At 46.1% G+C, this 230686-nt stretch carries 207 protein-coding genes and 1 riboswitch (1 of these 208 cut by a window edge); of the genes, 76 read left to right on the forward strand and 131 right to left on the reverse strand.

What is annotated here, in order from left to right:
* Positions 1 to 198, forward strand: a 198-nt coding sequence (locus A3GI_RS11700) for a hypothetical protein (RefSeq protein ID WP_018359414.1), incomplete at its 5' end; no start/stop codon positions are given.
* A gap of 89 nt (positions 199 to 287) precedes the next feature.
* On the opposite strand, the gene mazG is transcribed toward A3GI_RS11700, so the two are convergent.
* The 13 genes from mazG to A3GI_RS11935 all read right to left on the reverse strand — a co-directional run bounded on the left by mazG (position 288) and on the right by A3GI_RS11935 (position 13817).
* Positions 288 to 1079, reverse strand: coding sequence for a nucleoside triphosphate pyrophosphohydrolase (gene mazG / locus A3GI_RS0100010; protein WP_018359415.1), 792 nt, complete (start codon positions 1077 to 1079; stop codon positions 288 to 290).
* Between the two features lie 12 nt (positions 1080 to 1091).
* Entirely contained in the window at positions 1092 to 3155 is a 2064-nt protein-coding gene (locus A3GI_RS0100015) for a protein-disulfide reductase DsbD family protein (protein ID WP_018359416.1), read from the reverse strand.
* Between the two features lie 45 nt (positions 3156 to 3200).
* The gene (locus A3GI_RS0100020; RefSeq protein ID WP_018359417.1) at positions 3201 to 4166 is read right to left on the reverse strand and encodes a pseudouridine synthase; all 966 of its coding nucleotides are present in this window, start codon (positions 4164 to 4166) and stop codon (positions 3201 to 3203) included.
* Between the two features lie 59 nt (positions 4167 to 4225).
* Positions 4226 to 4570 carry a hypothetical protein gene (locus A3GI_RS0100025; RefSeq protein WP_018359418.1) on the reverse strand — a complete coding sequence of 115 codons (345 nt, stop codon included), beginning with the start codon at positions 4568 to 4570 and terminating at the stop codon, positions 4226 to 4228.
* A 2-nt stretch (positions 4571 to 4572) separates the two neighbouring features.
* Complete coding sequence (locus A3GI_RS10115; RefSeq protein ID WP_018359419.1) at positions 4573 to 4956, reverse strand: FtsB family cell division protein; 384 nt, start codon at positions 4954 to 4956, stop codon at positions 4573 to 4575.
* A 141-nt stretch (positions 4957 to 5097) separates the two neighbouring features.
* Positions 5098 to 6240, reverse strand: coding sequence for a universal stress protein (locus A3GI_RS0100035; protein WP_018359420.1), 1143 nt, complete (start codon positions 6238 to 6240; stop codon positions 5098 to 5100).
* Between the two features lie 143 nt (positions 6241 to 6383).
* Positions 6384 to 7562, reverse strand: a complete 1179-nt coding sequence (locus tag A3GI_RS0100040; protein ID WP_018359421.1) for a MalY/PatB family protein — start codon at positions 7560 to 7562, stop codon at positions 6384 to 6386.
* Positions 7563 to 7959: 397 nt separating this feature from the next.
* Positions 7960 to 8967, reverse strand: coding sequence for a sirohydrochlorin cobaltochelatase (locus tag A3GI_RS0100045; protein WP_025079413.1), 1008 nt, complete (start codon positions 8965 to 8967; stop codon positions 7960 to 7962).
* A 35-nt stretch (positions 8968 to 9002) separates the two neighbouring features.
* Positions 9003 to 11093 (reverse strand): TonB-dependent receptor plug domain-containing protein, encoded by a 2091-nt coding sequence (locus A3GI_RS0100050; RefSeq protein WP_018359423.1) that lies wholly within the window; start codon positions 11091 to 11093, stop codon positions 9003 to 9005.
* A gap of 213 nt (positions 11094 to 11306) precedes the next feature.
* Positions 11307 to 11511: riboswitch (cobalamin riboswitch) on the reverse strand.
* A gap of 79 nt (positions 11512 to 11590) precedes the next feature.
* Entirely contained in the window at positions 11591 to 11872 is a 282-nt protein-coding gene (locus A3GI_RS0100055; protein ID WP_018359424.1) for a hypothetical protein, read from the reverse strand.
* Between the two features lie 10 nt (positions 11873 to 11882).
* Positions 11883 to 12821: a DUF4296 domain-containing protein gene (locus A3GI_RS0100060; RefSeq protein WP_026215805.1), complete on the reverse strand. Its 939-nt coding sequence runs from the start codon at positions 12819 to 12821 to the stop codon at positions 11883 to 11885.
* A 78-nt stretch (positions 12822 to 12899) separates the two neighbouring features.
* On the reverse strand, positions 12900 to 13571 hold the full coding sequence (locus A3GI_RS0100065) for a lipoprotein signal peptidase (protein ID WP_018359426.1): 672 nt from the start codon (positions 13569 to 13571) through the stop codon (positions 12900 to 12902).
* On the reverse strand, positions 13572 to 13817 hold the full coding sequence (locus A3GI_RS11935; RefSeq protein ID WP_394330181.1) for a TraR/DksA family transcriptional regulator: 246 nt from the start codon (positions 13815 to 13817) through the stop codon (positions 13572 to 13574).
* Between A3GI_RS11935 and A3GI_RS11940 the strand changes: the two genes are divergently transcribed.
* Positions 13716 to 14066, forward strand: a complete 351-nt coding sequence (locus A3GI_RS11940; RefSeq protein WP_394330182.1) for an SWIM zinc finger family protein — start codon at positions 13716 to 13718, stop codon at positions 14064 to 14066. The genes A3GI_RS11935 and A3GI_RS11940 overlap by 102 nt on opposite strands.
* Here A3GI_RS11940 and ileS read toward each other — a convergent pair.
* From ileS to A3GI_RS0100110, 6 genes are all read right to left on the reverse strand, one after another.
* Positions 14001 to 17420 (reverse strand): isoleucine--tRNA ligase, encoded by a 3420-nt coding sequence (gene ileS / locus A3GI_RS0100075; RefSeq protein WP_018359428.1) that lies wholly within the window; start codon positions 17418 to 17420, stop codon positions 14001 to 14003. The genes A3GI_RS11940 and ileS overlap by 66 nt on opposite strands.
* A 669-nt stretch (positions 17421 to 18089) precedes the next feature.
* Positions 18090 to 18443: a hypothetical protein gene (locus A3GI_RS0100090; protein WP_018359430.1), complete on the reverse strand. Its 354-nt coding sequence runs from the start codon at positions 18441 to 18443 to the stop codon at positions 18090 to 18092.
* Positions 18444 to 18677: 234 nt separating this feature from the next.
* The gene (locus A3GI_RS0100095; RefSeq protein WP_025079411.1) at positions 18678 to 19004 is read right to left on the reverse strand and encodes a DUF2149 domain-containing protein; all 327 of its coding nucleotides are present in this window, start codon (positions 19002 to 19004) and stop codon (positions 18678 to 18680) included.
* On the reverse strand, positions 18982 to 19584 hold the full coding sequence (locus A3GI_RS0100100; RefSeq protein WP_018359432.1) for a MotA/TolQ/ExbB proton channel family protein: 603 nt from the start codon (positions 19582 to 19584) through the stop codon (positions 18982 to 18984). Before A3GI_RS0100100 ends, A3GI_RS0100095 begins: the two co-directional genes overlap by 23 nt.
* A 3-nt stretch (positions 19585 to 19587) precedes the next feature.
* Positions 19588 to 20310 carry a hypothetical protein gene (locus tag A3GI_RS0100105; protein WP_018359433.1) on the reverse strand — a complete coding sequence of 241 codons (723 nt, stop codon included), beginning with the start codon at positions 20308 to 20310 and terminating at the stop codon, positions 19588 to 19590.
* Positions 20311 to 20314: 4 nt separating this feature from the next.
* Positions 20315 to 24643, reverse strand: coding sequence for a cobaltochelatase subunit CobN (locus tag A3GI_RS0100110; RefSeq protein ID WP_018359434.1), 4329 nt, complete (start codon positions 24641 to 24643; stop codon positions 20315 to 20317).
* A gap of 910 nt (positions 24644 to 25553) precedes the next feature.
* On the opposite strand from A3GI_RS0100110, the gene ychF reads away from it, so the two are divergent.
* From ychF to deoC, 6 genes are read left to right on the forward strand one after another with little or no spacing between them, the layout of a single operon-like run.
* Positions 25554 to 26657 carry a redox-regulated ATPase YchF gene (ychF, locus tag A3GI_RS0100120; RefSeq protein WP_018359436.1) on the forward strand — a complete coding sequence of 368 codons (1104 nt, stop codon included), beginning with the start codon at positions 25554 to 25556 and terminating at the stop codon, positions 26655 to 26657.
* Between the two features lie 29 nt (positions 26658 to 26686).
* Positions 26687 to 28588 carry a tRNA uridine-5-carboxymethylaminomethyl(34) synthesis enzyme MnmG gene (mnmG, locus tag A3GI_RS0100125; protein ID WP_018359437.1) on the forward strand — a complete coding sequence of 634 codons (1902 nt, stop codon included), beginning with the start codon at positions 26687 to 26689 and terminating at the stop codon, positions 28586 to 28588.
* A 37-nt stretch (positions 28589 to 28625) separates the two neighbouring features.
* Positions 28626 to 30422, forward strand: coding sequence for an excinuclease ABC subunit UvrC (gene uvrC, locus A3GI_RS0100130; protein WP_018359438.1), 1797 nt, complete (start codon positions 28626 to 28628; stop codon positions 30420 to 30422).
* Between the two features lie 15 nt (positions 30423 to 30437).
* Complete coding sequence (dtd, locus tag A3GI_RS0100135) at positions 30438 to 30887, forward strand: D-aminoacyl-tRNA deacylase (RefSeq protein ID WP_018359439.1); 450 nt, start codon at positions 30438 to 30440, stop codon at positions 30885 to 30887.
* Between the two features lie 56 nt (positions 30888 to 30943).
* Entirely contained in the window at positions 30944 to 31264 is a 321-nt protein-coding gene (locus A3GI_RS0100140) for a nucleotide pyrophosphohydrolase (RefSeq protein ID WP_036869798.1), read from the forward strand.
* Complete coding sequence (deoC, locus tag A3GI_RS0100145) at positions 31248 to 32117, forward strand: deoxyribose-phosphate aldolase (protein ID WP_018359441.1); 870 nt, start codon at positions 31248 to 31250, stop codon at positions 32115 to 32117. Before A3GI_RS0100140 ends, deoC begins: the two co-directional genes overlap by 17 nt.
* Before the next feature lie 349 nt (positions 32118 to 32466).
* On the opposite strand, the gene A3GI_RS0100150 is transcribed toward deoC, so the two are convergent.
* Positions 32467 to 33438 (reverse strand): polyprenyl synthetase family protein, encoded by a 972-nt coding sequence (locus A3GI_RS0100150; protein ID WP_018359442.1) that lies wholly within the window; start codon positions 33436 to 33438, stop codon positions 32467 to 32469.
* A gap of 185 nt (positions 33439 to 33623) precedes the next feature.
* On the opposite strand from A3GI_RS0100150, the gene A3GI_RS0100155 reads away from it, so the two are divergent.
* The 3 genes from A3GI_RS0100155 to A3GI_RS0100165 all read left to right on the forward strand — a co-directional run bounded on the left by A3GI_RS0100155 (position 33624) and on the right by A3GI_RS0100165 (position 39183).
* Positions 33624 to 34949 carry a mechanosensitive ion channel family protein gene (locus A3GI_RS0100155; protein WP_018359444.1) on the forward strand — a complete coding sequence of 442 codons (1326 nt, stop codon included), beginning with the start codon at positions 33624 to 33626 and terminating at the stop codon, positions 34947 to 34949.
* 723 nt (positions 34950 to 35672) lie between these two features.
* Entirely contained in the window at positions 35673 to 36497 is an 825-nt protein-coding gene (locus tag A3GI_RS11065; RefSeq protein ID WP_018359445.1) for a GLPGLI family protein, read from the forward strand.
* 10 nt (positions 36498 to 36507) lie between these two features.
* The gene (locus tag A3GI_RS0100165) at positions 36508 to 39183 is read left to right on the forward strand and encodes a carboxypeptidase-like regulatory domain-containing protein (RefSeq protein WP_147277708.1); all 2676 of its coding nucleotides are present in this window, start codon (positions 36508 to 36510) and stop codon (positions 39181 to 39183) included.
* Between the two features lie 41 nt (positions 39184 to 39224).
* Here the strand turns inward: A3GI_RS0100165 and purN are convergent, their stop codons facing one another.
* Entirely contained in the window at positions 39225 to 39812 is a 588-nt protein-coding gene (gene purN / locus A3GI_RS0100170; protein WP_018359447.1) for a phosphoribosylglycinamide formyltransferase, read from the reverse strand.
* A 160-nt stretch (positions 39813 to 39972) separates the two neighbouring features.
* Here purN and A3GI_RS0100175 point away from each other — a divergent pair, with 160 nt between their 5' ends.
* The 11 genes from A3GI_RS0100175 (at position 39973) to ybeY (ending at position 48762) form a co-directional block, all read left to right on the forward strand.
* Complete coding sequence (locus A3GI_RS0100175) at positions 39973 to 40212, forward strand: acyl carrier protein (RefSeq protein ID WP_018359448.1); 240 nt, start codon at positions 39973 to 39975, stop codon at positions 40210 to 40212.
* Between the two features lie 11 nt (positions 40213 to 40223).
* Positions 40224 to 41480 (forward strand): beta-ketoacyl-ACP synthase II, encoded by a 1257-nt coding sequence (gene fabF / locus A3GI_RS0100180; protein WP_018359449.1) that lies wholly within the window; start codon positions 40224 to 40226, stop codon positions 41478 to 41480.
* Between the two features lie 34 nt (positions 41481 to 41514).
* Positions 41515 to 42282: a ribonuclease III gene (rnc, locus tag A3GI_RS0100185; protein ID WP_018359450.1), complete on the forward strand. Its 768-nt coding sequence runs from the start codon at positions 41515 to 41517 to the stop codon at positions 42280 to 42282.
* A gap of 104 nt (positions 42283 to 42386) precedes the next feature.
* Complete coding sequence (locus A3GI_RS0100190; protein ID WP_018359451.1) at positions 42387 to 42917, forward strand: pyridoxamine 5'-phosphate oxidase family protein; 531 nt, start codon at positions 42387 to 42389, stop codon at positions 42915 to 42917.
* Between the two features lie 96 nt (positions 42918 to 43013).
* On the forward strand, positions 43014 to 44090 hold the full coding sequence (gene mltG, locus A3GI_RS0100195) for an endolytic transglycosylase MltG (RefSeq protein WP_018359452.1): 1077 nt from the start codon (positions 43014 to 43016) through the stop codon (positions 44088 to 44090).
* Positions 44087 to 44839 carry a tRNA threonylcarbamoyladenosine dehydratase gene (locus A3GI_RS0100200; RefSeq protein ID WP_018359453.1) on the forward strand — a complete coding sequence of 251 codons (753 nt, stop codon included), beginning with the start codon at positions 44087 to 44089 and terminating at the stop codon, positions 44837 to 44839. Before mltG ends, A3GI_RS0100200 begins: the two co-directional genes overlap by 4 nt.
* Positions 44840 to 44845: 6 nt before the next feature.
* Entirely contained in the window at positions 44846 to 45547 is a 702-nt protein-coding gene (locus A3GI_RS0100205; RefSeq protein ID WP_018359454.1) for an ABC transporter ATP-binding protein, read from the forward strand.
* A gap of 23 nt (positions 45548 to 45570) precedes the next feature.
* The gene (locus tag A3GI_RS0100210; RefSeq protein WP_018359455.1) at positions 45571 to 46299 is read left to right on the forward strand and encodes a ComEA family DNA-binding protein; all 729 of its coding nucleotides are present in this window, start codon (positions 45571 to 45573) and stop codon (positions 46297 to 46299) included.
* A complete protein-coding gene (locus A3GI_RS0100215) occupies positions 46296 to 46934 on the forward strand; it encodes an L-threonylcarbamoyladenylate synthase (RefSeq protein WP_018359456.1) in 639 nt (212 codons plus the stop codon). The genes A3GI_RS0100210 and A3GI_RS0100215 overlap by 4 nt, the downstream gene beginning before the upstream one ends.
* 45 nt (positions 46935 to 46979) lie before the next feature.
* Positions 46980 to 48215, forward strand: coding sequence for a nucleoside recognition domain-containing protein (locus A3GI_RS0100220; RefSeq protein WP_018359457.1), 1236 nt, complete (start codon positions 46980 to 46982; stop codon positions 48213 to 48215).
* A gap of 97 nt (positions 48216 to 48312) precedes the next feature.
* On the forward strand, positions 48313 to 48762 hold the full coding sequence (ybeY, locus tag A3GI_RS0100225; protein WP_018359458.1) for an rRNA maturation RNase YbeY: 450 nt from the start codon (positions 48313 to 48315) through the stop codon (positions 48760 to 48762).
* Positions 48763 to 48809: 47 nt separating this feature from the next.
* Here the strand turns inward: ybeY and A3GI_RS0100230 are convergent, their stop codons facing one another.
* Positions 48810 to 49172, reverse strand: a complete 363-nt coding sequence (locus A3GI_RS0100230; RefSeq protein WP_018359459.1) for a hypothetical protein — start codon at positions 49170 to 49172, stop codon at positions 48810 to 48812.
* Positions 49173 to 49398: 226 nt separating this feature from the next.
* Between A3GI_RS0100230 and A3GI_RS0100235 the strand changes: the two genes are divergently transcribed.
* The 3 genes from A3GI_RS0100235 (at position 49399) to A3GI_RS0100245 (ending at position 52207) form a co-directional block, all read left to right on the forward strand.
* Positions 49399 to 49668 (forward strand): co-chaperone GroES, encoded by a 270-nt coding sequence (locus A3GI_RS0100235; RefSeq protein ID WP_018359460.1) that lies wholly within the window; start codon positions 49399 to 49401, stop codon positions 49666 to 49668.
* Between the two features lie 45 nt (positions 49669 to 49713).
* Complete coding sequence (gene groL, locus A3GI_RS0100240) at positions 49714 to 51363, forward strand: chaperonin GroEL (protein WP_018359461.1); 1650 nt, start codon at positions 49714 to 49716, stop codon at positions 51361 to 51363.
* Between the two features lie 265 nt (positions 51364 to 51628).
* Positions 51629 to 52207, forward strand: a complete 579-nt coding sequence (locus A3GI_RS0100245) for a sugar O-acetyltransferase (protein WP_018359463.1) — start codon at positions 51629 to 51631, stop codon at positions 52205 to 52207.
* A 316-nt stretch (positions 52208 to 52523) separates the two neighbouring features.
* On the opposite strand, the gene A3GI_RS0100255 is transcribed toward A3GI_RS0100245, so the two are convergent.
* The 13 genes from A3GI_RS0100255 to ung all read right to left on the reverse strand — a co-directional run bounded on the left by A3GI_RS0100255 (position 52524) and on the right by ung (position 63758).
* Positions 52524 to 53339: a UDP-2,3-diacylglucosamine diphosphatase gene (locus A3GI_RS0100255; RefSeq protein ID WP_018359465.1), complete on the reverse strand. Its 816-nt coding sequence runs from the start codon at positions 53337 to 53339 to the stop codon at positions 52524 to 52526.
* Positions 53340 to 53353: 14 nt separating this feature from the next.
* A complete protein-coding gene (locus tag A3GI_RS0100260) occupies positions 53354 to 53671 on the reverse strand; it encodes a metal-sulfur cluster assembly factor (protein WP_018359466.1) in 318 nt (105 codons plus the stop codon).
* A gap of 148 nt (positions 53672 to 53819) precedes the next feature.
* A complete protein-coding gene (locus A3GI_RS0100265; RefSeq protein WP_026215812.1) occupies positions 53820 to 55025 on the reverse strand; it encodes a C1 family peptidase in 1206 nt (401 codons plus the stop codon).
* A gap of 68 nt (positions 55026 to 55093) precedes the next feature.
* The gene (locus A3GI_RS0100270) at positions 55094 to 56983 is read right to left on the reverse strand and encodes a DNA polymerase III subunit gamma/tau (RefSeq protein ID WP_018359468.1); all 1890 of its coding nucleotides are present in this window, start codon (positions 56981 to 56983) and stop codon (positions 55094 to 55096) included.
* Between the two features lie 247 nt (positions 56984 to 57230).
* Positions 57231 to 57377 (reverse strand): 50S ribosomal protein L34, encoded by a 147-nt coding sequence (gene rpmH / locus A3GI_RS10130; protein WP_018359470.1) that lies wholly within the window; start codon positions 57375 to 57377, stop codon positions 57231 to 57233.
* A 73-nt stretch (positions 57378 to 57450) separates the two neighbouring features.
* Entirely contained in the window at positions 57451 to 58035 is a 585-nt protein-coding gene (locus A3GI_RS0100280) for a Maf family nucleotide pyrophosphatase (protein ID WP_018359471.1), read from the reverse strand.
* A gap of 30 nt (positions 58036 to 58065) precedes the next feature.
* A complete protein-coding gene (locus A3GI_RS0100285) occupies positions 58066 to 58587 on the reverse strand; it encodes a KdsC family phosphatase (RefSeq protein ID WP_018359472.1) in 522 nt (173 codons plus the stop codon).
* Positions 58580 to 59389, reverse strand: coding sequence for a Rossmann-like and DUF2520 domain-containing protein (locus A3GI_RS10135; protein WP_018359473.1), 810 nt, complete (start codon positions 59387 to 59389; stop codon positions 58580 to 58582). Before A3GI_RS10135 ends, A3GI_RS0100285 begins: the two co-directional genes overlap by 8 nt.
* Position 59390: 1 nt before the next feature.
* On the reverse strand, positions 59391 to 59951 hold the full coding sequence (locus A3GI_RS0100295; RefSeq protein WP_018359474.1) for a nitroreductase family protein: 561 nt from the start codon (positions 59949 to 59951) through the stop codon (positions 59391 to 59393).
* Complete coding sequence (locus tag A3GI_RS0100300; protein WP_018359475.1) at positions 59948 to 60859, reverse strand: 4-hydroxy-3-methylbut-2-enyl diphosphate reductase; 912 nt, start codon at positions 60857 to 60859, stop codon at positions 59948 to 59950. The genes A3GI_RS0100295 and A3GI_RS0100300 overlap by 4 nt, the downstream gene beginning before the upstream one ends.
* 50 nt (positions 60860 to 60909) lie before the next feature.
* The gene (gene cmk, locus A3GI_RS0100305) at positions 60910 to 61614 is read right to left on the reverse strand and encodes a (d)CMP kinase (RefSeq protein ID WP_018359476.1); all 705 of its coding nucleotides are present in this window, start codon (positions 61612 to 61614) and stop codon (positions 60910 to 60912) included.
* Between the two features lie 21 nt (positions 61615 to 61635).
* Positions 61636 to 62982 carry a dGTP triphosphohydrolase gene (dgt, locus tag A3GI_RS0100310; RefSeq protein ID WP_018359477.1) on the reverse strand — a complete coding sequence of 449 codons (1347 nt, stop codon included), beginning with the start codon at positions 62980 to 62982 and terminating at the stop codon, positions 61636 to 61638.
* 104 nt (positions 62983 to 63086) lie between these two features.
* On the reverse strand, positions 63087 to 63758 hold the full coding sequence (gene ung, locus A3GI_RS0100315) for a uracil-DNA glycosylase (protein ID WP_172458771.1): 672 nt from the start codon (positions 63756 to 63758) through the stop codon (positions 63087 to 63089).
* A 72-nt stretch (positions 63759 to 63830) separates the two neighbouring features.
* Between ung and dacB the strand changes: the two genes are divergently transcribed.
* From dacB to A3GI_RS0100335, 4 genes are all read left to right on the forward strand, one after another.
* Positions 63831 to 65300: a D-alanyl-D-alanine carboxypeptidase/D-alanyl-D-alanine endopeptidase gene (gene dacB, locus A3GI_RS0100320; RefSeq protein ID WP_018359479.1), complete on the forward strand. Its 1470-nt coding sequence runs from the start codon at positions 63831 to 63833 to the stop codon at positions 65298 to 65300.
* Positions 65301 to 65428: 128 nt separating this feature from the next.
* Positions 65429 to 66052, forward strand: a complete 624-nt coding sequence (locus A3GI_RS0100325) for a porin family protein (RefSeq protein WP_018359480.1) — start codon at positions 65429 to 65431, stop codon at positions 66050 to 66052.
* 141 nt (positions 66053 to 66193) lie between these two features.
* On the forward strand, positions 66194 to 66910 hold the full coding sequence (locus A3GI_RS11070; protein ID WP_162151350.1) for a porin family protein: 717 nt from the start codon (positions 66194 to 66196) through the stop codon (positions 66908 to 66910).
* Positions 66911 to 67020: 110 nt separating this feature from the next.
* Positions 67021 to 67668 carry a porin family protein gene (locus A3GI_RS0100335; RefSeq protein WP_244861526.1) on the forward strand — a complete coding sequence of 216 codons (648 nt, stop codon included), beginning with the start codon at positions 67021 to 67023 and terminating at the stop codon, positions 67666 to 67668.
* A 220-nt stretch (positions 67669 to 67888) separates the two neighbouring features.
* On the opposite strand, the gene A3GI_RS0100340 is transcribed toward A3GI_RS0100335, so the two are convergent.
* The 3 genes from A3GI_RS0100340 to A3GI_RS0100350 are packed head-to-tail and all read right to left on the reverse strand — an operon-like array spanning position 67889 to position 70352.
* Positions 67889 to 68404: a GNAT family N-acetyltransferase gene (locus A3GI_RS0100340; protein ID WP_018359483.1), complete on the reverse strand. Its 516-nt coding sequence runs from the start codon at positions 68402 to 68404 to the stop codon at positions 67889 to 67891.
* Between the two features lie 60 nt (positions 68405 to 68464).
* Positions 68465 to 69850, reverse strand: coding sequence for an exodeoxyribonuclease VII large subunit (gene xseA / locus A3GI_RS0100345; RefSeq protein ID WP_018359484.1), 1386 nt, complete (start codon positions 69848 to 69850; stop codon positions 68465 to 68467).
* Between the two features lie 31 nt (positions 69851 to 69881).
* Complete coding sequence (locus A3GI_RS0100350) at positions 69882 to 70352, reverse strand: Lrp/AsnC family transcriptional regulator (RefSeq protein ID WP_026215815.1); 471 nt, start codon at positions 70350 to 70352, stop codon at positions 69882 to 69884.
* Positions 70353 to 70900: 548 nt separating this feature from the next.
* Between A3GI_RS0100350 and A3GI_RS0100355 the strand changes: the two genes are divergently transcribed.
* On the forward strand, positions 70901 to 72535 hold the full coding sequence (locus A3GI_RS0100355) for an ABC-F family ATP-binding cassette domain-containing protein (protein ID WP_018359486.1): 1635 nt from the start codon (positions 70901 to 70903) through the stop codon (positions 72533 to 72535).
* Positions 72536 to 72645: 110 nt separating this feature from the next.
* Here A3GI_RS0100355 and A3GI_RS0100360 read toward each other — a convergent pair whose 3' ends face one another.
* Positions 72646 to 73371: an outer membrane beta-barrel protein gene (locus A3GI_RS0100360; RefSeq protein ID WP_018359487.1), complete on the reverse strand. Its 726-nt coding sequence runs from the start codon at positions 73369 to 73371 to the stop codon at positions 72646 to 72648.
* A 263-nt stretch (positions 73372 to 73634) separates the two neighbouring features.
* On the opposite strand from A3GI_RS0100360, the gene A3GI_RS0100365 reads away from it, so the two are divergent.
* Genes A3GI_RS0100365 through A3GI_RS0100375 form a run of 3 tightly spaced genes read left to right on the forward strand, consistent with a single transcriptional unit; the run spans position 73635 to position 75667 of the window.
* Positions 73635 to 74192, forward strand: a complete 558-nt coding sequence (locus tag A3GI_RS0100365; protein ID WP_018359488.1) for an RNA methyltransferase — start codon at positions 73635 to 73637, stop codon at positions 74190 to 74192.
* Between the two features lie 13 nt (positions 74193 to 74205).
* A complete protein-coding gene (gene mnmD / locus A3GI_RS0100370) occupies positions 74206 to 74907 on the forward strand; it encodes a tRNA (5-methylaminomethyl-2-thiouridine)(34)-methyltransferase MnmD (protein ID WP_018359489.1) in 702 nt (233 codons plus the stop codon).
* Positions 74908 to 74929: 22 nt separating this feature from the next.
* A complete protein-coding gene (locus A3GI_RS0100375) occupies positions 74930 to 75667 on the forward strand; it encodes a glycosyltransferase family 2 protein (RefSeq protein ID WP_018359490.1) in 738 nt (245 codons plus the stop codon).
* An 85-nt stretch (positions 75668 to 75752) separates the two neighbouring features.
* Here the strand turns inward: A3GI_RS0100375 and kbl are convergent, their stop codons facing one another.
* From kbl to nusB, 6 genes are all read right to left on the reverse strand, one after another.
* A complete protein-coding gene (kbl, locus tag A3GI_RS0100380) occupies positions 75753 to 76943 on the reverse strand; it encodes a glycine C-acetyltransferase (protein ID WP_018359491.1) in 1191 nt (396 codons plus the stop codon).
* Positions 76944 to 77026: 83 nt separating this feature from the next.
* Positions 77027 to 77473: a DUF5606 family protein gene (locus tag A3GI_RS0100385; protein ID WP_018359492.1), complete on the reverse strand. Its 447-nt coding sequence runs from the start codon at positions 77471 to 77473 to the stop codon at positions 77027 to 77029.
* A gap of 34 nt (positions 77474 to 77507) precedes the next feature.
* On the reverse strand, positions 77508 to 78098 hold the full coding sequence (gene coaE, locus A3GI_RS0100390) for a dephospho-CoA kinase (protein ID WP_018359493.1): 591 nt from the start codon (positions 78096 to 78098) through the stop codon (positions 77508 to 77510).
* 38 nt (positions 78099 to 78136) lie between these two features.
* Complete coding sequence (locus A3GI_RS0100395; protein WP_018359494.1) at positions 78137 to 79231, reverse strand: CdaR family protein; 1095 nt, start codon at positions 79229 to 79231, stop codon at positions 78137 to 78139.
* A 92-nt stretch (positions 79232 to 79323) separates the two neighbouring features.
* Complete coding sequence (gene yajC / locus A3GI_RS0100400; protein WP_025004685.1) at positions 79324 to 79650, reverse strand: preprotein translocase subunit YajC; 327 nt, start codon at positions 79648 to 79650, stop codon at positions 79324 to 79326.
* An 81-nt stretch (positions 79651 to 79731) separates the two neighbouring features.
* A complete protein-coding gene (nusB, locus tag A3GI_RS0100405; RefSeq protein ID WP_026215817.1) occupies positions 79732 to 80778 on the reverse strand; it encodes a transcription antitermination factor NusB in 1047 nt (348 codons plus the stop codon).
* Positions 80779 to 81309: 531 nt separating this feature from the next.
* Here nusB and purL point away from each other — a divergent pair.
* The 22 genes from purL to A3GI_RS10160 all read left to right on the forward strand — a co-directional run bounded on the left by purL (position 81310) and on the right by A3GI_RS10160 (position 108292).
* A complete protein-coding gene (purL, locus tag A3GI_RS0100415; protein ID WP_018359498.1) occupies positions 81310 to 85017 on the forward strand; it encodes a phosphoribosylformylglycinamidine synthase in 3708 nt (1235 codons plus the stop codon).
* Between the two features lie 87 nt (positions 85018 to 85104).
* Positions 85105 to 86217, forward strand: a complete 1113-nt coding sequence (dprA, locus tag A3GI_RS0100420) for a DNA-processing protein DprA (protein ID WP_018359499.1) — start codon at positions 85105 to 85107, stop codon at positions 86215 to 86217.
* A gap of 11 nt (positions 86218 to 86228) precedes the next feature.
* Positions 86229 to 87602, forward strand: a complete 1374-nt coding sequence (locus A3GI_RS0100425) for an alpha/beta hydrolase family protein (RefSeq protein ID WP_018359500.1) — start codon at positions 86229 to 86231, stop codon at positions 87600 to 87602.
* Positions 87603 to 87658: 56 nt separating this feature from the next.
* Positions 87659 to 88492 (forward strand): GLPGLI family protein, encoded by an 834-nt coding sequence (locus A3GI_RS10150; RefSeq protein ID WP_018359501.1) that lies wholly within the window; start codon positions 87659 to 87661, stop codon positions 88490 to 88492.
* Between the two features lie 83 nt (positions 88493 to 88575).
* Positions 88576 to 91122 (forward strand): peptidase associated/transthyretin-like domain-containing protein, encoded by a 2547-nt coding sequence (locus A3GI_RS0100435; RefSeq protein WP_169333223.1) that lies wholly within the window; start codon positions 88576 to 88578, stop codon positions 91120 to 91122.
* 183 nt (positions 91123 to 91305) lie between these two features.
* Positions 91306 to 92640 (forward strand): alpha/beta hydrolase, encoded by a 1335-nt coding sequence (locus tag A3GI_RS0100440; RefSeq protein ID WP_018359503.1) that lies wholly within the window; start codon positions 91306 to 91308, stop codon positions 92638 to 92640.
* Positions 92637 to 93056, forward strand: a complete 420-nt coding sequence (locus tag A3GI_RS0100445; RefSeq protein ID WP_018359504.1) for a putative signal transducing protein — start codon at positions 92637 to 92639, stop codon at positions 93054 to 93056. The genes A3GI_RS0100440 and A3GI_RS0100445 overlap by 4 nt, the downstream gene beginning before the upstream one ends.
* Before the next feature lie 8 nt (positions 93057 to 93064).
* Positions 93065 to 93247: a hypothetical protein gene (locus A3GI_RS0100450; RefSeq protein WP_018359505.1), complete on the forward strand. Its 183-nt coding sequence runs from the start codon at positions 93065 to 93067 to the stop codon at positions 93245 to 93247.
* Positions 93248 to 93564: 317 nt separating this feature from the next.
* Positions 93565 to 94449 carry a glucose-1-phosphate thymidylyltransferase RfbA gene (rfbA, locus tag A3GI_RS0100455; protein WP_018359506.1) on the forward strand — a complete coding sequence of 295 codons (885 nt, stop codon included), beginning with the start codon at positions 93565 to 93567 and terminating at the stop codon, positions 94447 to 94449.
* An 18-nt stretch (positions 94450 to 94467) separates the two neighbouring features.
* Positions 94468 to 95532, forward strand: a complete 1065-nt coding sequence (rfbB, locus tag A3GI_RS0100460) for a dTDP-glucose 4,6-dehydratase (protein WP_018359507.1) — start codon at positions 94468 to 94470, stop codon at positions 95530 to 95532.
* Between the two features lie 168 nt (positions 95533 to 95700).
* Positions 95701 to 97008: a phosphoenolpyruvate mutase gene (gene aepX, locus A3GI_RS0100465; RefSeq protein ID WP_018359508.1), complete on the forward strand. Its 1308-nt coding sequence runs from the start codon at positions 95701 to 95703 to the stop codon at positions 97006 to 97008.
* Between the two features lie 5 nt (positions 97009 to 97013).
* Complete coding sequence (gene aepY / locus A3GI_RS0100470) at positions 97014 to 98141, forward strand: phosphonopyruvate decarboxylase (RefSeq protein ID WP_018359509.1); 1128 nt, start codon at positions 97014 to 97016, stop codon at positions 98139 to 98141.
* A complete protein-coding gene (locus A3GI_RS0100475) occupies positions 98141 to 99256 on the forward strand; it encodes a phosphonoacetaldehyde reductase (protein WP_018359510.1) in 1116 nt (371 codons plus the stop codon). The genes aepY and A3GI_RS0100475 overlap by 1 nt, the downstream gene beginning before the upstream one ends.
* Positions 99257 to 99276: 20 nt before the next feature.
* Positions 99277 to 100068: a LicD family protein gene (locus A3GI_RS0100480; protein WP_018359511.1), complete on the forward strand. Its 792-nt coding sequence runs from the start codon at positions 99277 to 99279 to the stop codon at positions 100066 to 100068.
* Positions 100065 to 101339, forward strand: a complete 1275-nt coding sequence (locus A3GI_RS0100485) for an oligosaccharide flippase family protein (RefSeq protein WP_018359512.1) — start codon at positions 100065 to 100067, stop codon at positions 101337 to 101339. The genes A3GI_RS0100480 and A3GI_RS0100485 overlap by 4 nt, the downstream gene beginning before the upstream one ends.
* Positions 101340 to 101375: 36 nt before the next feature.
* Positions 101376 to 102377, forward strand: a complete 1002-nt coding sequence (locus A3GI_RS0100490; protein ID WP_018359513.1) for a glycosyltransferase — start codon at positions 101376 to 101378, stop codon at positions 102375 to 102377.
* 206 nt (positions 102378 to 102583) lie between these two features.
* Positions 102584 to 103624: an O-antigen ligase family protein gene (locus tag A3GI_RS0100495; protein ID WP_147277706.1), complete on the forward strand. Its 1041-nt coding sequence runs from the start codon at positions 102584 to 102586 to the stop codon at positions 103622 to 103624.
* Positions 103603 to 104706 carry a glycosyltransferase gene (locus A3GI_RS0100500; protein ID WP_018359515.1) on the forward strand — a complete coding sequence of 368 codons (1104 nt, stop codon included), beginning with the start codon at positions 103603 to 103605 and terminating at the stop codon, positions 104704 to 104706. Before A3GI_RS0100495 ends, A3GI_RS0100500 begins: the two co-directional genes overlap by 22 nt.
* Before the next feature lie 13 nt (positions 104707 to 104719).
* Positions 104720 to 105529, forward strand: coding sequence for a glycosyltransferase (locus tag A3GI_RS10155; RefSeq protein WP_025079394.1), 810 nt, complete (start codon positions 104720 to 104722; stop codon positions 105527 to 105529).
* Positions 105526 to 106110, forward strand: coding sequence for a sugar transferase (locus A3GI_RS0100510; protein WP_018359517.1), 585 nt, complete (start codon positions 105526 to 105528; stop codon positions 106108 to 106110). The genes A3GI_RS10155 and A3GI_RS0100510 overlap by 4 nt, the downstream gene beginning before the upstream one ends.
* A gap of 8 nt (positions 106111 to 106118) precedes the next feature.
* Positions 106119 to 107258, forward strand: a complete 1140-nt coding sequence (locus A3GI_RS0100515; RefSeq protein WP_018359518.1) for a DegT/DnrJ/EryC1/StrS family aminotransferase — start codon at positions 106119 to 106121, stop codon at positions 107256 to 107258.
* Between the two features lie 308 nt (positions 107259 to 107566).
* The gene (locus A3GI_RS10160) at positions 107567 to 108292 is read left to right on the forward strand and encodes a slipin family protein (protein ID WP_018359520.1); all 726 of its coding nucleotides are present in this window, start codon (positions 107567 to 107569) and stop codon (positions 108290 to 108292) included.
* Positions 108293 to 108871: 579 nt separating this feature from the next.
* On the opposite strand, the gene A3GI_RS0100530 is transcribed toward A3GI_RS10160, so the two are convergent.
* From A3GI_RS0100530 to A3GI_RS0100560, 7 genes are all read right to left on the reverse strand, one after another.
* Entirely contained in the window at positions 108872 to 110110 is a 1239-nt protein-coding gene (locus tag A3GI_RS0100530) for a spondin domain-containing protein (RefSeq protein WP_018359521.1), read from the reverse strand.
* A 20-nt stretch (positions 110111 to 110130) separates the two neighbouring features.
* Positions 110131 to 111201 carry a peptide-methionine (R)-S-oxide reductase MsrB gene (msrB, locus tag A3GI_RS11760; protein ID WP_018359522.1) on the reverse strand — a complete coding sequence of 357 codons (1071 nt, stop codon included), beginning with the start codon at positions 111199 to 111201 and terminating at the stop codon, positions 110131 to 110133.
* A gap of 9 nt (positions 111202 to 111210) precedes the next feature.
* Positions 111211 to 111666 (reverse strand): DUF417 family protein, encoded by a 456-nt coding sequence (locus tag A3GI_RS11765; RefSeq protein WP_025079392.1) that lies wholly within the window; start codon positions 111664 to 111666, stop codon positions 111211 to 111213.
* Between the two features lie 101 nt (positions 111667 to 111767).
* Positions 111768 to 112052, reverse strand: coding sequence for a hypothetical protein (locus tag A3GI_RS0100545; RefSeq protein ID WP_018359524.1), 285 nt, complete (start codon positions 112050 to 112052; stop codon positions 111768 to 111770).
* Complete coding sequence (locus tag A3GI_RS0100550; RefSeq protein ID WP_018359525.1) at positions 112049 to 112600, reverse strand: RNA polymerase sigma factor; 552 nt, start codon at positions 112598 to 112600, stop codon at positions 112049 to 112051. Before A3GI_RS0100550 ends, A3GI_RS0100545 begins: the two co-directional genes overlap by 4 nt.
* Before the next feature lie 104 nt (positions 112601 to 112704).
* Positions 112705 to 113277 (reverse strand): hypothetical protein, encoded by a 573-nt coding sequence (locus tag A3GI_RS0100555; RefSeq protein ID WP_018359526.1) that lies wholly within the window; start codon positions 113275 to 113277, stop codon positions 112705 to 112707.
* A 36-nt stretch (positions 113278 to 113313) separates the two neighbouring features.
* Entirely contained in the window at positions 113314 to 113547 is a 234-nt protein-coding gene (locus tag A3GI_RS0100560) for a hypothetical protein (RefSeq protein ID WP_018359527.1), read from the reverse strand.
* 212 nt (positions 113548 to 113759) lie between these two features.
* Between A3GI_RS0100560 and A3GI_RS0100565 the strand changes: the two genes are divergently transcribed.
* Both A3GI_RS0100565 and A3GI_RS0100570 read left to right on the forward strand, forming a co-directional pair.
* A complete protein-coding gene (locus tag A3GI_RS0100565; RefSeq protein ID WP_018359528.1) occupies positions 113760 to 114233 on the forward strand; it encodes a low molecular weight protein-tyrosine-phosphatase in 474 nt (157 codons plus the stop codon).
* A 228-nt stretch (positions 114234 to 114461) separates the two neighbouring features.
* Positions 114462 to 115118, forward strand: coding sequence for a DUF4294 domain-containing protein (locus A3GI_RS0100570; RefSeq protein ID WP_018359529.1), 657 nt, complete (start codon positions 114462 to 114464; stop codon positions 115116 to 115118).
* Here A3GI_RS0100570 and A3GI_RS0100575 read toward each other — a convergent pair.
* The 10 genes from A3GI_RS0100575 to A3GI_RS0100620 all read right to left on the reverse strand — a co-directional run bounded on the left by A3GI_RS0100575 (position 115113) and on the right by A3GI_RS0100620 (position 126370).
* A complete protein-coding gene (locus A3GI_RS0100575; protein ID WP_018359530.1) occupies positions 115113 to 115868 on the reverse strand; it encodes a M48 family metallopeptidase in 756 nt (251 codons plus the stop codon). The genes A3GI_RS0100570 and A3GI_RS0100575 overlap by 6 nt on opposite strands.
* Positions 115869 to 115959: 91 nt before the next feature.
* Positions 115960 to 116550, reverse strand: a complete 591-nt coding sequence (locus A3GI_RS0100580) for a nitroreductase family protein (protein ID WP_018359531.1) — start codon at positions 116548 to 116550, stop codon at positions 115960 to 115962.
* Positions 116551 to 116645: 95 nt separating this feature from the next.
* On the reverse strand, positions 116646 to 117635 hold the full coding sequence (locus tag A3GI_RS0100585) for a hypothetical protein (RefSeq protein WP_018359532.1): 990 nt from the start codon (positions 117633 to 117635) through the stop codon (positions 116646 to 116648).
* A 5-nt stretch (positions 117636 to 117640) separates the two neighbouring features.
* On the reverse strand, positions 117641 to 118924 hold the full coding sequence (gene purD, locus A3GI_RS0100590; protein ID WP_018359533.1) for a phosphoribosylamine--glycine ligase: 1284 nt from the start codon (positions 118922 to 118924) through the stop codon (positions 117641 to 117643).
* Complete coding sequence (locus A3GI_RS0100595; protein ID WP_026215824.1) at positions 118921 to 121101, reverse strand: S9 family peptidase; 2181 nt, start codon at positions 121099 to 121101, stop codon at positions 118921 to 118923. The genes purD and A3GI_RS0100595 overlap by 4 nt, the downstream gene beginning before the upstream one ends.
* A 16-nt stretch (positions 121102 to 121117) precedes the next feature.
* A complete protein-coding gene (locus tag A3GI_RS0100600; protein WP_018359535.1) occupies positions 121118 to 122701 on the reverse strand; it encodes a THUMP domain-containing class I SAM-dependent RNA methyltransferase in 1584 nt (527 codons plus the stop codon).
* A 60-nt stretch (positions 122702 to 122761) separates the two neighbouring features.
* Positions 122762 to 124513, reverse strand: coding sequence for a phospho-sugar mutase (locus A3GI_RS0100605; RefSeq protein ID WP_018359536.1), 1752 nt, complete (start codon positions 124511 to 124513; stop codon positions 122762 to 122764).
* A gap of 134 nt (positions 124514 to 124647) precedes the next feature.
* The gene (gene bamE, locus A3GI_RS0100610; protein WP_025079385.1) at positions 124648 to 124992 is read right to left on the reverse strand and encodes an outer membrane protein assembly factor BamE domain-containing protein; all 345 of its coding nucleotides are present in this window, start codon (positions 124990 to 124992) and stop codon (positions 124648 to 124650) included.
* Between the two features lie 467 nt (positions 124993 to 125459).
* A complete protein-coding gene (locus A3GI_RS0100615) occupies positions 125460 to 125768 on the reverse strand; it encodes a hypothetical protein (RefSeq protein WP_147277705.1) in 309 nt (102 codons plus the stop codon).
* 161 nt (positions 125769 to 125929) lie between these two features.
* Entirely contained in the window at positions 125930 to 126370 is a 441-nt protein-coding gene (locus A3GI_RS0100620; RefSeq protein WP_018359539.1) for a PepSY-like domain-containing protein, read from the reverse strand.
* A 224-nt stretch (positions 126371 to 126594) separates the two neighbouring features.
* On the opposite strand from A3GI_RS0100620, the gene A3GI_RS0100625 reads away from it, so the two are divergent.
* Positions 126595 to 127806 (forward strand): retropepsin-like aspartic protease, encoded by a 1212-nt coding sequence (locus A3GI_RS0100625; protein WP_018359541.1) that lies wholly within the window; start codon positions 126595 to 126597, stop codon positions 127804 to 127806.
* Positions 127807 to 128122: 316 nt separating this feature from the next.
* Here the strand turns inward: A3GI_RS0100625 and A3GI_RS0100630 are convergent, their stop codons facing one another.
* The 6 genes from A3GI_RS0100630 to A3GI_RS0100655 form a co-directional block, all read right to left on the reverse strand.
* On the reverse strand, positions 128123 to 130495 hold the full coding sequence (locus tag A3GI_RS0100630) for an outer membrane beta-barrel family protein (RefSeq protein ID WP_162151348.1): 2373 nt from the start codon (positions 130493 to 130495) through the stop codon (positions 128123 to 128125).
* A 550-nt stretch (positions 130496 to 131045) separates the two neighbouring features.
* On the reverse strand, positions 131046 to 132131 hold the full coding sequence (locus tag A3GI_RS0100635) for a GDP-L-fucose synthase family protein (protein ID WP_018359543.1): 1086 nt from the start codon (positions 132129 to 132131) through the stop codon (positions 131046 to 131048).
* Positions 132132 to 132135: 4 nt separating this feature from the next.
* On the reverse strand, positions 132136 to 133203 hold the full coding sequence (gene gmd, locus A3GI_RS0100640; protein ID WP_018359544.1) for a GDP-mannose 4,6-dehydratase: 1068 nt from the start codon (positions 133201 to 133203) through the stop codon (positions 132136 to 132138).
* 75 nt (positions 133204 to 133278) lie between these two features.
* Entirely contained in the window at positions 133279 to 134580 is a 1302-nt protein-coding gene (gene bioA, locus A3GI_RS0100645) for an adenosylmethionine--8-amino-7-oxononanoate transaminase (RefSeq protein WP_040575233.1), read from the reverse strand.
* Between the two features lie 22 nt (positions 134581 to 134602).
* Complete coding sequence (gene bioB / locus A3GI_RS0100650) at positions 134603 to 135601, reverse strand: biotin synthase BioB (protein ID WP_018359546.1); 999 nt, start codon at positions 135599 to 135601, stop codon at positions 134603 to 134605.
* 85 nt (positions 135602 to 135686) lie between these two features.
* Entirely contained in the window at positions 135687 to 136697 is a 1011-nt protein-coding gene (locus A3GI_RS0100655; RefSeq protein ID WP_018359547.1) for a hypothetical protein, read from the reverse strand.
* A 199-nt stretch (positions 136698 to 136896) separates the two neighbouring features.
* On the opposite strand from A3GI_RS0100655, the gene A3GI_RS0100660 reads away from it, so the two are divergent.
* Positions 136897 to 137436: a glutathione peroxidase gene (locus A3GI_RS0100660; protein ID WP_018359548.1), complete on the forward strand. Its 540-nt coding sequence runs from the start codon at positions 136897 to 136899 to the stop codon at positions 137434 to 137436.
* 93 nt (positions 137437 to 137529) lie between these two features.
* On the opposite strand, the gene A3GI_RS0100665 is transcribed toward A3GI_RS0100660, so the two are convergent.
* The 5 genes from A3GI_RS0100665 to A3GI_RS0100685 all read right to left on the reverse strand — a co-directional run bounded on the left by A3GI_RS0100665 (position 137530) and on the right by A3GI_RS0100685 (position 143773).
* Entirely contained in the window at positions 137530 to 139512 is a 1983-nt protein-coding gene (locus A3GI_RS0100665) for a peptide MFS transporter (protein WP_018359549.1), read from the reverse strand.
* Between the two features lie 43 nt (positions 139513 to 139555).
* A complete protein-coding gene (locus A3GI_RS0100670; protein WP_018359550.1) occupies positions 139556 to 140644 on the reverse strand; it encodes a DUF4831 family protein in 1089 nt (362 codons plus the stop codon).
* Positions 140645 to 140807: 163 nt separating this feature from the next.
* Positions 140808 to 140933 carry a hypothetical protein gene (locus A3GI_RS11890; protein WP_256592959.1) on the reverse strand — a complete coding sequence of 42 codons (126 nt, stop codon included), beginning with the start codon at positions 140931 to 140933 and terminating at the stop codon, positions 140808 to 140810.
* A 14-nt stretch (positions 140934 to 140947) separates the two neighbouring features.
* Positions 140948 to 141319 carry a MarR family winged helix-turn-helix transcriptional regulator gene (locus A3GI_RS0100680; RefSeq protein ID WP_018359552.1) on the reverse strand — a complete coding sequence of 124 codons (372 nt, stop codon included), beginning with the start codon at positions 141317 to 141319 and terminating at the stop codon, positions 140948 to 140950.
* A 15-nt stretch (positions 141320 to 141334) separates the two neighbouring features.
* Positions 141335 to 143773 carry an FAD-dependent oxidoreductase gene (locus A3GI_RS0100685; protein WP_018359553.1) on the reverse strand — a complete coding sequence of 813 codons (2439 nt, stop codon included), beginning with the start codon at positions 143771 to 143773 and terminating at the stop codon, positions 141335 to 141337.
* Positions 143774 to 144348: 575 nt separating this feature from the next.
* On the opposite strand from A3GI_RS0100685, the gene A3GI_RS10165 reads away from it, so the two are divergent.
* Entirely contained in the window at positions 144349 to 145896 is a 1548-nt protein-coding gene (locus tag A3GI_RS10165; RefSeq protein WP_018359554.1) for a sialidase family protein, read from the forward strand.
* Between the two features lie 126 nt (positions 145897 to 146022).
* Here the strand turns inward: A3GI_RS10165 and A3GI_RS0100700 are convergent, their stop codons facing one another.
* The 4 genes from A3GI_RS0100700 to A3GI_RS10170 form a co-directional block, all read right to left on the reverse strand.
* Positions 146023 to 147189 carry a cytochrome d ubiquinol oxidase subunit II gene (locus A3GI_RS0100700; RefSeq protein ID WP_018359555.1) on the reverse strand — a complete coding sequence of 389 codons (1167 nt, stop codon included), beginning with the start codon at positions 147187 to 147189 and terminating at the stop codon, positions 146023 to 146025.
* Between the two features lie 43 nt (positions 147190 to 147232).
* The gene (locus tag A3GI_RS0100705) at positions 147233 to 148828 is read right to left on the reverse strand and encodes a cytochrome ubiquinol oxidase subunit I (RefSeq protein WP_018359556.1); all 1596 of its coding nucleotides are present in this window, start codon (positions 148826 to 148828) and stop codon (positions 147233 to 147235) included.
* 109 nt (positions 148829 to 148937) lie between these two features.
* Positions 148938 to 149195, reverse strand: coding sequence for a DUF4492 domain-containing protein (locus tag A3GI_RS0100710; protein WP_018359557.1), 258 nt, complete (start codon positions 149193 to 149195; stop codon positions 148938 to 148940).
* 225 nt (positions 149196 to 149420) lie between these two features.
* A complete protein-coding gene (locus A3GI_RS10170; protein WP_018359558.1) occupies positions 149421 to 149864 on the reverse strand; it encodes a YkvA family protein in 444 nt (147 codons plus the stop codon).
* Between the two features lie 149 nt (positions 149865 to 150013).
* Here A3GI_RS10170 and A3GI_RS0100720 point away from each other — a divergent pair, with 149 nt between their 5' ends.
* Complete coding sequence (locus tag A3GI_RS0100720; protein ID WP_018359559.1) at positions 150014 to 150517, forward strand: RNA polymerase sigma factor; 504 nt, start codon at positions 150014 to 150016, stop codon at positions 150515 to 150517.
* Positions 150518 to 150718: 201 nt separating this feature from the next.
* On the opposite strand, the gene A3GI_RS10175 is transcribed toward A3GI_RS0100720, so the two are convergent.
* From A3GI_RS10175 to A3GI_RS0100750, 6 genes are all read right to left on the reverse strand, one after another.
* A complete protein-coding gene (locus A3GI_RS10175; RefSeq protein ID WP_018359560.1) occupies positions 150719 to 151723 on the reverse strand; it encodes an alpha/beta hydrolase in 1005 nt (334 codons plus the stop codon).
* Between the two features lie 240 nt (positions 151724 to 151963).
* Positions 151964 to 153163: an acetate kinase gene (locus A3GI_RS0100730; RefSeq protein WP_018359561.1), complete on the reverse strand. Its 1200-nt coding sequence runs from the start codon at positions 153161 to 153163 to the stop codon at positions 151964 to 151966.
* A gap of 34 nt (positions 153164 to 153197) precedes the next feature.
* Positions 153198 to 154202 carry a phosphate acetyltransferase gene (gene pta / locus A3GI_RS0100735; RefSeq protein WP_018359562.1) on the reverse strand — a complete coding sequence of 335 codons (1005 nt, stop codon included), beginning with the start codon at positions 154200 to 154202 and terminating at the stop codon, positions 153198 to 153200.
* Between the two features lie 68 nt (positions 154203 to 154270).
* Positions 154271 to 155827: a YifB family Mg chelatase-like AAA ATPase gene (locus A3GI_RS0100740; protein ID WP_018359563.1), complete on the reverse strand. Its 1557-nt coding sequence runs from the start codon at positions 155825 to 155827 to the stop codon at positions 154271 to 154273.
* A 66-nt stretch (positions 155828 to 155893) separates the two neighbouring features.
* Complete coding sequence (locus A3GI_RS0100745) at positions 155894 to 156559, reverse strand: hypothetical protein (protein ID WP_147277704.1); 666 nt, start codon at positions 156557 to 156559, stop codon at positions 155894 to 155896.
* A 180-nt stretch (positions 156560 to 156739) separates the two neighbouring features.
* A complete protein-coding gene (locus A3GI_RS0100750; protein ID WP_018359565.1) occupies positions 156740 to 156964 on the reverse strand; it encodes a hypothetical protein in 225 nt (74 codons plus the stop codon).
* A gap of 139 nt (positions 156965 to 157103) precedes the next feature.
* On the opposite strand from A3GI_RS0100750, the gene A3GI_RS0100755 reads away from it, so the two are divergent.
* Both A3GI_RS0100755 and A3GI_RS0100760 read left to right on the forward strand, forming a co-directional pair.
* On the forward strand, positions 157104 to 158297 hold the full coding sequence (locus tag A3GI_RS0100755) for an L-serine ammonia-lyase, iron-sulfur-dependent, subunit alpha (protein WP_025079382.1): 1194 nt from the start codon (positions 157104 to 157106) through the stop codon (positions 158295 to 158297).
* A 159-nt stretch (positions 158298 to 158456) separates the two neighbouring features.
* Positions 158457 to 158999 carry an HDIG domain-containing metalloprotein gene (locus tag A3GI_RS0100760; protein ID WP_018359567.1) on the forward strand — a complete coding sequence of 181 codons (543 nt, stop codon included), beginning with the start codon at positions 158457 to 158459 and terminating at the stop codon, positions 158997 to 158999.
* Between the two features lie 260 nt (positions 159000 to 159259).
* Here A3GI_RS0100760 and A3GI_RS0100765 read toward each other — a convergent pair whose 3' ends face one another.
* The 6 genes from A3GI_RS0100765 to A3GI_RS0100790 form a co-directional block, all read right to left on the reverse strand.
* Positions 159260 to 159877: a WbqC family protein gene (locus tag A3GI_RS0100765; RefSeq protein WP_018359568.1), complete on the reverse strand. Its 618-nt coding sequence runs from the start codon at positions 159875 to 159877 to the stop codon at positions 159260 to 159262.
* Positions 159878 to 159886: 9 nt separating this feature from the next.
* Positions 159887 to 160516: a signal peptidase I gene (gene lepB, locus A3GI_RS0100770; RefSeq protein ID WP_018359569.1), complete on the reverse strand. Its 630-nt coding sequence runs from the start codon at positions 160514 to 160516 to the stop codon at positions 159887 to 159889.
* A gap of 17 nt (positions 160517 to 160533) precedes the next feature.
* Positions 160534 to 161970: a S26 family signal peptidase gene (locus A3GI_RS0100775; protein ID WP_018359570.1), complete on the reverse strand. Its 1437-nt coding sequence runs from the start codon at positions 161968 to 161970 to the stop codon at positions 160534 to 160536.
* The gene (gene dapB, locus A3GI_RS0100780; protein ID WP_018359571.1) at positions 161963 to 162703 is read right to left on the reverse strand and encodes a 4-hydroxy-tetrahydrodipicolinate reductase; all 741 of its coding nucleotides are present in this window, start codon (positions 162701 to 162703) and stop codon (positions 161963 to 161965) included. The genes A3GI_RS0100775 and dapB overlap by 8 nt, the downstream gene beginning before the upstream one ends.
* A 241-nt stretch (positions 162704 to 162944) precedes the next feature.
* On the reverse strand, positions 162945 to 163823 hold the full coding sequence (locus A3GI_RS0100785; protein ID WP_018359572.1) for a head GIN domain-containing protein: 879 nt from the start codon (positions 163821 to 163823) through the stop codon (positions 162945 to 162947).
* Positions 163824 to 163839: 16 nt separating this feature from the next.
* Positions 163840 to 164700 (reverse strand): GIN domain-containing protein, encoded by an 861-nt coding sequence (locus A3GI_RS0100790; protein ID WP_018359573.1) that lies wholly within the window; start codon positions 164698 to 164700, stop codon positions 163840 to 163842.
* 222 nt (positions 164701 to 164922) lie between these two features.
* Here A3GI_RS0100790 and A3GI_RS0100795 point away from each other — a divergent pair, with 222 nt between their 5' ends.
* From A3GI_RS0100795 to A3GI_RS0100825, 7 genes are all read left to right on the forward strand, one after another.
* Positions 164923 to 165339: a DUF2721 domain-containing protein gene (locus A3GI_RS0100795; RefSeq protein ID WP_018359574.1), complete on the forward strand. Its 417-nt coding sequence runs from the start codon at positions 164923 to 164925 to the stop codon at positions 165337 to 165339.
* Between the two features lie 7 nt (positions 165340 to 165346).
* Positions 165347 to 166009, forward strand: coding sequence for a DUF4230 domain-containing protein (locus A3GI_RS0100800; RefSeq protein ID WP_018359575.1), 663 nt, complete (start codon positions 165347 to 165349; stop codon positions 166007 to 166009).
* The gene (locus A3GI_RS0100805; protein WP_018359576.1) at positions 166006 to 166668 is read left to right on the forward strand and encodes a DUF4230 domain-containing protein; all 663 of its coding nucleotides are present in this window, start codon (positions 166006 to 166008) and stop codon (positions 166666 to 166668) included. Before A3GI_RS0100800 ends, A3GI_RS0100805 begins: the two co-directional genes overlap by 4 nt.
* Before the next feature lie 72 nt (positions 166669 to 166740).
* Positions 166741 to 167646 (forward strand): diaminopimelate dehydrogenase, encoded by a 906-nt coding sequence (locus tag A3GI_RS0100810; RefSeq protein WP_018359577.1) that lies wholly within the window; start codon positions 166741 to 166743, stop codon positions 167644 to 167646.
* Between the two features lie 244 nt (positions 167647 to 167890).
* On the forward strand, positions 167891 to 168862 hold the full coding sequence (locus A3GI_RS0100815) for an ABC transporter substrate-binding protein (protein ID WP_018359578.1): 972 nt from the start codon (positions 167891 to 167893) through the stop codon (positions 168860 to 168862).
* A 25-nt stretch (positions 168863 to 168887) separates the two neighbouring features.
* Entirely contained in the window at positions 168888 to 169598 is a 711-nt protein-coding gene (locus A3GI_RS0100820; RefSeq protein WP_018359579.1) for an ABC transporter ATP-binding protein, read from the forward strand.
* Entirely contained in the window at positions 169595 to 170347 is a 753-nt protein-coding gene (locus A3GI_RS0100825; protein WP_018359580.1) for an ABC transporter permease, read from the forward strand. The genes A3GI_RS0100820 and A3GI_RS0100825 overlap by 4 nt, the downstream gene beginning before the upstream one ends.
* Positions 170348 to 170519: 172 nt before the next feature.
* On the opposite strand, the gene A3GI_RS10185 is transcribed toward A3GI_RS0100825, so the two are convergent.
* From A3GI_RS10185 to rmuC, 12 genes are all read right to left on the reverse strand, one after another.
* On the reverse strand, positions 170520 to 172007 hold the full coding sequence (locus A3GI_RS10185; RefSeq protein ID WP_169333222.1) for a DUF438 domain-containing protein: 1488 nt from the start codon (positions 172005 to 172007) through the stop codon (positions 170520 to 170522).
* A gap of 181 nt (positions 172008 to 172188) precedes the next feature.
* Positions 172189 to 173136, reverse strand: a complete 948-nt coding sequence (locus A3GI_RS0100835; RefSeq protein ID WP_025079374.1) for a ribose-phosphate pyrophosphokinase — start codon at positions 173134 to 173136, stop codon at positions 172189 to 172191.
* Between the two features lie 84 nt (positions 173137 to 173220).
* Positions 173221 to 174912, reverse strand: coding sequence for an alpha-amylase family protein (locus A3GI_RS0100840; RefSeq protein WP_018359583.1), 1692 nt, complete (start codon positions 174910 to 174912; stop codon positions 173221 to 173223).
* Between the two features lie 84 nt (positions 174913 to 174996).
* Positions 174997 to 175782, reverse strand: a complete 786-nt coding sequence (locus tag A3GI_RS0100845) for a patatin-like phospholipase family protein (RefSeq protein WP_018359584.1) — start codon at positions 175780 to 175782, stop codon at positions 174997 to 174999.
* A gap of 4 nt (positions 175783 to 175786) precedes the next feature.
* Complete coding sequence (locus A3GI_RS0100850) at positions 175787 to 177238, reverse strand: CCA tRNA nucleotidyltransferase (RefSeq protein ID WP_018359585.1); 1452 nt, start codon at positions 177236 to 177238, stop codon at positions 175787 to 175789.
* Positions 177239 to 177390: 152 nt separating this feature from the next.
* A complete protein-coding gene (locus A3GI_RS11075) occupies positions 177391 to 178428 on the reverse strand; it encodes a PspC domain-containing protein (RefSeq protein WP_018359586.1) in 1038 nt (345 codons plus the stop codon).
* Complete coding sequence (locus A3GI_RS0100860; protein ID WP_025079373.1) at positions 178425 to 178787, reverse strand: PadR family transcriptional regulator; 363 nt, start codon at positions 178785 to 178787, stop codon at positions 178425 to 178427. Before A3GI_RS0100860 ends, A3GI_RS11075 begins: the two co-directional genes overlap by 4 nt.
* Before the next feature lie 407 nt (positions 178788 to 179194).
* Positions 179195 to 179677, reverse strand: coding sequence for a ferritin (locus tag A3GI_RS0100865; RefSeq protein WP_018359588.1), 483 nt, complete (start codon positions 179675 to 179677; stop codon positions 179195 to 179197).
* A gap of 76 nt (positions 179678 to 179753) precedes the next feature.
* Positions 179754 to 180371 carry a histidine phosphatase family protein gene (locus A3GI_RS0100870; RefSeq protein ID WP_018359589.1) on the reverse strand — a complete coding sequence of 206 codons (618 nt, stop codon included), beginning with the start codon at positions 180369 to 180371 and terminating at the stop codon, positions 179754 to 179756.
* The gene (locus A3GI_RS10195; protein ID WP_018359590.1) at positions 180361 to 180834 is read right to left on the reverse strand and encodes a S4 domain-containing protein; all 474 of its coding nucleotides are present in this window, start codon (positions 180832 to 180834) and stop codon (positions 180361 to 180363) included. Before A3GI_RS10195 ends, A3GI_RS0100870 begins: the two co-directional genes overlap by 11 nt.
* Before the next feature lie 23 nt (positions 180835 to 180857).
* Positions 180858 to 181922 (reverse strand): glycosyltransferase family 9 protein, encoded by a 1065-nt coding sequence (locus tag A3GI_RS0100880; RefSeq protein ID WP_018359591.1) that lies wholly within the window; start codon positions 181920 to 181922, stop codon positions 180858 to 180860.
* A gap of 268 nt (positions 181923 to 182190) precedes the next feature.
* A complete protein-coding gene (rmuC, locus tag A3GI_RS10200; protein WP_018359592.1) occupies positions 182191 to 183636 on the reverse strand; it encodes a DNA recombination protein RmuC in 1446 nt (481 codons plus the stop codon).
* A gap of 209 nt (positions 183637 to 183845) precedes the next feature.
* On the opposite strand from rmuC, the gene A3GI_RS0100890 reads away from it, so the two are divergent.
* Complete coding sequence (locus A3GI_RS0100890) at positions 183846 to 185318, forward strand: alpha-amylase (RefSeq protein ID WP_018359593.1); 1473 nt, start codon at positions 183846 to 183848, stop codon at positions 185316 to 185318.
* Between the two features lie 261 nt (positions 185319 to 185579).
* Here the strand turns inward: A3GI_RS0100890 and A3GI_RS0100895 are convergent, their stop codons facing one another.
* From A3GI_RS0100895 to A3GI_RS0101080, 30 genes are all read right to left on the reverse strand, one after another.
* Positions 185580 to 187154, reverse strand: coding sequence for a DUF6029 family protein (locus A3GI_RS0100895; RefSeq protein ID WP_018359594.1), 1575 nt, complete (start codon positions 187152 to 187154; stop codon positions 185580 to 185582).
* 24 nt (positions 187155 to 187178) lie between these two features.
* A complete protein-coding gene (locus A3GI_RS0100900; protein WP_018359595.1) occupies positions 187179 to 187652 on the reverse strand; it encodes a TlpA family protein disulfide reductase in 474 nt (157 codons plus the stop codon).
* Between the two features lie 78 nt (positions 187653 to 187730).
* A complete protein-coding gene (locus A3GI_RS0100905) occupies positions 187731 to 189458 on the reverse strand; it encodes an Omp28-related outer membrane protein (protein ID WP_018359596.1) in 1728 nt (575 codons plus the stop codon).
* Positions 189459 to 189725: 267 nt separating this feature from the next.
* Complete coding sequence (rodA, locus tag A3GI_RS0100915) at positions 189726 to 191186, reverse strand: rod shape-determining protein RodA (RefSeq protein ID WP_018359597.1); 1461 nt, start codon at positions 191184 to 191186, stop codon at positions 189726 to 189728.
* Complete coding sequence (gene mrdA / locus A3GI_RS0100920) at positions 191159 to 193033, reverse strand: penicillin-binding protein 2 (RefSeq protein WP_018359598.1); 1875 nt, start codon at positions 193031 to 193033, stop codon at positions 191159 to 191161. Before mrdA ends, rodA begins: the two co-directional genes overlap by 28 nt.
* A gap of 11 nt (positions 193034 to 193044) precedes the next feature.
* The gene (locus A3GI_RS0100925; protein ID WP_018359599.1) at positions 193045 to 193557 is read right to left on the reverse strand and encodes a rod shape-determining protein MreD; all 513 of its coding nucleotides are present in this window, start codon (positions 193555 to 193557) and stop codon (positions 193045 to 193047) included.
* Positions 193538 to 194422 (reverse strand): rod shape-determining protein MreC, encoded by an 885-nt coding sequence (mreC, locus tag A3GI_RS0100930; protein WP_025079367.1) that lies wholly within the window; start codon positions 194420 to 194422, stop codon positions 193538 to 193540. Before mreC ends, A3GI_RS0100925 begins: the two co-directional genes overlap by 20 nt.
* Positions 194423 to 194527: 105 nt before the next feature.
* Entirely contained in the window at positions 194528 to 195550 is a 1023-nt protein-coding gene (gene mreB / locus A3GI_RS0100935; RefSeq protein ID WP_018359601.1) for a rod shape-determining protein, read from the reverse strand.
* Positions 195551 to 195595: 45 nt separating this feature from the next.
* Positions 195596 to 197113, reverse strand: coding sequence for a bifunctional phosphoribosylaminoimidazolecarboxamide formyltransferase/IMP cyclohydrolase (gene purH, locus A3GI_RS0100940; RefSeq protein ID WP_018359602.1), 1518 nt, complete (start codon positions 197111 to 197113; stop codon positions 195596 to 195598).
* A gap of 204 nt (positions 197114 to 197317) precedes the next feature.
* On the reverse strand, positions 197318 to 198268 hold the full coding sequence (gene fmt / locus A3GI_RS0100945) for a methionyl-tRNA formyltransferase (protein ID WP_026215835.1): 951 nt from the start codon (positions 198266 to 198268) through the stop codon (positions 197318 to 197320).
* Between the two features lie 59 nt (positions 198269 to 198327).
* Positions 198328 to 200130, reverse strand: coding sequence for a chloride channel protein (locus A3GI_RS0100950; protein ID WP_018359604.1), 1803 nt, complete (start codon positions 200128 to 200130; stop codon positions 198328 to 198330).
* A gap of 62 nt (positions 200131 to 200192) precedes the next feature.
* On the reverse strand, positions 200193 to 200786 hold the full coding sequence (locus A3GI_RS0100955; RefSeq protein WP_051074571.1) for an L-threonylcarbamoyladenylate synthase: 594 nt from the start codon (positions 200784 to 200786) through the stop codon (positions 200193 to 200195).
* A gap of 96 nt (positions 200787 to 200882) precedes the next feature.
* Positions 200883 to 201554, reverse strand: a complete 672-nt coding sequence (locus tag A3GI_RS0100960) for a carbohydrate-binding family 9-like protein (RefSeq protein WP_018359606.1) — start codon at positions 201552 to 201554, stop codon at positions 200883 to 200885.
* Between the two features lie 28 nt (positions 201555 to 201582).
* Complete coding sequence (locus tag A3GI_RS0100965; protein WP_018359607.1) at positions 201583 to 202224, reverse strand: LysE family translocator; 642 nt, start codon at positions 202222 to 202224, stop codon at positions 201583 to 201585.
* A gap of 46 nt (positions 202225 to 202270) precedes the next feature.
* A complete protein-coding gene (locus tag A3GI_RS0100970; RefSeq protein ID WP_115087283.1) occupies positions 202271 to 204655 on the reverse strand; it encodes a trypsin-like serine peptidase in 2385 nt (794 codons plus the stop codon).
* Between the two features lie 325 nt (positions 204656 to 204980).
* Positions 204981 to 205733 carry an SDR family NAD(P)-dependent oxidoreductase gene (locus tag A3GI_RS0100980; protein WP_018359610.1) on the reverse strand — a complete coding sequence of 251 codons (753 nt, stop codon included), beginning with the start codon at positions 205731 to 205733 and terminating at the stop codon, positions 204981 to 204983.
* Entirely contained in the window at positions 205723 to 206886 is a 1164-nt protein-coding gene (locus A3GI_RS0100985; protein WP_018359611.1) for a 4-phosphoerythronate dehydrogenase, read from the reverse strand. The genes A3GI_RS0100980 and A3GI_RS0100985 overlap by 11 nt, the downstream gene beginning before the upstream one ends.
* Positions 206887 to 206986: 100 nt before the next feature.
* Entirely contained in the window at positions 206987 to 207319 is a 333-nt protein-coding gene (locus A3GI_RS10205) for a DUF3467 domain-containing protein (protein ID WP_018359612.1), read from the reverse strand.
* An 87-nt stretch (positions 207320 to 207406) separates the two neighbouring features.
* Positions 207407 to 208312, reverse strand: coding sequence for a Ppx/GppA phosphatase family protein (locus A3GI_RS0100995; RefSeq protein WP_026215839.1), 906 nt, complete (start codon positions 208310 to 208312; stop codon positions 207407 to 207409).
* Positions 208305 to 210377 carry an RNA degradosome polyphosphate kinase gene (locus A3GI_RS0101000; protein WP_018359614.1) on the reverse strand — a complete coding sequence of 691 codons (2073 nt, stop codon included), beginning with the start codon at positions 210375 to 210377 and terminating at the stop codon, positions 208305 to 208307. The genes A3GI_RS0100995 and A3GI_RS0101000 overlap by 8 nt, the downstream gene beginning before the upstream one ends.
* A 292-nt stretch (positions 210378 to 210669) precedes the next feature.
* Positions 210670 to 211539: a KPN_02809 family neutral zinc metallopeptidase gene (gene ypfJ, locus A3GI_RS0101010; protein WP_018359615.1), complete on the reverse strand. Its 870-nt coding sequence runs from the start codon at positions 211537 to 211539 to the stop codon at positions 210670 to 210672.
* 64 nt (positions 211540 to 211603) lie between these two features.
* On the reverse strand, positions 211604 to 212626 hold the full coding sequence (locus A3GI_RS0101015) for an NAD-dependent epimerase/dehydratase family protein (RefSeq protein WP_018359616.1): 1023 nt from the start codon (positions 212624 to 212626) through the stop codon (positions 211604 to 211606).
* A gap of 14 nt (positions 212627 to 212640) precedes the next feature.
* Positions 212641 to 213516, reverse strand: coding sequence for an MlaD family protein (locus A3GI_RS0101020; RefSeq protein WP_018359617.1), 876 nt, complete (start codon positions 213514 to 213516; stop codon positions 212641 to 212643).
* A 21-nt stretch (positions 213517 to 213537) separates the two neighbouring features.
* Positions 213538 to 214755: an N-acetylmuramoyl-L-alanine amidase family protein gene (locus A3GI_RS0101025; protein WP_018359618.1), complete on the reverse strand. Its 1218-nt coding sequence runs from the start codon at positions 214753 to 214755 to the stop codon at positions 213538 to 213540.
* A gap of 568 nt (positions 214756 to 215323) precedes the next feature.
* Positions 215324 to 215965, reverse strand: coding sequence for a fumarylacetoacetate hydrolase family protein (locus A3GI_RS0101035; RefSeq protein ID WP_025079362.1), 642 nt, complete (start codon positions 215963 to 215965; stop codon positions 215324 to 215326).
* Positions 215966 to 215992: 27 nt separating this feature from the next.
* Positions 215993 to 216676: a redox-sensing transcriptional repressor Rex gene (locus A3GI_RS0101040; protein ID WP_018359622.1), complete on the reverse strand. Its 684-nt coding sequence runs from the start codon at positions 216674 to 216676 to the stop codon at positions 215993 to 215995.
* Positions 216677 to 216793: 117 nt separating this feature from the next.
* A complete protein-coding gene (locus tag A3GI_RS0101050; RefSeq protein ID WP_018359624.1) occupies positions 216794 to 217549 on the reverse strand; it encodes a succinate dehydrogenase/fumarate reductase iron-sulfur subunit in 756 nt (251 codons plus the stop codon).
* Positions 217550 to 217570: 21 nt separating this feature from the next.
* The gene (locus tag A3GI_RS0101055; protein ID WP_018359625.1) at positions 217571 to 219514 is read right to left on the reverse strand and encodes a fumarate reductase/succinate dehydrogenase flavoprotein subunit; all 1944 of its coding nucleotides are present in this window, start codon (positions 219512 to 219514) and stop codon (positions 217571 to 217573) included.
* Between the two features lie 63 nt (positions 219515 to 219577).
* Complete coding sequence (locus A3GI_RS0101060) at positions 219578 to 220270, reverse strand: succinate dehydrogenase cytochrome b subunit (protein ID WP_018359626.1); 693 nt, start codon at positions 220268 to 220270, stop codon at positions 219578 to 219580.
* Between the two features lie 664 nt (positions 220271 to 220934).
* The gene (locus A3GI_RS0101080; protein ID WP_018359629.1) at positions 220935 to 223061 is read right to left on the reverse strand and encodes a M3 family metallopeptidase; all 2127 of its coding nucleotides are present in this window, start codon (positions 223059 to 223061) and stop codon (positions 220935 to 220937) included.
* Positions 223062 to 223466: 405 nt separating this feature from the next.
* Between A3GI_RS0101080 and A3GI_RS0101090 the strand changes: the two genes are divergently transcribed.
* From A3GI_RS0101090 to A3GI_RS0101110, 5 genes are all read left to right on the forward strand, one after another.
* Positions 223467 to 226655, forward strand: a complete 3189-nt coding sequence (locus A3GI_RS0101090; RefSeq protein ID WP_018359631.1) for a TonB-dependent receptor — start codon at positions 223467 to 223469, stop codon at positions 226653 to 226655.
* A 781-nt stretch (positions 226656 to 227436) separates the two neighbouring features.
* Positions 227437 to 228981 carry a T9SS response regulator signal transducer PorX gene (gene porX / locus A3GI_RS0101095; protein WP_018359632.1) on the forward strand — a complete coding sequence of 515 codons (1545 nt, stop codon included), beginning with the start codon at positions 227437 to 227439 and terminating at the stop codon, positions 228979 to 228981.
* Positions 228982 to 229015: 34 nt separating this feature from the next.
* Positions 229016 to 229450 carry a tRNA (adenosine(37)-N6)-threonylcarbamoyltransferase complex ATPase subunit type 1 TsaE gene (tsaE, locus tag A3GI_RS0101100; protein WP_018359633.1) on the forward strand — a complete coding sequence of 145 codons (435 nt, stop codon included), beginning with the start codon at positions 229016 to 229018 and terminating at the stop codon, positions 229448 to 229450.
* 10 nt (positions 229451 to 229460) lie between these two features.
* Positions 229461 to 230102 (forward strand): thymidine kinase, encoded by a 642-nt coding sequence (locus A3GI_RS0101105; RefSeq protein WP_018359634.1) that lies wholly within the window; start codon positions 229461 to 229463, stop codon positions 230100 to 230102.
* An 18-nt stretch (positions 230103 to 230120) separates the two neighbouring features.
* Positions 230121 to 230686, forward strand: the 5' portion of a protein-coding gene (locus A3GI_RS0101110; protein WP_018359635.1) for a 5'-nucleotidase, lipoprotein e(P4) family. The gene runs 268 nt beyond the window's last position; only the first 566 of its 834 coding nucleotides appear in the window; the start codon lies at positions 230121 to 230123; its stop codon lies off the right edge, out of view.

The following is a 230686-nucleotide window of genomic DNA, read 5'->3' on the forward strand; positions in this document are numbered from 1 at the left end:
ATGGGCTTAGAGCAGGTCAAGATGGACTTCGCCTTTCTAGCTATGGCCTTTAATCTGAAGAAACTATGTGCTAAGGTTGCTCGAAAGGCGAAAAACACTCCCAAAAGACCTATATCAACCCTCAATCTCGGCCTCATGCGCTTCCACCTCCTCGAAAAACACAAAAATATCCCTCAAAGGCTAAAACCGGTGGCTTAACCAACCACAAACCAAAACTAAAAGGAGCTGCGCCAAAATTCATTTTGACACAGCCCCTTTGTTATAAAACCAAAGTTATCGTTGTATAGCTATTCGGCACGCTTCTTTCGTTTGGCCTCCTGCCAAAGAGTTTCCATTTCCCCGAGGGTCATCTCTTTAAGGGTGCGCCCCTGCTCTTTTGCCTTGGCTTCGATATAGCCGAACCGGTTAATAAACTTGCGGTTAGTATGCTCGAGAGCATTGTCCGGGTTAACCTTGTAAAGGCGAGCGGCGTTGATGAGACTGAAAATGGCATCGCCGAACTCTTCTTCCATCTGTTCGGGGTCATGGCCCGCAACAGCCTGCTTCAGCTCTCTGAGTTCCTCCTGTACTTTCGGCCAGACATCCTCGGGTTTATCCCAGTCGAAACCTACGCCACGGGCTTTGTCCTGTATGCGTATGGCTTTGATCAGGGAGGGCAGGGAGCCGGGCACACCGCTCAAAACAGTTTTGTTGCCGTCTTTCTCCTTCAGCTTGATTTGCTCCCAATTGCGCTCCACTGCTTCGGGAGTATCGGCTTTCACATCGCCATAGATATGCGGATGTCTGAAAATCAGTTTTTCTGCAATACCGTCAGCCACATCGGCCAAGTCGAAACGACCCTGTTCGGAAGCGATCTTCGAATAGAAGCATACATGAAGCAGCACATCGCCCAGTTCTTTCTTGATTTCCGCAGGATCATCCGCCAGCAATGCTTCCGACAGTTCGTAAACCTCCTCGATCGTATTGATACGCAGGCTCTCGTTCGTTTGCTTGCGATCCCAGGGACATTCCACCCGCAAGCGGTCCAGCACGTCTAAAAGACGGCTGAACGCCCGGAGCTGTTCTTCGCGAGTGTGCATGATTTTATTCGCTTAGCGGTTGGTACGAGTCTTAAACTCGGTAAGACCGTTGTTCAGGAATTTTACATACCCGTTAACATCCTCATCGTATTGGCGCGACGGACCGAGAGGTTTACCCTCGTGATCCAGAGGCACGTAGAAAGGCTGGGCATTGGAGTTGAATTTACTGCGTTGCAGATAGCTCCACTTGTCGCCCACGGTACGAAGCTTGCGCGTGCGGCCGTTTTCCTTGATCTCTATCGGTTGGGGCAGATTGGTCTTATCGTCGACAATAAGGGTAATGAGGATATAATCATTGTTCAGAATACCGTTAACCTGCGGGTCGATCCATACTGCACTCTCCATCTTACGGCAGTTTACACAGCCGTAGCCGGAAAAGTCGATCAATACCGGTTTACCCACTTTCTTAGCATATTCCATGCCGGTATCGTAGTCTTGGAACTGTGCGTGTACTTCTCCTTTGTAGAGGTTGAAGTCCTGTGTGTTCAACGGAGGAGCGAAAGCACTGATGGACTTTAGCGGTGCCCCCCATAAACCGGGCACCATATACATGGCAAATGCAAGCGATACGATGGCCATGAAGAGGCGAGGCACGGATACACGCTCCACGGGGGTATCGTGAGGAAACGTCAGCTTGCCAAGCAGATACAAACCAAGCAGGGCAAAAATGATGATCCAAAGAGAAACGAATACCTCACGATCCAGGATGTGCCATCCGTATGCGAGGTCGGCTACAGAAAGGAACTTGAATGCCAAAGCCAGTTCGAGGAAAGCCAGTACCACTTTCACCGAGTTCAGCCAGCCTCCACTCTGGGGCATGGACTGCAACATATTGGGGAATACGGCAAAGAAAGAGAAAGGCAGAGCCAAAGCCAGAGCAAAGCCGAACATACCGATGGCCGGGCCTAACCAGGAACCCATGGTGGCGGCTTCTACCAACAGCGTACCGATAATCGGGCCGGTACAAGAGAAAGAAACCAGCACGAGCGTAAAGGCCATGAAGAAGATAGAGAGCAAGCCGGTTGTACTGTCGGCTTTCTGATCCATTTTGTTCGTCCATCTTGCCGGTAGTACGATTTCGAAAGCGCCGAAGAAAGAAACGGCAAAGAAGACCAGCAAGAGGAAGAATATAATATTGAATACCGCACTGGTGGAAAGGCTGTTAAGCGCGCTTGCGCCGAAAATTCCGGTAATCAACAATCCCAGCGTAAGGTAAATAATGATGATGCCCAAACCGTAGGTGATGGCATCGCGGATGGCTTTCTTTCTGTCCTTGCTGCGTTTGAGGAAGAAACTCACCGTCATCGGTATCATAGGCCATACACAAGGAGTAAGAAGAGCAATCAAACCACCCAGAAAACCGTAAAGAAAAACTTTCCAGAGAGAGCTGCTTGCACGTCCCAGCGTCTCGTCTCCATAGCTTCTCAGCTCGCTGACCACAGGGGTCCAGAGTTCGGCTTTTCCTCCCAGTTTGGCAGCGTTATCTGCTTTTTCTGGATCCAAAGCATCCGGCGTTGCCTTATTCAAAGTTTCGCTATTGGTTTCCGTTACCCCTGTTCCGGGTGTCATAGCAACTTCAGTAGCAGAGCCGGACTCGGCAGCTCCGAAGGTAAATTCGTATTCGGTCGGAGGCGTACAGGTCTCATCATTGCAAGCCATATAGCGCACAGCTCCTGTTATGCCGAACTTTTCCGGATCTGTAATCTTGATCTTCTGGCTGAATACGACGGCTGAATGATACCAGCGCAAGGTCATGCCGAAGTTCTTATCATAAACCTCATCGGGTTTGATATTCGTAAAAGGTTTGCCAACCAGCTCGGCTCCTTCTATTTTATCGAAAATAAACTCTGTGGACTGCGGACCACCTTCGGGTAAGTTAAGGTCATATACATGCCAACCATCTTGCGGCGTAGCGGTAAACTCCAGGATACGCTCTTCGTCGGAAGCACCTTTTTTGATCGATTTACTCCACTCTACTACGTTTTCATATATCTGAGCACGGGCAATGGAAGGAGGAATTAATGTTAAGGCGAAAACACACAGCAAAGCTATGTGAGTGAATTTAATTTTGTTCATTTCGTGGTTGCTTACAAGATTAAAGTTATTATTTAGTTGATCGTCTTATTCATTATCATCTTCTTTGGTTGTTTTGGGTGCCGAAGTACGCATCAATTTGTTGAAGATTGCCGGCACAGGCATATCGAACACCATCCGTTCATGAGAAACAGGGTGTATAAACTCTATGCGTGTGCCCGCAAGGGCTATGGCATTGAGTTTTTTGTTTATGCTGCCATTGTGATGATCTCCTGCAAGAGGCATCCCCAAAGAGGCCAGTTGTTTGCGGATTTGCGGATTGCGTCCTTTCAGCAAATCGATTCGCATCATGCAGCAAAAAGCTCCGCGTTTCATTACCCGGTAACGGGCTGCCCCGATACCTGCTGGAACGCCGGTCTGCTTTCTTTTATCGGTTCCCCGGCCTCCTCTTTTAGCTTCGCGAGCCTCTCCGCCCTGCAATAACCCTTCATCTGTTTCGGGCTGCCCTTCGGCTACAGCCATAAAACGTTGCAGCGGCACGACACGCCGCCAGTTGTTGATGATCTCTCTTTGGATTTCGGGATTCCGGGCAAAAAGGATTACCCCGGTCGTATCTTTGTCCAAACGGTTGAGCATAAAAAGCATGCTACCCGGCTCCACATGTTTAAGATAATCCGAAACGATCCGTAGAGCCGTATTCTTATGATCTTTACCGCTTGCCACGGTGGAGATACCTGCCTGCTTTTGCACCGCAACGATATGATCGTCGAGATAGACAATCTTAAGCAGACGATGTTTGAAATCCTCCGGTTTGGGATTAGGGAACAGTGTCACCACATCGCCCACCCCCAAGGTGCGGTCGAACTGAGACGTTCGCTCTCCATTGACTCCCAAATAGCCGTCGCGAAGCAACTGCTTGACCGTAGTACGGCTCCTCTCGGGCATGGCTACCCTAAGCAGAAAGTCCAATAGCTCGGCAGACTCCTTTACTGTGTAGTTCTGAGCCGGTTTTTCTTTCAAAGGACGCATTGTGGCAGTTTTCTTTTTATTCATCTTCGTTTGAGGAGCTATAATTCTTCGAAAGCGTTCCGATTCGACTCCTCATCTTTTTATTATTGTTTATTCTTTCTTTTGATTGTCAGAAGGTTGGCATAAATCATAAAAACCAATCCTAAAGCAAAAAACAACAGCCATTCCTGTTGTCCCCGGCCGATAAACCGGTAAGCGGCACTTATACCGAAAAGAAGACCGGATAAAAATCCCATACGGTGCAACCTCCGGGAGCGCAAATCTTTATTTTTCGGAGGGGTAAGCATAAAAGACAACAGATATCCTGCTGCACCGAGAGCAAAAACGATGTTTACCCACAGTTCCCGGACAAACCCGAAAAAAGCTCCGATAATCAGCAAAAGACCGGAGCAAATATAAAGGATGTCGGTAAATCGATATCGTTTCATTGTTATCGTTTATTCTCGCCGGTTTGCTCCGTGCTGTCCACAATCAGGAAAATCGTTTCGTCCTCCGCTTTCATGTAATAAAGCTCGCGCGCTGTATGCTCCACACCACCTTTATTTGCACGGATTTCTTCCAGCTTGATACTGTCTGCACGAAAGAGCTTCTTTTGTAGTTCAACCTCATGCCGCAGTTCGCCGATGCGTCTCGAATTCTTCAATTGCCTGAAAATATTCGAATCTCCGAAAAGTAAAGGGATAATAAAGAAGAGGACCAGTACGATGACATACTTCAACCAAGGGTACTTGTAAAACCAGCCGCGAACAGACCTCCAACACTGTGCAGCGTTAGAGCGAAAAGACCGCCATGATGATTTCAACTTATTTACCATTGGTTACAACTTTTAATACAATAAATGGCTGCATTTTGAGATTTCATCGCAAAAATTGTCTCCGTTACCGGATCGAAATGCGATATTTCATCTCAAATTGCAGCCACAAAGGTATTGAAAAAGAGTGAATTCTCGACTAAATCAGTGAGGCATCACCAACAGCGGAGTATCTGCATAGAAGAGCATGCGGCGGGCTTTGCTCGGGAAAATAAGCTTACGCAGAAAGTTTCGCTTGTAGGTATTCACCACAATCAGGTCGATTTTCTCCCGGGTGGTAAATATATCCAAAGCCGTACCGAAATCTCCGGCATCCAGCATATTCACTTCGATTTGACGAGTGGGATACTGTTTTTTGAAATACTCTCTGATGGCATTCAGCTGTATCTCATCCCATTGACGGTCATTGGTGGAGATATTAAAGAGGTGGAAACGCGGATTGAGATGACCGAAGAGCTGTATGTAACGCTCGAAGAGTACCAGATCGCTCTGCTCGAAGCTGGTGGCCACGGCTACCTCTTTGGCGTCGCTGAAATCGCTGATATGCGATTCTTCCGGTACGACCAAAACCGGAGCGCGGTTGCTGTCCATAATTTCGGCGGCAACACTTCCGATCAAGTCTGCATCTTTTTTCTCTTTGCTGCGACTGCCCATCACGATCAGATTAGGGCGGTGTCTGTGGCTGTATCCCTTGATCACCTCTTCAGGGGCACCATCTCGAATCATCATTTTCATTTCCACCTTAGGCAGTGCACCGGATTTCATCTTTTCCGAGATTTGCCGTTTGAGAGTATCCATCTTGCCTTGCACTTCTTCCAGCGTTTTACGCAGTATCACCTCATCTGCCACGGGAATGGTATTGACATCGCCCACGAACATCGGCGCCGGATAAAAAGGATTGTAGTGTGCATGCAATATGACAATGCTCATTTTATGGCGTGCTGCATAGCGTATGCCCATATCGCAGATTTTTTCGGTCATGGTTTCGAAGTCGACGGGAATAAGCACATAACTTTCCTCTTTCATCGCACCGGCCCTTTTCTCATCGGCTATGGCACTTTCCGAAAAGTGACTTTGTTCGATGATACTTAAAGCATGAGGCAAATCTTTCTTGTTGATGCGCACCCGCACTCCTGCTGAAACAACGGGCTGAATAAGATTTACATTGGCCAGTTGCACCGGTATGCCTTCGCTCTCCAGCATGGTTTTGAGGATTTGAGCTTCTCCGAATGAGTGTATCGCCAGTGTTACGATCTCATCTTTTTCATTCTTTTGATCCTTGTTCATAATAAACGCTCCTTTCTTATTTGTTTATGTGTCTATGTAAATATAACCATTTCTTTTTCGGTTTGCCTCTATTTACAAGCATAAATACACAAAAAGAGTGATTTAATTTTCTGAAAATAAAGAAAAAGAGTGCTCAAAAACTGTTATTTATTAAAATCAGAGACTGCTTTGGCCAGACTTTTCAATGCTTTTTCCAAAGTAACACGCGGGCAAGCTACGTTCATGCGCATAAAACCCTCGCCACCGGGGCCGAAAGAGCGACCATCGTTCAGAGCCAACCGGACATCTTCTACAAACAGTCGGTCGATACCGTCGGCATCGAGTCCCAAACCTCTACAATCAAGGAAAATAAGAAAAGATGCTTCGGGGCGCATAGGCACAATGCCGGGAATATTTCGATGGATATAGTCCACGGCATAGTCGATATTGGCCTGAATATACCGCAGAAACTCATTCAGCCACTCTTCCCCTTCGGGAGTATAAGCTGCCTCCACGGCAAGATAAGCGAACAGATGTCCGATGTTAAACTCGCCACCGGTCATGAACCGCTCAAAAGGTTTGTATATCTCTTTGTTGGGAATAACCGCATAAGAGCTCGCCAGACCCGGTATATTGAAGGCCTTACTGGGCGAGAGAAAAGAAATGCTATTGTCACGCGCTGCATCCGAAACGGTGGCGAAAGGAGTATGTACAGAACCGGGTAAGGTCAGATCGGCATGTATTTCATCGGATATCACAACACAATTGTTTTTGGCGCAGATCTCGGCCATGCAACGAAGCTCTTCGGGCGTCCATACCCGACCGCCCGGATTATGCGGATTGCTGAGAATAAAAAATTTGGCATCCCTGGTATCCCTGTCCAAAAGCTCAAATTCGACTTCGTAGCGTCCGTCGACAAGTTTCAGCGGACTCTGCACAACTTCGATGTCGTATGCCTTGGGCACATCGAAGAATGGCATATATACGGGAGAGAGCATGGCCACCCTGTCTCCGGGTTTGCAGAAATGAACAAGAACAAAAGCGATACCGCGAACGATACCGGGAATAAACATCAGCTCTTCCTTTTCGATTTTCCAGCGGTATCTCCTGCTCAGCCAAGATTGAATGGCCGTTCGCCAGCCTTCGGGCTCGAGCGAATAACCCAAAACAGGATGCTCGAGACGCTCTTTTAGCTTGTCGATCACAATCGGGCAAGAAGCCATATCGGCATCAGCCACCCACATGGGTAAAAGATCCGTGCGCCCCCAGCGCGCCTGCAAGTCGTCATATTTAACACTGTTTGTATTATGGCGCTCAATAACGGTATCGAAATTATACTTCATACTCTTAATTATTAGATCAAAGATTATATTCAATAAATAGAGAAAGCATGCTTTTGGTTCATTGAAGAAAATACAATTTTATATCTCTGCATACTTTTGAGATAGCTCAAAAAAACCGTAAACCTCAAAATGGACTTTAGGAAAAACAGTGTAAATTTAATCGCGAACTTAACCGCTCCGAGTGTCAACTTTTTTCAGTACACGTCAGGTTGAAAATTCTTCAGGCAAAGAAAAAAAATCCAAGTTAACTTCGTTGAAAATCCTTCGGGCAAAGAATACAAATCCGTTGCGCTAAGAATTTTCAATCGTCAGGCAATCGTTTTGAAAGCAAACAAAAAAGCAGAGACTGCGGCATATTGCCGGCAATCTCTGCTCTTTATAAAAAGTTAAAAGGTTGTTATTCGAATTCGAGGATGTTCTCGGCTTCTTTGATAGCCCTGTCGAGGTGCTTCATCCAAACGGAAAGGATGGCGTCATAGTCTGCCAAGCCTTTCAGCACGCAGTTCTCTATGGGCACCTTATAACCCAACTCGCTGAGTTGGATGCGCCAGCTCTGTTCTTCAGGCTTTGCCTTGTCGTCCTTGTCGCCGGCCATGTCGTTATTGGCATGATCGCCGGCAATACTCATCATAGGAGCCAGTTTAATGGAAGATCCGACAGGTAACTGCTTCTTGATATTGGGTATCAGGTAGTTGCCTGCCAGCATATCCAACGCGTCCACTGTGGCTACGAAGAAGTTTTTGTTTTTGTTTTTCAAGTAGTTTTCAACTTCGTGATACTTGCTGTTGGCATACGAATAGCTGTCTTCGGGGTTTCCATGTCCCATGAAAGCCACACCGGTACCGGCTTCGACATCTTTTTTGTAGATATTGTACAATGCTTCTCCCACGGCTTCGATGTCTTCTTTTTCATACAACAGAGGCATACCGAAGTAGAGTTTCTCGGTATGAGGCTTGCCGGCTTCTGCCAAAGCAGCCATATCTTTCTTGAAGTTTTTGATGTAATAGTCCCTGAGCATGATAAATTCTTCGCCTGGGATTACGTGCAGAGACTGTACATAAACATTTTTGTAGCCGGCTTTATTGATGGCTTTGAACCATTTATCGGGCGTAGCAAAATATTCTTTCGTCTTGGCACCCCAACGAGTGATGGTGGTGGTGGAAGTGAAAGAGAGGTAAACATCGGTATTGGGATACTTGGCCTTAAACTTGCTGACCATGGCTTTGAAGGTTGCATGAGGGGCTTCGTATGTACTGCCGAAAGTTACGAGCAGAAGAGCCGTATCGTTTTTCTTATCGATTTTCGTAAGTTCATTCTGGCTGTCTTTGGGTTCATCGTCGCTTTTACAAGCGGTAAAAAAGGCTGTCACCGTGAGGGCGAGCAGCAAATAAATCAGTTTCTTCATGTGGATCATTATTAAAAAATTATACGCTCAAAGAATTATTTCCATTGATTGAAGTTTACGGCCACACTGACGTAGAAAGTGCGCCCGGGGGTATTGGAAGCATAGGGCAGGCCGTAAGGCTTCGTTTCTTTATAGTCGAACAGGTTGTCTACTCCGGCATGTGCCGTAATGCCCCACTGCCGTCCGAACTTCAATCTGTGCGAAGAGTCGATGCGCCAGGTCATATAACCGTCGGCATGCCCGTAGTTATAACTGTATTTTTGACTTTGGGCACGGCCGAAGAGCGATATGCCGGGCGTGTATGTGCCGCCGTTTTTCAATTTAAGCGCCTTACCTGTCCAGGCTGCACGCCACGTGCCGCGGTGTTTAACGCTGCCTTCCAGCATGTGGTATACGCGCTCGTTGTCGTCGTTGATGAAATGTCCGTCGGCATACAGGAAGCTGTAAGCAGCTCCAAGTGTCCAGCGGGGAGAGATACGGTAACTGAAATCTACATCCGCTCCGCGACTCAAAGCCTCTTCCATATTCTTGTACTGCATACGTTTGTCTATGCCTCGCACATAATCCAGTTTTTCACGAGGCACCTCCACCAGTGCAATCATATTTTTGATGCTGTTGTAAAAGAGTGTGACCGAGCTTTTGAACGGCCCCTGTTTGTAGTCGGCGCTCAGGGAGAAGAAATTGCTATGCTCGGGTCTCAGATCGGTGTTTCCTGTGTAAAGGCGCATATTGGCAGCCATAAAACGCTCGTAGTGATAATAGAGCTCTTTGATACCGGGCACCTTGAAGCCCCGGGCGTAAGTGCCGCTGAGCGTCCACGCTCCTTTCCGGTAGAGCAATGTAGCCTTGGGAGCAAAATCCAAACCGAACTCTTTGTGGGTTACAAAGCGTACCCCCGGTGTCAAGAAAAGGGATTGTGAAACCTGCCACTCGTCCTGAGCATATGCTGCCAGCGTATAAGCATCGGCATGTTTGGAGCGCAGGCGATAGGGCGCATCCAGCCAGTCATTGATAAACTCTACACCGGCGCTGATACGATGACTTTTCAAATCATGTACTCCTTTCAGATGTGCGGTGAACCGTTGCTGACGGCTTTGTCGTGATACGTCGCCTTTCTCATAAATGGGATGCAACAGATTTCCGTCTTCGTCTACGTACTCTTCCTGAGTCAGCGTTGTGTAAACGTGATAGTAGTCGTTGAGGTCATAGGCAAAGTCGAGGGTGTACTGTATCCTGTCATTCGGGGCGAATTGCAGACCGGTACGTGCTCCCCAGGTGCGGTAACGCATATTGAAATTGCTCCACTGCGGGTTGCCGGTAGGGCGATACATATTCTTCCCGTACCATTCACCGCCGGCATAGACGGACCAGCGGGCATTGAAATCATAGCGGAATAGCTGTTCGACTGTCCAGTTCGAATAGCGATTGGCAGTCTTGGTAACGGAGTTTTCGACAACTTTTTTCTTAAACCACTCCTGCGTTGTGTTTTGCCAGCCGTCGGAGTGTCTGAAAGAAAAAGAGGTCTCACTGCTCAGGTTAGAGCCCATGAAAGCAATTTGATTATACTGCTGCACATCGCCGTAAGAACCGGTACGGGTGGAGTTTTCGATTTTGAAAGGAGCCTGATTGCGGTTGGTGATGATATTGATAACGCCGGCCATGGCATCCGATCCGTAGAGCGAGGAGGCTGCCCCTTTCACTATCTCGATACGGCGGATTGACTCGGTGGGGATCTTGCCGAGGTCGTTCTGCCCGCCCTGATCGCCATGAAGACGTTTGCCGTCCACCAGAATGAGAATATATTTATTGCTAAAACCTCCGAGAGTAATGCCCGAGCCCATGTCGGAAGGTGAAAAATCGAAAGCGGGACTGAGCATGGAAAGAATTTCCTCCGCCGTACGCCCTTGCAAAGCCTCTATCTGAGTGCGCGTGATAACCTCGGTACGTACCGGAGCCTTATCGGAGTGATGCAACGTGCCTGTGCCGGTAACGACCACTTCCTGAAGCTCCAAATGCTGTTGAACTTGTGTCGTATCGGAGCGAGAAGTTTGCGCAAAAGAAGATGTGCAAACGGAAAATACGATCCCGGTCAAAAGACAGGGAATATAACGGAGCGAGCAACTCATGTTATCAATATCTTAAACAGAAGGGAAATTGTTCGTGCCATAGCGAGAGAAAAAGATCTTCAATCGTCGAGCGGTGAAAACCCATTGAAACCGGGATTCCTTATGCCGCAAATATCCCCATTCATATACGCCGGGACATTTCAAATCTTTTTTACTGAAGTCTGACCACGAGGCTTCCTGCAACTTCTTCTCCTGGAAGTTTAAGTTTTTACGTTTAAGTGTTTGTCTGCGGCAGGTCTTCCGACTCTTTCCCTTCATTCGCCCGCCTTCCCATGATATAGCGACCACAGTGGCACCAAGAATCGGCAAATAAATTGGCAGGAAATTACGGCTGCAGGAACAGCTCCGGATTTACACCGGATTCCCTTACATATACTGCCTGAAAGAACAGTATATTACCTTGACACTACAAAGATATGGATATATTTCCATATTACCCCACCCCACGACTGATACTCTTAACTTTGCGAAAGAGGCTGTATGAAAAGAGGCGCAGCTTAATAACAGGCGCTTAAATCGAGAGTCCAATGCGGATGATGGGTGAGCAAGCGGTTAAGGTGTTCGATGGTTGCCGGCTGAGCAGTATCCGGAGGTAAACCGGTTTTTCCACAGGCTGTAGGATAAAGACAGGCTGTACCTGATAAGAAGATGGTTTTCTCTGTTTCCGAAATAAACGGAGTCAATTCGAAACGTCCGGGCGAGGTGGGTGTGACAAGCACATTCTTAGCCCGGCAGCCTTGTACGCACAAGTAGTGCATGGTATAGCGCGTCGGTTTCATTTCTTTTTTATTACTCTAAAGACGTCTCGTCGGCGATCTTCTCTTTTTCTTCTGTCTCCCTGTCGTCAATCGCTTCTTTTTCAAATTTTTCTTTCCCTTCTTTCGTGGTCTTTTTCTCTTTCACATTTTCTTTCACGGCAGGGGTATAGCGCACAACGGCGAAGCTGTCCACCAAGATGCGGTGTGCCGAATCCGGTATCTTCCGGTTTACGGAATCCAACCCCGAGATGTAGGTATTGCTTCGGAGAAAAGCTTTTATACGTAAGGCTTTACGGTCTTGGGGAACGGTTTGGGAAAGCTCGAACAGGCCATTCCTCAGGATGCGGATTTCTTTGCTCAGGCTCGTGCTGTCGTCCAGATCCATGATGAGATTCAGTTTCAGGTCTGTTTTATTTTTAAGAGAAAGACCGTGTATTCTTGTCGTGAGGCGGAACTCGGTATCGGGTTCCGGTGATGTCGTTAAATCCAGTTGTGCAAAGTGATTGATCTGCTCATGTTCAGGGGCAAACCAGAGCAAAACGTTTTTTAAGAAGTTAACGGAGTCTTTGTCGTATTGTTCTATTGCATTATCCGACTTTGTTTTTTCCGCTTCTCTTTCCGCCAGCAATTGTTCTATCTGTTTCAGGGAATCTCTCACCATTTGCGTATATACCACCTGCGACTTGATTTTGTATCGAGTGTACCAGACGAGAGTGCTGTCATAATCGCGCTGGGTTACGCCGTGACGGGCGAAGAGGTCATCGTATATTGCCTGGCGGGTTGAATCCGGTAGCTCATACCCTCTGCTCTGTATCAGACTGCGTGTGATGGCCAGGTCCATCATCACTTCTCTTGTTTGTTTGGGGCTCAGCTTATTCCAGCTGCGTTTTTTGCATCCGCTAATAAATAAAGCGTTTAGCAGGCATAAAACGGAGATGATGAATAACGAGCGAACAGAAACTGTACGCATAACCTTGTCTGATATTTAGTAATGAAATAAAGAAGCCTTGACGTGCACCCTTATTGTCTTTGAACGTTTCCCTGTCTTTTACAGTATATCTGTGGGCCCGGTTGTTTGCCTGTTCCGGTGCAAAACCGAATCCAAAGCCCGGCTCAAAGTATGCGGATAGAAAAGAATCAACGCAATCAGTCCCACGGAGATGCAGGCATCGGCAAAATTGAATACCGGACTGAAGAAAACGAACTGTTCGCCGGCTTTCCACGGGAACCATGAAGGATAGGTGGTTTGTATGATCGGGAAGTAGAACATGTCCACTACTTTCCCGTGAAACCACGATGCATACCCCGTACCCGGTGCAACCCATTGAGCTACCTGCCCTACACTGCTGCTGAAACAGGCTCCATAGAAAATGGAATCTAAAATATTTCCGATACCTCCTGCCACAATCAAAGCCAGAGTGGCAATAAAGCTCGTTTTGAATTTATTCTGCTTGACAAGCACAAAAACGAACCATGCTGCCACCGACATGGCAATGATACGAAAAACCGTAAGAAAAAGTTTGCTGCCCAGTTTGATGCCGTATGCCATACCCTCATTTTCCAGAAAGTAGATCTTGAACCATGGCAGAATATTATACATCTGATGCTCGACCATGTGAGTTTTGATCCAGATCTTAATCAATTGGTCTGTCAAAAGTAAGAGCACGACAAGCCCGGCAGCGATGAAACCCTGCTTACGCCTATGTTTTTTCAGTGTCATTTATTTCTTTTCATTTAGCTTTGCCTCGATGCTCAATGTGGCATGGGGCACTGCACGCAGACGCTCTTTCGGTATCAGTTTGCCTGTTTCCCGGCAAACGCCATACGTTTTATTCTCAATGCGTATCAGAGCGGCTTGCAAGTTTTGAATGAACTTGGAGAGACGCTGCGCCATTTTGCCGGCCTCTTCTTTGCTCAATGTAGCTGCCCCCTCTTCCAGCAGTTTGAAGGTGGGCGATGTATCCATCACATCGTTTCCACTGTTGTTGCTGGCTCCCGCACGCAATTGATCATAGTCTCTTTTCGCCTGATCCAATTTTTTCAGGATTATCTCACGAAACTCTGCCAGTTCTTCGTCAGAGTAGCGTATTACTTTTTCTTCGCTCATAGTATCCTCTTTTTACTAAGGTTGTCGATATGGATGAATACCTTATCTCTTGCAGATGTTTACCCTCAGTACAAAGTCATCCATATCCAGCTCTGCACCTTCGGTTAATGAAACTTCTGCGGTTAATTGGTCTGCCTGCACTTCGCGGCAGATATAGTCACGGTATCCTTCGATAACCGGGTTCATAATTTCACTGTTTGCTATGGTCAGCATGATACGATCGCTAACTTCATAGCCGTTCTGCTTACGCAGATTTTGTATACGGTTTACCAACTCGCGTGCCAACCCTTCATGACGAAGACTCTCTGTAACCGTAATGTCCAGAGCCACAGTCAAGGCTCCTTCGTTTGCTACCAGCCAACCCGGTATGTCTTCGCTCACGATTTCCACATCGTCTCTGTTTACTTCGGCTTCCGTTCCGCCGACCGTCAGTTTGATGCTTCCGTTGCGTTCCAGCATATTTATCTGTTCCTGGCTCATTTGGTTAATGGCTTCGGCCAGCAATTTCATAATTTTCCCGTAGCGCGGCCCCAGCTTCTTGAAATCCGGTTTGATGCGTTTTACCAGCATTCCTTCCGAGTCGTCCACGAAGCGCAACTCTTTTACGTTCACTTCGTTCATGATCAGCCCACGGACGGGTTCGATGGCATTGCGCTGCTCTTCGTCGAGGATCGGTATCATGATGGCTTGCAGCGGCTGCCTTACCTTGATATTTACCTTACGGCGCAGAGCCAGAATCATGGATGAAACGGTCTGTGCCATAGCCATGCTGCGCTCCAGCTTCAGGTCGATCAATGATTGTTCGGCTTTCGGGAAAAGGGAAAGATGCACACTGGCATCGCATCCTTTGCAACTGCCCAACAAGTCGCGGTAGAGCCGGTCTGCATAGAACGGCGCTATCGGTGCCATCAGTTTAGCCACGGTGAGCAGACAGGTGTAGAGGGTCTGGTAGGCCGAAAGTTTGTCTTCGGTCATTTCTCCGCCCCAGAAACGGCGGCGTGAGAGACGTACGTACCAGTTGCTCAACTGCTCTGTAACGAAGTCGCTGATAGCCCGTCCGGCTCTTGTGGGTTCGTAGTTGTCGAACTGTGTGTCGACTTCCCGGATGAGAGAGTTTAAGGTAGAGAGTATCCAGCGGTCTATTTCCGGTCTCCGGGCATGCTCAACCTGCTTCTCGATGGCATTGAAGCCGTCCAGATTGGCATACAGGGCGAAGAACTGATAGGTGTTGTACAACGTACCGAACAGTTTGCGTACCACCTCTTCCACTCCGTCGAGGTCGAACTTCAGATTGTCCCACGGGGAAGAATTGGTGATCATATACCAGCGCAGGGGGTCCGAGCCGTATTTGTCGATTGTGGCAAACGGATCGATGGCATTGCCCAATCGTTTGCTCATCTTGTTACCGTTCTTGTCGAGCACCAGACCGTTGCTGATAACATTCTTGAATGCCGTGCTGTCCGATACCATGGTGGCGATGGCGTGCAGCGTGAAGAACCAGCCGCGTGTCTGGTCTACCCCCTCGGCAATGAAATCTGCGGGGAAGTAAGTGCCCGAGTCTATCAATTCTTTGTTTTCGAACGGATAGTGCAGCTGTGCATAAGGCATGGCACCCGAGTCGAACCAGACGTCTATCAGGTCGGTTTCGCGCTTCATCGGTTTGCCTCCCGGCGAAAGCAGCGTGATGTTATCCACGTAGGGTCTGTGCAAATCTATGCGGTCGTAATTCTCTTTGGTGAAGACATTCGGCTCGAAGCCTTCATACGGATTCTTTTCCATGAGACCGGCCTTTACTGCACGCTCTATTTCGTTGTAAAGTTCTTCCACGGAGCCGATACAGATTTCTTCCTGTCCGTCTTCCGTTCGCCAGATAGGTAACGGCGTACCCCAGTATCTGCTTCGGCTGAGGTTCCAGTCCTGAAGATTTTCCAGCCATTTTCCGAAGCGCCCGGAGCCGGTACTTTCGGGCTTCCAGTTGATCGTTTTGTTCAGTTCGATCATACGCTCCCGGCAGGCCGTGCTGCGGATAAACCAGCTGTCCATCGGATAATAGAGTACGGGTTTGTCCGTACGCCAGCAGTGCGGATAGTTGTGTGTATGTTTCTCTATGCGGAATACGCGGTTTTGCATCTTTAGCATAACGCTCAGCTCCACGTCGAGCGTTTCGTCGCTTTCCTCTTTTTTCGGATCGTAAGCATTCTTTACGTATTTGCCTGCATACACATCGTATAGCGGAACGTCCACCCGCTCTCTGAGGAATTTCGAATCCAGATCCTTGATGCGGAAGAAGCGTCCTTTGAGGTCTACCATCGGACGTTCGTTGCCGTCTTTGTCTATCATTAACAGTCCCGGTACGCCGAATTGCTTGGCCACGCGGTTGTCGTCCGCACCGAATGTAGGTGCGATGTGTACGATGCCCGTACCGTCGTCCGTGGTCACGAAATCGCCGCTTATGACGCGAAAAGCCCCTTCACCCGGGTTTACCCAGGGGATGAGTTGCTCATACGCCATACCCACAAGCTCCGATCCTTTCCAGCGTCCGGTAATCACATACGGTATCTGTTTGTCACCCTTCTTATAATTATTCAGAGCCTCTTCGCCTTCATATTTCGCATCGAAGAGTGTATGTAACAGCGGTTCGCCCATAACGGCTGTCATGGCTAAACCGGTGTAAGGATTGTAAGTGCGAACGGCAACGTAGTCTATGCCCGGCCCCACGCAGAGAGCGGTATTGGAGGGCAGAGTCCACGGGGTGGTCGTCCATGCCAGAAAAAAGGCGTCGCCCCAGCCTGTCATTTCGGGTTTCGGCTCACGTATTAAAAACTGTGCCGTACAGGTGGTATCTTTTACATCGCGGTAACAACCCGGCTGGTTCAACTCGTGAGAGCTGAGGCCTGTTCCCGCTGCAGGGCTGTATGGCTGTATGGTATAGCCCTTATAGAGCAATCCTTTGTTGTAGATTTGTTTGAGCAGATACCACAGCGTTTCGATGTAACGGTTGTCGTAGGTGATGTAAGGGTCGTCCATATCCACCCAGTAGCCCATCTTCTGTGTCAGTTGCACCCACTCCTTGGTGTATTTCATCACATCCTGACGGCAGGCCTCATTGTACTGATCCACCGAAATGTTTTTGCCGATATCTTCCTTGGTGATGCCTAATGTCTTTTCCACACCCAACTCTACGGGCAGGCCGTGCGTATCCCATCCGGCTTTGCGTTTGACCAAAAAGCCTTTCATCGTCTTGTAGCGGCAGACCGTGTCTTTCAGCGTACGCGCCATTACGTGGTGAATACCCGGCATACCGTTGGCTGAGGGCGGTCCCTCGTAAAAAACAAATGACGGGGCATCTTCGCGCAGCTTCAAGCTCTCTCTAAACAGATCTTCTGCAGTCCACAGACGTAGTATCTCTTCGTTCACTTCCGACATGTTCAGTCGGTTATATTCCGGAAATTTTCGGCTCATCGTTGTTCTTTTTTCGCAAATCTACTGTTGCTGTTCTGTTTTTCTTTGTGCCATGCTCAAGGCCGTTTACCTACTATATGGCTACAATACAGCATCTTAATTTGGCGCAAATATACTCTTTTTCCGCCTAAAATCCCATTGGGAAAGCAAATTCCTGTGTATGCGGATCCGGCTCTCTTCCCAAAGATTCGCAAGACGCGGACAAAATTCCCCTCGGCGAGGAATGGCTTTCCGAAAAAAAGGATGGTAACAATCAGAATGGATGATATACAGAGGTGGGTATTGTGAATATCCCGGTCGCACGCAGTCCAATGTATCTGGGGTGTACACTGCCGAGCTTGATAGAACTGTATACGATGAAGTTTCCTGCAAGAGAAAAACTGACGTGTACTGAAAATACCGCTGCCCGATGGTTGGAAATTTTTAGCGCAATGGATTTTTTTTCTTTGCCTGAAGAATTTTCAACGAAGTTAACTTGGATTTTTATTTTCCTTAACAAGATTTTCGAGCCGTCAGGCGATATAAATACTTTATCTATATAAGCTGTTGATTCAGAGCGCATTACAAAGAAACAAAAACGGAGGCCGGATTATTCCGGTTCCTCCGTCAGAAAATGTAAAATAGATAGCGCCGGGCTGTTGTTTCTGCCTGTGCATCTTTTTTAGCACGCTATTTTCCTTTTAGCTTTTCGACCAAACGGGCAGTCAACAGTTCTTCCGCCAAATTTACCGAATCGGCACAGGGGAATTGTAACTCCTGTTTGAGACATTTGCAGGTACAGCCTCCTGCTTTGGCAATAAACTCCTGTTTGATGGAAGGAAGCCCTTTTTCTTTGGCTATTTGTTCTGCTGCATACAGTGCACCGCACAAGCCCTCTTCTGCCCGTCCGCCACCTTTGGGACGATATTGAAGCTCTATTTCCTCATCTGTAAGACCCGTAATCTGCTGAAACCCTTTTTGAACGGCTTGTGCACAATTCCAATTTTCCGGTTTCGCATGAAAAAAATCAATCGACTTAGCCATGATTGTTTTAAGATTATATTGAATATCCGATTCCCTGTTTTAAGGGTTTATACATTTGCAAAACTAAGGTTTTATTTTGAAATGTTCCACGGATATTCACCGCCGGTATTATGCAACGCACCCGCAACAAAACTCATTGGAGCGATTGCGGGTGCATCTTTATTGTTTCGTTTGCTCGGGGAATCTGCGGCAATAATGAGCAGGATAACTGAAAAAGACAGCTCTCCCGCTACGCTATTCCGGCACGTAGATAATCTCTCCGTTTTCGAGCTGGTAAGCAATTCCTACCCGTTTGCCTTTGGCCTGCTTACTGCTCTCCTGATCTTCTTTGGGCGTATATTTTTCAATCTTTTCGCCTTTCTTCATGATAATCTCCATGTTGTCTTTGCCGGGGTTCTTTACGATGGTATAGTCCTCTTGCGAGAAAACCTCGGTCATATTGAACTTCGCAACCAAAGCTACCATCAGGGCAAGGGCAAACACCATGGCCACATCGAAAAGATTGGAAAGCAAGCTCGATGGGTCTGCCTCCTCTTCGTTAAATCTCCTTCGCTTGCTCATCTTTCAGTGTGTCGTTAAGGAAATCCAGCCAAAGTAAATCTTTATGGTTATAACCTCTGACGATTTGCAGGGAGAGGTAACCCACGCCCGAAGCAAACATGCCCATAACAGTGGTGGCGAAAGCCACCTGCATGTTGTATGCCATGGATGAAATATCGCCCGTGCTAAGTCCGACGAGAGCCGGTCCCATTGGGATAAGCGTACCCATAAGTCCTAAAATAGGGCCGAACTTCGTGAGTATTTTGGCGTTGGACAGTCTGCGTTCGATTTCCAACTCGTAATTGCCTATCAGATAGTTGCGCTCGGCTTCGCTTGCTGTGAATAAGTGCAGGCCTACGCGCTCGAACGGGGTTGCTCCTGCAGCTTCTTCCAGTTTTTTGCGCAGCTCTGCCGTACCGTCTTCTTTGACTTTGGCAAACAGACGGCCGTATTTGGCTACCCTGCGGCGGTAGTGTTGGCGCGAACCGAACAGGCCGCCAAGCATCAGTACGGCCATCACGAAGAGAATAATCAATCCCACAATAACCGGGATAAGCAGGCCATTGGAGATCCAGAACATTACATCGGAAATCAGTTTCATTGTTTATACGTTGTTTTTATTGCTATGTCTGTGTTTCAAATTGAAAATCAAATAGCCGCCCCCTGCTCCTGCAGCGATGGCAGCCAAAAGAATACCCGTGTCGGGGTCTATGGCCGGCGAACCGTAAACATGGTTTTCCAGTGTCAGCACACCTGCACCGACCACCGCAGCCAAAGTGAACAGCGAGCAGAGGATGCTCATTTCCTTGCGCATTTCCGCTTTGAAATGCAGGGAGTTGCAAATTTGCGGCGCAAAGACGACTATTGCCGCCACGCATACCGCCATGGTAGCGGTTACACCGATAAAGGAAACTCCTGTCAGGTCGAAAAGCAATTCGATACGAAGGTAAAAAAGAGCCGGCCAGGCCAATAGCGGGGGCAGCAGAGGTGCGGCTCTGTGCAATACTGCTGCCACGGCACGTCCCGGACCGTAATATTTGATATATCTCCTGTCGGGCTTACTTACCTCATTTGCAGTAGCCAGCAAGAGGCAGAGCATAAGGTCTGCAATAACAGCCAGCGTTATATTTTGTAAACTTTCGGCCGAGGCCAGCCAGGCATCGACCGAAAGTTTGCTTATATTCAGACAAATGGGATGAATCCAAACGATATAGAGGACAAAGAGAACGGCATGCACAATACGCACCCCTATGGAGGCTCTCTGTGCCTCCTCTATCAGCAGTTTGATTACTGCCACAATGCTGATGATCAGCAGTAGTTCGCTCATTGCGTCAGTTTGATTTCTTACGATCCCTTTGGCGTTTCAATAATATCGCTACCAAAATTACGAAGATTATTCCCAGCGCAATGAAAATACCGTTGCGTTTGCTGCTTTTTGCTACCGGTGCGGCAGACTGTGCCTGTTTTTTATTCTGTTCTTCCTTCTTCAGCACCTGTTGCTTTTGATCGGAGTCTTTGGGTTTGTCTTCGGCTTGGATATTACGTGCCTGATCGATCTTTTTCAAATAATCTTTCGATACATCTTCAGGCAATTGCCGGCCGATGAAGTTTTGTAGCTTCATATTATCGCAAACCATCTGGCTGCAACCGGCGCCGTGCTCTTTCAGGCTTTCGGCATGCAGTTCGGCTATGGCCTTGATCTGCTCGGGTGTCGCTTTCCACAAGCCTTTCCGGATAGTTTCCATCATCGCTGCCGTATAATCTTGCATGGCTGCCGGGTTATTTTTGTCGAAAAACTCTTTGATACCCAGATTTTGGGTGTCGGCCACATACATATCGAAGAGGCCGTCCCACAATTCGTTGTCGATGGCACTGGGTTTCATCACGTTCCACGCATAGGTATTTCGTATCGTTTCGTCGATAGCTCCTGCAGCGCCGGCCCCCTCTTTCAGTTGCTCCCGAACGTAAGCCGGATTGAGCAGTGTGGTACGGGCTTCTACGCCAATGGCCTGTTTGATTTCCTGAGTGCGTACTCTGTTGCGATTACGCAAATCGTTAAAATAGCCTTCCGGATCCTTGCCGGTCAATTCTCTGACGGTCAGTGTCAGACCGCCCATAAATTCGTAAACGTGGTCGAGGCTGAGTGCTCCCCAGGTATTGCTTTGGCGGGGCTGAACCACTGCATCCGTATTTTGCAGAGCAGCTTCGAATGCACCTTTCGTATAGCCTCCCCAATCCTGATCGGTTCCGTAAATGGCACCCATGTTATGAGCATATACATCGGCTATCTCGCTTGTTTTCTCCCAACGGTCACCGGCCTCCACCATGCTTTGTATACCGGTGCCATAGGCTCCGTTAAGGCCACCGAATACACGTGCCGAACTGAGTGCACGGGCTTCGGCAGGGGGGATGCCTTTATCGAGCAGAACGCGTTCGGCATCTTTAACTCCTTTTGCCACACGGTTTACGTTCGGGTCGGCATCGTCGGCCTGAGCTGCCAGGTCGACCGCTTTCTGGATGAGGAACAATCTGGAAGCAGCCAAATCGCGTAGCTGTCCCGAGGTCTGAACGACCACATCGATACGCGGCCTGCCTAAATCCTGAATAGGAATGAGTCTTACATCCAGAACCCTTCCCATACGGTCACGAACGGGTTCTACGCCGAGCATGTACAAAATTTCGGCAATGGTAGCTCCTTCGCTTTCGATAAAGCTGCTGCTCCAAAGCGTGAAGCTGACTTTTTGAGGATACTCGCCGTCGTGCCGTGCCATATAGTCTTCAAGGAGTCCCTTCCCAAGCTCCGTCCCATGTTTCCAAGCCCGTTCGGTGGGTGTTGTTTCGGCGTCTATGGCAAATAGATTGCGGCCGGTGGGCAGAACGGACGGGCTGGCGATATAGTCTCCTCCGGGAGATGGAGCCGTATACCCCCCGGCAAAGGCATTGGTCATCGCTTTCATCTCCAATTGCGGACTTTCATGGAGCGCTCGTTTGTAGTAGTTTACTTTGGCGATGGCTTCACGTAAAGTACCGATGGCTTCGGAAAGTTCCTTCTGTTTCAGTTCTTCCGGAGTCAAAGCCTTGGGCTTCATCATTTCACTCATCGGGTTGCCTTTTTTGGCTGCAGTCTTCATTTTGGCGATCTCTTCTTTACTCGGCATCTTTTTTCCTTGAGCAGCCATTTTCATCATTTCCGCCATCGAAGGTTTTTTCTTTTTAACCTCGCTATGAGCTTTCATTTGTGCCGAAGCCTGAGGTTGCGAACTGCCTCCGCCCATCATCATAAGCATCATCTGACGACGTTTTTCCTCCTTTTCTTTTTCGACTGCATCCCATGCCTTGGCCTGCTCCAGCTCTTCGGGCTTCACACCGCAGGCCAGGAGCTCTTTGTCGAGATCTGCAGGACTATGCTGTTCATAGCGGATAACCATCTTTTTGGCAGGCAGATAATACCGGGTGGCATACAGCGACTCCTTTTTCAGTTCCTCATCCGTGATCAACCCTCTGTGCTTGTCGAGCATCGCCAGAGCGTATGCAATGGGATCTACCGATAATAATTGCACACTCTTCCGGATCTTTTGTTCGGGGAAAGGCACCGAAGTGGTGTACATCCCTCCGGGAATTTTAGCTGAAGCCAGCTCTTGGACAAAATCTGCAAGGCTTTCGATATCTCTCCGGCTAAACGGCACATTCAGGTTGGAGTCGAGTTTCAGATCGCGATAGTAGCCCTCCTTAACCGCTAATTTTTTTATCTGCAGAGAGAGTTTCTCGTCATCTTCTTCCTTGCTCAGGTAATCGTCGGTGAGTTGCAGGAAATTTTTTACCTGTCCCTCCAGCTCCGTGTCCATAAACGGCACGGCAAGGTAAGAAACCAGTTCGGCATAACTGCGGCGTTTGGCCATCATGGACTCGCCCACATTGGCCGTAGTGTAATAATAAACGTGAGGCATATCCATACGCAGACGGTCACCCCAGTCCAAAGAGCTTAGTGCAACCTGTTTTCCCTGAATAAACTCGAAACTGCCGTGTGTGCCGAAGTGCATCATCACATCGGCCTTGAAAGCATTGCGGGTCCACAGATACGAAGCCAAAAACGGATAAGCAGGCACGGGAGTAGAGCCATGAACCATTTTGAAATTATTCTCGCCGGCTCCTTGTGCAGGTTGTGGTAAGAGAGCTATATTCCCCAGCTGTATACGTGTTACGGCAATTCCTTTTTGTCCGTCTTTTTCCAGAGTCATATACTCTCCCGGTACCGGCCCGTAGTGGGCGGTCAGGGTGTCTATCATCTGCGGCATGATACTTGCCTGAAGCCATGCCTGCAATGTATCGGCACTGACGAAAGCGGGATAACCGCTATTCAGATAGCGGCTGGTACTGCCTTCGGCGTAACTGTTGAATATGGCCCCCTGCTCCATAATCATCTTTCCGAAAGCAGCGGCATTATCGGGCAGACCGCTTACGTTGTAACCCTCTTTTTGGAGATGTTTGAGCGTATTGTAGAGTGATGGAACGACCTCCAGCCCCTGTGCTACCATGCCGTTCTGTCCGGGTCCTTTGAAGTAATATATGGCTACACGTTTTTCGCTGTTCGGCTTGCTTTGCAGCTTAATGTGATTTTTACAGAGCGTGGTAAACGTTTTCAAGCGCTCAGGCACAGTCTTGAACAACTTAACGCCATCGGATTGTGTCTGCAGAGTGACCAAAACAAAAGGCTCGATAGCTCCGTCGAGCTCGGGTGTCACGATACTTTGACTCAGGTAGCCGCCCATCATCCCTTTCGGGTCTTTCATCCACTTTTCCTGCTCGGTACCTACGATGAGCGGAGTTAGTAGCGGCACATTGTGTTCTTTGAGCCAGTTGATCGCCTGTTCGCTTTTACCGGCAGCCAAACGTCCGTGTGCAAGGTATATGACCAGATTCGGTTTGATTTCCTCCATAAAAGTTATCCGTTTGCTTCCGGCTGCGATGGGGTAGACGTTCATGCCCTCGGCCTCAAGGCCGGCAATCATTTCGTCCAAATAGTGTCTGTTGCCGTTAAACGGACCGGCAATACCGGTCAGCAAAGCTACCCGCGGAGCATCGGCTCGATAACCATGCTCGTTATAATACTTTTGGTATTCTTCCACCGAATTGAAAGAGCGGTCTTCATCGTCACGTGTAAAAAGCAGATCCGAGCCATAGGTTTTCGGCTCTGCCACCGTACCCTCACGCAACGATTTTTTCAAAATATCCCGGCGAAGGTAATTGAAGCCCGAACGGTAATTGGATGTACCTCCGTTTGAGAGATACTTGATGAGCGTTTCCTGCTGCAGGGAATCCATGTTGCAGAGGCTGTTTTGCGGATTCGGGCTCATCATAACCATATAGGGAATTTTCTTATCATCGAGAGACATAACCAGATCACGATCCTCATCCGTCCACTTCAGTCCCATGCCGAATGCGATGACGGCATCGTATTTCTTTAGTTTCTTAAGGTCGTTTTCCGGAATAAGGGAAATATTCTTTTTGTCCACGGAAACCGCCATCCGTGCCATCATAAAGTCCGGCATATTAACGGCCGCCACGCGAACGGGTTTAGGACGGAAAAGAACTATTCCGCCTATTAGGCAAATCAAAAGCAATACAATGCCCGAAATGCGAAGGAGTTTAGTTTTACTCATGGAATATCTTTGGTGTAAGTATATAATAATCAACGTTGCAAAGTTGTGTTAATCCTGAAACGTCTTCAATCCCTATTTGTTGGTATATATCTGTCGTAACATACGCTGATTTAGGTATCTGTTGGTACGATAACGTTCAAATGCGTTTTGGCTATATCGTTTTTATGGTTTTGAAAGCGGCCGGGGTTATCGTATCGGAAAGATGAAAGCGGGTTCTTTAACCGAAGGAGGTGAAGGGGTTCATGGTTCTATAATATCCCGCAGTCGGTCAAGCAAGGCATAACAGAAATTATATTCAGGAAACGGCAACATCTGTCAGTTTTTTCATACATAGTTCATACATAAAAAAGACTAAAAAAGACATTGCATACTCTAAAAAAGAAAGAATAAGTATGAAAAAGAAATTATTATTGATGGCACTGGGGGCATCTTTTGCGCTTTTAGTTACAATCCTAAAGCACAGAAACTTTCGGAACTTCGTAAGCCGGAGCGTCAAGCGAAGCTCCTGGAGATTACCAAAGGTATTTTTTCAAGTCCTTTTATCGGCGGTATGGTGACTCTTTTATCACAGAGTTCGTTTACACATTCGATCATGACAGCCCGAACAGCGCTTATTATTGTTATCGTACCATTATGTACAAGGTATATTTCCCGTAGGATCAAAAAAGAAGTGATAGAAGTAAAGTATGCTGCAGTGGTGACAATCTATAACAAAGCAGAAGTGGTTATAGATATTTTCGGGAAACAATATTGAAAAGAATCAAAGAAAAAGAAACAGTGTTTCCGAAGGTTTTCTCCGAAAAGAGTTATTTCCTGGCATAAATAAACAAAGACGTTTGTAACAGCCTGATACTCTTGCAGGGAATAGCTATCTTTGTAGATTAAAACAACGTTTTTCAGTATATAAATTATGGGACTACAATGTGGTATTGTGGGTCTGCCCAATGTGGGCAAATCGACTCTCTTTAACTGTCTATCCAACGCTAAAGCGCAAAGCGCAAATTTCCCTTTCTGCACCATAGAGCCGAACGTGGGGGTTATCACGGTGCCCGATGAACGGCTTAACGTGCTGGCAGACCTCTGCAAACCGCAGAGGCTGATACCTACCACAGTGGAAATCGTGGATATTGCAGGTTTGGTAAAAGGAGCCAGCAAGGGCGAAGGGCTGGGTAACAAATTTCTGGGCAACATACGCGAAACGGACGCCATCCTGCACGTATTGCGTTGCTTCGATAACGACAATATCACACACGTAGACGGCAGCATAGACCCTGTAAGAGACAAAGAAATTATAGATACGGAGCTGCAACTCAAAGACCTCGAGACTATCGAATCACGTATCACCCGTGTCCAGAAGCAGGCACAAACAGGTGGAGACAAACTGGCAAAAGTACAATACGATGTACTGGCAAAATACAAGGAGGCTTTGGAAAAAGGCCTGAATGCACGTACGGTTTCTTTCGACACGAAAGACGAACAGAAAACAGCGCGCGAACTCTTTCTGCTGACAGCCAAACCGGTACTCTACGTGTGCAACGTGGACGAAGCATCGGCTACCGCCGGCAATGCTTACGTGGAAAAGGTGCGTGAAGCCATCGCCGGTGAAAATGCCGAACTGCTGATTGTGGCGGCACAGACAGAGAGCGAAATAGCCGAACTGGAAACTTATGAGGAGCGGCAAATGTTTCTGGAAGAGATCGGCTTGGCGGAAAGCGGCGTATCGCGCCTGATCAAAGCGGCCTACAAACTGCTTAACCTCGAAACATATTTTACTGCCGGTTCGGACGAAGTGCGCGCATGGACTTACGCGAAAGGAAGTAAAGCGCCCCAGTGTGCCGGCATTATCCATACCGACTTTGAAAAAGGTTTTATTCGTGCCGAAGTTATCAAATACGACGACTTTGTGGCACTCGGTAGCGAGCAGGCTGTTAAAGAAGCAGGCAAAATGAATGTGGAAGGGAAAGAATATGTGGTGCAGGACGGAGATATCATGCACTTCCGCTTCAACGTATAAAGAACTATCAGACAACAAATTAGACACTAATGAGCACGACAGCGAACAATGTGCTGACAGAAATATACGACGTGGTGGTGATCGGTGCGGGACACGCCGGATGCGAAGCGGCTGCAGCTGCAGCAAGACTCGGCTCGCACACGCTGCTGATCACGCTGGACATGAACAAAATAGCCCAAATGAGCTGCAATCCGGCTGTGGGAGGCATTGCCAAAGGACAAATAGTCCGGGAGATAGACGCATTGGGCGGACGAATGGGATGGATAACAGACCGTACAGCCATCCAGTTTCGAATACTCAACCGCAGCAAAGGGCCGGCCATGTGGAGCCCACGGGCGCAGAGCGACCGCATGCGCTTTATGGAAGCATGGCGAAAAGAACTGGAGCAGGAGCCATTGCTGGATATGTGGCAGGATACGGTAACAAAACTAATTATAGAAGACGGCGTTTGCCGGGGCGTACAAACAGGGATGGGAATGACATTCAGAGCCTCGGCGGTTATCCTGACGGCGGGAACATTCCTCGGAGGACTGATGCACGTCGGCGATTTGCAGTTTGCAGGCGGACGCATCAGTGAACCGGCATCTTACGGCATTACGGAACACTTAAAAGAGTTGGGTTTGCGAACAGACCGTATGAAAACGGGTACGCCGGCACGCATCGACGGGCGCACACTGCATCCGGAAGAGATGGGCATCCAGCATGGAGACGAACAGGACCATCACGCTTTCTCTTTCCTGCCCGACAGTCGCAGCTCCCTGCCCCAGCGACCATGCTATGTTATCTACACCAATAAGGCTTGTCACAACGTTTTGCGCGAAGCCTTAGACCGTTCGCCGCTGTATAACGGACAGATACAAAGTATCGGACCTCGCTACTGCCCAAGCATCGAAACAAAGATCGTGACATTTGCCGAAAAGGAACAGCATCAACTTTTTTTAGAGCCTGAGGGAGCAGACGGTATCGAATATTATATCAACGGTTTTTCCTCTTCTCTTCCTTTGGATGTACAACTTAAAGCCCTTCGCGAAATACCGGAATTGCGCGATGTAAAGATATTCCGCCCGGGGTACGCCATCGAATACGATTTCTTCGATCCGACCCAACTTTACCACACACTGGAAAGCAAGGTCATACCTAATCTCTTTCTGGCCGGACAGGTAAATGGCACCACAGGTTACGAAGAAGCGGCAGGACAAGGTTTAATGGCTGGCATCAATGCCCACATGAAGATACACGGGCGAGAACCGCTCATTCTAAAACGCGATGAAGCGTATATCGGCGTGCTCATCGACGATCTCGTGACGAAAGGCGTGGATGAGCCTTACCGTATGTTCACCTCGCGTGCAGAATACCGGATTCTCCTCCGTCAGGACGATGCGGATATGCGCCTGACACCGATAGCGGAACGCATAGGCCTCGCTACCCCCGAACGTATCGATCTCTGGAAAAGCAAAAAGGAAGCTATTGACAATTTAATCCTTTTTGCCCGCTCCTTCTCGGTGAAACCGGCACTCATCAACGAACAGCTGGAAGCAATCGGCGAAACACCGCTCCGTCAGGGTTGCAAACTCTACGACCTGATTTTAAGGCCGGGGTTGAATATCGACACCCTCTCTAAAATGATTTGGGCACTGGATAAAAAGTTAAGCATGAGCGGAGCGCGGAGAGACGAAATAACAGAAGCTGCCGAGATACGCATCAAATACGCCGGATACATCGAACGCGAAGAGCAAATAGCAGCAAAAATACGCCGTCTGGAATACGTTTACATACCGGACAGCATCGACTATACAGTTATTAAATCCCTTTCTACGGAAGCCCGGCAAAAACTTGACCGCATACGACCCGGTACCATAGGACAGGCATCTCGCATTCCGGGTATCTCTCCGCATGACGTAAGCGTACTGCTGGTTCTTTGCGGCCGTTGAGGCATCGGAATGTTTCACGTGAAACATTGAATAAATCATGACGCAGGAAGAAATAAAAGCAATCATATCCACCATTCCCGAAGAACCGGGATGCTACCAGTACCTGAACAAGACTGGTGCGATTATCTATGTGGGTAAGGCCAAGAACCTGCGAAAAAGAATCGGGAGCTACTTTCAGAAAGAACATACGGACAAGAAGACAAGGCATTTGGTCAGAAACATCGACAACCTGAGATACTTTGTTGTAGAATCCGAGTTCGATGCCTTGATTCTGGAAAATTCGCTGATCAAACAGCACCAACCCTACTTCAACATTTTGCTGAAAGACGGGAAAACATATCCGTGGATCGTGGTTCGCCAAGAGCCTTTTCCACGCGTCTACATGACCCGGGAAATACTGAAAGACGGATCGAGATACTTCGGCCCTTACCCAAGTGTCCAAATGGCGTATGCCACGATGACGATGATCAAAGACCTCTACAAAATACGTACCTGCAATCTCAATTTGGCTCCGCATAAAATCAGAGAAGGACGCTACAAAGTCTGCCTGGACTATCATATCAAAAAATGCAAGGGACCCTGCGAAGGATTGCAATCGGAGAAGGAATACGACCGAAATATCAACGAAATCGTAGAGCTGCTGAAAGGCAAATTGCATCATATCATAGACCTTTACACAAAGGAGATGCAGCACATGAGCGAAGAGATGCGATACGAAGAGGCACAGAAATACAAAGAACGGCTGGATTATCTGAAAAAATACGAATCCAAGCATACGGTCGCTCCCTTCCATATCAGCAATGTGGATGTTTTCAGTTTCGACCGGGACGACAAAGCGGCGTATATCAACTATCTGCATATCGCCGAAGGGATGATCAACAAGGCTTATACAATAGAGTATAAACTGAAGATGGACGAAGAGCCTTCCGAAATTCTGGCTACGGCCATAACGGAAATCCGGCAGCGGTTCGGCAGCACAGCACGGGAAATCATCATACCTTTTGAAGTAGACTGGGAAGCCGAACCGGGTATCACTTTCAATGTACCGAAAAGAGGAGACAAACTGAAGCTGCTGGAGTTAAGCCTGCGCAACGTCAAACAGTACAAAGTGGATAAATATAAACGCGCGGAAAAACTTAACCCCGAGCAACGGGGATTGCGTATCGTTCACAACATGCAGGCGGATTTAGGGCTGAAAAAACAGCCGCGACATATCGAATGTTTCGACAATTCGAACATACAGGGCACCAGTGCAGTGGCCAGTTGCGTGGTCTTCAAAATGGGAAAACCGAGCAAAAAAGATTACCGGAAATTTCACATTAAATCGGTAGAAGGAGCGGACGACTTTGCTACCATGCAGGAAGTACTGCACAGAAGATACAGCAGACTGCTCGAAGAAAAAGCTCCCCTACCCGATCTGATCATCGTAGACGGAGGAAAGGGACAGCTCAATGCTGCCCGGGAAAGTTTGAAAAACTTAGAACTTACGGATAAGATAGAACTCGTCGGGCTGGCCAAACGTCTGGATGAAATTTATTTCTACAATGATCCCGATCCGCTCATTCTCGATAAAAATTCAGAAACCCTGCATATTCTGCAACAGCTACGAGACGAAGCTCATCGCTTCGGCATCAAGTTCCACCGCGAAGTGCGAAGCAAATCGCAAATCAAATCCGAATTGGATGAAATTCCCGGCATCGGAGCAAAAACCAAAGATAAACTTCTGGCACATTTTAAGAGTGCAGCCCGCATCAAAAAAGCAACTCAAACAGAGCTAAGCACCGTAGTCGGCGATGCCAAAGCCAAGATCATTACAGATCGATTCAGCAAATAAAACAAACATCAATATATGAGAGTAGTCATTCAACGCGTTAGCGAGGCTTCGGTAACAATAGAAGGAAAAATACATGGCAGCATAGGCAAAGGATTGCTCGTGCTGTTAGGCATAGAGGACCGGGATGGAGAGAAGGATATCGACTATCTAACCAGAAAGATCGTAAATTTACGGGTGTTTCCGGACGAGAATGACGTGATGAACAAATCATTGCTCGATATTTCCGGAGAACTGTTGCTCGTGAGCCAATTCACCCTGATGGGAGAAACGAAGAAAGGCAATCGCCCGAGCTACATCAAAGCCTCAAGGCCGGAGTTTGCTATTCCGCTTTACGAAAAATTCATCGCACAGGCAGAAACAGCTTTACAGAAGAAAGTGGAAACGGGCGTTTTCGGTGCAGATATGAAGGTTGCTCTGGTCAATGACGGACCTGTAACAATAATCATCGACACTCATAACGAATAAAAACGTTACACGTGAAACAAAAAGAAAAGAATATCACCCTGCGCGATGCGCAGCAAATGGTGGACGAATGGATAAAAACCTATGGGGTATGCTACTTCTCGGAGCTTACAAACATGGCCATCCTAACCGAAGAAGTCGGAGAAGTGGCACGAATCATGGCACGTCGTTACGGTGATCAAAGTTTCAAAGAGAATGACAAAAACAAGTCCCTGGGCGATGAACTTTGCGACGTTCTTTGGGTTCTTCTCTGCTTAGCCAACCAGACAGGCGTGGATCTGGAAGAGGCTTTCAAAGAAAACATCGAAAAGAAAACCAACAGAGACAAAGAGAGACATATCAATAACAGTAAACTTCATAAAAATGAATCAGAGAAGTAAATATCAAGAGGCTTTGGACAAATTCCAACCGGCTTTAAGTGAAGAACAGGTTAAAGAAACTGTAAAGAAAATCATTAAGGATCATTACGAACAATGCGACACCGATGAGGTAAAAAAATTCTGCTACGGACTTATCGACCTGACAAGCCTTGCCGGCACGGATACGGAAGAGAAAATAGCCCGTTTTACCCAAACGGTCAACGATTTTGAAGGCACTGATCCCACAATCCCGAATGTAGCAGCTATCTGTGTTTATCCGAATATGGTGAAGACCGTACGCGAAACACTCACCGTACCGAATGTGCGTGTGGCTTCCGTAAGCGGTTGTTTTCCCGCTTCCCAGAGCTTTACGGAAATTAAAATTGCCGAAACAGCTTTAGCTGTAAACGACGGTGCGGATGAAATCGACATTGTTCTGAATTTAGGTAAATTTCTAAGCGAAGAGTATCAGGACGTGTGCGATGAAATCGAAGAACAAAAAACAGCCTGCCGCGATGCTCACCTGAAAGTGATTATCGAGTCAGGTGCCATGAGTGATCAGGAACAGATCCGCCGGGCAAGTATCCTCAGTCTTTTCAGCGGTGCAGACTTCATTAAAACTTCAACCGGAAAAGAATATCCGGGTGCTTCTTTGGAAGCCGCCTATACCATGTGCAGCGTTATCAAACAGTATTTCGAACTGTATGGCGAACGTAAGGGTATCAAATTTTCAGGCGGTATCCGCACCTCCGAACAGGCTGTTATGTACTACTGCATCGTCAAAGAGGTGTTGGGCGAAGAATGGCTTACTCCCGAACTGTTCCGCATTGGCGCCAGCAGCCTCGCACAAAACCTGCTGAACGATATTAAGTAAAATAATAGCCGAGTTCTGAAAAAGGCGGAAAATACTCCCCCACCCCGTTAGTCTGTAAAGGGTAAGAAGTAAGAAGCAAACGCCATAGCCGCATGATAAACAATCTGTGGTTATGGCGTTTTTCATCTCTTGAATAAGAAATGAAATTCTTAATAGAATAAGAACAATAAATAACTCTAAAAGAATAACTTATAGACTTGAATTCACAGAAAAAAGTCTGCAATAAGTCTCTGACAATTAAGATTTTCTTCTTTCATTAGTCTTTACCCGTGAAAATGCAACTCACACAAACTCTGCAAGCAAGCATCCATCCGGACACAAATAAAAGAAATCCGTAAGAAAAATATTTTCAGATTTTTCTGTAAGAAATGTAATCGGCCATCTGCAATAAACTCGACCGGTATTTCGAATCCGGAAATTCTTTGAGGATATTCTTAGCTTCGTTCAAAAAAGTTTCCATTTTCTCACGGGCATATTCTATGCCTCCGTTTTCCTTGGCAAAGGAGATTAATTTATGAATATCTCCGGCCGAAAATTTTTTCTGATGAAGCAGCTGCCGGATTTCACGACTTACATCGCCATCGGCAACCTCCAGCGCATGCAAAAGCGGCAACGTTATTTTACCTTCCCTGATATCATTGCCCGTAGGTTTGCCCACATTATGATCGTAATAGTCGAAAATATCGTCCCTTATCTGAAAAGCATAACCGAATAGTTCGGCTACACGTTTGCATTTTTCCGTTTCTTCTCTCGAAGCGTTAACCGTATGCACGGCAATCTCTGCGCAGGTAATAAAGAGAGCAGCTGTTTTTTCGTGAATGACTTCAAAGTATACCTTTTCATCCAAAATAACCTTCTCGGCCGTTTCATACTGAATAATCTCGCCCTCGGTCAACTGTTTGCCCAACTCCGAAATCTTGCTCAGAATCATCAAATCACCTATTTCAATGGCTTTTTTAATGGCCGAGGTCAGGATATAATCACCCATCAATACGGCAACGTTATTGTAATAAAGCGTATTTAAGGTGGCGTTTCCGCGCCGTTCGTCAGAATCGTCTATCACATCATCGTGAATAAGCGTAGCCGTATGAATCAATTCCAGTACCACAGCCACCTCCACTGTCTCTTTGGGCAATTCGTCCGTAAAAAGCGAAGCCATAAGTCCCATGAAAAGAGGTCTGAGCTGTTTGCCGTTACTGCTATATAGATGGTTTATGGCAATAGTCAGCCATTCAGACTTACTCTGTAATACTGCGTTATATTGCTCGCGAAAGCTTTCTAAAAAAGGAGCAACGGGAGCCTGAATAGTTTCTATTTGCATAAACGATTACACATTGGCACTTTTGGATAAAAGCAAATTTAACATAAAGGCAACGAAAAGCCAACATCAAGAACAGAAAGAAAAGTCTTTTCGGTCATCCGGCAATGTGTTTTGGGTCGAACATAAATAAACATTATATTTCAGTAAAGAATTTCACATACCGTATTTTACCATTCTTCAACAATATGATTTCACTCATGCATTTCATCTCTGCAACCATCGCCGGTTCTGTTTCCAATGCCGAAGAGGTTATTGTCAAACCGGCAAACGTCATCATTAAAAACTCTATGGCTTTTCTGCAGTCTTTGGGTGTACCCGAAAGCTCTATTTACTTTATCAATTCCACCTTTCTTGTGGCCGTAGTCCTAATCATTGCCTTTTTAATTCAGTGGTTGAGTTCCAAAACGCTCAAAAAAATTTTTAACCGTTTCGGACAGCATCGAAGTCTTATACTCTTTCAGGATATGATCAATAACAAGCTTTATTATTTACTTGCTCTGATCATACCCATCGGATTTGTAAGAGCAATGATACCGCTCGTTTTTGATAACCAGCCCAAACTCATTTCGTTCAATCTGCTCCTGTTCAATATTTACGTAACGATATATATCATCCGGTTGCTTATTGCATTCGCCAATACCATGCGCGATTTCCTGAGGCATAAGGAAGCCTATGCCGATAAACCGCTCGACAGTTTTGCCCAGGTAGCCAAAATCATCATTCTTTTCTTGGGTATCATATCCATTATCGGCACATTGCTCGGGCAGGATCCGAAAGTACTGTTAGGCGGTCTGGGTGCTTTAAGTGCCGTGTTCATGCTGATTTTTAAGGATAGTATCTTAGGTTTCGTAGCCAGCATACAGGTATCGGTAAACGATATGGTACGCATAGGAGACTGGATAACCATCCCCAGTCTGGATGCCGATGGCGATGTAATCAAAATCTCTCTTACAACGGTTAAAATCAAAGCTTTCGACAATACCATCATCACCCTGCCCACCTACTCTCTCATCAATAATACCATGCAAAACTGGCGGGGTATGAAAGACACCGGTTGTCGCCGGGTCAAACGCGCCATACGTATTAAACAAAGCAGCATCAAATTTCTGACTGTCGAAGAACTTGAACGAATGAAAGAGATTGCTTTCTTAAGCGAATATATCAGCCGAAAACAAAAAGAAATCACTGCTTATCAGACTAAAAAAGGTATCGATAACCACCACCCTACCCATATTCCGGCCATAACGAACATAGCGCTCTTCGAACACTATTGCGCTCAATATTTATACCAACGCAACGATGTCAGCTCCGAAATGACCCTTATGGTACGTCAATTAAGCCCTGAACCTACAGGACTCCCCGTAGAAATTTACGCTTTCGTCACCACTACCGTTTGGGTCAAATATGAAGCCATAGTTACCGATATATTCGATCATCTCATTGCTTTCGTCGCTTTTTTCGATCTGGAAATATTCGAAAATATTACCAACAAAACACCCGAATTATCATAATGACGTATACTGAAAAATTCTCTGCCTGATGGTTGAAAATTCTTCAGGCAAAGAATAAAAATCCAAGTTAACTTCGTTTTTTATTCTTCAGGCAGGGATTTTTCAATCGTTACGCAAAAATTCTTACTTCTTCTCAAAAAAGCTGTATCACAATAACTTACAGTAGAAAAAAGAATATCCATTTTTAATGTAAAGTTGTTGATAAGGCGTTGATAATTGAAACAATAAGTTTTGATAATTATGAGAAGTTAATAGAAAAAGAATCATAGGATAAAAGTATCTACGAAATAAACAAAAGAAATAGCCGAAACTTATTGATTTATTTTTGCTTCGGTTTTCAACAGTCATACAGATCTTCGGAAATATTCTCTATTCAACTTCGACACGTATTCGTTGTTAATAAATTATTTTATTCTCTTATAATCAAATATTTAGCTTGTGTATAACCTGTTTGCTTGCTTGTGTAACAATTATTTATAACCTACCCTACTCAAGACAGGTAGCAAGACCCTTATAATCGGTTATGAACAGTATCAACAGCTATTACTCTCCTATTATACTTTTTTAATTTTAAGAAAAAGAAAAGATATAAAAGGAACCATGTGAACAACATCGGTTAATCGAAATAACCAGAGTATGGTTATGCCTGTTCTGAATATGAAAAATAAGTTTTCTATTCTATTATTTTATTAATTTCACAGACCATAAATTTTAGATAAAGCCATGAAACGAATTCAATCCAATTGTTTGTTGTGTTTATTTTTATCCGTACAGGTATTATCTGCACAGAATGCCAGACTGGTTAATACGGTGGATCCTGAAAACTTGGAAAAAGCTACTTTAGAATGTATTTATGAATTTATCCGTCCTTCCGATCAGGATAATAAGATACAGGAGAGTGGTGAATATATTTTGCAGATAGGGTCCAATCAGACATCTTTTTTCAGTTATTCTACTTATCGTGTCGATTCTGTTTTTATTTCTCTCAATCAGTATAAAATTCCTGTAAATCAAGCATTCGCAGTAAATCAGGAATATAAACGTCCGTCTTTGGAGCGAATAAATATTTATCGTAATCATAAAGAGAAAAAACAGTTGGTTTATCAGGGCTTTGTGAATGAGCGATACGGCTATACAGAACCCGTAAAAAATATAAAATGGAAAGTAGGTAAGGAAACCAAAAAGATATTGGGATATACCTGTATGCGTGCAGACGGTCTTTTCAGAGGACGGCAATGGACTGTTTGGTTTGCATCGGATATAGCTGTGGCAGAAGGTCCCTGGAAGTTGTACGGTTTACCCGGTTTGATACTCGAAGCCTCGGACAGTACGGGTAAATTGATTTTTAGAGCACTCGAAGTAAGAAAGGCTAACAGTCATATTTATAAGAATAAGTATATGACTTATACCGATGTATCTTATGCTGATTTTCGGAAAATTCATCTGGATTATCGCACTTATCCTGATAAGTATTTATTGAAAGAGAGTATGAATAATCCCATGAGACATAAGAAAAGATATTATCCTGTTCTTTTGGAATGTGAATAAACATCTTTCTTTGAGAAAAACAGTAGTAAAATATTGTTCTGTTTTACTTCTGTTTTCGGGTATTTTATTAGAGTCTCTGTTCTTCAGTTTGCATGCTCAGCAGGCAGTTAAGGGCAGTGTTTATGATGCCGTTTCGGGAAATCCTTTACAAAACAGTATCATACGCCTTTTTCGATTGTCGGATAGTACAAAGCAGTTGGTAAACTACACTTTGGCAGATGAAAGAGGTTTTTTTGAATTGCCTTACAGGAAAAACGGTCGTTATTTGCTGAGCTGTACTTTGTTGGGGTATAAGCATGCTGTTTCCGATACTTTGAGTTTGAATGGCGTATCGCTTAAATATACTTTCAGATTACATTCGGCAGATATCGTTTTGAATGAGGTGGTGATCCGGAACCACCCCATACGACAGCGTGGAGATACGATAGATTATCGTGTGGGCTCTTTTACCAAAGGCAATGACCGCAGTTTGGAAGATGTGCTTAAACGTATGCCCGGCATTACGGTAAGCGACCTTGGTGAAATCAAATATCAGGGCAAGTCTGTCAGCCATGTTTATATAGAAGATTCCGATATGCTGGGTGGTCGCTACAATATGGCTACCCGCAGTTTGAAACCGGATGATGTAGCTTCCGTGCAAGTCTATGAAAATCATCAACCTGTGCGCGTACTCAGAGAAATACAGATTTCCGACCGTGCAGCTTTGAATATCAGACTTAAACAGAAAGCTTTGGGGCATTGGCTTTTCGATGCTTTACTGGCTGCCGGTGCAGATAAACGTCAGTTATTGGCTCAGGGCGAACTTACTGCCATGGCTTTTCACAGACGCTGGCAAACGATGCTGATGACCAAAACCAACAACCGCGGAGATGATTATATGCGAGGCAGGGGAGTACATCGCAAATCGGATACAGAGTCGGCTATCATTCCTGCCCGTCCCCCTTATCCTTCGGTTCCTGCAAAACAAGCTCCCGAAGGAATGGCTTCTTTTGCTTCTTTGAATGGCATTGTTAAATTTTCCAAAGAAAAACAACTGAAAAGCTCTATACATTTGCTGCTCGACCGGAATATCAATGAGACTCGGCAAAATCGTTATTATTTGCCTGATCGTAAAGAAGAGGCGGATAAACATATTTCGGAAAGTATATGGCAAAAAAGTAAAAAGAGTGAATTACAGGGTGATTTGGATTATGGATATAACGGAGATAAATTATATATACGCAGCATCAGTCAATGGATGTGGGGGCATCATTCCGATCCTGTGAGCTTAGAAAAAAGTGTCGATAATCTCAATGAACATTTCATTGAAAAGTCGAAGTACAACACTTATGCGTTGAATAATAAAACCAGTTTTTACAGGAAATCGGATACCCGGATTTATCAATTGGAAAGTGAAATAGACTATACTGCATCGCCCGATTATTATTTGCAGGTATTTAATCCTTTCGATTTACAGGCTTATCAGCATATTCGCGACAGACATTTCAAGGCGCTTTTGTACGGTGAATTGAATTATCGCATCGGTCGATCCGGTATGTTGGGAGTCAATCTGAAAACGATGCTTGAACAGCAAAATATCAATACTGCCGGACAAGATATACGCCGAACATCGCCTCTTTATATAAATGATCCCAGCGGTATGATTTATGGTTTTACAGCATCGCCTTTATATTCATACCGGGGTAGAAATTATGTATGGTATTTGGGTTGCCCGGTAACATTCAGAGGTATGCGGGTACATGTGAAAAATGATGACAGGAAATTTTCACCTTTTCACATATATTGGGGTTGCTATCTCAGGGCTAACTTTAAGCTGTCCGGACGCAATAAATTGAATTTTTCTTTTTATTGGAACAGCGAAGCCGATGAACGATTGACCGATTATGCCACCGGTTCCGTTATCCGCTCTTATAATCGCAGTTTCATTCCCGGAGGAGGGTTCAGGATGCCTTACAAACAGATGACCGTCAATGGAGAATGGGAATTCAAAAATCCTGTTGCATCTTTTTTTATGAACAGTCACATTTCTTATAATAATAACCGGCAGGAAGGAATGCCATCGTTGATGTTGGACGATCAGGGCAATGAAAAGAAATCTTTTATAGAAAGTCTTTCTGCCCGTCGAAGCAATTTTACTTTGTCGAATCAGATAAGCAAAATGATTATGGAGCGGAATCTGACTTTGAAATTGTGGCTTGGTTATTCGTTTGGCAAAAGCCTCATTTATTATAATAAAGAACGAACCGAACAGTTACTCTCGAGCTACACCGTTCAACCGGTTATAGAGTATAACCCTTTGTCATGGTTGAACATCCATCTGCATGGTTCATGGACCGCTTCATCCATGTATACCGTGCAGACAAAAAATCGATATAATGCCGTCCAGCAACAGCTCAAAGGAGGATGGACTACGGAAGTTTTTCCCATTAAATGCCTCTCTGCCTATGTTATGTGCGAAGGCGAATATATTCGGTCGGATAAACGCTACGGAAACAACCATTATAACCTTTTTATCACTTCCGGTATACGTTATGCTTTTTCTACTGTGGATATATGGTTGGAAGCACGGAATTTGGGCAATCGAAGCCGGATACACCGGGAATATTTTTCTGATTTGACAGAAACGGTTATACAATACAAAATCAGACCTTTGGATGTGACCTTAGGCTGTAAAGTGCGTTTTTGATAAAATCGGGGAGGATCGTTTTTATCGTAAGTTCTGTTTATTTATTGGGTTTCCAGTCCCAGTTCCCGAATATATTGAAGGATGGTTACGGGGTAATAGCGATATTCGAGTGAGTGGATGCGTTCTGCAAGTGTGTCGGCAGTATCTTCGGGAAAAACGGGACAGGTAGCCTGACAGAGAGTCGTGCCGTGGTCATAGTGTTCGTCTACGATATGTATGGTGATACCGCTGCGTGTTTCTTTATGGGCTATTACTGCTTCGTGTACATGGTGTCCGTACATCCCTTTGCCACCGTAGGCAGGCAAGAGGGCAGGGTGTATGTTCAGGATACGTTTCGGATAAGCGTCCAGCAGGGGCTGCGCTATCAAATTCATATAACCGGCCAGCACGATCAGATCGATATGGTGTTTTTTGAGCAATTCGATGGGCAGCGATCCGTTTTTCATTTCTTGATTGGTAAATGTGGCGGATTCGATGCCCAAACGGCCGGCACGCTGTAAAACACCGGCATCGGGTGTATTGCAAATAATCAGTTTTATTTGCGTATTCAGACTGTGTTTACTAAAAAAATCATGAATATTTTCGGCATTTGTACCACTTCCGGATGCAAAAATTGCTATATTAACCATAATTTATATTACATTTGTGCACAAAGTATCAGTACTTGTGCAATTTTTGAGTTATTCGTTCGTGCTCTTATTATAGATGATATGTGCGAAAAATATAAAAGACTGACGAAAGTAACGATACAAAATTAGTAAAGTATTTACCATTAATAATTAAAGAATTATGGCAGACATCGAATCTAAAGTACGTGACATTATCGTAGAGAAATTGAATCTTGAAGCATCTGAAGTAACTCGCGAAGCTAATTTTTCTAACGATTTGGGTGCCGACAGCTTGGACACTGTAGAGTTGATCATGGATTTTGAAAAAGAATTCGACATGACAATTCCCGATGAAGAAGCTCAAAAGATCGCTACTGTAGGCGATGCTATCGATTATATCGAGCAACACCTTAACAAGTAAATTTTACAAAGATGGAACTTAAAAGAGCTGTAGTAACAGGTCTTGGAGCCATTACTCCACTGGGACTTACCGCCAACGAAACCTGGGAAGCGGTAAAATCCGGAAAAAGTGGTGCCGGCCCTATCACACTCTTTGACGCCTCTAAGTTTAAGACTCAATTTGCGTGCGAAGTAAAAGGCTATGATCCCAATAATTATTTCGATCGCAAAGAGTTGCGCAAGTACGACCGATTTGCCCAATTCGCCATGATTGCCGCAGACGAGGCAATCGAGAATTCCGGCGTAGATCTTGAGAAAATCAATAAGAACAGGGTAGGAGTAATCATTGCGGCCGGTATCGGCGGTTTGAATACTTTTGAAGAGGAAGTCATGGGCTATAGCGATGAGCGCGGTCCGCGCTTCAATCCTTTCTTTATTCCCAAGATGATTTCGGATATAGCTGCCGGTCAGGTATCTATAAAGTACAATTTCCATGGTCCCAACTATTCCACTGCGTCGGCTTGTGCCAGCAGTACCAATGCGCTGATCGATGCGCTGATGCTCATTCGTTTGGGCAAGGCGGATATGATATTGGCCGGAGGTTCTGAGGCTGCCGTTTGCCGTGCCGGTGTGGGCGGTTTCAGCATGATGAAAGCGCTCTCTACCCGTAACGAAGAGCCCGAAAAGGCTTCCCGCCCGTTCAGCGGCAGCCGTGACGGTTTCGTTATCGGCGAAGGTTCGTGCGTGATGGTGGTGGAAGAGATGGAGCATGCTATAGCGCGCGGTGCACATATTTACGGCGAATTGATAGGTATGGGCTTATCGGCCGATGCTTATCACCTGACGGCCAGTCACCCCGAAGGTTTGGGTGCCAAGCTCGTTATGTGCAATGCCATAGAGGATGCCGGATTGAAACCGGAAGATATTGATTACATCAATGTGCATGGTACGTCTACGCCTGTAGGCGACGTGTCTGAAGTTTGTGCTATCAGAGACGTATTCGGTGATCATGCCTACAAGCTCAATATCAGCTCCACAAAGTCTATGACGGGTCACCTTTTGGGTGCTGCCGGAGCTTTGGAAGCCATGATTTCACTCCGTGCGGTAGAAGAGGATATCGTACCTCCTACCATAAACCATGAAGAGGATGACAAAGATCCTGAAATAGATTACAATCTTAATTTCACCTTTAATCAGGCGCAAAAACGGACGGTCGATGTGGCTCTGTCCAATACGTTCGGTTTTGGCGGTCACAATGCAAGCGTTATTTTCAGCAAATTCAAGAAATAACGTTCAGGTATCCACTTATAGAGATTGCATATCTATGTTTATAGATCCTACTAAAATAAGGAGGCTCCTCGGTAGGAAAACCGACGAGCCTCTTTTTTATCTGACCCAGGTTTTGGGTTTCAAACCCCGTAATTTGAAGTATTACAATATCGCTTTCAGGCATGTTTCATGCAGTCTGACGGACGATAAGGGGGTTAAGATCAACAATGAGCGGATGGAGTTTTTGGGAGACTCCGTGCTGTCTGCCGTGGTCAGTTATTATCTTTATTCGCGCCATCCTTCATGGGATGAAGGCCGGATGAGCCAGCGACGCAGTTCGTTGGTCAAACGTGCCGTGAATAATGCTATCTCGCGCGAACTTTGTTTGGATCGCTTTATGATCATCAAGGCCGAAGCGCTCAGTACCAGCAATGACGTTTACGGCAATACTCTGGAAGCACTTATCGGAGCCATTTTTTTGGATAGAGGCTATCATTATGCCGAGCGTTTCATCATCAACCGTATTTTACCGGTTTACAAGGAACTGGAAAAAGAGCTGACCGATGAAACATCGAATTATAAGAGCATACTTCTGGAATGGGTTCAGAAACACCATTATACCATAGAGTTTCGTATGGTGCAGGAGCCGAAACGTAACGGAGCCGAATTTGTTTGTGTCGTTTTTGTCAATGAAGAACGTTTGGGTATGGGGCGCGGCCTGAACAAAAAAGAGGCACATCAGCAAGCCGCCCACGACGCTTTGGAAAACTTGTCCAAAACGGATCCGGAATTCAAAGAAAAACCGGTCGAAGAGGTCGGTTGATTTTTTCCATATCGAATGATACGGGCAGTTCTTTACAAAGATGGAAAGGGCTGCTTTTTTGTTTTTGTCCCTTATCTTTGGAGTAATCGTCAAACGGATTTTATATGGAAATGAGGAGAAAAGACCGTGAAATGCCGGCGACGTTCGGTTTGGAAGTGATCGACCGCAGTTCGTACGGCACACTGGCTGTCTCCGAACCGGACGGTATGCCTTATTGTGTACCTTTAAGCATCGTACGCAAGCAGCAAACACTTTATTTTCACGGAGCACAGAGCGGACATAAAGCCGGATTGTTTGCCTCCGATCCGTCTGTGTGTATTGTTTTTGTCGGCCATGCGCAGGTTCCGGATATATACAGCGAAGAAGAATTGGCCGGTTTTCATGAATATCCCGAAAAAGCCGGCGCACTCATCAGCAAAGTTTTCACCACCGAGTTTGAGAGCACCATGGTGCGCGGTAAGGTACGCAGGGTAACCGACCGGGAAGAACAGATCGAAGCCCTTCGATCGATCTGTTTGAAATATACCCCGGATAAGATGCAGCATTTCGACCTGGCAATCCATACAGGATTATCCCGTACGGCTGTCTATGCTGTGGAAATAGAAGAAATCTCCGCCAAACGAAAGAAACTGTAAGAAGCGGCATTCGGAACAGAATGAAACGAATACCGGTCTTATTGATTTCAAGCACATCAGAATGATTAACTTTACAAAGACAAATCGAGATTGCAGATGAAAGAAAAAGATATAAGAAACACGGTAAACAGTACTCACAGGCGAAAAAGAGGTTTGCGTTTGTTGCTGTACATTTTTGTTTTACTGTTTCTGTTTGTGGTAGCCGGCGGTATTTGGTTCTGGATCACTCTGAACAAACCTGTGGGTAAAATATCCGAAACGGAATACGTTTACATTCGTCCCGAAACATCTTTTGACGAACTGAAAAAATCCATCAACGACAAGATCATTCTTCGTCATCCGCGCATATTCAGTCTTCTGGCCAAGCGATTGGAGCTGCCTCTTTACATGAAAACGGGCAGGTATGCCATAGATCCCGATATGACCGTTATGCAGCTGATCAACACGCTGCGCAGCGGCAGACAGGCACCGCTTAAAATCACCATCAACAACATCCGTACACAGGAGCAGCTGGTATCCCGTCTTTCCGAAAAGCTGATGTTCGATTCCGTTCAGCTCGCTACGCTGCTGGCCGATCCCCGTTATTGCGATTCGCTGGGATTCACTACGGAAACGGTTCGGACGCTTTTTATTCCAGATACTTACGAATTCTTTTGGGATGTGACACCTCGCCAGCTGATCTCCACGATGAAGAAATACTACAGTCGCTTCTGGAGTGCGGGGCGTTTGGAGAAGGCACAATCCATCGGCCTTACGCCTCTGGAGATTATTACCATAGCTTCCATTGTGGAAGAAGAGAGCGCCAAACAGGATGAGCACGCACGCATAGCCGGTTTGTATGTGAACCGCCTGAAAAAAGGTATGAAACTTCAGGCCGACCCTACTGTGAAGTATGCTTTGGGCGATTTTACCTTGACGCGTATCCTGCACGAACATTTGCAGACACCTTCGCCCTACAATACCTATTATAATGTGGGACTGCCGCCTGCTCCTATTCGTCTGCCGCAGAAATCGACCATCGATAAAGTACTTGATTACGAACGTCATGAATACCTGTTTATGTGTGCCAAAGAGGATTTTTCGGGTTATCACAATTTTGCCGCCACCTTTGCGCAGCATCGTGTCAATGCCGTTAAGTATCAGCAGGAGCTGAACAGGAGGAAGATAAAATGATAGCCGGTGCCGACATGATCCCTGTACCCGAGTGGTGTATGCGTACGCAGCTTTTGGTGGGTGAGCAAGCGATGCAGCGCCTTATGCACAGTCATATTCTGGTGGCCGGTTTAGGCGGTGTGGGCGGTTATGTAGCAGAGTTGCTCGTTCGTGCCGGTGTCGGTGCCATGACCATTGTGGATGCCGACACGGTACAGCCGTCGAATATCAATCGCCAACTCATAGCTTTGCAGGATAATATGGGTAAGCCGAAGGCCGAACTTTGGGCTGAAAGGCTTCTTCGAATCAATCCGGAGCTTAAACTGACCGTCTTGAATCGTTTTATCGAAGAGGGCAATATGGACGAATTGCTGGGAATGGCACAATACGATTTCGTGGCGGATGCCATCGATTCCGTTGCACCCAAAACAGCATTGCTTGCGGCCTGTCATGCACGTAAACTGCCCGTGGTCAGTGCCATGGGCGCCGGAGCCAAAAGCGACCCCATGGCTATTCGTTGCGACGATATCGGCAAGAGCCATACCTGTACGCTGGCACGTGTGGTACGTGCCCGCTTACGTAAGGAAGGCATTAAGAAGGGCATTCCCGTAATATACAGCATAGAGAAACCTAAAACAGAAGCTGTGATGGAAATCGAAGGCGAGCGTAATAAACGCTCCACCGCAGGCACGCTGTCTTATCTGACGGCTCTTTTCGGTTGTCACATGGCGGCTTATATCATACGCACGCTTTGTTCGCTCAATGAATAGGAGAATATGAGTAAAGAGATTATAGCGGTAAGAAATATTCATAAGACCTTCGGCACGCTGGAAGTGCTCAAAGGCATCGATCTGACTGTAAGCCGGGGCGAGATCGTTTCCATTGTCGGAGCCAGCGGGGCCGGTAAAAGCACGCTTCTGCAAATCATGGGTACGCTCGAGCAGCCGGATAAGGGTGGGGAAGTGATTATCGACGGAAGGCCGGTAACGCAGATGAGCCTCTCGGCACAGTGTCAGGTGCGTAATAAACAGATCGGTTTTATTTTTCAGGCACACAGGCTTTTACCCGAATTTACCGCTTTGGAGAATGTTATGATTCCCGCCTTTATTGCCGGTATCGGCCGTCACAAGGCCGGAAATATGGCCAAAGAGCTGCTGGATATGCTGAAACTGGGTGACCGTCTCTACCATAAACCGGCCGAACTGAGCGGGGGAGAGTGCCAGCGGGTGGCCGTAGCCAGAGCATTGATCAATCAGCCGGCCGTGGTGCTGGCCGATGAACCCAGCGGTAGTCTGGATACTGCCAATAAAGCCGAATTGCATAATCTTTTCTTTGAGCTGCGCGATAGTCTGGGGCAAACGTTCGTTATCGTCACCCACGATGAAACATTGGCTGCCGGTACGGATCGTAAAGTACGTATGCGGGACGGTCTTATCGAACAGAATACTCTTAGGGAAGGTGAGAGGCCGGTATTTTAGGCGTATGGCCGGGAGGTAAGATTATGCGGGAAAACTGGTTTACAATAGGCAGAAGCGAGCGTTTGGTACTTCTTTTGATTACCCTTTTGCTGGTTTCTCTCTGCTTTATGTTGCTTATGCCGTCCGGAAAAACAGGAACGGCAGGCCTCATGGCAGCCCCGACCGATACGCTTACAGACTTTCAAAAGAATTTGAAACCGGTGGCTGTTACCCCGGAGAAGCATCCCGAACTGCACACAAAACAGCGGAAAGATACCATAATCACCGATGAACACTATGTGGGTCCTCCTGTACATCTGAAAACTTCTTCCGTGCAAAAACTCAAGTCCGGCAGTATGGTGGATATCAATACGGCAGACAGCGCCTTGTTGACTCGTGTGCCGGGTATCGGAGCCGCTTTTGCCCGTCGCATCGTGCGTCTTAGAGAACGTCTGGGAGGCTTTTATACCGTTATGCAGCTGCAAGAGGTTTATGGCATGGATTACGACCGTTATCTTGCCGTTAAACCTTATTTCAGGGTATCCACCGGCCCCGTCCGTTATCCGCTCTGCGAGTTGAATGCCGATGAATTGCCGGAACATCCGTATCTTAGTTGGGCACAGCGCGATGCCATTAAGAAAGTTATCCGTCGCGAAGGCCGTATACGGAGTTGGCAGCGGCTGATGCGGCTGGATGAATTTACCCGGGAAGACAGCATCAGGCTGTCGCCCTATTTTACAGAAATCCCCAAAGACACGATACACAGGTTATGAACGGAGAACTCATTAAACTTTATGCCGACAGCCCCAATTACAGAGAAGTTATGCGCGTTGTCGACGCTCTGAGAGACGGCGAAGTCATCATCTTTCCCACCGGCACGGGCTATGCTTACGGCTGCGATGCCATGCAGCAGCGGTCGGTGGAGCAGATATGCCGGCTCAAAAACATAGACATCAAAAGAAAGTCGCTGGCCGTACTCTTTGAAAATATGAGCGATGTTTCGTCTTATTGCAAGATCAATAACGATACGTTTAAGTTCATCAAGAAACACCACGAAGGTTTCTTCACTTATATCCTGCCGGCTGCAAGCACACTGCCCAAAGCCTTTAAGAACCGCAAGGAAGTGGGTGCCCGTCTGGCTTTTCATCCTGTGGCTAAACTGATTATCAACGAGTTGGGTACGCCGCTCATGACCAGTTCCCTGCCCAAAGATGAGGAAAACCCCGAATATGCCAGCGACCCCGAACTCATTCAGGAGCGTTACGGGCATCAGGTCAATTTCATTGTCGATGGCGGCATTGCGGAGTATGCCCCGTCCACCGTTCTGGATTGTACGGCTGTTCCTTTCAAGGTTTTACGCATGGGTTCCGGTGTCATTACGGATCACGAAGATTTGATTGTTTACTGATTTATCCGCGTAAAATAAGAGTGATGTAGCAGAATTTTTTCGCCTATGGTGCTCAATTACATTTTTATATCGTTCTTTTTGATTGCTCTCGTTATGGGAGTCGTCGATTTGTTGCTCACCGGGCAGTTATCCGTGTTCGAGGCCATCGTGCAGAGTACTTTCGACCAGGCGAAGAACGGCTTTGAAATTTCGCTTTATCTTACCGGTGTACTCTGTTTATGGCTCGGTTTTATGCGTATTGCCGAGCGTAGCGGGCTCATGGGGCGTATTGCCGGCTGGTCTTCGCCCGTGCTCAGCCGTCTGTTTCCCTCTGTACCCAGGGATCATCCGGCTCTCGGAAATATCTTCATGAATTTTGCTGCAAACATTCTGGGGCTCGATAATGCAGCTACGCCGCTCGGCATCAAGACGATGGAGAGCCTTCAGGAGTTGAATGCACAGAAAGAGAGGGCTACCGATGCCATGATTATGTTTTTGGCCATCAATGCCAGCGGGCTGACCATTATTCCCACAAGTATCATCGCTTACCGCATGCAGGCCGGAGCCGCCAATCCTGCGGATATTTTTCTGCCCATCCTGATCGCTACCGCTGTGTCTACTTTGGTGGCTGTGCTCTGTATCGGTTTCAAGCAGCGCATAAACTTCTTACAGCGTCCCCTGCTGCTCTTTATTCTCAGTTTTGTGGCTCTTATCGGCATCGTCGTTTGGGGAGCCCGTGCACTGCCTCCGCATCTGTTCAGAAGCCTCAGTACCGGCGTCTCGGCTGTTATTCTTTTCAGTATCATGTGTCTCTTTATCGTTAGCGGTATGCGAGCGCGCATCAATGTCTACGATGCTTTTATAGACGGAGCCAAGGAAGGTTTTACCACAGCCATTACCATTGTTCCTTACCTGATTGCCATTTTGGTCGGTATTGGCGTTTTCCGGGCTTGCGGAGCCATGGATTTGCTTATCGAAGGTCTGCGTAAAGGCATATCCTTGTTCGGGGTGGACACGCAGTTTGTGGAGGCCTTGCCTACCATGCTTATGAAACCGCTCAGCGGCAGCGGAGCACGCGGACTGATGGTGGATGCCATGCAGACTTACGGTGCCGACAGCTTTGTGGGCAGAATGTGCTGTACCGTGCAGGGCGCTACGGATACCACGCTCTATGTGGTGGCTCTTTATTTTGGCGCAGTAAAAGTACGTGACAGCCGCTATACCGTCAGTTACTCCCTTTTGGCCGATTTGGCCGGTGCCGTGACAGCCGTTTTCGTTACTTATCTCTTTTTCGCCAATTGACATTCCGGCTGAAAAAGAAGCTGTTTTCTTAAAATTATAGCAATAAATCAAAGAAAAAATTAACTTTGAGGTCATTACCAAATATTTGTAACACAAGATGATTGCATTTTATGCTGATGATGTAGATTTGCCCCGATTACGCAAGCGCACGGTACGTCGATGGATCGAAGACGTGGCGGAGCGCTATCAGAAAGAAGTCGGGGATATATGCTACCAGTTTGTCAATGATGACCGGATACTCCAGACCAATCAGGATTTTCTCGATCATGACTATTATACGGACATTATTACTTTCGACGAAACCAAAGACAATGTAATTGCGGGCGATATCATGATCAGTGTGGACACTGTCCGCTCTAATGCCGACCAGTACGATTTGAACTATGATGAGGAGTTGCACCGTGTGATTATACACGGCATCCTGCATCTCTGCGGTCTGAAAGATGAGACCGACGAAGACGAAGCGGTGATGCACCGTGCCGAAGACGAAGCGCTGGCCATGCTGCGCGAAGAGGTGGGTGAGGATGAGTCTTTGCTCGATGAGTAGACGAAAGACCATATCGCTTTAATAGAAACAAACGACACTCCCCGTATTCAAGGAAAATCCTGAATGCGGGGAGTGCCGTTATGAGATAATGCTTGGTTGTGACTCTTTTCAATACCATTCGGAGAACAGGGTCTGTTACAGGATATTCGAACGACTGGCAACCGCCTTCTTTCCGGTGCCGGAAAAACGTTGCCTGAAGGCTCGAAATTCTTGTTAAGGAAAATAAAAATCCAAGTTAACTTCGTTGAAAATCCGTCAGGCAAAGAATAAAAATTCATTGCGTTAAGAATTTTCAATGCCAAAATTGCAACTTTTTCGCCTCTATCGGCATCTCTTTCTTTCTTACGGATATTGGTTTTTAGCCATTCATTTTCGGATGCTTCTTTTGAAATTTGAAAAGGATTATTCATACGCCAAAATGGCACATTCGGAAAATAAACATCGACGAAAAAAAATCACACGAATATTTTTTTGACAACTTGTCAGTAGACTGTTGCTCTCGGTTCTGTTTTTAACCAATGGCACAACTCTTGCACTTCGTTTTCAGAGCAACGGAGGATTTACCGGGCGAAACTCGATTTTTCCGAAACTCTTTTGTTTAGCAACAAACAATTAACAAATAAAATTTAACTCGTTATGAACATTAAACCGTTGGCAGACCGCGTGCTCATTAAGCCGGCTCTTGCAGAAGAAAAAACCGTAAGCGGTATCATTATTCCGGATTCAGCAAAGGAAAAACCGCTCAAAGGAACCGTTATTGCCGTAGGCAACGGAACGAAAGATGAAGAGATGGTGGTTAAATGTGATGACACCGTTCTTTATGGCAAATATGCCGGCACCGAAATCGAACTCGAAGGTGAAAAATACTTGATTATGCGTCAAAGCGACATTCTCGCTATTATTTAAGAATGACAATTATATATAAGCAATAAAGATATAAGCAATAAAGACATGGCTAAAGAAATTAAATTCAATATCGAAGCCCGCGACCTCCTCAAAAAAGGCGTGGACGAACTGGCAAATGCCGTTAAAGTGACATTAGGCCCTAAAGGTCGCAACGTTATTTTATCCAAATCGTACGGAGCTCCGCACATTACCAAAGACGGTGTAACCGTAGCAAAAGAAATCGAACTGGAGTGCCCCTATCAGAACATGGGCGCACAGCTGGTTAAAGAGGTGGCTTCCAAAACGAACGATGATGCCGGTGACGGTACGACTACGGCTACCATTCTGGCTCAAAGCATCATTGGTGTAGGTTTGAAAAACGTAACGGCAGGAGCCAACCCCATGGACTTGAAACGTGGTATCGATAAGGCTGTGGAAGCTGTGGTTAAAAGTATCAAACAACAGTCTCAGGCTGTTGGCGACGACCTCGGCAAAATAGAGCACGTAGCCAAAATTTCCGCAAATGGCGACGAGAATATCGGTAAACTGATTGCCGAAGCAATGCGCAAGGTGAAAAAAGAAGGGGTAATCACCGTAGAAGAAGCCAAGGGAACCGAAACAACGGTAGACGTTGTGGAGGGTATGCAGTTCGATCGCGGTTACATTTCTCCTTACTTCGTAACCAATACGGAGAAGATGGAAGCGCAACTCGAAAATCCTTATATCCTGATTTACGACAAGAAGATTTCCGTACTCAAAGATATGCTTCAAATACTGGAGCAGGTAGTACAGACAGGACGCCCTATGCTGATCGTTGCAGAGGATATCGACAGCGAGGCTCTGGCTACGCTCGTGGTGAACCGTCTGCGCGGCAGTCTCAAGATTTGTGCCGTTAAGGCTCCGGGCTTCGGTGACCGCAGAAAGGCCATGCTGGAAGATATTGCTATCCTGACCGGAGGTACCGTGATCAGTGAAGAAGTAGGATTGAAGCTCGAAAACGCTACAATGGATATGCTGGGTACAGCCGAAAAGGTAACCGTGGACAAGGATAACACGACTATCGTAAACGGAGCCGGCGACAAGAAAGCCATTGAAGATCGCGTGACTCAGATCAAAGCGCAAATAGCCTCTACCACCAGCGACTACGACCGTGAAAAGCTGCAAGAGCGTCTGGCCAAGCTGGCCGGCGGTGTAGCTGTGCTGTACGTGGGTGCTGCCAGTGAAGTGGAGATGAAGGAGAAGAAAGATCGCGTGGACGATGCCCTTAGTGCAACGCGTGCTGCTATCGAAGAAGGCACGGTGCCGGGCGGTGGTACGGCCTATATCCGTGCTATTGAAGCGCTGAACGGTATTAAAGGTGAAACCGAAGATGAGAATACCGGTATCGAAATTATCAAACGTGCCATCGAAGAGCCATTGCGCCAGATCGTTGCCAATGCGGGCAAGGAGGGTGCGGTAGTCGTTCAGAAGGTAAAAGACGGCAAAGAAGACTTCGGTTACAATGCCCGTTCGGATAAATTCGAGAACCTCTATGAATCCGGCGTTATCGACCCGGCCAAGGTTACTCGTGTAGCATTGGAAAATGCCGCTTCTATTGCCGGTATGTTCCTGACTACGGAGTGTGTGGTAGCCGAGAAAAAGAACCCTGAAGCCGAAGCTGCCAAGGCGGCTGCTATGGCAGGAGCCATGGGCGGCGGTATGGGCGGCATGATGTAATTCTGTCGCTGTAAAAAAACAGTATCATAATGGGGTTGTGTCAAAATTTATTTGGCACAGCCCCTTTTAGTATCGTCAGAATGCATAAAGTAAAAGGTGCTGAGAATGAGGCTGAAGAGAGCTGAGGTACCTGACCGAAGGCGAATGTAGCACAACGCTGTATTTTTCGCATGATGACACACTGTGTCCTTGACCGTAATCTTCTCGCTTTCTGCATTATTCCGTACCTTTATAAAATAAACAAAGCCCACGAGAGGAAATCACCATGACGGAAAAAGAAAAGAAAGAAAGCGGACTGTGGTATAACCCGCTGGATAGCGAATTGTATGCCGAGCTTATGCGGGCAAAAAAAATGATGCGCCGCTACAATGCGTTGGAGCCGGACGACAGGGAAGCGATGAGCCGGTTGCTGCACGAGCTTTGCGGTGCCGTGGGCGAGGGTTCGCATATCTTGCAACCGTTTACCTGCGACTACGGATACAATATTTTTATCGGAAAGAATACATTTGGCAATCATAATATAACGATGCTGGACAGTGCGCCTATACGTATAGGAGACAACGTACTGATAGGACCGAATGTAAGTTTTTACTCCGTATCGCACCCGATAGAGGCAGATATGCGCCGTATGGGTGTGGAGCGCGGTCGCCCCATCACTGTGGGGCATGATGTCTGGATTGGCGGAGGATGTACCATACTGCCCGGCGTAACCATCGGAGATCGTGCCATTATCGGTGCAGGCAGCGTGGTTGCTCATGACATACCGGCAGATACCATAGCCAAAGGAAGTCCGGCAGAGGTTACCCGCAAAATTGCCAATACTCCCAAACACCTCGATTACTGAATAAAAAGGCAGAAAAACAAACGGTCTCTGTTCAGACAGGATTTGAAAAAAAGATTTCTGTCGGGAATACTCTTCCCAAGAACAGGTTTTGCTCTTTGCAAACATTTAAAGCATTTGCATATCAAGAAGTTACCTGTGTATGCCGAAATGGAGATTCTTTTATACGATCTCTTTGTCGTATACATGGGAGGGAAGAATCATATACATGAAGAGTTGCTTATGTATATGAAATAAGAAAATTTATAATCCGACAAATAGATTTTGTTTTCTGCGGCTGTGACAAAATTCATCTTTGGCACAGCACCTTGCAGATACGTCAGAATGGGCGGGGCTCCCACTGGTCGAGGAGGAGGTTTTGGCCGTCCCAGACGGCATAACTGTTATAGCGGATCCAGTCGCCAAGGATGATGACTCTCTTATCGCTCCGCATCGCCAGGTCTAAAAACAGATGCCTGTGTCCGAAGATGAAGAATTCGACTTCGGGATGTTGCTCGCTATATCTTTTTGCATAGAGCACGAGCGGCTCTTTCTCCACCTCAAAGTATTCGTTTTTATAAGCATGAGGTATCCGGCCTTCCGTCTGCCGTTTCAGTCCTTGCTTACGGCTATGGAGGCTCCAGCTATGGGCGAAGCCCACCGTCCAGCGCGGATGAATGGCGCTGAACAGAGTTTTGAGAACAGGATTCCGGAAGGCCTTGTAGATAAGATTGTAGGAAAAACTCTCCGTGCGGTACTCTTCGTCTCCATGAGACAGGCGGAAAGTTTTGCCCAGCAATTTTACTTCGCACGCATTGCGGTGGACAATGGCTCCCACCTCTTTTTGCAAATAATCGCGTATCCATATATCGTGATTTCCGGTAAAGAAATGGATCTCCACCCCCGCATCGTTCAGCTCTGCCAGCTTGCCCAGAAAGCGCGTGAAACCGCGTGGCACAACGCTGTGGTATTCATACCAGTAGTCAAACATATCCCCCAACAGATAGAGAGCTATGGCATCCTGTTTGATATGCTCCAGCCAGCGACAGAGGCAGCGCTCCACACCACGCGGATCTTCATGAAAAGCCGAACCCAGATGTGCATCGCTGGTAAAATAGATACGGGTGCGTGCAGGTATTCCGCTGTTTGTTTCCAATTTTGTGTAGAAATTTACAGGAAGCCCAGTTCCAGCTTGGCTTCTTCGCTCATCATATCCTGGTTCCACTCCGGTTCGAAAGTGATATCCACATGGCATTTCTTAATGCCTCGTACGCTTTCGACCTTTATTTTGACGTCTTCGACGATAAAGTCTGCAGCCGGACAGTTCGGCGCCGTCAGGGTCATGGTGATATTCGCTTCGCCGTTTTCGCCGACTTCCACTTTATAAATCAATCCTAAATCGAATATGTTAACGGGAATTTCCGGATCATATACAGTTTTGAGCATCGTAACGATGTCTTCTTCCAACTGCAAAAATTCATTTTCCATATTAAGTCTTCGTTTTCTCTTTGGTAAAGATATTAAAAAAGTAAGGGTTACCTTCCATTCGCACAGAATAAAAGAGGGTGAACCCCTTGGGGCCACCCTCTGCTCTATAATCAATCTGTTTCGTAGATTTATATTTATGGCTCGAAAATTATTTCTTAATACCCATCTTTTTGGCGATAGCAGCCGGTATGGCATCTTTATGCACTACGATATTCATGGTACGTCCGGCCACAAAGTTCCAGGAAGCATACCAGATACCTTTGTAAGCCCCTGTTTCGCCCCATGAGTTTTTCACCATGAAGAACTTCTTACCGGCCTGGTTTTTGGCCAAACCGTATATTTCCATACCGTGGTCGTCGGTCAGTGTCCAGTTGTCATAGCTTTTTTGACGGTATTCTTGTGTCGGATTGATTTCGGGACAGGTCGGAGATTGCACCATGCGGGCGATTTCTGCACGTTTATCCGCATGGCTCAGACCTACCCAGCGAGCCTGATCGGAGCCTTTGGTCTCTATGGTGGCTGCATCCGTCAGTACGCCTACACCATTGCGTGTAAAGCCATCTTCGCTGACATCCGTCCCCCATGCCACGGTGAAGCCTTTGTCGATTGCATTTTCGATTACGGCCATCATCTCTTCGATGGGGATATTATAACTTTTCGCCCAACGCCAGTTGTCTTCGATTTCCAGTACGAACCGGCTGTAGAACGGATGGTGTGTGAAAGAAGTAATAGAGATGTAATCATCGGCATTCAAACCCAGCATATTGGCGAAAGACTTCGGAGTATAGTTTTTGCCTTTATAGGTAAAGTTTTCAGGAATTTTACCCAGATAAGCCTCGATGATGGCACGGTGTGCTGGTTTCCAGGCAGTGCTCAATTTGCCGTTAGGGTTCTTTATGATAGCATTCAGAAACGCTTTGGAACCGCTGTCCAATTCACCGAACATATTTTTGTCCGTACCATAGTTCAGGCCTTGATAAACCTCCTGAGGTACAGCTCCGTAATGCTTCAGCACATAAAGAACGTCATAGAAAGAGCCGCCTTGTGCGTAGTTGATCTGACCGTGCAGGCGTACAAATTTTTCACCTTTATCAAGATAGCTGTGTGCCACGGTAAACATTTCGCTCAGGTCATATTCGCCTTTGCCCATACGAAGCAGTTCACTTTCCAGAAAACTGCCGGCGGAGTAGCTCCAACAGGTTCCGGAATTTGCCTGATTCTTAACAGAAGTAATTTTACACTCCTTAATCACGGTAAACTTGTTGCTTTCGGGTTGCGTTTTTTCTTCGGGTTTTTGTGCTGTCAGGCTCATTGTTCCGAGAGCAACAGCAGCGAATAATAAAAATTTTTTCATATTAAATAGAAAGGATTAATTGAATGAATTCAAGGATAACACACAAATATAAAAAATATTTATGTAGGCTAATAGGGCTGTAAACCGAGTCCTTCGCACAGTTTGCCGAAAGCCGGGGATTTTTCTTTCAGAAAATCCATTTTTTCCTGACCCGTAACCGGTATGCGTGACTGTTCGCTACGGTCTACTTCCATACTTAGGGTAAGATCGCTGTTGCGAAGTTCTTTGCAGAAGAAATATTGCAGCTGTCCGGCATACTCCTTCAGGCGGTTTTCTATGTCGAAGTTGGGCAGAAGAATTTTCACTACGGGAAAACCGTTTTCGGCCTGTGTCAGTGTGGGAATATTCTGCTCCATGGCCATAATAAGCAGGGTCTGCTCCTTTTGCACATGCTGATGTGCAAAACGCAGCCAAAGCCTTTGCATTTCCTCCTCTTTCACCGGCTCATGCTGCTCCGGTAATTTCGGAGCCTGTTCCTGTTGTTTTAAGGCCTCTTCTTCCCGGGCTGCTTTCCAGCCCGTTACGGATAGACGTCCTGTGCGTCTGGAGCCATTTCCCCCGTTGGTTGTTTTAGCTGCCGGTACGGCAGGAGGTTCGGGCATTTGCCGGATCGACTCCGAGGGTGCGGATTGCATGGGAGCCTGCGGTTTTACGTCGGTTTGTGAAATAACTTTTGTGTCAGGAGCAGAAGAAGTTGCGGCTTCGGACTTTGCTGCGGGTGGGGTAGAGGTTGTTGGAACCGGAGTGGAGAGGTGCTCGGAGGTTTGTCCGGACGCGGGTGTTGTCTTTTGGCGAGTCGTTACCGGGGGGCGTTGAGGCTGCGGAGCGATTGCTCCGGCAGCAGGCATTTGACTCAGTTCGGTATTGTAAATGGCTGCTATCTGCATCAGGCACAGCTCGATGTGTAGACGTTTATTCGAGCTTTGGCGATAGTTGAGGTCGCACTCCGTAAGCAGACGGATGGCACGGTAGAGGAATACGGCAGGACATGCAGTGGCAGTCTGTTTATACTGTGCGGCCACAGAATCTGGTTTTTCCAGCAGTTGTTCCGTGCCGGGGTGCTGTGCCACCATCAGGTCACGGAAGAACGCGGCCAGCCCGTTGATAATCACCTGTCCGTCGAACCCTTTGGAAAGGAGTTCGTCCAGTGTGGCCAGAATACTTACATAATCTCCCTGTAAAAACTGTTCGAGCAACCGGAAATAATAAGTATAGTCGAGTATATTGAGGCTGTCGATTACCTGCCGGTAAGTGATGTGCCCGCCGCTGTAACTCGCTATGCGGTCGAACAGGCTCAGTGCATCGCGCATACCGCCATCGGCTTTTTCTGCTATGACGTTCAGAGCCTCCGTATCGGCCTGAATATGCTCTTCACAAGCGACGAAAGCAAGGTGATTGACAATATCGTTAACGGTGATACGGCGGAAGTCGTAGATCTGGCAGCGGGACAGAATGGTAGGCAGGATCTTATGTTTTTCCGTAGTCGCAAGGATAAAGATCACATGTTCGGGCGGCTCTTCCAGTGTTTTCAGAAAAGCATTGAATGCCGCCTGAGACAGCATATGCACCTCGTCGATGATATAGACCTTATAGTCGCCTAAAGCGGGAGGGATGTTTACTTCACTGATTAGCTGGCGAATATCTTCCACCGAATTGTTGGAGGCAGCATCCAGCTCATAAACGTTGAGCGATCGCTGTTCGTTGAAAGCCCGGCAGCTTTCGCATTCGTTGCATGCTTCGCCGTCGGCTGTGCGGTTAAAGCAGTTAATGGTTTTCGCCAGTACGCGCGCTGCCGTGGTTTTCCCGACCCCGCGCGGACCGCAAAAGAGATAGGCATGGGCCATCTTACGGCTTAGAATGGCCGTTTTTAGCGTATGCGTGAGGGCTTCTTGCCCCACAATGTTGTCGAAACGGTCGGGGCGGTACTTGCGCGCCGAAACAATATATTGTTCTTCCATAGATGCCAGGCGGAAAGAAAACCCGGAAAGAGGTCGAAAAGCCTTTGGATCCTCTGCAAAAGGTTTTTAACCCGGGTGTTTTATGTATATATGCAAAGATAAGAAAACTTGAATACCCTTTTCCTTTTCGATGAAACAGCTCCTCCAAATGGGTATTTGTATAAAAAGCGCACCCGCAAGAAGAATTTGTCCTCCTTGCGGGTGCGCTTGATACCGGAAGGTTACAGCCCCCGATATTTAACTCAAATTAATATTCGTCCGAAACGGTTAGTTTAGCACGTCCTTTGCTGCGACGGCTTGCTAATACGCGGCGTCCGTTGGGCGTAGCCATACGTGAACGGAAGCCATGTTTATTCTTTCTCTTTCTGTTAGAGGGCTGAAACGTTCTTTTCATTGCTTATATATTGTTTTAAGTTATTGCGAATTGTGCGCTTTGGGCTGCAAATATACTAAGATTTCCCAAAAAATCAAAAAAGCATCAGAGTATGAGCCACTTGGTAAACAGGCAAGCCCATAACGTTGTAGAACGATCCTTCGATATGTTTGATGGCTACATAGCCGATCCACTCTTGTATCCCGTAGGCCCCGGCTTTGTCTAAAGGAGCAAAATTACTCAGGTAATAGTCTATCTGCTCGTCGGTCAGAGCCCCGAACGTTACTTTGGAAACACAGCTTATTTTCTCCCTGTGCCCCGGTGTGGCGATTACTACGCCTGTAACGACCCGGTGGGTACTGTCGCTCAAACATTGCAACATGCTTTTAGCTTCTGCCGGATCTGCGGGTTTACCCAGAATACGGTTTTTCGAGTCGATTACCACCGTATCTGCCGTAATGAGCAGCGTATTATCCTGCATCCGGCCGGCATATGCTTTTGCTTTTTTTTCCGCAATATAGAGCGCCACTTCTTCCGAGGGAAGATTTTCGGGATAGCTTTCATCTATTTCCGGCATGGCGCATTGTTCGAAAGCGATGCCCAAACCTCCGAGCAGTTGCACGCGTCTCGGACTTTGAGAACCTAAAATAATATGGTAGTCTTTCAGATTATCCCACATGATTTGCTTCTTTACCCAAGTTTGCAGCGTTTACCAGCCGAATGCCACTTCCGTTCCCCAGTCGCCGCGACAACGCATGGTCTGTTCGATCACATCGCGTACTACGCCGTGCCCGCCATAACATTGCGAAATGTATTGTGCCGCCTCTTTAGCTTCCGGCACGGCATCGGCCGGAGCCACTGCCAGCCCTACGGCTTCCATGACCGGCACATCCGGCAGATCGTCGCCTATGTAACAGATCTCTTCGGGTTTCAGTCCTGTTTCCTCCATCAGCTCTTTCAGGTTATCCATCTTGTGCCGTGCTCCCATAAAAACATACTGAAGCCCCAGCTGCTTGGCGCGTAGCTCCATGGCCTGGGAGCGTCCGCCTGAAAGAATAGCTACGATATATCCGTGTTTTACGGCGTGCTGCATGGCATAACCGTCTTTGACGTTTACCGTGCGCATGGGGTTGCCATCGGCACCCAAAGGGCTGATGGTACAGCTGATTACCCCGTCCATATCCAAAATAAAAGCTTTGATTTTGCTTAGATCGTAAGCGATACTACTCATGTCGTTTCTCTTTTTTATAATTGTTTTGTCGCTTTTCGATGGCTTCGGATAAGGTTCGATAGATTGTTTGCAGTTCCGGATGATCTTCCAGCAACTTCAGGTGTTTGTCCATTGTCTGCCGGTCTCCCCGGGCTGCCGGTCCCGTTTGTGCATCTACGGCACGCATGTGCGCATATTTGGTTGCCGTTTCGGCAATCAGCGGTTCCAGCGAACGAGCCGGCAGATTGTATTCTTCCAATAGCTGCTCTGCCACGTCGTACATGTAGTTCGTAAAATTACAGGCAAAAGCAGCCGAGAGGTGCAGAGCAGCTCTTTGCAGACTGTTGCAGACATATACGTAACGGCTTATTTCCGATGCCAGAGCAACGAGTTCTTTTTCCGTCTCCCGGGTGTTTCCCTCTATATATAACGGTACGGTGGAGAAATCTATATCCCGGCTACGGCTGAGTGTTTGTAAGGGATAAATAACACCGCTGCACTCGTGATGTGCTGTGAGTATGTCTATGGAAATACTTCCCGCAGTATGCACCCAGAGTCCTGAGGTCCTCGGCATTTGTGCAGCCAGAGAGGGTAGAGCATCGTCTTTGATGGAAAACAGATAGAGATCGCAAGTGCGGTCGATAACTTCCATGCCGGATATTGCTTCGGCTTCTGTTTCTTCGGCCGGGCGGCGGGCATGGTCTGCATTGCGGCTGTAGACTTGTGCGATATAATGCCCTGCACAGTGGAAAGCACGGGCAAAATGAGTGGCTACATTGCCCGAGCCGATGATGCAGATACGCAACGGTGTTTTTGTATTCATGTTATTGCTCTTTCTCTTCGGATACCTTGTAACGCTCTATGTGCAGTTGTTCCCATCGTAACTGTTCGATGGTATGGGGCTCCGGTTCTTCCGCCTTGTGTCCTACCGCAATCACGCAGAGTACTTCCAACTGATAGGGAATATCCAGAATGCGACGGACATATTCGGCCGAATCCTGTCCGTTTTCCGTCACTTTTTCATGTACGTGTCCCCAACAGCTGCCCAGACCGAGACTTTCCGCTTCCAACTGGAGAAAAGCGGCGGCCAGTGTGGCATCCTCTTTCCATAAGGCACACTCCATGGGTGAACCGAGAATAACGATAGCCAGCGGAGCGCGGGCAATGAAGGAAACGCCATGGCTGCGCATATAACTTAGTTTGTTCAATGTTTCGGAGTCTTCCACCAGTACGAACTGTGTGGTGTGTTTATTGCGCGAAGACGGTGCTCTCAGAGCTGCTTCCATAAGGCTCTGTACTTCCTCTGCCGTCAACTTTTCGTCTGTGAATTTTCTGACGCTGCGCCTTTTTCGCATCGCTTCCAGTATGTGGTCTGTATCTCTCATTGTTCGTTTTCGTTTCTGTTCAACATAATGGAGTCCGGCAGCAACTCCTTAATTTTTTGTGCCACTTGCTCCATCTGCCATTTCGGGGTACTTGTGGCGCCGCATATCCCGATGGTTTTCGGTGCAGGCGAGAGTTGGGAGAGTTCTATCTCTTCGGGCGAAGAGATGAATATGCTGCGGGGATTGCCCTCGTGGCAGTGCTGGAAGAGCACTTTGCCGTTCGAACTTTTCGTTCCTGCCACGAAGTAAACCAGATCATGCGCTGCAGCAAACAGGCGTATGTGCGGTATCCGGTTCGATACCTGCCGGCAAATGGTGTCTTTGTATTCGAAGCGAACACCTTCTTTGAGGTGTTTCCGTATGGCTTCGGTGAGCTTGCTGAAACCGTCTAACGGCTTGGTGGTCTGTGAAAACAGCACCACCGGTCGCTCCGGGTCTATCAGGTGCAGGTCTTCCGCTCCGCGTACCACGATAGCATTACCGTCCGTATGTCCCATCAAACCGTTTACTTCGGCATGTCCCGGTTTTCCGTAAATCACGATTTGAGCATTCTCGTGCCGGGTGTCCAAATAGCAGCGACGGATATTCTGTTGTAATTTCTTTACTACCGGGCAGGTGGCATCCACGAGTTTGAGGTTTCGTTCTTCGGCCCATTTATAAACTTCGGGCGGTTCGCCGTGCGCACGGAAGAGCACACGGGCACCGTGCAGTTTTTTCAGCCCTTCGTAGTCCACCGTCTGCATGCCTTTGGCGGCAAGGCGGTTTACCTCCAGGTTGTTATGCACGATGTCTCCCAGACAGTAAAGCGGATCAGCGTTTCCTTCCAACTCTTTCTCGGCATGATTGATTGCGTTGATAACGCCGAAGCAGAAGCCCGAACTTTCGTCTATCTCTATGATTGCGGACATTGTTTCTCTCTTTTCTTTTCAATAAAATAACGTCCATCACGCCAAAATGTTTAATAGCTTCTCGCTTTCTCGAACAGCTCCAATACCCATTCGTTTTGAGCCTCACGCGTCATGTCCGAGTTGTCCAGTACCAGAGCATCGTCTGCCCGGCGCAGTGGAGAAACCTCACGGTGAGAGTCTATGTAATCCCGATCTTCGATGTTTTTGAGAACCTCCGCAAAGGTTATCTGGGTATTGCCTTTGCCCTGCAGTTCTTTCAACCTTCGGTCTGCACGTATTTCGGGACGAGCGGTAACAAACAGTTTGAGTTCGGCGTTCGGGAATACGGTGGTGCCGATGTCTCGCCCGTCCATTACGATGCCGCCCTGTTTGCCCATGGCCTGCTGTTGCTCCACCAAAAAGCTTCTTACCGAAGCCAGAGTGCTGATGGGACTTACGTGGCTGGATACCTCCATCTCGCGTATCTCTTTCTCTACGTTCTCCCCGTTCAGGTAAGTTTCCGGCAGCCCCTCTTCGTTCAGTCGGAATGTAATGTTGATCTCTTTCAGGTGTTTTGCCAGAGAAGCTTCGTCCGGTTTCCCGTCTTTCCACAAGCGGTTTCTGAGGCTGTAGAGCGTAACGGCGCGATACATGGCACCTGTGTCTACATAAATGTAGTTTACCTTTCTTGCCAGAGCTTTGGCAATAGTGCTTTTCCCGCAGGAACTGTGACCGTCTATGGCCACGATGATTTTTTTCCGGTTATTTGCTTTCATATATCAATAACGCTTGCTGTTTTAGATAGCGGGCAGGTTCATGCCCGTGATGCGCCTGTAAAGGTCTAACGCATAGATATCCGTCATACCCGAAACGAAGTCCAGCGTACACTGTATTTTGCCGTAGGTATCGGGTCTGCCGGTGTCGTACTGCGAACTTACGCGGTTCAGCACGGCTTTGCTGTATGCATAGTCCGGGTGGCTGAGGGCATCCATCATCTTGTCCATCAGCGATTGGAAGATGCGATGACCTGCCAGTTCTACATCCACGACTTCGCGACTCCGGTAGATCTGGCTGTATGCCAGTTTCGAACAGGCTTTATAAGCCTCCAGCGTGCGGGGCGAACAGTGTTCGATCAGCGTTCCGGAGAAGTTGCCCGCTAAGATTCTCTCTTCATTGTCGAGGAAAACAGCTGCCGTTTCTTCTACCAATAGATTGATCGCTTTGGAGCGCAGGTAAGCCACTTTTTCGTTGGTATCTTCGATCTCTTGCATGACCTTCAAGAGTTTATCCCGCTTTTTTTCTTCAAAGAAATTCAGCGTCAGTTCCTGAATTGTTTCGAAAGAAATGATATGCAGCTTATAGGCATCCTCCAAGTCCATAATCTGATAGCAGATATCATCGGCTGCCTCTACCAGATAAACCAGCGGATAGCGTGCAAAGTGCAGAGGAGTATCCGGTCTGTTCTTCTGAACCAACCCCACTTCCCGGGCTATTTCCTGCATGGTCTTTTCTTCAGTGGCGAAGAAACCGAATTTGCCTCCATAGTCTGCTGCTCGCAGACTGCTGTGCGGATACTTGACGATACTTGCCAGTGTGCTGTATGTCAGCCCGTATCCGCCGGGGCTGCGCCCCAAAAATCGGTGCGTAAGTAGCCGCAGCGCATTTGCATTGCCTTCGAAATGGATGAAATCTTCCCAACGGCCTCCTTCACTTATGACCGCCTCTTTCCATTGCTTGCCGTTGCCTTCTCGAAAGTAAGCCCCGATGGCACGTTCTCCGCTGTGTCCGAAAGGCGGGTTACCCATATCATGCGCCAGACAGGCAGCGCTGACGATGCTGCTGATGGCAGAGGATGAGGGGAACACTTTGTGCGGGTGCCTTTCCATAAGCGTACGGCTTACGATATTGCCCAACGAACGTCCCAGGCAGCTTACTTCCAAGCTGTGCGTGAGTCTGTTATGCACAAAGATATTGCCCGGCAGAGGAAAAACCTGTGTTTTGTTTTGCAGGCGCCGGAATGGTGCCGAAAAGACCATTCTGTCATAGTCTCGCTCGAAATCCGAACGTGCTTTATTTTGTTTTTTATCCGTGCTGTCGTCGTTTTTCCCCAGCCGTTTTTCGGATAAGAGTTGCTCCCAGTTCATCATAACAATGAATATGCTCGTACAGGACGGTCAACAGCAGTCCTATATTTTTATAAATCATAAAGATACAACATCACTTCCAAACACCGGATTTCTCTTGCCGGTTACCAGCGGATGGGAGGAAGCCCGTTTTTGATCAGATAATCATTGGCTTGACTGAAATGGCGACAACCGAAGAAACCGCGATGTGCACTGAGGGGCGAAGGGTGGGGGGCTTCCAGAACACAGTGGCGTGCATGATCTATCATGGCGCCTTTACGGCGTGCATAACTTCCCCAAAGCATAAAGACCACATGCCGGCATTCCCGGTTTATGATTTCGATAATACGGTCGGTGAAGGTTTCCCAACCTATCCCCTGATGCGAACCGGCCATGCCTCCTCTGACCGTAAGTGTGGCGTTTAGCAGCAGTACACCCTGTTCTACCCATGGGAGCAGGCTGCCGGAACGTATTTGTGAGGGATGCCCTAAGTCGCTGTTTACCTCTTGGAGGATATTGCGCAAACTCGGAGGTGCAGGAATGCCATCGGGTACAGAGAAAGCCAGTCCTTCTGCCTGCCCCGGTTCGTGGTAAGGATCCTGCCCCAGAATGACAGCACGTACGCTGCCGGGCGGACAAAGATCCAAAGCCCTGAATATCTGCCCTCCCGGAGGGTAGATGGGCGGATGTGTCGCATATTCCAGTCGAACTTTATCTGTCAGATTAATGAAATAAGGACGGGTAAACTCTGTTTCCAAAAGGGCTTTCCACCCGGGTTCCAAACGTACGTTCATCAACTTGTGAAGATTATGAAGTATTTATATTTTGTATCTTGTTTGTGCATAAAAGTACCAATAACCAGTCAAACAATGAAACAAAGAGACTTAAAGCCCCGTAATGCCGTATATAATATAATGCTTATGCTTTTTTTCCTTTATGCCTTCCCGGGCATATCGCAGAAGCTCTTTGCACAGCAGATGCCGGCAATGGACATTCTGAAGATGTTCGAGGCCGAACATGGCGCATCTGTGGCAATTGTTGTCAGCACGACAGACGGCAAGGTCTTGTTGCGTTATAATGAGGAAAAACGACTTTGTCCGGCATCGGTGACCAAACTCTTTACAACGGCGGCAGCTTTGAATGTTTTGGGTGAAGATTTTCGTTTTACAACCAGAGTGTATGCGGATGGTGCTATTCGCCGGCATACTCTTGAGGGGTCTCTTATTATTCGCGGAGGAGGAGATCCGACCATAGATTCTCATTACATTCCCGAAGATAGCGGAAGGCTCCGGAGAGACCTCGTTATGGCTCTTCAGCAGAAAGGAGTGGAGCGTATAGCGGGCAGGGTGTCGGTGGATGCCTCGCGTTACGGTTTTGAGGGAGTGAATGCCAATTGGCTGATGGAGGATGTGGGAAATTATTACGGCACGGGCGTTTACGGTTTTAACTTGAACGATAACAGCATCACGCTGTATCTTAATTCTTACGGGGCAAGACCTGTAATAGACTCCATCGACCCTGCACATCCGGCTCTTAACTGGCACTTGATTCTCAAAACGGGTAAACGCGACAGTGTGTACTGCATCGTGCCGCCATTCAGCACTCAGGCTCTCATCACAGGTTCCATTCCACCCAAAATACGTCGTTACAAACTGCGTGCCGCGATGCCTGACCCTGCTCTGTTTGCTGCATCTATGATCCGGGACAAGCTGGCCGCTTACGGTATCGTAGTGGAGCAGGAGGCCGAAGGGCTTTACGTTCGTCCCGATTACAGGCAGGCCGATTTGCTTATGAATTACGTTTCTCTGCCTTTGGATACCATTGTACGCATTACCAATTATCGGAGTGTCAACAGCTATGCCGAGGCTTTGAAAAACGAGGTGGAGCTTACACTGAGTCAAGGCAGGGGATCTCAGCTTATTTCTGCAAATCGTCCCTATGGAATGATCGATTATTGGACGAAAAGATTGAAATATTCCGCACGTGAACTCGACCTGTATGACGGTAGCGGTCTTTCGCCCAAAGGACGTGTTACGGCGCGTGCCATCAATGGTATGTTGACCGGAATGAAGGTCGGAAAGAATACCCGGCCCTCGGAGAATGCTTTCCTGCAATCGCTGCCCGTGGCGGGTGAAGAGGGATCCGTAAAGAGCCTTTTGAAAAACAGCAGGCTCCATGCCCGTCTTAAAAGCGGTAGCATGAGCGGTGTACAGGCTTATGCCGGTTATGTTCAGTGGCGTGGGCAGTGGTATGCCGTTTCGTTTATGGCCAATAACCAACGAGAGAATTCGTATGCAAGAAAGGCTTTTGAACAGTTTTTAACAAAGTTATTTCAATAAAATACTGTTTTATTCGTTTTGGATAAAGCTCCTCTTTGTTAATAAGTTTTAAAATTCTATATATTTGTAAAGTTTAGGATTTCTTTTTTACGGGAAAGAATAAAAGATTTTACAGAGAGAATTTTATTATGAAAAAAATCATTACTGGCGTTGCCTTACTGCTGGCAACTTTTGGATTTGCAAAAGCACAGATGGTCAACTATCGGGTGGAAGCCGGTGTGAACTTTGCAAATGTAGATCTGAAGTTAAAGGGGATAAAACTTGATGATCCCGCCATGAAAACGGGCTATCGTGTGGGTGCAGGTGTAGAATTTTGCCTTACCAGCAGTCTTTACTTTGTTCCCGGAATCACATTCAAAATGAATGGTACTGAAATAAATGTACCTTCTGTAAAGGCTGAAATAAAAGAACAGTTACACTATCTGTCCGTGCCTTTGAATGTGGGATTTCGCATGCCTTTGACAAAAACTTTGGGGGTTTCTTTAGAGGCCGGACCTTATATGTCCTTTTTGATTTCTCAGGATCTCAAAACAAATGATGCCTTGCTGAACAAAATAAAAAAACTGCGTGGAAATACCGATTTGGCAAAACGTATCGATTGGGGTTTGGGGCTTTCTGCCACGGTTGACTATAGTCGACTCTATTTGCGCGTAGGCTCCGAGTTCGGTTTGTATAATACGCTCAAAAACGGAGACTCTAACAATTCGGCTAAAAACAATAACTTCTATACTGCAGTCGGTATCCGCTTCTGAATTTTCCGTGCTTTCGGTGCGCCGGATTTATGCCGTCCGGTTTTGACTTCCGGAACATACTTTCTGCCTCCTTGATAAATAAAATGTATCTTTATATGTTGAAATGTGATTTTTAGAATTTATATTTTTATGGAAATTACGATGAAACGTATACTGTCGATTGCCGCTTTTGCCCTTTGCACCATGGGGCCGGTTAAGGCTCAAAAGATTGCTTTTCGTGCAGAAGGCGGAGCGTCTTTTAACGATGTTAAAGTGACTGTTGCTGGCAGACATGTCGGCGATACGAAGATGCATACCGGTTTTCGGGCCGGGGTGTCCGCTGAGTTTTATTTTGGAGATGGTTTCTATTTTGCTCCCGGCTTGAATATTAAACGAAACGGTACTACCGTTGAAGATAAATCCATGCAGAATCTGGCGAAGGAACTGCAGAAGATCATGCAGAAACTCCCCATTCCTCTTCCTCCCGAGGTCGGTAAGTATTTGGATGGATTATTGAAGCAGAAAGCACAGCCCGACCTGAATATGAAGATGCTTTATTTGCATATTCCGCTGCATGTCGGCTTTCATACGGCTTTGGGCAGCCATTGGCACTATTCTCTGGAGGGAGGTCCTTATGTGGCTTATGGAATAGGCGGAAAGATCAGGCAGGCAGAAAAAGAGCTTGATACATTCGATAAGGATAACGGTTTCAACCGATTCGAGTGGGGTGTCGGCGCTTCCATGGCTGTAGGTTATGGCCCCGTATATGTACGATTGGGAGGCGAACTGGGGCTTAAAAAGCTCAAGACAACCTTGTTGAATAACGATATTTACGGATATAATCGTGACTTTTATACTACTTTAGGCGTGCGCTTCTAAAAACTCTTTAACATTGCAGGACGAAAAAAACATTTATAACGGCTTTCTGCACTTAAAGTTTTTTGAAAATGCGCCGATATGATTTTTATAACAATATGATTAGAATGAACATGAAAAAGAGAACATTACTGACCACGCTTTTTCTATTGATATTAAGCGTAGGTGTAGCCAATGCTCAATTGAGCGATTGGCGTTTTCGCGTAGATGCATCAGTGAATTTTAGCAAAGGAGATTATAAAATTGAAAAGGTTAACGATTTGACAACAAAAGCTATTGTGGGTTACCGCATCGGCGGTGCTGTCAATATTCCTTTTTCATCCATGTTTTATTTCGCCCCCGGAATTACATTCCTCTCCAAGGGTAGTAACACAACGATTAAAGATCGGGATTTCGGCGACGTAAAAACACGTACTCATCATATCGAGATACCTCTGCACCTAGGTTTGCGTGTGCCCATTGGCGAAACGCTGGCCTTTAATGTGCAATTCGGTCCTTATTTGTCTTATGCTATCGCCGGTACGGCAAAAACGGACAATAATAAGGATATCGATATCTTCAAAGACGGTATTAAAGACATGTGGAAGGAGAAGCGTTTCGACGTAGGCCTTGGTGCGGCAGCCATGGTGGACATCAATAAAATTTATGTTTTGCTGGGTGCAGACTTCGGTATGCTGGATCAGGCTAAGAGTTTGGCAAAAGACAAAGAGACAACGCTTAAAAACACCTCATTCCATTTGGGTCTGGGCTATCGCTTCTAAAATTCTCTTAAAAATCGAAAAATAACGGGGGCTGTGTCAAAATTCATTTGGCACAGCCCTTTTTTAGATGTGTCAGAATAGGTAAAGTACAAGGTGCCAAGACTGAGGCTGAAGGGAAGAGCATACTGAAGTGCGTGACCGAAGCCGAATGTCGCAGGGAGCGCAGTAGTTTGCGCATGATGACACGCCGTCTTATTTTTACCCGAGCCGGGGAAAATTATCAATCTCGTTTCAGGGCGAAGGCTTTGCGTGGAGAATGATCTTTCACGTAGATGATGCCGCAATAGTCGAAACCGAAATCTTCGATAGCCCGTAACATCGGCTTGTTATCGGCATGCGTATCTAAGCGAAGCCGGTTGCATTGCTTCAGGCAGTAGTCGAAGCAGAACCGCGCCAGCCCATGCATTCCCGCAGAGCCGGCCATACGGTGGATAACCCCGTAAGGTTCATTGTCCGGCCAGCCCGGCCCGTTTTCTATATAGTCGTAAGTTGGTTCGATCTCCACGGCATAATAAAAAACTCCTACGATTTTTTCCCTGTCTTCAAGTGTAACTGCAAAAAGATTTCCTCGTGCGATGTCTTCCTCGATTTGCTCCGGAGCCGGATAGGAGTTGCCCCATTGTGAAGTATTACCCTTAAGAGCCATAAAAGTCCGGGCTCCTGCATACAGCTCCAACAGACGTGGAAGGTCTTTTTCTGCAGCCTTGCGGATGTGATAGTTTTGCAGTGAATTCATTCAAAATAGATGTTTTGATAGCGTGGATGTGGAAATCGAATGCGACAGACGGGAAGCTGGCTACTTTTTTCCCGGATATACTTCGATAACCGAACTTGAAGCCGTACCGGAAGCAAAAGAGATGGTCAGTTGCATGCCCGGATGCAAGTTCTCGGCTTGGGTAACGGCATGCCCGTCTGCTCTGACCACACTGAACCCTCGTTGCATGATTCGTTTGGGGTTCAGCAGTTTCACAGCCTGCTCCTGCATGGCCAGTTTCTCTTGTTTTCCTTTCATTATCCGCTCTGTCAGCAAGGGAAGTCTTTCGATCGAACTGCGCAGTCTTTCATGTCGTTTATCTAAGGAGCGATGTACTGCTTGGGGCAGTTGTATGGCAACAACATTCAGCAAGTGTTTTTTTCTGTTAAGAGCTTCCTGTGTGCTCATGTTCAATCGATGTATGTTGTTTTGCTGCTGTCGCTTTTCCTTTTCGATCAGTCTGCGTGCTGCCAGAGGTATTCGGTACTGCATCCGTTGAAGTCGCTCTTCGCGAGCTGTCAAAAGAAGATGTGTAGCATTGAGCAGTCTGTTCCATTGCGTTTCCATTTCTCCCAGCAGTCCGGCCAGAGACTCTACGATATAATCGGCCACGGCGGTCGGTGTTTTGAACGACTTGAAAGCCACCATGTCTGTTACCGACACATCGCGGTCGTGTCCGATACCTGTAAAGACAGGCAGTCGGGTGCGAGCCACGGCTGCCGCCAGTGTGTAGTCGTCGAATGCCTGTAACTCCGCCACAGCCCCTCCGCCCCTTATGATCACTATGGCGTCGAAGCCGGCTTCATGCTTTGCTATGCGATCCAGAGCCGATACTACGGACGGTGTTGTCTCCTTGCCCTGCATCGTTGCCATATAAAGAGCCGTATAAACTTTTACGCCATAGGGATTGAAGCAGAGATGTTGCATAAAATCCTGATAACCCGCCGCCGTTGGCGAGGATATGATGGCGATGCGCCGAAGGGGAACCGGTAGAGCCTGATGCTTGTTCAAATCCATCAGCCCCTCGCGTTTGAGCCTGTCTATGCAGGCTTGTCTGAGCCTTGCCATTTCTCCCAGACTGTAGGATGGGTCGATGTCCTTGATATTGAGACTCATGCCGAAAAGCTCATGAAAAGTTACTTTCACCAGCACCATCACGCTCATGCCGCTGTCGAACCGAAGCCCCGTGGTTTTGAAAAACTCGGCATTCATACCGTGGTATTCATAAGCCCAGATTGTGGCTTTGATGCGTGCCACGAGGTTATTGTCCGGTCCTTTTTCGATAAGTTCCAAATAGCAATGCCCTGAAGGGTTGATGCGTACTTCGCTGGTTTCGGCACGCACCCAATACTGTCCGGGGAGTCCATGCTCCAGACAACTGCGTATATTTCTGTTTAGCTCCGAAAGGCTGTAATTGGGTTCGGGCATAACTTGTGTATGGGAAGATGAAAAAAGGTCGTTAATCTTCGTCGGGAATAGGGATGTAAAGACTGCGCATAAAGCTCTCGTCCAGAGAGATAAGCGTTTCCGTGCCGGTCACGCCCGGTATTTCCTGAATAATACCGTTAAGGATGCGCATCAAGTCGTTATTGTCCTCGGCATAAAGTTTTACGAAAATCGAGTACGGCCCTGTGGTGTAGTGGCATTCTACAATTTCCGGAATTTGTCTCAGCAGCGGAGCCACCTCTTTATATAAGGAGCCGCGCTCCAGACGGACGCCGATGTATGTGCAGGTATTAAACCCCAATGCTTTCGGATTTACCGAAAACCCGGATCCGGTGATAACGCCCAATTCTATCATTCGCTGCACGTGCTGATGAATGGCCGCACGCGATACACCGCACAAATCGGCTACTTCTTTGAATGGAATACGTGCATTCGTGGAGATAATCTTCAGTATCTTTAAATCTAATTTGTCCAATTTATCCATTTTCATAATCAACTTCTTTTTGAGTTATCCGAATATAAGGTTTGGCAATGTCAATTTGGCATTAAAATCATGACAAAGGTATGAATTTTTTAATATTTTAGGACTTTTTATTACTAAAACACGACAATATACCTATATACCTACTAATATGTATGACATTTTGAAAGTTCGGAGGGCAAAATCCGTTTGCTCTCCATATTGAATTATTCAGAGGGTTGCCCCCTTGTCATTTCACAATAAAAAAGTTCTGCCTGACGGTTGAAAATTCTTCAGGCAAAGAATAAAAATCCAAGTTAACTTGGATAAAAATTCTTCAGGCAGACAATTTTCCATTGTCCGTGAGCCTTTTGCTTCTCGAGAGGTAAGTCGACTTGTGAATTTTCACGGCGAAGTCGGATGAAAGCAGATAATCTCCCATTGAAACGAGAACTCAGACAGTCATAACCTTACGACCATCATTGCTCGTATCGAGTTGACGCTGAATCCTGCACTACGCTGCTATTGAAGCTGTATGGTTATCTTTGCGGGCAGAATAAAACGATAATGCAATGATTTCAGTAGACGGTGTAACTGTAGAGTTCGGCGGATCGGCTCTTTTTTCAGATATTTCTTTTGTTATTAATCCGAAAGACCGTATCGCCTTGATGGGTAAAAACGGAGCGGGGAAAAGCACCCTGCTTAAGATTTTGGCGGGTATCCGCGAACCGACACGAGGTAAGGTAAACGCACCGAAAGATTCGCTTATTGCTTATCTGCCACAACATCTGATGACGGAGGACGGGCGCACTGTGTTTGAGGAGACGGCACAGGCTTTTGCACATATCCATGCGATGGAAGCACGGATGAACGATTTGAACAGGCAATTGGAAATACGCACGGACTATGACAGCCCGGAATATATGGCTATCATCGAGGAGGTAACCACGCTTGGGGAGAAATTCTACGGTATCGAAGAGATCAACTATGATGCTGCCGTGGAAAAATCTCTCCTCGGTCTTGGCTTTAAGCGCACGGATTTTACCCGTCCCACTTCGGAGTTTAGCGGAGGATGGCGTATGCGTATCGAGCTGGCCAAACTGCTCTTGCAGAAGCCGGACGTGCTGCTGCTTGATGAGCCGACAAATCACCTGGACATCGAATCCATTCAGTGGCTGGAAGATTTCCTGATCGAAACAGGGCAGACGGTAGTGGTTATCAGCCACGACCGCGCATTTGTGGATCATCTGACCACCCGCACCATAGAGGTAACCATGGGGCGTATCTACGACTACAAAGTCAATTACACCGAATACCAGCGTCTCAGAGCCGAGCGGCGCGAACAGCAACGGAAGGCTTATGACGAGCAGCAGAAATTCATAGCCGAAACACGCGAATTTATCGAACGTTTCAAGGGAACTTACTCCAAAACTCTGCAAGTACAGAGCCGGGTGAAAATGCTGGAAAAGCTCGAACTCGTAGAGGTGGACGAAGAGGATACTTCTTCACTGAGGCTGCGCTTTGCTCCGGCTCCCCGCTCGGGCAACTACCCTGTGATTATGAATGGGGTAGAAAAATCTTTTGGCGACAAACAGGTTTTTAACAATGTCAACCTCACTATCGAGCGAGGAGACAAGATTGCATTTGTCGGCAAGAACGGGGAAGGAAAGAGTACGCTGGTACGCTGCATTATGGAGGAATTGGAGCATGGAGGAGAATTGCAGTTGGGGCACAATGTGCAGATCGGCTATTTTGCCCAGAACCAGGCTTCTTTGCTGGACGAGAACCTGACTGTGTTCCAAACCATCGACGATATAGCGAAAGGAGAAATACGCAATAAGATCAAAGACCTTTTGGGGGCTTTTATGTTCGGAGGCGAAGAGTCGACAAAGAAAGTGAAGGTGTTGAGCGGTGGCGAGCGTACCCGTCTGGCTTTGCTAAAGCTGCTTCTGGAACCTGTCAATCTGCTTATTCTGGACGAGCCGACGAACCATTTGGATATGCGCACAAAGGATGTGCTGAAACAAGCTTTGCAGAAATTCGACGGCACACTCATCCTGGTTTCTCATGATCGCGATTTCCTTGACGGTCTGGTATCCAAGGTCTACGAATTCGGAGGAGGTCGCGTGGTGGAGCATCTGGAGGGTATCTACGAATTTATGCAGCGCAAAAAACTGGAGAACCTGCGCGAACTGGAACGTAAATGACCGGAAGATTTCAGCTCTCATCATAAAACCCCGAAAAGTTATGTTGAAACTTTCGGGGTTTATCTTAAAGAAGCATTAAGTAGATCCTTCTTTTAGAGAGAAAGGATTTGTTACAGCCTGAGGCCCACACCGGCCAAAAGATTGATATCCGAGTAATCGCTGATCTTCGAATAGCCGAGTGTCGCAAAAAGATCTATTACGCGGGATATATGATACCGGTACTGTATATCTAATCCGAAAGCCATTTTGGTCTCGGAATTTATACTGACATTGTCTATTTTAAGACTGGCAGATCCGAAACCGACCATGGGTTTTATTTCGAAGCGTCCTTTATTTCCGGATTGGAAAGATAACAGCGGGCCTGCTGTCAGAGTACTGATACTCAGAGTTCCCGAGTTATTCCACCCATGAGTAGAATGAACATTTACGGAATATGCTTTTCCCTGAAGTTTAGCAGCAATACCGATATTTTCATTAAAAAGGTAGCCGAAATCGATTAAATTGAGCTGGAAACCAAACTCTTCGTCATCAAAAGTATAGGTAGCCCCCAAACCGATGCCGATATAGCTTCTTTTCTCTGCTTTTCTAAATGGTTGAGAATCATTATTCGACTCTTTTACGATTTTTTCTATTTCTTGCTGATTATAGACAAACAAGCTACCGTCTGCAGTACGGACTTTGATGGATTGGCCTATCGTCTGCTCGACGACCGTACCACGAATGACCGATCCGTTTTTGAGGTAGATAACTTCTTGATGAGAATGATTTTGAGCTGTTGCGAAGGTTATTCCCAAACAGCAGCAAAGTAAAAAGAGTAGAAATCTGATTCCTTTCATAATTACAAATTTGTGTCTTTGGCCTTTTCAGACTTTAATTGTTTTTTTCAGAAAATGTAAGGCTTTATAAGCATTTGCCTTTTGAGGAAGGATAAATGCTGTATAACATTTCCTTTTCAGGATTTTAAGATTATCTCGACAAAGATATGCGATTTTTCTCTTCTTTAGAAGCCTGTGATCTTTATGGCAGAAGCTGTTTTGTTTCAAGGCTTTCCTATCTTTGTACTGCAAGTTTTAATAAAGGGCAGACAGTCCGTATATCGATGAAAAAACTGAAGATCACGGAAATGAAGCGGTTGGACACCGATACTTTCCGTAAAAGTGAAAAACTGCCGCTGGCTGTAGTTTTGGACGACGTACGCAGCATGAACAATATAGGATCTGTGCTCCGCACGGCCGATGCTTTCAGGCTGAGCGAGGTATGCCTCTGCGGCATTACCGCCACTCCTCCTCATCCGGATATACACAAAACAGCTTTGGGAGCAGAAGACAGTGTGACGTGGCACTACTTCGAGACTGCCATGGAAGCGGTGCATTACCTGCAAAACAAAGGTTACCGGCTCTTTGCACTGGAGCAGGCACACGGCAGTATTCCTCTTAACCGGTTTGAGCCTGAGCACGGTGAGGCTTATGCCTTGGTGTTGGGCAATGAAGTAAAAGGTGTCAGCCAGACGGTGGTGGATGCCTGTGCCGGTTGTCTGGAGATACCGCAATACGGTACGAAACATTCCTTAAATGTGAGTGTGGCGGCAGGTATTGCTATCTGGCAAGTGGCTGCACCGTTGTTGGAGCGATTGGTAAAACTTGAAGAGCAGCGGTAACGGAAAGGAGCAAATGAGCAGCAGGAATTTGACTTTGAGTACCACAGCCGATGGCAGTCTGACTGTTTACAGCCGGCTTTCAGGCGAACACTATCACTCGATGTTCGGAGCAATAACCGAAAGCAGGCGTGTTTTTATGGAATTGGGACTGTGCAACCGCCTTGAGGAAGCAGACGGTGTAATAACCGTGCTGGAAGCCGGCTTCGGTACCGGCCTGAACGCTCTTCTTTCTCTGTCGGAAGCTATTCGTGCGAAGAAAGCGGTTCATTATTATACTTACGAGTTGTACCCCTTGGAGCCGGCAATTTACGAACGTATACATTTCCCTGTTACCGAGTTGGACGGAGCAGACGAATGGTTGCTGCAAATGCACGAGGCCGCATGGGGCTGTGATATAAAATTGCATCCGCTGTTTACCCTGACCAAACGGCAGGAAGATCTGACACAAACCGAACTGCCTCAAGCGGTGGATACGGTTTATTGGGATGCTTTTTCTCCCGAAGCTCAACCTGAACTGTGGAGCGAGGAACTTTTCCGAAAGGTATTCGAGTGTTGTAACGAGGGAGCCTTACTGACGACTTACTGTGCCAAAGGCGAAATCCGCCGGAGACTGCAACGAGCGGGCTTCGACGTGCTGCGCATGCCCGGCCCCAAAGGCGGCAAAAGGGAAGTTTTGCAGGCCATCAGGCGGGAGCCGCATACGGGACATTTTTAAGAAACCAATCCTGACAAAGAGAATGCATTCAAAGAAAATACTATCGATCATCACTGTTTGCTATCGGGCAGAGAATCTTATCGAAGCTACGCTGAAGAGTGTAGAAAGCGTCAAGACGACTGATGTGGAATATATTATTGTGGACGGCGGTTCTACGGACGGAACAATGAGACTCGTAAAGCAGTATGCTCATATCGTGGACACTCTTCGATCGGAACCGGACAATGGTATCTACGATGCCATGAACAAGGCAAGGACTTTAGCTACGGGCGAGTGGATAATCTTTATGAATGCAGGAGATATCTTTGCTTCTGCGCATGTTTTGGATGTTTTCAAACCCCTGCTGGAGAAGGAGAGCGATGTGGACGTTATCTACGGGGATATTCTGAAAGAAGGGAAAAACGGAGAACTGTATTGCAAGAAAGCTTATCCACCCGGCAATTATCATAAAATGTTTTTCTGTCATCAGGCAGCTTTCACTCGGCGTATTTTACTCGAAAAATATCCGTTCGACACATCTTGCAAGCTATCGGCAGATTTCAAATTTTATAAACAGGTTACCCTGGCAGGTTATCGTTTCCTGTATCACTCTCATCCGGTAGCTGTTTTCGACACACATGGAGCAAGCAATATCCACCGGACAAAGGGGTTGGCAGAAAACATAAAAATCATATCGGATTTGGATTGTTTTTCTGAAAAGATGCGGTTGCTTCCACGTATTTACGTTTCGTACTTCTTTGCCAGGCTGCGAGGAAAATGAGTGTTCTCTTATCTTCAAAAACAAAAAAGGCCGCCCGATCAGCCAAAAGCTGAGGTGCGGCCTTCTTGTTAGAATGTTTTGCGACTTATTTCAATACGCCTAATTCTTTACCGATCTTGATAAAGGCCTCAATGGCTTTATCGAGGTGTTTACGTTCGTGGCGGGCAGAAAGCTGTACGCGGATACGAGCCTGACCTTTCGGCACTACGGGGTAGTAGAAGCCGGTAACGTAGATACCTTCGTTCAAGAGGCGTTTGGCGTACTCCTGCGACAGTGGGGCATCGTACAGCATCACGGCGCAGATAGCGCTCTGTGTCGGTTTGATATCGAACCCGGCAGCAATCATTTTGTCGCGGAAGTAGTTGACATTCTCCATCAGCTTGTCATGCAGCGCATTGCTTTCGTTCAACATCTTGAACACTTCGAGGCCGGCGCCCACCACTGCGGGAGGAATGGAATTGGAGAAAAGATAGGGACGGGAACGCTGACGCAAGATATCGATGACTTCTTTCGGACCGGTGGTAAAACCGCCTACGGCACCACCAAAGGCTTTTCCCAGCGTACCGGTATGGATATCGATTTTCCCATAGCAGTCGAATTGCTCGGCTACACCGCGGCCTGTTTTGCCCACAACGCCGGCACTGTGGCATTCGTCTACCATTACGAGAGCATCGTATTTTTCTGCCAGTTCGCAAATCTTGTCCATGGGAGCCACATTACCGTCCATGGAGAAGACTCCGTCGGTGGCGATGATACGGAAACGCTGAGCCTGAGCTTCTTGCAGGCAACGCTCCAGGTCTGCCATATCGGCATTGGCATAGCGATAGCGTTTGGCCTTGCAAAGTCTTACGCCGTCGATAATGGAAGCATGGTTCAACGCATCGCTGATGATAGCGTCTTCCTCACCGAAAAGGGGTTCGAAAAGCCCTCCGTTGGCATCGAAGCAGGCAGCATACAGGATGGTATCTTCTGTGTGGAAATAGTCTGCAATGGCTTTTTCGAGAGCTTTGTGAATATCCTGCGTACCGCAGATAAAGCGCACGGAGCTCATGCCGAAGCCGTGGCTGTCCATGGCTTTCTTGGCAGCTTCGATGAGACGGGGGTTATCGGAGAGGCCGAGGTAGTTGTTTGCACAGAAGTTGATCACCTCTTTCCCCTCATTCACTTTGATGTCGGCAGCCTGTGGGGTGATGATGATGCGCTCTTCTTTGTAAAGGCCTGCATCTTTGATTCCCTGAATCTCTGCTTGCAGGTGTTTTTTCATTTCTTGGAACATAGTTTAAAGGTATTATTTGTTTTAGTTGATAAAATCCAAAAAGAAACCCTGCAGCCCGCTCAGAGGCATTACAGGGTTTGATGTCAAGCGGTTGCTTCGGTTTGCGTTGTCTCTTCTGCCGGCTCTTCTTCTGTTTTTTCTTCTTCAAACTTGTTGAAGCCGTAATCGATCAGAATATTATACCACTGAAACAACTTTTTAATATCGCTGGGATAAATGCGTTCACGGTCGAAGTCCGGCATAAAAGAAGCCATAAAATCACGGAGAGCTTCGTTGTCCTTAAACAGAGTCAAGTCTATTTTCTTGCCTCCTTCCTGATGTATGCGTAGCAGTTCCAGCACCTCTACCAGCGGTTTGTCTTCCGACGTGGTGTACATGGAAATATCGGCCAGTGAAACGATGCGGTCTGTAACACGGGCGGGAATACGGCGCCCGTTCAGAAGAGACTCTACAATAATATTGTTCTTGCCCTGAGAGATGAGTTTGTACAAACCGGGCCTACCTGAGATAGAAAGAATTTTCTTTAACATACTTCTTTATTTAATATGCACAAAGATAACTTTTTTACCGGAACTGCTTCAGAAGCCCTGCAATACGGGGGATGAGCAGTTCGGAGCCATCGTTGGAGATAACGGCATCGGCACGCCGGATCATTTCCTCCTGAGCCATTTGTCGGCCGATCCGCTCTGCCACGGCACCGGAGCTGACACCATCGCGTTTGGCGGCGCGTTCGAGTCTTTGCTCTTCAGCAGCTGTTACCACCCATACGCTATCCACCAGCGGATAGAGGGGAGATTCAAAAAGGATGGCACTCTCCACAGCAACCAAAGAATATCCCTGCAGGGCTTGCTCGTGCCGCCATTCTTCGAAATGGCGCGTTACGGCCGGATGCACCAGAGCATTGGTGTCGGCAAGAGCATGCGGATCTTTGAAAATAATTTCGGCCAGACGCGTACGGTTCAACTTATTCTTGCCGTTGTAGTAGATGTCTTCACCAAAACGCATCTTCATCTTTCCGGCCAGCTCTGCATCCGTTTCATACAGTCTTTTGGCTTCAAAATCGCTGTCGTAGACAGGTGTATTCATCAATCTGAGCAGATGGGAAATCACGGATTTTCCGCTTCCGATTCCGCCGGTTATACCAATAGTTTGCATAAACAGTGCTTATGTGCGAATATTATAAAACAGGAGAATTACCGTCTTTCGATTACATACTGTATACGCTCCGGCTTGATGGTATAGTTCACAACCCATTCGGGTTGATTTTTCAATACCAGCGGCAGCGTGTCGTCCGATTGGATGGTTCGGTCATCGGGGTATTGGAGCGTTACCCGGAAATCGGCAGGGTTCACATCGTTGTACTTGCTGCGAGGGATGGTTACATTCACGGTAACCCGTGCAGGCAACGGCAGGAGATTGCGGTTTTTGGGTTCGCCCTCCACCTCTATATTCTGCTCGAAAGAATACTCGGTAAGCTCTTCTACAGGCACTTTGATGGAAACTTTCTCGAAACTGAGGATAACACCTTCGGCGGGCGGTTGCAGTCTCAGCTCTCCTTCGAAGGAGGCCGTCAGCCCTTCATGCGGCAAATCTTCTGCAACTACCTCTTTGATATTTTTCAGCATCTCCATACTGCCATAAATGGTTACGCTGTCGGGTGTGATTTGAGGCCGGTAAGCAATGAAACCCTGCCCTGTGGCTGCCTCGAAATTCAGATGTACGGGCACTTTCTTAGACTCGCGCCTGAATAACGGAATGGAAATTTCCGAGGGGGTTATCGAGGAGATCTGCACCGTAGAGCTGAGCTGTTTCATGACGGTGGCATTAAGTTGCTTGCGCGATATGCCCAGATACTGGCCGTTATTACCTTTTTGAATTTCCAGATGGACAGGCTTAAATTCTTTAAGCTTATAATCCAAAAGGTTTAGCCCCTTATCTGTGAGTACCACTTCTATGCTCTTCGGAGGGGATATGCTATAACCCGTTTTACCGGGTAGAGAATCGTATGTTACGGGGATATTGAGACGAATTTGATAAGTACCTTCGAGACTCTGTATGTACCAGAAAACAGCCGAAATCATCAAAAAGGTAATGAAGACACCCAAATTGGACATCTGCCGGCTCTTTTGCTTACGTTTATCATTGCCGGAGGGTTCCCGGCTTTTCCTGCGAGGGCTCAACTTCAGTTTCATGGCCTTCGTTTTTATTTGGATAATATCCTTTCCGGAGCGGAAAGGATGCTCTTTTTGTAATAAAGAAAGTCTCGCCCCCCCTGCGCTTGCTGCCATGGCAGAGAGACGCAATGCGGCGAGACTTTGTGCAAAGAAAGGGTCGGGTATCGGAGTAATTGACCGGAGAGCCCGCACCTTTCACGGATTATTTATTTGCGAACGTTTTCTGCACTCTCTTCTGCTGTCATAAATACAGAACCTTTGTCTATGCGCACACGCACGCCGTCTGCTATTTCAATGACAAATTCCGAAGCTTTGATATCTTTGATCACGCCGTATATACCTCCGCTGGTAATTACGCGGTCACCCACTTTCATGGCTTCACGTTTTTTCTGTAAGTCTTTCTGACGCTTTTGCTGAGGGCGGATGAAGAACAGCCAGAAAACCAGAAAGAGTGCGACCATCATCAAAATGGACATCCACATATTTCCTCCGGCCTGTCCTGCGGGAGCGGCCTGAAGCAAGAATAAATTCATCATTTTATTTCTGTTTAATTATGTAATAAATATGTATCACACTGTCTATCAGACTGAACAAAGATAAGTATTCCTCTGCACTTATACCTTCAATATGGTGCCTGTTTGCTTTAATTCCTGTGCCACGGCATCCAGCACGCCATTGATAAACGGATGGCTTTTGGGGGTTGAATAACTTTTTGCCAGTTCGATGTATTCATTGATTGTCACACCTGTAGCAATATCGGGGCAATGTACCATTTCGCATACGGCCATTTCCATAATAAGCATATCCACATCGGCCACACGCTCGGCTTCCCAGCTGTCGCTCAAATGAGCGCGAATGAGTTTCTGCCACCGGTCGTGTTCCAACAGCGTCATATGTACCAGTGTACGGGCGAAAGTACGGTCTTCTTCGTCTCTGAACATCGGCATAAGAGCCTTATCGGCCGTTTTGGAGGTTATGCGCTTAATGGTTTTTTCCACAAAATCTTTCACGATTTGCACTGCGCCGCCGGCGTTGGGCACACCCTGATAATTTCCTTCGTTTTTAGCCTGATCGATCTGTGTCTCGATGGCCTCCCATTCGGGCATCTCTTCGCACTCGATTTTCTCCAGACAATTCAGTTCGCTGTACCAGTAGATGGACTTGGATTCGAGGTATTCGGCCAGATCGTCATCATTGGCGATGAGTGTCTTGAAGGCTTCGGCCCAAAATGTACGGTCTGCCATAAAACCTGTTGCTTCGGCATTCCGGTAATTCAGGTACAGTTCGCTGGTCATTATTTTATCCAGCAGTAAACGCATCAATTCCCTGTTTTCCCACCAGCTGAGCCCGCTGTTTTCCGCCCATTCGGCCAGTAAAACACTGTTGTCGATAACTTTGGCCAGACGATTTTCTGCCAGTCTCATATTCGGTTTCAAGTCTTCCTCTGTGGGCAACAAACGTTTTTTTCGTTGCTCCAGCAGCTCGCAATGCAAATGAGTAAGTTCGGGAATCAAATTGAGAAAATGGAGATAGAGGTCATAAGTTTTGCTCAGGCTGATGGTCAGCTCCTCTTCCCCGCGCTTCAGATCCAAATCGTCACGATGATGATAGGCATAAAGAACCTGCAATGCTCGGGTGCGTATTAATGCTCGATTTATCATAATTAAAAGAGAACGCGCCGGACAAAAAGTGTGCTCCGGCATGAAAGTAAATGCAAAGTTAATCAACCGCAGGCGATTATTTGCAATATTTCCGTTTTTTCTCCGGAAGAGAGGCCGGAAAATGCTTGCCTGTGCGTTGAAAATTCTCTGCCTGACGGATAAAAATCCGTAGCGCTACGGATTTTCAACGAAGTTAACTTGGATTTTTTTTCTTTGCCTGAAGAATTTTCAACCATCAGGCAGAGAATTTTTCAGTACACGTCACACGTCACACCTCACAGTTTTCGAGTATCGATTTTGTGAATGATAATCAAATCATATTCCGGTTTCTGCTATAAGAAAACAAGCCTGTTATACGTAGGTGAAATTCTCCTTTTCAAGTTTTATGCTGAATAAACAGACGTTATTTTCGATGCCGGAGTCTGCAAGGCGATAAGACGTCGAAGCGGTGTTGTGTAACCTCTTCAATTTATTATCTTTGTTCATATATGTAAATATCTTATTAAACGAATACCGTCAATCAACTAAAAAATGAACATCTTCTTTTTCCGAAATCCGTCCGGCTCCATATATGCCCTGTCTGCAAAAACACCATTGAATCAGGAGGCGATCAGCCGGTTAAGATGGTTGTTTTCCGGAGCTGAGCTTATCGATGCCGATAGCGTAAAAGGCTACTTCGTCGGCCCTCGCCGCGAGATGATTACCCCCTGGAGCACCAATGCCGTGGAGATTACACAGAATATGAATATCGATGGCATAGAACGGATAGAGGAGTTTTTCCCCGTTGAAAGTGCCGAGGCCGTATACGACCCGATGCTTCAGGTTCTCTACAAAGATTTGGACAGCCATGTTTTCGAGATTGATCGTGAACCGGAGCCTGTTCGTTTTATTGAAGACATCGAGGCTTACAACCTTGAAGAGGGGTTGGCCTTGAATGAAGATGAAATCGACTACTTGAAGAACTTGGCGAAACGTTTGGGACGTTCGCTTACCGATAGCGAACTTTTCGGCTTTTCACAGGTAAACAGCGAACACTGCCGCCACAAAATTTTTGGCGGAACATTCGTTATCGATGGCAAAGAACGCGAAAGCTCTCTTTTTAATCTCATCAAATTGACTTCCAAGGTTAATCCCAACCGGCTCGTTTCGGCTTATAAAGACAATGTTGCTTTTGTGGAAGGGCCGCGTGTGGAGCAGTTTGCCCCGAAGAGTGCCGACAAGCCGGACTATTTCAGGATAACCGATATAGACAGTGTGTTGAGCCTGAAGGCCGAGACGCACAACTTCCCCACAACCGTAGAGCCTTTTAACGGTGCCGCTACGGGTACGGGCGGCGAGATTCGCGACCGTATGGGTGGAGGCAAGGCCAGCCTGCCATTGGCGGGAACAGCTGTTTACATGACCTCTTATCCCCGCAACGACGGGTACAACCCGGCTGAAAAGCTTTTGCCCGAGCGCAAATGGCTCTATCAGACACCGTGCCGGATTTTAACGAAAGCGTCTAATGGCGCCAGCGATTTCGGCAATAAGTTCGGTCAGCCCTTGATTTGCGGTTCTGTTTTGACTTTTGAGCATAAAGAGCCCGGGGACAGCAAAGCCTATGGCTACGATAAGGTAATCATGCTGGCCGGCGGTGTCGGTTATGCCCGCAAGCAGGATGCCATTAAAGGCGAACCGAAATCGGGGGAAAAAGTGGTTATTTTAGGAGGCGACAATTACCGTATCGGCATGGGCGGCGGAGCGGTGAGCTCGGTGAATACCGGATTGTATGCCGACAGCATCGAGTTGAATGCCGTTCAGCGTGCCAACCCGGAGATGCAAAAACGTGTGCACAATGTGATCCGTGCATTGGCAGAGGGTGAAAATCCCATTGTTTCCATTCATGATCATGGTGCGGGCGGACACCTGAACTGCCTGAGCGAATTGGTGGAAAAGACGGGCGGGCATATCGAAATGGACCGTCTGCCGGTAGGCGACCCCACTTTGTCGGCACGTGAAATCATCGGAAACGAGAGTCAGGAACGCATGGGGCTGGTTGTAGAAGAAAAAGATATCGAACAGATACGTCGTATTGCCGAGCGTGAGCGTGCTCCTATGTATGAAGTGGGGCATACGACGGATGATATGCGGTTTGTTTTTGAAAGAGATAATGGCGAGCGCCCGATCGATCTCCGTCTGGAAGATATGTTCGGCAATCCGCCTCGCACGGTGATGACCGATAAAACGGTTAAACATTCTTACCGTGCTCCCAAATACGGTACCGCCAAACTGGATGAATATATCGAAGGCGTGTTGCGCCTTGAGGCCGTAGCCTGCAAGGATTGGCTGACCAATAAGGCCGACCGCTCCGTTACGGGGCGTGTGGCACGCCAGCAGTGCCAGGGTGAAATACAATTGCCGTTGAGCGATTTGGGTGCCATGGCCTTGGATTACCGGGGGCGTGCCGGCATCGCCACTTCCATCGGCCATGCTCCGCAGGCTGCTTTGGCAGACCCGGCTGCCGGTTCGGTGCTGGCCATTGCCGAGGCGTTGACAAACATCGTTTTTGCTCCTCTGAAACAGGGCATTAAGAGCATTTCGCTCAGTGCGAACTGGATGTGGCCCTGCCGCAATGAAGGTGAAGACGCGCGTCTTTATGAGGCCGTACAGGCTGCTTCGGATTTTGCCATCGACTTGGGTATCAATATTCCCACCGGCAAAGACTCCCTCTCTATGACGCAGAAATATGGCAAGGACGGGGAGGTACTCAGCCCCGGCACGGTGATTATCAGTGCTGCCGGAGAGGTATCGGATGTGCGTCGCATCGTTTCTCCCGTGCTCAGCCATCCGGCAGGAACCACACTCTATTATATCGATTTCAGTTTTTGCCCGTATCGTTTGGGCGGTTCGGCTTTTGCCCAAAGTTTGGGAGCTGTCGGCGATGAAGTGCCGACCGTAGTGGACCCCGAATATTTTACAGATGCTTTCGGAGCCGTTCAGCAACTGATCGAACATGGTTTGGTGCTTGCCGGTCACGATATTTCTGCCGGCGGTATGATTACGACCATGTTGGAGATGTGCTTCGGCAATGTGGAAGGCGGTCTGGAAATCAACCTCGACTTGCTGCCCGAAGAGGATTTGGTGAAATTGCTCTTTGCAGAAAACCCCGGAGTGCTGCTGCAAATCAAAGATAAAAAAGCGGCCGATAAGATTCTCAAAGATGCCGGCGTAGGATTTGTTCACTTAGGTAAACCCGTAGCGGAGCGTTGTATCCTGTTGCACAAGGAAGGTAACGAATATCTCTTTGGCATAGATCACAAGCGGGATGTCTGGTATCAGGCTTCTTACCTGATGGATATGCACCAGAGTACGCCGCAATTGGCAGGAGATCGTTTTGAAAACTATAAAGTGCAACCGCTGGTATATCATATGCCTAAAGGCTTTACCGGAAAACTCTCCGATCTGGGCCTGAATGCCGACCGGCGTAAGGAGAGCGGTGTGCGTGCGGCTATCCTGCGTGATAAGGGAACGAATGGCGAACGCGAGATGGCTTATGCTCTGCACCTTGCCGGTTTCGATGTGAAAGATGTACACCTGACCGACCTCACTTCCGGTCGTGAGACGCTGGAGGACGTGCAGTTCGTTGTTTTCTGCGGAGGCTTCTCCAACAGCGATGTGTTCGGTTCGGCAAAAGGTTGGGCCGGCGGTATTCTCTTTAACGAGCGTGCCAAGACAGCATTGGATAACTTTTATGCCCGCCCCGATACGCTCAGTCTGGGTATCTGCAACGGCTGTCAGCTTCTTGCCGAGTTGGGGCTGTTGTATCCGGAACACGAAAAGAAGCACAAACTCGTGCACAACGATTCTCATAAGTTCGAAAGCGGTTTCGTAACGTTGCAAATACCGCAAAACAACAGTGTGATGCTGGGCAATCTCAGCGGAAGCAAATTGGGCGTTTGGGTGGCGCATGGCGAGGGCAAGTTCGAATTGCCTTACGAAGAAAAAGAGTACAACGTCATCGCCCGTTACGAGTACGATGGCTACCCGGCCAATCCTAACGGATCGCCTCATGCCATTGCCGGTTTGTGTAGCAAAGACGGACGGCATCTGACCATGATGCCTCACCCCGAGCGTGCTATTTTCCCCTGGCAGTGTGCTTATTATCCCGAAGATGTTCGTGACGGACACGAGGTAACGCCATGGATGCAGGCTTTCCGCAATGCCTATGACTGGGTTGTCGGGCATAAGGCCGGCAAGTAGCGATAATTTTTTGTCGGGGAGAAATGAGACATCAGGGCTTTTGCATGCCGGTGCCGGCGGTAAAAGCCCTTTTTAATCGATAAGTCTATGATGGAATATCCTGTCGAAGTTTATTATATGGCTCTGGGCAGAGTCAAGGGAGTGGGACCTGTGGTTGCCCGTCAAATCGTGGAGGCTATGGGTGACGTGCATGCTGTTTTTACGGACAGGGCAGCCCTTAAGACCCGTTTGAGCAGACTCAGTTCGCACATCATCGAAGCGCTTTATGACCCCACGCTTTTGTCTCAGACAGAGGCTGATTACCATAAACATATTGCATCCGGCATTGCTGTCGTTTCTTTGGAAGATTCGGCTTATCCCGAGGCATTGAAGCAGTGTATCGATGCACCTGTCGTTCTTTTTGTTCGCGGAGAGCTTTCATCCCTTAACCGGAAGCGTATGCTCAGCATCGTGGGTACGCGCAATATTACCTTGTACGGCAAACAGATAACCGAGAAACTGGTTTGCGATCTGGCTGCATCGGTGCCCGATGCCGTGATTGTCAGCGGATTGGCTTATGGTGTTGATGTGGCGGCGCATGAAGCTGCCCTCAAAGCCGGTCTCTCTACCGTCGGTGTATTGGGGCACGGGTTGGATATGATTTATCCTTACAAACATTCGGCGGTGGCGAGCCGGATGCAGTCGAGCGGTGCATTGGTTTCGGAGTATCCCCTCGGCACCGGCCCCGAACGGTATAATTTCGTGGGGCGCAATCGTATTATAGCCGGTATGTCGCAAGCCACACTGGTTGTGGAGTCTGCAGAAAAAGGCGGTTCGCTGATTACTGCCGGTTTGGCTGTCGGTTATGATCGCGATGTGCTGGCCGTACCCGGCCGGGTGGGCGATGTTTACAGCAGCGGATGCAATCATCTGATACGTACGAACCGTGCTGTCATGGTTACATCGGCACAGGAGATTGTCGAAACGTTGGGGTGGGATGGCCGGACAGCGGAAAAACCGATGTTGCAGTTTGAAGAGCCTGATTTACCCGATGATCCCCTGTTGCGTATCATTGCTTCCGAAGGTTCTGTCCAAATCAATGACCTCGCAAGGAAAGCCGGTTTGGAGGTAAGCGAGGTGGCTGCCGCTCTTTTCGACTATGAACTCGATGGTTATATCGTCGCCTTGCCGGGCGGTATTTATACACTTGGTTTGCGATAAAAAGAATTCCGATGAAACGCTTTTTTCTTTTTCTGCTGTTGTTGTTACCGGCTTTTGCTTTTTCTCAGCAGCTTAACGGATTGTGGTACGGTGTGGTAGATCTGCCCTCTGCCCGAATGGGTATACATATTTACCTTACTCCTGCAAAGTCGGGGTATGCTTCCCGTGTGTACGGACTTTGGCTCGGATCGAACCGCATCGAAGTAAAAAACGTCTTGGTAGAAGGCGATTCGGTGGAGATCAAAGCCAAAGGGCGCGGGATGACTTTTAAGGGGCGTTTGATAACACCGGACAGTATTTGCGGGGAGGCTTCGCACAATCAAAATGTGATGCCGGTGTCGTTCAAACGGGTGCCTCGTCCGCAAACACCGCAGCAGCCATTCCGTTATCAGGAGCAGGAGGTCTTTTTCCCGGGAGGTTCAGACAGTGTACGATTGGCTGGAACTTTTACCCTGCCACATTACGGAGGTAAGCATCCGGCCGTTTTGCTGCTGTCATCCGGTGGACCGCAGAACAGGAATAACGAGATGAGCGGCCATGAGCCGAATCGACTGCTGGCAGACCGTCTTACCCGTAAAGGATATGCCGTATTGCGCTACGACGACAGGGGGGTATCTCACAGTACCGGCAATTATGCAACTGCTACCGTACCCGATTTATATGCCGATGCACGGAGTGCCTGCGTTTGGTTGTCGGAGCAGGGACAGGTCGATGCCAACCGTATTTATATCATAGGCCATAGCGAAGGAGGATTGCTGGCTTCTATGCTGGCATCGGATATGCCGGAGGTTGCCGGGGTTGTTTTACTGTCTGTTCCTACTATTCCCATAAAAGAACTGCTGCTTCACCAACGTCGTACGCTGATGAGTCTGCAGGGAGTACCCGAGGAGTTGATTACCGTGAATGAAGAATTGAACAGGCAGCTGTATACATGGGCGGCGGACACGATCGACAATGATACCCTTAAAGCGATGATTACCGAACACATGACGCAGTTTTATCAAGAACGTTATGACGATATGACCGAATCGGATATCGAAGCCGGTTGCCGTAGAACCGTTTCTTTGGTGGTGAATAATTGGTTCCGTTCTTTCGTTCGCCTTGTTCCCGAAGAATATATATCCGAAATCAAATGTCCTGTTTTAGCCGTGTACGGGAATAAAGACCTGATGGTCGATGCCGCTCGGAATGCCGATGCTCTGATGAAACGGCTGCCCTCAGCCGAAGTGCAACGGCTGCCCGGACTTAACCATCTGCTTCAGCCTGCAAGGGGCGAAGGGGGTACCGCAGATTATATTCACATCCCCATTACGATGGACGAACAGGTTCTGGAGCTGATACTCCGGCATCTGGAAGACTGGAGCAAAAGAGAGCGTACACCATAATAATATATACCGCTTGTAACAAAATAGAAAACCTTTCAAAAATACCTGAATATATTATGATCAAGCATTATTGTACAGGCTTTGCTGCGAGCCTGTTAGCCTTGTTTTTTCCGATAAAACAGCATGCACAGATAACACAGACGCTGGACAGTGCATACCTGAAAGTTGCTTATACATACGAACATACCAAAAAGCCTCCTCGACCAAGACCTTCCACTGACCAGCTTATTCTTGTTGTCGGCAAAAATATATCGGAGTTTTACAGCCCTTTGACTTTTGAGTTGGATACTTTGCAATCCTCTTCTCAGGGAAAAGAACTTTTCTTCAAACGTTTCAGCGAATCATTCGACAAGGGTATTATTCTTTCTCGAAAATACAGCAGATATATATTCAAAAACTATCCTCAAGGGGCTGCGACGGTGACGGATAAGATCAATCTGGATTCTTATATTTATGAGGATACTTTCAATGATCAGGCGTGGAGCATTGAAGACAGTATCAAAACGGTTATGGACTATGAGTGTCAAAAGGCGGTTTGCGAGTATAGAGGTAGAAAATGGACAGCCTGGTTTACGACGGATATTCCTGTTGACAATGGACCCTGGCTTTTGGGGGGATTACCGGGTTTGATTTTAGAAGCCTATGACAGTGAAAAACTTTATTTCTTTACTGCCACAGGGCTTGAAAAGGTTACCGGAAGTCCTATCGATATTATTGTCAATCCGGATATGAGGGGCTATATCAAGACTACACGCAAAGAATTCTTAAAAGGACGCGAGCAATATATAAAGCATCCTATGGCTCATGTTGAAGCTCAGTTTGGCATAAAGATCGGAGATGATACACCGAATCAGGAACAATATGAACCGATTGAGTTTTTGGAAAAATAATTATCATGCGGAGCCGGAGTATTAGACTTGTTCTCTTCTTTTTTCTTCTTTTAACCTGCTTTTACCTTGTCCATGCCCAACAAGTGTCAGTAGAGGGCTTTGTGATGGAAGCCGGGAAACAAAAGCCTTTGGAGGGTGTCATGGTTGTGGTTTATTCGGTGCACCCCAGAAAAATGGTGGCTTATACACAGAGTGATGACCAAGGAAGATTCCGTTTGTCTTTCTCTTCTGTACAAGATGTCCGTTACGAACTTAAATGTTCGATGATGAGTTTTGAATCTTCTGTACAGCCTGTAATCGACGGACGAAAAATTTATAATGTGGTATTGAAGGAGAAAGCTATTGACCTGAAAGAAGTGACTATTAAGTCCAGAAGTATTTTTGACAAGGGCGATACGGTAGTATATGTGGTTTCTCAATTTGCCGGGCGAGAAGATAAATCGTTATCGGATGTCTTAAAAAGAGTGCCGGGTATCGAAGTCGATAAATCCGGTCTGATCAAATACAATGGTACGCCTATCAATAAATTTTATGTGGAGGGAAAGGATATGCTGGGCGACAGGTACGGACTGGCAACTAATAATATCCAACAACAGGATGTGGCACGAATCGAAGTCATGGAGAATCACCAGCCGATCAAAGCTTTGGAGGATATCTCTTTTTCGCGAAATCCGGCAATCAATATCCGTCTCAAAGAACAGGCAAAATCCCGTTACATCGGCGTAGCACTTGCCGGAGCCGGCTTCACCCCTTTACTCTATCAGGGTGAAACTTCTCTGATGCGTTTCAAGAAGAGCTCGCAGATGCTCTATACCTTTAAGACAAACAATATCGGCAACGATGTTACTCAAGAGACAAGTGTACAGGAGATAGCCGGTCGGATCTCCGGCTTCGGACGTAACTACCGATTGAAAGATTATGTTCATGTTGCTCCTGCCTTGCTGGCCGATCTTGAGGAGAACCGTACGCTTTTTAACCATTCATATGCCGCATCGGCCAATAACCTTTGGGGAATTACGGAAAACAGTAATCTTTCCATGCAATTTACTTATATCAAGAATCGCTTCGACTCCGAAAGAGAGATGATAATGACCGATTACATGATGGACTCTACTGTTGTTACGAATACTGCGACACAGGGATTTCGCAGAATGCGACGACTTACGGGCGATTTTATTTGGGAAACCAACCGGAAAGATTATTTTGTCAGAAATAAACTCTCTGCCCGTTTCATCACAGATCGCACGGAAATAGAAAACAGGGGTACTTATGACAATCGCCAACAAGCCTCGCTCCCGGCACGTTATTATGCTAACGATCTTCATCTGATTAAACGCATAGATAACAAATTCTATACACTGAAATCTTTCAACAGCTACGAAACGAAAGAACAGGAACTTCAGGTAATTCGTAAAAAGGCGAGCGGTATTCAGAACATTCATTCGCATGCTTTCTACACCAATACACATACTCATTTGACTTTTTTGCTTAAACCTGTTATGCTATCCGTGAAACTCGGGTTAATCGGGGCTTTCCGGTCAATGGAGAGTCATCTTACAGGGCCTGAAAATATTTCCGGAGTATTGGATAATCGTTTGAATATGCGTTATTTTTATCCTTATGCAGAAACCGGAGTATCTTACAAAAAGCCACATTGGGAATTGAAAGGTACCTTGCCTGTATCTTTCGTTTCATATAGTTTTTATGACCGTTTAGGTAAAGAAAAACAACACCACCAACAGTTGTATGTATCTCCGGCACTTAATATTCGTTATCTCCCTTCTTCTCGTCTGAGTACTGCATTTTCCGCTAGTATCGATAAAAGGAGTGTGGACGAACAGATCTTTTATCGGGGTATTCTATTGAATGATTACCGTAACGTGTCCTTAGGGATTACCGATTTCGATACCGGTAGCGATAAGCGGTTTAGTTGGAATGTGTCTTACAGAGATGCACTTAAAAGACTTTTTTTCAGTGCGAATATCAGCCGTGTTTTGTCGAACTATCCGCGTATAGCCAACCGGGTTTATTCAAAAGAGTATATTGTTCATGGGTATATCGGCAGGCAGACACAGATGAAGACTTGGATGGCAAATGGGAATATAAGCAAGGGGGTAGAGAGCATAAATGGTTTTATTTCTTTATCGGCAGAAGGAACAAGGTTTAATGGTGCACTTTATCAGAACGATGCTTCTTATGGTTATACTTCGCAGCGTTGGCGTTTGACGCCTAAGATAACAAGTCGTCTAAGCCGCTGGTGCAATATAAGTTATCGGTTTTCCTATTTCCGGAGCAAGATGGATATGGAAGCCTTGCGGCAGAGTTATTCTTACCGTCAATTATTCGGACAGTTTTCCTGTGGTATTTCGACAGGCAAGAATTGGCTTTTACATTTTAAAGCCGAGCATTATCATAATGAACATATCTCCGGTCGATTAAAACATTTCTTTTTGACTGATATCGATTTTACATTCAATTTCCGGGATGGTATGGAAATGAATCTGGCGGCAAAAAATCTCTTTGACCGTCGTATTTATGATTACGTGCAATTTGGTGAGCTTTCAAAAATGCAAACAGTCTATCATGTTCGCCCGCGAAATATCCTTTTTAGCCTTTATTTCCGGATCTGACGGGGAGTCTGCAGAATGATTGTGAAAATATCGATATCCGGTTCTTTTATCTTGATTTGTTTGTTTTGCCGGAGGTCTTTATGATTATTTTATGACTATTTTAGAACATTGTAAAAAGGAGGCAAAAGGATGATTGCTCGGATTTTGTTTTATGTTTTTATACTTTGCTAGGGAGGGGTGAATATGCTTTTTGCCCAGCAATGGCAGGGGAGATGGCAGGGGCTGTTGAAAATCGGTGAGGCATCGCTCACGGTGGTTTTTCATATAGACAGCACGGCGAACGGCTTCCGGGTCCGTATGGACAGCCCCGACCAGCAGGCGTACGATATGCAAACGGACTCGGTCAGAATAGCGGGAGACTCTATTTTCCTGAACAGTAAATCCATGTTCATGAGTTATCGGGGGCGGCAAATCGACAGGGATAGTTTGTCCGGTGTGTTTGTGCAAGGAGGTATTTTCCCGCTCGGTTTGCTTCGGAAACCTCGTTTGCAGGAAGAACAGGTTGCCCGATTTCGACATCTGTATCGAGCCGAAGATGTTTCTTTTCCCGGAGGAGCAGAGCGCGTGCAGCTGGCAGGAACTATAACCCGACCACATGAAGAACGCCGGTATCCTGTTGTTATTCTTATTTCCGGCAGTGGACCGCAAAACCGGGATGAGCAGGTGGCCGGGCATCGTCCTTTCCTCGTTTTGGCCGACTCGCTGACACGCGCCGGTTTCCTTGTTCTGCGTTATGATGACCGTGGTGTCGCTCAGAGTACGGGCAACTTCGCTTCTGCCACCACTTTCGATTTCGTAAACGATGCTGAAGCTGCAATTCGCTGGCTTTCGCAAAGAACCGATGTGGACAGGGCGCATATATACTTGCTCGGACATAGCGAGGGAGGATTGATAGCACAAATTTGTGCCTCGAAAAATCCGAAGTCGGTAGCCGGTATCGTTTTATTAGCTGCTCCGCAGGTCGATCCGATGGATTTATTGACCGATCAAACGGCTAACGTCATGCGTCTTGAGAAAAAGAATGAAGAGTATATCACGGGTATGTCTGCTCTTAATCGTAGCCTCTATGAGATGGCGGCAGATACGCTTCTTTCAAGAGATTCTCTTAAAGTGCGGGCATCGGCGATGCTCCGGGAAAAGTTTGCCGTTCTTTACCCCGAATACACTCCTGCACAGCTTTCTCCGGCCATCGAAAATATGTGCGTGCAAATAGCTGCTCCGTGGTTTCGCACATTCCTCCGTATCCGTCCCTCCGCATATCTCCGAGAGGTTCGCTGTCCCATACTGGCACTTTACGGAGGTACCGACATACAAGTTTCCGCCGAATCCAATGCTGCCGTCCTTCGCAGGTTTGCTCCGAAGAGTGAAGTGCACATTTTGCCGGGGCTCAATCACCTGATGCAGTACTCCGGCGGTTCTACAGACCGTTATGTCTGGGAAGATGAAGTATGGTCTCCGCCCGTACTTCAGAAAATTGTTCATACATTAGATAAATGGACAAAACGGAAAAAACGATGAATACGAAATATGAAGACCCGGACAGGCCTATACTGCTGGCTTCTTTTTTGACACCCGATCAGGCCGAAAGGATGGCTATATTGCTGCGTTCGGAAGAGGTGGAATGCTATGTGCAGAATCTGTATAGCAATAATATCATGGGTGGTTATGTGGATAACGGAGGCGTACGCATCGAGGTGCCTCTGCGCGAGTATGAGCACGCCGTGAAAGTTTTGGAAGCGAACGGAATCAGTCTGCCCGGCGATGAAGAAACGCCTGCCGGCTCTTTTTCCCGTTGGTTCGAACGTTTTCCTTTTATGAAGAATGCTCCTCTGGAAAAACGGCTCTGGGTTTTATTCTTTCTTACTCTTGTGGCTATTCTGCTGCTGGCCTGCATCATTCATTTTTCGGGTATTATCATTCCTTTACTCAAATAGATTCTTTTATGGCATACCGTCGACCGCTTTCGAACATGCAGATTTTTTGTATCATCTGTCTCTGGTTGATTTTGATCATATACATTCTTATGAATGCCGTACTCGACGGCCCCACTGTCGTTATGCTTATTCTTGCTTCAGTTCTGCTGGCCTATCCTGTTGTCAAGAGTATTCGTCAAAGGCGTCGATAGCCGGTATCAGGTAGCTCTTCCCCGCTTTTGTGCAAAAAGCCTTTTCGGAGAGGTAAGCCCCATCGAAAGGAAAGATGAAATGGATGTAAGGTTGAGATAACCTAAATCCTTATTTTCTTCGTCTTGCTTCGCTTAACGACTTTGCAAGAACTCCTTTCCTCGAAAGGAGAAACCGGCTTACACCCAAGCCGGTCATAATCGTTTCAGTACCCGTTTACATGATTTTAAGTATACGACAAAATGTCGTATTTTTATTTTTCAGGAAAGTGTTTTGTTCTTAATTTCTTGCTTTTACAGGCAATCTCAACGTTTAAAATATGAAAGGAATTGTATTGGCAGGCGGATCCGGCACGCGGTTGTATCCGATTACGAAAGGCATATCCAAACAACTGATGCCGGTATATAACAAACCGATGGTGTATTACCCGATTTCTGCGCTTATGATGGCGGGCATTCGGGATATTCTCATTATTTCCACTCCGCAAGACTTACCGGCTTTCGAACGTCTTTTAGGTGACGGCAGCGACTATGGGGTGCGCTTCGAATATGCTGTGCAACCCAGTCCCGATGGTCTGGCACAGGCTTTTATCATCGGAAAAGATTTTATCGGCGATGACTGTGCTTGTCTGGTGTTGGGAGACAATATTTTTTTCGGACAGGGTTTTTCCATTCTGCTAAGAGAAGCCGTAAAAAATGCTGAAGGAAACGATATGGCCACCGTATTCGGTTATTACGTTAATGACCCCGAACGGTATGGCGTGGCAGAATTTGATGAAAACGGCAATGTGCTGAGTATAGAAGAAAAACCGTTACGGCCGAAGTCGAACTATGCCGTTGTGGGGCTGTATTTTTATCCGAATAAAGTGGTGGATATCGCTTCGACCATTGAGCCGTCACTGCGGGGAGAGCTGGAAATTACTTCGGTCAATCAGGCCTTCCTGAATGACCGTAAACTGAAAGTCCGGCTTTTCGGACGGGGATATGCGTGGCTCGATACAGGTACGTTCGAGTCCCTCTCCGAAGCCTCTACTTTTGTGGAGGTACTGGAAAAAAGACAGGGGCTCAAAATAGCCTGTCTCGAAGAAATTGCCTGGCGAAACGGTTGGATAGACAGCAAACGCCTGATAGAGCTGGCGGAACCGATGAAGAAAAATGAATACGGCCAATACCTTCTGCGTTTGGCTTCGCTACCGAATAAATAGAATAAAGGTGTTTACCAAATGAAATACGACAGAAATATCCTCATCACCGGAGGTGCCGGTTTTATCGGCTCGCATCTGGTCAGACTGCTGGTCAATCAATATCCGTTTTACCGTATTGTCAATTTAGACAAACTGACCTATGCGGGCAATTTGGAAAATTTGAAGGATATCGAAAACAAGCCCAATTACTTTTTTGTGAAAGGCGATATCTGTGATGCCGAAGCGGTGACAACGGTTTTTGAAAAATATGCTATCGACGGTGTAATTCATCTTGCGGCAGAAAGCCATGTGGACCGCTCGATCAAAGATCCATTGTCTTTCGCACGCACCAACGTCATGGGTACGCTCACTCTTTTGCAGGCTGCTAAAGAGATATGGAAGGGATGTTATAGCGGGAAACGCTTCTACCATATATCCACCGACGAAGTGTACGGAGCTTTAGACTTCGACGGCACACTGTTTACCGAAAGTACCAGGTACGACCCTCACTCCCCTTACTCGGCCAGCAAGGCGGGTAGCGATCATTTCGTGCGCGCTTATCACGATACATTCGGGTTACCGGTAGTGATTTCCAACTGCTCCAATAACTACGGAGCCTATCAGTTTCCGGAGAAACTGATACCTCTTTTTATTAACAATATTCGACACAATAAGCCGCTGCCGGTATACGGCAAGGGTGAAAATGTGCGCGACTGGCTCTATGTGGAAGACCATGTTCGCGCCATTGATTTGATTTTTCATAAAGGAAAAGATGGCGACACTTATAATATCGGAGGATTTAACGAATGGAAAAATATAGATCTCGTCAAGGTTTTGATCAAGGTTACAGACCGTCTGCTCGGCCGATCCGAGGGAGAATCGGAAAGACTGATTACTTATGTTACCGACCGTGCCGGTCATGACCTCCGTTATGCCATAGACTCCACCAAGCTAAAGAAAGAAATTGGCTGGGAGCCTTCGCTGCAATTTGAAGAAGGCATAGAGAAAACCGTCCGCTGGTATCTGGACAATCAGACATGGCTCGACAACGTCACAACGGGCGACTATCTCAAATACTACGAGAGCATGTACCGGAACCGTTAATCTTTTTCAACTTAACCCGTTAATCTACAGCTTCTATGGCTGTTCTTTGAAAAAGAGGTACTTTTGTATTCTAAGATATTACAATAATATTACGACATTAACCAAAAGGTTGTAAAAAGTGAGGTTTTTTCAGTATAAAGAATAGTTTAAACTCAAATACTTATAAAAATGAATAGAAAAATTGTTTATTTAGGAATGAGTGCTGACCTCATTCATCCAGGACATTTAAATATCATTCATGAAGCTTCAAAATTAGGGCGTGTCATTGTGGGGGTTTTAACGGATAAAGCAATAGCTAGTTACAAGAGGCTTCCATTCATGAATTATGAACAACGTGCCCTCATCGTATCCAACTTGAAGGGAGTTGACGAGGTAATTCCTCAAACGACATTAGACTATATTCCCAACATAGAAAAAATAAAGCCGGATTTTGTTGTTCATGGAGATGATTGGAAAGAAGGTATACAAAAAGAAGTTCGTCAAAGAGTTGTAGAAAAACTAACAGAATGGGGCGGTAAAGTCATTGATGTACCCTATACAAAAGGGGTATCCTCCACAATGTTCAATAAATATTTAAAAGAAATTGGAACAACTCCAGATATACGAAGAGCCAGACTCAGACGATTGATTGGTGCAAAAAAAATCGTTCGTATCTGCGAATCACATAGTGGACTCACCGGATTAATAATTGAAAATGTAAGTGTTGATGTCAATGGAGTAAAAAAAGAGTTTGACGGAATGTGGAGTAGCAGTTTGACAGACTCAACTTCTAAAGGAAAACCTGATATTGAAGCTGTGGACTTGACTACACGACTCCACTCTCTTAACGATGCATTAGAATGCACTACAAAGCCCATTATATATGACGGAGATACAGGGGGCAAAGTTGAACATTTTGTTTTCACTGTAAGAACGTTAGAACGCTTAGGTGTTTCTGCTGTAATAATAGAAGATAAAATTGGTCTTAAAAAAAACTCACTATACGGAACATCTGTCCCTCAAACACAAGATAGTATAGAGGGATTTTGTGAGAAAATAAAAGCAGGGAAAAAAGCTCAAATTACTGCCGATTTTATGCTTATAGCACGTATTGAGAGCTTTATCGCAGGGAAAGGCCTTGATGATGCTCTTAAGAGAGGTTATGCATATGTGGAAGCAGGTGCAGATGGAATTATGATTCATAGTAAGGATAAATCTGGAGATGATATTAAATCTTTTTGTAACGAATTTCGAAAAAAATACCCCAGTACACCTATAGTTGTAGTTCCTACAACTTACAATCATATCACAGAAGAAGAATTGTCTTCATGGGGCGTAAACATTGTCATTTATGCCAACCATATGCTTCGCAGTGCATATCCGGCTATGCTTAACACAGCAAAATCTTTACTTACATATTCTCGTGCATACGAAGCAAGTAAAGAATATTGTATGCCAATCAATGAAATTTTAGACTTAATACCTGTAAATGACTGATAAAAATGATTAATCCTATAGATTTCACCAAAGAGTTGCAAAAATATGGTACAAATTTTTTCACAGGGGTACCAGATTCTTTACTCAAAAACTTTTGTTCATGTATAATGTATTCGAATCTTGGAGTAGAAAATATTATTACGGCTAATGAAGGAGGAGCGATGGGGCTTGCTGCTGGTAAATATATGGCTTCAGGTAATATTCCTGTTGTTTATTTACAAAACTCAGGATTGGGCAATATCATTAACCCTCTATTGTCTCTTCATGATCCCGAAGTATATTCAATCCCTACACTTATCATGATTGGTTGGAGAGGAGAGCCTAATGTTAAAGATGAACCTCAACATATAAAACAGGGGAAAGTCACATTAGACATGTTAGATGCAATGAATATTAAATATTGTATCTTATCAGAGGTTTGGGGAGAAGCTGTAAAACAAATAGATGAAGCATACGAGTCTATGAAAAAAGATAGTAGCCCATATGCAATAGTTATACGTAAAAATACATTTACTGAATTTCCCAAAATAGAAGAAAAGGAAACGACTACAATTGCACGAGAAGAGGCAATAATAAAGATCGCAGAAGCTCTTTCTTCATCAGATATTGTGCTTTCTACTACAGGAATGATTTCTCGTGAATTATATGAAACAAGGGAAAAAATGCCCAATTTTGAAGGGGCGGATTTCCTAAATGTTGGCTCAATGGGACATGTTTCTCAAATTGCTTTAGGGATTGCTTTGGAAAAACCTAAGCGTCGTATAATATGTCTTGATGGTGATGGTGCAACTTTAATGCATTTAGGAGGATTAGCGATTATAGGAGACTTGCATCCGCATAATTATTTTCATATAATACTTAATAACTCAGCACATGACTCTGTTGGAGGACAACCTACTGTTGCAGGAAATATAGACTTTAAAAGTTTAGCAATTTCTTTAGGTTATGAATACGTGCAAAGTATAAAAACATTAGATGAGTTGTTTCAAACCTTAAAAAAACTGTCTCAAATAAAAGGACCTGCACTTATCGAAATTAAAGTAAAAAAAGGATCACGAAAAGATTTAGGTCGCCCAAAAACATCTCCGATCAATAACAAAGGACAATTTATAAATTTCTTAAATAAAGAATAATGTTTTTTTTGAATGGAGCTCACAAATCCTTTTTAACAGAGCTTTTTAAACAGGAATCCATAACAAAAGTTTTTATTGTGAGAGGAGGAAACTCATATATTTTAAGCGGAGCAAAAGATGACTTGGAAACAATTTTAAATTCATTAAAGATTGAATTTACATATTTTCAGGAGTTTGATGTTAATCCCAAAATCAATGATTTAGAAAAAGGATTAAAACGATTTGAACAATATGCTCCGAATTGTATAATCGGAATTGGAGGAGGAAGTGTTTTAGATATGGCAAAACTAATCCGTTTTTTTAGTATATATAAAGGAGATTTTAAGACTAATATCTTTGAACGAAAGAATCTATCCAAAACGCAATTAATTTGTATGCCAACAACATCAGGAACAGGTGCTGAAATGACTCACTTTTCTGTTCTTTACGAAAATGAAATGAAATACTCCGTCGAACATAGAGATATGAAACCAGACTTAGGGATAATCATTCCACAATTCACTTATAATAATAATGCCTATCTCACAGCATGCACTGGATTTGACGCTCTGGCACAAGCAATAGAAGCTTATTGGAATATTAACTCAACGACAGAATCCGATCAATTTGCTTTTGAAGCAATAAAACTTCTTTACACAAATCTTCCTTTAGCAGTAAATTGTCCAACGAGCGATATACGAAATCAGATGGCAAAAGGGGCTCATCTTGCAGGTAAGGCTATTGATATAACAAAAACAACAGCACCACATGCTTATTCTTATTACTTCACTTCTAAACATCGTATTCCTCATGGACATGCTGTGGCAATAACATTTCCATATTTTGCTGCTCTTAATATGGAACATTTTGAGCTTTTCAAAAATCAAACAAAACTAAGAGATTATCAAAATAAAATTGAAAAATTATGTTTATTTCTAAATATATCCTCCATAGATAAGAAATCTTTCTTTTCAAGATATATTAGTTCTATTGGATTGCAACCCATTTTTTCAAAAGAGATTGATGTCTTTGAGGCTTTATGTGCAGTCAACAAGGAGAGGTTGGGGAATAATCCGATGTTCATTCATGAACGTTCGTTAAAAAGTTATATAGAGGGCTTAAATCATTTACAATAAATTAATATTGAGGTCAAAAGATGAAAGAACTATCTTTAGATGAAATCAAGACTATAGCATTGAATATAACAGAAACTATTCATAACTTTTGCATTGAAAAAGGAGTAATATATTCTGTAGCGTATGGGACGATGTTAGGAGCAATCAGGCATAAGGGGTATATTCCTTGGGATGATGATATTGATTTAGTTATGCCTCGTAGAGATTATGATATTTTCATTCGAACATTTAATGAATACAATACACGGTATAAGGTCCTTTCCTTTGAAGAAGACAAAAAATATCCTTATGTTTTTGCTAAAGTTATTGATACAGAAACATTATTAGAAGAAGATGTTCAAGATTGTTACACATTAGGTGTTTTTGTCGATATTTTCCCTTTGGATAAATATCCTAATAAAGCTCATCGAATCTGGTTCCAATCATTAATTCTTCTTCAGAGAGTAATTAGCGGAAAGGTTGCAAAATTTACCCCTACAAAACAATCTTTCTTAAGAAATCTTATTCATTTAGGAGTTAAAACAATTCCTGTAAAGAGAATTGTTTTACAAAATTTATTTATAAAATTAATTAAACGCTTTAATAAGAGAGAAGAACTTCCTTATAGAGACTTAAGTCAACCCAGATTTAAGTGCGTATATCCCAAGGATAGTTTTAATAATGTCGAATTGGTCCCTTTCGAAAACTTCCATTTCCTTATACTATCTAATTCTGATGAGATACTGACAAAAATATACGGAGATTACAATAAACTCCCTCCTAAAGAGAAACGTATTTCACACCACTCTTTTAGAGCTTATTCTAGAACATGATAACATCAACAGTTGAAAAGTTGGTAAGCACAACTAAACACATATTAAAGCAGAATAAAATTCTACTTTCTAATATGTCGTATTTAGCTGTTTTTCAGATTTTAATTTTAATATTACCACTAATATCCTACCCATATTTGGTTCGTATGGTGGGTTCGTACAACTATGGAATGGTGGTATACGCACAAGCTTTCTCTGCATTCTTTATTATCATTATTAATTTCGGACTAAACATATATGCAGCAAAGGATATCTCAATTAATAGAAATTTTCCTCAAAAATTAGATGAGATAGTTACAAAAGTTTACATAATAAAAGGTGGATTATTTATTCTCATAGGCACTATATATATAACTTGTATTTTTCTTTTTAAACTTTGGGAAGAAAATCGATTGTTATATATCATATCTTATGGTTATTGTCTTTCAGAGTGGTTTTTGCCAATATGGTATTTTCAAGGAATTGAAAAGATGAAATACATGACAATAATAGATTCGATTTCTAAAATACTTTTCACTTTATTGATTTTCATATTTATACATAAGCCAACTCAATATCTCTTTATACCTCTGTTGCAAATCGCAGGCTCTATGGTTGGTGCTATTATTGCATTCTATCTTCTTTTCAAAATTGAAAAAAGATCGATAAAAAGGCTTAGATATTCTCATATACTTGAATATATGAGAATATCATTCCCCTTTTTTTTATCACGAATATCAGTCGTTGCAATTGCTCAATTAACTACAATTTTTATCGGTAAATTTTTGGGATATATAGAAGTCGCGTGGTATGATCTCGCAAAAAAGATTTGGAGTTTATTCATGCTTCCGGCCAATATCATAAACACTGCCATCTATCCTAGGATAGCCTATACAAAAAGTATTAAACTGGTTCGTAATATTTTTTATTTACAGCTGTCTTTATCAATAATACTTTATATCATATTATTATTATCCTCTAATTTACTTGTCACGATTTTAGGAGGAGTAGATATGATCCCTGCCATTTCTACTGTTAGATTTTATGGTGTAATGATAATCATTTGCTATATGACCTATTTTTTAGGAACACCTGTAATGGTTCCTTTCGGATTGGAAAAACAATTTAATAAAAGCGTTATCCTATCATTGGGATTATATATACTACTACTTTCTATTATTTGGATAGCAAACACAATTTCATTAAGTATTTTTATCACGATAGTAATATTTTCTGAGATTTGTATTTTTATTTATCGGTTTTCTTTTTGTAGAAAGAAAAAGTTGGTTTAGTTTTAGAAAGAAAAAACATCAAAATTTCAACATAAAATGGATTTAAAGATATCTCTTGTTTTGCCGATATATAATGTCGAAAAATATTTATCTCGATGCATTGAATCAACTCTTAATCAAGATCTATCCAAAGAATTATATGAAATTATTTTGGTAAATGATGGCTCAAAAGATCATTCTTTAAACATTTGCAAACACTACGAACAAATTGCCCCTAATGTAATTCTCATTGATAAAGAAAATGGAGGATTAAGTTCTGCAAGAAACGCCGGATTAGAAAAGGCAAAAGGAACTTATATCTGGTTTATTGACTCAGATGATGAAATAGAGAAGAACTGCCTGAGCGCTCTTATGCAAGAAATAGAGAAAAAAGACTTAGACTATCTGGAATTCCCATATAAAAATATCTATTCAAATCATACCTATACCAAGTCTTCTTTAAAGGCAAAACCTAACGATGTTTGCTCTGGAATTGAATTAATATCCAAATATCTAATTGGTATTCCTGCATGGAGTGGTATTTCAAAGAGGTCTATTTGGATAGATAACAACATTCGTTTTCTTGAAGGAATTTATGCGGAAGATCTCCAATGTACAATACGACTAATGAAGCATATAAAAAAATATGCTTTTTTCAATCAAAATATTTATCCTTACCTCTATGGAATTAGAGATGGTAGCATCTCACGAAATAATAATAATGATCATATCCGTAAATACCTGCTTTCTTATTTCAAAATATTAGAATCTTGGCAAGAATCTTTTAATTTGGATAGCAAGAATAAAAGTGATTATGACTATTGGGTTAATCGAAAGTATTTGAACTATCTCAAATGTTGTATGCTAAGTTGTCTTTTTCGCTCTTCATTACCTGCTGAAGAAAGAAAACATTATTTTGAAAGATTTAAAAAAGAGAATATTTTTTTAGATAATTTAAGAGGCAGAATAATTGGTGAAAATTTCTCATCAAAGATCTTCTATAGGACAATCGCACTTTCTCCTACATTATATAAATATGCATTGCTTCACTCTTTATGAAACATATTTCTTTTTATCTCTCATTTCTTTTCTTTTTTATACTGTTTTTTAGTATAAAACTTTCTTTTATTTCTTTCCATCCATTTATCCTTTTTGCGGCCTTAAGTTTTATCTATATACTCAAAAAGAATACGCAACAACACTTTTTTTTCTTTAAACATTTGTTGGTTTATATTCTTTCAATTTATACTTTAACAATACCTTCAATGTTATTAAATGGAGGTGATATATATTATATATACGAAGCTTTGGCTGTTCCTGTTATTTGTTTTTTTGCAACTTTTTTTGTCTTTTGTTTTTCCTATCCTTCTTTTTTTAAAGTAGAAAATCTTCTTCCCAAATTAATTACATGGAGTCTTACCTTGCAATCATGTATAACATTATTAATGTACCAAAACAAAAAAATATCTGATTTTTTTTACACATTAATCTCACATTCAGAATTACAAGAAAAGAAATTAGAAGGAGTGATTGAATCGTCTAGTAGATTTATAGGGTTTGGGATAGAGTTTTTTGGAGCTGCTATTGTTTACAGCTTTGGATTAATGTTTATTGCTTGGTTGTATTGTCACTACAAGCGATCTTTATATCTATTATTTTTCTTTTTTAATTCTTTTATAGGTTTATTCCTTGCCAGAACCTCTATTGTTGGTGTAATTTTGGGATGTATATATATATATATATCAAAACTAAGAAAAAGTAAAAGTTCTTTGACAATAAAATACTCTCTATTATTTCTAATTATCATTATCTCATCCATATATATTTTTAAAAACGATATTTCCTATTTTATTTTAAAACAGGACCCTAATAGTCCAACGGCTTGGGTTTTAGAGCCTATTAAAAATTTTATTGAAACAGGAGAAACGTCATCAAAATCTACAGATGTTTTACTTGAGATGTGGAAAAAAACACCTGATAATATTCAAACATGGCTTTGGGGAGATGGATACTTTCGTAAACACTCTATAAAAGGAGGGTTTTCTGGATATTATAAAGATATTGATGTTGGTTATTTGAGAATAATATATTCAACAGGTATATTTGGTTTGTTAGCTTTTCTAATTATTCAATACCGTATGCTTAATTATGCAATAAAAGATACTTCTATAGCAAATATGAAATTGTATTTTTATATTATGTTTCTCCTACTATTGACAAAAGGTTTTTTTTCTTTTACTTCACAAATATTCCTCATTTATTTCTTTCAAAAAAACACAAAAATATGTCTGAAAAAATTATATTAGCTTTTGTTCGTCAACCAGCGGGAGGAACAGCCTCTTATATCAATAACTATATCTTGAATGCAAGAGAGCAAAAAAATATACATTACAAGGTTATATACTTTCAAACAGAATCAAACACGTATTTTCAAGAGAGTTCCCCCCTTGGAATTGATATTGAAATTTTGCCGAAAATTTCAAAATACAATCTCATAAAAAAAATTCTTTGCATCTATAAATTTTTTAAAAAAAACAAAGATATCTTTGTTATAGAAGTTCATAATGCTAATGTTGGCTTTATTTTTCTTCTACCCGCTTGGTTAAAAGGGATAAAAAGAAGGATTGTAATGCTACATAGTTCACGTTATTCTGAATATCGGCATAGGGTTCTAATAAATAAAGTCTTAACAAAAATCACTCTTTTATTTTCAACATCACTTATTGCATGCAGTAAACTTGCGGGAGATAAAATATATGGAAAAAAGAAATTTGAAATTTTTAAGGGAGGAGCTTCTTCAGAAAACTATAGATTCAATATAAGTGATAGAATAAATATCCGTGAAAAATTTAATATTCCATCGGATTCAACAGTTATTTGTCATATAGGTAGATTATCTCCCGTGAAAAATCATTTCTTTATTCTTGAGGTTTTCGAACTGTTCATAAAAAAACAGCCTCAAGCCAGATTAATTTTAATTGGAGATGGCCCTCTTAAGGAAGAAATAAAATCTTATATAGCAAAAAAAGCTCTTTCTGAATTTATAATAATGATTGAACATACATCCAAGCCTTATCTTTACTTGTCTGCTTCCGATATTTTCATTCTTCCTTCTCTTTTTGAAGGTTTACCAATATCAGCCATAGAAGCCCAACTATCGGGGCTACAATGTATCATTTCCGATAAAGTATCTGAAGAAATAAAATTCAATGAAAATATATCATTTTTGAAAATAGAGGATAATAAGCTTGAATGGGTCGAAAAAATTACTGAATATTCAAAAATAGAAAATGATAGAACTTTTGATTTGAAAAACTTTAATGACAAAGGCTTAAACATAAAGGAAGAAGCACTCAAACGAATAAGTTATTATTTATCCTTAAAATAAAACTATGACAAATATGAGTAAACTTGCTGTGATAATGTCAATTTATAAAAGCGATACCTTGTACGCCACTAAACAATCAATACAGAGTATCCTAGAACAGACATTCTCTGACTTTGATTTTTTTATAATGTATGATGGACCAATAGCCGATGATATAGACTCTTTTTTATCTAAACTCAATGATCATAGATTAAAGATTTATAAACGTAATCAAAATAAAGGTTTAGCATTCTCTCTCAACGAACTTTTATCAATTATTTTGAATAACGGTTATGAATTCATCGCTCGTATGGATGCAGATGATTATAGTTTACCGACAAGATTTGAAGAACAGATTCTTTTTTTACAAAACAACATAGAAATTGATGTTTGTGGTTCATACATCAAAGAAATGAAAGATCTTAACCAACTTTTAAATATAGTAAAATACCCCATGAATCACATTAAGTGCTTAAAATATATAGGATATAGAAATCCTCTGGCGCATCCAGTTGTTATGTTTAGATCTTCTTTTTTCAATAAAGCCGGGATGTATCCTACGGATACATTACGAGATGAAGATACGGGATTGTGGCTTAATGGTTTTTTGGCTGGTTGTAAATTTGCGAACCTGCCTAAAGTGCTATTGTATATGAGAATATCTGAAGATTTTTTTGAAAGACGAATCGGAAAAGAGAAAAGTCTTGCTGACTATGAAAAGAGAAAAGAAGTTATCAAAAAACTACATTTACCTAGAAAGTTCTTTTTGATTAATTATTTTAGATACCTTTTGTTTAGGTATTCCTCGTCGCGTATCCTTCACTTTACATATAAATTACGATGATTTTTAAATGGTTGTTTGACAGAATTATGGCTTTCATCGGTTTATTATTGATTTGGCCGTTATTGCTAATTATTGCAATAATGATTAAAATAAAAATGCCCGAAGGGCCGGTTCTTTTTAAACAAAAACGCGTAGGGCAATACGGAAAATTATTTACAATGGTTAAGTTTCGTTCTATGAAAATTTCACATTGGGGCTCATCGATCTCTGTGGCGGGAGAGAGAAGAATCACACCGTTAGGAGCTAAATTGCGGAAGTATAAATTAGATGAACTCCCCGAGCTTTGGAATGTACTAAAAGGAGAAATGAGTTTTGTAGGGCCAAGACCCGATGTACCTGGATATGCTGATCGACTGCAAGGTCAAGACCGGGATATATTGAAATTAAAACCCGGTATTACCGGCCCCGCAAGTATAAAGTATAAAAATGAAGAAGAGCTTTTATCAAAACAAGAGGATCCTGTCAAATACAATGATGAGGTTATTTTTCCAGATAAGGTTCGGATTAACTTAGATTATTTGTATAATTGGTCTTTTAGAAAAGATATAGTATATATATATCAAACGATTTTTGATAAATAATAAAAGATATGAAAGAGAGAATATGGCTGTCGCTGGCCGAGATGGGCGGTGAAGAGCAAAAATTCATACAGGAGGCTTTCGACACGAATTGGGTGGTTCCGCTGGGACCGAACGTAAATGGTTTCGAAGCCGATCTCGAGAAATATATTGACGGTAAAGGGCGTAAAGTTGTGGCCCTCAGTGCGGGAACGGCAGCTATTCATCTGGCTCTGGTTATGCTGGGCGTACAACGCGATGATGAAGTAATCTGTCAAAGTTTTACTTTTTCGGCATCGGCCAACCCGATTATGTATCAGGGAGCCAAGCCGGTATTTGTGGACAGCGAGCCGGATACGTGGAATATGTGTCCGAAAGCGTTGCGTGAAGCCATCGAAGACCGTATCGGGCAAACAGGAAAAAAGCCGAAGGCGATCATTCCGGTACATTTATACGGCATGCCTGCCAAAATGGAAGAGATCAAAGCTATTGCCGATGAATACGATATCCCGGTTGTAGAGGATGCAGCAGAAGCTATCGGCTCTGAATACAAAGGGAAAAAATGCGGCACTTTCGGAAGCTATGGTGCTCTCTCTTTTAACGGAAACAAGATGATTACTACCTCGGGTGGAGGTGCTTTGGTATGTCCGGGAGAAGAAGAGGCGAAACGGGTGATGTTTTTTGCCACGCAGGCAAGAGACAACGCACCGCACTATCAGCACAGCCATATAGGCTACAACTATAGATTGAGCAATATTTGTGCCGGTATCGGGCGTGGACAAATGCTGGTACTCGAAGATCATATTGCCAAACGCCGGAGAAATCATCGAATCTATATGGAGCTGCTCTCTTCGGTAAAAGGTGTCACCGTTATGGACAATCCGTCAAAGGATTTCAACTCTAACTTCTGGCTTACCTGTATCATCGTTGCCCCGGAAGAGGCCGGATTTACGAGAGAAGATATAAGGCTGGCGTTAGAGGCTGATAATATCGAAAGCAGACCGCTTTGGAAGCCGATGCATCTGCAACCGGTGTTTGCCGGCTGCCCTTTCTATGGAAACGGTGTCAGTGAAAAACTTTTTGACAACGGCCTTTGCTTACCGAGCGGATCGTCACTGAAAAAAGAGGACTTGGAAAGAGTTTGCCATGTTATCGAATCTTTGGCAAAATAGAAGTCCACGGACTTAATAATAAGATATAACCGCCACCTGTTTGAAAGGGACAACCGCTAAAATTAAAACAGGGTATTGCGGATGGTTGCTCCCGGAGGGGAAACTCTCGAACGAACTGCATGTTTGGCAGTTCCATATATACACAATGATGTTGTCGAAAAGGAACGGTGCAGCAATGCACAGCTTAAGTCAAGTTTGCAGGCCGGAGGATACCGCCGAGCAAAACAGCGAAAGCTCAACCCGGCTTCCCTTGACTTAAGTGTTCTTTTTCTTTCGGAACCATTCTTTCATCAAAATAAGACTTCGCCATGATATTCAAGAAAAGTTATCAGATTAAACCCAACACGACCGGCTATCTCTTCAGAGATCACCGGTTCGACAAAGAACTGCCGGCCGGCAATTATACGTTTTGGGGACCGAAAAAGAGGATAGAAGTGTTCATTCTTCCGGAAACGTCGAAGCTGCTTACCATCACCAATCAGGAGGTCCTGTCGAAGGACAACATCGCTCTGCGTTTCTCGTTCAACGTGCTTTACAGGATAGAGGATGGCAAGCGGTTCCTTAGCAAATTTTCATTGGATAACCCGGTGGAATCTATTATTTACGAAGCTGAGCAGAGATTGCTGAATGTGATACAGGTGCATATACGCAACAAAATCGCCGGCATGGACAGTGAGGAACTGAATGAGAAAAGAGGCGAAATAGCAGATTTCAATATGCAAGCCATAGAACAGACTGTTGCCGAATTCGGCATCACGATTGAAGAGGTTACTCTCAGGGATATGACCTTTCCTAAAGCCATTCAGGAACTCTTTGCCAAACACCTCGAAGCCAAAATTCGTGCTAAGGCGGATCTTGAAAATGCCCGCACGGCTGTGGCTACAGCCAGAGCCTTGAAGAATGCTGCGGCACTGCTCAAAGAGGACGGAAACATCAAGTTTTTCCAATTGCTGGAAACGATTAACAAAATCGCCGAAAAAGGTAAACATACATTCATGATCGGCGATATCGACAAGCTGACTTCCAAAGAGTAAGCTGTTTTTAGGATTTCTCCACCCGCCATGGCGTTAACGGGAGTTTTGATTAGGAGGGAAACTCTCTCGATTTTATTCCGGATATCTCACTCCGGCATCAAAGTAAATCTCTTCAAAGCTGCGCGACATTTTTCTTAAATGTGTGTAAATTCCGGACTTTATCTTAGAGGACTGCAAAGTAAACTCAGGATTAAACAATGGATTTACATTAATGCTTAAAACTTTTGTGCAAAAACTCGATGACGTTGTCTCATCATGCGCAAATGACTGAGTTGCTCGCCACCACATTCGGCTTCGGTCACGTACTTTTCAGTATGCTCTCTTGAGCCCCAGTCTTACCGCTGTGTACTTTACGCATTCTGAAGCACCTAAAGGGGGCTGTGTCAAAACATGGAATTGGGAGAACTTTCCTTTCATATCGATAGTTACCACCCTTTCTAATCAAATAAAACAATCGCTATCATTGAGTTTTAGCTCTTTGATAGCGATTGTTCTTTACAAATGACAGTTAATTTAGGGAGAATGGAGTTTTGACACATCCCCCTTTTATTTGTTGCTCGCAGATTTCTCTAAAAAATCTTATCTAACCGTGATCTTCAATACCTTTTTTACTGCAGGCACGGGGAATTTATTCCCAACCTTTGCAACAGGTATACTTTCTACTTGTGGCGTTCCTCCAAAAAGAGCCTGAGCATTGCCCGCTCCGGGGAATTGATCCACTCCCGTTCCCGAATCGAACAGTGCGGCACTTTCTGTAATATCACCGGTCAAAGAGGCAGCAACTTCTTTTTCATTTGCATAGAACCAGTCATTCGAGAATCCGAACATTGTGGCATAAGCAATTTTGTCGCCCTTTTCCACCTTATACTGTGTCATAACCTTTTGACCGGGACCAACAGGAGCACTACCGGCCAGATATACACCTTTTACTCCTTTCATTTCCTTAAGGCTCTTCATCAGTTTGCTTGCATCCCCTTTCTGTGAAAGTTCTTTCAAGCCCATTCCGGGATCTTTTTTACCCAGTTCGTATATCGGATTCTTATCCCCCTGATAAGTAACCACCAATACGGGAGAAAGTCCGGTGATAATACCGGTATTGGCCTCTACCTGAGCTTTCAGTTTGTTTATATCACCCATTTGAGCAATATCGGTAATTTCAGGATTGGACTTCTCTCCCGGAGTAAAAAAGGGGTTTTCGGCAAGCAGTTTGTTTCCGTCGAATGTGGAAACAGCCCAAACACCCGGAGAAAATGGAGTTTCATGTCCGGTACCGTCTGAGGTATTCGTAATCGTGAGGGTAAACTCAGAAGAAGATTCCATGTATGCCAGCATCACCTTCATCAGCTTAGAAGCGTCAACTCCTTTAACTTCGGCAATCGGCTTGGATTCGGCAGCTCCTGTTTTGTCATCTTTCGTACCATTATCCCACAATTTCATCTGGGCCGAAACATCTCCTGTCATAGCTTTTCCTTTGTCATCGAAAAGTCTAATGCCCGGCTGTTCGGAGGCAAAGAACCAGTCTTTAGATTTGCCGTACATCGTAGCAAACATCAACCGTTGTCCCTTACCTGCACTGAACTTAAAGTCAACACTCTGTCCCGGCAGGATAACCGGAAGATTCACCTCTTTACTGCCTTTTCCAAGGAAAGAACCACTCTCCACAAATAGTTTCGGAGCAACGATATTCTCAATTGTAATCGTGTGCATCCCTTCTTTACTCTTGGGCATATTCTTTTCATCTTTGGAACAAGAGGAGAACAGTGTCGCTGCGGCCAATAAAACAGTAGACATTACAGCTTTTGATCGATAAATTTTCATAGTTAATAAATGTTAAATGTTTATTTTTTTATCAAAGGAAGGTATTCACCATATCCTTCTTCTTTCATTTTTTCTTTGGGAATAAAACGCAGGGCTGCACTATTGATGCAATACCTCAGACCGCCTTTCTCTTTCGGACCGTCATTGAATACGTGTCCCAAATGTGCATCTCCGGTTTTGCTACGCACTTCGGTGCGGATCATGCCATGCGATTTATCTGTTTTCTCAGAAACGAGATGATTGTCGATAGGTTTGGAAAAACTCGGCCAGCCACAGCCCGACTCAAATTTGTCAGAGGAAACAAACAAGGGTTCACCGGTGGTAATATCTACATATATCCCTTCTCTAAACTCGTTCCAGTATTCATTCTGAAAGGCTCTCTCCGTGGCATTGTTACGCGTTACCTCGTACTGCATCTTTGTCAGTTTCTTTCTCAAAGCAGAATCATCCTGTTTGACATACTTCTTCTCTGCAGGAGCTGCATTTGCCTCTTTAGCCATTTCAAACAATTTTTGAGGAATATGGCAGTAGCCACCGGGATTTTTATCCAAATAGTTCTGATGGTATGCTTCTGCTGTATAATAATTCTTCAGCATTTCACACTCCACCACAACGGGAGCGGAATACATCGAAGCCAAACGTGCAATGGCACCTCTTACACGAGCTTCATCGGCCTTATCGGTATAATAGATACCGGTGCGGTATTGAGTGCCCGTGTCGTTTCCCTGCCGGTTGAGACTGGTCGGATCTATAGTCTTGAAAAACAAATCCAACAACTTTTCCAGACTAATCTGCTGCGGGTCGTACTCCACCTTAACCGTCTCGGCAAAACCGGTATCCTCGGTAGATACCTGCTTATAAGTCGGCCTGACTGTTTTACCGTTGGCATAGCCGACCTCTGTTTTTATCACACCTCGTATTTGCTTCAAAAAATGTTCTGTTCCCCAGAAACATCCTCCGGCGAGATAAATTTCTTTTTTTTGATTTTCCATTTTCATTGTCTGTCCTTTCTTTTGAGCACGTAAAACATCGTTTACACAAACCAATACCAGGGCAAAACCCAGTGCAACTAAAATATGTTTTCTTTTCATCTTCGTATATTATTTATGATTATCCGAATACCCGATCAACATAAGCCCGAAGCCGAGGTATGCCAAATCTTTGAGTATGAAAAAATCCGTTACGGGTACTCCTTCTATTTTCCGCCACGTTCCGGGGGTGGAAAACAGATAACTGATCGTTGTAAGAAAGATGACGAGTACCCCGAATCCCGCATATCGCCTTAGTGAATAAAATCTGAGAGAAAGAAGCAATAAGACAGCTACCAGAATCTCCACCGAACCCACTACATTTGAAACCGTTTGTACATCAAATACATCGTACACCCAGAATGTAAGCGGATGATGCTCCACTAACGGCTTAATAGCCATAGCCTCCGCAGAGGTAAATTTGAATATGCCGATCCAGAGAAGGATGATGGCGGCACCGAAGAGGGTTATATGAAACCCGGCTCTAAATAAATTCCTGCTTGTGAGCAGCTCTTTTCTTGTCTTCATCTCGTCAATCAATAAAAATTGCTCAGTATCAAAAAGCCTCTCAATCGGGGCTTCTGTTTCTATAGTCGGCAACTTATCGAAATCCTGACAAGAAAAATATGCTATGAGTTGATTTTTTCTTTTATTCTTTCTTTAAACCACTGGATTTCAGCGTCTTTGAATTCTTCTTTTTCTTTCAAACGGGATGTGTTTTTCAGAAGTAAGCGATCTATCTGTTCTACTTTACGGGCATATGCAGCACAAAATTTGCACACCGACAAGTGCATGTGGAGCCGCACTCTTTTTACGAAAGAAAGCTTTCCCGCATTTCTTTGTTCGATCAGAGCAGGTACATGACTGCATGGCATGATGAGTATATGAATCAGCTTACTGAGCAATGCTTTCATAATTTATCGAACCAGTTTAATTCCAAACATTTTCGCAGCTGCATACGGCTTCGCTGTAAAATCTTCCATAGATTAGTCGTAGTTATGCCGGATTCCTGACAGACTTCTTCTGTTTTCTTATCTTCCAAGTAGTATAGTTTTACCGTCACTCTCCATTTCGGTGGAAGCAGCTCAAGACACTTATCTAAAGTATCGGTCAGGGCTTCCTGTTCTTTTGGCTCATTAAAATCCTCAGACCAGTCGCTGAGTACGGAGTGATCCGTCCAGAAACCGCTCTCATCAAAAAAAGAAGACATGCTGACTGTCTGAGGCTTCCGGTATCTTTCCCGATAAAAGTCGGCAACTTTATTTCTCAAAATATTGTACAACCAGGTTAGCGGTGTGCTTTTTCTTTCAAAAGCCTGAAAAGCCGATGAAGCAGAGATGAAAACTTCCTGCACAATATCCATGGCGTCCTCCCTATCCGCAATCAACGACTTGGCTCTATTAAGAAGGGGTTCGGTATAAAGCTCTATCCATCTGTTAAGTTCTTTATGCTCCGATTTCATATATGCAAAACCTTTATTAAATACCCTTTGGAAGTAAAGGGAAGAGGTGTTCTCAAGTAAATAAAAACGGGTTCACCTCTTGAAGACCGTATGTTTTTGAATATTCAAGGTTCGATACGTTTTAGATCGACAACACGCGGAATGGTATCGCCTTCGATATACTCCAGCACGCGTACTTCAGTGCAACGCAACTTGTCGGAGGCATATTCTTCACGCTTTGTCCAATGCCCCAGATGATTTTTGGCTATAATCTTATAGGTATAGACCAGCCCCTTGTACTTTCCGTCCAAAACAACTCTTTTAATTAGATTGCCATCCTTATCGTACGACAGTTCTTCCTGGTTAACGATGTAACCCTGACCGTTTTTTTCGGTTGTTTTGATAACCAACCCTTCGTCATTGAACTCATCGAGAACGACCTTTACCGGATAGCCCGAAGTGTTACGGAAAATCTCTTTCCGGGTCTTTTTCTCCGTATCCAGCGTGATACTGCTTTCCAGGCGTTCCTCCAACCCGGCCAATTCCGGTGCCTCCTCATGTTCGGGCGGAACGGGGTTTTCAGATTGCTGTTCGGTAATACGGACAATCTGTTTGGACTTTTCTTTATTCTCTTTACATCCTGCCGACAAGTAAAGACACACAGCAAGTATGAACAGGGGTAGACATATTTTCTTCATCAGGTTCTCTTCCTTTTAGTTTATAACCGTCACATTCTAATCGGCAATGGTGAAATCATTTTCCTGTCGATAATATTGCCGGGAGCGATTTCCCAACTCGGCATCCGGATTCAAATCTACATCATCAGGACTATAATAATTCTTGCGTTCATATTCCCTGCGTTTGGCTGCCCTGTGTGCAGGCAGAAGAACAGCGAGTAACGATCCGGCTACCAAAAGTAAGCCGACCAAAACGGAGCCTTTACCCTTAGAAGATGATAATTTTGACATAATCTTACTTTTGTTTTTATTAACGGCATCCAATGGCCTTACACTATTTATCAAACCCACAAAATGCAATAACGATCAGGCAATGTATAATGAAAACTCAAGCGTTTCGTTCTATTTTCACCCATTATTGCAGAGGAATAGTAGAATTATAGACTGCTCTTTTTCTCTCTTTACAAAGACTAATATAGTAAATTTGCCATAAATATTTTGATATGAAAATAAAGATACTGTTTGTCTGTCTCGGTAATATCTGCCGCTCTCCGGCTGCAGAGGGTGTTTTCAAAAGCTACATCAAAGGAAAAGGTGTGGAGCATCTGTTTGAAATAGCTTCTGCGGGGCTTAGCGGATACCACGAGGGCGAACTGCCGGACCGACGGATGCGTGCGCACGCATCTAGGAGAGGCTACGATCTGACATCATGTTCCAGACCTGTCAGATACGATGACTTTGAATACTTCGACCTCATCGTGGGGATGGATGAAAGTAATCGCTCCGGATTGAAAGACCTTGCTCCTACACAGCAGGCCACAGAACGTATTTACCTGATGACCGATTTCTGTCCGGATTGCATTATGGATCACATACCCGACCCTTATTATGGGGGAGCAGACGGTTTTGAGCTGGTACTCGACCTCATCGAGCAATGCTGCGAACCGCTCTTAGACTTTGCTTTACAAAAGCACTGACTCATAAAGGGGAACGTCTACCTCCTGGTTATTTTTAACAATATGCGGGGATAAAAAGTATTATCAGGTCAAAAACTTTCTCGATGCCGATCCGAAGACTGCTCCAAAGTCTTCTATCCATGCCATAAGAATGGAGTAGAGGTATATAAAGCGAGCCACCGGCTATTCTCTCATATAATGATTTAATAACTATCTTTAACCCGCTATCAGTAAAGACCTGAAGAGTTTATGAAAATTCTGAAAACAGCATATATCAGTTGTTTTTATTTGTTGCTGTTCTTTCTGACGGGATATGCCTTCGCTGCCAAAGCCCAAGAAGTGTATCCGCCCGAAGGAAGTATTCTCATGCTCCCTCAAAACACACATTACCAGATCGTAAACGGCGATACAATCTACATGATAGAGCTGCCGAACATACAAGTAACACGCAAACGGAAGCGCTACCCCGAACGTCCTCTGACCTCACAAGAGCGACGCGAAATGTGGCGATTGATACGCGACGTCAAGAAAACGCTGCCGATAGCCAAAGAACTTTCCCGAACCCTTATCGAAACTTATGAGTATCTGGATAAACTGCCCACGGACAAAGCACGCAACAAACATCTGAAACTTCTGGAGGGGGTGCTCAAAGAACAATACGAACCGCAAATGCGCAACCTTACGCTGCGACAGGGTAAACTGCTCATTAAACTGGTGGCACGCCAAACAAATCAGTCGAGCTACAAAATCGTAGATGCTTTTTTCGGTGGCTGGAAAGCTTTCTGGTGGAACAGCTTTGCCAATATGTTCGGTGCAAGTCTGAAAACAGAGTACAACCCGAAATACAATAAAGAAGATGCTCTAACGGAGCGCATCATCCGTCTCGTGGAAGCACACCGCCTATAACACATCTTCCGGTTCCCCGGCAAACCTTTTCGACAAACGGTTCAACTTGATCTTCACCGAATGCCAATCGGGCATATCTTCGTCCATCAAACGATAAAAAGCTTTGGAATGATTGAAATGGATAAGGTGGCAAAGTTCGTGCAGGAGAACATATCTTAAACACTCCGGCGGTGTCATAATCAGTTTGAGATTAAGATTGATACGCCCCCGAGACGAACAACTGCCCCAGCGGGTTTTCATCCACTGCCAGTGTAATGAGGAGGGAGAGACTCCGTGTTTTTGCTCAAACTTTTCTATCAACGGCCGAGCTTCACGCATAAAAAACACACCGGCCTGTTGCCTGTACCACCTCCATAACAGTTTAGAAATATCCTCTGCAGACAGGCAGCTAACCCGGAGCTCCTCCCCTTCCATACAAACACGTTCGATACGGCATGACTGCCACCGAAGTCTGTATGTTTTGCCCTGAAAATAGTGCAGACGATGAAAGACATCGCCCTTCTCCGTACTTTCGGATTCCATGGCAAAACGCTCTCGATGCCTGTGGATCCAACCGCTTCGTTCGCGGATAAAATGCTCGACGTCTTCGCGTTTTATACCGAAAGGGGCACGGGCAACGACCCTGCCGTCGGGGTATATCTGCAAACCGAGACTTCGCCGTCCTGAAAAAATCAGGGTATAATCCAATTCGCCCTGCGGCAAGGATAACCGGCGGACTTCTTCCGTCGCCGTCTTCCGCGAGTTAAACATATTTTCCGTTCACATAAAAGGGAGCAAGCCGTATGCAATGTTTTCGACATACACCATACGGCTTGCTCATATTATAAAAATTCGGTCAAAATCAGAAAATCGAGGATTGATTCGGTTCTATAATGAGGGAATCCAGCGGTCTTTTCGGCACATGGTGTACCCCTTTCTCATCGTGCCAGTATTTAATGTCGTCCTCGTTAGCTGCATCTTCGATAACAACTTCCTCCACCGGCCTGCCCAAAGCAACGAGGCAGGAGGGGTGCAGATTTTCGGGTAAACCGTAACGGCGAACGAACTCGGCAGAACTGAAAGAGCGCAGGATACAGGTGCCGTAACCTTCTTCGACAGCCATCAGGGTGATAGCCTCCAATTGAAGCCCTTCATCAAATCTTCCGCTGGCTGCAATATTCGTATCCAGCACCTGCACCAGATAGGCGGCAGGGCGTTCTCCCTCTTCAGGACCGTCCCAGTCGGTCAAATAACCTGCCCAGGTAACCTGAGCGGTAATCCAGTTACACTCCTCCGGATCGGTTATGATAATATATTTAAGCGGCTGCACATTGCGCATGGAAGCCGTATAGCGGACAACCTCCAGCCAACGCTCTATCTGTAGACGGTCGATACGTTCGTTTTCATCAAAACGACGATAAGTGCGGTTCTTCTTTAATAGCGTTTTAAGCATAATATAGCATGTTGTTTTTGTGTGTTTCATCAGGAAAAAGCACCTGACGATGCGGTAAACTTAACATTTTTAAGTTAATATACCATACCGTCGCTTCAAAAGAAAGAAGCAACGACAGGAGCCAAACCCAATACGACACAGGCAAGGGTAAGAAAAGCCAGCAGAATTTTGCGCGTGAGCGCACGGGTATGCATCAGCATCATGGCTGTAAGAACGGTAACCGGAAAAACGGTAAGCAGAAAGAAGCCTTCATACGTTTTTCCATTAAAAACAGTGAGTAGCAGCACAATGAAAACGAATGTGCTCAAAGAGGAAAGGCGCACACGGGTGCGAAGCTGACCGTCAAGATAGGTAACACGCAGGGTGAAGAGTCCGGGCAAATAAAGCAGAATAAGCAAAACGGGAGCGTAACCCCACCACTCTCCCGTAAAATAGAAACTGCACCAAAACCAGGAGGGAGAAAACGCTTTTTCAAACAGAGCGGCAAAATACGGCCAAAGCCCTTCGGGAGACAAACTGAAAACAATGGGCAAAACAATAAATGGCAGAGCCACCAGCCCCAGACCGAAAGCGACAAGTGTACGCCAGGAAAGGCAGCGCATCAGATACATCAGAAAAGGCAAAGCCACAAGGCAATATAGCATGGGAGGCCAAAGGAGCACAATAGCCCCGAACAGGGCTCCCATATTAAAGGCCAAAACCGTATTCGGATGCTGATACAAATCGAAAAGGTTTCTCAACATCCATACCTCGATAAACATAATCGCGAGATGTATCAAGGAGGGCGACATGGCTACCGCGAGCAAAGGGAACAAGTAACCGAAGAGCCTGCGGGCAGCAGGAGAGAGCAACAAAGAGTGCAGAATAAGCCGGTACCCACTGATACCCGTTAGAAACAGAAGAAGCCCTTTTGCCGACAACAACCAGATGCGATCTATGGGCAAAAGAGTGTCTTCCGGATGAAGAGGACACAAATCATACAGGAAATAGCGGGCAATCAAAACCGAAAAAGCCAATATCCACCCCCATACCTGTAATCCCCGATAAAGATGAGGAGAGCTGTTGGAGTAATAATGCCCGTACATAACAATCAGTCAAGAATTAAATCCTGCCCTATATCGTGCCTGTAATTCTTACCCTCGAAAAGAATCTGCTGGGCTGTGTTGTAGCTTCTCCTCAGAGCGGCTTCTACCGTACTGCCGTAGCTGGAAACAGCCAAAACACGCCCGCCGTTTGTTACCAGACGGCCTTCTTCATTTATTTTCGTGCCGGCATGGAAGATAATGGTATCTGTGCCCTCAAGAGGCAGGGTAATCGACATGCCTTTAGAATAAGCACCGGGGTAACCTTTTGAAACCATCACCACCGAAACGGCAGCACGCGGGTCGATCTCAAGCTTATAGTCTGCCAGCCAGCCTTCAGCCATACGTTTAAGCAGCTCCACAAAATCGCTCTGGATGCGAAGCATAACGACCTCCGTTTCGGGGTCGCCCATACGGCAATTGTATTCGACCACCATGGGCTCTCCGTCCACATTCATAAGGCCGATGAAAATAAATCCGCGGTAGTCTATCCCCTCGCGTCGCAAGCCACGCATCGTAGGACGTATGATACGTTCCTCGACTTTCGCCATAAACTTGTCATTGGCAAAAAAGACGGGGGAGACTGCTCCCATACCGCCCGTATTGGGACCGGTATCGCCGTCGCCCACACGCTTGTAATCTTTGGCCACCGGCAATATGCGATAGCCATAGCCGTCGGTAGCTACGAAAACGGAGCACTCGACGCCGTGCATATACTCCTCGATGAGCACTTTGGCTCCGGCATTATCGAAACGCCCGTCGAGCATCTCGTCCAACTCCCGGGTAGCTTCTTCCAGAGAATCGGAAATGATAACGCCCTTACCGGCTGCCAGTCCATCGGCTTTGAGCACATACGGAGCCTGAAGAGACTGCAAAAACCGATGTGCTTCACAACGGTTGTCGGCAGTAAAAGTTTTTGATTTTGCCGTAGGTATCCCATGGCGCTGCATGAAAGCCTTGCTCCAGTCTTTACTGCCTTCCAGACGTGCGCCGGAAGCATCGGGACCCACAATGAGCACATGCTGCAACTCCGTTCGGCTGTGAAGGAAATCGACAAGACCTTTCACCAGAGGCTCTTCCGGCCCCACCACAATCATATCGATATGCTCGTGAAGGGTCAGCCTCATGATGCCTTCAAAGTCATTTACGCCAATCTCCGGCACAACGATGCCCAGGCTCTGCATACCGGGATTACCCGGAGCGATAAAAAGCTTTTCGGTCTGTTCGCTGCGGGCGATCTGCCAAGCCAAAGCATGCTCGCGACCACCCGAGCCTAATAATAAGATATTCATAAATAATCTCTGAAATAACGGTTTATCTTTTCATGCAAATGAACCCGGTCGCGCCCCCTCACATTATGTTCGTGACCGGGATAAATAAAGTAATCAGGGTAGGTGCGATGGTCTACACAGGCTTTTTGGAAAAGCATGCTATGCTGCCATACGACCACGGGATCAATATCTCCATGTATCTGCAATAAACGTCCTTTCAATTTATCGGCACGGAGCAAAAGGTTAGCATTCTTATACCCTTCGGGATTCTCCTGAGGCGTATCCATATAACGTTCGCCATACATGATTTCATACAGTTTCCAGTCGATAACGGGGCCTCCGGCCACGCCCACCTTAAACACATCCGGATAAGTAAGCATCAGATTGGTGGTCATGAATCCGCCATAACTCCAACCATGCACCCCGATGCGCTCCGGATCCACGAAAGGCAAACTTTTGAGATACTCCACGCCGGTCATCTGGTCTTGCATTTCCACTTCACCGAGCCTGCGATGTATAACCTGCTCAAAAGCTGCACCCCGGTTAGCCGATCCACGGTTGTCAAGCGTAAAAATCACATAACCCTGTTGGGCTTGGTAGACCCCCCAACCGCTGGCTCCCCGGTGCCATGTATTGGTAAGCAATTGGGCATGCGGGCCACCGTAAACATACACAATAACCGGATACTTTTTGCCCGGCTCCATATTCAGCGGCTTAATCATCATGTAATGGAGCGGAGTTTTCCCGTCATTCGCCGTCAGCGTGCCGGTTTGAATATCCGGCATGGCAAACTTATCGTCGGGATTGGGAGCTTCAAAAATACGGAATGCCGTTTTACCGTCGGTACTGCGTAAAGCATACGAACGGGGAACGGTGGGAGACTGCAAATGATCTATAAAATAACGTCTGTCTGGAGAAAGCTGCGGAGAATGGATACCCTCCTCCGGTGTCAACGCCTTCATGCCTTTACCATCGAGCCCGATACGATACAGACGGCGATCGAGCGGAGAGGGGTTCGTACTTACGAAAAAGAGGTTTTTACCTTTGGCATCGAATCCCGGAAAATCCGTTACTTCCCATTCGCCTTTGGTGAGCTGACGAATCAGTTTGCCCGAAGTGCTGTACAAATAAAGATGGTTCCACCCGTCGCGCCTGCTTTGCCAGATAAAACGATCTGCCCTACCGGGCACAAAAACCGGAGGATTCAATGGTTCCACATAAATATCGTTGTGTTCGGTAAAAAGCGTGGCCACGGCGTTACCGCTAACGGCATCGTAAGCTTTCAGCTCGCAATCCGTCTGTGCACGATTGACTTCTGCAATATAAAGCGTGCGTCCATCGGGACTCCAACTCAAATTGGTCAGGAATTTTTCTTTCGGCAAACCGGTATTCAGATAAACCGTTTTACCCGTATTCAGGTCATAAATACCCACCGTAACATGGTGGCTGGGCATACCGGCCATCGGATAACGGACAGGGGCTTCTTTGGCCTTACGCAAACGAACGTTCACGATGGGATAAGGCTCCACCATGCTCTGGTCCATGCGGTAAAAAGCCAGCTTACTGCCATCGGGGCTCCAGAACGTACCTTTCTCGATACCGAACTCGCGCTGGTGAACGGCCTCGCCATAAACAATCGCTTCGGTGCCGTCTGAGGTTATTTGCTCCAGTTTTTCCCGGGACTGCCCCGGTGCCTGCAAATACAAGTTATAATCGATGACCAAAACCCGGTGACTCAATGCGGGGCTCCAGTCAAAAGCCGAAGCTTCTTTAATGGTGGGATAAGAAGACAGCATCTTACGCTGCAAAAGATTTACGACAGCAGTTTCACCGGCCAACGATAAAGCTACGACACCTTCCTCCTGCTTGAGTACGGAAAAACCCGGGAAATAGGGTGTTTTACCCAACTTTTTCCCTTCAGGCAGAATGTCATTGAGGTCCGCAACCGTAAGCAACGGATGCTCGCTAAGCTGCTTTCCAGCCTTCCCTGCTATCAGTTTATCTTCTTTAAGATAGACATAAGTATCGCCAAGCCATTGCATCATCGGCAAGTACTCGGGATAGGTTTCCATAAAACGCTCTCCGCCGGGAGTACATTGCTCCAACGTATATACCGGTTTCTCTTTTTGTGCCTGGGCACTCATCATCATGCTTGCTCCGCAAATCATTAACGTAAGGATACTGAATCTCTTTTTCATTGTATTTTAAGGATATCTATTTGGTATTATTATTTTCATCATCAGCCCTGAAAACCTGATAACGGGGTTTACTCTGTTCTCTTTGGGTCGTCCGGCTCCGCTCAAAACGATCACGCGGCATATTTCGGTGTTCGTCCCGTTCAAAACGCCCCGTACGTTTTTGGAAAGGTTTCTCCTCACGTTCATCGCTCCGGTTCCCGGCCTTCTTAAAGCGATCTCTCGGCCACCGTTTATCTTCTACGGTATCACGGGCTTGGGGTGTATCAGAGTCTTTAGAATGAAGATCCGGTGAACAGCGTTTGTCAAAACGCTCTTCCCGCCTGCTGCTCCGGTCTTTCCATTCGTCGCGGTTCGCGGTTTTTCTCCCTCGCCGCTCTCCTCTTTCCGACCGGTTCGCTTCCTTACGAAATGGCGGTTTTTGCTCCTGTGTCTTAAAATCTTTACGGCTCCCGGTAAAAAGCTCATAGCTCCGCAAATCGCATTCCAAAGCACCGTTCATCACCTTTTCCCGGAAAGAATGTTTCAGCCCGATGGCCTCGAAATGCTCAGGCTTATAGCCGATAATCCAGGCATTGCAGCCGGAGAAGTTGTGTTTGAGTTTAGAACCTATCATACCGTACAGTTCCTGTGCATCATTCATCCGCAAACGCTCGCCATACGGCGGGTTCATAACCACCAAGGCGGGAGCAGCCACCGGCTCGCGCTCCTGCAGGGGCATTACACTGAGCCGGATGTGGCGCCACATGCCGGCTTGGCGGATATTGGCCTCGGCTGCTCTGATGGCTTCCTGAAGAATATCGGAACCGTAAATAACATGGTCGAAAGCCCGTTCGCCGCTATCGTCGTTATAGACACGGTTAAAGAGGTCGGCATCGAAATCAGGCCATTGCTCGAAAGCGAAGCTTTTTCTGAAAATACCCGGGGCTGTACCGGTAGCAATCAAAGCCGCTTCGATAAGGAATGTGCCCGATCCGCACATCGGATCTATCAGATCGGTTTCGCCTTTCCAGCCGGCCTTGAGCAAAATGCCGGCAGCCAGCACTTCATTCAGCGGCGCAGGAGTTTGTACCACGCGATAACCGCGCTTATGGAGGCTCTCGCCGGAACTGTCCAAAGACAAAGTAACCTGATTATGGGATATATGCAAATTGATCAACAGATCGGGATTATTCAACCTTACCGAAGGTCTGGTGTCTTCACGCTCTCTAAAGTAGTCGACAATAGCATCCTTGGCACGGTAACCCACAAAAGCGCTGTGTGAAAAGAAGTCGGAATAGATGACGGTATCGATGGCAAAAGTGGTGGACGAGGTCATGACCGAAGACCAGTCGAAACGTTTCATCTGCTCATACACACGGTCGGCATCCGTTGCCTGAAAAGTATAAATAGGTTTAAGCACACGCAGTGCCGTGCGCAGCTGCACATTAGCTCTGTAAAGCAGCTCTTTGTTTCCCCGGAAACTAACCATGCGACGGCCGGTTTCAACATCCGATGCATGAAGGGCACGCAACTCTTCGGCCAGCACATCCTCTAATCCATAGAGGGTTTTGGCCACCATTTTGAAATCGGCTCCGCTTAAGTCTGTTTGTTGATTTTGCATAAAAGATAAAAAGGTGTCCTGCAATTCGATTTATATACAGGACACCTCGTGTTATTCGGGTTAAATATTCAATTCCTGACGTATACGGGCGATTTTCCCGGCACAGATTTTTTCGGCTTCGGGCAGATCTTCCCTGCAGGACACCGGCTGCCGGACACCGATATAATACTTGATTTTAGGCTCCGTGCCGGAGGGGCGGATACTCAGTTTGGTGCCGTCTTCGGTCATAAACTGCAAAACGTTGCTCGTCGTAGGCATATCGAGTGTAAACACGTCCCCGGTATCGCTCACATAACCTTCGAGTCTGGCATAATCCAGCCGTTCCTTGACCTTGCTGCCGGCTATTTCCGTCATCGGTTCATTGCGATAACCTTTCATCATGGCTTCGATTTCGTCGGCACCGGACTTACCCGTACGTACTACACTGATACCTTTTTCGGCAAAAAAACCATACTCCAGATAGATGTTTTGCAGCATTTGATACAGGCTTATACCCTTGTCCAAAGCCCAGGCATTCATCTCGGCAAACATACAGCAGGCAGACACCGAGCTTTTGTCCCGAATAAAATCCTCCCACAGGAAACCATAACTCTCTTCACCACCACCGATATAGCGTTTTTTACCCTCGTTCTGGCGGATGACATCGGCAATCCACTTAAAGCCGGTGTAACAATCGTAAAGCGTCACTTCATTGCGGTTGGCAATCTCACGGATCAGTTCGGTCGTTACGATGGTCTTCACCACATAATCGTTTTCTCTCAAATCGCCCAGCTCTTTACGGCGCATGATCGAGTAGTAGGTCATCAGCGTACAGATTTCGTTTCCGTTGATCAGGGTAATTTCTCCCTCGTTATTTCTGAGACCTACTCCTAAACGGTCGCCATCGGGGTCGGAAGCCAGCACAAGCTCTGCTCCGGTCTCTTTTGCTTTCTCCACAGCTAATGCCATTGCTTCGGGATTTTCCGGATTGGGCGAATCCACGGTGGGGAAATTGCCGCTAACCACATCCTGCTCGGGTACATTGATAATGTTTTCAAAACCGAATGCCCTGAGCGCGCGCGGTACCATCTCCACCCCTGTGCCATGAATGGGCGTGTACACGATTTTCATATCACGCTGGTTCTTAACAGCCTCGGGAGACAGAGAAAGAGATTTAACGGCTTCGATAAACTGCTTGTCCATCTCTTCGCCGATTACTTCTATGAGTTCGTCGTTACCTTCGAATTTGATGTCCTGAACATTACGTATCTTATTGACCTCGATAATGGTATTGCGGTCATGCGGAGCAATCATTTGGGCGCCATCGGACCAATAGGCTTTATAGCCGTTGTAGATTTTGGGGTTGTGCGAAGCTGTAATCATCACACCACTCTGACAGCCTAAAGCACGAATGGCAAAAGAGATCTCCGGTGTGGGGCGCAACTTGTCGAAAATATAAACCTTGATGCCGTTAGCTGCAAAGATGTGAGCCACGATGTCGGCAAAATGGGGGCTGTTGTTCCGGCAGTCATAGCCGATAACCACTTTAATCTGATCCAAGTCAGCAAACTCCCGCTTCAAATAGTTGGAAAGGCCTTGTGTGGCAGCACCCACGGTATAGCGATTCATGCGGTTCGAGCCTGCACCCATAATGCCGCGCAGACCACCCGTGCCGAACTCCAAATCCTTATAGAAAGAATCTATTAACTCCATGGGATCCGCACTGTCCAGCATCGCCTGTACTGCGTTGCGGGTTTCTTCATCATACTGGGGGCTTAGCCATTCCATGGCCTTGGCGCGTACCTGCGTCATCAATTCTTCTTTTTCGTTCATTATTGCAATAAATTAAGTGTTGTTTCCAAAAAAGACAGTTCAATTGTTCGTGTTACATGCGGATAACTTCCAAACGGCAAACAATATCCACACAAAGATAGCCTGTTTGATGCATTCATAAAGCCGGGATAAGGCTAAAGGGGGTAAACCTTCTGTATATCCAAAGAAACGAGACGGTCTCCTTCAAAGTCAAGGAAATACTCATCCGCTATTTTCTCCTGATTTTCATGGAGCACGTAGACCCATTTTTCCATTTTACGCCCATCATTCAATTCGATAAAACTGCGCCGTTTGGGGATGCCCAGGCAGTTTTTGACCTCCTGCCGGCTCATTCCGATTTCCAGAGAACCCAAAGCTGATTTGATCTTCCTGCCGGAAACAACCCGATAACCATTGCCGTTTTCAAAAATAACTTGATCACACGAAGGCAGCAGACCTGCGGCTATCAACAAAAAGAGAGCTGATAATATTTTACCCATTCTTTTCATACGATATAAGTTTTATTGTATAAATGTAAACATATTAACCCTCTTGTCCAAAAGCAAAAAAGTCCGATACCGATGCCGGGTCCGGTATCGAGTGCAACACCGTTGTAAATTTAGAGCAAAACGCAAAAATTGTGACGTGTACTGAAAAATTCTCTGCCTGATGGTTGAAAATTCTTCAGGCAAAGAAAAAAAATCCAAGTTAACTTCGTTGAAAATCCATTGCGCTAAGAATTTTCAACCCACAGATAGCGGTTTTATCCACACCTCGACAAAATTTCCCAACGACCTCAAGAATGGGACGAAGCCATCGATTATCAATCAATAAAAAGATTCAAAGGAATGGGGCTTTTTCGTTTCTTTACAATTCACAAAACAAGCAAGGCATCCCTCTGCGGGAAGCCTTGCTTGCTTCAAAATCAACAGGACGAATGCCTGTGAAAAGGATTCTCTAAGGAATACTACTCATGAGACGGCACAAAGCGGCCAATCACTTCCAAATCTTCTTCCAGCAAAAAGGTAAAGAACGGATTGTGAGAGAAAACAGCACCCTGATAATACCATGCATCAAACACATATCGACTGCTGGACGGCTGTGCCTCGAGCGTTACCAAAGCCCCTACGGGATATTCGCCGCCGCCATACAGCAAACCCGCTCCTTCGGGTTCGCAAATCGTTTTCAGATGAAAACTGTTTCGCGTGCTCTCCAAATGAAAACTCATCGGGTTGGCTACATCGTGATAAATGTCCGGCTTTTTCTTATCTATCATATAAACGTTGTATTTGAAATGTTTGTCGGTTTTGCAAACCTCATACACAAGAGGGGTTGCAGTTTTATAAACATCTCTCCGCAACAATTGTTTAAGCCGTGGTGAAGACCTTTACGGAATAAAACGCAGTGACCGCCTTCATCTTCTCCACTGCAAAGCGTCTAACGGTCGAGTTCGATAAGTTTGAAATTCTTATCGAACGTCAATTCTATTTGATTGGACAGCTCGACCTCATAACGACCGCGTCTCTTCTTCTCTATCTTCGTTACTTTCTGACCGGAATAGTTTGCGGAAACCTGTGCCATTATTCGAGCAGGAATAAGCTCCGTTGGCACAGCAGTGTATTCACAATCGATATCCATCCAGTCGCCGGACTTGTCGAACTCGATTTTATCGCCGTTGGAAAAAACCACTTCGTAAGATTTACTTAACCAGTCGCGATCCATCTTCACAAAACTGACCGTTTGGTTGGGAAAATGTTTCTTGATCATCGTTTGTGCCTTCACCGGCAATTCGGATAGAGAAATCACCTTATCGTTGGTGGCATAAAGAGCTGCCGAAGCGAAAAAGACACTTATCAGAAAAATAATAATTCGTTTCATTGTTCAAATAATTTTAAGTTTTACCCCTTAAATATAGAATCACATTCTGTAAAAATTCTGTAATACCGATAAATAAACTTGCAGATAACGAATCAGAAAAAAACACCATCGTGATAAAGATACGATGAAGAGTAAGAAGAACAAAGAGAAAAATAGAACGATGACCGTTTCCGGATTTTTAATCATAACAAATAACTATCTTGCAGCAAAATAACCATAACACCATGAAACGAACGGTCATATACGGTTTTATCATCTTTTTACTTGTACTGTTTCCAAGCAAAGGGCAAACAAAAACGACATACAAAGATTACGGCGATGCGGTGAACTGCGTAGACTTTGAAGCTGCATACGGTATGGCTAAGGACTCTACCGAACGGTCTTTGGTTGAAGCTTTTGAAGCGCTCTACTCGGGAAATCCCCAGAAAGCGGAAAAACTGCTTCTCAAAAATCCTTACGGAGAAAAATATAAACAATTACTCTGCGAGTACTATGACCGCAGGGGAATGTGGGAAGATGCAAACAGAACCAGGAGTTTATCTTTCCGACCAACGGACTATTATATACAATTAAAAGAAAAAGCCCCGAGAGTTTTCACTATACAAAAAAGCGATACGATACCTATTATAAAATTGAACTATGCAAAAACACCGTTTATTGAAGTGCAAATCAACGGAAAAAAGAAAAAGATGATGATAGATACCGGATGCTCGATGTCTGTTCTTTCTGCAAAAACAGCCAAAGAATGCGATATAGAAATACTGGATAAAAAGTGTTTGAACCTGGTAGATGCAAATGAAAAAGGAAGAGAGACCGGTATCGGCATTGTCGAAAATATAAAAATAGGCGAATTGACCATCAATAAAGCTCCGATAATAATACAAAACAAAATAGGAGTTTCATTCATGGGAATGAAAGTTGCAAAAATGGACGGTATAATCGGTTGGGATATTATCTCCAAGATCAGGATAACAATCGATTGGCCGGATAAGCAGGTAATTATAGAGCCGACGAAAGAGCGAACAGCTCTTGAATCTGAAAATCTGTTTTGGATAAAAGCTCCTCATGTGCTGATGCAAACGGCTTCAGGAGAACCGATTCGACTACTTCTGGACACAGGGGCTAACAAAACAACTTTTTCAGCTCATGCCGGACCGAAAATGCAGCAATGGATGAAAGGAAAAGGACAAATGATCAGTTTCGGTATCCATTCCATAAACAGAGAAAAAATAATCAAGCTAAAGAATGTTATATTACAGCACAATAATCAAAAGATCAATCTGCCTGAATCAAGTATCGACGGCACAAAAAACATGGATGGCTTCATTCTATTGGACGGTCTTCTCGGAAACGACATTCTCAGCAAAGGTAAAATAACAATAGACAGTCAAGCCGGATTTTTCCATATCGCCCCGGCGGATCACCCAACTGAATAAACAGCTCTTCCATCGATCAAATTTGACGGAAATCACTATTGAGATGAATGAGTCAAGATTCAATCTGACAGATATAAATAAGAAGAATAATTTATAACAGAAATCCAAGGTTAAGGGAAAAGCTCGCAGACAAACGGGATCTGCGAACGGATTTAACAGAACCATGCCGAATGAGTCTTGACCATTACACTTTTTTAAGACATTACCTGCTCTCACAGCTGGATAATACAGACTACCCACGATTATCACTTACATCGAACTGATATTTTTTATTAAATGACGCCTACTCTATTTGGGCTTTTCGGCAACGGCCTATTTAGTCGTTTTTGAAACGGCTTAGATTACTATCTGTGGAATGATCCTTAAGTTTTCGTAGTCTTTTATTACCAAAAGAATAAGTGTACTGTACCTGTATCATGGTCTGATTTAGCAAATTATCTTGCATATAATGATATAGAGAATTGTCGAAATATCCATCAGGCTTGTAGTTGAGGATATTAGATAAATAGATATTAAACGATGAACCATTTAGGAATGTTTTTGCTAACGACAGAGACAAGAGATGCTTGGCATAGCCAATTTTCGTTAAGCCCCTCGATGGAGAAGAGTAGCTATAATTGAGACGACCTACGATACGTCGTTTTGCAGAAAGTGTAATCACATTGCGCAATTGCACGCCCCATCTTGATTCGGAGTAACCAACATCCACCGTCTCAATCTTACCTTTGGACTCTGAATAGTTATACTCCGCAGAAGCTGCAAGCCGCCAAAATCCTTTGAAGAACGTTCGATTCACCGAAGCATAACACGAAAAACTATTGTCATATCCATAGTTGGATATACCATTCTCTATAACATTGTTTTCCAAAGGCAGGGAGTAAGATCCGTATGTATCGGTATCGTGATTGTAGAGGACTCCAAAAACGTAATTACCCTTCAAAGTGTATGTGAATTCAAAACTGCTCGAAATCGATGGCCGCAGATATATATTTCCTTTGGTATATGACAGCTCGGACTGCCAGACTTTGAATGGATTTAAGTAATTGAAGAAGGGGCGTGTAAGCGACTTGCCATAATCGAGCGCTATATTGTGAATGCCATCTGCCAAGTCAAATTCAAGACCAATCTGAGGAAAGAGATTTGTGTATGAGTTACGATACCTCTCGCCTGTTGTTTTCTGATTACCCTCAATATCCGTATGTTCAAGCCTTAGTCCTACTATGGTATTGAATACATCACTCCATTGTCTTGAGTATTTAATAAAGCCCGCATTGATCGTCTCGTTATAAACGAAGTGATTTGAAACATCAGCCTCAAGGATATACTTACCGCCTCCCACTCCTTTCAAATAAGCATAATTGTTCGATAAATAAGAATGGTTGATTTCATATCCGGCTTCGACTCTGTTATTTTTATTCAGCAAGTACTTATATTTTGCTTGTCCGTTCAAGCCATAATTATCCGTAGCGATGTTTTGCTTATACAAATTCAACATTGTAGCATTGCGACGATTGCCCTGCATATTTGTTGTTTTCTTGAAGCTCGAAAAGCTTGTACTGACTTCTAAATTGCTCCCCAAATTATCTGTCTTTAGATTGTAGAATACTTTGGTGCTATAAACAGGGCGTTGCAAAGGAGTTCTTCTTGTTTCCCGAGTCGTCGTAAGTGAGTTGTTTGCTGCATTGTTAAAATAAAGATTGTTCCATATCGTTTCATCCTTGCTTTGTCGTAATCCCAACGAAGCACTTGCTCCGATCAGGCTATTGGCCGTCAAGTCATAAGAGAAGTTTAGAATAGAATTAAGACTACTAAATTTTGAGTCATTTGTATATTCACTTCTGCTGCTTCTTTGTTCGTTTTTGAAGAAATATTCGGTACGTTGCTTAGCAAGTTGATTCCCTTGATACAGAGCAATACTCAAACCCATTTGCAGTTTGTCCTTTGCATAATTGATATTAGTCGACAATCTGGGAGAAATTCTCTCTGCCACGTAATCGATTTCCGCACCGACACTTCCCTTAAATCCATCGTCTTGACGCTTTAGAATAATGTTCACTATGCCATTGCGCATAGTGGCTGAGTGAGTAACTCCGGATCTGGGGTTGATTTCTATCCGTTCCAATCTATCCGGAGGCAGAGAGCGCAGGTAGTCCATTATCATATCTTTGCTCATAGCCGTCTTTCTACCATTGATATAGATAGTGCTTTCTCCTCGTCCGATAATTGAGACAGAATTACTCTCAACTTTCAGCATCGGAGTTATCTTAAGCAGGCTATAACAATCATTGAAACTCTTGTCAGCCATACTTGGGGAATAAATAAACTTCCCACCCTTGCGTTTAAAAGTTGGTCTTGCCGCTACAATCGTAACCCCCTCAAGGCTAACCACATTGTCATCCAAAATCACTGCCCTGTTCAGGCTATCTGCTTTGACGTATCGTTTAATGTAGCCTATACAAGACAGTTCTACAAATAATTTTTCCCTTTTGTGCTTCTTATCGATGGTAAAGAAAAACATTCCTTCCTGATTCGTGGCCGTATTATCGACGAATGTACTATCAGGTAATTCATACAATGTGATGAAAGCATTGGGGATAGGTTCACCTTCACGATCGACTACAAACCCCTGCACTCTATCTTGCGCAAACACCGTGACAGGAAAAGTCAGTGTAATAACAGCAATGAGCATTGGTATTATTATACTGTATCGTTTCTTATGGAAAAAGTATTGTTCTTCGATTTGAGAGATTTTCAACAAATGAGTTCTTTTCACGGCTGTATCTACTATATTTTGAATAAAAGCATTTGGATTCATAGACTGTTACGTGTTCAACATTATGAAATATGATTAACATATCCAAATCTTTTTATGTTTTGTTACTTTTCCCCCCCCCCCTTATTTCGGTGGGTCCCAAACCGATAGGATTCCTTAATATGGGCTGTTTAGGCGAATCCACAGGCCTGTTTTCATTGAGTCTATCCCGATATGAAACGAGCTCAAGCGCATAAGACGGTGAAAGGATGGGATCGAAATGTCTGTTAGATAGAACACACTCGGTACCGTCGTGTCAACTTTTTTAGTACACGTCAGGTTTCTCGCATTTGTAAATCACTGAAATCAGAACAATTTGAAAGAGCGCGTCTCATATTGAATAAAACAAGGGTCAACCCGGAAAAAGAGTTAACCCTGTTTATTGTTTGTAAAGGAAATATACCTTTTTGAAGAAAAGTCAAATGCACTAACGGCTGTTGTTCTGATCAGTCATATACCATTCGTACAATCGCTGAACACCCTCTTCTATCTCTATCCGGTGATGCCAGCCGAGGCTGTGCAGTTTGCCGACATCGGTGCACTTGCGCATTGTACCGTCAGGCTTGGAAGAATCGAACTGAATTTCTCCTTTATAGCCGACTGTTCGGGCAATAAGCTGTGCAAGAGCAGCAATGCTGATCTCTTTTCCGGTACCGATGTTTATGTGAGTGTTCCGTATCTCTCCGCCGGCCGGAGTAAAATCTTTGAATGAATGGTTTTGCATCAGAAAAACACATGCCTCCGCCATGTCTTCGCTCCAAAGAAACTCCCTCAATGGTGTTCCCGTACCCCATAAAGTCAGAGACCGGCCTGTGATGCCGTAATCCTCCAGCTTTTTGATAATTTGCGGCATGGAAGAACGCCCGGTGGTATCCCCCACGGGACGAGCATCGAGATCTTTACGCAGAGCCGTTTCGTCTTTTTCGGCCAAACAGCGGGACAGATGTATCTTCCGGATCATAGCCGGCAATACGTGGCTTTTCTCCAGATCGAAGTTATCATGCGGGCCATAGAGATTCGTTGGCATTACGGCTATATAGTCGGTGCCGTATTGGAGGTTGAAGCTTTCGCACATTTTAAGCCCTGCAATCTTTGCTATGGCATAGGGTTCATTGGTATATTCGAGAGGAGAGGTAAGAAGGGACTCTTCACTCATCGGCTGAGGGGCATTGCGCGGATAAATACAGGTGCTCCCCAAAAAGAGAAGTTTTTTTACGCCATGTTCATAGCTTTGCCCGATAACATTTTGCTGTATGCCGAGGTTGCGGTAAATAAAATCCGCTCGCAATCTGCTGTTGGCCATGATGCCGCCGACGAAAGCCGCTGCCAGAAAAACGTATTCGGGGCGTTCGCTGTCGAAGAACTGTTTTACTGCTGTGGCGTCCAGCAGATCCAGCTCTTTATGCGTACGTCCCACAAGGTTCGTGTAGCCTTGTGCCTGCAGGGTACGCCACAGTGCCGAACCCACCAGTCCGCGATGTCCGGCTACGTAGATTTTGCTATCCTTGTTCATGATTTCAGAAGTGTTTTTCCCGTACGGATGCCATATCGTGCTCCATCATGAGGCGTACCAGTTCGTCGAAGGAGGTTTGCGAAGGATTCCAGCCTAACAATTTGCGGGCTTTTGCGGGGTTACCCAACAACTGCTCCACTTCGCTGGGGCGGAAATATTTCGGATCGACCTCCACCAGCACCCGGCCTGTGGCTTTGTCTACTCCCTGCTCATTTACACCTTCGCCCTGCCAGTGCAGTTCGATGCCGGCATATTTGAATGCGAGTGTAGCAAACTCGCGTACCGTGTGCATCTCACCCGTTGCAATCACAAAATCTTCCGGTTTCTCCTGCTGCAGCATCAGCCACATACATTCCACATAGTCGCGGGCATAACCCCAGTCTCGTTTGGCATCCAGATTACCGAGATAGAGTTTGTCTTGGAGTCCCTCTTTAATGCGTGCAGCAGCCAGAGTGATCTTGCGCGTTACGAAAGTCTCTCCCCGCCGCTCGCTTTCATGATTGAACAGAATGCCGTTGACGGCAAACATGCCGTAGCTTTCACGGTAGTTCTTGACTATCCAGTAGGCATAGAGTTTGGCCACGGCATAGGGTGAGCGAGGGTAGAAAGGAGTCGTTTCGGACTGCGGTACTTCCTGCACCTTTCCGTAGAGTTCGGAGGTGGAAGCCTGATAAACCCGGCAGGTTTTCTCCATCCCGAGAATACGGATGGCCTCCAGAAGTCTGAGCGTGCCCACGGCATCGGCATCGGCCGTGTATTCCGGTACATCAAAGGAAACTTTTACGTGACTTTGTGCTGCCAGATTGTAAATTTCATCGGGGCGTGTTTGCTGGATGATGCGTATCAGTGAGGAACTGTCCGTCATATCGCCCCAATGCAGATTGATCAGACGGCTTTTTTTCATATCTCTGACCCATTCGTCGAGATAAAGATGTTCGATACGTGCGGTATTGAAGGAAGAAGAGCGGCGCATGATACCGTGCACTTCATATCCTTTGTCGATGAGCAATTCTGCCAAAAAAGACCCGTCCTGGCCGGTAATACCGGTGATAAGAGCTGTTTTTTTCTGCATATTCCAAAGTATTAAAGTAAGTATTCGATGAGAAAGCGAAAGAGTAAGCCTTTCTTATATTTTGTTTATGGAGTTTTATTCTTCGCTTTTGAGTACATTCAGTAGTTCGTATGTCAGCCTGGAAAGTTCGTCCGGTTTGATGATGAAAGGAGGCATCAGGTAGCAAAGTCGACCGAAGGGGCGTACCCAGATACCCGCTGCCACAAACTTCTTTTGCAGGCGAGCCATATTTACCGGCTCGTTCATTTCTAAAACACCTATGGCTCCCAGAACGCGAACTTCTTTCACAGACCTCAGCTTTCTTGCCGGAGCCAATTCTGCCTCGAGCTGCGATTCGATGCCTTTCACCACATTCTGCCAGGGTTGTTCCAAAAGTATGGAGATACTTTCTTTGGCCACTGCACAGGCCATCGGGTTGCCCATGAAGGTCGGGCCGTGCATGAAGCAGCCGGCTTCTCCCGAACAGATGGTATCTGCCACGGGAGTGGTGGCTATGGTGGCGCTTAAAGTCATATACCCGCCTGTCAGGGCTTTGCCTATACACATGATATCGGGGAGCACTCCGGCATGACGGTAAGCAAAAAGTTCGCCCGTTCGTCCGAAACCGGTGGCAATCTCGTCGAAGATAAGCAGGATGCCGGCATCGGAGCAAAGTTTTCGTGCTTCCCGCAGGTACTGCGGATGATAGAAATACATGCCGCCGGCTCCTTGCACAACAGGCTCTAAAATCAGAGCTGCCAACTCGTGTCCTTTGGTTTCTATGAGTTCTCGTAAAGGGCTGATGTCTGCCGGATCCCATTCTCCGTGAAAGCGGCTTTTGGGTTGGGGCAGGAAATACTGTACGGGCAGTGTGCCGCTGAAGATGCCATGCATGCCCGTAACGGGGTCGCAGACGCTCATGGCGTGCCACGTGTCGCCATGATAACCCGAGCGGATGGTGCAGAAATGTTTCTTTTTGTCTTGCCCAAGGCTTTGCTGGTATTGCAGAGCCATTTTCAGAGCAACCTCTACAGCCACGGAACCGCTGTCTGCATAAAAAATCTTGTTTAACTCCGAAGGCAGAATGCTTAGGAGCAGTTGTGCCAGCTCCACGGCCGGACGGTGAGTGAAGCCGCCGAACATGATGTGGCTCATCTGCTCTGCCTGACGTTTGAGGGCCTCGTTCAGGCGTGGATGATTATAGCCGTGTATGGCCGCCCACCACGAACTCATACCGTCTATGAGGTCGGTGCCGTCTTCCAGATAAATATGTACGCCTTCGGCATGAGATACGGGATAGACCGGCAGCGGGTCGATTGTACTCGTATAAGGATGCCACAGGTGTTTGCGGTCCAGATCCAGCAGTTGCAATGTGCTTAACCGCTCTGTTTGTTGCATTGTGCTGTTTATGTTTTGCCTGTCAGTGATCATGTTTTACCTCCCAATCCGTATCGTTGCTGTTCACCATTCCCAACTCTTCTATCATTGCCATATCGTGCGGCGTGGTACAGCCGACGGTGGTGAGCATATCTCCCGTAATGGCCGAGTTGATGCCTAAATGAATCGCCTTGCGCTGCGTATCGTCGCTGAGTTGTGCCCGTCCGCCCGAAAAACGTAAAAAAGCTTTGGGGTTGATAAGCCTGAAAAGGGCTACGGTGGTCAGGTATTCCTCTTCGTCGAGCCGCTCCGACCGGTCCAGCGGTGTGCCCGGGATCGGTTGCAGAATATTGATGGGAATGGAAAGCGACCCGAGCGAGGATAGATAAAAAGCGAACTCGATGCGCTGCTCCATGGTTTCGCCCATACCGATAATACCTCCGGAACAGATACGCATGCCCACCCGGCGAGCGGCCGCTAACGTAGCTTCTTTATCCTGCTGCGTGTGTGTAGAACATAAGTTGCCGAAATAGCTGGGTGCCGTTTCCATATTGCAGTGATAAGTGGTGACACCGGCTTCGAACAGTCTGTTCAGTTGCTCTTCCGTACACAGCCCCAGTGAAGCGCATAGTTTGAGACCGGGTACGTTGCGGCGTATGGAATGATAGCTTTCAATGTACCGGTGTATTTCGGCATCGGTCGGTCTGCGCCCGCTAGCCACCAGAGAGTAACGCCCTACACCCTGCTTTCGATTGAATGCAGCCTGCTGCATACATTCTTCCGTGGAGAGTACGTCGTATACTTCCGCCGTTGTTTTGAAATGGGCACTTTGGGCACACCATTTACAGTTTTCGGGGCACTTGCCGCTTTTAACATTAATAATGGAGCAGGTATCGAATTTATTTGAATGAAATGCTTTTGTAATGCGGTGCGCCGCTTCGTATAAGGATTCTTTGTCCGGCAGCCGGGATAGCTCTTCCGCCTCTTCTTTTGTCAGGGCACCACCGTTCGTGATTCGTTTAATGACTTCTTCAATGTCCATAGTGTTCATAAGCTTGAAGCATAAAGGTAGCAAAAAGCTATGTACAAACAGACCGTTTTACAGATAGGTGCAGGCAGAGTTGCTGTCAGTCTTCGAACAATCCGGCGATTGCTTTGATAATCAGAGAGAACAATCCTCCCATATTAACGTAAGGGGTGGGATGGAAACGACCCGTTCGGGGATCGTAATTGTACACAACTCCTCCTTCGATACGCCCGCCCGTACTCACCCTGTAGCCGACTCCACCGCCAAGTCCTCCATACATACCTGCCAGATAAGGATTGCCATAATTCCCGTAAGGCCTGAAATAGCCGGAGTGAGCCATGCCGAAGAGATAGAAGCCCGAATCGAATGCATATTCCATCCGTAACGACGAGTACAATTGGGTGTTCTTAAAGCCTGAAGAATAAGGTGTATTATAAAAATAAGCCCCTGCGTCGAACTGTATGTCGATGCGTTTGCTAAGGCGTATTTCTGCACTCAAATCAGGTTGTAAGTAATTGTGGCGCATATACGATCCGTAGTTAAGCCCCAGTTTATAGCGCATATTTTCTTTGGGAGAAAAAGCCGTGCCTGCATAAACATTGTAGTGTTTTTCTATTGTAGGGATATAAGGCGAGGATGAAAGTCCGATCCTGACAGCCGTCTCTATCCTGAAATTTTTACTTAGCCGGATATCGGCTCCCATTGTTTTGCTTTCGTTATGTGTATTCAACAAGTCTATGCTGTTAACTCGATAGGAAAACGGCTCTATCTGTATTTTGCCGATGTTTATCTGTTTTATTTCGGAGCTTTGTGTCGATGAGCTTACAGCATTTGTTTTCAGGGTCGGATGTTCCAAAGAGGGCTGTTTGAGCAATTCCCGGGTATTCAGAAAAAGTGCTTTTTGTGGAGAGGGTAAGGTTTTCGGAGGCTGCGGTCCCATGATGTGAATGGAAGTATCTTTTTTTGAATTCTTCGTAGCCGTCATCTCCACATTCGATTTTTTGAGTAATAACGTATCTGCTGCAAGTTGTGCTTGCAGCGTTGCCTGTGCCTTGGTCAAAGGCATCAAGCTAAAGAGCAGTATAAAAAAAGAGACAATTCGCAGAGGCATTCGGCATCATATTTATACTTTGACGATAAAGTTCGCTTTTTTATTCTCTTTCAAGGCTTAATACATGCTTAAAAAGACTTATAGAGTCTTAAAAAAATCCGGGGTTTTATTGGCTATTTTGAATTCGTTCAATGTAAAAGGATAATAATAATTGACATTTTCCCGTTTATTTATTGAGATGTATTAAAAAATATAGATTATGAAAAAAATTTGTTTGATGGTTTTGAGTGTGCTTTTTGCGTTTACTTTGAGTGCACAAAATAAAACCTTCCATGATTTCACCGTACAAACTATTGACGGAAAAGAATTCCCATTATCCCAGTTGAAAGGAAAAAAAGTGCTGGTTGTAAATGTAGCTTCCAAATGCGGGCTTACACCCCAGTATGCACAACTCGAGGAGTTGTATCGGACTTATAAAGATCAGAACTTTGTAGTTGTCGGTTTCCCTGCCAATAACTTCAATGAGCAGGAACCGGGAAGCAACGAAGAAATTGCCAGCTTTTGCTCGTCGAACTACGATGTAACCTTCCCCATGATGGCTAAGATATCCGTAAAGGGAGAAGATCGGCATCCGCTTTATGAATGGTTGACGGAGAAAGCACAGAATGGAAAAGAAGATGCCCCGGTGCAATGGAATTTCCAGAAATTTATGATCGATGAAGAGGGCAATTGGGTTGGTTTTGTTGCGCCCAAAGAGTCTCCCATGTCCGATAAGATTGTTAACTGGATAAAAAACTGACGCCCGATCTATACAGAACCCGAATACAACGGGCTGAAGAAAAAGGCTGCCTTATTTGAATGAAGGCAGCCTTTTATATTTGAGTCGTCCGGTTTATTTATTATCGGATGTTACACGTTCAAGACGTTTCATCACAGAGAAGATGAATGCTGCAGAAACCAGACAGCATGCGATAAGTACGCCCCAGAATGCCACCAGCGAAAGTTTTTCCCAGAAAGAACCCATTACGCCTACGAGGAAGTTTCCTACAGCGGTAGCTGCCAGCCAACCGCCTTGCATCAAGCCGGCATATTGAGGAGGAGCAACTTTGGATACAAAAGAAAGACCCATCGGGCTGAGGAACAGCTCTGCAAGCGTCAGCACGAAATAAGTGCTGATCAACACGTTAGGCGATACCAATATATTGCTCGTGCCGTTAATATCGTTAGGTGCAGGCAGACCGATAGAGCAAACGAGCAGTACGAGGAATCCTACGGCTGCCAAAAGCATACCGATACCGATCTTGCGCGGTGCTGACGGTTCCTTGCCTCTCCGCGCCAAATAGGAGAAGAGACCCACGGTTACCGGAGTAAGCAGAATGATAAAGAACGGATTGAACTGCTGGAAAATCTGCGGAGTGATGCTCTTAGTCGCTTCTGTAATGGATTTGATATCCAGGTAATAACCGCCGATCAATCCGGCAATACCCAACAGGATCAGAATAATACCGGACTTGGCATTTTTCTTACCACCGAGAAGACCGAAAGTAGAGAGATAAACACCGTACATAAAGCAAATGAACGGAATGAGCATCAGCAGCGAAAAGGCCATAAACTGATTGGGAGTAACCTTGCTTATCGTATAGTCACGAGCAAAGAATGTCATGGTCAAACCATTTTGGTGGAAAGCCATCCAGAAGAAGATCACAACCAGGAATACCAAACCGAGAGCCAGCAGACGGTCGTTAACCTCTTTCTTGGACATTTCCGGCACTTGATGTCCTCCTTGTGCTGCTTTGGCTTGTTTGGCCGTAACATCGGCCGCTTTCCAGGTGCTGCGGAAGAAGAAGAAAATCAAAATGGAGACAATCAAACTGCCGCAAGCTACAAAGAAAGCCCAGCTATACGATTTGGAAAGAGAAGTAGATACATACTTGTGACCGAAATCTTTTTCAAAACCTTCTGAAACTTCTGCTCCTACCAATTCTGCAGGTACTTCCACAGCTTCGATACGTGCACGGATCTCATCTTTTTTAGGTTGATCTGCTTCGTTACGGCTGGCCATGATTTCGTAGTCCTTATCGGTTACCATCATGGCAGGATCGGTAATCTTCTTGGCTACCGTATACTGGTGCAAACCGGCCAGTTTAATATTGAAAAGAGCTTCAGCTTCATCGGCAGGGAACATTACGCCTTGTTTTTTCTTGGCTTTGCTGATGATTTCCTGCTGTTTTTCCGGAGTTTCCCGAGCATAACCGGGGTGGTGTTGCTGATACTCTGCAATAAAGTCGGCTTCTTGAACGACTTTGTCATTCAGCTTGACATAGTTTTGAGGAATGGCTGCATCGTAATAGAAATCTTCTTTGGCCAGCACGCTGTTGGTGATGGCATTACCCATACTGGGGGCAAAGAAAGCACCGATGTTGATAAACATGTAAAAGATCGAGAATGCCATGTCTCTGTTTTTGGAGTACAGAGGATTGTCGTACAACTTACCCACCAGAGCCTGAAGGTTTCCTTTGAAGAGACCTGTGCCGGCAGAGATGAGTATGAGGGACAAAATCATGAACATGATACCTTCTGTACCTGTGCCGAAGGGCATGCCCAGCAACAGATAGCCGGCAAACATGATGGTGATACCGATCAGAATGGTTTTACCGTATCCGAGCCATTTGTCGGCCACAATACCCCCGAATACCGGTAAGAAATACACGAGTGCCAGGAAGGTACCGTATATCATACTGGTAGTTGCAGAAGAGAAGCCGAACTTCGCCTGCATGTAAAGGGTCAGGATCGCCAACATGGTGTAATAGCCGAAACGCTCGCCCATGTTTGCCAGAGCCAAAACGATCAGCCCTTTAGGATGATTTTTTGCCATAAGTTAAAATTGTTTTATAAAATTATTGTTAAAAAAATCGTTGTTACAGGTTGTTGCCGTCCGGCCCTTTGATGCTGACGATACCTCCGGTATTGATGTCGAATAGAATACTCGGAGAGCTGTCATTACGATCCTTAAACATTTTCGGAGCCAGACATTGCTTTGTTCCCCACTGGGTAACGTGTACTTGCCCTTTGAATAAGGTTTTGCCTTCATAGTCGATTTTCACCAGGCCGATTCCCGGCATATTATAAACAATGCCTTTGAGGTTGCGCAGGTATTTCTCCTGTTCTTTCGGGGAAAGTTCGGGAGCCTTGTCTATAATACTCAGGTCTAAACGAACGGGAGCACCGGCCAGATTGTCTGCATCCAATGCGCCTAATTGCTCTGAGAAACGGAAAATTATACGGTTTTGTATCGGAGCAGCAGGATCTATTGTTACTCTGTAAACCGAGCGTTCACGGATGGTATCGCCTGTGAATAAGGCCAGCGTGGCCAGCTCTTCCTGTTTGAGCCTGTCCATAACGATTTTCATCGCCTGCCCGTCTTTAGGCATCTGATCCACATCTCCGGTTACGATGTTGATGCTGCTTTCGCGAACATGGAAAAGATACTGAGCCGCTATTTCGGCCTGTTTGCTTACCGAACCGGCCATATTGTATTCCTGCGGTAAAGAGGGCTGCTGTCTGCGTGTGCCGGATCTTTTCCCCAAACCTTCTATAGCGGTTTCTTCCTGAGGCTTCGCTTTGCTGTTGATGCCGTTGATGATGCCCGCAGTCGTAAGGGTGACGTAAGGAGCCACCGTGCCGGGGCGAAACTCTATGACGTATTGATGCTCCTTGTCGGGTATGCCCGCAGAGCGTACGCGCAAACCGGAGAGCCTGTAGCTTTCCGATGGCTCCAGCTTCACGCGTTGATTCAAATATTTCAGGGCATAATCGCTAAGAATTCCCGGAGTATAGATTTCACGGTCTACAATAGCTTCTACGATAATTTGGGTTTTAGGCAGGTTATAGACGATGCCGAAATCGTTGCTTTTGTTTGCATCGTATCGGATTATATTGGTTTGCGCCAAGCTGTTCAATGCTATGCCGAGCATCATGACAGCCCAGAAAGAACGCCGTATATTCATTGCTATAGTGTGCTGTATGGATATGATTAAAAACAAAGCTACAAAAAACACGGCATATTTTGCATAGCAAAGTCTTTGCTTTCATCTTTTATGCTGTCTGTTCCGCATCTCTTTTTTGTTTTTTAGATAAAAAATACATCCGTCGAGACTTTTTTATCTGTTTTTATACGATTTCTTCGGCTCTTTTCAGTTTATTCAAAGACATCAGTTTTTTAGAAAAAGAAAAAACTGCACCCCACAGTCCGTTAAAAACCATCGGGTAGCAGTTTTCTACTGTATTTTGCACCATAAGAACCCTGTGCATTATCTTTTTTCTTCGGCCTGAAATACCGGTTGCAGTACGGCGGGAATATCGAGTTCTATCTTTTTCAGTACATCCAATTCTTTTTTTCCGGCGGCTGTCAGGCTGAAGAACATTTTTCGTTTATCCTCCTGTCCGAATTGGCGTTTTATCCAACCTCTGTTTTCTACTGCCGACAGCAGTTTGGATGTTTGTGCCGGCAAAAGGCCGATACGGTTCGCTATTTCCGATGCAGAAATCGGTTCATCGGCCAGTACGCACAGCACCATCGCCTGGTTGAGATCGCTGCCCGTCTGTTCCATCAAGCTGCTTTCCACTTCCCGTAAAGCCCGTATCAGTTCACGCATCAGACAAATATTTTTTACATTTTCCATGCTTTATCCCGTTTTTTAGATAAACAGATTGATATTGGCCTGTTCGGCGCGATTCATATAGGTGGCTACTCCGCCTATGGTCACTTCGTCCATCAGTTCCTCTTTACCGATGCCCATCACATCCATGGACATTTGGCAGGCAATGAACTCCACTCCGTTTGCCAATGCCTGCATACGCATGCTCTCCAAAGAGTCTACCTGTTTCTTTTTCATCACCATGCGCATCATTTTAGCTCCCAGTCCGCCCATGTTCATTTTGGAAAGTTTTAACTTACGACTGTCTTTGGGTAACATCATGCCGAACATTTTACCCCAGATATCTTTCTTCGGTTTTCTGTCCGTCATCTTTTTGATGGCATTCAGCCCCCAAAAAGTAAAGAAGACGGTTACTTTCTGTCCCGTGGCAGCCGCTCCGTTGGCCAATACAAAAGTAGCTAAAGCTTTGTCGAGATCATCGCTGAAAAGGATAAAAGTTTTACCCTTGCCCGGCGTTTTGCTTACACAAGTGCCGTCTTCCTTGCACGAAGTCTTCTCTATCGTTACGATATATTTCCCTTTGTCGATGTCCTGGCTTATCAGTCTGTGTCCGGTGGTTTCGCACCATGCTCCGGCATCCCGCACAAAACCCGGATCGGTAGCCTCTATGCGCAGCCTTTCGCCGGTTTTTATTTTTTCGATACCCTGTTTAAGTCTCAGAATGGGTCCCGGGCAGGCTATTCCGCAGGCGTTTACCTGCAAAGCCACGGTCGATGTGTCCGGATGATTGTTAGACTGCTTCTTTCCCCTCTCCTGCGCTGCCGTATTATAATCTGCCGTGGCAGTCGAATAGAGGCGATATCCTCCGATGAGGTTTCGCACATCCCGGAAACCGCTCTGGCGCAATATGTTCGAAGCCAGATATCCTCTTAAGCCTACGGCGCAATAAATATAGACAGGTTTGTCGGTGGGTATTTCTTTCATTCTTTCTCGCATCTCCTCCAAGGGTATCGAGATGGCTCCACGGATATGCTCGATGTCGTAAGCCTGCTTCAGCCGTACGTCGATGATACTCACCTCGTTCGGGTCGGCTTTTTGCATCTCTCTCCAGTAAAGTGGCTTCAGTCTTCCGGCAAGAATGTTGTCGGCCACATAGCCAGCCATGGCCACAGGGTCTTTGGCAGATGAGAAAGGTGGGGCATAGGCTTGTTCCGTTTGTATGAGATCTTCTACGGTGCCGTTGTGTTTGATAAGTTGGGCAATGGAGTCTATCCGTTTGTCCACACCGTCTATACCTACGCATTGGGCTCCGTACAGGCGACCGTTTTCCGGATCGAATACGATTTTAAGAGTCATGGGGTAGGCATCCGGATAATATCCGGCATGGCTGTTCGGTTGCACCGTAGCTGTCAGATAGGGGATACCGTTCTGTTTGAGCGCTTTGGCGGACAGCCCCGTAGCCCCGACGGTAAGGTCGAATACCTTGGCAATGGCTGTACCGATGGCTCCTTCGTATTTTTTCCTGTTCCCGTACTTCATGTTGTCAGCCACGATGCGTGCCTGCCGATTGGCCGGGCCTGCCAGGTAGTTCGTCCATGGTTTGCCGGTGATCGGGTGAGGAAATTCAATGGCATCGCCCACGGCATAGATGTCGGGATCCGAAGTACACAGATATTCGTTTACTTTTATTCCGCGCGCTTCGCCTGTTTCCAGGCCGGCGTTTACCGCCAGTTCGGTATTCGGTCGTACCCCTATGGATAGCAATACCAGATCGGCATCCAGCTTTTCTCCCGAATCCAAAGAAAGGGAAAGAAAACCCGATTTCTCCTGAATGCTTTTCACTGCTTTTCCCAAGTACAGGCCTGCACCTTTTTCTTTCATGTGGGCATGTATGATGGCAGCCATGGAGAAATCTATCGGTGTCATCACTTGTGGTGCCATTTCCACCACATCGACGCGAATGCCTTTTTCGTGAAGGTTTTCGGCCATCTCCAACCCAATGAAGCCTCCGCCTACTACGATGGCATGCTTGACGTTGTGCTCATCTATGTAGCTTTTAATGGCATCGGTGTCTGCCACGTTGCGCAGGGTGAAAACACCGGGGCTGTTCACTCCCGGCAGGGGAGGTACAACGGGCAGAGCACCGGGTGAAAGTAATAATTTATCATAGTTTTCGGTATATTTCGTTCCATCGGCTCTCAGTACTTCCACTTGCTTGTTCGTGCGGTCTATACGGGTCACTTCGCTTTTTACACGAACGTCGAAGTTGAATAGTTCGGCGAAAGAGGCCGGTGTCTGCACAAAGAGATTTTCTCTGTCTTCTATCACACCGCCTATATAATAAGGCAGTCCGCAATTTGCGTAAGAGATATATTCTCCTTTCTCAAATAATACGATCTCCGCCTTTTCATCTATTCTTCTCAATCTGGCTGCGGCTGTAGCACCGCCGGCTACACCGCCCACAATTACATACTTCATATCGCTGCTTTTTTGCTTTTATGTGACAAAGATATAAATATTTTCCATTGGAAATAAATTTTCAAAGAAAATATTTTCAGTGAAGAAGAAAAAATATTTCGAAGAATAAACAGCCATAGGCTTATATTATAATGTGTAAAAAGTTCGAATGGTTGGGATTTTTTTTAGCTATATGAGCCGTTTTTTCTTAGGCATTTGTGTCTGATTCATTGGAAAACATCCGGTTATCTCTTTGCGGTATCGTGTAAATCTGTATTGAAAAACCTTTCAAAAATCATTTTTTTTGAGGTCTCGCCCGGTAAAAAAAACGCTTTCCCTAAGTCGCTTATACTAAGGCTTTTGCTGCAAATGAAAATTCTCTGCCTGATGGTTGAAAATTCTTCAGGCAAAGAATTTTCAACCAAGTTAACTTGGTTTTTTATTTTCCTTAACAAGAATTTCTCGTCTCCTTAAGGAAGTAAAATTCGGACCTTTTAGAATGGTTTTGAACCCTCGGTGAAATTCAAGGTTAATCGGGAAACATCTATCTTTGCCCGGAAGAGTAAAAAAACGAATAAACTAAAGATACTTGCACAATGAACTCCTTACTTTCTGCGCGCAACGCTTTTTTATTAAGTCTGCTAATGGCTTTTTCCCTTCCTGTTGCGGCACGACAAAAGACAAAAGAGATAACCGGATTATACATTCAACCGACCAATGCGAGCCTTATCGGACGTGGCCCCGATCAGGCCGTGGCATCGATAACCTTTTCACCCCAAACCGGACTTCCTCAAACGATTACGGTGAAATTGGAGGGCTCGACCGATATACGAGACATCGAACGGGCAACGCTGTATCTCAGCGACAGGGCCGACCGTTTTGACCCGCGCAGCCTGCACACGGCTATCGCCATGGCAAAACCGGCCGGAAATCGGCTGACTTTTTCCACAAAATTTGCCCGGAAAACAAACACACATAAGGTGACACTGTGGCTTTGTCTGGATATCGCCGGGACGGCAAGAGAGGGAAATGCTGTAAAAACCTCTTTCCTGAGCATAGATGCCTTGCCTGTTGCCGATGCTCCCACAACCGAGCATACCATCGTACCCATGCGTACCCTGGTCTGGATGCCGGGCGATGACGGATCCGTAAGCTACCGTATACCGGGTATTGTAACCTGTGCCGACGGCACGTTGGTGGCCTGTGCCGATAAACGCAAAAACCACTCGGGAGATTTGCCGGCAGACATCGATGTGCTGGTCAAACGAAGTTCGGATGGCGGCAAAACCTGGAGCGAACCGATAACTGTGGCTAAGGGTACTCCGGATTACGGTTACGGCGATGCAGCAATGGCTATCAGCGGCAACACGATTACGATGGTGATGGTGGGAGGCAATGGTTTGTGGCACAGCAATCCCCGAAAGATGCAGGAAATGTTCGTATGCCGGAGCACGGATGGCGGTAAAACCTGGACAGAACCGAGGAATATAACCGCTCAGGTTTACCGGGGAAAGAACCGGCCTGGTGGTTTCTTTGCCTCAGGACGAGGGTTGGTTACAAGCGATGGTACAATTGTATTTGTAGCCGCCATGCGCACTTCTGCCGAATGGGGAGGACCATTGGAAAACATATTGGTGTATAGCCGCGATGAGGGCAAAACATGGCTGACGTCCGATGCGCTGCGCAACAACGGAGACGAATCGAAAGTGGTGGAGCTGGCAGACGGACGTCTTTTGGTGAGCAGCAGAAATCGCGATGCCAACCCGAATCCGCGCTCTTATGCCTTGACGGCAGACTTGGGTAAAACATGGACACCCCTTGCCCGATGGGAAGATATGACGGGAACCAACTGCAATGGGGCAATCATTCGCTACTCCGCGAAAAACAGCGGTGCCGAAAGTCGGATACTGCTGCATACATTGCCGGCAGATAAAGACCGGGTTAATCTTACCCTCTTCGTAAGTAAAGACAGCGGTAAAACATGGCCTTACAGAAAAACGATTTGCAGAGGCGAATCGGCTTACAGCTCATTGACCATTCTGCCCAATGGCAACATCGGCATATTGAGCGAAGAAGACGATCAGATCGCCTACGATATCTGGTTTACGGAGGTTTCTTTGGACTGGTTGCTGTCTGAGAAATAGATGCACCGGACAGACAGTAAAATAAAAAACCAACGGCCGATTTCAGAGCCGTTGGTTTTCTTTTTGTATGACAGGCAAAGTGCGGAAAGAGCCGGAACTCAAAAGGTCGCACCTTTCGAGCTCGTTTCAATAAGAAGCATTGCTCGAATCGGACATTTCCTGTTTGGTAATCTTGCGCAGGTCGAGTGCACGCCAGGCATAGAAAATATAAGCCAGCACAAACGGTATCAATAACGACACGATACTCATGGCTTTCAATGTAAAAGGACTGGAGGAGCTGTTTCTGATAGTCAGCGAACTCTGCAGGTCATGAAGAGAGGGGTAATAAGACGTATTATTCCAACCGGCCACAAGGAACAGTGCCAGCACAGTGAGCACCACACCCGTTCCCTCAAACCAGATACCTTTGGTAAAGTTTTTATTCATCACGGTTTTACCGATACCGAAAAGCACCAATACCACACCGATCAGGAACAGAGCCGATACTACGGGCATTTGCAGGAAGTTATTCAAGTATTTGAATGATTCCATGGAAACCGTTCCCGTTGCAGGATCTACGGCAAAACCTTTGGTCGTAAACAAAAATCCGATATAAGCCAGGAAAAATACCAGAAAAGCCCCTGCATTCTTGAATAAACGCCTGTTGGCTTCGGTGCGCAGACGCACGTCGTTGATATTGTTGATGAAATACAAAAGGGCTGTGGTGCGCGACAGGAAGAAAACAGCCACGCCCAGTACCAGATTCCAGGGATTGAATACGGCCTCCAGTCCATGCAGCATAAAGCCTTTGTACGGAACCCACTGTGAAATGACTTGGCTGCCACCGGTAAGATCCAGAATAGAGGCCTTATTAACCGTAAAATAAGAGCCGGTAAAGAATGTAGATACCGCTACGCCCAAAAGAAGCGGGCCGAGCACGCCATTGAGGAACAAAAAGACCTGATAGGTTTTACTGCCCCAGACGTTGCCGTGCTTGTTTTGATACTCGTAAGATACGGCCTGAATAACAAAACAAAGAAGTACAAGCATCCACACCCAGTAGGCTCCACCGAAACTGGTGGAATAGAACAACGGGAATGACGCAAAGAAAGCTCCGCCGAAGGTGACCAGTGTGGTGAAAGTGAACTCCCACTTGCGGCCGGTGGAGTTGACCAGCATCTTACGATCCATCGGCTCTTTGCCCAGACTGAAAATCAACGACTGCCCCCCTTGTACGAACAGAAGAAAAACCAACAGGGCTCCCAGGAGAGAAATCAGAAACCACCAATATTCCTGCATTAATGAATAATCCATAATTTTTCTTTTTTAATGGTTAATGTATCGCTTCGGAAAGCTCTTATTTTGCTGCAATTCTCTTTTCTTCCACCGGGCCGTGCTTGATAGCCTTGAACATGATGTTCAATTCGGCAATCAACAGAATGGTGAAGAGAACAAGGAAGACAGTAAAGGTCAGCATGACCGATGAGGCCTCCAACTTGGAAACGGCTGCCTGCAATGGTAAAAGATTTTGAATAGCCCATGGCTGACGCCCCACCTCGGCTACCACCCAGCCACTCTGACTGCAAAGGTAAACCAACGGTACGGCAATGATATTGACGATGTGGAACCAGCGAAGTTTGATGTAATGCTCGGGTTTGCGGATGAAAAACAGCATCAGGACGAAGAGCAGAATGAAGAGTGTGCCCAGACCGACCATGATACGGAAGGAGTAATAAGTGATAGGTACATTGGGCACAAGTTCGTTTTTATCCTTGATATATCCGTAGCCGAAATAAGAGAAATTGGCGTTCAGCTCTTCACGACTTTTCGCCATGGATGCTTCATCGCCCTGCTCTTTGGCTTTGATATACTCATTCAAAGCATTGATGGCCACGCGTCCCTTAGCCATTTTTTCTTCGGCAGAGATGGCCAAGGTGCCGTCGGGCAGATAAAAACCTCCGTTGAGCAGATTGGTGATGCCCGGCACATAGCCGTCTGTGGTGCGCGTACTTAAAAGAGAAAGCATCTTGGGAACCTTGATATTGAAGAAGAACGGATCCACACCGTCTTCTGCGGTTTTTTTAGCAGGATTCAATACTCCGAAAACACTCAGAGCCTGGCCTTTCCCATCCAACGTTTTATTGTCCGGAGTGTTGCTGCCACTGTCGTAAAGCGCTTCCATGGCCGCGAATTTCATCGGCTGGCGATCTGCTATGATATATGCGCTGGAGTCTCCGGTGTAAACGGTGAGTAAAATAGCCAACAGTCCGAATGGCGCCACCAGCTTGAGATTTTTCAATGCAAACTCCTTATTGCGATTGCGGAGCAGATACCACGAACAGATACCGGCTGCCACAACGGCACCGAGTACCCAGGCCGAAAGCGTGGTGTGGAAAAATTTGTTGATGGCTACCGGTGAAAGAGCCACAGCCCAGAAGTCCGACATTTCGCTTCTTACCGTATCCGGGTTGAATTCCATGCCGACGGGAGATTGCATCCAACTGTTCGCCACCAGTATCCATACGGCAGAAATGGTGGCGCCGATTACCGTTAACCAGGTGGAAGTAAGGTGAAAGCCTTTGCTTACTTTCTCCCAGCCAAAGAACATGACGGCAATAAATGTGGCTTCCATGAAGAATGCCAGGATACCCTCAATGGCGAGCGGGGCGCCGAAAATATCTCCTACGAACCAGCTGTAGTTAGACCAGTTCGTTCCGAACTGGAATTCGAGGATCAAACCCGTAGCGACTCCAATGGCAAAATTGATACCGAAAATCTTTTGCCAGAATTTGGCCGAGGATTTCCAAAAAAGGTTGCCCGTGCGATAATAACGGGTTTCGGCCAAAGACATGATAATGCCCAAACCAAGGGTCAGCGGTACGAACAGCCAGTGATACATAGCCGTTAGTGCAAATTGAGCCCTCGACCAATTAAGTAATGATTCTAAATCCATAGACAACTTTTTTATTTATAGTAATATCTTGACTTTTTTCTGTTCGGAGTAAAAAGTTTTTGAGCCGATGTCTTACGGCATAAGGCATCTCTGTTTACGTTTCTCCTACTTACCGTTTAATCTTCCTGTCTACCAGTTGCTCCTGTACGTATTTAGCCCTCCCATCCCTGTCTTGAGCTTGTTGGCCAAGGAAATTAGGGAAGAAGAAGGCTCTCAGAATAGCAAACATGATAAAAAGTTTGACCAAAATAATCAGCCAAAGCACACGACCCGTGCCGGACATATTCTTAAATCCCGAAACATAAAATCGCCATACGCGGCTGAACGGGTTGCCGTTTTTTATCGTTTTTATCGGTGTTTCCTGCATCTGTATTCAATACTTGTTTTAATCGAAAAATGAATTTCTGCCATTCGGTTGATATTCTTCATCGGAACAAATATAGAACAATACACGAATAAATTAGCTTAAAAAAGACCTGAATAAGAAAAAATAAGTTCAATATAATATTGAAATAAACAAATTTCAATCAATCTTGTGTCCGCAGAACCGTTTCTGAGATTTGAATAAAATAGAATAACAGCACCTCTAACCTTATTCGACGGATTCGGGCATAATCTTGGATGAATTTTGACGGCAGGAGAATAATTCATTTGTTTTTTTACGGGCTTTCTCCTGAATTTCGGGTGTTATTTTCTTCTTTAATATATTCAAGACCAGCATAGCCACCGCAATATCGTCACTAAAGCCTACGGCTGTAAGAAAAACATCCGGAATCAAATCCATCGGAAAAACAAAATAACCCAAAGCGCCTATAACCATCGCTTTTTCCTTTAGAGAGAGGTTTGCGTCTTTATCCTTAACCAAATAATAAAGAGAAAGCATTTCGTTGGCGGCAGCTTTGCCTATACTGGCCAACACGCGGAGGAGTTTGTTATTAAAAGAGCTTTCCTTATAATAGCGTTGATATTGGGACAAATCTCTGACTATCTGAGGCAACCCCCAAAGAAGGCTATAAGGTATTCTAAACTTTTTCATTGGCCTGTATTTATAGAATATATCTATTGAAATATAGAAAAATTATATCAATAAAGAAACAGAATCTTAGCTCTAAAAGTTTATCTTTGTTAAAAAGGTTCAGGATTTATTCTGACTCCCAATTATCAACACATTAAATAAGACACCGTATGAACGCGTCACAGTTTCAAAAAGACCTGCTCGGCATGCAAGACTATATGCGCAATTTTGCCTTATCCCTCACTGCAGATATCACAGACGCCGAAGACCTGGTACAAGATACATCTCTTAAAGTTCTTTCCAATCGAGATAAATTTATTGACAATGTAAATTTCAAAGGATGGGTGCTTACCATCATGAGAAATATATTCATCAATAACTACCACAAGATTGTTCGTTCGCAGTCCATCATCGATGCCGGTACAGATCTTTACAATGTACCCATCTTGAATGAAGGGGGGCATACGACTCCGGAGGGCAGTATGGATATCAAAGAAATAACTGCAGCTATCGAAAGCCTTTCGGATACATTGAAAGAACCGTTTTCCATGTATATTTCCGGATATAAGTACAACGAAATAGCAGAAGCGCTGGATATCCCTTTGGGAACGGTTAAGAGCCGCATTTTCTTCGCGCGCCGCGAATTGCAGGAACAGCTCAACGATATGTTGTAGAAAAATATAAAACACAATGGTAAAGGGGCTGTGTCAAAGTTCATTTTTGGCACAGCCCCTTTCAGGTTTATCAGAATGCCCAAATTGCCACGACTGAGGCTGAAAGGAACGTACATCAGCATGTAACCGAAGCCCAATATCGCAAGCAACACAGTCATTTGCGCATGATGACACCTCGTCTTTTCTTTCCCCGAATCCGATTTACATCGTTACGACCGTATCTGCTGTCGTTGCAAAAGCTTTATCAAGAAAACGAGCTACCCGCTCCGTATAAGCTTGTTTGTGATCTCTGTATGAATTTGCGTGGTCTGAACCCGGGGCAATCCAGATATCTTTTGGGGCGGGTTTGGCATCGTAGAGGGGTTTTACCATCCATGTGGGAACGTAATCATCTTTATCGCCATGGATAAAAAGCATCGGGAGGGTACATTTGGATACTTGTTCGAGAGCCGATGCTTCACGGAAATTCCATCCGTACTGCCATTCACAAAACAGGCTTGCCATTTGTAAAACAGGGAAGGGAGACAGATGAAACTGTTCTTTCAGCTCTTTGGCAAACTGATCCCAAACGGAAGTATAGCCGCAATCTTCCACAAAAGCCTTTACATAGGGTTGTTGTGGCTCTCCCGACACCATCATGGCAGTGGCAGCCCCCATAGAAATGCCGTGTACAACCATCTCCGTCCGGCCACCAAACAGCTCGTTGGCTACGTCCATCCACCTGAGTACGTCGAGGCGATCTTTCCAGCCCATCTGTATGGCTTCGCCTTCGCTGTCGCCATGGAACTGGAGGTCGGGCAGCAAAATGTTATACCCCAGATCATGGTGATACAGATAGCCGATCATCATCATTCGCAACGCATTGTCCGTATACCCATGTACCACTACTGCCGTTCTGACAGTAGGTGAGCCGGCTTTTACGTAATAGGCATGGAGACGTTTTCCTTCATGGTTGACAATGACCGTATCGCACAATGCGCCGGTTCGGCTCAAACTATCCATCCACGGTACGTAGAAAGGATAGTTTTCGGCCATGAACTTTTCGGTATTCTTGTTTTTGAAAGCTGTTACGTTGACCGGCTTGAGGGAGTAGCGAAGCATGTACCAGCTGGTTCCTGTCAAAAGAAGGAATAAGATGATACAGAAAAATAAGATTAATCGCAGCCATTTAAGCCGTTTTCTCTTTTTGGGGTTTTTCTTTTCCATAATCGACACTCTTTTTCTTTCAGACAAGTAAAGCCCTTGGTCACAAATGTAACATAAAAAGGCGGTGTGTCAGAATGTGCAAATGACTGCATTGTTTGCGACCTTCGGCTTCGGTCACAATCCCTTGAACCTCAGTATTAGCACCTTGTACTTTACACATTCTGATTCAACTGAAAGGGGCTGTGCCAAAAATGAATTTTGACACAGCCCTTGAGAATAAAAGTCAGGCTAAATCCTAGATTATTTTGAAAGGATATCCATCGTATCCTTGGCTATCATGTATTCTTCATCGGTAGGAACGACAATAACCGTGACTTTACTGTCCGGCGTGCTGATAACCTTTTCTTCGCCTCGCATATCGGTATTCACCGACTTGTCAATCTTGATACCCATATAATCGAGGCCGTCGCAGACAATTTCGCGGGTGGTCCACTGGTTTTCTCCCACACCGCCGGTAAAGACGATGACATCCACACCTCCGAGAGCTGCAATATAAGCTCCGATGTACTTTTTGATACGATAGTCATACATCTCGAGTGCGAGGATGGCACGTTCATTGCCTTTCTCAATTGCCTCTTCGATTTCGCGCATATCGCTGCTCACCCCGCTCACGCCATTTACTCCGGACTGTTTGTTAATCAGATTGGAAAGGCCTTTGCTATCCAGATTTTCATATTCCATAAGGAAAGTCAATGCTCCCGGATCCACATCTCCGCTGCGTGTTCCCATCATCAGCCCTTCTGAGGGTGTCATACCCATAGAAGTGTCGATGGCTTTACCGTTTTTAATGGCTGCAATGGAAGCACCGTTGCCGATGTGTGCCGTAATAATACGGGTTTTATTGTAGTCCAAGCCTAATATTTCACAGGCTCGGGCGCTCACATAGCGATGGCTCGTACCATGAAAACCATAACGGCGCACGCCGTATTTTTTGCACAAATCATAAGGCAGAGCATAACGGTATGCATATTCGGGCATCGTTTGGAAGAATGCCGTATCGAATACACCCACTTGACGAACATTGGGCAATAGCTTTGTTACGGCTTCCACACCCATCAGGTTGGCGGGGTTGTGTAAAGGAGCCAGAGGAATACATTCGCGTACTTTTTCAATAATCTCAGGCGTAATCTCTACACTGCCGCTGAATTTCTCCCCGCCATGTACAAGGCGGTGGCCGATGGCGTCAATTTCATCAAAACTCTTGATGCAGCCGTATTCTTCGCTGGTAAGTGTTTTCAGGATAAAATCCACGGCTACGGTGTGGTCGGGCATCAACTTCTCCAAAACCACCTTCTTGCCATCGGGCGTTTTGAATTTAAGGAAAGCGCCATCCAGACCTAATTTCTCTACACCACCCTGAGCCAACACCTTACGCTCGGGCATCTCAATGAGCATATACTTGACAGAAGAACTGCCACAGTTCAGCACTAATATTTTCATCCTTTTTCTTTATTTGTGTTTTCTTAAAATCAATTTATTTGAGGGCAATAGCCTGATTGGCCGTAATAGCCACCATCTTGTAAATATCTTCCACCGAACAGCCGCGGCTCAGGTCATTGACCGGAGCAGCCATACCTTGCAGGATCGGTCCTACGGCTTCGGCATGTCCCAAACGCTGAACCAACTTATAGGCGATGTTACCTACTTCCAGGTTCGGGAATACCAGTACGTTTGCCTTTCCGGCCACTTTGCTTTCCGGTGCTTTCAGGGCAGCTACCTTCGGTACAATAGCGGCATCTGCCTGCAGTTCACCGTCGATATTGAGATTAGGCATCATTTCTTTAGCGATACGTGTAGCCTCTACCACCTTATCGATTACTTCGTTTTTCGCACTGCCTTTGGTCGAGAAGCTCAACATGGCGATACGGGGCTCTATGGCCGCAATGGCACGAGCGGTCAATGCTGTAGAAACGGCGATCTGAGCTAACTCCGGCGCTGTGGGGTTAGGCATAACGGCGCAGTCGGCAAAAAGCATCAGGCCATCTTCTCCATAAAAATTATCTTTCAAGAACATCAGGAACGTACCGCTGACGCAGCTGATACCGGGAAGTGTTTTGATAATTTGCAAAGCAGGGCGCAGAACATCTCCGGTTGCATTGCGGGCTCCGGCAATCTCACCATCGGCATCGCCGTTTTTAATCATCAGGCAAGCCAGATAAAGAGGATCTTGAACGAGTTTATCGGCTTCCTCGGCTGTCATGCCTTTTTTCTTACGCAGCTCCATCAACAATTCGGCATACTGCTGTTTTTTTTCATGGTTGGCAGGATTCAGGAGTGTAGCTTTTGCTATGTGATCCAGATTTAACTCCTTAGCCAAAGCTTTGATTTCGTCCGGGTTACCGATAAGCGTAAGTTTGGCAACCTTGTCACGCAACAGCATATCTGCAGCACGGAGGGTGCGTTCTTCTGTGCCTTCCGGCAGCACGATGTGTTGCGGATTTTCTTTGGCACGGGCGATAATGTCTTGAATCAAATTCATAATATTTCCGTTTTTGTATGATTAGTTTTTATAAATACCGTTTTATTGTCACAAATATAATCAAATCATTATGGAGCTCCTTGTGTCAGAGTGCCCCAGCTCTGCCTGTCCAGGCTGCGATAAGTAATGGCTTCGGCTATATGTCCCGCACCGATATGCTCAGAACCATCCAGATCGGCTATCGTACGTGCCACTTTCAGAATGCGATCGTAAGCCCGGGCGCTCAATCCGAGTTTATCCATCGCTTTTTCCAGTCTCTTCATCCCTTTTTCTTCGGGCTGTGCATACTTATGCATCAATTTGGGTGTCATTTGGGCATTGCAGTGAACATGAGGTTCATGCCTGAACCGTTCGTTTTGAACAGCACGTGCCGTCACCACGCGCCGGCGAATGGCTTCGCTGCTCTCGGCCGGTTTGACATCAGACAGCTTGTCGAAAGGAACGGGAACGATTTCGACTTGAATGTCGATACGATCTAACAGAGGCCCGCTGACGCGGGAAAGATATTTCTGTACCTGTTGCGGTGAACAGACGCAAGCGTGAGAAGGGTGATTATAGTATCCGCACGGGCAGGGGTTCATTGCTGCCACCAGCATAAATCCTGCAGGGTAATCCACAGAAAACTTTGCACGGGATATTGTTACACTGCGCTCTTCCAGCGGTTGGCGGAGAACCTCCAGTACATTACGGTTAAACTCCGGCAGCTCATCCATAAAAAGTACTCCGTTGTGCGCCAGGCTGATTTCTCCCGGTTGCGGATTTGTACCCCCGCCCACCAAAGCTACGCTGCTCACCGAATGATGGGGGGAACGGTAAGGCCTGCGAGTCAGCAAGGTGGTGTTTGCTCCCAGTTTGCCGCACACCGAATATATTTTGGTTGTTTCCAAAGACTCTTTCAGGGTAAAAGGAGGCAGGATACCCGGCATACGCTTGGCCATCATACTTTTGCCACTACCCGGCGCTCCGACCATAAGTATGTTGTGCCCGCCGGCGGCTGCCACTTCAAGAGCACGTTTAACATTTTCCTGCCCTTTGACATCTGAGAAATCCAAGTCGAAGAACTCTCTGGCAGAGTCGAATTCTGCCCGTGTGTCAACGATGAGAGGCCTTATTTCCGCACGGCCGGATAGAAAATCCAATACTTCACGGAGGTTTTGTGCCGGCAATACTTTCAGTCCCTCTACCACGGCGGCTTCTCGAGCGTTTTTCTCCGGTATAATCAGCCCTTCAAAACCATCTTGAAGGGCTTTGATGGCAATAGGTAAAGCTCCCTTGACCGGTCGTAAAGTGCCGTCCAACCCCAGTTCGCCCATCATCATATAGCGGCCGAGCAGTTCGTGAGGGATGGCTTCATCCGCAGCCAATATTCCCACAGCCAGAGGCAGGTCATAGGCTGTTCCCTCCTTTTTAATATCGGCGGGGCTCATGTTGATTACGATATGTTTGCCCGGAAATTTGTAATCCGCAGAGTCGATTGCAGAGACAATGCGGTCGTAACTTTCTTTGACTGCCGTATCGGGCAATCCTACCAGCTGGTAATAAACTCCGGGGCTGCAATTGACCTCGATGGTAACGGTCAGTGCGTCTATGCTTTGTAGGGCTGCAGCAAAAGTTTTAATTAACATGAGGAAAGATAGCGGGTGTTTTTATGGTCTTCTGTTGGTAACGTCTGTTCGATTATTTTTCTCCTTTTATTGAATGAGGTATCCCAATGTGTCTATCAGCACGAGAGCGGAGGAGGTTTTTATACCGTATTTTTTTCGTGCTCTGCTGACGACTCCCAAAGAATCCGAGAAAATTACGCATTTGGCGCTGTCCCGATTGATATATTGCCGGGCCTCTTGATTTGAAGGTGTGAGTACCAAATAAACCGGGATAATCGAGTCGGCCTGAACCGAATCTATGGTCGACCGCAAAAAGAGCGAATCGGAAGCCGTTAATGTCTGTGTTCCTGTGAAAATGAGAGCTACGGGATGTTTGTAGTATAATTGAGACAGGCTGACGTTTTTTCCGTAAACGTCTTTTCCGCTTAAAAACGGAACAATGTTGTTGCGACTGCTTGCATCCGGCAGTTCGGCAGCAGACGGTACATCCTTCTCCAAGAGCAGACGAATGGAGTCCGCAGCTATATTTTGCCAGGAGCCGTTGCGGAGCAAATAACCGGAGAGCTTGCTGCCGCCATCGGTATAAAAAAGAGCATGTTTATAGATAGAGGTATCGGGACGAACAATGAAATTCTTCCCGATTTTTTTGTTCGGTACAGGGAGGGTTTCCTGTCGATATTTGCCGATCAATAAAAGAGAGAGCGAGCTGTCCTGAGGTATGACGCTCTGCACCGGTATTGTCAATTCGGGCATACGGTTTTGCTTGCATCCGGAAGTGGACAAAGAGAGTGAAAGCAAGACAAGAAGCAGTAAAAAAACTGCCGAAGATTGCGTTCTGTTTTGCATGGAACTTATTTGAAAACTATCGGTTTGCCGTACAAAACCGTTAATCCTGAAAATACGGGAAGCAAAAAACTTCCAAACACCAAGAGTTTAACCGGCAATAAAACACTGTAATATGGAAAATACATTCATCCTTCGTACTTTACCGTTTTTTATAAACTCATCACACGCAAAGTTACGCCTTTCTTTGAATGGAACAAGTATAATCCGGTATTCGATTTTCATCTCGAAAGATTTTGACTCCGGCAGGATGTTGAAAGAATAGAAGTTCTGAATGTGCATAGATCGGCGAGGATTGCTTTCTCCTCGGTTCATCAGGCTGTCGGGTTGCGAAAAGTTCTTCGTATCCCTTTTTTGATTAATTTTGCAGTCAATGGAAAAGGCTTTGCGTGAAACAAAGCCTCTTTTTTGTATTTATCTCTTCGATAATCACTTAATGAGCTATATCGAGCCTATGGAATCAATCAGACAAATTTATCGTATCGGAAAAGGCCCCAGCAGCAGTCATACTATTGGCCCGAGCAGAGCCGCCGAAATGTTTCTTTCTCGTTGTAATCATGCTGCCCGTTATCGTGTAACGCTTTATGGCAGTCTGGCCGCCACAGGCAAAGGACACATGACCGATGTAGCCATTTTGGAAGTTCTGGAGCCACGGGCTACGACCGAAATCGTATGGAAGCCCGATGTCTTTAAGCCTTTTCATCCGAATGGGATGCTTTTCGAGGGATTCGATACAGAGGGTAAACTAATCGATTCTTTCGAGGTTTACAGTATTGGTGGCGGCGTTTTGGCAAACCGGGATTTCAACGAACAAAAAACTCAGGATATTTATCCCGAAAGCACCATAAAAGATATTATCAATATAATCGGTCCCGAAGGGCTGAGCTATTGGGAATACGTGGAGAAATACGAAGGTTCCGGCATTTGGGACTATCTGCAAGAAATATGGGAAGCTATGAAGAGATCCGTGGAGGAGGGCTTGCTGGCCGAGGGTGTGTTGCCCGGCGGATTAGGATTGCGCAGAAAGGCTGCCACTTATCTCATTAAAAGTAAGGCGTACAGCAAGAGTCTTCAGGGGCGCGGACGTGTGTATGCTTATGCCCTGGCGGTGAGTGAACAGAATGCTGCCGGCGGAAAGGTCGTTACAGCTCCCACCTGTGGCAGTAGCGGAGTCGTACCGGGGGTATTGTATTATTTGCAGCAGACCCGCGAGTTCAGCGATATGCGCATCTGTCGCGCTTTGGCTTCAGCTGCATTGTTTGCCAATGTGGTGCGAACGAATGCTTCTATCTCCGGTGCCGAAGTGGGGTGTCAGGGCGAAGTGGGGGTAGGCTGCGTAATGGCCTCCGTAGCTGCTTCTCAGCTTTTCGGGGGGTCGCTGGCTCAAATCGAATATGCGGCAGAGATGGCTCTCGAACACCACTTGGGACTGACCTGCGACCCGATGTGCGGACTGGTACAAATACCCTGTATCGAACGAAATGCTTTTGCTGCTGCCCGTGCTTTGGATGCGAATACTTACAGCAACTTCAGCGATGGCAGTCACCGGGTCTCTTTCGATCAGGTTGTGGAGGTTATGCGACAAACGGGACACGACCTGCCAAGTCTGTATAAAGAAACATCCGGCGGAGGATTGGCGATTATATAGACGTGCATTTATCTTTTGTTTAAGAAAAACTATCCCCGGGCGGCTGAATTTATTGCAGGCCCGGGGAATTTCTTTTAATCTTAATGCACTCTGTATTTTAACTCAGGCTTATCTTTTATCTTTATATAAAAATTAGATGTCGTACGAGTGTAAATATCCATGAACATAGACCCTATAGAGATTATTAAACGATTTTACAGCCCTTCCGGACTGCTGTATGCCCTTTTGGTAAAACATAGTGCAGATGTGGCGAATCTGGCAGTAGAGGTCGTTCGCAAACATCCGGAGTTGGGTGCAGACGAACAGTTTGTCCGTGAAGCAGCCATGCTGCATGACATCGGCGTGTGCAGGACAGATGCTCCGGATATTTATTGTTTTGGCACCGAGCCGTACATACGGCACGGATTTTTAGGAGCCGAGATGTTGCGCGAGATCGGCTTTCCGATGCACGCCCGTGTGGCGGAACGGCATACGGGTACGGGGCTGACACCTGAGGTATTGGCCGAAAAAGGCATCATATTACCTCCCGGCATCTATACGCCTCAAAGCATAGAGGAAAAGATCGTTTGCTTTGCCGACAAGTTTTTCTCCAAAAGTAACCCCGACCGGATGAAAAGCCCCGATAAGATCAGAAAAAGCATGGCAAAATATGGTGAGGAGTCTGTAAAACGATGGGATGATATGTACGCTCTTTTCGGGTAAAAGCGTGAATTCGATGCCGGGGGTGTGTACTGAAACTATTCATTATGAGAATAAAGGCTAAGGTTATATCGAACTTACGTTGAGGAAAACAAAAAATGTGCCGTTAAGTAAAAGTTGAAAATTCTCTGCCTGATGGTTGAAAATTCTTCAGGCAAAGAAAAAAAATCCAAGTTAACTTCGTTGAAAATCCATTGCGCTAAGAATTTTCAACCATCAGGCAGAGAATTTCTTAAGTAAGAAGAATGCTTTTTGTTTTCCGGTCAACGTATCGAATCTCTGAGAATCAAAGGAGACTCGGGACCCATGTTGAAAAGTAAATCCAAAATACTGAGATTGGGCCGGAATGCTCCTTTTGTTTGAAAAAGCTGATAGTAAGGTTGGGGCTCGAAATGTTTGTCCGGTAGCGGTTTTCTGGGATTTATAACGGTTCGATAGTCATCTTTGGCCGAAGCGATATATTCTTCCGAAGCCGTAATATGAACGTCCAGATCGGACAATGTGACCAGTGTGCGAAGATAGAGAAGGTTAAAATCCCAAAGCAATTCGGTATTTTTTTCATACAAAGGCTCTATATCATCCCAGTAGTATTCAAAGAACGGGCTGCTACCGTAAGCGGAAATAATCGCCTGTTTGTGTAAATGCCGCCAATTGCCGTGCTCGGATATTTTTACTTCGGTAATCGGCACTTTTGCCCGATCATCGTGCTGCAACGGTATACTCAGCGTCATCGGCCCGTTCGTACTCATAATTATGCATCGATTGCGATAGCTCTGCTTCACGAAATTTTCATGTGCTTCTATAATCACGCCATCGCCCTGTGCCGCAAACAGTTTGGTGAAGTATTGCACCGGCGGTGCATAAGCCGTGGCTAACAACATGGAGAAAAGTTATTGATAAATGACACCGACAATTCGATTGCGTGAGATCAGCCCCAAATGCCGGCTGTCCGGTTGGTGTTTATCCAAATCGGTAAGTAACCAGTAGTAAGATTGCCGAAAGGTAAAGTGTGAGCGTACCCGGTCGTCGATAAAGAGCTTACCGCTGTCTATACGGGTGGATTCTAAACTTTCGGATAAAATAGCTTGCCTTACGGCTACCAGATTGACGGTATTAAGAGGATAGGGTTTCTTTGGATGCGGCAACCTGAGTGCATAGGAAATCTCTTTGCCGGCATTCAGAGGGTACGCCAGTTTTTTGCCGTTGTTTGTCAATATTCCCTCGAACATACGAATGCTGTCGCCCGGAACAGCTGCCACACGCGCTATGCCCAGCTGTGTCTTAGATGTCGTGGATGCCGGTATTTTGAAAATCACCACATCTCCCACTCGCGGTGTGCGAAGTTTGTTAACCACCACCCAACGTCCGGGTTTTAATGACGGTTCCATGGCATCGGAACGTAGTCGTGCCACGTTAATGACCCAGATACGCAGGGCTATGACCAGCAGCAAGGCCACCACCGGCAATGCCCACCCAAGTGAGCGTTTTCGTCCGGTTGGCAGGTCTTTGTCCGGTTTCATGGCTCAGTACGTTGAATTTAATGTGCTTTGATGGTTCGCATCATTCGGCTCCAGCGTATTTTCCCGCCGAAAAGAGATTGTTCGTTGTTGAGCGAAAGCCAGAGTAAAGCAGGTCGGCCCACGATATGATCTTCGGGTACGAATCCCCAGTAACGGCTGTCGGCCGACATGTGCCGATTATCCCCCATCATCCAGTAATAGTCCTGCTCAAAAGTATAGGAGGTGGCGGGAGTTCCGTCTATAAGCACTTTACCGTTTGCAGAGACAGTCAGGTCATGCCCTTCGTAAGCATGAATGCAGCGACTGTAAAGTGCAATATTTTCAGGTGTCAGCTCGATGGTTGTACCTTTTGCCGGAATGTAGATCGGGCCATAGTTATCGCGCGTCCAATTGAATTTGGCACCGATTGGATACATCAATTGAGAAAAGTCTTCTTCCATTTTGATGTGAACGACATAAGGCTCCTTGCTTATTTTTTCTTTCATTTCAGCAGTCAGCGGCAGATGAAACACAGCGCCGTAATTGCCATTGGCCATCGGCTCTATTCCCAGTTCATAACAGAGGCTTTCGGATTGCGCCCCGGATGCAGCTATATTTAGATCTCTGTAGTTAATGCCCAATTGGTCCAGCAATTCCTTGGAAAGGGTCGTTCCATCCGTTTGTACCCAATAGTTCAGCTGCATTTTGGGAGGATTTTCCTGAGCTTTGCCGTTGATGTAAATCTGATTGTTGCGGATTTCCACAGTATCGCCGGCAATGCCTACACAACGCTTTACATAATGGTCGCGTCTGTCTACGGGGCGTGTCACGATGTCGCCAAAAAGAGCTTTATCTTCATGCACACGCTGGCGCCCGTACATATTGCAAAGCGTATAATAGTCGGGGTTGGGCATTTTGAGTGCGACGGTATCTCCGGCCGGAAAGTTGAATACGACCAAATCCATTCGTTCTACTCCTCTTTTGCCTTTCAGACGCTTGTATTTCAATCGTGGCGCGTCCAGATAACTTTTCCCTCCTCCCGGCAGGGTGTTGTGTGTCAAAGGCATAGCTATCGGAGTTACGGGCATACGTGGCCCATAGGTTACTTTTTCTACAAATAGATAGTCTCCGATCAGCAGCGTTTTTTCTAAAGAAGAGGTGGGAATGGCAAAATTCTGAATAAAGAAAATACTTAATAATGTTACTCCGATAACAGCAAAGAGAATATCGGCAACCAGTGTGCAGAACGAGCGCAAACTCTTATTCCGGATTCTCTGATACCATCCCCAGTTTATAAATCCGATAAAATAAAAATCGATAATCAGAGGCAGCAGAAGGAACCAGCCCCAACCTGCCCAAAAAGAGAAAAGAATGTAAAGAATGCTGAAAACAGAGCCGGAGATGATGCGTATGAAACGCTGTTTCGTCGTTTCGTTTTTTCTGCGACGGTGATGTTTGAAATCTATTTTATTCATCGGTTTTCAAATTTAGTAGTTGCTGCATATTCAAAAAGCCTTTATGGTTTGCGGTAAACTCGGCTGCCAGCACAGCCCCCAGAGCAAACCCTTCCCGTCCGAATGCTTCGTGAGTTATGGAAATACAGTCTGCATCGGACCGGTAATTGATGGTGTGTATGCCCGGCACCTCACCTTCTCTTATTGAGCTAACCGGGAGAGAATCGGGCGCAATGGGCGTGTTTTCGTTTACCGGTTGCCAGTCCCTGACAGATGGAGATACTTTCACAATCTGTTCGGCCAATGTTATAGCTGTTCCGCTCGGAGCATCCAGTTTGTGAATATGGTGCGTTTCGGTTAAAGACGGCGAATAGACCGGAAAATCTTTCATCAATTTTGCCAAGTGTTTATTCAGAGCAAAAAAGAGATTCATTCCGATGCTGAAGTTGGAAGCCCAAAAAAGAGTCTGCCCTTCCTCTTCACATCTTTTCTTCAACCCTGGTAATTGCGCGGTCCAATCGCCTGTCGTTCCGCTTACAACAGGGATGTGATGGGCAAAACAATATTCTATATTCTTTAATGCCGTTTGCGGGGTGCTGAACTCGATGGCCGCATCGCTGTGAAGAAAATGCTCGCTCTCGAACAATTCTTCCTGTCCGCGGTCAATGGTCAAAACGATGCGATGACCGCGTTTTCGGGCGATTGTTTCAATGATGTGCCCCATGCGGCCGTATCCTATGAGTGTTATATCCATAATTCCATTTTTTACAGTCAATCCGCAGGAGCTGCGATTGCTGAATACGAAACGCTAACGGTCTCTTTACAAAGTTAATAAAGATAAGCTTTAGTAAATAAAGTTTGTGAATAATTGTTCGTGTCTGTCGAATGACCCAAGGGGATACGATGTCGAAATATTTTTGCCGTCAAAGCAAAACAAAATCCGGATAAGTATGGCAAATGCCGCATTATCCGGATTTGATTGTTCGCCCGATCTCCTATTTCCGGAGGAAATCTGCGTTTGAAGATTTTTGAGACTCCGGCCTGACGAATGCTTTACCGTAGTTTACCACCGTTGTCTGTCCCGATATCCGGTATTGAATGGTATCGGTGATAAAAACCACGGCATCGGAGCTGCCGCTGGCATTTATTTTTCCCGTTGCGGACCGGAAGTTTCTGAAATCTGCATCCGAAGAACCCGAAAGCGAAGCTGTCAAACTTTGCGTGTTTCCTCTCAATAGAATATCCGAAGCACCGCTGACCTTTATGTCGGTATGCCCGGCAACATCCAAATCCATGTTTATGTCGCTCGAACCGGAAATATGGATAGAGGCAGCTCCACAGCGTGCCGTCATTCTGTTGACATCCGAAGCTCCGCTCACATTCACTAACAGCGTATCGCAGGCAACGTTCAGCGAATTCAAATCTCCGGCACCTTGTGTTTTGAGGGTGAATTTTCTACAGACAAATTCCTTGCCGGGCGTTTGTTCTACATCACTGGCACCGCCGATATTCAGGGTTGTCAGTATGGGCAGTGTAACGTGTACCGTTGCTGTAATAGACCCCGGCCTTCGCTCTTTTTCCATATAAATATTCAGGTGGTTATTGTCGATAAGCTCGGTTTTGATTTTATTGATCAGTGTCTCATTGGCTTCCACTGTCACCTTAAATTCATCGCCCCGGGTTAAAATCATATCCACGGCCGAGCTTATGGAAATGGTGTCGAACCCGCTTAATGAACGTTCTTCTGTCCGGATTTCACCGTAACGGGCTATGCTTTTGATCCTGCTTCGATCTTTGCCATTGCCGTAAATGCAGCTTGTTAAAAAGGTAAGGACAAAGCAGGCGCAAAGAAAACGAATTGTTTTTGCATTCATAATTTGTTTCTTTTTATTACAGTTGTTTTACGGAAGACACTCCGCTCACATCCACTTTATTCATTTTGGCCGTTCCTTTGTAATATAATGTGCTGGCTCCCGAGGCTTCGACTTCAATCTCTTCGGTTGCCTGTATTTTCGCACGTGCTGCTCCCGACAAATCCACAGAGCAGTTTTTAGCGATAAAATCGGCAATATAGGCTTTCGAGCCGGCAGAGCAGTCTAAGAGCAAAGATTTCACACCTCCGATAAAATTTTCTACGCGGCTGCCGCCGGAGAGGTCGAGGAGCAGATTGTCTTCCAGCTGCAGTTCGCTCGACAGCCAGTGGCTTCCGCCTGAAAGGTCGACTTTCGCATTACGGGCCTGTACTGATATGTCTTTCAGGATAGAACCGCCGGACATATTGACCAGCAACTCATCGCACTTGATTTGAATTTCTTTTAATGAAGCTCCTCCCGAAAGATCCAGATAAAACTTATTGGAAGAGAAGCGGATATCCGAGGTACCGTTGGCTCCTCCCGAAAGAGATATGGCTTCCAGATTAGGGGCGTAAATTTTAACCTTGATGGGACCTTTTCGACCGAGAATGGGGAAAATATGATTTTTGAAAGACAACTCTCCTTTTTTGATCATCGGCTCGATGGCGTTTACGTTGTCCATTGTTTGTGCAAATATCTCACAGGAGTACTTATCGGAGTGTAAAATTTCCACCTCGAAGCCGTCACCCACATGAATGGCCTTGAAAGGAGAGAGTTCGTGTTTCAGAGAGGCATTGTAAGAGGTGCTTCTTGTGCTTTGTGCATTTATCCTGCAGGATGGCAGGGTTACCAGGAAAATCTGTAAAAAAATCAGACTGTACAAAATGTTTTTCTTCATATCTGTATATTCGTATTAAAGTTGTTTCCGGATGTTTTTCCTGCCTCCTCTCAGAAGAGGCCTTTTATTTATAGACGCAGCAAACGGGTATTTGTTACAAGATAAGTTTATTTTTTTTGCCTGACCAACCGGATAAAAGAGAAAATTATTTTTCCGGGTCTTGGGAGCAATTTCTCCAAAACGATTGATTCTCTTAACTTTACAGTTAAAACAAGCTATATTATGCAATCGTTATCATTGACTACTCCTTCTTTGCTTTTCTCGGCTACGTCGCTGATCTTGCTGGCCTATACCAACCGTTTTCTCTCCTATGCACAATTGGTGCGCAACCTGCAGCAGCAACACGTTGAAAAACCGGGACGAACCTCTCTCCGGCAAATCAGGAACTTATACCGGCGGATGAAACTGATTCGAGCCATGCAGATTTTAGGCGTTTCCAGCTTACTTTTTTGTGTCACTGCCATGTTTTTTATTTACATCGAATGGCAGCTGGCCGGTGAAATTATTTTCGGTGTAGGTATGTTGCTACTGGCTCTTTCTCTCTTAGTCTGTCTGAGAGAAATTCTTATATCCATAGAAGCTCTCCGTCTCAACCTGAACTCCATCGAGAAAGAAGAGAATACAAACGACTCCAAGTAGACGGATAATGTTGTGGTTCAAGGTATTGAGTAGAATTTTCAGTCTCTTTTTAACGGCTGTGCTACTCTTCTCCGGTTGTCGTTCGGGAAAGAGCGATCTACCCGCAGCGGAGGAGTTGAAAGCCGATCTGCAAAAAGTCGAAAAATTGACTTTGGCCGAGGCGGATATTCATAAGGTGATTATTTTGAAAGATCCTGATATACATCTGAAAGATGTCGGTTCGGTAAAAAATATGCTCAAATGGGCGGAGGAAAAAATAAAACCCGGTGTGCGTACGGCTGTATTCTCTTTTGACTCCCAACTTGCAGCGTTTATAGATCTGAGCCGTTTGACGGAGGAAGATATTGTCATAGACCGAAAAGAGAAAAGATGCCGTATGGTGCTTCCACCCATAATGTTCGAACTTCTTGGACGCGACTTCACGATGCAGCTGGATTATCAGCGTATAACGGCATATCGCTCGCCTGTCACGCCGCAGGAGCGGGCGGAGTTGAAGAACCGGGCTTATAAAAGGCTGGAAAAAGAAGTGGCTCAAAATCCTGCCTTGCACGAGCAGCTTCGCAGTCGTGCGGAGTACAGGGCGAAAATATGGCTTACCGAACTGTTAGCCATGAAAGGGCTGACCGCAGAAATATCTTTTAAGCAGGAAAAATCATCTGTTAAGCCATGAAAAAACGAAAATTTCTAACCGGCCGGTTCTTGCTTTTTATTGCCTTAGTCTTGGGTGTGCTTGTGGTTTTGATGCTGCTGTTGAGACAGTGTAACCGTGAAAACGAGTTGGACGACGGATACAGCGATTTGCCGGCGCGTATAGAGCGGATACGTGAGATGATCAGATTGTCGACACTGGAGATCGACCGTGAAATGGTGATAACCGACACCGTCAATCAAAAAGTTATTTGCGCCGTAGTTGATGTGCATGGCATGATCGGCTTCGATTTGGAAAAGATGCCTGTAGGTATGCGTGGAGATACGCTTTTCGTTCAGCTGCCTCCGGAAAAAATAACCTGCTACGAAAGGGGGTACCGGGTCATTGATGCATACAGTTTGAAACAACCGCTCGGTTTCGATCTTACCATGCAGGCTTCCGAGGAAAATATTTTCAAAAAACAGATCCCGTTAAAATTTGAAAATGAAATGTATTCGCGTGGATACGTGGAGATTGCACGTTCGCAGGCAAGGGAGTCATTGGGAAAATTGCTCAACCTTTTTAGCGCCAATGTTGTCATTATAGACCGTTTCCCCATGGGGGTTCAGGGAGCAGTACTGCCGGATACGCTCGTCTTCGAGCCGCGCGAAAGACTTACGATCGGACAACCGGAAAAATAGATTTTGTCCTTTTTTTAACTTTGTAATTACAGGGCCGAAGAAGCCTCTTCTAAAATTTATATCAAGACATTTATGAACGAACCGAAAAAAATCCGTGCAGCCGTAGTCGGATATGGAAATGTAGGGCGTTATACCCTTCAGGCTTTAAGCGCAGCCGAAGACTTTGAAGTAGCAGGAGTGGTACGCCGCAAATTAACGAATAAAAATCCCGAACTCAACAACTTCCCGGTGGTAACGGATATACGTGAATTGGGACATGTGGATGTAGCCGTTTTATGTACTCCCACCCGTTTGGTGGAAGAATATGCACGGCCTCTTTTGGAGTCCGGCATCAATACGGTGGACAGCTTCGATATACATAAAGATATTGTCGGTCTGCGCAGCCGTCTGGGAGCCGTGGCCGGAGCCAACAATGCTGTGTCGATTATCAGCTCGGGCTGGGATCCGGGTAGCGATTCCGTGGTGCGTATGCTTATGGAGGCCATTGTACCCAAAGGACTTACTTATACCGATTTCGGCCCCGGTATGAGCATGGGGCATACCGTCGCCGTGAAAGCAATCGAGGGCGTACGCGGCGCTCTTTCCATGACAATCCCTTTGGGTACAGGTATTCACCGTCGTATGGTATATGTGGAGCTTGAAAACGGATATGATGCCGGTCAGGTGATTAAAAACATCAAAGAGGACGATTATTTTAGAAATGATGAAACGCATGTAACCATCGTAGATGACGTAAACCGTCTTATCGATATGGGGCACGGCGTTCATATGATCAGAAAAGGCGTATCGGGTATCACGCACAATCAGATTCTGGAGTTCAATATGACCATCAATAACCCGGCTCTTACGGGGCAGGTATTGGTGTGTGTGGCGCGTGCCTCCATGCGTCAGCAGCCCGGGGCTTATACCATGCCCGAAATACCCGTTATCGACCTTTTGCCGGGTGAACGCGAGCAGTGGATTCATAAGTTCTGCTAACATCCCGACTTATGTCCGTATTCGGAGACTGCTTTGGGTCTCTGATTCTTTTTTCACCGAACGGAGTGCCTCGAATCGTTCTGAATCGACTCTTGTGGCACTCTGTTTTGTTTTTTCTGTAAAAGATCGAAATTTCTTATTCGTACCGGATAAACTTGTTTCGAGCCGGTAAACACGGTCTGTTTTTGTATTGTATTGAGAAATAAGAGGTTATTTTTGTAAGACAACATAAAAAAATAAAGAGATGAAAAACAGATTTGCCGGGCCTCTTGGCCTTGTATTCTTGCTGAGTTTGATTTTGGGTGCCGCTCTTTTGACGGGTTGTTCGGGTGGAAAGAAAAAAGTTTCGGATGCCGGGAATACGGTTCCGGCTCTACGTATCGGGGCTATGAGCTCGATGGATTACCTGCCGTTTGTTGTCGCTCTGGAACAAGGCGTTTACGACTCTTTGGGGCTTAAACTCGAAATCGTGCCGTTCTTCTCGGCCAACGATCGTGATGCCGCACTGATGGCAGAGCAGATAGACGGCACCGTGACCGATTACACCGGAGCCATGATGCAGCATGCGGGAGGGTTGCCCGTTAAAATGGTTATGAAACTGAACGGGCTTTTTTCCATGATGACAGCTCCCGGCAAGGATATCAATTCTTTGGCCGAACTTAAGGGTAAGCAGATAGCCGTTTCCAACAATACGGTTATCCATTATGTTACCTCGCAGATGCTGGAGCAGGCCGGCCTGATGCCACAAGATATCGAGATTGTGGATATCAATAAGATACCTCTGCGTCTTGAGATGCTCTCTGCCGGACAGATCGATGCCACGTTGCTTCCCGATCCGTTTGCAACCATGGGCACTTCGCTGCACTGTGTGCGTATAGCCGACACGCGCGGTACGGGCAAAATAAACTGTACGGGGTTGATTTTCGATGAAAAAGCCATCGCCGGCAAAACGGAGTCCATTCGTTTATTGCTGGAGGGGTATAACCGGGGGGTGGATTTCCTGCGTACACATGATAACGAGGCTGTTAAGGATCTTTTGAACCGGTATGTGAAAATACCCGAAGCCTTGGTACCGGAGGTGTTGAGACCGGAATATGAGTATGCCGCATTGCCGCAGACGGAAGATCTGCATGCAGCAGCAAAATGGCTGAAAGAGCGTAAACTCCTTCCGGCAGATTATCAACCGCAAAACCTCATCGACGGCCGTTTCTTCTGATTTTTTTCTCCCGTTTTGCTCGTTTATGCAGGTTCAAGCCGAACATATTATTGCCTCTTATTTGCGCCCGCAGCCCCATACGGTGCTCCACGACCTCTCTTTTGCCGTAAAAGACCGTGAGGTGGTCGGAGTTACCGGTCCTTCTGGCTGCGGTAAGTCCACGCTGCTGCATATTCTGGCGGGGCTGCATTCCGATTATTCGGGTACCGTTCTTTTAGACGGTTCCATACCCGATCCGAAAGTGCATACCATTGCGTTGGTTCAGCAGCAATACGGTCTTTTACCTTGGTTCCCGGTGAAGAAAAACATTCTTCTCCCCTCGAAAATCAGGCATGCGCAAACAGACTGCGAACTGTTCGACGAAGTTTGCCATGTGATGGAACTTGGCCATCTTTTGGAGCGTTATCCGCATCAGTTGAGCGGAGGTCAGCGTCAGCGCGTGGCCCTGGCACGCGCTTTCTGTCGCAAGCCCCAGCTGCTCCTGTTGGATGAGGCTTTTTCCGCACTCGATATTGCTACGGCCGAACGTTGCCGAAAACTGTTTCGAGAGTTATGGCAGCGTTCTCCTGTCACAACCGTTATGGTCAGCCACAATCCGGAGGAGATAGAACAGCTTTGCTCGCAAACACTGGTGATTGCCGGCTCTCCGGGACGTATTGTTTCTGTTGTAGACGGGCACATCAAGGCCGGAGAGCTGCGCCGTATATTAACAACATTAGAGGAGGACGAACATTGAAGCACCTGACCAAATCTTTTCTGCGCATGTTTCAGGGAGCCCTGCTGCTTCATGTCATTTGGTTTGTTGCCGCCCTGTTGGTAGATAAACCACTCTTGCCCGGTCCCGTCACCGTTTACCGGTCAATTGGTACGGTTTGGGAAAAAGGCTTGGCTCTGCATCTGGCTTATAGTATGAGGCGCGTGAGTGTGGCTTTATTGATTGCTTTCGGCATCGGTATCAGCATGGCTTTATCCATGTATCGATGGCCTCGCTTTGGCCGGTTGATGAGTTCGTTCGTCTACTTCTCCTATCCCATACCCAAATTGGCGCTGCTCCCGGTGGTGTTGCTGCTTCTGGGCATGGGGGAGACGCCGAAAATCGTTTTTATCGTCCTGATCATTCTTTTTCAGATTATCATAGCCCTTCGGGATAGCCTGCGCAGTATCCCGGAAGAGCATTTTACTGCTGTCCGCTCCATGGGAGCTACTTATCGGCAAAAGATACACTATGTCATTTTTCCTGCTATTCTGCCCGATGCCTTGTCTGCTCTGCGTGTGGCCATCGGTACGGCCATTTCGGTGCTGTTCGTGGCCGAAACCTACGGCACGCGTTATGGAATGGGCTTTTACATTGTGGACTCATGGATGCGTGTGGATTATGTGGCTATGTATGTGGCTATCGTATTGCTCAGTTTGGGCGGTTTTCTGCTTTTCTGGCTTACGGATGTTGTGGAAACATTGGTTTGCCGCTGGAATAAAGACCGTTAAGAGAGAGCGTACGAATATAGACGGACTTTTATGTTTACAAAAGAAAGGCAGGTGCAGCATGCCGGTGAATTCACGCTGTACGCCTGCCGTTTTTTGAAACTGTTCGTATCTCTCAGGGAGATGTTTGTTATAATAGCGTTTTATCAATTCTTTGATTTTATCGACCAAAGTATCATAGGGTATTTCTCCGTATTTGGAGGCTAAGCCCAATGTGGCTTTGGGCAGAATAACTTTGGCTAAAGGCGATTGTAGAAAACCGAATCGTTCGTTGATGTTGACGAGCTCTTTTTTGAGGTGAGGATATTGCCGGAAGAGATCGGTCAGTTTGGTATCGGGTGTTAATGCTATTTCCGTATCGTCCGTGCTGTGGATGGCCGTTTCTTTTTCCGGCCTTTGAGGTTTCTTTTCCCTCTTCTTCCCAGGTTAATAGCGTGCGGGAGCCTTCCTTTTCGTGAATATGGGTGCAGTTTTGCATCATTTCCAGTACTCCGCGGAAGTTGTTGCCTGCATCCCTTACAGCAACGTAGATGATATAGATGAACAGCCCCGGTTTATTGATCCAGAACTCGGCCCTGCTTTGTTCGCCCGTCCTGAATTTCTCGATGATTTCTTCTATCGCATGTACGCTTTTGCGAGGATGACAGTTGCGCACTTCCCGGCCGATAACTCCTTTGCTGCGAGGAAAGACACGATGCTCGGTATCGCTATAGAACCGTACGATTTCATTTTCATCGACAAAGGAAAGATCTACCGGCAAATGCTTGAAAATAAGATTGATTTGCTCCAGAGTCAGTTGGCCCTCTGCTACATCTAACACGTCGGTATCCGTTTTGCCGATGCCGTATTTTCCGAGCAATGCCGCTAAATCTTCGGCCAATCCCGGATGCTCCGGTGAAGAGGCGGCTTCGTTCGCATCGATATAAGGAGGAGGTGTAGGAATCAGGCAGAAACCGATTTCGAAATCACCTTTCGAAAGAGAGGCGAATTCGCTTTCGGAGAGCATTTCCAGAGCTGTGGGCAGAAGTATGGTATTTTCTTTGTCGATCAGATCCAGAAGAATACGCTCCATCTCCGGCTGATTGTTCAGAAATGCTTCCACGGCATTTCTTTTCAGGTTGTCGTGCTGGCCGGTAATCGTATCTCTGACCAGATTATCGTATGTCCACATCGTTGTACTCGGCTTGTCGAAACCCTTACGTTCCAGAGCCGAATAGAGTTGGTTTTGTTTGCGTGCCAGATGTGTTTTGAACTGCTCCAGCTGCTCGTACAGCTCCAGCCATCGTTTTTTGATGAAAGCTGCTCCATAAAGCTCTTTCATCTGTGCCACAAGGGTGCATACGGCATCATTTTCCTTATAGTAACTGTCGATGGGATGCCCGGCAGGCAACGAGGGACGTTCTGCTTGCAGAAGATCCTTGAAAATTGCTCTCATCTGCTGCATATTCTCCCGGATACACTCATCGTCATTGTCCGTACCGTTGCCCGTTTGTTCGGCATAGGCAATTTCTGCAGGAGTGATGCTTTTTATCTTTTCTCGCAGTCGTTTTGCTGCTTCTTCGGCGGAGATAAGTCCCTTATCCGACAGTTCTCTGATCTCTCTGATCGTCCTGATTTTCTCTTCGTTAATATCGGAGAGATGGTTTTTCATTTTATGTTCCATAATCGTTGTTGTTTTTATGTTGTTTATTCCGGTATGTCAAAGATAGCATGTGCGAGTAACGTTTAATGTCGCAAAAGAGACATATATCGAAAAGAGCCAAACAGGTTCGGGTATACGAAAAAAGAGAAAGAGAGGACGAAGAACGTCCTCCCTTTCTCTTAAGTTCGATATCTCTGCTTCTTTAGATGGAGTAGAGTGAGCTGATGGATTCGTGGTTGCAGACACGGCGGATAGCCTCTGCAAACATATCTGCAACGGAGAGAATGTGTACCTTGGAACTGGTACGTTTCAAGGGTATGGAGTCTGTGAACAGAATTTCCGTCAGGGCACTTTGCTCAATACGTTCCATAGCCGGGTTGCTCAGTACGGCGTGGCTGGCAAGGGCACGTACGCTGCGTGCTCCGTTTTCCAGCATCAGGTTGGCTGCTTTGGTAATGGTGCCGGCCGTATCTACGATATCGTCGATAAGCAGAACGTCGCGTCCTTCTACATCACCGATAATACGCATCTCTGCCACCTCGTTGGCACGGATGCGGCTCTTGTGGCAGATAACCATGGGTACCCCCAGGAATTTGGCATAGGTGTTGGCACGCTTGGTTCCGCCCACATCCGGAGTGGCAACGGTCAGCGTTTCGAGAGAAAGGTTCCTGTTAATGTATTCCAGAAAGATGGAAGAGGCATAGAGGTGGTCTACGGGCACATTGAAGAATCCTTGAATCTGGTCTGCGTGCAAATCCATGGTAATGAGTCTGGTAATACCGGCACTGCCCAACATATCTGCGATTAACTTAGCCCCGATGGAAACGCGCGGTTTGTCTTTCCTGTCCTGACGTGCCCATCCGAAGTAGGGGATGACGGCTGTAATGTAGTGTGCAGAAGCGCGTTTGGCTGCATCGACCATGAGCAAAAGCTCCATGATATTGTCCGCACTGGGGAAAGTGGATTGAACGAGAAAGACGTCTTTGCCGCGTATGCTGTCTTCGTAAAAGACCGCAAACTCGCCATCGGCAAAGTGTTCGGTTGTCATGCGTCCCATTTGGCAGCCTAAGCTTTTACAGATTTTTTCTGCCAAAGGTCTTGATTTTTCGCCGGCAAAAACGGCGTAGTTGTTGCAGTTAGTTGTACTCATATCGATTATAAGATTAGCATTCGCCGGAGCAGGAAAAAATGTGTTTGGCTTTTGCCAAACACATTTATGATGTAAAGGTAAAATTTATTCCTGTAAAACGAACTTGATAACCTGAACAGAATGCGGTTCCATGGTTAATTCGTACGGAGCCAAAGGGGTCAGGGTGCAGATCTTGCTTTGCCCGGTAAAAAGATCGGTTTGTTTCATGGCTACATTGGGGGTGAGCTTCATTTTTTCGAACAGTTCCTGCGGCATATTGATGCGTACAAGGTCTGTGGTCGGAGAGAAGTTGCTGACCACCAAAAGATATTCTCCGGGAATGTGCCTGAAGAAAGCATGATGCTTCTGCGTGTTGAAGCCTGAGTGGAAAGTGTTGGCATAGCAGAGATCGAAAAACTCTCCTTCGGTAACGGTTCTTTCCTTGCATATCCGGGTGAAGAGCGTGCAATAGAATTCTTGCAGCGTTTTCTCTTCTTCTGTCAGTTTCTCTGTATTGTAGGCTCCGCCGTTTATCCAGCGTTGCATCTTGTCCAAACTCCAGTAATCGAAGATAGACGTTCGCCCGTCCATACCGCTGAACCCTTCGGCATCCATACCTCGCTCTCCCAATGTCTGGCCGAAATAGACCATAAAAGGGTTGCTCGCGCACAGAACGGACATGGCCACGGCCGGACGCGCTTTAAGACCATCACCCACAATAAAGTCGGATGCCAGTCTCTGTTCATCATGGTTTTCCATGAAGTAAAGCATGTGTTTTTGCAGGTGGACGTGTGCCTGATAGGCTGTATAGAATTGCATGGAAGGAGTATTGCCCCGCAGTATGTTGCACATGGTATCGTACATGCCCACTTTGTCGTATAAATAGTCGAAGCCTGCATTGATATAAGTGCTGTAAGCATGCGGATTGTATATTTCTGCCAGAAAGATGATATTTCCATAGCTTTCCTTAATCTGGGGAATAGCCCAGGCCCAGAATGCGGCAGGTACCATCTCCGCCATATCGCACCGGAAGCCATCGACGTGTTTGGAACCCCAGAAACAAAGAATTTCCAGCATCCGGTGCCATGTGTCGGGTATAGGGTCAAAATGCTGCGTTCCGTTGTTCATATAGTCCACGCCGTAGTTCAGCTTCACGGTCTCGTACCAGTCGCTCTCGAAAACTTGTGCGGTAAAGCGGTCGTTACCCGAAACTTTGGCAGGAAATTCGCTGTAATTGTAGTGTTCTTCTTCTGATCCGAACATAAGCGTAAGCGGCTGCCCCGGAAGATAGTAGAAATTGTTTTGCGGATCGAAAGCCAGATTGTTGTTGTCATTCTCTCCCAGATCGTGTATATAAGGAGGCTTGACATCCGAGCGATACTGCCGTGCCACATGATTGGGCACAAAGTCTATAATGATTTTGAGTCTTAATTTGTGTATCCGTTCCACCAGATCATCGAACTCTTCCATACGGTCGTGTACGTCTTCTGCCAAATCGGGGTCTATGTCGTAGTAGTCTTTTATGGCATACGGAGAGCCGGCACGCCCTTTGACAATGCCGCTGAAGTCAGGCGTAATACCATACTTCGAGTAGTTCGTTTTTGTAGCATGTTCAGGAAGGCCGATAAACCAAATATGTGTGTAACCTTGTTTTTTTATTGCTTTTAACGCTTCGTGTGTAAACGAATTCAGTTTGCCGCACCCGTTGGTTTCTATACTGCCGTGCGGGATGCGTGTACAGTTTCTATTGTCAAAAAGTCTTGGCAAAACTGAGTAAATAATCATCTTTTCTTTCATGGCGGTTGTGCTTTAGCTGTTTGTCAATAGTATAATCTTAGATAAGCCCTGTATAACACTACAGAGAAGAGAGGGAATACAGCATCAGATCCCGGTGCCCGTTTCAGATCGATGCGCGTTGTAATCATTTATTTTCTCCCGAGCCATTTCGAATCCCTTTTTTACCAATTTGGGAGCCAGACTCAGATTAAACATGGGAACGTTCGTTTCAGGATCGATCTCTATCAATATATCGCAGAGCTCTCGATCGGGCCTCGCATTTTGTCCGAAGATAAAACTAAAACTTCGTTGGGCAATGGCTGAGACCTTTTTTTTGTATTTTCCTTCTATCGGTTCCTGTCCCAAATTAACGCCGATAACGGTACGGCAATCCTCTCTGATGGTGGATACGGGAAAGTTTTTGAACAGTCCTCCATCCACGTAATAGGTGCCGTCTATAACCACAGGGTTGAAAAGAACGGGAATACTGCACGATGCCACCACGATGTCTACCGTAGGGCCTTCGGAAAAAACCTTACTGCAGCCTTTATCCAGATCGGTCGCCAACACCCTGATGGGTATCTCCAGATCTTCAAGGCGTTTGTGACGAATGTTTTTACGCAGCATATTGTGGAAGTTGTGTGTACTGAAAAGACCTCCTTGAGGAATTTGGAAGTTGGTCATACCCAAAAAGCCTTTTTTAGTCAGAAGTTCGGCTATCTCCAGCGGTCTAAAACCGTCTGCATAGAGTACTGCTATCAAGGCTCCGGCACTTGTGCCGGAGATGATTTCGGGAGTATGTGCGATTTGTTCGAGATAATGCAGTACGCCAATATGTAAGAACCCTTTGGCACTGCCTCCGCTGAGAGCTAAACCTAACGAGTATTGCATGACTTTACGGTTTGATGGGTTTAAGTCCTAAGGATGCCGCTTTTTTGAGCATATACTCATAAGCGGCCTCGTATTCATTGGGAATAATGCCGTCCAGAATGGCATCTTTGATGGCGTCTTTAATACGTCCTACCTCCTCGCACGGAGGCAGATTGAACGTTTTCATGATTTGTTCGCCCATGATCGGAGGCTGGAAGTTGCGTATCCGGTCTTTCTCTTCGATCTCTTTCAGTTTCTGCCTTACTATGGCGTAGTTATCGAGATAGCGTCTTACTTTATCCGGGTTTTTGCTGGTGATGTCGGCTTCCACCAGCAACATCAGGTCGTCTATATCGTCTCCTGCTTCGAAGAGCAGCCGCCGCACAGCCGAGTCCGTAACTCCTTCGTCTACGAGTGCTGCCGGACGCATGTGCAATTCTACCAGCTTTTCCACATAGTGCATCTTCTGGTCGAGCGGCATTTTGATACGTCTGAAAATTTTGTGCACCATTCTCATACCCACATAATTGTGATTGTGGAAAGTCCAGCCCAGATTGCGGTCGAATTTTTTCGTACGCGGCTTTCCGATGTCATGCAGCAGGGCACCCCAGAGCAGATACAGATCTTTTTCCTGTCTTTCGCGTTGAAGAAGCATTTTTGCCAGGTTATCCACCACCTTGTAAGTATGTGTGAGATTGTCCTTGTGTCCGATACCTTCTTTTGTTTCCGCTCCTTTCAAATCCAGAAGTTCGGGCAGTATGCGTGCCATAAGCCCTGTTTTTTCAAACAGCTCCAGCCCGATGGACGGGCGTGGCGAAAGCATAATCTTGTTCAGCTCTGCAATAATGCGCTCTGCACTGACAATATCGATGCGGTGGGCATTTGTTTTGATGGCTTCAAAAACTTCATTGTCCAGCGTAAAGGCCAGTTGTGATGCAAAGCGGATGGCACGCATCATCCGCAGCGGATCATCGCTGAATGTAATTTCGGGGTCCAATGGGGTGCGAAGGAGTTGATCATCCATATCGGGCAGACCGTCGAACATGTCGATCAGCTCACCGAAACGACTGCCGTTCAGACAAACCGCCAGGGCATTTATGGTAAAGTCGCGCCGTTCCAGATCGTCTTGCAGCGTTCCGTCTTCCACCACAGGCTTACGGCTGTCCGAGGAGTAGCTTTCGCGCCTTGCACCTACGAACTCCAGTTCCATTTTATGATATTTCACCTGTGCCGTACCGAAGCGCTTGAAAACCGACAGACGGGCTGCCTTCCCCAACTTTCCGGCTACGGCCTGTGCCAGATCGATTCCTTTTCCCACAGAAACGATGTCTATATCGTCCGAAGGCCGGCGGAGAAATATGTCTCTTACATATCCGCCCACCACGTACGCCTCGACCCCTATTTCATCGGCCGATTCCGAAACCAACCGCAATATTTTGTTGTCTATTCTACTCAGTATAAGTTCTTCGTCAGTCATGCAATCTCATTGTAATCGTTCGATATACAAAGGTAATCAAAGAGCCTTTACCCGTGATTTGCTTGCAGAGAGTCTCGGCTCTTTTCTTACAAGATAGAAAAAGCCCTGTAAACATATTGTATTTACAGGGCTGAAATGTAAAATAAAAGGAATTAAATCCCGTGATAGAACTCTGTGTTTATAAAAGGAAGTTCATGCCTCAGGTTAGGGATGTAGAGAATAAAAAGAACAATCAGCATGATGATGCTGAGCACCCATAGTATCATGGAAAGGATACGAAACCATTTGGGCAAAGGTTTCGTTGCGGGTTTGGCTGTCTGTATAATACTGTGAATAAGTACGATGACGGGTACTGCGATGATGATGATTCCGCAGATGATAGCCGTTACGAACATCCATGAGTGGCCATGAATGAAGTGCGGATAATAGAAAAAGGAGAAATCCGTAAGCTCTTCAAAGAAACCGCCTATCAGTGCAATGATGATGAAAATAGCCGGTATGACCATTATTAACACCAGTGTGCCCAGGCAGCCTCTAAGCAAACATCCGCCCATACGGTTCATGCTGTTGTCCTGGGAGTGAGTGTAACGCGGGTCGTACGTAACTTCACGGCCTATCTGCTCCACAGTAACGGGTTCTCCCCGCATTTGCAGTTTTTGGTCGGCTGTGATGGCTGCAGGTACAATCATCCAGCAGGCCAGATAACCCAAAATGATAACCCAGAAGAATCCGTTTGCAAAGATGGTCAGCAGTACCGCCAGAAGCCTTAGCACTCCCAAATTCCATCCGGTATAAGCCGCAAGTCCGCTCAACACGCCGCACAGCCATGCGTTATCCACATCCCGGTAATATTTCCGGTTTGCAGTCTGTCCATTGCTATTTGTAAAAGTTCTGTTTTCTCTGTGCTCGTATGTTTCTTTTTGCTCTTCGGCAAAGATTTCCTCCGGTTTGCCGATGCGTTCGATAACTTGCCGCACCAGTGAAATATCCACGATTCGACTGTCCGAACTTCCCATTTCGACCAGCAGTTCAGCTATTCGATACTCGAAATCGTTCATCAACTCTTTGTCTTCCGAAGAGTTGCCGAAATGAGCCTGCAGGCTTCGCAGATAATTTTCGAGCAGGCTGTAAGCATCTTCGTCTATGTGGAAGATTTGGCCTGCAATGTTCATGTTCAAATTCTTTTTCATAATGTGTTTTCGTTTGCCGGTAAAATGAATGAGTTGTTCTTTAGTTTGTTTACGGTTTTTTCCAGAGCATTCCAATTGTCTCCGAGTTGTTCCAGAAAACGTTGGCCGATTTCCGTCAACCCATAGTATTTTCTGGGAGGTCCCTGTTGTGGAGACTCCGCTTTATCGTAGCTCAGGAGTCCTGCCCTTTTCAGACGTGAAAGAAGTGGGTACAGTGTGCCTTCCACTACAATCAGATCTGCTTCCTTAAGAGCTTCTATAATATCGTTGGCATACAGTTTACGGTCTCTAAGCAGTAGCAGTATACAGTATTCCAGAATGCCCTTGCGCATTTGCGCCTTGATGTTGTCTACGCTCATCAGACCGTCCGGTGCAGTGCCGGAGCCGGTATAAGAGTCGTAGTGCATGTTCGGATTGTTGTTTATTTCCATCTACTCTCATTTTAGTTATTTTAGGGTTTCAGGCAGATTTTATTTCGTTGTTCGGAAGAAGTGGCGGCCGCTCATTTTATTCCTGTCATGCTTGTTTCCATAGTCTACCTTGTATTACCTAACTAATGCAAATATAATAGAATATTTTATATCCTTGCATAACAAAGTAGATTTTTCTTGCATTGCATGGTAGTTTGTGATTTTCTTTGCTTCATTTGTGTGATGTGGGGTAAGGTTTCAAAAGAAACGGCCGGAAAGCAATGAATATGCTCCCCGGCCGTTTCTTAATTATTTAAGATGCTTACTTTTCTTTTATGAAAGAAGTGAAAACTCGATTATCTTTTTTTCAGATGATGGTCTACGAGTATTTCGTGTTTCTCGCCGTACAGTTTGATTTGGGTGATGATGTCGTTTACAGAAGCCTCTTCTTCCACTTGCTCTTTGACAAAAGTCATAAAGAACTCGCGGCTCGGCAAATCCGATAGTTCATCCGAGAGGTGAACCAGCTTGATGATGCTTTCGGAAACGATACACTCGTGCTTCAGTACTTGCTCCATAATTTGCAGGGGAGAGCCGAACTCGTTGGGTACTTCCTCGATGGGCAGTATCTGCGGACGGCCGCCTCGTTGGCTCAGGTAGTCGATCATGGCATAGGCATGCTCCATCTCTTCCTCCGCCTGTTTGCGCATCCAGTGTGAAAAACCGTTCAGGCCGATGTATCCGAAGTGCACAGACATGGCTAAGTATAAGTGAGAAGACCACATCTCGGCATTGATTTGCCGGTTGATGGCTTCTTCCATTTTTTTGTTTAGTTCCATTGTTTTTTATTATATGAGTTTATTAGAATAAAATGCCTGTTCTTTACGATTTTATTATTAAACCATGTCCGCTGCTTTATTGTTTTAGTTCTTCGGCCTTCTGCAGCATTTGCGGAGTAAAAGTAATTTTCGTGATCGATCCGTACGGAGGCAGATGTGAAAACGAGTGCCTTAGCTCTGCCAGACCTGCTGCCACGCGCGCGGCATTGATCACTCCGCCATGGCAAAACATCATGATGGAGCGCTTGCCTTCTGCAGGCATCTTTTCCTTGATAAAGTCCAGCACGCGGAGGTATTGATCCATGACAGACTCTCCGCCCGGAGTTTTCCGGGTCAGGTAGGGTAGAAAGAAATCCGGATCCCAGTCTTCTTCATTTCCCTGCAATTCCGTCCATGTTTTCATCTCCCATTCGCCGAAGTTCAGTTCTATGAGTCTGGTGTCTATGTCCGTATCTGTAAATCCGCAGTAAGAAGCCAGCCTTTTGGCTCTGCTCAGGGGGCTGCTGAAAATTTCATCCGCCTGTATCCCGGCTATGTTGTTCTTAACGATTTCGGCTTCCTGTTCGAAAGTCTCTTTCAGTTCCACGTCCGAATGCCCGTAACAGATTTTTTGCATGGCCGGCATGACGGCTGTGTGGCGTACCCAATAGGTTTGCAGGCTGGTGTGATTTTCTGCAGAGGCATCAGTCTTCATCGCGGTGGTTCATGATGTTTCTGCTCCTGCCTTTGGAGGCACGTTGCATATTGTCCTGATTACGTGTGGGGCGCTGCTTGTTGCCTTGTTTGCGATTCGGCTGCGAATGGTCTGCAAACTGTCTGTCCCATTCGTCTTTCTCGAAGCGTTTAGCCGATTTGTCTGTGTTGCCGAAACTGCCGCCCGGTGCGTTACCGTGTTTTTTCTTGTTTTGCTTGCCTGCGGACGGCCTGTCTGTATCTTCGCTTTCCCTTAGCGTTTGCTCGAATTCGGCTTCCCTGATCAGATCTGCCACGGGCAGATCCATATCGTCCAGAAGCACTTCGTCGTCTGCACCCACAACGTCGGTCAGACCGGCCTCACGTCCATTGATAATTACGCGTCCATCGCGAATCAGTTGTTCTACGTCACGTCGCGAGCCTATTCCGGCATCGCTCAGCAGTTTGTTGATTCTAACTTTCATCAGAGTCTCTGTGTGATGTAAAATTAATTGTTACTAATTGTTTTTATTTGATCCAAAACGAGCAATACCCGTTTCAGTATTTCTTCCGGTGTTATCAGTGAGCAGCAGGGGCTGTCTCCTTTGTAGCACTTCTTTTTCCGGTCTATCGTGCAGGGCCGGCAGTCCATCTCTGCCTGCAGGTGATCCTCCGGCAGCTGGTTATAAGCTGCAAAACCGCCTTTGGGGTGCGATGCAGACCAAAGGGTCAGGGTGCGTGTGCCCACGAGGGCCGATAAGTGAGGATTGGCGCTGTCCATGCTTACCATCAGTTTCAGTTGCTTTATGACGGCCAATTCTTCGGCCAGGCTGAGTGTGCCTGCTATATTGAGTACATCGGGGTATTTCTTTGCCCATTCGTGAAGGTGCCCGGCCTGTTTGCCCTGTGCCCCGAACAGCAGGATAACGCATCGGCGCGTGGCCGACAGATTACGTACGAATGTTTCCATAAGTTTCAGGTCGTAAGTCTTGTTCGGATCCAGTGAAAACGGAGCCACACCCACCCAAGGCATGTGGGTGAATTTGTCGTAAGACGGGAAAATCTGCTGCAGCGCCATTACCACATCACGACTTACGTTGAGGTAGGGCAGTTGTTTGGGCAGTCTTAGCCCGGCGCGTTTCACCGTCTCGGAGTAAACCTCGAGCATGGAGGGAATGTCCGTAAACTTCTTTTTCCGGGGTCTGGCCGTCATCTTTCTGCGTCCTTTTTTGGGCAGTCTGATTTTGAATGGTCTCGTCCTGAAAAACCTCAGATAAGTGCGCAGGATTTTAGAGCGCCAGGAGCGTTGGAGGTCGATAACGATATCGAAGTTCTCCTTACGCAGCCTGTGGGCATATTTCAGCGTTCCCCAATAGTATTTTTCCTCCCGGTTTACATCCAGAGCCATACCCTCCATATTCTGCGGGGGGTTGAACAGCAAACCGGTCAGGTAGGGTTGCGTAAGCAGCGTAAAAGAAACTTCCGGATTAGCCGTAGCCACTCCGTAAAGTAATTGTGTGGCCATTGCCACGTCTCCGATAGCTTGCAGTTTTATAATCAGGATGCGTTTCACTATGTTGGGGAAAGAGTCAACAAAGATTTCAAATACCTTTTATGTTCTAATGGCGATATGCCGGATGGCAATGTGGATTTTTGATGATATGGTATGTGTATGTCTGTGCACGTTCGCTCCGTATTCTCTTTGGTTGCCGGAGCCGATTTCGTTTCCTTTTCTTGTATTTTATGTCTACAAAATTGTTTTGTGTAAGCCAAAGATACAAAGATTTGGCACAATGCAATAACATTCGGCCTTTTCCTTTCTTTTTATGTGTGAAGATATACTATTGTCCCCCTGTGGTCAAAGCAGCCTCGGGGTCTTCTTCTTCGTCCTCTCCTTCTGTGGTATCGGGCAGTTTCTTTTTAGTGTTCAGCCCCATTTTTCGCAGTTTGTTGAAGCGTGTGATCAGGTTGCCTCGTCCGTCCGTAAGCTGTTTTCTGGCGGTCTCCATTTGTGCTGCGGCTTTCTGCAGGCTATCCTCTGCTTTGTCGAAGGTTTCGATGTAAGTGCAGAATTTGTCGTATAGCGCTCCCGCTTCTGCCACGATCTGCTGTACATTGCGCTGCTGCTTTTCCCGGGCCCATAAGTCGCGGGTCAGCTTTAGAGCCGTGATCAGGTTCGACGGGCTGATCAGCAGCACCCGTTTTTCGTATGCTTCGCTCCAGATGTCATTGTGCTGCCGGTGTGCCAGATAATAGGCTGCTTCTATCGGAATGAACAGCATCACGAAGTCCAGAGTTTCGTGGCAGTAGTCCTGATAGTTTTTACCTGCCAGTTCGTTGATATGCCTTTGTACACTTCTTACGTGCTCGGTGGCAAAGGCTTCACGTTCCTCTTCCGTTTCGGCCTCCATGTATCTGCTATAGGCCGTGAGGCTCACTTTGCTGTCGATAATCACTGCACGGTTGCCGGGGTAACGGACGATGACGTCGGGGCGCATGCGCGACCGGCTCTCTTCGTTCAGCAAGGTTTGCCCGTTGGATGAGCGGAGTGTTTGTTGCACTTCGTACTCCTCACCTTCCACTAATCCGCTGCGTTCCAGAATAGACTCCAAAATCATTTCTCCCCAGTCCCCCTGCACTTTGCTGTCACCCTTGAGGGCACGTGTCAGACTGTCGGCTCCTTCGCCCAATCGCCGACTTTGTTCCACCAGCATTTCGATCTGTTTACCCAGAGAGTGCCGTTCGCGTGCTTCATTGTTATACACGTTTTCCACTTTCTCCTTAAACTGTGTCAGATCTTCGCGCAACGGGCGCATCGCCTCTTCGCTGCTCGATTTGAGGGCTTTCGATTTTTCCTCCAGTATCGTGCTGGCCAATTCTTTGAACCGGAGTTGCTGCCGTTCGTCGATCTCCGTGAGGCGTTGTTTGTAGTCTTCGATGAGCTTACCCAGATTCTCATTGCGCTCGCTCAAAACGACGCATCTCTCCTGTACCTCGGCCAGAGTGGCCCCCAATTCGTCGTTTTTCGTTTCCAGCTCCTCTTTGTGCCGGAATGTTATACCATGCTCGGCATTCAGTTTCTCCATGGCAAGGGCCAAGCCCCGTTCTTTTTCCCGGAGATCTGCCAATTGCATATTCTTTTCCGTTACTTCTTTGAGCAAATCGTCCTCTTTGGCGCTTTTTTCATTTAGCACTGCTTTTGTTTTTGCCAGTGTCAGGCGTGTGGAAATAAACAGTATGATGGCGATAAGGCACAGGAAGCCGAATATGATGGATACGGTATTCATGTCTGAACTATTTTTCCCAAAGTTAACGATACCTCTTTTAATAATTCCTATCTAAAAGAAAAACAATTATTAACCGAAACAAACTGTATGAATATACCAAACATAACCAAACAGAATTAAATTTTTTCGAGTGTTTTTTGATTTAACTTCGATTTTAATTAACTTAAACCGCTTGCATAAGTTTTATAGTCTTTTATATAACATTATCTATGAATAATACGATTCTCCAAAGTTTTCATTGGTATTCCGAAGGAAATGGAAAACATTATGATCATATCAAAGAAACTTCAGACTGGCTGCGAGATCTGGGTATAACTTCGGTTTGGTTCCCTCCGGCCTATAAGGCTGCAGGAGGTGATTCCTCTGTAGGATACGACCCTTATGATCTTTTCGACTTGGGTGAATTCGACCAAAAAGGAACGGTGGCTACCAAATATGGAACAAAGGAACAGTATCTCGATGTTTGCAAAACATTACAGGAAAAAGGAATTGCCATAATAGCCGATATAGTTTTGAATCATAAGGCCGGAGGTGATGAAAAGGAACGTTTTCATGTCATAAGAGTGGATGGGAACGATCAGTTAAGAAATGTTTCTGAACCTTTTGAAATAGAGAGTTTTACGAAGTTCACCTTCCCCGGAAGAGGAAACAAGTATTCTGACTTCAAGTGGGATTTTACCTGTTTTTCAGGAGTCGATTATGCCGAAGGAATGGAACCCGGTATTTTTCAAATCATCAATGAACACGGTGATGGTTGGGAAAAAATTCTCGGCTATGATAAAGGCAATTTTAATTATTTGATGCACAATAATATAAATCATAGAAATCCTTTTGTTCGTGAAGAATTGAACTATTGGGGAAAATGGTATCATGAACAAATTTACTTTGATGGTGTTCGGCTGGACGCAATAAAGCACCAGTCACATGATTTCTATAAGGAGTGGTTAAACAACTTAAGGTCGAATACCGGTAAAAACATATTTGCCGTCGGCGAATATTGGGCACCGGGTTTATTGTCCTTAATGCTGGATTATATCAATGCCACAGAAGGGTGTATGAGTTTATTCGATGCTTGTCTTCAACAAAATTTTCATATCGCATCTAAAAGCGGAGATGGGTATGACTTGAGAAAAATATTTGATGATACTTTGTTGTCAGTACGTCCGGATTTATCCGTAACAATTGTCGATAATCATGATACTCAACCTCTTCAGCAATTGGAAGCACCTGTGGAAGAGTGGTTTAAGCCTTTGGCTTATGCCTTTATTCTCTTGAGGGTGGATGGATATCCTTGCGTTTTTTATCCGGATTTATATGGGGCAAGCTACATCGATAAAGGTAAAGATGGGGAAGACTATGAAATCTTCCTGAATAAAGTCGATGGCATCGAAGGTCTTCTAAAAGCACGAAAACAAAACGCCTATGGATTCCAGCGGGATTATTTCGAAGATGCCAATTGTGTAGGATGGACCCGTGAAGGCGATGATGTGCATAAAGGTTGTGCTGTCATTTTGAGTAATAAAGAGGAATATCAAAAACCGATGGAAATGGGTAAGGCTTATGCCGGACAATTTTTTTATGATCTGCTTGGAAGATTCGAGCATAAGATACAAATAGATGAAAACGGATGGGGAAATTTCAATTGTCCGGCGGGAAACGTTTCAGTTTGGGTACCCGAATAAAATGTTTTCGTATGTGACGTGATGACGTTGACGTGTACTGAAAAAAGTAAAATTCTCTGCCTGACGGTTGAAAATTCTTCAGGCAAAGAAAAAAAATCCAAGTTAACTTCGTTGAAAATCCATTGCGCTAAGAATTTTTACTGTCTGTAAGGATTCTTTTTCTTTTTTTCAGGAGGTAATAAAATTGATTTTTCAGGGTATAAAAAAAGCTGTACCTCCAATGTTCGGAGATACAGCTTTTCTGTGATTGGAGAGCCTTTTTCAGAACACATAAGACAGACCCACCGTGGCACCCTGATACTCGGGTACGAAGCGACAGATACCGCCTACGCACTGCGTGCCGGCGCGGGTGCGGCCGTAAGCTGCCGTCAGACGCAGGCTTTTGTAAGTGAAGCTGCCGCCGAAGTTGTAGTAGTGCTCTTTCTTTTCGGCACCGTAGCTGTACATATCGTTTACATACACACTCCAGTGCGGAGCCAGGCCGAACTCTATCAAACCGTAAAGCCAGCCTTTTTCGGGCATGTCCGTTTTCATGTGCTGTACCTCGGTGCGCAGAGAAGCTTTGCGGTTGATTTTCCACAAGACATCGGCTACCTGAATAAAAGATTTGAGCAGCTCGCCATTATGATTGACTTTCTGGAAGTAAATACCCAGATTGGCTTTTACACTCTTTGAAAGCCGCTTGCCCAGCTCTATGGATGCTTCGGAAAAGAGCTCCTTGCCGTCACGTCCGAAGAAAGGCATCGTTTCGTTTACATTCAATCCGAGCGATTTATAGTGCGACGTGTTGATGCTCACTTTCAGTGGATATTTGCCCAGCCAGCCGGCTTTGATGTCCCAGTAAACATCCAGCTGACCACCGATTTCACCGGCCAGATTCGACTGATGCGGATAAAGAGCGGGCAGGGCATATTTGTGCTGTTTGGTCAGCGCCGGTACATAGTTCATGGGGATATAGATGATTTCCTTCTTGTTGTCTATCCGGAAATCCATGTGTTCGATACGGCGGAAGATACCGGAGACTCCGAAATTTTCACGCGTATAGTCCATATTCACCAGAAGCGCATCGCCGCTTTCACTGACGAAATCTCCTACCGATTCGGCAAAACTCTGGCTGGCTCCTTTGCCGGTATATTCGACGCCGAAGTTGAACAGGGCATTGCTAAAGCCTGTGCGGATGCTGTATAGATTGGTATTTGTGGGGTCGGGAGATTTATCTACGGTTTCCGTATTGTGTCTGCCTACCCATGAACCGCCCAGAGTTATATCGTAAGAGGCCTCGCGGTTCCAGAGTTTGGAAATGGTGAATTCGGCATCTCCTCCCCACAGTACGGCATCGGCATAAGTGAGGTACCGGCGCGGTTGACCGCCCATGACTTTGACGTTGAGCCAATCCGTAGGGCTATACTTTACGTTCAGACCGCGCAGAGAGTTGTTTACGCCCAGAGCACGCTCTTCATAGGCACGGAAAATCAGTCCGCTGCCGAACTGTTCGTAGAAACTGCCCAGCGTAACATTGATTTTACTGTCGGAATAGTTTGCATAGTACTGTGTGAGGGCGTTTCCCTTGAGGTTTTCAAAACTCCGCATGGGCGGTTCGAATATTTCATATTGAAGGCCGGCACTGAAATTCCTGTAGTCATACTTAAGATTCAGGTAGGTGTTGTTTCCGTGTTTTTTGGCGTCGGGCTGATTATCGTCTTTTTTATAAAAAGCAGCATTGGATTCGATGCCTCCGTGTAAACTTCCCCAGTCTTTTTTCTTTTCCTGTGCCGAAAGGGATGCCGTTACGGAAAAGGCCACGGCTGCCAGTATGGTCAGAGTTCTTTTTCTCATGATATTCGCTGATTACGCTTGTGATTACTTCTTTGCATATTTCAGAGCCTCCTCTATGAGATACTCTTCATCTCCGGGGCTGTAACCGCTGTGCTTGTACACCTGTTTGCCTTTATGAAAAACGAACAGGAAGGGAACGTTCTGCACATTGAGCCTTTTATACAAATCCTGGTTGGTGTCCAGATAGATTTCGAAAGGCAGGTTTCGTCCTTTGACAAACGACGGCACTTTGGCTTTGGAGCGCGAATCGTCTATGGATATGGACACGATGCGCACTTTGCCGTCCCACTCGTCTTTAAGCTCTTTCAGAGCATCCATTTCCATGAGGCAGGGTTTGCACCATGTTGCCCAGAAAGAAACGATAACCGGTTTGTCGCCTTTGATCACATCCGAGAAAGAAACCTTTTCTCCTTTGAGATTTTCGATGTTTACATTTTGCGCTTTTGCCATCAAGAGGCAACAGAGAAGCAGCGTAAAGAAGTATAAAACTTTTTTCATGATGAAAGTATTTAGTGTTGATATATAACATGTTGAGCAATAGAATAAAATCTATTGCCCAACATGATTGAGTTCGGATTAGTAGCCGCGTCCGCTGTTGGCATTGGCTTTCTGAGCCGTGATGGCTTTTCTATCCTTATCTGTGATAACGATAAGAACCTCGCAGTTTTCCGGTTTCCAACCTGTTTTCATATCGAACCGGATTTCTTTCTTAACGGATTCTCCTTTTTTGAAAGAGATATCTTCTCCCCAAAGTTTGTTTTGGTAGCTTTGACGGTAAACATGGTTATGCTCCATGTCTTTGATCGGGTTGCCCAGATCCGGGAATACTGAATTGTTTTGATCTGCAATCAGTTTGTTTTCTGTCAGAATGGCAATCCACTTCACATCGGGCATGTCCTCTTTGGCTTTGAATGTGATATCCGTTTTGACGGCATTCCCTTCCACCTTAACCTCAACGGCAATACCGAGATCGGATTTGGCGGGGATATGCTGCAAAATTTGAGCCACATTGGTATTGCTTGTTAAAGTGCTCTTATCCCGGTTCATTACCATGCTGGGATAACCGGTTACGCCGAGATACTTGCCAACGGTATTGGTGTCCGGGCTTCCGAATTTATCATTTCCATGCATGGCCGATGCCACCACTTGGGGATTTTTGGAGGCTTTTTCCAAAACCACGATAAGTCTGGGGCAATATTGACACCATGTAGCGGTAAATTGTTCTACAAAGACTCTGGGGGTAGGATTGAAGTCACCGGTCGATTCTACGATTACAGGAGGTGCAGCATGTTTTTGATACTTTGCTGTTACGGTTATTTTCTCGTTTTTCGTTGTTTTGTATATGTTGCCTTCGATCTCTTTTCCGTTTACGGAGAATTTGGTTTCTGCGGTCAGGTCATTGTCTTTGTCGAGGGTATTGATGCAGGTAAACACAACCATATCGATACCGTCCGAAGTGAATCGGGTTTTATCCGGCTTGATAAGCAGACCGTATTTTATCGGTTCTTTTACATTTATTCTCACATAGTTCGATTTGTTGTTTTTATACTCGGCCTGTGCTGTGAATATACCCGTAGCCGTAGGGGTAAAGACGTTGCCTTCGATAGCCTGTTCATTGATAAAGATTTTAGAATCTTTTGTAATGTCTTGTCCGTCTTTATTTTTTACGGTAAAGGTAACTTTGGCATCATCTCCTTCGAGGTAAAATTCGACTTTGTCGGCCTCCAGAATGATGTCTTGCTCTTTATTTGCCTGGAAAACGAGCTCATTGGACTGTTCGCCCTCAGAAAAAGCGATGGCTTTGTACTCTCCCTCGCTGGTTGCGACATATTCATGTCCGGAGATTTCAATGTTGTTGACGGAAATCTTCGATTTCGCAGTTATATCTGTTCCATCGGCCTTTTTTACCGTAAACTTTATTTTGTCCTTACCATTTGCCAGAATTGAGGCTTTGTCGGCTGTAAGTACGAGGGTGCCGGCTTTTTTGGTTGCCTGAATAGTCAGTTCATTGGATTGAATCGTATTCAACCTGGCAATTACTTTGTAAGTTCCTTCTTTATCTGTAGAAAAAGTGTTGCCGGAAAGTTTTTTCCCGTCGACTGAAATTTGCACAGCGGAAGTTACATCCTTGCCATCCTGATTTTTTACCGTGAAGGTGACTTTGTCTTCTCCATCGGCCGTTAACGTATTTTTGTCTGCAGATAGCGTAATGGCTTGTTCTTTCTCCGGCTCTTTCTTATTGTTGTCCGAGCACGATGCGATGAAAAGAACGAGCAATGATAATAAATAGATTGCTTTTTTCATGTTTTTGTGTTTTTGGGATTTTAATTTGTAGTGTTTTGTATTTATTTGCTATTTTAGGTATGAGCAAAAATAATTAATTCATTGATTTTTCCATGAAAAAAAGCAGATATTTTTAATTGTCGGAAGCAAAAAGCGATTCTATTTTTACCATACCCTTTCTCTTTATCGTTTCGGATTGTTTCTTTTTATATTCAATCAACACTCATATAATAGAAAACGAAAAAGCCTTTTGCCTTTTTCTCTTGAAGAAATGAAAACGGCTTGTGTTTAATTGAATATGGTGCGTCTGGCGTCGATACCCAGAAAGATAAAGATAAGAAGGGTGAAACCCCATAAAGAGGAACCTCCGTAGCTGAAGAAAGGCAAGGGTATACCGATGACCGGCACGAGACCCAAAACCATACCCACATTGATGAAAAGATGGAAAAGCAGGATGGAAGCCACGGAATAGCCATAGACCCGTCCGAAAGTATGCTCCTGCCGCTCGGCCAGATAGCAGAGACGTAAGATAAGCAGGGTATAACCCAGGAGGAGGAGCATCGAGCCGAGGAAACCCTGCTCTTCGCCTATCGTGCAGAAGATGAAATCGGTGGCCTGCTCGGGCACATAGTTGAGCTTTGTCTGTGTGCCGTCCAAAAAGCCTTTGCCCAACAGCCCGCCCGAGCCGATGGCTATTTTACTCTGGTCTACGTTGTAACCGTTGCCCCGGAAATCTTCTTCGATATTGAGGGCTACTTTGATCCGTGTTTGCTGGTGAGGTTCCAGAATATGATCGAAAATATAGTTGACGGAGTAAAAATAGAGTGCCGATACGGCAATGAACAGGCCGATGAGAAAGAACGAGAGGCGGTAACGTGTCAATGTGAAAAACAGCATCAGGAGAAACAGCAGCACATCCAGCCCGATGATTACATAGCTGAAATCGAACGGAAAGAACCGGTAGGTAATGGCAGAAAGCACCAGTATGCCGCCGGTGGCAAATCCGAAATCACGGTAAAAGTTACGTGGCAACCGATGGCAATAGGTGATTATGCCGACGACGGAGAACACGAAAATCAGGGTGCCGATGATAAAAAGGTCTGCACGGGTGGTTCCCCACCAGATAATATTTTCAAAAATAAGTGAAAAGACAAAATACACGATAGCGGCAAAAGCCAGAGAGAGTATGCTGCCCGTCATTCCTTCGCGGTAGAGAACGAGGAAGAAGGCCGAGAAAACGAGAGCCGAGCCGGTTTCGCTCTGCAGCAGGATTAAGAGCATGGGAGCGCAGATGATGCCAAAGACCATGGCATAGTTGCGCCATCCTTTGATTTTGAATCCGTACTTGCCTAACTGCCGGGATAACATCAGAGCCGTCGTCACCTTGGAAAACTCCGCCGGCTGGAGCCGTAAGGGGCCGATGACCAACCAACTGTGCGAACCTTTGATATTGGGAGCCACAAAAATGGTGACAGCCAGAATAAGCAACATGATAACGTAGAGAAAAGGCGAGATGTCTTCGAGGAAATCCGTATCTATAAGCAATACGGCGAAGCCGATGATTAAAGCCAATCCTATCCAAATCAATTGCATAACAGGACGGCTACCCATCTGAAAGAGAGCATACAGATTGAAGTCGTAAGAGGCCCCGCAGATAGCCACCCACCCTGCTGCTACCATCAGAAGGTAGAGAATGACCGTAAACCAGTCTACACGTTTGGCTAAAGAAAAGTTCGCTTTGTTTGCCATAAACCGTAAATAATGGATGTTTCCTGCATGCGCCTGGCTATTGCTTCCGTAGCGGGGGACAAGTTACCCTTATTCAGGTAATATTCCATGATGACCCGTCCGATGGGCACTCCGAAATAGGCACCGAACCCCCCGTTTTCCACATAGACAGCCACCGCTATCTGCGGATTATTGCGCGGAGCAAATCCCATGAATGCCGAGTGATCTTTGCCATGAGGATTTTCCGCTGTTCCCGTTTTACCGCAAACTTCGATGACTCCCGGAGCAAAGTTGGCTCCGTGGCAGGTGCCCCCGGTAACGGCGCGTGCCATGCCTTCGACCACGGTTTCCCAGTGCGAGGGGTCGACGGTGGTATATTTTTTATTCGTATAGGCCGTATCCAGCGTGCTGTTTTCTATGGACCGGACAACATGCGGCCGGTAAAACCATCCGCGATTGGCTATGACTGTGGCCAGATTGGCAATCTGCAAAGGGGTGGTCAGAATTTCTCCCTGCCCGATGGCGATAGAGATAATGGAGCTGCTCGTCCAGCGTTGCTTATGTATTTTGTCGTAAACCTTGCTGTTGGGTATGTAGCCACGCTTTTCTCCGTAGAGATCGACCTTCAGCGGATAGCCGAAGCCGATGCTGACCATCCGGTTTTTCCAGTGTTCAAAAGCTTCTTGCACGGTAGGGTATATGCTCCTGTTTTCCAGCAGAGCACGCAGACCCCAGCAGAAATAGGCATTGCACGAGGTGGCCAGCGCCGAGGGCAAATCCAGAGGAGAAGCATGCGTATGGCAGGCCGGTCTGTTCCTTAATACAGGATAGCCGTGATAGCAGGAAAAGAGGGTCGACGGGCGAATAACCCCTTCTTCCAGAAAAACGCCTGCCTGAGCAGCTTTGAAAGTGGAGCCCGGAGGGTAAGTGCCCATTATGGCACGCGCAAAGAGCGGGTTGCCGGGAGCGTCTTCCAGCATTTGATGATTTTCGCCTTTATTGCGGTCGGAGAGCAGTTCGGGGTCATAACCCGGCGCGCTGACCATAGCCAGTATTTCACCTGTAGCCGGCTCTATGGCCACAATAGCTCCTCGTTTGCCGTTCATCAGGTTTTCTGCCAGTGTTTGCAGGTTTGCATCGATGCTCAGCGTAAGGTTGTTTCCATTGATGGCAGGCAGATCGTTCCGCCCGTTGTTAAACTGTCCCTTAATCCGTCCTCTGGAGTCTCTGAGCAGCACTTCATAGCCTTTGCGCCCGCGCAATTCTTTTTCGTAGCTTTTTTCTACGCCGATCTTTCCCGTATAGTCTCCGGGCGAGAGCAAGCTGTCTTTTTTGATATCGGTAACATTTGCTTCGGCAATATAACCCAGAACATGTGCCGCATGATGATATTTATAACGACGGGTAGACCGGCTTTGGATGGTGAACCCCGGAAACTTGTAGAGCTGCTCCTGAAACCGTCCGGCTTCGGTTTCGTCGAGCTGTGAAAGCAAAACCTGCGGCGTGTGGGGGGAATAACCCGGGTTTTTGAGACGGTCTTTTACTTCTGCAAATCGTTTACTCAGCACTTCGGGGGTGATATTGAGGATATCGCATAGAGTAAGCGAATCGAATGCACCCGTCTGGCCGGTGGTTACCATCAGGTCGTACGTGGGCTTGTTGTAAACGAGCAGTTCGCCGTTGCGGTCGAAGATAACACCGCGTGCCGGATAGATGGGTTTGTAGTAATAGGCGTTTCGCTTGGCTCGCTCTTTATAGTTGTTGTTGAGTATTTGCAGATTGAACAGCCGTGCGGTAAAAATGAGCAGAACGGCTAACGTGAGCAGTGTAAACAGGTGACGGCGTTTGAAGTAGCGGTCGTTGACCATGGCTTTTCTGCTTATGAAATACGGTGTGAAGAGCCGGTAATCAGGAAGATGATTACGGAGATCATGTAAGACAGAGCAACACAGGCACAGAAACGCAACAGGAGGTACAACGGGTCGAACAGGCTGAAAGCGTCCAGCAGCATCAGAAGCAGGAGATGCACCACCAGTATCTTCAGAAGCAACAGATAAAAACGGGTGTTGCTCATGTTTTGTCCGACCGTACCTTCTTCCAGAATGTTGTCGCCCAGGAAAGGTCTTATCAGGGTATTTCTAAGGAAAGCCGTGGCCGTAAAAGCGGATGTATGCAGCCCCGGCGTACCGCTTAAGGCATCGATGGCCAAACCGGTGAAAAAACCGAAAAGAGTGAGGGCTCCCGTACCCGTATTGATGGGAAACATCAGAAGAAGTACAGGGTAGATAAACGGGGTGGCATAGCGGAATAGACTGATGGGGTTGAACAACCACACCTGCGCTGCAATAAAAAGGAGCGATACGAATATCAGTTTAATCCACTTCTTTAGCATGACCCGGGGATATGTTTTTGAGTTCTTTGGCTTCCTCCTGTCCTTCGTTGAGAATGACGTAGACATAGGTCAGCCGGTTAAAATCTGTTGCCGTTTTCACGGGATAACTGCTGAATGTCTGACGCTGACTGTCATGGTTGGGAAGACTGTCTGTTTGCACAACGCCCACCATCAGGTTTTGAGGAAAGATGAACGAATAGCCGCTGGTTACGATGGTGTCTCCGTTTTTTATTCTGGCATGTAACGGCAACTCCGTCAGGGCAAGCATATTGCTGCTGCGCGTTACCCGTGTAAGCGTTCCCGAAATTTCCTGTCCCAAAATGTTGCAGCTTAGCTTTAGTCCGGGGTTGATGATCGGGATAACGACCGAATAATGCTCGGAAACGTTCGTTACGATGCCTACAACGCCTTTTTTGCTCATAACGGGCATATCCGCTTTGATCCCGTCTGCTTTGCCTTTGTTGATGATGTAGTGTACATTGGCGTGCATACGGTTGTTTATACTGACGATGCGTGCCGTGAGAAATTCGTATGGAGCGAGCATTTCGAGGCTGTCGCTGATATAGACATTCGGAACGATGCTGTCGGCCTGCTTATCGTCCATATATCGCTTAAGTACCAGATATTGCCGTTCCAGGCGCGCGTTCTCTTCCAGCAGTTCATCGTTTTCTTTCCGCAAATTCAGGTAAGATTTCCACTCGGTCATAGTTTCCGACATATGCCCCACGATGTAGTTGCCTGTGAGCAAACCCAGGCTACGGTGGTACATCCTGTTGTTGAATAGCATGAGGAGGGCTATTACCTCCAACAGGATGAACAGCAGCCAGTGTTTGTGCGTACGTATGAATTCAAGTAGTTTGTGCACTGTTTCGAGAGAGCAAGAACACGCGTTAATGTTTGCGAAGAAACGCATACCATCGTGTCTTCCGGAGTGGAAAGGTACGGTGATATGCGGCTCGGCGGGTTGTTATCAACGAATAAGGAAGTTGAATGTATCTATATGCTTCAGAGCCACTCCCGTACCTTTGGCTACGGCATGCAGAGGATCTTCGGGAACGTGGAACTCGATGCCGAAACGTTCCGTCAGCCGCTTGTCCAAACCGCGGAGCATGGCTCCTCCTCCTGTCAGCGTAACGCCGTTTTTAACGATATCGGAGTAAAGAGCGGGAGGCGTTTCTTCCAGTGTGCGGAGGATGGCTTCTTCGATTTTCTGTATCGATTTTTCCAGGCACTGCGCTATTTCGTGGTGGTTGACCATGATCTTCCGGGGCAATGTGTCCATCTGGTCGGCACCCCATACCAGATAAGGCTCGGGCACTTCTTCCAGATCTTGCAGCACAGAGCCTACGTTGATCTTGATTTGCTCGGCTGTGCGTTCGCCCACACGGATGTTGTGCGCTTCACGCATATAGGCCATTATATCGGAGGTAAATTCGTCTCCTGCAATGCGGATGGACTGGTCTTTGACAATGCCGCCCAGAGAGATTACGGCAATCTCGGTGGTTCCGCCGCCTATATCCACAATCATATTGCCTTCGGGAGCCAGGATGTCGATGCCTACCCCGATGGCGGCAGCCATGGGTTCGTAGATCATATAGACGTCCCTGCCGCCGGCGCGTTCGCTGGAGTCGCGGACAGCGCGTATCTCTACTTCCGTACTGCCGGAGGGGATGCACACCACCATGCGAAGAGATGAAGAGCCCATGAGGCTGCGCTTTTTATTGATCATTTTTATCATGCCTCTGATCATCTTCTCGGCACCGTTGAAATCTGCAATAACACCGTCTCTCAGAGGTCTGATGGTTCGTATGTTGGCATTGCCTTTTTCATACATTTCGTGAGCCTTGGAGCCTACGGCTATGACTTCGCCCGTGCGTACGTCGAAAGCCACTACGGAGGGTTCGTCCAGTACGATCTTGCCATCCATGATGATGATTGAATTGGCAGTGCCAAGGTCCATGGCCAATTCTTGTCTGAAGGAGAATAATCCCATTTCTTTATTCTTTGGTTTGGAGTTGCCCGGGGGCAACGTGATTTGCTAATGTTTAAAATGTCTGTTACCGGTTATAACCATGGCGATGCCGAGTTCGTTGCAGGCATCTATGCTATCCTGGTCTTTTTTGCTGCCACCCGGCTGTACGATGGCGGATATGCCGGCTTCTGCCGCTGTACGGACGCAGTCGTCGAACGGGAAAAAAGCATCGCTGGCCATGACGGCTCCTTTCAGATCGAAATGGAAAGAGCGTGCTTTTTCTATGGCTTGCCTGAGCGCATCGATACGGGAGGTTTGTCCGACGCCGGAGGCTAAAAGCTGGCTGTCTTTGACCAGTGTAATGGCATTGCTTTTGGTATGTTTGACCAGTTTGTTGGCAAAAACCATATCGTCTGTTTCGTCCTCGGTAGGCTTTTTGTTTGTTACCGTACGGAAGTCTTCCGCCCCTTCGGTTCGGTTGTCGACCTGTTGTACCAGCACGCCACCCAGCATCGAACGGTATTGCCATGCTTCGTGCAACGGCTTTTTTTGTACGAGGATGATACGATTCTTTTTGGATGTGAGCAGCTGAAGGGCTTCGTTGTCGTAATCGGGAGCTACGATAACTTCGAAGAACAGCTTGTCCATTTCGGCTGCCGTAGCCGTATCTATTGCCGTATTAGCCACGAATACCCCACCGAAAGCCGATACCGGATCTCCGGCAAGAGCCGCTTGCCAGGCCTCCAGTATTGTGCCGCGAGAGGCACAGCCGCAAGCATTGTTATGCTTGAGGATGGCCATTGTGGGAGCGGAGAATTCGCTGATGAGTTTCACCCCGGCGTCGATATCCTGAAGATTATTGTAAGAAACTTCTTTGCCGTGCAGCTTGTCGAAATAATCCTCGAAGTTCCCGAAGAATTGGCCGCGCTGATGAGGATTTTCTCCGTAGCGTAAAACTTTGGGCTGGTCGAAAGATTCGCGGAAAGCATATTGTTCGCCCTCGTCGAAATAGTGGAAAATGGCCGAATCGTATGCCGAGCTGCAAGCAAAGGCACGGCGTGCATAAACCTTGCGTTCGGCAAGTGTGGTGATACCGCGGTTGCGGTTGATCAATTCGATTAAACCGGCATACTGGTTACGACTGGAGACAATCAGCACATCGCGGAAGTTTTTGGCTGCCGCACGGATCAGGGAGATGCCGCCGATATCGATTTTCTCGATAATCTCTTCTTCGGAGCCGCCTCGGGTCACCGTATCTTCGAAAGGATAGAGATCCACAATGACCAGATCGATATCCGGAATGCGATATTTTGCAAGCTCTGCCCGGTCTTCTGCCTGTTCGCGACGGGCGAGGATACCACCGAAGATGGCCGGATGCAATGTTTTAACGCGACCGCCCAGCATCGAAGGGTAGTTGGTCAATGTTTCCACAGCCATACATTCATAACCCTGTTGTTCTATAAAACTGCGAGTACCTCCCGTGGAAATAAATTTAACACCTACGCTGTGCAGAGCGCTGAGAAGTTCTTCCAATCCGTCTTTATGATAGACAGAGATGAGTGCCGTGCGGATTTGCTTTTCCATTATGTTATAATTAACCGGATGATAATGCACAAAGTTATCTAAAAATCGCTATATGTGCAGAGTATAAGACTGTTATGTATTTTATACAGACGGATAAGAAGATTTTCTGTTGAAAATATATTCTTTATCTGCTTTTTTTAATGTTTGAAAGGAGGGAATACTGTTTCGGGAGAAGACCTTAAGGCCTGAAGACCGGTGTGGTGTTTAACGAGAACGAAGACCATTGAGGAAATCGGCCGATTTCATGGCTTTTTTGCCCGGAGGCTGTATCGTTTTGAGGCGCAGTACATTGCGCCCGCAAACCACTTCGATGTTATTTTGATAGCTGATGGCATGCCCTACAGGAACCCCCGTATGGCGATGTTCGAAATCAATCTCTTCCGATGCCAGTATCTTGAGTTCTACGGGTGGCATGCCGTCTATCGAAAGTTCGCTCCGGGCTCCGGGCGAGGGTGCTAAACCACGGATCAAATTGTGTATTTTTTCGGCAGATTCAGACCAGTCTATAATGCCTGTTTCTTTGAATATTTTAGGGGCAAGTGTGGGTTTTTCATTTGTTTCTTCCTGAGGCAGGCCTGTAATGCTTCCGGCCAGCAGACCGTCTACGGTGCGAAGCAATAACCCGGCTCCTATTGTCATCATGCGGTCATGTACCTCTCCTGCCGTTTCATCATCACCGATACTCATCTTTTCTTGCAGGAGTATTTCACCGGTGTCTATCTCATGGCGGAGGCGGAATGTTGTAGCTCCTGTTTCTTTATCCCCGTTGATCACAGCCCGGTTGATCGGTGCGGCTCCGCGATAACGGGGCAGAAGTGAGCCATGCAGGTTGATAGTACCCATGGGAGGCATACTCCATACCTCTTTGGGAAGCATGCGGAAAGCAACTACGATACCCAGATCTGCATCGATCTCTTTCAGTCGGTTCAGGAATTTCTCATCGGTGAGCTTTTCAGGTTGCAAGATTTCGAGTCCTTGCTGTGCCGCATACTGTTTGACGGGACTTGCCTGCAATTTGTGTCCGCGCCCCATCGGTTTATCCGGCATGGTAACTACGGCGCCGATTTTATAGCCGCCTTCCACCAATGCCTGAAGAGAAGGCACTGCAAATGCTGCGGTGCCCATAAACAGAATTGTACAATCTTTTTTATTCATCGTTAAATCGTTGTTCACCATCCCGGCGGATGTTTCGCAAAAAAAAAGAGGAAGAGGCATCAGTCTCCTACAAACGTTTCCGTCAGCACTTCACGGTAGGTGTTGAATATCTTCGATTTGGACACAAAGCCCAAATAACGTCCCTCATCGTCTATAACGGGGAGGTTCCATGCTTTAGTATCATCGAAAATGGTCATGATGCTTTCCATGGACATGGATTGCTTGATCCGGGCCGGAGGAGAGACCATGATTTTTTTGACTTTGAAACGGTCATAAAGCTCCGGACGGAACATAATGTTGCGAATATTATCCAGCATCACAACACCCTGAAACTGGTTGTTTTCGTCTACTACGGGATACATATTGCGGTGGCTGCTGGCTATCACTTTAACCAGGTCGCCGAGCGTCTTTTCCGGAAGAACAGGTTCGAAATCCTGCTCGATAACGCTGTTTACATTCATCAGTGTAAGTACCGCCGTATCTTTGGAGTGCGTAAGGAGCTTGCCCTCCTCCGCCAGACGAAGCGAATAGATACTGTGCGGCATGAAGACGCGTATTGTGGCATAGCTGGATAGGGAAACGAGCATAAGCGGCAGAAAGAGGTTGTAGCCCCCTGTCAGTTCGGCTATCAGAAATACGCCTGTCAACGGCGCATGCATCACCCCCGCCATTAAACCGGCCATACCGAAAAGAGTGAAATTCTTATTAGGCAGATACTCTTGTATGAATGGAAAGTAGTTGGCGCCGTAGGCAAAGAGAAAACCGGTAATAGCCCCCACGAACAGTGTGGGTGCGAACAGACCGCCGCAGCCTCCTCCGGAGTTGGTGCTTACAGAAGCAAACACTTTGGTCAATACTGCAAGCAGCAGGAACAGGAATACCGCCCAGTAAGAATCGCCGAAAGATTCAAAAATACTGTTGTCCAGCAGTGTGCTGTATTGTCCGCCGAGCAACGTTTCCACCGTGTTGTAGCCCTCGCCGTAGAGCGGAGGAAACAGAAAGACCAGCAAGCTGAGAATCAGAACCGAAACCGACCAGCGGTAACGCAGCGATTTGATTCGTTTCATTCGCCCTTCGAGCCGGAACATCGTTCTGGAAAAATAGAGAGACATCAGTCCGCAAACGATACCTAACAGCACGATGTACGGAACCAGATCCATCATAAAAGGATCGGTCAGGCTGAAGCTGAAAGTAGCCCGGGCATCCGTCATCACATAAACAAGCGAGGCCGACGTAACCGATGAAATAAGCAACGGCAGGATGGAACTCATCGTAAGATCCAGAAGCAATACCTCCACAACAAAAACCAGACCCGTAATAGGAGCCTTGAAGATACCGGCAATGGCTCCCGCCGCTCCGCAGCCTACCAGCAGCATCAGAATGCGCTGCTCCATGTGGAAGATGCGCCCCACATTCGAGCCGATGGCTGCACCGGTCAGCACTATGGGAGACTCTGCACCGACGGAACCGCCGAAGCCGATCGTAATCGTACTGGCAATAAGAGAACTGAAGGTGTTGTGAGGCTTGATGCGGCTTTTGCGTTGCGAGAGCGATGCCAATACCTTTGTTACGCCATGGCTGATATCATCCCGAATGACATACCGCACGAATATAGCCGTAAGCAAAATGCCGATGGGAGGCAATATGAGGTACAGGATCGTATCGCTTTGGAATGTGCCGAACAGCAGGTGCTGTATGGAGTGTATCATCGTTTTGAGCAACAATGCCAGAATGGCTGTAATCAGCCCGATGATGAAGCTGAGGATAATGACAAAGTAACGCTCTTCCAGATGTTTTTCACGCCACCTGAGCAGGTTTTCAAAAGAATTTGACAGTTTGGAGTTTATCGTATAAAAGCTCATAGTTCAGAAGCCGGTTATATAATGTTTATCTGGTCGGAGCGGTCATGTTATTGCAGAAGCGTTTATTTTCGAATTATGGTTACTTCTCCTTTAGGGCCTAATTTAATAATCTCGCTGGGATTGGCCGGTGTGCGATCATCCCGCCTGTAGTCGGCGATATAGTCGACACCTTTTTTTATGGCATCGCTGATCTGATCGAAAAAGTGAGGGGTAGGCTCTCCGCTGATATTGGCCGAAGTAGAGACAACCGGCACGTTCATGCGTTTGCAGAGCTCTTTGCTCCATGCTTCACGGCTGATACGTATGCCCACGGAGCCGTCTTCTGCTATGAGGTTAGGGGCTATGTTGCGGGCTCCGCTGTAGATAACGGTGAGAGGTCTTACGCTGACATCGATTAGATCGTATGCGATTTCCGGCAGTTCGGATACCAACCCCGGCAGCTTGGCTTCACTGTCTGTGAGGATGAGCATCGATTTGCTGTCCGAGCGTCTTTTCAGCTTGTATATTTTTTCTACGGCCTCTTTGTTCGTGGCATCGCATCCGATACCCCATACCGTGTCGGTGGGGTACAGAATGATACCGCCCCGTCGCATCGTTTCAACGGCTTCCCTGAGAGACTGTTCGGTTTTGTCGTCCCATTGTGTCTTACTTTTCATCTTGAAAAAGAGCAGGTTAGAGTTAGGCCTACAAATATAAGTCATACAAATTACAATCGCTATTTTTCAGAAAAGAAGATGGCCGGTTATGGGGTGTCAGTTGCTTTTGCCCTTTCTTTTCTTCAGTTTCAAGGAACCGAAAAATTTCGGACAATGGAAGTTCGGTTCAGGCAAATCGACAGGAGACCAACTCAGATAGTGAGGATATTCGGTGCCATCGGCACATTTGTAAAAGTTTGCACGTAATCGGCGCGGAGTAATTCCTTGCGGATACCCCATCGTTTGCCATGGTATCGATACCGACAGTTCCCAAAAAACAGGCCCTTCCTGCTCTTCGATTTTTTGTCCTGCAAGTTTTGTGTGGCGTTTTATTTGGGCAAACTCTTCCGGCGTAAATTTGACGCTTGCCGTGTCGTTCATGTGATGGGCGGCGTAGCAGATACCGGCAGCGTTAAACTCGAAGTTTATATAGTCTGTCCCTTCGAATGGTTGCATAAAGAACTCCACACAGCTGTCTTCGTGCACGTAGCATCCGTCTTTTTCAGCCAGTGTGCGGAGCGTCATTTCCCGTACCACAAAGTGTAAATATAAGGCTTGCGGGCTATATGCCAGAGATACGGCCGTTAAGGGTTGGTAAGGAAACTGTTTTTTCCAGTTTCGTTTTTTGATGAAAAGTCTTTTCCCTGCGGTTTCTAATTTTTTACCCAGTCGAGTGAGATCTTCCAGTTCGCAATCCTCAAAAAAAGGAATTGTTGTTTTTTTTGCCATTGATTAGAATGTGTGTAAAAAAGGGAACTCAAATCATTCCTAAAACGCTGGTCAAAAGGCCGATGATACCGACGATTGAAAAGATCAGCGCAGTAATGCGGTTTATCCAGTGTATACCCGATATGCTGATGTGGTTGCGCAACTTGCCTATTCCCCAAGTGAAAAGAGTCCACCAGATCAGGCCGCCCGCAGCTATGCCCAGCATGCCGAGTATGATATGGAGCAGTGTGTTCGGTCCGTCGTATACGAAATTGAACCGCGAGTACAGTGCCAGAAAGAAAAAAACAATCAGAGGATTGGATATGGTTACTGCAAAAGCTCCGGCTATCTTGTGCCAGCCGGTTTGCTCGTCCAGTTTCTTTTCCTTGTTCGGATTGACTACTTTTTTCACAGGTGTGCGATACAGATGAATACTGAAACCGATAATCAGAATACTGCCCAGAATACGTATGATAGAGTCGTTTTTCTCGATGAAATTAAGCACCAGGCCTACACCCAGATATGAAATGATACCGTAAATCGTATCGCTGATGGAGGCGCCTATCCCCATCAGAAATCCGTCTTTTCTTCCCCGATGAAGCGTATCTCTAAGTATGAGTATGCCCACCGGCCCCATAGGGGCGGCTACTAACATACCGATGAGGATGCCGATGAGGAAATCAAATAACATGATTATCTTTCTGTTTTAATGGTGGTAACAGTTTGTGCCGTGGTAGCTAAAAAACAAGTGAAACCTTTTCTGTATACGACTTCTCTTTGAACACTACACGTGCCACATAAACGCCCGGAGGCACAATGCCGCCAAGGTCTAAATACGTTCTCAGACTTGTTAAATTCCGGTTGATCACACGCATACCGCTCATGTGGTACAGTTCGACCGTTCCCAAAGCTTTTAAGTGATTCATTTGTGCAGTGTCTGTGATGGTTATGACCAAACGGTGCCCATCGCTTTGGATCAGTACCGGTTCCTTCGTTGCCGGCTCCGGCTGATTATCGCTGACGGGGTGGATCGGCTGGGTTACTACATCTATCCAGTAGCTTCCGGAGTACGGATCGGTATCTTGATCGGCCATTAGCCATTTACCGTCTGCTTTTAAGTGAAGAGCATTGTGGCGTGTGCTCATGCCGTTGGGGAGTCTCATCGGAGCGATGCCCAAGGGTTGGCCTTTCCTGGCGGAAGCCAGACTCACCCGATACGTTCCTCCGCCGGGAAGGTCGTAGCCTGAGCCTTTGTCCGTTATTACAGGAACAAACCATTCGATCGTATCTTTGTGAACGAAACGTACGAAATCCTTGAAATCGTCGTCTTTTTTGTCGTATGCGTTGTATCCCGGCTGCCCCAATAATATATTGAAGAGCTCTTTTGCCTCTGTTCCCTTTGCATCCGAAGCCAATGCCAATACCGTTTTCGGATAATTGTTTTCATAAAAATCTTTTGTGGGTGCCATTACGAAATAGAAGCCGAGTACCCGGCTGTTGGCGGGAATATCGATGAGATTGCCGACACCCTCCGGCCGATTGGTCTTCGGGGTGCTTTCGATTATCGTTCCGTAAATATTTTTGATAATATGACTGTGGCGTTGTACCGGATGTTTGGCCAGAGGGTCGTAGCCCGGGCATTGAGCGGTACCGCTGTTTACCGGGTCTAACCAGGGGCCTAAAATCATATCTTGCGAGCCTGCATCGGCCGAAGGAGACCACGTTGTGGCGATGGCATAGTAGGCATCGTTTGACGGAGAATTACAAGTGGAGCTGCCCCCTGTAAGTGCTCCGATGATAAGCCCGTCTTTGTCGTAAAGAGGAGATCCGCTGCTTCCCCCGGCGGTCGTGCCCAAATCCCATCTGTCGATAAGCCAGTGATGTCCGAACCAGGAAATGGTGCCGGCGGAGAAGTTCCCTAACCGGAGTTTGTCATCTGTTTGATTGTAACGTTTGAGGTTGGACATGGGGTGATGTATTCCCATAAAGGTCCCTTGAGGTGTGAGGCTTCTGTTCCAACCGCTAAAGTATGCATTATAATAGGCCGGTATTGTTCCCGGCTTTTGCGATGAAGCTCCCGGAAGCCCTGTTATACGCAGCAGGCATAAGTCCGAACTTTCATTAAAAGCGATGATCTCCGAACCGCTCAGCGAAAGTTCTTCGGTGGCACGGATGCTCATCTCCGGAACCGGACTTTGGAAGCCGAAGAAGAATACGGTACTTCGTGCGGATGCGTCACGGAAAGCTTTGTCGTTGGGGTGTGAAAAACTGCCGTTCAGACAGTGGGAAGCTGTGAGCACATAGGGCGTGCCGTCATTTTTCGTGTTGTTGATGAGAGCGCCGGTGCAGACCGAGTTTCCATTTACGATCATCAGGACCACGCTGCGAGCCTGGTTTTTAACCTTGGGAAAAGCCGCTACGTTCGGTGCACAGGTAAGCTGTCTCCAGCCTGTGTTGTACCAGGGTTCTCCCTGAAAATGGGAGGATTCCGTTTGCCTTAAATTTTTGTAGATAACTCCGATTCCTTTGTAGTCATGATAGATTTCTGTGACGGTAAAAGGAATATCCCGGACCGAGGCATTTGTTTTTTGTGCCGGGAAGTTGTACTCTATGGTTATTGCATCTCCTTCGAGTGGAGCTGTATTGAGCGTTTTGTAGGGATTGTTATGTTCGTCGGTAAAGGCTCCTCGCACCTGTCCTTTATCGTTGTAGAGAAAAACTTTTCCTCCTTCGGGGATGAAAAAATTTTCCAGCCTTAGTCCTAAGCTGTGGGCTCCGGAACTGTGAATACGAAGCCGCCAGTATGTCTCCCCGTCCGGAGTACGATAGATAGCTCCGGCATTATGACCTGTCAGATTTACCTTTCGCGTTACGGCAAAAGGGAAAACCCGCATGTTCGGTTTGTTGTATGTTTCTTCCAGAGCCACGATCGCGGCTTCGTTTACCGGAGGCAATTTGAATGTTTCCCTTTGAATGCCGCTTGCGCGTACTTCCGCTCCGGATACCGAGTATGACAGAGGTGCTCCTCCGAGAGAAAACTGTCCGCTGGCGGATATGCTGTGGAGGAGTATGATGCAGAGAAAACAGCTCAGATAATTGAGACGCATTCGTTGTATATTCATAAAGCCTCTAAAACTCAAACGTTTAATGCCTGTGTCAGGTTTTGTTTTACTTATTTAATATTTAATTATCCGTGTAACTACACGTGTAGTCGATACACTCTTAAATACAAAGGTACTTTTTTACTTGCTGTTTTACAAAGACGTAATTTTTCATTTCGAGTATGAGGTTTCTTTTGCCGATACATTTCCGTACGGAAGGATATTCTTTATATATGAGCAATGGATGGGAGGAGTTGAAAAAACAGGCGCAGAATGTGGAATCTCTGCGCCTGAAGAAGTTAAAATCCGGGCCAACTTGAAGAAACTCTCACGAAAGAGTTTCAACCTAAGGCTTGACCGGTAATTTTTCCCAAATACAGCCGGGGATAAGCGACCAGCCGAGAACCAAGGCGGCGTAGCGTCTGTCGATGGTGATGCACCGGCGTCCGTTTTCGATGGCGTGTATCATGCGTCGTGCCACCTGTCCTGCATCCATAAGCATGGGGAAACGCCTGTTTTTCAGCAGAGGGGTGTCTACAAAACCCGGTCTGATGTCGGTGATCCTCACACGGCTGTGTCTGATAGCCGATTGCTGGCTCAGGGCTTGCAGATATTTTTGCTGGAAAGCCTTGGTTGCGGAGTAAGCCGGTATGGCACCCAGACCGCGAGTTGCGGCAATTGAAGTAATCACGGCCAAACGACCTCCTCTGTGTGCTGCCATATAGTTATAGGCGGCAGTAATCATCCGCACGAATCCTTCACCGTTGACAGCCATTGTTTTCAATTCCAACTCCGGAATGAGTTCTGTGTTTACCCAGCCTATGCCGGCCGTATGCAGGTAAACATCCATTCCTCCGATCTTTTTGATCAGAAGATGGAGGGCATCCGGAGCGTGTGAGCTGGTTACGTCGATGTGTTGGGTATGCACACGGTTGGGAGCTAATTCTTTGAGCTCATTCAACGCCTCTTCGTTTCGTCCTGCCAACCCCAAGATGGTGTAGGGTCTGAAACGTATCAGGTAGCGTGCTGCTTCCATGCCTATACCGGAAGTGGCGCCCATGATAATGATGCGTTGTGCTCTGGGGTGTCTAATTCTCATGTTGTTCCTGTGTTGTTGTTTCACTTGGAGCAACTTCTACCTTGAAATCCAATGCCGCAAACTGTTTTTCCAGTTCGAGAGGCACTCCTTTCACGATAAAAGCGCTCATCTCTCTTGGAAAGTTATAATTTTTTCGTTGATCTTCAAACGTTTCGTAACGTTGACGAAGGGTACGGTCTGTGGCTATGGGATCGAATGTGGCCAACAATGCCCTTTCTATCAGATAGCTGTGGTCGTATGAAAGATCGATGACGGAGTTGATGGGAACTCCCGGACGCATCGTTTCCGGATAACCTTGGGTATCGATGGAGAAATATTTGCACACGGCAGCCAGAGCCATACGGCTTCCGTTGGCTTTGCCGTCTGCGCTGAATCCGGCAATGTGCGGAGTGGCTATGTCGCTCAGACGAAGCAGATCTTCATTGATGTCGGGTTCGCCTTCCCAGCAGTCCGTGATCAGAGAACTCACCAGTCCCCGGCGTTTGGCTGCCAGTAAAGCTTCGGTATCGGTAACGGCTCCCCTGCATGCATTGATAATGATCGGTTTGCGGGCACACTGCTCCAAAAAATCCGTTCCGATCATGTGGTAGGTGGGGTGTGTGCTCTCTTCCGGTTTCGTTAGCGGCACATGAAATGTTATGATGTCGGCCTGTCCTGCTATTTCCTCCAACCCGATGAACCCCTCAGGTCCTTCCTGAAGAGCTCTGGGAGGATCGCAGAGCAAAATCCGATAACCCATGGCTTCGGCCAGGCGTTTAACCTGCTTGCCCACATGACCTACACCCACGATGCCCAATGTCTGTTGGCCGGGTTTCCGCCCGTTGCGCATATTTAACCTTGCCAGACAACACATGACATATTGTGCCACGGACAGAGCATTGCATCCGGGAGCATTAGCCCAGGCGATGCCGTTTTGTTCGCAATACCGGGTATCTATATGGTCGAAACCGGCAGTGGCCGTGGCAATCATTTTCACTTTACTTCCTTTCAACAGTTCGGGAGTACATTTGACAATGCTGCGTATGATCAGAGCATCTGCATCCGCGATACTTTCGGGAGTGAACTCGGTGTGGTCGAGGTAAGTGACTTGTGCAAACCGTTCAACTACTCCTGCGATGTAGGGTAGAGAACGTTCTATGATGATATGGATCATTTTTGTATGTGGCTGTGCCGTTTAGAGGTGATTGATTTTCAAAATAAGGATTAGGGTTCGATAAACCGGTTAAAATGCAGTGATGCGCCAAGTCTGTTTGTCAGGCTTCACCTTTAAGATGTTTTGAAAATTGGAACTCTGCTCCGTCGCCTTTGTTGGTGCTCATTTCGGGCAGATGGATTTCGCCGAAGTTTTGCTCGTAATCCTCGATATTTTTCAGTAGCAGATGAGCCAAACGCTTAACATTGTCCGGAGACATTACGATGCGGCTTTTTACACGACTTTGTTGCTGATGAGGGAGCAGACGGATAAAGTCCAGGATAAACTCGCTCTGTGAGTGCATAACTATGGCCAGGTTGCTGTAAACACCTTCTACAAGACTGTCATCCAAATTAATGCTTACACTGTCTTTGTTTTCTTTATCTTCTTCCATTTCTATAGCCTGTTATGGTGTGTAAATTTTTTTCAAAGATAGTCAAACCCGTTAAAAAGAGGAATCGGGAAAAACGGCTCATATTTTTTAGTCCTTCTTTTTATCCTTCAGATAAATAGAGTCTATGATGCCATCGGCCAATCCCGAAATCGGAACCAGCACCCCCGGGGCCTTGAGATGATCCACGATACTGATGAAGATATCGGCTGCCGGTATGATGACGTCTGCCCGGTCGGGTTTGAGATTGTAGCGAGCCATTCTTTGCCGGGTGGTATATCTTTTCAGATCTTCGGTTATACTGTGCAGTTTTTCTGCCGGCAGCAGGTTTATCTGCCCCGTGCACCGGTCGGGAGCAGCCAGCCGGATGAGTTTGTTGATGTTGCCTCCTGTTCCGATGATGTTTACCTCCGGGTATTTTGCCGATACTTTTTCCAAAAATTGGATAAACGCTTCTTTTTCTGCAGGATTAACCATGCCGCTAAGGAGACGCACCGTGCCGATATTGAAGGATTTTGACCATTCGAGTTGTCCCTCCGATACCAGATTCAACTCTGTGCTGCCCCCTCCTACGTCTACATATAGAAAATGACCGCCCCGGGCCGTAATCTTTTCCACCCGGTCGTCGGAAAGCAGTCTGGCTTCTTCCTCACCGTCGATGATCTCGATGGCAATGCCGGTCTTTTCGCGGATTTCTTCCACCAGTTTTTTCCCGTTGCTTGAGTCACGCATGGCGGATGTGGCACAAGCTCTGTATTCTTTCACATCGTAAATACTCATGATCTCTTTGTAGGCTTTCATCAGACTGATCAGCTGTTTCGATTTTTTCTTGCTGATTTTTCCTTTGGTGAAAGCATCGCCGCCCAATCGTAAAGGAACGCGTAGCAGTTGCACTTTGCTCAGAGGCTCCACAGCGTCCGGTTCGTTGACGCTTTTGATAAGCAGGCGTACTGCGTTCGAACCGATGTCTATGGCAGCGTAGTTGACTTTATCCATGATTATGTTTTTGTTGTTTTTTTCGGTAAAATTCATAAAGAGCCGTTTGTGAACGGAAGAGAGGCTTCGGTGCGGTCATTCGTTTAGGATCTCCGTTGTTGGTGTTTACCCAGTGTCCCTGACTGGTATCGTCCAGCCCTGCCTGTACGATGTTTTTAAGTTCTTTTTTCAAATCTTTATCGTAAACGGGAGTTACCACTTCGATACGTCGATCCAAATTGCGAGCCATCCAGTCTGCCGAACCGATGAATATACGTTCGTCGCCTCCATTGCAGAAGATATAGATGCGAGAGTGTTCCAGATAACGGTCTATGATGGCATTGATGCGGATGTTATCGCTCACTCCAGGTACTCCCGGTACCACCGAGCAGTTGCCCCTCACACAGAGATCTATTTGCACGCCGGCCTGTGATGCACGGTAGAGCTTGGCCACCATCTTTTCATCTACGATGTGGTTTGTTTTGATTTTGATGTATGCGGGTTTGCCCTCCTGACTGTTTTTGATTTCACGAGTGATGAGCATGTTGAATTTTTTGCGCATTTCGTTGGGTGATACGATGAGTTCCTTGAAGTGCACGTTCATGAACGGTTTCTCGATAAAATCGAAAACTTTGCTCACTTCGGATGTGATATTTTTATTTGCCGTCATCAGCATATAGTCTGTATAGACGTTCGCCGTACCTTCGTGCAGATTGCCGGTGCCGATGCAGGCAATATCGCCGTGTACGGTGGTAATATGGATAAGTTTGGAGTGTATTTTTAATTTTTCCGGTCCGAAGACCACGTTGATTCCGGCTTCTTTCATTTTATGACTCCAGGAGATATTGCTCGCTTCGTCGAAGCGTGCCAGCAACTCTACCACAGCTGTGATATGTTTTCCGTTCTGTGCCGCCGCAATGAGCGCCTTGATGATTTTGGAGTTTTTGGCTACCCTGTACAATGAGATTTTAATTGCTTTTACATCTTTGCTGATAGCAGCCTCGCGCAATACTCTGACCAGATGCTCGAAGTTGTAATAGGGAAAATGCAACCCTTGATCTTTATGCAGTATTTGGGACAGAATGCTGTCCGAATATTGCAGTTTGTCGAAGATCAGCGGTGGTTGCGGTGCGAATTTGAGCTGCGAACGTCCGCAGTCGGGAAAGCTCATCAAGTCACGCATATTGTGGTAACGTCCGCCCGGCACAAGGGTATCCTCTTTTACCAATGCGGCAGCCTCATACAGTTTATGTTGGATGCTTCGAGGCATGGAGGCATCGTAAACCATCCGAATTGCTTCGCCGCGCTTGCGTTTTTGCAGACCGGCACTGATTTTTTCCAGTACACTGCTGTGCAGATCGCGGTCGAATTCCATTTCGGCGTCTTTGGTAAACTTGAAAGTGTAGGCCTCATAGTAGGTGTAGTCCAGTCCGGTGAAGATGTACGGCAGGCAGTAGCGTATCACATCATCCAAAAACATGATGTAGCTTTCGCCGTCTTCATCCGGAAGGCGGATAAAGCGTCCGACTTCTTTTACCGGTATTTCGATGATGGCCGTCTCTCTGTTTTTCATCTTGCTCAACGATTTTCCATTGGTCAGTTCTACTGCCAGGTAAAGCGTTTCTTTGAAATTCTTTGGGGAGAATGAAATTTTTTCCAAAAAGATCGGATTCGTACTGCCGTTCAGGTTGGCTGTATAGAAAGCCAGCACCTGCTCCCTCTGCTGTGGAGTCAACTGTTGTTCGTTGATAATGTGAATATGTTCTTTTTCCAGCTCCTGTTTCAGTTGGGAGAAGGTGTGTTCGAATATCTTGGAATATTCGGCATTGAGTTTTGTGATGGTTTTGAGGGTCTGTTCGGTGCGGGTTTTGGTTCCTTTCGGCAGATCTTTCCCGTTATACTCCATGATACGGCGCAAGGAGGCTACACGAACGCGAAAAAACTCGTCCAGGTTATTTGAGTAGATTCCTAAATAATTAAGCTTTTCGAGTAGCGGCACATCTATTCGGCCGGCTTCCAGCAATATGCGTTTGTTGAAATACATCCAACTCTCATCTCGCTCGACGTAGGGAAACTTCTTGCTCATTATCTTCTTGTGTTTTGGATGTTAGTACTTAAAAACTTTTTAAGAAGACCACAGCGTGGTTTCTATAAAGAGTATACTCTTGTAAGGTATAAAAAATATTGTGGTTCCGAAAGATGTGTGTTTCAGGGCTCTTTTTATGGAATGTGCGGCCGATCATTGCTTTTGATTCTGCCTGTGGCTTCTTGCTTTGCGCTCAGAGGTGGCATTTTGCGGATTTCATCCATGCTTCCGGCTTTTTTATTTTATGAACAAGGAGAGCCGGAAGGGGCTCCCCTTTTGCCATTTGGTATAATCAGTTTAATGAGGGATCATTGAAGGTATCGCCCTGACGGAAGTCGCCGGTCAGAAATCCTTTCTTGAACCATGTCATCCGTTGAGCCGATGTGCCGTGTGTAAAGGTATCGGGGGCTGCCCTTCCGTTGGCTGCTTTTTGCAGCGTGTCGTCACCGATTGCATTGGCTGCGTTGAGGGCTTCTTCCAAATCTCCCTCTTCCAATTCTATGATGCCCATTTTTTGTGCATAGTGTGCCCAAAGCCCGGCGAAGAAATCGGCTTGCAACTCTACTTTTACATTCAGTTTGTTGTATTCTTTTTGACTGATTTTTCCGCGCTGGCTATGGAATGCGTCCAGAATACCCAACAGCTTTTGCACATGATGTCCCACCTCGTGAGCCGTAACGTATGCCATGGCCAGATCTCCCGGAGCTTTGAAACGTTCGGATAGCTCCTTAAAGAAGGAAAGATCTATGTATACTTTTATATCCGCCGGACAGTAAAACGGCCCCATCTGTGCCATTGCCCCGCCGCATCCCGAGTGAGTCTGGTCGGTGTAAACCACCAAAGTCGGTTTCTCATAGTTTTTGTTTAACTGTTTGTTGAAAATATCTGTCCAGACATCGTTACAACTGTTAAAGACGTTGAGTGTGAAATCTTTCCACTCTTCATATTCATGCGCACGACCGGGGTCTATGGTTTCTTCTTTGGCACGGTCGCCCATGGCCGTATTGGCTATTTCCAGCAGTTTGCCCGGGTCTTGCCCTAAAAAGAGAGCCAATAATAAAACGATGATACCTCCGATACCGCCCAAAACATTCTTGGAACTGACACGACCTCTGCGGTCATCGAAATTTCCGGTATCGTTATTTTTCTTAATCCATTTCATAGCTGTCAAAAATTAGAAAGGTAAAAAATTACCGGATCATCGATACTCCGATATACCTCCGGTGTTACAAAAGACCTTTTTCTTTAGCGTAGTTTATTGTTTCTTTAAGTCCGCTGCGCAGGTCATACTTGGGGGTAAAACCCAGCTCGAAGAGCGGGGTGGCGTCACAGAGCCAGTTTCGCTGGCTCAAAATGGTATACTTGTCTTTGTTCAGAGGAGAGAGGCGGCCTGTCAAACGTCCCCACCATTCTCCTATCTGGCAGGCTATCCGCACAATACCGAGCGGACAGCGAAGATGCAGTACATGTTTTTTTTGCAGCAGTTCCTGTGCCAGTTTGCCATACTCGATATCCGTATAGCTGTTGCCGTCGCTGATTATATAGCTTTTGCCCTGTGCCTCAGGTTGCTCGAGCAGGAAAAGCGCAGCCCTCGCCACATCTCCGGCATGGATGAATGTCAGTAACTGAGGTTTGGGGCCGGTGATGAAATCAAAACCTTTGGCGATGGCTTGCAGGCTCAGAAGATAGTCCCGGTCTCCGGGACCGTAGACCCCTGTGGGCTGTAGTATGATATAGGGCAAGCCACTGTCGGTAACCTCACGTTCGGAAAGCAGTTTGCTTTTGCCGTAAGCATTCGCCGGTTTTTGCTGTTGGCTGCTTTTGAGCGGCTCATACGCTCCCGCAGGGGGGCCATAGCTCCCCATACTGCTCATCAGGAGGAAAAGCTCCGGCGGAACAGCAGCTGCAGCCAGTCCGCGTGCAAAGCGTCCTGTCTGTTCGGCATTGATGCGAACAAATTCTTTAGCATCTTTAGCCTTGGTGATCCCCGCATTGTGTATCACATAGTGCCATGCGGGTTCTCCGGCGGTTGGTGCCGTTTCGTTGGCAAGCCTGGCAACAGCTTTTTCCGAACGGTAATCTATTTCTATGAAATGTAATCCCGGCTGTGTCAAACGTGAGCGGTTACTGTTTTTTCTAACCGCAACCCATACTTCGTATCCCCGTTTGTATGCTTCTTCCGCCAAATAGCCGCCGATAAAACCGCTGGCTCCGGTAATTAGAACTCTTTTCGTGGTGGCATTGAGCATACAACAACGATTTTTTAGAAAACAGAGAAGTGTACGTAACGATTAGGATTTTTCTTAATATCGCTAAGCAGGCTGTCTGCGCTGTTTACCATGGCATTCAATCGATCGTACAACCCCGGATCGTTGAGCAGTTTACCCGCTGTGCCTTTGGTATCCTTAAGCTGCTCCGTAACCAACCGGAGATTGTTCGTTGTCTCTTCTATGTTTTTGATTAAAACCTTAATATCGGAGTTCTGAATGTCGTTCGTAATTTTAATGGCATTGTCGGACACCTGCTCGATATTTGCAATGACCGGCGGAAGGCGTTCTCCGGTCACACGCAATGCCTTGGCCAGCTCTTCAATTTGTTTCGTTGTGTTACGTATGTATCCTACAGCTTCAGCAATGTCGGGATTGTTCACTTGCCTGTTCACACCGCGAACCATCGAGTCTATATGCGGCATCAGGCTGTCGATCATGGGTAAAATCTTTTCCTGTGCAATAGACATCAGATCTGTTTGCATGTTGATCGCCTCCAATTCACCTCTCGATTCTAAATACTCCGGGCTTTTGCCCATTTCAATGATAAGATCGGCTCCGCTGAGCGGATTGAGTTTGATGCGTACTTTGGAGTCTTTGGGCAATTTGACTTTCTTGTTGATACTGAGTTCTACTTTTATTCCTCTGTTATTTTCGAAGTCGAAATCCATTTTACGAACCACACCCACTTTATATCCTTCGATCAGGATGGGGGTGGATACGGTAAGCCCGTTGACTTTACTGAAAGTCGTATAGTAGGGGGTTTCTGAACTGAAGATATTAATCCCTTTCAGAAATTTGATACCAAAAAAGAGCAATCCCAACGCCACCAGCGTGAGAATCCCGATTTTAAGCGTGTTGATGTTTCTCATCGTGCTTTTTATTAATTAGGACTATAGATTGTAGATTTCTTGTGTTCGTTTCCCACTTTTATAAACAACAATAAAAGCTTTAGGATGTTTCTTTCTGATTTGCCTGCAAAGTTGCTTGGCCTCTTTCAGAGAACCGGTGTCTCCTGCCATATAGCGGTAAATCGATTGTCCCTGATCGCGGGTTATTTTCTGCCGGATACCTGAAAACTCTTTGCTGTTTATGGGGATTTTCTTTTTGGATGCCATAAACTGCACTCGGTAGCGGGTGCCTTTTTCCGGAACCTGTTCTTTTTTTATTTCCTTTTCTGGCGTCTTTTTAGATGTCTTTACGGTTGGCTCTGCGGCTTCATCCTCTTCCTGATTGTCGATCGTTTGTTCCGGTGCTTCTTCGCGAGGTGTTTCCTGCTCTTCGACCGCAGTCTCCCCGGCGACCTGCTTGCCCTCTTTGTTCATGAACCGTGAGTAATACCTGGAAAAAGCATTGGCTATATCCCCTGCCGCTTCACGCTGGCCTTTTTCTGAACCGAGGTACCTCGCTTCTTCTTTGTTGGAGAGAAAACCCAGCTCTATCAATACGCTTGGCATGGCACTGTAAACCTGCACCCAAAAAACATTTTGCCTGACACCGCGGCTGGGACGCTTGTTGCCAAAATTGTTTTCGATACTTTCTGCCAGATAGATACTTTGGTCCAAAAATCTGTTCTGAATCATACTGAACATGATGTAGCTTTCGCTGCTTGTCGGATCAAATCCGCGATAGGTGGTTTTATAATCTTCTTCCAGCAGCATTGCCTTGTTTTCTTTCATGGCTACGCCGAGGTTCTGATTGAATTTTTCCAGCCCCAGCACGTATGTTTCCGATCCGCGTGCCGATCGGGAGCCGGCACTGTTGCAGTGAATACTCATAAAAACATCGCCTTTATTGTCGTTGGCGAAGTTGCACCGCTGCTGCAGACCGATAAAACGGTCTGTGCTACGGGTGAAAAGCACACGGACGTCGGGATGTCGCTGTTCGATCATTTTACCCGCCATCGTTCCCACTTTCAGTACCACATCTTTTTCCCTCAGCCCGTTGCTGATGGCTCCGGGGTCATGCCCCCCGTGTCCGGGGTCGAGGATCAGCGTATATTTTTTCGATGTTTTTCTTTGGGCGTTTGCTTTGTTTGCCCGTATGCCGAGGATACCGGACAGGCATAAAACGGCTAAGAAAAAACGAATAAATATTCTATTGTATAGCATCGGTTAATGGCAAGTTTGCTTAATTAGACAAATGTAGTAAATCTTCGTTATTCCCTGTATGAAAACGTCCGGTGTATATTTCTCTTTAACAGTCTCTTTTGCCGAGATATGTTTTCCGGTAACGGGAGAGACGTCTTTTTCTCATAAATAAAAGTGTCTAAGCATTAAATTCAGGATAAAGAAAAGCTTGACGTGTACTGATGTGTGTGTGACGTGTACTGAAAAAAGGAGTGACGTGTACTGACGTTGACGTGTACTGAAAAATTCTCTGCCTGATGGTTGAAAATTCTTCAGGCAAAGAAAAAAAATCCAAGTTAACTTCGTTGAAAATCCATTGCGCTACGGATTTTTATCCGTTGGCTGAAGAATTTTGAACCATCAGGCAGAGCCTCTCATCATAAAACTATAGACCACAACAAAAGACCCCTAAAAAGACAGAAGAAAAGGGAAAATATACAAAGAGAAAAGACGTTGCAGAAAGAGCGTTTTCTCTATTTGGATAACGGTTTTGCAAAACCTTTCGGCAATGTAAAAAGATGCCTATTGGAGAAAGGATATAAACAGCGTTTTATTTGATATCGAGATCCAGAAGACGATGCTCTCCCAAATAGCCGGTCAGATGTTGGCCGATGTGTACGGGGCCTACCCCGGCAGGAGTGCCGGTAAAAATCATATCGCCTGTCTTGAGCATAAAGAATCTGCTGGCGTAACTCACCAAACGGTCTATACTGAAAATCATATCGCGTGTATTGCCCTCCTGCACTGTCCGGTTATCGATGTCGAGACGAAAAGGCAGTTCCTGCAGATCGTATTCGAGAGCATCCTTATCCATCCAGTCTCCCAAAGCTGCGCTGCCGTCAAAAGTTTTGGCAAGTGTCCATGGTAAGCCTTTGGCCACTAATTTCTGCTGTAAATCACGGGCTGTAAAATCTATCCCGATCGTTACCTCTTTATAGTACCTGTGGGCAAATCGCTCTGCAATATATTTACCCACGCGGCTGATGCGCACGACTACTTCGGCTTCGTAGTCGAACCGGTCTGCAAAATCGGGTATGAAGAAAGGAAAACCGGTACGCAGTGGCGTATCTCCCTTGGTGAAAAGAACCGGTTCTTCACCCTCGGTATCTACAGTGGATGAAGTATGACCGATAATCGGAGTAATCTCACGGGTATGGGCCGGATAATTCATCCCCACACAGATTATTTTCATAAGAGAACGGAGTGCAATTTGTGCGGATCAGTGGGTATGCAAACCGCATTTCATACGGTTGAACATCAATGCCAGATGGGCATACATCGAAGTGTTTTGAACCACCACACCTTCAGGAACGGAAATACGATACGGCGTAAAGTTCCAGATGGCATAGATGCCGCACTCGATGAGCTGATCCGTTACGGCTTGTGCTGTCTGGATAGGAACGGTAAGGATACCGATATGGACCTCGGGATGAAGTTCGGCTTGCTCCGCAAGATCGTCCATCGAGAAAATAGGAATTTCATCTATCCGGGTACCGATTACCTGGCTATTCACATCAAAGCCCGCCACAATCTCCAGGCCGAACTGTCTTAGACCGCGATCCTCCAGCAAAGCAGCTCCGAGGTTACCGACTCCGAAGAGAAAAGCTCTGTGATTTTCAGTAAAACCGAGAAAATTCTCCAAAACTTCCACCATCTCTTCCGTCCGGTAGCCGATACGGGTACGGCCCTTAAGGTTTACATACGAAAGATCTTTTGCCACCAAAGAGCTGTCTACGCCTACGCCCTGCGCAATCTGTGTGGATGACACACTGTTTTGCCCCTCGGCCAAAAGCAGTTTGGCATAAGACAGATACCATGGAAGTCTGCGGAGCGAAGGTTCCGGTATCATACATTGATTTTGTTTGCACCCTTTTTCTCCATTGGGTTTCTTTTTTGCAGGCATACGGAAAGATTTTTACGTGAAAATTATCAACGGTGCCATGCCCGGCAAAGACAAAAGCACATTAAAAAATCCCCCGCATACAGGCGGTACACGGGGGATAATTGTTTATTTATACTGTTAGTCGCAAAATTTGGCCGCAATAAACTCTCTGTTCAATCGGGCAATATTGCTCACAGAGATATTTTTTGGGCATTCCAGTTCGCATGCACGAGTATTCGTACAGTTACCGAAGCCCAGTTCGTCCATCTTGGCAACCATGGCTTTGGCGCGTCTTGCAGCCTCCACACGTCCTTGCGGCAGCAGAGCCAACTGGCTTACCTTGGCTGAAACGAAGAGCATGGCCGATCCGTTCTTGCAGGCTGCAGCACACGCACCACAGCCGATACAGGCCGCAGCATCCATGGCAGCCTCGGCCTTGTGGCGAGGCACGGGGATGGAGTTGGCATCGGGCGTACCTCCCGTATTCACAGAGACGAAACCTCCGGCCTGAATAATCTTGTCGTAAGCGGTGCGGTCTACCATCAAGTCACGGATGATAGGGAAACCGGCCGAACGCCACGGCTCGATGGTGATCGTATCGCCATCGTTGAAGTGACGCATATGCAACTGGCAGGTTGTGATACCGGTGTCGGGGCCGTGGGGGTGTCCGTCGATATAGAGCGAACACATACCGCAGATACCTTCACGACAGTCGTGGTCATAAACCACGGGATCTTTGCCTTCGTTGATCAACTGCTCGTTCAGGATGTCGATCATCTCCAGGAAAGAAGCGCTTTGCGAAACCTCTTTGAGCTCATAGACTTCAAAGTGGCCTTTTTCTTTGGCGCTCTTTTGACGCCAAACTTTAACCTTGATATTTATATTTTGGTCCATTGCTTTTCAGATAATTAGTGATTAATTCTTATAGTTACGCTGTTTGCGCTCTGTTTCTTCATAGATCAAAGGCTCCTTGTACATGATCGGATCCTGATCTTCACCCTGGTATGCCCAGCAGGACACATAAGAGAAGTTTTCATCATCACGCTTGGCTTCGCCCTCTTCGCTCTGATGTTCCAAACGGAAGTGACCGCCACAGCTTTCTTCACGATCCAGAGCATCGTGAGCCATCAATTCGCCGATTTCGATAAAGTCGGCCAAACGCAGCGCTTTCTCCAGCTCGATATTCAAATCGTCGGCACGGCCGGGAATATGTACTTCTTTCCAGAACGTTTTTTTCAGCTCTTTGAGTTTCTCGATACCTTTTTTCAGACCTTCGGCATCGCGACCCATACCTACGTAATCCCACATAATGTGACCGAGTTCTTTGTGGATACTGTCCACAGAACGGTGTCCCTGAACGGTCATGAGGTGCCGGATACGGTCGTTGATATGCTTCTCCGCTTCGTCGAACTCCGGACGGTCTGTGCTGAAACGGGGCACCTGAATTTGGTCGGAGAGGTAATTCTGAATGGTGTAAGGCAATACGAAGTAACCGTCGGCCAGACCCTGCATGAGAGCCGAAGCACCGAGGCGGTTAGCACCGTGATCCGAGAAGTTGGCCTCGCCGATGGCAAAGAGTCCCGGAACCGTGGTTTGCAGCTCGTAATCCACCCAAATACCACCCATGGTATAGTGAATAGCCGGATAAATCATCATCGGCGTTTGGTACGGATTATCATTGGTGATTTTCTCGTACATCTGGAAGAGGTTGCCGTAACGAGCCTCTACCACATCTTTACCCAAACGTCTGATGGCATCGTCGAAATCGAGGAATACGGCCAAACCGGTGTTGTTGACCCCATAGCCGGCATCGCAGCGCTCTTTGGCGGCACGGCTGGCTACGTCACGGGGCACGAGATTACCGAAAGCCGGATAGCGACGTTCCAGATAATAGTCACGGTCTTCTTCGGGAATCTGGTGACCTTTGATTTCTCCGCTTTGCAGGCGTTTGGCATCTTCCAGTTTCTTTGGCACCCAGATACGTCCGTCATTTCTCAAAGATTCGGACATCAGGGTCAGTTTGGACTGATAATCGCCGTGCATCGGGATACAGGTGGGATGTATCTGTGCCATACAGGGGTTTCCGAAGTATGCACCTTTCTTATAGCACTGCCAGGCGGCCGATCCGTTACAAGCCATAGCGTTGGTGGAAAGGAAGAATGCGTTTCCGTATCCGCCGGTGGCGATAACGACGGCATGAGCGGCAAAACGCTCGAGTTTACCTGTAATCAGATTGCGTGCGATGATGCCGCGTGCGCGTCCGTCGATAATCACGAGGTCTACCATTTCATAACGGGTATAGAGCTTTACAGCACCTTTACCCACCTGACGGCTCAGAGCGGAGTAGGCACCCAGAAGAAGCTGCTGCCCCGTCTGACCGCGGGCATAGAATGTACGCGATACTTGAGCGCCGCCGAAAGAGCGGTTGGCCAGTGTACCGCCGTATTCGCGGGCAAAAGGAACACCCTGTGCCACGCACTGGTCTATAATTTCGTTGGCAACTTCTGCCAGACGGTACACGTTCGCTTCACGTGCACGGTAATCGCCTCCCTTGATGGTGTCGTAGAAGAGGCGGTAAACAGAGTCGCCGTCGTTTTGGTAATTCTTAGCAGCATTGATACCTCCCTGTGCGGCAATGGAGTGTGCACGGCGAGGAGAGTCCTGAATGCAGAAGTTCATAACGTTGAAACCCAACTCACCCAGAGAGGCTGCAGCCGAAGCTCCGGCCAAACCGGTACCCACTACGATAATATCTAATCGACGCTTGTTGGCAGGGTTAACCAACTTTTGATTGTTTTTATAATTCGTCCACTTTTGGGCTAAAGGCCCGGCAGGGATTTTAGAATCTATTTGGCTCATAATATTGAATGTTCTCTTGAGGTTAATACTTACCGATTACAGATGGCAAGCCATCTTTGCAGGTTAATATACGGGGCCGTTGTAAATGAAACCGAAATAAACAGCCACAATAACAAAGTTGAGCACCAATATGGTGGCAAGCACGATACCGATTACTTTGAGACGTTTGTACCAAATGGCGTTGTTCCAGCCGATGGTCTGAAAAGCGCTCCAGAAACCGTGAGTAAGGTGGAACCACAATGCCACCAGCCAAACCAGATAAATGCAGGTGTAAACGGGATTGGCAAAAACTTCAACAATTTTATTAAAGCCCAGAGCGGCTTCCTTTCCCATCCATTCTTTGAGCTGCATATCTGCAAAGAAGTTGTACAAGTGAAGCACCAATACGCCTAAGACAATAACACCCAGAACAAACATATTTTGAGAGTTCCATGGGATAGGAGTTTTTGAACTTACTCCATATCTGTCGTTACCGCGCGCTTTACGGTTTTGAAGGGTCAGAATCGTAGCATATATAATATGTACAATAAAACCCAAAGCCAGAACAGGTACCATAATCTGAACAAGCAGGTTGGTACTCATGAATTCGGCAATCTGGTTGAAAAGATGCGTTGTCAGTTGACCGTTCTCGACGTGCAGCGCATCATACACTGCCATCAGGTTAAGCGAGCCGTGCAGTGCAAGAAAGATAAAAAGGAACAGCCCCGAAATACTCATCAGGAATTTCCTTCCAATCGAAGATTTGTTAAGCCACATAAGATAGTTTGTATTAAATGAATAGAATTATTATCCTTCTAAGTGATTTTTAATAAAAAAATTAAACAGTACAGATTTCTTGTCGCTCACCGGCCGGATTTCCCGAAACCGGAGTTGAAAGCTGCAAAAAAACATGTCTGTTTTGTACTAAAACTTCTTCGTTTACGCAAAGATAGTCCAATAAAGCAGAAACAAAAGCATATTAAGGAAAAAAAATGATAATTCATTCATTTTACTTCTTTCTTCAGACTAAAAATCCATATATATATGACTTTAATATCTGTTTTTTCCTGCTTTCCGAAATCTTTCTGCCACGACAAATAAAAAGACGGTGTGTCATCATGCGGAAAATGTCTGCGTTGCTTGCGACATCCGGCTTCGGTTACGTACTTCAGTACGCTCCCTTGAGCCTTAGTCTTAGCACCTTGTACTTTAAGGATTCCGATGCACCTAAAAGGGGCTGTGTCAAAACTCCATTCTCCCTAAATCAATTATCATTTGTAAAGAACAATCGCTATCAAAGAGCTGAAAACTCAATGATAGCGATTGTTTTATTTGATTAGAAAGGGTGGTAACTCTCAATATGAAAGGGAACTTCTCCCAATTCCATGTTTTGACACCCCCCCCCTGTGCTATGGTTGGTCTCTGTTTGCAGCAGAGGTTTCTATTTAATGATACCGCGACCGCGCAACAGACTGTTTACATCGGGTTTATCCTTGCCGGTAAATTCCTTGAAGGCTTCGTTGAAGTCGCGGGTGTTACCGATAGAAAGCAGGTACTTGCGAAGTTTATCTCCGTTTTCACGGGTCAATGCACCATTTTCGGTAAACCAGATATAAGTATCCTGATCCATCACTTCACTCCACAAATAAGCGTAGTATCCGGCAGAATATCCGTTGCTCCAGATGTGACGGAAATATGAACTGCGATAGCGAGGTGGCACCTGACGGTTCAAAAGACCGGCTTTTTTCAGCGTTTCTTCTTCGAAGGCGGTTACGTCCTGCACTTTCTTATCCTCTGCTGTCAGTTTATGCCAACCCATATCTAAAGTAACGGCGGCCATATTCTCACCCAACGAATATGAGGAAAGGAATGTCAGAGACTCCATAAATTTGGTTTTCAGCTCGGCAGGCATTGGCTCTCCGGTGCTGTAATGTTTTGCATAGTTGTCGAAAATTTCGGGATAAGAAGCCCAGTGTTCATGGAATTGCGAAGGCATTTCAACAAAGTCGCGCGCAACATTGGTACCTGAGAGCATCGGATACTTTTGATTGGCAAAAAGTCCATGCAACGCGTGTCCGAACTCATGGAATATAGTCGTTACATGATCCCATGAAACCAGTGCAGGTTGCCCTTCTGTAGGTTTTTCTATGTTCATGACGTTATAGATAACGGGACGGGTGTTAAGCAGATGGCTTTGCTCGACCCAGTTACCCATCCAGGCACCGCCGCTTTTGGTGTCGCGACGATAGTAGTCGGTATAGAAGATCGCCATTTTGGAACCATCGGCATCAAACACGTCATAAACATGAATATCGGTCTGATAACCGGGCAGATCGGTACGCTCCTTAAAGGTCAATCCGTACAGCTTGTTGGCCATGTAGAAGATGCCGTTCTTGACTACGCTGTCGAGTACGAAGTATTCGCTGATGGTTTTTTCGTCGATACCGAATTTCTCAGCACGCAATTTCTCTGCATAATAATCCCAGTCCCAGGCTTCCAGTTGGAAATCGGCACCGGCAGTCTTGCGGGCGTAGGCTTCGAGCATGGCGGCGTCTTCGGCTATACGGGGTGTATAGTTTTTCACCAAGCCGCTGATAAACTCATCTACACGTTCAGGAGTTTTAGCTACCTGATCCTGCAGTTTCCACTCGGCAAAGTTCTTGAAGCCCAGCAGTTTTGCTTTTTGCACTCTGAGTTCGGCCATGCGGGTAATCAGATTGCCTGTATCGTATTGTCCGTGGTCTGTACGATGCAGGGAGGCTTCGAGCACTTCCTTGCGCAATTCCCGATCATCCAGTTTTGTCAGGATGGGTTGCTGTGTCGTATTGGTAATACCCAGTTTGTACATACCGCTTTTGCCATCGGCTTCTGCAGCCTTTCCGGCCGAAACGATTTCTTCTTCGGTCATCCCTTTCAGGCGATCTTTATTATCGACATAGATAGAAGCCGCCTTGGTTGCATCGGTCAGCATGTTGCCGAATTTTGTGCTCAGTTCGGCCAGTTCGGTGTTGATGCCCTTTAGCGTTTCTTTGTCCTGTTCATTCAGCAAAGCACCGCTTTGCACGAATTTATCGTAGTAAACCTGCAGTAGCTTGGCTTCTTCTCCGCTCAAATTCTTATACTCGTTATCATAAACGGTCTTAACACGCTGGAAGAGCTTGTCGTTCATGAAGATACCATCGCTGTGAGCCGAAAGTTTGGCTGAGATTTTCTCTTCTACTTCTCTTCTCTCATCTGTGCCATCGGCACCGGTGAGACCGAAGAATACAGCCGAGGTGCGGGTCAGCAACTGGCCGGTTTTCTCCATAGCCTCGATGGTATTCGCAAAGGAGGGGGCTTCGGAGTTTTTGATAATGGCCTCGATCTCCTCATTTTGCTGCTTCATGCCCTCTTCGAAAGCAGGCATAAAATGTTCGATCTTAATCTTGGAAAAATCAGGAGCCTGAAACTCCAGAGTGCTGGCCGTCATCAACGGATTGTCGGTCTGGTCGGCAGCCTTTTTCTTCTGACCGCCGTTGCAAGCAGTAAGCATAATTAAAGCACTTAAAGAAAGCAATACTTTTTTCATGAGACTCTTATGTTTGATTGGTAATTAAATTTTCGGGATAATGTAAAACAAATTGAACGCATAAGAACAAAGATAATAATTTTCCGACCTTTCCTTAGAGATGAAAACACTTTTTCCCGGTAAAACATTCGGAATGGCCATTTTGCAGATCTTATTTCTCGTGTTTCGTATGTCAAATAACTTCATACGCTGTTTTGAAAGAAACCAGTCATTCCTCTGTATATAGTATATAAAGGAACATAGAATGGAATTCATTACCTTTGTGATTAGTGAAAATAAATCTCTTACAAGAACTTTAGTCCATTCGGTAACAAAAACGAAACAAATAGACATTACTTTTACCTTCATTTATTGAACAGTATAATTTAATTCCAACTAATATAAACAGACAAAAATTCAACATTTATGAAAAAAAATCTACTTTATTTTTTCATGATGCTTGTGATGTTGTGCGGGTTTAACGGGCATCTTTCTGCTCAGGTAACCACCTCAGCTATGAGCGGACGTATTACAGACAACAATCATGAAGCCCTTATCGGCGCCTCTGTAAAGGCGAAACATATGCCTTCGGGCACGGTGTACGGTGCTATTACGAATGTCAACGGTAATTACAGTTTGCTGGGTATGCGCCCCGGAGGTCCTTATGAGTTGACGATCTCTTACATCGGCTATGAAACCAAAGAACTGAAAAATATTATGCTGAACTTAGGTGAAACCTCGGAGTTTGACTTTGTATTGGGCGAAAGTTCCACGATGCTTGAAGCCGTAGTGGTTACTGCTCAGCAAGGCTCTCGCTTCAATGCCCAGAAAACGGGGGCGGCAAGCAACTTCAATGCCAAGGTTATCCAAAGCACACCATCTATCAGCCGCAGTATCTTCGATGTAGCGCGCCTGACTCCTCAGGCCGTTTCAGCCGGCAGCGGTACCAGCTTTGCCGGTTCTAACAACCGTTACAACAGCTTCCAGATCGATGGTACGGTAAACAATGACGTGTTCGGTTTGTCCGGTAGCGGTACGAACGGAGGACAGACAGGTGCCAACCCCATCTCTCTGGATGCTATTCAGGAAGTACAGGTTGTTATCGCTCCGTTCGATGTTCGTCAGAGCGGTTTTACCGGCGGTGGTGTGAATGCCATCACCAAATCCGGTACAAACAAGTTCAGCGGTTCTGTTTACGGCTATTATAACGACGAGAATTTTGCCGGTACCACGCCTGGTAAGGATATCGAAAACCGCAAAAAACTCTCCGACCAATACAGCAAGACCTACGGTGTTACATTCGGTGGTCCTATCGTTAAAAACAAACTTTTCTTCTTCGGAAACTTCGAGTCGGTAAAAGAGTCTTACCCCACCTCTTTCAACGTGGGCGAAGGCTCTCTGATAACGAAAGAAGAGGCAGATGCTGTCGAGGCGAAAATCAAATCGCTTTTCAATGGCTACAATGGCGGCGGCTATGGTATGATTAACATCCCCACCGAATCCAAGAAAGTTTTGGCACGTATCGACTGGAATGTCAGCGATGCACACAACATGACCCTGCGTTACAGCTATTTGGATGCAAACAAACTGAATTTCGGAAAATACCGTAATGCTCTCCGTTTTAATGATAACGGTTATACCATGGTAAATAAAACTCACTCGATTGTTGGCGAATTGAACTCTCGTTTTTCCGACAAAGTTCAGAACGAACTGCGTTTGAGTTATACCCGTGTACGCGATCACCGCGATTTCAGCGGCCCGCGTGTGCCTTATACCAAAATCGAGCTGACCAAAACAGGAGACGATACCCGCAGCATAGAGTTCGGTACGGAGCGTTATTCTACGGCCAATGCTTTGGATCAGGATATCTATTCTTTGACGGATAACCTCACTTTTATTGCCGGTAATCATACGATCGTGTTGGGAACGCATAATGAGTTCTTCCACATGAAAAATCTTTTCATTCGCGAAAACTTCGGTTCGTATGTTTATAGGAGTCTGGATGATTTCCTCTCTATCGGTACTCAGGATGAAGCCATGCCTAAAGATTACAACTATTCTTTCTCTCGTGAGGATGTAACAGGTAGCAAAAGATGGGCTCCGGCTTTCAGTGCGGCACAGTTTGGTTTGTATCTGCAGGACGAATGGCGTGCAAATGATTTGCTTCGTTTGACATACGGTTTACGTGTGGATATGCCGGTATTCTTTGACAAACCTACTGCAAATCCGGACTTTAATAAATCTGCTATTGCTAAAGAATACGATGTAGCCACGGATGTATTGCCTAAGAGCAAACCGCTGTTTTCTCCGCGTATCGGCTTCCGCTACAAATTAGATGAAGACAGCAAGAGCCTCCTGCGCGGCGGTCTGGGTATTTTCACCGGACGCATTCCTTTTGTTTGGATATCGAACAGTTTCTCTAACTCCGGTGTGGAATACAGTCGTACCCGGATTAACAGAAACTTCCCGAATGATTTCCGTTACAGCCCGGATCCGGACAAACAGTATGTGCCGAAAGGTGTGATACCGACAGAGATCGATGTCGTGGATAAAAATTTCAAATATCCTCAGGTATTACGTGGCAATTTGGCTTTCGATGCTGTTCTGCCCGGTGGTATTAAAGCTACGATTGAAAGCCTTTATTCCAAGACGATGAATAATGTCGCCTACAAAGATCTGGCACGTAGGGCAACCGGTCAATATTTGGATATCCCGGGTATTGCAGATCATCGCCCTCTCTATGACCTTCGCCCTGATGCCAAGCAGTATAATGCCGGTCTTATCTATCTCACCAACACCAGCAAAGGATACACTTTCAACTTTACATCCAAACTGGAAAAAGATTTCGATTTCGGATTGAATGCCATGGTTGCCTATACTTACGGGCAATCCAAAGGAATCAACGACGGAACAAGCAGTCAGGCAAGTTCTAACTGGAAATACAACGAGGTATATGGCGGAGACATCAGCCCCGAGCTTTCGTTCTCCGACTTCGATATCACACACCGTATCGTAGCATCTCTGACCTATCGCGTAGAGTATCTGAAGCACTTTGCTACAACCATCAGTCTGCTTTACAACGGACAGAGCGGAGACCGGTACAGCCTCGTTTATAACGGCGATATCAACGGCGACGGGCAGTATGGCAATGACCTTATCTGGATACCGACAAAAGCCGAATTGGCCAAGATGCAGTTCAATAAATTCTTTGATAAACGTAAAGGCAAAGAAGTGACAGCTGAAGAGCAGCGCCGTAATTTGGAGAACTTTATCGAAGGGGATAAATACCTCTCCAAGAATCGTGGCAGTTTTGCAGAGCGTAATGCACTGCAGGCAAAATTCCACCATCACTTCGACCTGCACATTGCACAGGATTTCTTTATCAACGTAGGCGGTCAGCGTCATACCTTCCAGATCAATGCCGATATCCTGAACATCGGCAATCTCTTCAACCGTGGATGGGGGCTGTACGATGCCACCTCTTATAATTATAACAATTTGGCCTATAAGGGTAAGGGCAAATTCGAGTTTGCCAACCCCGACAACGGCTTGTACGGCATTGCTGACTACTCTTCTCGCTGGAGAGCTCAAATCGGCTTGAAGTATATGTTCTAAGAGTAATTCTTCTCAACGATAAGGGGCTGTGTCAAAATTCATTTTTGGCGCAGCCCCTTTTACAATGCGTCAGAATGCTTAAAGTACAAGACTCTAAGACTGAGACTCAAAGGAGTATACTGAAATGTGACCGAAAACGAATGTCGCAAGCAACGCGGTCATTTCCGCATGGTGACACACCCTCTTTTTATGTATTCAGAAAAAATCCCCTAAGCCGATTGAAAATCGTTTTAGGGGACATCCTTACTATTGATAAATAAGAAGCCGCGAAGTGGATTGCGTAAACTCCGAAAGACAGGATTTGAGGGTTTCCACATCTCTGTAATCCGCCCGAACCCCGAAGGGCGACGGCCCGCCATTAATGTGTAAACTTTAAGCCTCGGAATTATTATAGTGCTGAGTTTCCCAAATCAACAACGCGGCTATTAAAGTTTGCTATCTGCTTTTACAAATATAACAAAACCAAAAGAAACGGCAAAAACAGGATCCGGAGAGCATAAAATAACGTGAGTTTGATATAAGCTCTACTTATATTCTCCTGATCATTGTTTATTCTCCGATTGCCGGTGCAGCATGGACAATTGTTAAATCGGTATTTGAGAGGGAATAAAGAGCATATTTCGTTTATATCGAACCCATATTATCCCGATGTTTTACGAAACAGAGAAGGGTTCGTTTCTTTGTCCTTCAAAATAGATACGCATGCAATAGCTGTTGGGATACAGTCGTTTAATAATAAGATGGAGAATAACTATCTTTGAGCTTATCAAACGACAGCAAAATGAAAATTTATCACATACTTTGGGCAGACGACGAGATAGACTTGCTCAAACCGCATATCTTTTTTTTGGAGCAGAAAGGGTACAGCGTAACTCCCGTACTAAGCGGTGCGGATGCCATTGAAGCCGTTAAAGAAAACAATTTCGATCTGATCTTTTTGGATGAAAATATGCCCGGACTTACCGGTCTCGAGGCACTTCAGCAAATTAAGGAAATCAAACCTTACGTTCCCATCGTCATGGTTACAAAGAGCGAGGAGGAGCAGCTGATGAACGAGGCTATCGGGCGGAAAATTGCAGACTACCTGATCAAACCGGTGAATCCGCATCAATTGCTGCTTTCTGTGAAGAAGAACCTTCACCAAAGCAGCATCATCACCGAAACCACCACCATATCGTATCAACAGGCATTCAGAGAGTTGGGCGAACAGATCGGCGTGGATATGAATCTGGACCAGTGGAAAGAGCTGTACCGTCGGCTCGTTTTCTGGGAGTTGGAGCTGGAGGAAGGCAATAACCCCATGAGCGAAATGCTGGAAATGCAGAAGGCCGAGGCCGGTCGGATGTTCAGCCGCTTTATTGCACGCAACTATGAAAACTGGATCAACACTCCCGATAAGAGGCCGCTTATGAGCCCCTCTCTCTTTAAGGACAAGGTTTTCCCTCTTCTGGATGCCGGGGAAAAAGTTTTTTTCGTGCTGATCGATAACTTCCGTTTAGACCAGTGGGAGTCGGTTAAAAAGATGCTCAACGAGTTTTTTACTTTCGACGAAGATCTTTATTTGAGTATTCTGCCCACAGCCACGCAGTATGCGCGCAATGCCATTTTTTCGGGACTGATGCCTTTGGACATAGCGAAACTCTTTCCCGATTTATGGGTGGACGAAGAAAGCGAGGAGGGTAAAAACCTCAATGAAGCACCGATGATTGAAAAGCAGCTGGAACGTTTCAGAAAGAAATACCGTTTTTCATACAATAAAATCTACGAAACGCGTTTCGGAGAAAAGCTGCTGACCAACTTTAAGCAGTTTGCCGAATATCCTCTTAATGTTATGGTGCTCAATTTTGTGGATATGCTCTCGCATGCCCGTACCGAAAGCAAGATGATTCGCGAGCTTGCGAGCACCGAGGCGGCCTATCGCTCTCTGACGCAAAGCTGGTTTAAGCATTCTACAACGTATAACCTCTTCCGCCGGATGGCCGAGTTGGGCTATCGCGTTATTCTGACTACGGACCATGGAACCATACGGGTAAAGAATCCGGTAAAAATTATCGGAGATCGCAATACGAACACCAACCTCAGATATAAAATCGGCAAGACATTGAACTACAATCCCAGGGAACTCTATGAAATCAAGGAGCCCGAAAAAATAGGGTTGCCCAAAACGCATATTTCGGATCGTTTCGTGTTCTGCCAGAATGACGACTTTTTTGCCTATCCCAATAATTATAATTACTACGTACAGTATTACCGCGATACTTTCCAGCATGGCGGTATCTCCATGGAGGAGATGCTGGTGCCTGTCGTTACGATGACACCGCGATAGTCCGGAATATCAAACTCAACGTCAATACTTATCAATGGCACAATATCATATCCCCAATACCGGCTGTCTGCAAGAGGTTGCGGCAGCTTTTGCCCGTCATGAGCTTCCGGAGCATAAAATATTTGCTTTCTATGCCCCTATGGGTACGGGCAAAACCACTTTTATCAAAGCCCTGTGCGAACATTTGGGCGTTACGGATGTCATCAACAGTCCCACCTTCTCCATCATCAATGAGTATCAGGCCGAACCCTCGGGCGAATTGCTTTATCATTTCGACTGTTATCGGCTCGAAAAGGTAGAAGATGCACTTAATCTGGGAGCAGAGGATTATTTTGAGAGCGGATGTCGTTGCTTTATCGAATGGCCGGAAGTGCTGGAAGATCTTTTGCCCGCAGATACCGTGGCTGTGAAGATGGAAGAGCAGCCGGACGGCAGCCGGATTATTACCACAATGCCTCTCTTTGAATAAATACAAATCTATGGAACATTACGAAATAGAAGACAATCTGCCTGTCACCCGGAGGAAGAGGGGCAGCATCGAAGTGATTTGCGGCTCTATGTTCAGTGGAAAAACAGAAGAGCTCATACGCAGGCTCAGGCGTGCCAGCATAGCCAAAATGAATGTGGAAATATTTAAGCCTGCCATAGATGTTCGCTATGACGAAGAACAGGTGGTAAGCCATGACCGCAACGTTATAGAGTCTACTCCGGTAAATCACTCCGGCAATATTCTGCTAATGAGTTCGGAGGTCGATGTCGTTGGCATAGATGAGGCACAGTTTTTCGACGACGGGTTGGTAGACGTGGTGCAGAAGCTGGCAGATCAGGGCATGCGAGTGGTTATTGCCGGGTTGGATATGGACTTTAGGCGAAGGCCCTTCGGTCCCATGCCCACACTTTGTGCCATTGCCGATTCGGTGAGTAAAGTGCACGCCATCTGTGTGGAGTGCGGACGGCTGGCAAACTACAGTTACCGCTTAAGTGATGCCGAGCAGCAGGTTATGCTGGGCGAACTGGACGAATATAAACCTCTCTGCCGTTCGTGCTACATGAAACATACTCACCGGCATGGCATGGAAGAAGAAAAAGAGCAGAACGATAGCCTCTTTTCCAATGACTAAAATCAATTGCTAAATACTATGATAAAGAAATTCAGGACAGCAACCTTTTTCTCCGTTGCCGTCGTTTTGCTGTTAGCCGCCTGCACGGTAAATAAACCGGATTTACGAATGCCATCTGCCCCTTTAAGCCATCACACCATCGGAGGAAAGCTCTTTACCTCTGCCTGGATGCAGAGGTCGGCAGAGTATCAGGCCTTGTGTCTTCAGGCTTACAACATTGCTACCGAAAGATTGGATCGGGCAGTAGATTTGAACAGCCGGTCGGAAGCTCCTAAGAAGTTGGCCGTGATTACGGACATTGACGAAACATTTCTCGACAACTCTCCCAACTCCGTTCACCAGGCCCTTTCCGGCAAAGATTATGAAGAGGTATCATGGAATGCGTGGTGTGAGTTGGCCGATGCCGATACGGTGGGCGGAGCAGTCGATTTCTTTCGTCATGCAGCAGACCGGGGAGTGGAGGTTTTCTATATCTCGAACCGTAATGAAGCAAATCGCTCAGGAACACTCAAAAATCTCCGACGCTATGGCTTGCCATACGCAGATAATGACCATTTGCTACTCAGAACGAACACATCGAATAA

The sequence above is a fragment of the Porphyromonas macacae DSM 20710 = JCM 13914 genome (genome assembly GCF_000379945.1).
Lineage (GTDB): Bacteria > Bacteroidota > Bacteroidia > Bacteroidales > Porphyromonadaceae > Porphyromonas > Porphyromonas macacae.

Excerpts from the sequence above, each read along its gene's own strand:
- A3GI_RS0100395 (WP_018359494.1), bottom strand. The coding sequence starts at position 79,231 with ATGGCAGCAAGCGCAGGGGGGGCGAGACTTTCTTTATTACAAAAAGAG.
- A3GI_RS0100860 (WP_025079373.1), bottom strand. The coding sequence starts at position 178,787 with ATGAGCGTAGACAACATCAAGGCGCAAATGCGCAAGGGCATTCTGGAA.
- dacB (WP_018359479.1), top strand. The coding sequence starts at position 63,831 with ATGAAACAAAGAGACTTAAAGCCCCGTAATGCCGTATATAATATAATG.
- A3GI_RS0100035 (WP_018359420.1), bottom strand. The coding sequence starts at position 6,240 with ATGAACAAGGATCAAAAGAATGAAAAAGATGAGATCGTAACACTGGCG.
- A3GI_RS0100655 (WP_018359547.1), bottom strand. The coding sequence starts at position 136,697 with ATGCCTCTGCGAATTGTCTCTTTTTTTATACTGCTCTTTAGCTTGATG.
- A3GI_RS0100555 (WP_018359526.1), bottom strand. The coding sequence starts at position 113,277 with ATGAAGAAAATATGTCTACCCCTGTTCATACTTGCTGTGTGTCTTTAC.
- rfbA (WP_018359506.1), top strand. The coding sequence starts at position 93,565 with ATGAAAGGAATTGTATTGGCAGGCGGATCCGGCACGCGGTTGTATCCG.
- A3GI_RS0100750 (WP_018359565.1), bottom strand. The coding sequence starts at position 156,964 with ATGAACCGAGGAGAAAGCAATCCTCGCCGATCTATGCACATTCAGAAC.
- mrdA (WP_018359598.1), bottom strand. The coding sequence starts at position 193,033 with ATGGTCAACGACCGCTACTTCAAACGCCGTCACCTGTTTACACTGCTC.
- dprA (WP_018359499.1), top strand. The coding sequence starts at position 85,105 with ATGATGGAATATCCTGTCGAAGTTTATTATATGGCTCTGGGCAGAGTC.
- A3GI_RS0100280 (WP_018359471.1), bottom strand. The coding sequence starts at position 58,035 with ATGTGGGATAATCTGAAAGACTACCATATTATTTTAGGTTCTCAAAGT.
- A3GI_RS0100265 (WP_026215812.1), bottom strand. The coding sequence starts at position 55,025 with ATGAAAAAATTTTTATTATTCGCTGCTGTTGCTCTCGGAACAATGAGC.
- A3GI_RS0100375 (WP_018359490.1), top strand. The coding sequence starts at position 74,930 with ATGCATTCAAAGAAAATACTATCGATCATCACTGTTTGCTATCGGGCA.
- ybeY (WP_018359458.1), top strand. The coding sequence starts at position 48,313 with ATGATTGCATTTTATGCTGATGATGTAGATTTGCCCCGATTACGCAAG.
- A3GI_RS0100850 (WP_018359585.1), bottom strand. The coding sequence starts at position 177,238 with ATGACTGACGAAGAACTTATACTGAGTAGAATAGACAACAAAATATTG.
- A3GI_RS0100110 (WP_018359434.1), bottom strand. The coding sequence starts at position 24,643 with ATGAGTAAAACTAAACTCCTTCGCATTTCGGGCATTGTATTGCTTTTG.
- A3GI_RS11765 (WP_025079392.1), bottom strand. The coding sequence starts at position 111,666 with ATGAAGACAAGAAAAGAGCTGCTCACAAGCAGGAATTTATTTAGAGCC.
- A3GI_RS11070 (WP_162151350.1), top strand. The coding sequence starts at position 66,194 with ATGAAACGTATACTGTCGATTGCCGCTTTTGCCCTTTGCACCATGGGG.
- mnmG (WP_018359437.1), top strand. The coding sequence starts at position 26,687 with ATGAGCACGACAGCGAACAATGTGCTGACAGAAATATACGACGTGGTG.
- A3GI_RS10115 (WP_018359419.1), bottom strand. The coding sequence starts at position 4,956 with ATGGTAAATAAGTTGAAATCATCATGGCGGTCTTTTCGCTCTAACGCT.
- A3GI_RS0101020 (WP_018359617.1), bottom strand. The coding sequence starts at position 213,516 with ATGAGAAACATCAACACGCTTAAAATCGGGATTCTCACGCTGGTGGCG.
- A3GI_RS0100215 (WP_018359456.1), top strand. The coding sequence starts at position 46,296 with ATGAACGGAGAACTCATTAAACTTTATGCCGACAGCCCCAATTACAGA.
- A3GI_RS0100450 (WP_018359505.1), top strand. The coding sequence starts at position 93,065 with ATGGCATACCGTCGACCGCTTTCGAACATGCAGATTTTTTGTATCATC.
- A3GI_RS10205 (WP_018359612.1), bottom strand. The coding sequence starts at position 207,319 with ATGGAAGAAGATAAAGAAAACAAAGACAGTGTAAGCATTAATTTGGAT.
- A3GI_RS0100155 (WP_018359444.1), top strand. The coding sequence starts at position 33,624 with ATGATTTCACTCATGCATTTCATCTCTGCAACCATCGCCGGTTCTGTT.
- A3GI_RS0100040 (WP_018359421.1), bottom strand. The coding sequence starts at position 7,562 with ATGAAGTATAATTTCGATACCGTTATTGAGCGCCATAATACAAACAGT.
- A3GI_RS0100440 (WP_018359503.1), top strand. The coding sequence starts at position 91,306 with ATGCTTTTTGCCCAGCAATGGCAGGGGAGATGGCAGGGGCTGTTGAAA.
- A3GI_RS0100790 (WP_018359573.1), bottom strand. The coding sequence starts at position 164,700 with ATGAAGAAAAACATTTTGTACAGTCTGATTTTTTTACAGATTTTCCTG.
- A3GI_RS0100765 (WP_018359568.1), bottom strand. The coding sequence starts at position 159,877 with ATGTTGTTAGCCACGGCTTATGCACCGCCGGTGCAATACTTCACCAAA.
- A3GI_RS0100595 (WP_026215824.1), bottom strand. The coding sequence starts at position 121,101 with ATGAAAAAGAGATTCAGTATCCTTACGTTAATGATTTGCGGAGCAAGC.
- A3GI_RS0100760 (WP_018359567.1), top strand. The coding sequence starts at position 158,457 with ATGAACATAGACCCTATAGAGATTATTAAACGATTTTACAGCCCTTCC.
- A3GI_RS10185 (WP_169333222.1), bottom strand. The coding sequence starts at position 172,007 with ATGGAACATAAAATGAAAAACCATCTCTCCGATATTAACGAAGAGAAA.
- A3GI_RS0100730 (WP_018359561.1), bottom strand. The coding sequence starts at position 153,163 with ATGAAAATATTAGTGCTGAACTGTGGCAGTTCTTCTGTCAAGTATATG.
- aepY (WP_018359509.1), top strand. The coding sequence starts at position 97,014 with ATGATTAATCCTATAGATTTCACCAAAGAGTTGCAAAAATATGGTACA.
- mreB (WP_018359601.1), bottom strand. The coding sequence starts at position 195,550 with ATGGGATTATTCTCCTTCAGACAAGAATTGGCCATGGACCTTGGCACT.
- A3GI_RS0100045 (WP_025079413.1), bottom strand. The coding sequence starts at position 8,967 with ATGAAGAAACTGATTTATTTGCTGCTCGCCCTCACGGTGACAGCCTTT.
- A3GI_RS10195 (WP_018359590.1), bottom strand. The coding sequence starts at position 180,834 with ATGAAAGTTAGAATCAACAAACTGCTGAGCGATGCCGGAATAGGCTCG.
- A3GI_RS0100925 (WP_018359599.1), bottom strand. The coding sequence starts at position 193,557 with ATGCTAAAGAAGTGGATTAAACTGATATTCGTATCGCTCCTTTTTATT.
- lepB (WP_018359569.1), bottom strand. The coding sequence starts at position 160,516 with ATGAAACCGGACAAAGACCTGCCAACCGGACGAAAACGCTCACTTGGG.
- pta (WP_018359562.1), bottom strand. The coding sequence starts at position 154,202 with ATGAATTTGATTCAAGACATTATCGCCCGTGCCAAAGAAAATCCGCAA.
- A3GI_RS0100775 (WP_018359570.1), bottom strand. The coding sequence starts at position 161,970 with ATGAATAAAATAGATTTCAAACATCACCGTCGCAGAAAAAACGAAACG.
- A3GI_RS0100570 (WP_018359529.1), top strand. The coding sequence starts at position 114,462 with ATGAAAATTCTGAAAACAGCATATATCAGTTGTTTTTATTTGTTGCTG.
- A3GI_RS0100670 (WP_018359550.1), bottom strand. The coding sequence starts at position 140,644 with ATGAATATACGGCGTTCTTTCTGGGCTGTCATGATGCTCGGCATAGCA.
- A3GI_RS11075 (WP_018359586.1), bottom strand. The coding sequence starts at position 178,428 with ATGAAAAAGAATTTGAACATGAACATTGCAGGCCAAATCTTCCACATA.
- purD (WP_018359533.1), bottom strand. The coding sequence starts at position 118,924 with ATGAATATCTTATTATTAGGCTCGGGTGGTCGCGAGCATGCTTTGGCT.
- A3GI_RS10135 (WP_018359473.1), bottom strand. The coding sequence starts at position 59,389 with ATGAATACAAAAACACCGTTGCGTATCTGCATCATCGGCTCGGGCAAT.
- rnc (WP_018359450.1), top strand. The coding sequence starts at position 41,515 with ATGTTTATAGATCCTACTAAAATAAGGAGGCTCCTCGGTAGGAAAACC.
- A3GI_RS10165 (WP_018359554.1), top strand. The coding sequence starts at position 144,349 with ATGAACTCCTTACTTTCTGCGCGCAACGCTTTTTTATTAAGTCTGCTA.
- A3GI_RS0100350 (WP_026215815.1), bottom strand. The coding sequence starts at position 70,352 with ATGGATAAATTGGACAAATTAGATTTAAAGATACTGAAGATTATCTCC.
- A3GI_RS0100235 (WP_018359460.1), top strand. The coding sequence starts at position 49,399 with ATGAACATTAAACCGTTGGCAGACCGCGTGCTCATTAAGCCGGCTCTT.
- A3GI_RS0100995 (WP_026215839.1), bottom strand. The coding sequence starts at position 208,312 with ATGGATAAAGTCAACTACGCTGCCATAGACATCGGTTCGAACGCAGTA.
- A3GI_RS0100785 (WP_018359572.1), bottom strand. The coding sequence starts at position 163,823 with ATGAATGCAAAAACAATTCGTTTTCTTTGCGCCTGCTTTGTCCTTACC.
- A3GI_RS0100095 (WP_025079411.1), bottom strand. The coding sequence starts at position 19,004 with ATGAGCAAGCGAAGGAGATTTAACGAAGAGGAGGCAGACCCATCGAGC.
- A3GI_RS0101035 (WP_025079362.1), bottom strand. The coding sequence starts at position 215,965 with ATGAAAATAATCTGTGTGGGGATGAATTATCCGGCCCATACCCGTGAG.
- A3GI_RS0100245 (WP_018359463.1), top strand. The coding sequence starts at position 51,629 with ATGACGGAAAAAGAAAAGAAAGAAAGCGGACTGTGGTATAACCCGCTG.
- A3GI_RS0100230 (WP_018359459.1), bottom strand. The coding sequence starts at position 49,172 with ATGAATAATCCTTTTCAAATTTCAAAAGAAGCATCCGAAAATGAATGG.
- A3GI_RS0100805 (WP_018359576.1), top strand. The coding sequence starts at position 166,006 with ATGAAAAAACGAAAATTTCTAACCGGCCGGTTCTTGCTTTTTATTGCC.
- A3GI_RS0100090 (WP_018359430.1), bottom strand. The coding sequence starts at position 18,443 with ATGGCTAAGTCGATTGATTTTTTTCATGCGAAACCGGAAAATTGGAAT.
- A3GI_RS0100705 (WP_018359556.1), bottom strand. The coding sequence starts at position 148,828 with ATGGATTTAGAATCATTACTTAATTGGTCGAGGGCTCAATTTGCACTA.
- A3GI_RS0101025 (WP_018359618.1), bottom strand. The coding sequence starts at position 214,755 with ATGCTATACAATAGAATATTTATTCGTTTTTTCTTAGCCGTTTTATGC.
- A3GI_RS0100700 (WP_018359555.1), bottom strand. The coding sequence starts at position 147,189 with ATGGATTATTCATTAATGCAGGAATATTGGTGGTTTCTGATTTCTCTC.
- A3GI_RS0101080 (WP_018359629.1), bottom strand. The coding sequence starts at position 223,061 with ATGAAAAAAGTATTGCTTTCTTTAAGTGCTTTAATTATGCTTACTGCT.
- A3GI_RS0100105 (WP_018359433.1), bottom strand. The coding sequence starts at position 20,310 with ATGAGCGAACTACTGCTGATCATCAGCATTGTGGCAGTAATCAAACTG.
- A3GI_RS0100445 (WP_018359504.1), top strand. The coding sequence starts at position 92,637 with ATGAATACGAAATATGAAGACCCGGACAGGCCTATACTGCTGGCTTCT.
- A3GI_RS0100300 (WP_018359475.1), bottom strand. The coding sequence starts at position 60,859 with ATGTCCGCAATCATAGAGATAGACGAAAGTTCGGGCTTCTGCTTCGGC.
- A3GI_RS0100270 (WP_018359468.1), bottom strand. The coding sequence starts at position 56,983 with ATGGAAGAACAATATATTGTTTCGGCGCGCAAGTACCGCCCCGACCGT.
- A3GI_RS0100895 (WP_018359594.1), bottom strand. The coding sequence starts at position 187,154 with ATGAGAAAAAGAACTCTGACCATACTGGCAGCCGTGGCCTTTTCCGTA.
- A3GI_RS0100560 (WP_018359527.1), bottom strand. The coding sequence starts at position 113,547 with ATGTCAAAATTATCATCTTCTAAGGGTAAAGGCTCCGTTTTGGTCGGC.
- A3GI_RS0100500 (WP_018359515.1), top strand. The coding sequence starts at position 103,603 with ATGTCTGAAAAAATTATATTAGCTTTTGTTCGTCAACCAGCGGGAGGA.
- A3GI_RS0100845 (WP_018359584.1), bottom strand. The coding sequence starts at position 175,782 with ATGCAATACTCGTTAGGTTTAGCTCTCAGCGGAGGCAGTGCCAAAGGG.
- A3GI_RS0100565 (WP_018359528.1), top strand. The coding sequence starts at position 113,760 with ATGAAAATAAAGATACTGTTTGTCTGTCTCGGTAATATCTGCCGCTCT.
- bioA (WP_040575233.1), bottom strand. The coding sequence starts at position 134,580 with ATGCAACAAACAGAGCGGTTAAGCACATTGCAACTGCTGGATCTGGAC.
- A3GI_RS0100220 (WP_018359457.1), top strand. The coding sequence starts at position 46,980 with ATGGTGCTCAATTACATTTTTATATCGTTCTTTTTGATTGCTCTCGTT.
- kbl (WP_018359491.1), bottom strand. The coding sequence starts at position 76,943 with ATGTTCCAAGAAATGAAAAAACACCTGCAAGCAGAGATTCAGGGAATC.
- A3GI_RS0100025 (WP_018359418.1), bottom strand. The coding sequence starts at position 4,570 with ATGAAACGATATCGATTTACCGACATCCTTTATATTTGCTCCGGTCTT.
- A3GI_RS0100800 (WP_018359575.1), top strand. The coding sequence starts at position 165,347 with ATGTTGTGGTTCAAGGTATTGAGTAGAATTTTCAGTCTCTTTTTAACG.
- A3GI_RS0100515 (WP_018359518.1), top strand. The coding sequence starts at position 106,119 with ATGAAAGAGAGAATATGGCTGTCGCTGGCCGAGATGGGCGGTGAAGAG.
- A3GI_RS0100530 (WP_018359521.1), bottom strand. The coding sequence starts at position 110,110 with ATGAAAATTTATCGATCAAAAGCTGTAATGTCTACTGTTTTATTGGCC.
- coaE (WP_018359493.1), bottom strand. The coding sequence starts at position 78,098 with ATGCAAACTATTGGTATAACCGGCGGAATCGGAAGCGGAAAATCCGTG.
- A3GI_RS10160 (WP_018359520.1), top strand. The coding sequence starts at position 107,567 with ATGATATTCAAGAAAAGTTATCAGATTAAACCCAACACGACCGGCTAT.
- A3GI_RS0100210 (WP_018359455.1), top strand. The coding sequence starts at position 45,571 with ATGCGGGAAAACTGGTTTACAATAGGCAGAAGCGAGCGTTTGGTACTT.
- A3GI_RS0100285 (WP_018359472.1), bottom strand. The coding sequence starts at position 58,587 with ATGAGTAGTATCGCTTACGATCTAAGCAAAATCAAAGCTTTTATTTTG.
- A3GI_RS0100340 (WP_018359483.1), bottom strand. The coding sequence starts at position 68,404 with ATGAATTCACTGCAAAACTATCACATCCGCAAGGCTGCAGAAAAAGAC.
- A3GI_RS0100205 (WP_018359454.1), top strand. The coding sequence starts at position 44,846 with ATGAGTAAAGAGATTATAGCGGTAAGAAATATTCATAAGACCTTCGGC.
- A3GI_RS0100575 (WP_018359530.1), bottom strand. The coding sequence starts at position 115,868 with ATGTTTAACTCGCGGAAGACGGCGACGGAAGAAGTCCGCCGGTTATCC.
- ileS (WP_018359428.1), bottom strand. The coding sequence starts at position 17,420 with ATGAGCCGAAAATTTCCGGAATATAACCGACTGAACATGTCGGAAGTG.
- cmk (WP_018359476.1), bottom strand. The coding sequence starts at position 61,614 with ATGAAAGCAAATAACCGGAAAAAAATCATCGTGGCCATAGACGGTCAC.
- A3GI_RS0100150 (WP_018359442.1), bottom strand. The coding sequence starts at position 33,438 with ATGCAAATAGAAACTATTCAGGCTCCCGTTGCTCCTTTTTTAGAAAGC.
- A3GI_RS0100635 (WP_018359543.1), bottom strand. The coding sequence starts at position 132,131 with ATGAACAAGGATAGCAAAATCTACGTAGCCGGACATCGCGGACTGGTG.
- A3GI_RS0100365 (WP_018359488.1), top strand. The coding sequence starts at position 73,635 with ATGAAAAAACTGAAGATCACGGAAATGAAGCGGTTGGACACCGATACT.
- A3GI_RS11065 (WP_018359445.1), top strand. The coding sequence starts at position 35,673 with ATGAAACGAATTCAATCCAATTGTTTGTTGTGTTTATTTTTATCCGTA.
- A3GI_RS0100175 (WP_018359448.1), top strand. The coding sequence starts at position 39,973 with ATGGCAGACATCGAATCTAAAGTACGTGACATTATCGTAGAGAAATTG.
- A3GI_RS0100685 (WP_018359553.1), bottom strand. The coding sequence starts at position 143,773 with ATGAAGTATGTAATTGTGGGCGGTGTAGCCGGCGGTGCTACAGCCGCA.
- A3GI_RS0101040 (WP_018359622.1), bottom strand. The coding sequence starts at position 216,676 with ATGCCTGCAAAAAAGAAACCCAATGGAGAAAAAGGGTGCAAACAAAAT.
- A3GI_RS0100630 (WP_162151348.1), bottom strand. The coding sequence starts at position 130,495 with ATGCTCATTGCTGTTATTACACTGACTTTTCCTGTCACGGTGTTTGCG.
- purN (WP_018359447.1), bottom strand. The coding sequence starts at position 39,812 with ATGGTTAATATAGCAATTTTTGCATCCGGAAGTGGTACAAATGCCGAA.
- A3GI_RS10175 (WP_018359560.1), bottom strand. The coding sequence starts at position 151,723 with ATGGAAAAGAAAAACCCCAAAAAGAGAAAACGGCTTAAATGGCTGCGA.
- A3GI_RS0100295 (WP_018359474.1), bottom strand. The coding sequence starts at position 59,951 with ATGAGAGATACAGACCACATACTGGAAGCGATGCGAAAAAGGCGCAGC.
- A3GI_RS0100870 (WP_018359589.1), bottom strand. The coding sequence starts at position 180,371 with ATGAAGACTGATGCCTCTGCAGAAAATCACACCAGCCTGCAAACCTAT.
- A3GI_RS0101015 (WP_018359616.1), bottom strand. The coding sequence starts at position 212,626 with ATGCTCAATGCCACCACGAAAAGAGTTCTAATTACCGGAGCCAGCGGT.
- A3GI_RS0100200 (WP_018359453.1), top strand. The coding sequence starts at position 44,087 with ATGATAGCCGGTGCCGACATGATCCCTGTACCCGAGTGGTGTATGCGT.
- A3GI_RS10155 (WP_025079394.1), top strand. The coding sequence starts at position 104,720 with ATGAGTAAACTTGCTGTGATAATGTCAATTTATAAAAGCGATACCTTG.
- bioB (WP_018359546.1), bottom strand. The coding sequence starts at position 135,601 with ATGGACATTGAAGAAGTCATTAAACGAATCACGAACGGTGGTGCCCTG.
- A3GI_RS11890 (WP_256592959.1), bottom strand. The coding sequence starts at position 140,933 with ATGGTGCAAAATACAGTAGAAAACTGCTACCCGATGGTTTTTAACGGA.
- A3GI_RS0100020 (WP_018359417.1), bottom strand. The coding sequence starts at position 4,166 with ATGAATAAAAAGAAAACTGCCACAATGCGTCCTTTGAAAGAAAAACCG.
- A3GI_RS0100965 (WP_018359607.1), bottom strand. The coding sequence starts at position 202,224 with ATGTTATTTGATTTCCTCATCGGCATCCTCATCGGTATGTTAGTAGCC.
- fabF (WP_018359449.1), top strand. The coding sequence starts at position 40,224 with ATGGAACTTAAAAGAGCTGTAGTAACAGGTCTTGGAGCCATTACTCCA.
- A3GI_RS0100060 (WP_026215805.1), bottom strand. The coding sequence starts at position 12,821 with ATGCGTACAGTTTCTGTTCGCTCGTTATTCATCATCTCCGTTTTATGC.
- A3GI_RS0100015 (WP_018359416.1), bottom strand. The coding sequence starts at position 3,155 with ATGAACAAAATTAAATTCACTCACATAGCTTTGCTGTGTGTTTTCGCC.
- A3GI_RS0100615 (WP_147277705.1), bottom strand. The coding sequence starts at position 125,768 with ATGATAGATAAGAAAAAGCCGGACATTTATCACGATGTAGCCAACCCG.
- rpmH (WP_018359470.1), bottom strand. The coding sequence starts at position 57,377 with ATGAAAAGAACGTTTCAGCCCTCTAACAGAAAGAGAAAGAATAAACAT.
- A3GI_RS0100335 (WP_244861526.1), top strand. The coding sequence starts at position 67,021 with ATGAAAAAGAGAACATTACTGACCACGCTTTTTCTATTGATATTAAGC.
- A3GI_RS0100050 (WP_018359423.1), bottom strand. The coding sequence starts at position 11,093 with ATGAGTTGCTCGCTCCGTTATATTCCCTGTCTTTTGACCGGGATCGTA.
- nusB (WP_026215817.1), bottom strand. The coding sequence starts at position 80,778 with ATGATAAATCGAGCATTAATACGCACCCGAGCATTGCAGGTTCTTTAT.
- A3GI_RS0100485 (WP_018359512.1), top strand. The coding sequence starts at position 100,065 with ATGATAACATCAACAGTTGAAAAGTTGGTAAGCACAACTAAACACATA.
- A3GI_RS0100810 (WP_018359577.1), top strand. The coding sequence starts at position 166,741 with ATGAACGAACCGAAAAAAATCCGTGCAGCCGTAGTCGGATATGGAAAT.
- A3GI_RS0100355 (WP_018359486.1), top strand. The coding sequence starts at position 70,901 with ATGATTTCAGTAGACGGTGTAACTGTAGAGTTCGGCGGATCGGCTCTT.
- A3GI_RS0100795 (WP_018359574.1), top strand. The coding sequence starts at position 164,923 with ATGCAATCGTTATCATTGACTACTCCTTCTTTGCTTTTCTCGGCTACG.
- yajC (WP_025004685.1), bottom strand. The coding sequence starts at position 79,650 with ATGAATTTATTCTTGCTTCAGGCCGCTCCCGCAGGACAGGCCGGAGGA.
- A3GI_RS0100970 (WP_115087283.1), bottom strand. The coding sequence starts at position 204,655 with ATGAATATACAACGAATGCGTCTCAATTATCTGAGCTGTTTTCTCTGC.
- A3GI_RS0100660 (WP_018359548.1), top strand. The coding sequence starts at position 136,897 with ATGAAAAAAATTTGTTTGATGGTTTTGAGTGTGCTTTTTGCGTTTACT.
- A3GI_RS10170 (WP_018359558.1), bottom strand. The coding sequence starts at position 149,864 with ATGAAAAAGTTTAGAATACCTTATAGCCTTCTTTGGGGGTTGCCTCAG.
- A3GI_RS0100755 (WP_025079382.1), top strand. The coding sequence starts at position 157,104 with ATGGAATCAATCAGACAAATTTATCGTATCGGAAAAGGCCCCAGCAGC.
- mazG (WP_018359415.1), bottom strand. The coding sequence starts at position 1,079 with ATGCACACTCGCGAAGAACAGCTCCGGGCGTTCAGCCGTCTTTTAGAC.
- A3GI_RS0100955 (WP_051074571.1), bottom strand. The coding sequence starts at position 200,786 with ATGAAAAGTAAGACACAATGGGACGACAAAACCGAACAGTCTCTCAGG.
- dapB (WP_018359571.1), bottom strand. The coding sequence starts at position 162,703 with ATGGATATAACACTCATAGGATACGGCCGCATGGGGCACATCATTGAA.
- A3GI_RS11935 (WP_394330181.1), bottom strand. The coding sequence starts at position 13,817 with ATGGATACATCGCCCACCTTCAAACTGCTGGAAGAGGGGGCAGCTACA.
- A3GI_RS0101105 (WP_018359634.1), top strand. The coding sequence starts at position 229,461 with ATGGAACATTACGAAATAGAAGACAATCTGCCTGTCACCCGGAGGAAG.
- A3GI_RS0100720 (WP_018359559.1), top strand. The coding sequence starts at position 150,014 with ATGAACGCGTCACAGTTTCAAAAAGACCTGCTCGGCATGCAAGACTAT.
- A3GI_RS0100140 (WP_036869798.1), top strand. The coding sequence starts at position 30,944 with ATGGTGGACGAATGGATAAAAACCTATGGGGTATGCTACTTCTCGGAG.
- rmuC (WP_018359592.1), bottom strand. The coding sequence starts at position 183,636 with ATGAATACCGTATCCATCATATTCGGCTTCCTGTGCCTTATCGCCATC.
- A3GI_RS0100840 (WP_018359583.1), bottom strand. The coding sequence starts at position 174,912 with ATGAAAGAAAAGATGATTATTTACTCAGTTTTGCCAAGACTTTTTGAC.
- deoC (WP_018359441.1), top strand. The coding sequence starts at position 31,248 with ATGAATCAGAGAAGTAAATATCAAGAGGCTTTGGACAAATTCCAACCG.
- A3GI_RS0100950 (WP_018359604.1), bottom strand. The coding sequence starts at position 200,130 with ATGAGCTTTTATACGATAAACTCCAAACTGTCAAATTCTTTTGAAAAC.
- A3GI_RS0100835 (WP_025079374.1), bottom strand. The coding sequence starts at position 173,136 with ATGAGTACAACTAACTGCAACAACTACGCCGTTTTTGCCGGCGAAAAA.
- A3GI_RS0100905 (WP_018359596.1), bottom strand. The coding sequence starts at position 189,458 with ATGAAAAAAGCAATCTATTTATTATCATTGCTCGTTCTTTTCATCGCA.
- A3GI_RS0100980 (WP_018359610.1), bottom strand. The coding sequence starts at position 205,733 with ATGAGAATTAGACACCCCAGAGCACAACGCATCATTATCATGGGCGCC.
- A3GI_RS0100815 (WP_018359578.1), top strand. The coding sequence starts at position 167,891 with ATGAAAAACAGATTTGCCGGGCCTCTTGGCCTTGTATTCTTGCTGAGT.
- A3GI_RS0100190 (WP_018359451.1), top strand. The coding sequence starts at position 42,387 with ATGGAAATGAGGAGAAAAGACCGTGAAATGCCGGCGACGTTCGGTTTG.
- tsaE (WP_018359633.1), top strand. The coding sequence starts at position 229,016 with ATGGCACAATATCATATCCCCAATACCGGCTGTCTGCAAGAGGTTGCG.
- aepX (WP_018359508.1), top strand. The coding sequence starts at position 95,701 with ATGAATAGAAAAATTGTTTATTTAGGAATGAGTGCTGACCTCATTCAT.
- A3GI_RS0100585 (WP_018359532.1), bottom strand. The coding sequence starts at position 117,635 with ATGTACGGGCATTATTACTCCAACAGCTCTCCTCATCTTTATCGGGGA.
- A3GI_RS0101050 (WP_018359624.1), bottom strand. The coding sequence starts at position 217,549 with ATGGACCAAAATATAAATATCAAGGTTAAAGTTTGGCGTCAAAAGAGC.
- dgt (WP_018359477.1), bottom strand. The coding sequence starts at position 62,982 with ATGAACTGGGAGCAACTCTTATCCGAAAAACGGCTGGGGAAAAACGAC.
- A3GI_RS0100960 (WP_018359606.1), bottom strand. The coding sequence starts at position 201,554 with ATGGCAAAAAAAACAACAATTCCTTTTTTTGAGGATTGCGAACTGGAA.
- xseA (WP_018359484.1), bottom strand. The coding sequence starts at position 69,850 with ATGCCCGAACCCAATTACAGCCTTTCGGAGCTAAACAGAAATATACGC.
- A3GI_RS0100600 (WP_018359535.1), bottom strand. The coding sequence starts at position 122,701 with ATGCAAAATCAACAAACAGACTTAAGCGGAGCCGATTTCAAAATGGTG.
- A3GI_RS0100260 (WP_018359466.1), bottom strand. The coding sequence starts at position 53,671 with ATGGAAAATGAATTTTTGCAGTTGGAAGAAGACATCGTTACGATGCTC.
- A3GI_RS0100740 (WP_018359563.1), bottom strand. The coding sequence starts at position 155,827 with ATGTTAATTAAAACTTTTGCTGCAGCCCTACAAAGCATAGACGCACTG.
- A3GI_RS0100865 (WP_018359588.1), bottom strand. The coding sequence starts at position 179,677 with ATGGAACTAAACAAAAAAATGGAAGAAGCCATCAACCGGCAAATCAAT.
- bamE (WP_025079385.1), bottom strand. The coding sequence starts at position 124,992 with ATGGGTAAAATATTATCAGCTCTCTTTTTGTTGATAGCCGCAGGTCTG.
- A3GI_RS0100680 (WP_018359552.1), bottom strand. The coding sequence starts at position 141,319 with ATGGAAAATGTAAAAAATATTTGTCTGATGCGTGAACTGATACGGGCT.
- A3GI_RS0100625 (WP_018359541.1), top strand. The coding sequence starts at position 126,595 with ATGAAACGAACGGTCATATACGGTTTTATCATCTTTTTACTTGTACTG.
- A3GI_RS0100100 (WP_018359432.1), bottom strand. The coding sequence starts at position 19,584 with ATGAAACTGATTTCCGATGTAATGTTCTGGATCTCCAATGGCCTGCTT.
- A3GI_RS0101090 (WP_018359631.1), top strand. The coding sequence starts at position 223,467 with ATGAAAAAAAATCTACTTTATTTTTTCATGATGCTTGTGATGTTGTGC.
- uvrC (WP_018359438.1), top strand. The coding sequence starts at position 28,626 with ATGACGCAGGAAGAAATAAAAGCAATCATATCCACCATTCCCGAAGAA.
- A3GI_RS0100550 (WP_018359525.1), bottom strand. The coding sequence starts at position 112,600 with ATGAAATCGGAGCATAAAGAACTTAACAGATGGATAGAGCTTTATACC.
- A3GI_RS0100480 (WP_018359511.1), top strand. The coding sequence starts at position 99,277 with ATGAAAGAACTATCTTTAGATGAAATCAAGACTATAGCATTGAATATA.
- A3GI_RS0100605 (WP_018359536.1), bottom strand. The coding sequence starts at position 124,513 with ATGAACGAAAAAGAAGAATTGATGACGCAGGTACGCGCCAAGGCCATG.
- rodA (WP_018359597.1), bottom strand. The coding sequence starts at position 191,186 with ATGGCAAACAAAGCGAACTTTTCTTTAGCCAAACGTGTAGACTGGTTT.
- A3GI_RS0100710 (WP_018359557.1), bottom strand. The coding sequence starts at position 149,195 with ATGCAGGAAACACCGATAAAAACGATAAAAAACGGCAACCCGTTCAGC.
- A3GI_RS0100055 (WP_018359424.1), bottom strand. The coding sequence starts at position 11,872 with ATGAAACCGACGCGCTATACCATGCACTACTTGTGCGTACAAGGCTGC.
- A3GI_RS0100490 (WP_018359513.1), top strand. The coding sequence starts at position 101,376 with ATGGATTTAAAGATATCTCTTGTTTTGCCGATATATAATGTCGAAAAA.
- A3GI_RS0100425 (WP_018359500.1), top strand. The coding sequence starts at position 86,229 with ATGAAACGCTTTTTTCTTTTTCTGCTGTTGTTGTTACCGGCTTTTGCT.
- A3GI_RS0101060 (WP_018359626.1), bottom strand. The coding sequence starts at position 220,270 with ATGTGGCTTAACAAATCTTCGATTGGAAGGAAATTCCTGATGAGTATT.
- A3GI_RS0100360 (WP_018359487.1), bottom strand. The coding sequence starts at position 73,371 with ATGAAAGGAATCAGATTTCTACTCTTTTTACTTTGCTGCTGTTTGGGA.
- A3GI_RS0100580 (WP_018359531.1), bottom strand. The coding sequence starts at position 116,550 with ATGCTTAAAACGCTATTAAAGAAGAACCGCACTTATCGTCGTTTTGAT.
- A3GI_RS0100065 (WP_018359426.1), bottom strand. The coding sequence starts at position 13,571 with ATGACACTGAAAAAACATAGGCGTAAGCAGGGTTTCATCGCTGCCGGG.
- gmd (WP_018359544.1), bottom strand. The coding sequence starts at position 133,203 with ATGCAGAAAAAAACAGCTCTTATCACCGGTATTACCGGCCAGGACGGG.
- A3GI_RS0100985 (WP_018359611.1), bottom strand. The coding sequence starts at position 206,886 with ATGATCCATATCATCATAGAACGTTCTCTACCCTACATCGCAGGAGTA.
- dtd (WP_018359439.1), top strand. The coding sequence starts at position 30,438 with ATGAGAGTAGTCATTCAACGCGTTAGCGAGGCTTCGGTAACAATAGAA.
- mnmD (WP_018359489.1), top strand. The coding sequence starts at position 74,206 with ATGAGCAGCAGGAATTTGACTTTGAGTACCACAGCCGATGGCAGTCTG.
- A3GI_RS0100900 (WP_018359595.1), bottom strand. The coding sequence starts at position 187,652 with ATGAAAAAAGTTTTATACTTCTTTACGCTGCTTCTCTGTTGCCTCTTG.
- ychF (WP_018359436.1), top strand. The coding sequence starts at position 25,554 with ATGGGACTACAATGTGGTATTGTGGGTCTGCCCAATGTGGGCAAATCG.
- A3GI_RS0100745 (WP_147277704.1), bottom strand. The coding sequence starts at position 156,559 with ATGCCCGAATTGACAATACCGGTGCAGAGCGTCATACCTCAGGACAGC.
- purH (WP_018359602.1), bottom strand. The coding sequence starts at position 197,113 with ATGGAAAAGCAAATCCGCACGGCACTCATCTCTGTCTATCATAAAGAC.
- rfbB (WP_018359507.1), top strand. The coding sequence starts at position 94,468 with ATGAAATACGACAGAAATATCCTCATCACCGGAGGTGCCGGTTTTATC.
- A3GI_RS0100325 (WP_018359480.1), top strand. The coding sequence starts at position 65,429 with ATGAAAAAAATCATTACTGGCGTTGCCTTACTGCTGGCAACTTTTGGA.
- groL (WP_018359461.1), top strand. The coding sequence starts at position 49,714 with ATGGCTAAAGAAATTAAATTCAATATCGAAGCCCGCGACCTCCTCAAA.
- A3GI_RS0100890 (WP_018359593.1), top strand. The coding sequence starts at position 183,846 with ATGAATAATACGATTCTCCAAAGTTTTCATTGGTATTCCGAAGGAAAT.
- A3GI_RS0100620 (WP_018359539.1), bottom strand. The coding sequence starts at position 126,370 with ATGAAACGAATTATTATTTTTCTGATAAGTGTCTTTTTCGCTTCGGCA.
- A3GI_RS0101000 (WP_018359614.1), bottom strand. The coding sequence starts at position 210,377 with ATGAGCAAGAAGTTTCCCTACGTCGAGCGAGATGAGAGTTGGATGTAT.
- A3GI_RS0101055 (WP_018359625.1), bottom strand. The coding sequence starts at position 219,514 with ATGAGCCAAATAGATTCTAAAATCCCTGCCGGGCCTTTAGCCCAAAAG.
- ypfJ (WP_018359615.1), bottom strand. The coding sequence starts at position 211,539 with ATGAAATGGATTAAGAAAAATAACGATACCGGAAATTTCGATGACCGC.
- A3GI_RS0100820 (WP_018359579.1), top strand. The coding sequence starts at position 168,888 with ATGCAGGTTCAAGCCGAACATATTATTGCCTCTTATTTGCGCCCGCAG.
- A3GI_RS0100475 (WP_018359510.1), top strand. The coding sequence starts at position 98,141 with ATGTTTTTTTTGAATGGAGCTCACAAATCCTTTTTAACAGAGCTTTTT.
- A3GI_RS0100545 (WP_018359524.1), bottom strand. The coding sequence starts at position 112,052 with ATGAAAGCATTGCTCAGTAAGCTGATTCATATACTCATCATGCCATGC.
- purL (WP_018359498.1), top strand. The coding sequence starts at position 81,310 with ATGAACATCTTCTTTTTCCGAAATCCGTCCGGCTCCATATATGCCCTG.
- A3GI_RS0100510 (WP_018359517.1), top strand. The coding sequence starts at position 105,526 with ATGATTTTTAAATGGTTGTTTGACAGAATTATGGCTTTCATCGGTTTA.
- porX (WP_018359632.1), top strand. The coding sequence starts at position 227,437 with ATGAAAATTTATCACATACTTTGGGCAGACGACGAGATAGACTTGCTC.
- fmt (WP_026215835.1), bottom strand. The coding sequence starts at position 198,268 with ATGAATAAAAAAGATTGTACAATTCTGTTTATGGGCACCGCAGCATTT.
- A3GI_RS10150 (WP_018359501.1), top strand. The coding sequence starts at position 87,659 with ATGATCAAGCATTATTGTACAGGCTTTGCTGCGAGCCTGTTAGCCTTG.
- A3GI_RS0100495 (WP_147277706.1), top strand. The coding sequence starts at position 102,584 with ATGTTATTAAATGGAGGTGATATATATTATATATACGAAGCTTTGGCT.
- mltG (WP_018359452.1), top strand. The coding sequence starts at position 43,014 with ATGAAAGAAAAAGATATAAGAAACACGGTAAACAGTACTCACAGGCGA.
- A3GI_RS0100665 (WP_018359549.1), bottom strand. The coding sequence starts at position 139,512 with ATGGCAAAAAATCATCCTAAAGGGCTGATCGTTTTGGCTCTGGCAAAC.
- A3GI_RS0100385 (WP_018359492.1), bottom strand. The coding sequence starts at position 77,473 with ATGTTAAAGAAAATTCTTTCTATCTCAGGTAGGCCCGGTTTGTACAAA.
- msrB (WP_018359522.1), bottom strand. The coding sequence starts at position 111,201 with ATGAAAAGAAAACATATTTTAGTTGCACTGGGTTTTGCCCTGGTATTG.